The 230,686-nt window shown below is 64.5% G+C and carries 195 protein-coding genes, 1 tRNA gene and 1 pseudogene (1 of these 197 only partly in view); 99 read left to right on the top strand and 98 right to left on the bottom strand.

The genetic code is table 11. The features are described 5' to 3' along the window. Nucleotides 1-75: 75 nt before the first annotated feature. A complete protein-coding gene (locus XH84_RS18160) occupies nt 76-1,248 on the bottom strand; it encodes an ABC transporter substrate-binding protein (protein WP_128922903.1) in 1,173 nt (390 codons plus the stop codon). Between the two features lie 298 nt (nt 1,249-1,546). On the opposite strand from XH84_RS18160, the gene XH84_RS18165 reads away from it, so the two are divergent. Further along, nucleotides 1,547-2,809 carry an NAD(P)/FAD-dependent oxidoreductase gene (locus XH84_RS18165; protein ID WP_128922902.1) on the top strand — a complete coding sequence of 421 codons (1,263 nt, stop codon included), beginning with the start codon at nt 1,547-1,549 and terminating at the stop codon, nt 2,807-2,809. Between the two features lie 129 nt (nt 2,810-2,938). Here XH84_RS18165 and XH84_RS18170 read toward each other — a convergent pair whose 3' ends face one another. Genes XH84_RS18170 through XH84_RS18180 form a run of 3 tightly spaced genes read right to left on the bottom strand, consistent with a single transcriptional unit; the run spans nt 2,939 to nt 5,764 of the window. Further along, nucleotides 2,939-4,150, bottom strand: a complete 1,212-nt coding sequence (locus XH84_RS18170) for an ABC transporter substrate-binding protein (protein WP_128922901.1) — start codon at nt 4,148-4,150, stop codon at nt 2,939-2,941. A gap of 58 nt (nt 4,151-4,208) precedes the next feature. Then, entirely contained in the window at nt 4,209-4,532 is a 324-nt protein-coding gene (locus XH84_RS18175; RefSeq protein WP_128922900.1) for a 2Fe-2S iron-sulfur cluster-binding protein, read from the bottom strand. A gap of 11 nt (nt 4,533-4,543) precedes the next feature. Next, nucleotides 4,544-5,764 carry a cytochrome P450 gene (locus XH84_RS18180; protein ID WP_128922899.1) on the bottom strand — a complete coding sequence of 407 codons (1,221 nt, stop codon included), beginning with the start codon at nt 5,762-5,764 and terminating at the stop codon, nt 4,544-4,546. Nucleotides 5,765-5,847: 83 nt separating this feature from the next. Here XH84_RS18180 and XH84_RS18185 point away from each other — a divergent pair, with 83 nt between their 5' ends. Then, the gene (locus XH84_RS18185) at nt 5,848-6,351 is read left to right on the top strand and encodes a MarR family winged helix-turn-helix transcriptional regulator (RefSeq protein ID WP_128922898.1); all 504 of its coding nucleotides are present in this window, start codon (nt 5,848-5,850) and stop codon (nt 6,349-6,351) included. Between the two features lie 402 nt (nt 6,352-6,753). On the opposite strand, the gene XH84_RS18190 is transcribed toward XH84_RS18185, so the two are convergent. After that, nucleotides 6,754-8,610 (bottom strand): feruloyl-CoA synthase, encoded by a 1,857-nt coding sequence (locus XH84_RS18190; RefSeq protein WP_164936685.1) that lies wholly within the window; start codon nt 8,608-8,610, stop codon nt 6,754-6,756. Between the two features lie 150 nt (nt 8,611-8,760). On the opposite strand from XH84_RS18190, the gene XH84_RS18195 reads away from it, so the two are divergent. Together XH84_RS18195 and atzF are read left to right on the top strand one after the other, a co-directional pair. Then, on the top strand, nt 8,761-9,255 hold the full coding sequence (locus XH84_RS18195) for a MarR family winged helix-turn-helix transcriptional regulator (RefSeq protein ID WP_164936684.1): 495 nt from the start codon (nt 8,761-8,763) through the stop codon (nt 9,253-9,255). 197 nt (nt 9,256-9,452) lie between these two features. Beyond that, nucleotides 9,453-11,261: an allophanate hydrolase gene (gene atzF / locus XH84_RS18200; RefSeq protein ID WP_128922896.1), complete on the top strand. Its 1,809-nt coding sequence runs from the start codon at nt 9,453-9,455 to the stop codon at nt 11,259-11,261. Between the two features lie 110 nt (nt 11,262-11,371). Here atzF and XH84_RS18205 read toward each other — a convergent pair whose 3' ends face one another. The 10 genes from XH84_RS18205 to ugpB form a co-directional block, all read right to left on the bottom strand. Further along, the gene (locus tag XH84_RS18205; RefSeq protein ID WP_128922895.1) at nt 11,372-12,094 is read right to left on the bottom strand and encodes a GntR family transcriptional regulator; all 723 of its coding nucleotides are present in this window, start codon (nt 12,092-12,094) and stop codon (nt 11,372-11,374) included. Then, entirely contained in the window at nt 12,091-12,486 is a 396-nt protein-coding gene (gene hpxZ / locus XH84_RS18210) for an oxalurate catabolism protein HpxZ (protein ID WP_128922894.1), read from the bottom strand. Before hpxZ ends, XH84_RS18205 begins: the two co-directional genes overlap by 4 nt. Before the next feature lies 1 nt (nt 12,487). After that, nucleotides 12,488-13,882 (bottom strand): AtzE family amidohydrolase, encoded by a 1,395-nt coding sequence (locus XH84_RS18215; RefSeq protein ID WP_164936683.1) that lies wholly within the window; start codon nt 13,880-13,882, stop codon nt 12,488-12,490. A 7-nt stretch (nt 13,883-13,889) separates the two neighbouring features. Continuing rightward, on the bottom strand, nt 13,890-14,069 hold the full coding sequence (locus XH84_RS18220) for a DUF4089 domain-containing protein (protein WP_164718544.1): 180 nt from the start codon (nt 14,067-14,069) through the stop codon (nt 13,890-13,892). Between the two features lie 20 nt (nt 14,070-14,089). Then, a complete protein-coding gene (locus XH84_RS18225; protein WP_128922893.1) occupies nt 14,090-15,829 on the bottom strand; it encodes a dipeptide ABC transporter ATP-binding protein in 1,740 nt (579 codons plus the stop codon). Nucleotides 15,830-15,923: 94 nt separating this feature from the next. Next, on the bottom strand, nt 15,924-16,823 hold the full coding sequence (locus XH84_RS18230; RefSeq protein WP_128922892.1) for an ABC transporter permease: 900 nt from the start codon (nt 16,821-16,823) through the stop codon (nt 15,924-15,926). A 9-nt stretch (nt 16,824-16,832) separates the two neighbouring features. Further along, the gene (locus XH84_RS18235) at nt 16,833-17,846 is read right to left on the bottom strand and encodes an ABC transporter permease (RefSeq protein ID WP_128922891.1); all 1,014 of its coding nucleotides are present in this window, start codon (nt 17,844-17,846) and stop codon (nt 16,833-16,835) included. A gap of 246 nt (nt 17,847-18,092) precedes the next feature. After that, nucleotides 18,093-19,715 carry an ABC transporter substrate-binding protein gene (locus XH84_RS18240; protein ID WP_128922890.1) on the bottom strand — a complete coding sequence of 541 codons (1,623 nt, stop codon included), beginning with the start codon at nt 19,713-19,715 and terminating at the stop codon, nt 18,093-18,095. A gap of 386 nt (nt 19,716-20,101) precedes the next feature. Continuing rightward, entirely contained in the window at nt 20,102-21,061 is a 960-nt protein-coding gene (locus XH84_RS18245; protein WP_128922889.1) for an aminoglycoside phosphotransferase family protein, read from the bottom strand. Between the two features lie 233 nt (nt 21,062-21,294). Further along, a complete protein-coding gene (ugpB, locus tag XH84_RS18250; RefSeq protein ID WP_206734185.1) occupies nt 21,295-22,620 on the bottom strand; it encodes a sn-glycerol-3-phosphate ABC transporter substrate-binding protein UgpB in 1,326 nt (441 codons plus the stop codon). A gap of 201 nt (nt 22,621-22,821) precedes the next feature. Here ugpB and XH84_RS18255 point away from each other — a divergent pair, with 201 nt between their 5' ends. The 10 genes from XH84_RS18255 to XH84_RS18305 all read left to right on the top strand — a co-directional run bounded on the left by XH84_RS18255 (nt 22,822) and on the right by XH84_RS18305 (nt 34,330). Continuing rightward, nucleotides 22,822-23,832, top strand: a complete 1,011-nt coding sequence (locus tag XH84_RS18255; RefSeq protein ID WP_128922887.1) for a TRAP transporter substrate-binding protein — start codon at nt 22,822-22,824, stop codon at nt 23,830-23,832. A gap of 6 nt (nt 23,833-23,838) precedes the next feature. Further along, on the top strand, nt 23,839-25,917 hold the full coding sequence (locus tag XH84_RS18260; RefSeq protein ID WP_245471764.1) for a sensor histidine kinase: 2,079 nt from the start codon (nt 23,839-23,841) through the stop codon (nt 25,915-25,917). Next, nucleotides 25,887-27,632 (top strand): ATP-binding response regulator, encoded by a 1,746-nt coding sequence (locus XH84_RS18265; RefSeq protein WP_128922886.1) that lies wholly within the window; start codon nt 25,887-25,889, stop codon nt 27,630-27,632. Before XH84_RS18260 ends, XH84_RS18265 begins: the two co-directional genes overlap by 31 nt. A gap of 10 nt (nt 27,633-27,642) precedes the next feature. After that, a complete protein-coding gene (locus tag XH84_RS18270; protein WP_128922885.1) occupies nt 27,643-28,377 on the top strand; it encodes a response regulator in 735 nt (244 codons plus the stop codon). Nucleotides 28,378-28,800: 423 nt separating this feature from the next. Next, nucleotides 28,801-29,412, top strand: a complete 612-nt coding sequence (locus XH84_RS18275) for a sigma-70 family RNA polymerase sigma factor (protein WP_128922884.1) — start codon at nt 28,801-28,803, stop codon at nt 29,410-29,412. Between the two features lie 448 nt (nt 29,413-29,860). Next, nucleotides 29,861-30,559, top strand: coding sequence for a cytochrome c biogenesis CcdA family protein (locus XH84_RS18285; protein WP_128922882.1), 699 nt, complete (start codon nt 29,861-29,863; stop codon nt 30,557-30,559). Between the two features lie 30 nt (nt 30,560-30,589). After that, nucleotides 30,590-31,177 (top strand): thioredoxin family protein, encoded by a 588-nt coding sequence (locus tag XH84_RS18290; RefSeq protein ID WP_128922881.1) that lies wholly within the window; start codon nt 30,590-30,592, stop codon nt 31,175-31,177. A 101-nt stretch (nt 31,178-31,278) separates the two neighbouring features. Continuing rightward, nucleotides 31,279-32,253, top strand: coding sequence for a hypothetical protein (locus XH84_RS18295; protein WP_164936682.1), 975 nt, complete (start codon nt 31,279-31,281; stop codon nt 32,251-32,253). Nucleotides 32,254-32,600: 347 nt separating this feature from the next. Further along, nucleotides 32,601-33,206 carry a L,D-transpeptidase family protein gene (locus tag XH84_RS18300; RefSeq protein ID WP_128922879.1) on the top strand — a complete coding sequence of 202 codons (606 nt, stop codon included), beginning with the start codon at nt 32,601-32,603 and terminating at the stop codon, nt 33,204-33,206. A gap of 86 nt (nt 33,207-33,292) precedes the next feature. Next, complete coding sequence (locus XH84_RS18305; protein WP_128923020.1) at nt 33,293-34,330, top strand: amino acid ABC transporter substrate-binding protein; 1,038 nt, start codon at nt 33,293-33,295, stop codon at nt 34,328-34,330. Between the two features lie 207 nt (nt 34,331-34,537). Here the strand turns inward: XH84_RS18305 and XH84_RS18310 are convergent, their stop codons facing one another. Then, nucleotides 34,538-35,677: an acyl-CoA dehydrogenase family protein gene (locus tag XH84_RS18310; RefSeq protein ID WP_128922878.1), complete on the bottom strand. Its 1,140-nt coding sequence runs from the start codon at nt 35,675-35,677 to the stop codon at nt 34,538-34,540. A 142-nt stretch (nt 35,678-35,819) separates the two neighbouring features. Next, nucleotides 35,820-37,034 (bottom strand): acyl-CoA dehydrogenase family protein, encoded by a 1,215-nt coding sequence (locus XH84_RS18315; RefSeq protein WP_128922877.1) that lies wholly within the window; start codon nt 37,032-37,034, stop codon nt 35,820-35,822. Nucleotides 37,035-37,173: 139 nt separating this feature from the next. Here XH84_RS18315 and XH84_RS18320 point away from each other — a divergent pair, with 139 nt between their 5' ends. Continuing rightward, on the top strand, nt 37,174-37,719 hold the full coding sequence (locus tag XH84_RS18320; protein WP_128922876.1) for a carboxymuconolactone decarboxylase family protein: 546 nt from the start codon (nt 37,174-37,176) through the stop codon (nt 37,717-37,719). A gap of 292 nt (nt 37,720-38,011) precedes the next feature. Further along, nucleotides 38,012-38,503 carry a VOC family protein gene (locus XH84_RS18330; RefSeq protein ID WP_128922875.1) on the top strand — a complete coding sequence of 164 codons (492 nt, stop codon included), beginning with the start codon at nt 38,012-38,014 and terminating at the stop codon, nt 38,501-38,503. Nucleotides 38,504-38,762: 259 nt separating this feature from the next. On the opposite strand, the gene XH84_RS18335 is transcribed toward XH84_RS18330, so the two are convergent. Next, nucleotides 38,763-40,001, bottom strand: a complete 1,239-nt coding sequence (locus tag XH84_RS18335) for an MFS transporter (protein ID WP_128948494.1) — start codon at nt 39,999-40,001, stop codon at nt 38,763-38,765. 140 nt (nt 40,002-40,141) lie between these two features. Beyond that, nucleotides 40,142-41,389, bottom strand: coding sequence for an MFS transporter (locus tag XH84_RS18340; RefSeq protein ID WP_128922873.1), 1,248 nt, complete (start codon nt 41,387-41,389; stop codon nt 40,142-40,144). A gap of 210 nt (nt 41,390-41,599) precedes the next feature. On the opposite strand from XH84_RS18340, the gene XH84_RS18345 reads away from it, so the two are divergent. After that, nucleotides 41,600-43,669 carry a prolyl oligopeptidase family serine peptidase gene (locus XH84_RS18345; RefSeq protein ID WP_164936681.1) on the top strand — a complete coding sequence of 690 codons (2,070 nt, stop codon included), beginning with the start codon at nt 41,600-41,602 and terminating at the stop codon, nt 43,667-43,669. A gap of 181 nt (nt 43,670-43,850) precedes the next feature. Here the strand turns inward: XH84_RS18345 and XH84_RS18350 are convergent, their stop codons facing one another. Further along, nucleotides 43,851-44,522 (bottom strand): DUF938 domain-containing protein, encoded by a 672-nt coding sequence (locus tag XH84_RS18350; RefSeq protein ID WP_128922871.1) that lies wholly within the window; start codon nt 44,520-44,522, stop codon nt 43,851-43,853. A 237-nt stretch (nt 44,523-44,759) separates the two neighbouring features. Here XH84_RS18350 and soxX point away from each other — a divergent pair, with 237 nt between their 5' ends. The 11 genes from soxX to XH84_RS18405 all read left to right on the top strand — a co-directional run bounded on the left by soxX (nt 44,760) and on the right by XH84_RS18405 (nt 54,359). Then, nucleotides 44,760-45,110 carry a sulfur oxidation c-type cytochrome SoxX gene (gene soxX / locus XH84_RS18355; protein WP_128922870.1) on the top strand — a complete coding sequence of 117 codons (351 nt, stop codon included), beginning with the start codon at nt 44,760-44,762 and terminating at the stop codon, nt 45,108-45,110. A gap of 25 nt (nt 45,111-45,135) precedes the next feature. Then, a complete protein-coding gene (soxY, locus tag XH84_RS18360; RefSeq protein WP_128922869.1) occupies nt 45,136-45,627 on the top strand; it encodes a thiosulfate oxidation carrier protein SoxY in 492 nt (163 codons plus the stop codon). Nucleotides 45,628-45,640: 13 nt separating this feature from the next. Next, on the top strand, nt 45,641-45,952 hold the full coding sequence (gene soxZ / locus XH84_RS18365; RefSeq protein ID WP_128922868.1) for a thiosulfate oxidation carrier complex protein SoxZ: 312 nt from the start codon (nt 45,641-45,643) through the stop codon (nt 45,950-45,952). After that, a complete protein-coding gene (gene soxA / locus XH84_RS18370; RefSeq protein ID WP_164936680.1) occupies nt 45,952-46,815 on the top strand; it encodes a sulfur oxidation c-type cytochrome SoxA in 864 nt (287 codons plus the stop codon). The genes soxZ and soxA overlap by 1 nt, the downstream gene beginning before the upstream one ends. Then, nucleotides 46,812-47,117 carry a hypothetical protein gene (locus tag XH84_RS18375; protein ID WP_128922866.1) on the top strand — a complete coding sequence of 102 codons (306 nt, stop codon included), beginning with the start codon at nt 46,812-46,814 and terminating at the stop codon, nt 47,115-47,117. Before soxA ends, XH84_RS18375 begins: the two co-directional genes overlap by 4 nt. Before the next feature lie 55 nt (nt 47,118-47,172). Then, entirely contained in the window at nt 47,173-48,924 is a 1,752-nt protein-coding gene (gene soxB / locus XH84_RS18380) for a thiosulfohydrolase SoxB (RefSeq protein ID WP_128922865.1), read from the top strand. Continuing rightward, nucleotides 48,921-49,379: a DsrE family protein gene (locus XH84_RS18385; RefSeq protein ID WP_128922864.1), complete on the top strand. Its 459-nt coding sequence runs from the start codon at nt 48,921-48,923 to the stop codon at nt 49,377-49,379. The genes soxB and XH84_RS18385 overlap by 4 nt, the downstream gene beginning before the upstream one ends. 306 nt (nt 49,380-49,685) lie before the next feature. Then, nucleotides 49,686-50,723: an MBL fold metallo-hydrolase gene (locus XH84_RS18390; RefSeq protein WP_128922863.1), complete on the top strand. Its 1,038-nt coding sequence runs from the start codon at nt 49,686-49,688 to the stop codon at nt 50,721-50,723. Nucleotides 50,724-50,823: 100 nt separating this feature from the next. Beyond that, nucleotides 50,824-50,991: a hypothetical protein gene (locus tag XH84_RS18395; protein WP_164936679.1), complete on the top strand. Its 168-nt coding sequence runs from the start codon at nt 50,824-50,826 to the stop codon at nt 50,989-50,991. Between the two features lie 244 nt (nt 50,992-51,235). After that, nucleotides 51,236-52,444 (top strand): MFS transporter, encoded by a 1,209-nt coding sequence (locus XH84_RS18400; protein WP_128922861.1) that lies wholly within the window; start codon nt 51,236-51,238, stop codon nt 52,442-52,444. A 199-nt stretch (nt 52,445-52,643) separates the two neighbouring features. Further along, nucleotides 52,644-54,359: an N-acyl-D-amino-acid deacylase family protein gene (locus XH84_RS18405; protein ID WP_128922860.1), complete on the top strand. Its 1,716-nt coding sequence runs from the start codon at nt 52,644-52,646 to the stop codon at nt 54,357-54,359. Between the two features lie 210 nt (nt 54,360-54,569). Here XH84_RS18405 and XH84_RS18410 read toward each other — a convergent pair whose 3' ends face one another. Further along, on the bottom strand, nt 54,570-55,919 hold the full coding sequence (locus XH84_RS18410; protein WP_128923019.1) for an MFS transporter: 1,350 nt from the start codon (nt 55,917-55,919) through the stop codon (nt 54,570-54,572). Nucleotides 55,920-56,064: 145 nt separating this feature from the next. Here XH84_RS18410 and XH84_RS18415 point away from each other — a divergent pair, with 145 nt between their 5' ends. From XH84_RS18415 to XH84_RS18430, 4 genes are read left to right on the top strand one after another with little or no spacing between them, the layout of a single operon-like run. Beyond that, on the top strand, nt 56,065-56,718 hold the full coding sequence (locus XH84_RS18415) for an ABC transporter ATP-binding protein (RefSeq protein ID WP_128922859.1): 654 nt from the start codon (nt 56,065-56,067) through the stop codon (nt 56,716-56,718). After that, nucleotides 56,715-59,177: an ABC transporter permease gene (locus XH84_RS18420; protein ID WP_128922858.1), complete on the top strand. Its 2,463-nt coding sequence runs from the start codon at nt 56,715-56,717 to the stop codon at nt 59,175-59,177. Before XH84_RS18415 ends, XH84_RS18420 begins: the two co-directional genes overlap by 4 nt. Beyond that, on the top strand, nt 59,167-60,249 hold the full coding sequence (locus XH84_RS18425) for a lipocalin-like domain-containing protein (protein ID WP_128922857.1): 1,083 nt from the start codon (nt 59,167-59,169) through the stop codon (nt 60,247-60,249). The genes XH84_RS18420 and XH84_RS18425 overlap by 11 nt, the downstream gene beginning before the upstream one ends. Nucleotides 60,250-60,275: 26 nt before the next feature. Beyond that, the gene (locus tag XH84_RS18430; protein ID WP_128922856.1) at nt 60,276-60,665 is read left to right on the top strand and encodes an MAPEG family protein; all 390 of its coding nucleotides are present in this window, start codon (nt 60,276-60,278) and stop codon (nt 60,663-60,665) included. Nucleotides 60,666-60,871: 206 nt separating this feature from the next. Here the strand turns inward: XH84_RS18430 and XH84_RS18435 are convergent, their stop codons facing one another. From XH84_RS18435 to XH84_RS18445, 3 genes are all read right to left on the bottom strand, one after another. Next, on the bottom strand, nt 60,872-62,065 hold the full coding sequence (locus XH84_RS18435) for an ABC transporter substrate-binding protein (RefSeq protein WP_128922855.1): 1,194 nt from the start codon (nt 62,063-62,065) through the stop codon (nt 60,872-60,874). A gap of 193 nt (nt 62,066-62,258) precedes the next feature. Beyond that, on the bottom strand, nt 62,259-65,420 hold the full coding sequence (locus XH84_RS18440; RefSeq protein WP_128922854.1) for an efflux RND transporter permease subunit: 3,162 nt from the start codon (nt 65,418-65,420) through the stop codon (nt 62,259-62,261). Next, nucleotides 65,417-66,622, bottom strand: a complete 1,206-nt coding sequence (locus tag XH84_RS18445; RefSeq protein WP_164936678.1) for an efflux RND transporter periplasmic adaptor subunit — start codon at nt 66,620-66,622, stop codon at nt 65,417-65,419. The genes XH84_RS18440 and XH84_RS18445 overlap by 4 nt, the downstream gene beginning before the upstream one ends. Nucleotides 66,623-67,093: 471 nt before the next feature. Between XH84_RS18445 and XH84_RS18450 the strand changes: the two genes are divergently transcribed. The 7 genes from XH84_RS18450 (at nt 67,094) to XH84_RS18480 (ending at nt 75,698) form a co-directional block, all read left to right on the top strand. After that, a complete protein-coding gene (locus XH84_RS18450; protein WP_164936677.1) occupies nt 67,094-68,248 on the top strand; it encodes an iron-containing alcohol dehydrogenase in 1,155 nt (384 codons plus the stop codon). A gap of 13 nt (nt 68,249-68,261) precedes the next feature. After that, nucleotides 68,262-69,812, top strand: coding sequence for an AMP-binding protein (locus tag XH84_RS18455; protein WP_128922851.1), 1,551 nt, complete (start codon nt 68,262-68,264; stop codon nt 69,810-69,812). Between the two features lie 397 nt (nt 69,813-70,209). Then, nucleotides 70,210-71,808, top strand: coding sequence for an ABC transporter substrate-binding protein (locus tag XH84_RS18460; protein WP_128922850.1), 1,599 nt, complete (start codon nt 70,210-70,212; stop codon nt 71,806-71,808). Between the two features lie 40 nt (nt 71,809-71,848). After that, nucleotides 71,849-72,796: an ABC transporter permease gene (locus XH84_RS18465; protein ID WP_128922849.1), complete on the top strand. Its 948-nt coding sequence runs from the start codon at nt 71,849-71,851 to the stop codon at nt 72,794-72,796. A 9-nt stretch (nt 72,797-72,805) separates the two neighbouring features. Next, nucleotides 72,806-73,699 (top strand): ABC transporter permease, encoded by an 894-nt coding sequence (locus XH84_RS18470; protein WP_128948495.1) that lies wholly within the window; start codon nt 72,806-72,808, stop codon nt 73,697-73,699. Beyond that, entirely contained in the window at nt 73,699-74,706 is a 1,008-nt protein-coding gene (locus XH84_RS18475; RefSeq protein ID WP_128922847.1) for an ABC transporter ATP-binding protein, read from the top strand. Before XH84_RS18470 ends, XH84_RS18475 begins: the two co-directional genes overlap by 1 nt. After that, complete coding sequence (locus tag XH84_RS18480) at nt 74,703-75,698, top strand: ABC transporter ATP-binding protein (RefSeq protein ID WP_128922846.1); 996 nt, start codon at nt 74,703-74,705, stop codon at nt 75,696-75,698. Before XH84_RS18475 ends, XH84_RS18480 begins: the two co-directional genes overlap by 4 nt. Nucleotides 75,699-75,780: 82 nt before the next feature. Here XH84_RS18480 and XH84_RS18485 read toward each other — a convergent pair whose 3' ends face one another. From XH84_RS18485 to XH84_RS18515, 7 genes are all read right to left on the bottom strand, one after another. Beyond that, nucleotides 75,781-77,757, bottom strand: coding sequence for an acetyl/propionyl/methylcrotonyl-CoA carboxylase subunit alpha (locus XH84_RS18485; RefSeq protein ID WP_128922845.1), 1,977 nt, complete (start codon nt 77,755-77,757; stop codon nt 75,781-75,783). After that, nucleotides 77,754-79,370 carry an acyl-CoA carboxylase subunit beta gene (locus XH84_RS18490; RefSeq protein ID WP_128922844.1) on the bottom strand — a complete coding sequence of 539 codons (1,617 nt, stop codon included), beginning with the start codon at nt 79,368-79,370 and terminating at the stop codon, nt 77,754-77,756. The genes XH84_RS18485 and XH84_RS18490 overlap by 4 nt, the downstream gene beginning before the upstream one ends. A gap of 113 nt (nt 79,371-79,483) precedes the next feature. After that, complete coding sequence (locus tag XH84_RS18495; protein ID WP_128922843.1) at nt 79,484-80,350, bottom strand: beta-keto acid cleavage family enzyme; 867 nt, start codon at nt 80,348-80,350, stop codon at nt 79,484-79,486. Nucleotides 80,351-80,565: 215 nt separating this feature from the next. After that, nucleotides 80,566-81,366 carry an AraC family transcriptional regulator gene (locus XH84_RS18500; RefSeq protein ID WP_128922842.1) on the bottom strand — a complete coding sequence of 267 codons (801 nt, stop codon included), beginning with the start codon at nt 81,364-81,366 and terminating at the stop codon, nt 80,566-80,568. A 194-nt stretch (nt 81,367-81,560) separates the two neighbouring features. Beyond that, the gene (locus tag XH84_RS18505; protein ID WP_128922841.1) at nt 81,561-82,217 is read right to left on the bottom strand and encodes a glutathione S-transferase family protein; all 657 of its coding nucleotides are present in this window, start codon (nt 82,215-82,217) and stop codon (nt 81,561-81,563) included. After that, nucleotides 82,217-83,380 carry an acyl-CoA dehydrogenase family protein gene (locus XH84_RS18510; protein WP_128922840.1) on the bottom strand — a complete coding sequence of 388 codons (1,164 nt, stop codon included), beginning with the start codon at nt 83,378-83,380 and terminating at the stop codon, nt 82,217-82,219. The genes XH84_RS18505 and XH84_RS18510 overlap by 1 nt, the downstream gene beginning before the upstream one ends. Nucleotides 83,381-83,511: 131 nt before the next feature. Then, complete coding sequence (locus tag XH84_RS18515; RefSeq protein ID WP_128922839.1) at nt 83,512-84,648, bottom strand: acyl-CoA dehydrogenase family protein; 1,137 nt, start codon at nt 84,646-84,648, stop codon at nt 83,512-83,514. Between the two features lie 235 nt (nt 84,649-84,883). Between XH84_RS18515 and XH84_RS18520 the strand changes: the two genes are divergently transcribed. Further along, the gene (locus XH84_RS18520) at nt 84,884-86,434 is read left to right on the top strand and encodes an acyl-CoA synthetase (RefSeq protein WP_128922838.1); all 1,551 of its coding nucleotides are present in this window, start codon (nt 84,884-84,886) and stop codon (nt 86,432-86,434) included. Nucleotides 86,435-86,507: 73 nt separating this feature from the next. Next, a complete protein-coding gene (locus XH84_RS18525; RefSeq protein WP_128922837.1) occupies nt 86,508-87,731 on the top strand; it encodes an ABC transporter substrate-binding protein in 1,224 nt (407 codons plus the stop codon). Between the two features lie 101 nt (nt 87,732-87,832). Here XH84_RS18525 and XH84_RS18530 read toward each other — a convergent pair whose 3' ends face one another. Continuing rightward, nucleotides 87,833-88,603 (bottom strand): helix-turn-helix domain-containing protein, encoded by a 771-nt coding sequence (locus XH84_RS18530; protein ID WP_128922836.1) that lies wholly within the window; start codon nt 88,601-88,603, stop codon nt 87,833-87,835. Nucleotides 88,604-88,790: 187 nt separating this feature from the next. Here XH84_RS18530 and XH84_RS18535 point away from each other — a divergent pair, with 187 nt between their 5' ends. The 4 genes from XH84_RS18535 to XH84_RS18550 all read left to right on the top strand — a co-directional run bounded on the left by XH84_RS18535 (nt 88,791) and on the right by XH84_RS18550 (nt 95,137). Beyond that, complete coding sequence (locus XH84_RS18535) at nt 88,791-91,052, top strand: marine proteobacterial sortase target protein (protein ID WP_128922835.1); 2,262 nt, start codon at nt 88,791-88,793, stop codon at nt 91,050-91,052. A gap of 181 nt (nt 91,053-91,233) precedes the next feature. Beyond that, nucleotides 91,234-91,803 (top strand): class GN sortase, encoded by a 570-nt coding sequence (locus XH84_RS18540; RefSeq protein WP_128922834.1) that lies wholly within the window; start codon nt 91,234-91,236, stop codon nt 91,801-91,803. A 140-nt stretch (nt 91,804-91,943) separates the two neighbouring features. Next, nucleotides 91,944-94,160, top strand: a complete 2,217-nt coding sequence (locus XH84_RS18545) for an acetate--CoA ligase family protein (protein WP_128922833.1) — start codon at nt 91,944-91,946, stop codon at nt 94,158-94,160. Between the two features lie 149 nt (nt 94,161-94,309). Further along, the gene (locus XH84_RS18550) at nt 94,310-95,137 is read left to right on the top strand and encodes an MlaD family protein (RefSeq protein ID WP_128922832.1); all 828 of its coding nucleotides are present in this window, start codon (nt 94,310-94,312) and stop codon (nt 95,135-95,137) included. A gap of 1 nt (nt 95,138) precedes the next feature. Here the strand turns inward: XH84_RS18550 and XH84_RS18555 are convergent, their stop codons facing one another. From XH84_RS18555 to urtA, 8 genes are all read right to left on the bottom strand, one after another. Continuing rightward, on the bottom strand, nt 95,139-96,179 hold the full coding sequence (locus XH84_RS18555; protein WP_128922831.1) for an aliphatic amidase: 1,041 nt from the start codon (nt 96,177-96,179) through the stop codon (nt 95,139-95,141). Nucleotides 96,180-96,223: 44 nt separating this feature from the next. Continuing rightward, entirely contained in the window at nt 96,224-96,601 is a 378-nt protein-coding gene (locus XH84_RS18560) for an FmdB family zinc ribbon protein (RefSeq protein WP_128922830.1), read from the bottom strand. 108 nt (nt 96,602-96,709) lie between these two features. Then, nucleotides 96,710-97,939, bottom strand: a complete 1,230-nt coding sequence (gene fmdA, locus XH84_RS18565) for a formamidase (protein WP_128922829.1) — start codon at nt 97,937-97,939, stop codon at nt 96,710-96,712. Nucleotides 97,940-97,966: 27 nt separating this feature from the next. Beyond that, the gene (gene urtE / locus XH84_RS18570; RefSeq protein WP_128922828.1) at nt 97,967-98,656 is read right to left on the bottom strand and encodes an urea ABC transporter ATP-binding subunit UrtE; all 690 of its coding nucleotides are present in this window, start codon (nt 98,654-98,656) and stop codon (nt 97,967-97,969) included. Nucleotides 98,657-98,667: 11 nt separating this feature from the next. After that, nucleotides 98,668-99,423 carry an urea ABC transporter ATP-binding protein UrtD gene (urtD, locus tag XH84_RS18575; RefSeq protein WP_128922827.1) on the bottom strand — a complete coding sequence of 252 codons (756 nt, stop codon included), beginning with the start codon at nt 99,421-99,423 and terminating at the stop codon, nt 98,668-98,670. Between the two features lie 10 nt (nt 99,424-99,433). After that, the gene (gene urtC, locus XH84_RS18580; RefSeq protein WP_164936676.1) at nt 99,434-100,576 is read right to left on the bottom strand and encodes an urea ABC transporter permease subunit UrtC; all 1,143 of its coding nucleotides are present in this window, start codon (nt 100,574-100,576) and stop codon (nt 99,434-99,436) included. A gap of 17 nt (nt 100,577-100,593) precedes the next feature. Next, on the bottom strand, nt 100,594-101,520 hold the full coding sequence (urtB, locus tag XH84_RS18585; protein WP_128922826.1) for an urea ABC transporter permease subunit UrtB: 927 nt from the start codon (nt 101,518-101,520) through the stop codon (nt 100,594-100,596). Between the two features lie 134 nt (nt 101,521-101,654). Continuing rightward, entirely contained in the window at nt 101,655-102,914 is a 1,260-nt protein-coding gene (gene urtA, locus XH84_RS18590) for an urea ABC transporter substrate-binding protein (RefSeq protein ID WP_128922825.1), read from the bottom strand. A gap of 172 nt (nt 102,915-103,086) precedes the next feature. On the opposite strand from urtA, the gene XH84_RS18595 reads away from it, so the two are divergent. Both XH84_RS18595 and XH84_RS18600 read left to right on the top strand, forming a co-directional pair. Beyond that, nucleotides 103,087-106,458, top strand: coding sequence for a hybrid sensor histidine kinase/response regulator (locus XH84_RS18595; protein ID WP_128922824.1), 3,372 nt, complete (start codon nt 103,087-103,089; stop codon nt 106,456-106,458). Continuing rightward, complete coding sequence (locus tag XH84_RS18600) at nt 106,442-107,368, top strand: response regulator (protein WP_164936675.1); 927 nt, start codon at nt 106,442-106,444, stop codon at nt 107,366-107,368. Before XH84_RS18595 ends, XH84_RS18600 begins: the two co-directional genes overlap by 17 nt. 241 nt (nt 107,369-107,609) lie before the next feature. On the opposite strand, the gene XH84_RS18605 is transcribed toward XH84_RS18600, so the two are convergent. Both XH84_RS18605 and XH84_RS18610 read right to left on the bottom strand, forming a co-directional pair. Continuing rightward, complete coding sequence (locus XH84_RS18605; protein WP_128922823.1) at nt 107,610-109,112, bottom strand: flavin-containing monooxygenase; 1,503 nt, start codon at nt 109,110-109,112, stop codon at nt 107,610-107,612. Between the two features lie 123 nt (nt 109,113-109,235). Beyond that, nucleotides 109,236-109,994, bottom strand: a complete 759-nt coding sequence (locus tag XH84_RS18610; protein ID WP_164936674.1) for a S1 family peptidase — start codon at nt 109,992-109,994, stop codon at nt 109,236-109,238. Between the two features lie 104 nt (nt 109,995-110,098). Between XH84_RS18610 and XH84_RS18615 the strand changes: the two genes are divergently transcribed. Next, on the top strand, nt 110,099-110,734 hold the full coding sequence (locus tag XH84_RS18615) for an HAD-IA family hydrolase (protein WP_164936673.1): 636 nt from the start codon (nt 110,099-110,101) through the stop codon (nt 110,732-110,734). A gap of 211 nt (nt 110,735-110,945) precedes the next feature. Here the strand turns inward: XH84_RS18615 and mtnA are convergent, their stop codons facing one another. The 3 genes from mtnA to XH84_RS18630 form a co-directional block, all read right to left on the bottom strand. Then, a complete protein-coding gene (gene mtnA, locus XH84_RS18620) occupies nt 110,946-112,052 on the bottom strand; it encodes an S-methyl-5-thioribose-1-phosphate isomerase (RefSeq protein WP_128922821.1) in 1,107 nt (368 codons plus the stop codon). 18 nt (nt 112,053-112,070) lie between these two features. Continuing rightward, entirely contained in the window at nt 112,071-112,946 is an 876-nt protein-coding gene (locus tag XH84_RS18625) for an S-methyl-5'-thioadenosine phosphorylase (protein ID WP_128922820.1), read from the bottom strand. A gap of 175 nt (nt 112,947-113,121) precedes the next feature. Next, entirely contained in the window at nt 113,122-113,394 is a 273-nt protein-coding gene (locus XH84_RS18630) for a phosphopantetheine-binding protein (protein ID WP_128922819.1), read from the bottom strand. A 356-nt stretch (nt 113,395-113,750) separates the two neighbouring features. Here XH84_RS18630 and XH84_RS18635 point away from each other — a divergent pair, with 356 nt between their 5' ends. The 4 genes from XH84_RS18635 to XH84_RS18650 all read left to right on the top strand — a co-directional run bounded on the left by XH84_RS18635 (nt 113,751) and on the right by XH84_RS18650 (nt 120,097). Then, nucleotides 113,751-114,968 carry an acyl-CoA dehydrogenase family protein gene (locus XH84_RS18635; protein WP_128922818.1) on the top strand — a complete coding sequence of 406 codons (1,218 nt, stop codon included), beginning with the start codon at nt 113,751-113,753 and terminating at the stop codon, nt 114,966-114,968. A 54-nt stretch (nt 114,969-115,022) separates the two neighbouring features. Then, nucleotides 115,023-116,003 (top strand): amino acid--[acyl-carrier-protein] ligase, encoded by a 981-nt coding sequence (locus XH84_RS18640; protein WP_128922817.1) that lies wholly within the window; start codon nt 115,023-115,025, stop codon nt 116,001-116,003. A 117-nt stretch (nt 116,004-116,120) separates the two neighbouring features. Next, nucleotides 116,121-116,996, top strand: coding sequence for an acyl-CoA acyltransferase (locus XH84_RS18645; protein WP_128922816.1), 876 nt, complete (start codon nt 116,121-116,123; stop codon nt 116,994-116,996). 233 nt (nt 116,997-117,229) lie between these two features. Beyond that, complete coding sequence (locus XH84_RS18650) at nt 117,230-120,097, top strand: PAS-domain containing protein (protein ID WP_128922815.1); 2,868 nt, start codon at nt 117,230-117,232, stop codon at nt 120,095-120,097. A 117-nt stretch (nt 120,098-120,214) separates the two neighbouring features. Here XH84_RS18650 and XH84_RS18655 read toward each other — a convergent pair whose 3' ends face one another. Beyond that, the gene (locus tag XH84_RS18655; RefSeq protein WP_164936672.1) at nt 120,215-121,909 is read right to left on the bottom strand and encodes a bifunctional diguanylate cyclase/phosphodiesterase; all 1,695 of its coding nucleotides are present in this window, start codon (nt 121,907-121,909) and stop codon (nt 120,215-120,217) included. A gap of 220 nt (nt 121,910-122,129) precedes the next feature. Here XH84_RS18655 and XH84_RS18660 point away from each other — a divergent pair, with 220 nt between their 5' ends. Further along, the gene (locus XH84_RS18660; RefSeq protein ID WP_128923015.1) at nt 122,130-122,390 is read left to right on the top strand and encodes a hypothetical protein; all 261 of its coding nucleotides are present in this window, start codon (nt 122,130-122,132) and stop codon (nt 122,388-122,390) included. A 7-nt stretch (nt 122,391-122,397) separates the two neighbouring features. Here XH84_RS18660 and XH84_RS18665 read toward each other — a convergent pair whose 3' ends face one another. The 3 genes from XH84_RS18665 to mtgA all read right to left on the bottom strand — a co-directional run bounded on the left by XH84_RS18665 (nt 122,398) and on the right by mtgA (nt 124,213). After that, nucleotides 122,398-123,045 (bottom strand): hypothetical protein, encoded by a 648-nt coding sequence (locus tag XH84_RS18665; RefSeq protein ID WP_128922813.1) that lies wholly within the window; start codon nt 123,043-123,045, stop codon nt 122,398-122,400. 141 nt (nt 123,046-123,186) lie between these two features. Next, nucleotides 123,187-123,369, bottom strand: a complete 183-nt coding sequence (gene rpmF / locus XH84_RS18670; RefSeq protein WP_007598106.1) for a 50S ribosomal protein L32 — start codon at nt 123,367-123,369, stop codon at nt 123,187-123,189. A 169-nt stretch (nt 123,370-123,538) separates the two neighbouring features. Continuing rightward, a complete protein-coding gene (gene mtgA, locus XH84_RS18675) occupies nt 123,539-124,213 on the bottom strand; it encodes a monofunctional biosynthetic peptidoglycan transglycosylase (protein ID WP_128922812.1) in 675 nt (224 codons plus the stop codon). Between the two features lie 161 nt (nt 124,214-124,374). Here mtgA and XH84_RS18680 point away from each other — a divergent pair, with 161 nt between their 5' ends. Continuing rightward, complete coding sequence (locus XH84_RS18680; RefSeq protein WP_128922811.1) at nt 124,375-125,298, top strand: polyprenyl synthetase family protein; 924 nt, start codon at nt 124,375-124,377, stop codon at nt 125,296-125,298. Between the two features lie 9 nt (nt 125,299-125,307). Beyond that, nucleotides 125,308-126,000 carry a DUF1345 domain-containing protein gene (locus tag XH84_RS18685; RefSeq protein ID WP_128922810.1) on the top strand — a complete coding sequence of 231 codons (693 nt, stop codon included), beginning with the start codon at nt 125,308-125,310 and terminating at the stop codon, nt 125,998-126,000. 326 nt (nt 126,001-126,326) lie between these two features. Here the strand turns inward: XH84_RS18685 and XH84_RS18690 are convergent, their stop codons facing one another. Continuing rightward, on the bottom strand, nt 126,327-126,755 hold the full coding sequence (locus XH84_RS18690; RefSeq protein WP_128922809.1) for a GFA family protein: 429 nt from the start codon (nt 126,753-126,755) through the stop codon (nt 126,327-126,329). Nucleotides 126,756-126,847: 92 nt separating this feature from the next. On the opposite strand from XH84_RS18690, the gene XH84_RS18695 reads away from it, so the two are divergent. The 3 genes from XH84_RS18695 (at nt 126,848) to XH84_RS18705 (ending at nt 129,956) form a co-directional block, all read left to right on the top strand. Beyond that, nucleotides 126,848-127,222, top strand: coding sequence for a nuclear transport factor 2 family protein (locus XH84_RS18695; protein ID WP_128922808.1), 375 nt, complete (start codon nt 126,848-126,850; stop codon nt 127,220-127,222). Between the two features lie 219 nt (nt 127,223-127,441). Further along, nucleotides 127,442-128,299: a class A beta-lactamase gene (gene bla / locus XH84_RS18700; protein ID WP_128922807.1), complete on the top strand. Its 858-nt coding sequence runs from the start codon at nt 127,442-127,444 to the stop codon at nt 128,297-128,299. A 49-nt stretch (nt 128,300-128,348) separates the two neighbouring features. After that, nucleotides 128,349-129,956, top strand: a complete 1,608-nt coding sequence (locus XH84_RS18705) for a Na+/H+ antiporter (protein ID WP_164936671.1) — start codon at nt 128,349-128,351, stop codon at nt 129,954-129,956. Nucleotides 129,957-130,070: 114 nt separating this feature from the next. Here the strand turns inward: XH84_RS18705 and XH84_RS18710 are convergent, their stop codons facing one another. The 6 genes from XH84_RS18710 to XH84_RS18735 all read right to left on the bottom strand — a co-directional run bounded on the left by XH84_RS18710 (nt 130,071) and on the right by XH84_RS18735 (nt 136,328). Further along, a complete protein-coding gene (locus XH84_RS18710) occupies nt 130,071-130,868 on the bottom strand; it encodes an N-acetylmuramoyl-L-alanine amidase (protein WP_430641925.1) in 798 nt (265 codons plus the stop codon). An 18-nt stretch (nt 130,869-130,886) separates the two neighbouring features. Then, on the bottom strand, nt 130,887-132,224 hold the full coding sequence (locus XH84_RS18715; protein ID WP_128922806.1) for a Rieske 2Fe-2S domain-containing protein: 1,338 nt from the start codon (nt 132,222-132,224) through the stop codon (nt 130,887-130,889). Between the two features lie 184 nt (nt 132,225-132,408). Further along, nucleotides 132,409-133,305 carry a TauD/TfdA dioxygenase family protein gene (locus XH84_RS18720; RefSeq protein WP_164936669.1) on the bottom strand — a complete coding sequence of 299 codons (897 nt, stop codon included), beginning with the start codon at nt 133,303-133,305 and terminating at the stop codon, nt 132,409-132,411. A gap of 242 nt (nt 133,306-133,547) precedes the next feature. Then, nucleotides 133,548-134,831, bottom strand: a complete 1,284-nt coding sequence (ispG, locus tag XH84_RS18725) for a flavodoxin-dependent (E)-4-hydroxy-3-methylbut-2-enyl-diphosphate synthase (RefSeq protein ID WP_128922804.1) — start codon at nt 134,829-134,831, stop codon at nt 133,548-133,550. A gap of 12 nt (nt 134,832-134,843) precedes the next feature. After that, nucleotides 134,844-135,797 (bottom strand): DMT family transporter, encoded by a 954-nt coding sequence (locus XH84_RS18730; protein ID WP_128922803.1) that lies wholly within the window; start codon nt 135,795-135,797, stop codon nt 134,844-134,846. Between the two features lie 36 nt (nt 135,798-135,833). Continuing rightward, nucleotides 135,834-136,328: a Fur family transcriptional regulator gene (locus XH84_RS18735; RefSeq protein WP_128922802.1), complete on the bottom strand. Its 495-nt coding sequence runs from the start codon at nt 136,326-136,328 to the stop codon at nt 135,834-135,836. A 157-nt stretch (nt 136,329-136,485) separates the two neighbouring features. On the opposite strand from XH84_RS18735, the gene XH84_RS18740 reads away from it, so the two are divergent. Genes XH84_RS18740 through XH84_RS18750 form a run of 3 tightly spaced genes read left to right on the top strand, consistent with a single transcriptional unit; the run spans nt 136,486 to nt 139,695 of the window. Continuing rightward, nucleotides 136,486-136,968 (top strand): MarR family winged helix-turn-helix transcriptional regulator, encoded by a 483-nt coding sequence (locus XH84_RS18740; protein ID WP_128922801.1) that lies wholly within the window; start codon nt 136,486-136,488, stop codon nt 136,966-136,968. Continuing rightward, nucleotides 136,961-138,124 (top strand): HlyD family secretion protein, encoded by a 1,164-nt coding sequence (locus tag XH84_RS18745; RefSeq protein WP_128922800.1) that lies wholly within the window; start codon nt 136,961-136,963, stop codon nt 138,122-138,124. Before XH84_RS18740 ends, XH84_RS18745 begins: the two co-directional genes overlap by 8 nt. 14 nt (nt 138,125-138,138) lie before the next feature. Continuing rightward, nucleotides 138,139-139,695, top strand: coding sequence for an MDR family MFS transporter (locus XH84_RS18750; RefSeq protein ID WP_128922799.1), 1,557 nt, complete (start codon nt 138,139-138,141; stop codon nt 139,693-139,695). A 187-nt stretch (nt 139,696-139,882) separates the two neighbouring features. Here the strand turns inward: XH84_RS18750 and XH84_RS18755 are convergent, their stop codons facing one another. The 6 genes from XH84_RS18755 to pcaF form a co-directional block, all read right to left on the bottom strand. Then, nucleotides 139,883-140,971: a phosphotransferase gene (locus tag XH84_RS18755; protein ID WP_128922798.1), complete on the bottom strand. Its 1,089-nt coding sequence runs from the start codon at nt 140,969-140,971 to the stop codon at nt 139,883-139,885. 48 nt (nt 140,972-141,019) lie between these two features. Then, complete coding sequence (locus tag XH84_RS18760) at nt 141,020-142,708, bottom strand: methyl-accepting chemotaxis protein (protein ID WP_128922797.1); 1,689 nt, start codon at nt 142,706-142,708, stop codon at nt 141,020-141,022. 228 nt (nt 142,709-142,936) lie between these two features. Beyond that, the gene (gene pcaG, locus XH84_RS18765; protein WP_128922796.1) at nt 142,937-143,539 is read right to left on the bottom strand and encodes a protocatechuate 3,4-dioxygenase subunit alpha; all 603 of its coding nucleotides are present in this window, start codon (nt 143,537-143,539) and stop codon (nt 142,937-142,939) included. Continuing rightward, nucleotides 143,540-144,241, bottom strand: a complete 702-nt coding sequence (gene pcaH, locus XH84_RS18770) for a protocatechuate 3,4-dioxygenase subunit beta (protein ID WP_128922795.1) — start codon at nt 144,239-144,241, stop codon at nt 143,540-143,542. 124 nt (nt 144,242-144,365) lie between these two features. After that, the gene (locus tag XH84_RS18775) at nt 144,366-145,259 is read right to left on the bottom strand and encodes a dioxygenase family protein (protein WP_128922794.1); all 894 of its coding nucleotides are present in this window, start codon (nt 145,257-145,259) and stop codon (nt 144,366-144,368) included. A 117-nt stretch (nt 145,260-145,376) separates the two neighbouring features. Beyond that, nucleotides 145,377-146,585 (bottom strand): 3-oxoadipyl-CoA thiolase, encoded by a 1,209-nt coding sequence (pcaF, locus tag XH84_RS18780; protein ID WP_128922793.1) that lies wholly within the window; start codon nt 146,583-146,585, stop codon nt 145,377-145,379. Nucleotides 146,586-146,801: 216 nt separating this feature from the next. Here pcaF and mutS point away from each other — a divergent pair, with 216 nt between their 5' ends. Continuing rightward, nucleotides 146,802-149,540, top strand: coding sequence for a DNA mismatch repair protein MutS (gene mutS, locus XH84_RS18785; protein WP_128922792.1), 2,739 nt, complete (start codon nt 146,802-146,804; stop codon nt 149,538-149,540). Nucleotides 149,541-149,613: 73 nt separating this feature from the next. Here the strand turns inward: mutS and XH84_RS18790 are convergent, their stop codons facing one another. From XH84_RS18790 to XH84_RS18800, 3 genes are all read right to left on the bottom strand, one after another. Further along, the gene (locus XH84_RS18790) at nt 149,614-151,290 is read right to left on the bottom strand and encodes a methyl-accepting chemotaxis protein (protein WP_128922791.1); all 1,677 of its coding nucleotides are present in this window, start codon (nt 151,288-151,290) and stop codon (nt 149,614-149,616) included. 372 nt (nt 151,291-151,662) lie between these two features. Next, nucleotides 151,663-152,472 (bottom strand): hypothetical protein, encoded by an 810-nt coding sequence (locus XH84_RS18795; protein WP_128922790.1) that lies wholly within the window; start codon nt 152,470-152,472, stop codon nt 151,663-151,665. Between the two features lie 181 nt (nt 152,473-152,653). Beyond that, complete coding sequence (locus XH84_RS18800) at nt 152,654-153,163, bottom strand: OsmC family protein (RefSeq protein ID WP_097661553.1); 510 nt, start codon at nt 153,161-153,163, stop codon at nt 152,654-152,656. A 250-nt stretch (nt 153,164-153,413) separates the two neighbouring features. Between XH84_RS18800 and XH84_RS18805 the strand changes: the two genes are divergently transcribed. Further along, nucleotides 153,414-156,203 (top strand): [protein-PII] uridylyltransferase, encoded by a 2,790-nt coding sequence (locus XH84_RS18805; protein ID WP_128922789.1) that lies wholly within the window; start codon nt 153,414-153,416, stop codon nt 156,201-156,203. 151 nt (nt 156,204-156,354) lie between these two features. On the opposite strand, the gene XH84_RS18810 is transcribed toward XH84_RS18805, so the two are convergent. After that, nucleotides 156,355-156,885 carry a methylated-DNA--[protein]-cysteine S-methyltransferase gene (locus XH84_RS18810; RefSeq protein ID WP_128922788.1) on the bottom strand — a complete coding sequence of 177 codons (531 nt, stop codon included), beginning with the start codon at nt 156,883-156,885 and terminating at the stop codon, nt 156,355-156,357. A 99-nt stretch (nt 156,886-156,984) separates the two neighbouring features. On the opposite strand from XH84_RS18810, the gene XH84_RS18815 reads away from it, so the two are divergent. The 3 genes from XH84_RS18815 to XH84_RS18825 all read left to right on the top strand — a co-directional run bounded on the left by XH84_RS18815 (nt 156,985) and on the right by XH84_RS18825 (nt 160,137). Further along, nucleotides 156,985-157,341: a DUF1304 domain-containing protein gene (locus tag XH84_RS18815; RefSeq protein ID WP_181769670.1), complete on the top strand. Its 357-nt coding sequence runs from the start codon at nt 156,985-156,987 to the stop codon at nt 157,339-157,341. Nucleotides 157,342-157,485: 144 nt separating this feature from the next. Further along, nucleotides 157,486-158,727, top strand: coding sequence for an ABC transporter substrate-binding protein (locus XH84_RS18820; protein WP_128922787.1), 1,242 nt, complete (start codon nt 157,486-157,488; stop codon nt 158,725-158,727). A 183-nt stretch (nt 158,728-158,910) separates the two neighbouring features. Next, nucleotides 158,911-160,137, top strand: coding sequence for an ABC transporter substrate-binding protein (locus XH84_RS18825; protein WP_164936666.1), 1,227 nt, complete (start codon nt 158,911-158,913; stop codon nt 160,135-160,137). A gap of 248 nt (nt 160,138-160,385) precedes the next feature. Here XH84_RS18825 and XH84_RS18830 read toward each other — a convergent pair whose 3' ends face one another. Further along, complete coding sequence (locus tag XH84_RS18830; RefSeq protein ID WP_025033272.1) at nt 160,386-160,811, bottom strand: DUF1330 domain-containing protein; 426 nt, start codon at nt 160,809-160,811, stop codon at nt 160,386-160,388. A 167-nt stretch (nt 160,812-160,978) separates the two neighbouring features. Between XH84_RS18830 and XH84_RS18835 the strand changes: the two genes are divergently transcribed. After that, nucleotides 160,979-163,195 carry a transglycosylase domain-containing protein gene (locus XH84_RS18835; protein WP_128922785.1) on the top strand — a complete coding sequence of 739 codons (2,217 nt, stop codon included), beginning with the start codon at nt 160,979-160,981 and terminating at the stop codon, nt 163,193-163,195. A 376-nt stretch (nt 163,196-163,571) separates the two neighbouring features. Here the strand turns inward: XH84_RS18835 and XH84_RS18840 are convergent, their stop codons facing one another. From XH84_RS18840 to XH84_RS18855, 4 genes are all read right to left on the bottom strand, one after another. After that, a complete protein-coding gene (locus tag XH84_RS18840; protein ID WP_128922783.1) occupies nt 163,572-164,411 on the bottom strand; it encodes a M48 family metallopeptidase in 840 nt (279 codons plus the stop codon). A gap of 217 nt (nt 164,412-164,628) precedes the next feature. Beyond that, on the bottom strand, nt 164,629-165,957 hold the full coding sequence (locus tag XH84_RS18845) for a polyhydroxyalkanoate depolymerase (protein ID WP_128922782.1): 1,329 nt from the start codon (nt 165,955-165,957) through the stop codon (nt 164,629-164,631). Nucleotides 165,958-166,078: 121 nt separating this feature from the next. After that, nucleotides 166,079-166,897 carry an ABC transporter permease gene (locus tag XH84_RS18850; protein WP_128922781.1) on the bottom strand — a complete coding sequence of 273 codons (819 nt, stop codon included), beginning with the start codon at nt 166,895-166,897 and terminating at the stop codon, nt 166,079-166,081. 103 nt (nt 166,898-167,000) lie between these two features. Next, nucleotides 167,001-167,804, bottom strand: a complete 804-nt coding sequence (locus tag XH84_RS18855; protein ID WP_128922780.1) for an ABC transporter ATP-binding protein — start codon at nt 167,802-167,804, stop codon at nt 167,001-167,003. A gap of 106 nt (nt 167,805-167,910) precedes the next feature. Here XH84_RS18855 and XH84_RS18860 point away from each other — a divergent pair, with 106 nt between their 5' ends. Then, nucleotides 167,911-169,233 carry an ActS/PrrB/RegB family redox-sensitive histidine kinase gene (locus tag XH84_RS18860; RefSeq protein WP_128923011.1) on the top strand — a complete coding sequence of 441 codons (1,323 nt, stop codon included), beginning with the start codon at nt 167,911-167,913 and terminating at the stop codon, nt 169,231-169,233. 194 nt (nt 169,234-169,427) lie between these two features. Continuing rightward, nucleotides 169,428-169,982, top strand: a complete 555-nt coding sequence (locus XH84_RS18865; protein ID WP_008141807.1) for an ActR/PrrA/RegA family redox response regulator transcription factor — start codon at nt 169,428-169,430, stop codon at nt 169,980-169,982. A gap of 158 nt (nt 169,983-170,140) precedes the next feature. Here XH84_RS18865 and XH84_RS18870 read toward each other — a convergent pair whose 3' ends face one another. Then, the gene (locus tag XH84_RS18870) at nt 170,141-170,629 is read right to left on the bottom strand and encodes an MmcB family DNA repair protein (RefSeq protein WP_128923010.1); all 489 of its coding nucleotides are present in this window, start codon (nt 170,627-170,629) and stop codon (nt 170,141-170,143) included. Between the two features lie 308 nt (nt 170,630-170,937). On the opposite strand from XH84_RS18870, the gene XH84_RS18875 reads away from it, so the two are divergent. After that, on the top strand, nt 170,938-172,638 hold the full coding sequence (locus tag XH84_RS18875) for an alpha-amylase family protein (protein WP_128922778.1): 1,701 nt from the start codon (nt 170,938-170,940) through the stop codon (nt 172,636-172,638). Nucleotides 172,639-172,708: 70 nt separating this feature from the next. Here the strand turns inward: XH84_RS18875 and XH84_RS18880 are convergent, their stop codons facing one another. After that, entirely contained in the window at nt 172,709-174,307 is a 1,599-nt protein-coding gene (locus tag XH84_RS18880; RefSeq protein ID WP_128922777.1) for an alpha-amylase family glycosyl hydrolase, read from the bottom strand. A 162-nt stretch (nt 174,308-174,469) separates the two neighbouring features. Here XH84_RS18880 and XH84_RS18885 point away from each other — a divergent pair, with 162 nt between their 5' ends. After that, nucleotides 174,470-175,138 (top strand): MBL fold metallo-hydrolase, encoded by a 669-nt coding sequence (locus XH84_RS18885; RefSeq protein ID WP_128922776.1) that lies wholly within the window; start codon nt 174,470-174,472, stop codon nt 175,136-175,138. 3 nt (nt 175,139-175,141) lie between these two features. On the opposite strand, the gene XH84_RS18890 is transcribed toward XH84_RS18885, so the two are convergent. Further along, a complete protein-coding gene (locus XH84_RS18890; protein ID WP_128922775.1) occupies nt 175,142-175,510 on the bottom strand; it encodes a winged helix-turn-helix transcriptional regulator in 369 nt (122 codons plus the stop codon). Nucleotides 175,511-175,649: 139 nt separating this feature from the next. Here XH84_RS18890 and XH84_RS18895 point away from each other — a divergent pair, with 139 nt between their 5' ends. Then, nucleotides 175,650-175,952 (top strand): hypothetical protein, encoded by a 303-nt coding sequence (locus XH84_RS18895; protein ID WP_245471765.1) that lies wholly within the window; start codon nt 175,650-175,652, stop codon nt 175,950-175,952. A gap of 150 nt (nt 175,953-176,102) precedes the next feature. Here XH84_RS18895 and XH84_RS18900 read toward each other — a convergent pair whose 3' ends face one another. After that, on the bottom strand, nt 176,103-177,284 hold the full coding sequence (locus XH84_RS18900) for an extracellular catalytic domain type 1 short-chain-length polyhydroxyalkanoate depolymerase (protein WP_128922773.1): 1,182 nt from the start codon (nt 177,282-177,284) through the stop codon (nt 176,103-176,105). A 146-nt stretch (nt 177,285-177,430) separates the two neighbouring features. Further along, entirely contained in the window at nt 177,431-178,837 is a 1,407-nt protein-coding gene (locus tag XH84_RS18905; RefSeq protein ID WP_128922772.1) for an MFS transporter, read from the bottom strand. A 497-nt stretch (nt 178,838-179,334) separates the two neighbouring features. Here XH84_RS18905 and XH84_RS18910 point away from each other — a divergent pair, with 497 nt between their 5' ends. Next, nucleotides 179,335-180,570 carry an LLM class flavin-dependent oxidoreductase gene (locus tag XH84_RS18910; protein WP_128922771.1) on the top strand — a complete coding sequence of 412 codons (1,236 nt, stop codon included), beginning with the start codon at nt 179,335-179,337 and terminating at the stop codon, nt 180,568-180,570. 262 nt (nt 180,571-180,832) lie between these two features. Next, nucleotides 180,833-182,209, top strand: a complete 1,377-nt coding sequence (locus tag XH84_RS18915) for a cytochrome P450 (protein ID WP_128922770.1) — start codon at nt 180,833-180,835, stop codon at nt 182,207-182,209. Nucleotides 182,210-182,359: 150 nt separating this feature from the next. Here the strand turns inward: XH84_RS18915 and XH84_RS18920 are convergent, their stop codons facing one another. Continuing rightward, nucleotides 182,360-183,199, bottom strand: coding sequence for an SDR family NAD(P)-dependent oxidoreductase (locus XH84_RS18920; RefSeq protein ID WP_128922769.1), 840 nt, complete (start codon nt 183,197-183,199; stop codon nt 182,360-182,362). A 194-nt stretch (nt 183,200-183,393) separates the two neighbouring features. Between XH84_RS18920 and XH84_RS18925 the strand changes: the two genes are divergently transcribed. From XH84_RS18925 to XH84_RS18985, 14 genes are all read left to right on the top strand, one after another. Next, on the top strand, nt 183,394-184,359 hold the full coding sequence (locus XH84_RS18925) for a sensor histidine kinase (protein ID WP_128922768.1): 966 nt from the start codon (nt 183,394-183,396) through the stop codon (nt 184,357-184,359). A gap of 388 nt (nt 184,360-184,747) precedes the next feature. Continuing rightward, on the top strand, nt 184,748-186,484 hold the full coding sequence (locus XH84_RS18930) for a putative bifunctional diguanylate cyclase/phosphodiesterase (RefSeq protein ID WP_164936702.1): 1,737 nt from the start codon (nt 184,748-184,750) through the stop codon (nt 186,482-186,484). Nucleotides 186,485-186,775: 291 nt separating this feature from the next. Continuing rightward, nucleotides 186,776-188,215 carry a sigma-54 interaction domain-containing protein gene (locus tag XH84_RS18935; protein ID WP_128922766.1) on the top strand — a complete coding sequence of 480 codons (1,440 nt, stop codon included), beginning with the start codon at nt 186,776-186,778 and terminating at the stop codon, nt 188,213-188,215. Nucleotides 188,216-188,412: 197 nt separating this feature from the next. Beyond that, on the top strand, nt 188,413-189,723 hold the full coding sequence (locus XH84_RS18940) for an MFS transporter (protein WP_128922765.1): 1,311 nt from the start codon (nt 188,413-188,415) through the stop codon (nt 189,721-189,723). Nucleotides 189,724-189,831: 108 nt separating this feature from the next. Further along, the gene (locus XH84_RS18945; RefSeq protein ID WP_128922764.1) at nt 189,832-191,859 is read left to right on the top strand and encodes an acyl CoA:acetate/3-ketoacid CoA transferase; all 2,028 of its coding nucleotides are present in this window, start codon (nt 189,832-189,834) and stop codon (nt 191,857-191,859) included. Nucleotides 191,860-191,964: 105 nt separating this feature from the next. After that, complete coding sequence (locus tag XH84_RS18950) at nt 191,965-193,149, top strand: substrate-binding domain-containing protein (RefSeq protein ID WP_128922763.1); 1,185 nt, start codon at nt 191,965-191,967, stop codon at nt 193,147-193,149. 173 nt (nt 193,150-193,322) lie between these two features. Continuing rightward, nucleotides 193,323-194,099, top strand: coding sequence for an ABC transporter ATP-binding protein (locus XH84_RS18955; RefSeq protein ID WP_128922762.1), 777 nt, complete (start codon nt 193,323-193,325; stop codon nt 194,097-194,099). Further along, nucleotides 194,096-194,818, top strand: a complete 723-nt coding sequence (locus XH84_RS18960; RefSeq protein ID WP_128922761.1) for a branched-chain amino acid ABC transporter ATP-binding protein — start codon at nt 194,096-194,098, stop codon at nt 194,816-194,818. The genes XH84_RS18955 and XH84_RS18960 overlap by 4 nt, the downstream gene beginning before the upstream one ends. Continuing rightward, a complete protein-coding gene (locus XH84_RS18965) occupies nt 194,815-195,825 on the top strand; it encodes a branched-chain amino acid ABC transporter permease (RefSeq protein ID WP_128922760.1) in 1,011 nt (336 codons plus the stop codon). The genes XH84_RS18960 and XH84_RS18965 overlap by 4 nt, the downstream gene beginning before the upstream one ends. Next, nucleotides 195,822-196,907: a branched-chain amino acid ABC transporter permease gene (locus tag XH84_RS18970; RefSeq protein WP_206734184.1), complete on the top strand. Its 1,086-nt coding sequence runs from the start codon at nt 195,822-195,824 to the stop codon at nt 196,905-196,907. The genes XH84_RS18965 and XH84_RS18970 overlap by 4 nt, the downstream gene beginning before the upstream one ends. Nucleotides 196,908-197,082: 175 nt before the next feature. Next, a complete protein-coding gene (locus XH84_RS18975) occupies nt 197,083-200,205 on the top strand; it encodes a bifunctional diguanylate cyclase/phosphodiesterase (protein WP_128922758.1) in 3,123 nt (1,040 codons plus the stop codon). Beyond that, the gene (locus XH84_RS41890; protein WP_245471766.1) at nt 200,205-200,555 is read left to right on the top strand and encodes a PAS domain-containing protein; all 351 of its coding nucleotides are present in this window, start codon (nt 200,205-200,207) and stop codon (nt 200,553-200,555) included. The genes XH84_RS18975 and XH84_RS41890 overlap by 1 nt, the downstream gene beginning before the upstream one ends. Before the next feature lie 6 nt (nt 200,556-200,561). Next, a complete protein-coding gene (locus tag XH84_RS18980) occupies nt 200,562-201,284 on the top strand; it encodes a GGDEF domain-containing protein (protein ID WP_245471767.1) in 723 nt (240 codons plus the stop codon). A 61-nt stretch (nt 201,285-201,345) separates the two neighbouring features. Next, nucleotides 201,346-201,422: transfer RNA gene (locus tag XH84_RS18985), tRNA-Arg, on the top strand. On the opposite strand, the gene XH84_RS18990 is transcribed toward XH84_RS18985, so the two are convergent. Continuing rightward, a complete protein-coding gene (locus XH84_RS18990) occupies nt 201,393-203,027 on the bottom strand; it encodes a recombinase family protein (RefSeq protein ID WP_128922757.1) in 1,635 nt (544 codons plus the stop codon). The two genes, XH84_RS18985 and XH84_RS18990, sit on opposite strands and share 30 nt — an antisense overlap. A 903-nt stretch (nt 203,028-203,930) precedes the next feature. Here XH84_RS18990 and XH84_RS18995 point away from each other — a divergent pair. Next, entirely contained in the window at nt 203,931-204,494 is a 564-nt protein-coding gene (locus XH84_RS18995) for a hypothetical protein (RefSeq protein WP_128922756.1), read from the top strand. Nucleotides 204,495-205,425: 931 nt separating this feature from the next. On the opposite strand, the gene XH84_RS19000 is transcribed toward XH84_RS18995, so the two are convergent. The 3 genes from XH84_RS19000 to XH84_RS19010 form a co-directional block, all read right to left on the bottom strand. After that, on the bottom strand, nt 205,426-205,782 hold the full coding sequence (locus XH84_RS19000; RefSeq protein WP_128922755.1) for a type II toxin-antitoxin system RelE/ParE family toxin: 357 nt from the start codon (nt 205,780-205,782) through the stop codon (nt 205,426-205,428). A gap of 7 nt (nt 205,783-205,789) precedes the next feature. Further along, nucleotides 205,790-206,077: a type II toxin-antitoxin system ParD family antitoxin gene (locus XH84_RS19005; RefSeq protein WP_128922754.1), complete on the bottom strand. Its 288-nt coding sequence runs from the start codon at nt 206,075-206,077 to the stop codon at nt 205,790-205,792. A gap of 228 nt (nt 206,078-206,305) precedes the next feature. Next, nucleotides 206,306-206,749 carry a TspO/MBR family protein gene (locus XH84_RS19010; RefSeq protein WP_128922753.1) on the bottom strand — a complete coding sequence of 148 codons (444 nt, stop codon included), beginning with the start codon at nt 206,747-206,749 and terminating at the stop codon, nt 206,306-206,308. 43 nt (nt 206,750-206,792) lie between these two features. On the opposite strand from XH84_RS19010, the gene dinB reads away from it, so the two are divergent. Next, nucleotides 206,793-207,893 (top strand): DNA polymerase IV, encoded by a 1,101-nt coding sequence (gene dinB / locus XH84_RS19015; RefSeq protein WP_128922752.1) that lies wholly within the window; start codon nt 206,793-206,795, stop codon nt 207,891-207,893. A 95-nt stretch (nt 207,894-207,988) separates the two neighbouring features. Here the strand turns inward: dinB and XH84_RS19020 are convergent, their stop codons facing one another. The 6 genes from XH84_RS19020 to XH84_RS19045 all read right to left on the bottom strand — a co-directional run bounded on the left by XH84_RS19020 (nt 207,989) and on the right by XH84_RS19045 (nt 211,796). Next, nucleotides 207,989-208,282, bottom strand: coding sequence for a hypothetical protein (locus tag XH84_RS19020; protein WP_128922751.1), 294 nt, complete (start codon nt 208,280-208,282; stop codon nt 207,989-207,991). A 291-nt stretch (nt 208,283-208,573) separates the two neighbouring features. Continuing rightward, nucleotides 208,574-209,260 (bottom strand): DNA-3-methyladenine glycosylase I, encoded by a 687-nt coding sequence (locus XH84_RS19025; protein ID WP_164936665.1) that lies wholly within the window; start codon nt 209,258-209,260, stop codon nt 208,574-208,576. 130 nt (nt 209,261-209,390) lie between these two features. After that, nucleotides 209,391-209,927, bottom strand: coding sequence for a GNAT family N-acetyltransferase (locus XH84_RS19030; protein ID WP_128922749.1), 537 nt, complete (start codon nt 209,925-209,927; stop codon nt 209,391-209,393). Between the two features lie 122 nt (nt 209,928-210,049). Then, nucleotides 210,050-210,787: a di-trans,poly-cis-decaprenylcistransferase gene (locus tag XH84_RS19035; RefSeq protein ID WP_128922748.1), complete on the bottom strand. Its 738-nt coding sequence runs from the start codon at nt 210,785-210,787 to the stop codon at nt 210,050-210,052. 30 nt (nt 210,788-210,817) lie between these two features. Next, the gene (locus XH84_RS19040) at nt 210,818-211,192 is read right to left on the bottom strand and encodes a transcriptional regulator (RefSeq protein WP_164936664.1); all 375 of its coding nucleotides are present in this window, start codon (nt 211,190-211,192) and stop codon (nt 210,818-210,820) included. Next, the gene (locus XH84_RS19045; protein WP_128922746.1) at nt 211,179-211,796 is read right to left on the bottom strand and encodes a hypothetical protein; all 618 of its coding nucleotides are present in this window, start codon (nt 211,794-211,796) and stop codon (nt 211,179-211,181) included. Before XH84_RS19045 ends, XH84_RS19040 begins: the two co-directional genes overlap by 14 nt. Before the next feature lie 196 nt (nt 211,797-211,992). Between XH84_RS19045 and XH84_RS19050 the strand changes: the two genes are divergently transcribed. Further along, nucleotides 211,993-213,237 carry a S1C family serine protease gene (locus tag XH84_RS19050; protein WP_128922745.1) on the top strand — a complete coding sequence of 415 codons (1,245 nt, stop codon included), beginning with the start codon at nt 211,993-211,995 and terminating at the stop codon, nt 213,235-213,237. Between the two features lie 77 nt (nt 213,238-213,314). Here XH84_RS19050 and XH84_RS19055 read toward each other — a convergent pair whose 3' ends face one another. The 5 genes and pseudogenes from XH84_RS19055 to XH84_RS19075 form a co-directional block, all read right to left on the bottom strand. After that, nucleotides 213,315-214,052: a DUF899 domain-containing protein gene (locus XH84_RS19055; RefSeq protein ID WP_128922744.1), complete on the bottom strand. Its 738-nt coding sequence runs from the start codon at nt 214,050-214,052 to the stop codon at nt 213,315-213,317. Between the two features lie 21 nt (nt 214,053-214,073). Next, nucleotides 214,074-214,406, bottom strand: a pseudogene (locus tag XH84_RS19060) (SRPBCC family protein); the annotation flags it as partial. 11 nt (nt 214,407-214,417) lie between these two features. Continuing rightward, nucleotides 214,418-214,882 (bottom strand): ArsR/SmtB family transcription factor, encoded by a 465-nt coding sequence (locus XH84_RS19065; RefSeq protein ID WP_128922742.1) that lies wholly within the window; start codon nt 214,880-214,882, stop codon nt 214,418-214,420. Nucleotides 214,883-214,988: 106 nt separating this feature from the next. Further along, a complete protein-coding gene (locus XH84_RS19070; RefSeq protein WP_128922741.1) occupies nt 214,989-215,267 on the bottom strand; it encodes a DUF3551 domain-containing protein in 279 nt (92 codons plus the stop codon). A gap of 148 nt (nt 215,268-215,415) precedes the next feature. Further along, on the bottom strand, nt 215,416-216,390 hold the full coding sequence (locus tag XH84_RS19075; protein ID WP_128922740.1) for a Bug family tripartite tricarboxylate transporter substrate binding protein: 975 nt from the start codon (nt 216,388-216,390) through the stop codon (nt 215,416-215,418). 125 nt (nt 216,391-216,515) lie between these two features. Between XH84_RS19075 and XH84_RS19080 the strand changes: the two genes are divergently transcribed. Continuing rightward, nucleotides 216,516-216,926, top strand: coding sequence for a VOC family protein (locus tag XH84_RS19080; protein ID WP_128922739.1), 411 nt, complete (start codon nt 216,516-216,518; stop codon nt 216,924-216,926). Between the two features lie 241 nt (nt 216,927-217,167). After that, a complete protein-coding gene (locus XH84_RS19085; protein ID WP_128922738.1) occupies nt 217,168-218,748 on the top strand; it encodes an AMP-binding protein in 1,581 nt (526 codons plus the stop codon). 106 nt (nt 218,749-218,854) lie between these two features. Here XH84_RS19085 and XH84_RS19090 read toward each other — a convergent pair whose 3' ends face one another. The 3 genes from XH84_RS19090 to XH84_RS19100 all read right to left on the bottom strand — a co-directional run bounded on the left by XH84_RS19090 (nt 218,855) and on the right by XH84_RS19100 (nt 223,138). After that, a complete protein-coding gene (locus XH84_RS19090; RefSeq protein ID WP_128922737.1) occupies nt 218,855-219,949 on the bottom strand; it encodes an HD-GYP domain-containing protein in 1,095 nt (364 codons plus the stop codon). 412 nt (nt 219,950-220,361) lie between these two features. Then, complete coding sequence (locus XH84_RS19095) at nt 220,362-222,650, bottom strand: xanthine dehydrogenase family protein molybdopterin-binding subunit (protein WP_128922736.1); 2,289 nt, start codon at nt 222,648-222,650, stop codon at nt 220,362-220,364. Continuing rightward, complete coding sequence (locus XH84_RS19100; protein ID WP_128922735.1) at nt 222,647-223,138, bottom strand: (2Fe-2S)-binding protein; 492 nt, start codon at nt 223,136-223,138, stop codon at nt 222,647-222,649. The genes XH84_RS19095 and XH84_RS19100 overlap by 4 nt, the downstream gene beginning before the upstream one ends. 319 nt (nt 223,139-223,457) lie before the next feature. Between XH84_RS19100 and XH84_RS19105 the strand changes: the two genes are divergently transcribed. The 4 genes from XH84_RS19105 to XH84_RS19120 all read left to right on the top strand — a co-directional run bounded on the left by XH84_RS19105 (nt 223,458) and on the right by XH84_RS19120 (nt 226,007). After that, on the top strand, nt 223,458-224,222 hold the full coding sequence (locus XH84_RS19105) for an alpha/beta fold hydrolase (protein ID WP_128922734.1): 765 nt from the start codon (nt 223,458-223,460) through the stop codon (nt 224,220-224,222). A 24-nt stretch (nt 224,223-224,246) separates the two neighbouring features. Then, nucleotides 224,247-224,588 carry a hypothetical protein gene (locus tag XH84_RS19110; protein ID WP_128922733.1) on the top strand — a complete coding sequence of 114 codons (342 nt, stop codon included), beginning with the start codon at nt 224,247-224,249 and terminating at the stop codon, nt 224,586-224,588. A 159-nt stretch (nt 224,589-224,747) separates the two neighbouring features. Beyond that, nucleotides 224,748-225,422 carry a dienelactone hydrolase family protein gene (locus tag XH84_RS19115; protein WP_128922732.1) on the top strand — a complete coding sequence of 225 codons (675 nt, stop codon included), beginning with the start codon at nt 224,748-224,750 and terminating at the stop codon, nt 225,420-225,422. A gap of 102 nt (nt 225,423-225,524) precedes the next feature. Beyond that, nucleotides 225,525-226,007 carry a hypothetical protein gene (locus XH84_RS19120; protein ID WP_128922731.1) on the top strand — a complete coding sequence of 161 codons (483 nt, stop codon included), beginning with the start codon at nt 225,525-225,527 and terminating at the stop codon, nt 226,005-226,007. Between the two features lies 1 nt (nt 226,008). Here the strand turns inward: XH84_RS19120 and XH84_RS19125 are convergent, their stop codons facing one another. The 3 genes from XH84_RS19125 to XH84_RS19135 form a co-directional block, all read right to left on the bottom strand. Continuing rightward, on the bottom strand, nt 226,009-226,758 hold the full coding sequence (locus XH84_RS19125) for a polysaccharide biosynthesis/export family protein (RefSeq protein WP_128922730.1): 750 nt from the start codon (nt 226,756-226,758) through the stop codon (nt 226,009-226,011). A gap of 254 nt (nt 226,759-227,012) precedes the next feature. Next, nucleotides 227,013-227,669, bottom strand: a complete 657-nt coding sequence (msrA, locus tag XH84_RS19130) for a peptide-methionine (S)-S-oxide reductase MsrA (protein ID WP_128922729.1) — start codon at nt 227,667-227,669, stop codon at nt 227,013-227,015. A 152-nt stretch (nt 227,670-227,821) separates the two neighbouring features. Beyond that, complete coding sequence (locus XH84_RS19135) at nt 227,822-228,139, bottom strand: hypothetical protein (protein ID WP_028139549.1); 318 nt, start codon at nt 228,137-228,139, stop codon at nt 227,822-227,824. A 378-nt stretch (nt 228,140-228,517) separates the two neighbouring features. Between XH84_RS19135 and rpsT the strand changes: the two genes are divergently transcribed. Both rpsT and dnaA read left to right on the top strand, forming a co-directional pair. After that, a complete protein-coding gene (gene rpsT, locus XH84_RS19140; protein ID WP_128922728.1) occupies nt 228,518-228,784 on the top strand; it encodes a 30S ribosomal protein S20 in 267 nt (88 codons plus the stop codon). A 1,260-nt stretch (nt 228,785-230,044) separates the two neighbouring features. Beyond that, nucleotides 230,045-230,686 carry the 5' end (the start) of a chromosomal replication initiator protein DnaA gene (gene dnaA, locus XH84_RS19150; RefSeq protein WP_430641926.1) on the top strand. Its footprint extends 762 nt past the window's final position, so 642 of the gene's 1,404 nt are visible here — the first part of the coding sequence; it begins with the start codon at nt 230,045-230,047; its stop codon lies beyond the right edge, outside the window.

A 230,686-nucleotide genomic window follows, 5' to 3' on the forward strand; every position in this document is an offset into this window, starting at 1 on the left:
CGGCGCTCGCAATGACGGAGGAGATAGCTAGGAGAGCCCCTCTCCCCGCTTGCGAGGAGAGGGAACGGCAAAGCCTCACTTCATCTTGCACTTGTCGTGGAAACGATCCTGGTCGTTCTCCACGATGGTCGCCACCGTCTTCAACGCGAGCTGGCCTTCGGCGTCCTTGACGACGTCCTGGAGATAGAAGCTCTGCACCGGGATGTGGTTGTTGCCGTATTTGAACGCGCCGCGCAGCGACTTGAAGTTGGCCTTCTCCATCTCGGCCTTCATCGCGTCCTTCTTGCTGGTGTCACCCTTCACCGCGACCACCGCGCTGTTGATGAGCTGGGCGGCGTCATAGGCTTGCGCGCCGTAATAGGTCGGGCGCAGCCCGGTGTACTTCTTGCGGTAGTCGGCGACGAAGCGCTTGTTCTGCTCGTTGGGCAGGTCGTTGACCCATTCCTGTGCGCCGGGCACCCCGAGCGCGTTCTCCTTCTGCAGCGGCAGCGACAGCTCGTCGACGGTGAAGGCGGTGTAGAGCGGCATCGTGCTCTTCAGGCCGGCCTGCGCATATTGGTTGAGGAATTGCACGCCGGCAGCGCCCGGATAGAACACGAAGATCGACTCGGCGCCCGACGCGCGCGCCTTGGAGAGCTCGGCGGAGAAATCGAGCTGGCTCGGCCAGACCGTGTACTCCTCGCCCTTGACCTCACCCTTGAACGTGCTCTTCACGCCCGCGAGCATGTCCTTGCCGGCCGCGTAGTTGGGGCCGATCAGGAACACGCTCTTGACGCCCTTCTGGTTCATGTAGAGGCCCATGGCGGCGGGCGTCTGGTCGTTCTGCCAGGAGGTCGAGAACACGTAAGGCGAGCAGAGCTCGCCGGCGAGCTGCGACGGGCCGGCATTGGCCGAGATCAGGAACGTCTGCGAATCGACGGCCGTCTTCAGCGAAGCCAGGAGCACGTTCGACCAGATATAGCCGACGATGAAATCGACCTTGTCCGACTGCACCAGCTTCTCGGTCTTCTGCTTGCCGACATCGGGCTTCTGGCCGTCGTCCTCGTAGATGACCTCGACCGGCTTGCCGTCCATCTTGCGGCCCATGTGATCCAGCGCGAGCTCGAAGGAATTGCGCATGTCGTTGCCGATCACGGCGGTCGGTCCGCTGAAGGTCGAAACGAAGCCGATCTTGATGGTGTCGCCGGCGAAAGCCGGGCTCGCCAGCACCAGCGCCGCTGCGCCCGCCAGCCAGAATGCCGTCCTCATAATCACTCCCCTCCTTATGATTGAGCCCGCGAGCGGGGTGATCGCCGCCCCGGGCCTTCTCTATTGAACGCAAAATCTGTCGAGCCGCCAATGGCTCAGCGCCTGCCCCTGCACCATATTTCGCCCCCATCGCGGATGGCAAGAAATATAATTCTACTTAGTTCGACCAAGACTGCGGTGCTTTTCGCGCCGGATCGATACGTCCAGCCTATGCCGCGATTGATGACGGCTATTGGACCGCGACACCCGATCCGCACTTAAATGAGGAAGAAGCAGCAGCAAGATTCGAGGGCGTATCATGGCCGCACATCTCCATCGCGTCGTCATCGTCGGCGCCGGCTTCGGCGGGCTGGAGGCGACCTACCGGCTCGCGGGCGCCCCGGTCGAGATCACCCTGATCGACCGCCGCAATCATCATCTGTTTCAGCCGCTGCTCTACCAGGTCGCGACCGCATCGCTCGCGACCAGCGAGATCGCCTGGCCGATCCGCCATCTCATGCGCGACCGCCGTGAAGTGACGACGCTGTTCGCGACCGTGAGCGGCGTCGATGCCGAAAGGCGCTGCGTGCTGATCGACGACGGCAGCGAGGTGCCCTACGACACGCTGGTGCTGGCGACCGGCGCGCGGCACGCCTATTTCGGCCACGACGAGTGGGAGCAATGGGCGCCGGGCCTGAAGACGCTGGAGGATGCGACCACGCTGCGCCGCCACATCCTGGTGGCGTTCGAGCGCGCCGAGCGCGAGACCGATCCAGCGAGGCGCGCGGCGCGGCTGACCTTCGTCATCGTCGGCGCCGGGCCGACCGGCGTCGAGCTCGCCGGCACCATCGCCGAAATGGCGCACCACACGCTGCCCGGCGATTTCCGCAACATCGACACGACGAAAGCGCGCGTCGTGCTGATCGAAGCGGGGCCGCGCGTGCTCGCGGGCTTCGCCGACGATCTCTCGGCCTACGCGCAGGCGTCGCTGGAGAAGATCGGCGTCGAGGTCGTGCTCGGGCAGGCCGTTACCGAGATCAATCGCGAGGGCGTCGTGTTCGGCGGCAAGCTGCTCGAGGCCAAGACACGGATCTGGGCCGCCGGCGTGCGCGCCTCGCCCGCCGCCGAATGGCTGGGCGCACCAGCCGATCGCGCCGGCCGCGTGCAGGTCGAGGCCGACCTCACCATTCCCGGCCATCCCGAGATCTTTGCAATCGGCGACACTGTCAGCATCAATGCCTGGGACGGCAAGCCGGTGCCCGGCATCGCGCCGGCGGCGAAGCAGCAAGGCCGTCACGTCGCCGAGACCATCAGAGCGCGGCTAGGCGGCGCTGCGACCGGCCCGTTCCGCTACAAGCACGCCGGCAGCCTCGCCCAGATCGGCAAGCGCCTGGCGGTGATCGACTTCGGCAAGGTCAAGCTGCGCGGCACAATCGCGTGGTGGATCTGGGGCATCGCCCACATCTACTTCCTGATCGGCCTCCGCCACCGCCTCAGCGTCGCGCTGAGCTGGCTCTGGATCTACGCGCGCGATCAGCGCGCAGCGCGGCTGATCACGCAGGGGTCAAGCAAGGTGGTGTAGGGACGCTCCTCTTGTGTCCCGGACGCGGCGCGGCATGAAATGACGCGGCGCAAAGCCGGGACCCAGCAGCTATGGGCCCCGGCTCTGCGGCGCATCGCTTCGCGCTGCACCGCGTCCGGGGCACGAGACTTACTTCACCAGCTCACACCCGCCCTCCGCCAGCGGGCGGAAGGCTTGGTCCGCGGGAATGGTCGAGACCAGCTTGTAATAGTCGTACGGATATTTCGACTCCTCCGGCTTCTTCACCTCGAACAGGTACATCGGATGTACGACGCGGCCGTCCTGCCGGATCGTGGTGTCGCCGAACAGCCTGTCCTTGCCCTTGAACTTCTTCATCTCGGGCACGACGTCCTTGGCAATGTCGCTGCCGGTGGCGGCGATGGCATTGAGATAGGCCAGCGTCGAGGCATAGACGCCGGCCTGGTTACCGCTCGGCATCTTGCCGTTCATGCCGGGCCGCGCAGCGAAGCGCTTGGCGAACGCGCGCGTGTCATCGTTCATGTCCCAGTAGAAGGCTTCCATCAGCTGCAGGCCCTGCGCGACCTTGATGCCCATGCCGTGGACGTCGTTGATGAAGAGCAGGAAGGCGACGAGCCTCTGTCCGTTCTGCTGGATGCCGAACTCGGCGGCCTGCTTCACGGCGTTGATGGTGTCGCCGCCGGCATTGGCAAGGCCGATCACCTGCGCCTTCGAACTTTGCGCCTGCAGCAGGAAGGAGGCGAAATCGGAGGTGCCGAGCGGATGTTTGGACGAGCCAATCACCTTGCCGCCATGAGCCTCGATGTATTTCTGCGCCTCCGATTCGATGCCCTTGCCGAGCGCAAAATCGACCGTGAGGAAGTACCAGTCCTTGCCGCCGCGCGAGACCATGGCCGCCGCGGTGGTGTTTCCCGTGGCCCAGGTGTCGTTGACCCATTGGATGGTGTTGGGGGAGCAGGCCTTGCCGGTGAGATCGGAGCTTGCGGTCGAGGACGCCAGGAAGGTCATGCGGCTGTCGCGCAACAGCGTATTGATGGAAAGACCCACCGCCGAGTTCGGCACGTCGACGATGGCATCGACGCCTTCGACGTCGAGCCACTTTCGCGCGATCGCCGAACCCACGTCGGCCTTGTTCTGGTGGTCGGCATAGACGATCTCGACCTTGATGTTCTTGCCCCCGCCGTTGAAATCCTCCGCCGCCATGCGCGCGGCTTCCACCGAGCCCATGCCGTTGGTGTCCTGGAAGATGCCGGAGATGTCGTTGAGCACGCCGATTCGCACGACATTGTCCGAGATCTCGGCGCTTGCCGCGCCGGATATCAGGCTTGCGGCCAGCACAAGCGCGCACTTCAAATGCTTCATGGTTCCCTCCCCTGTTGATGCGTTGCCGCGCCGGTCGTTGCCGGGAGCGGTTGAAAAATCAGACCTGCCGTTCCGGCAGTCTCACGATGAGCCCGTCGAGCTCGGGCGTGACCTTGATCTGGCAGGACAACCGGCTCGCCGGCCGCCGTTCGCTCGCGGTGCCGTCGAGCAGCGCGTCCTCGTCATCGGCCATAGCAGGCAGGCGCGCGAGCCAGCTTTCATCGACATAGACGTGACAGGTCGCGCACATGGCGTTGCCGCCGCATTCAGCCAGAATGCCGTCGAGGCCGTGACGGGTCGCCGCCTGCATGGCGCTCTCGCCGCTCGCGGTCTCGACGCGCTCGGACTTGCCGTCCGGATGGATGAAGGTGATGGCGGGCATGAAGCTCCTCGTCAGGCCGGGGTGATCGTCACAGGCAGGCTGTCGAGCCCGCGCAGCGTGTTGTTGAAGCGGCGTTTCGGCTCGCCCGTGATCTCGATTTTCGCGACACGGCGCGCCAGCGCGGTCAGCATCACCTCGCCCTCGAGGCGGGCGACTAGCTGGCCGACGCACATGTGGATGCCCGAGCCGAAGCCGACATGACCGGAGGTCCGGCGGGTGACGTCGTAGCTGTCGGGCTTGTCCCAGCGCCTGGGATCGCGATTGGCGGCGGCCAGGAACATCAGCACTTTCTCGCCCTCGCCGATCCTGGCGCCTGAGAGCTCGACGTCGCGCGTCGTGGTGCGGAAGAAGGTCTGCACCGGGCTCTCGAACCGCACCGCCTCCTCGAAGGCGTTGCGCGCCAACGTCAGGTCGTCGCGCAGGCGCTGCCACTGGTCGGGGAAGCGCGCCAGGCAATAGACGGCGGCACCGATGCCGTTGACGGTGGTGTCGAGGCCGGCCGACAGCAGCGAGCGCACCAGCAGCGGCGCCTCGGTGGCCGTGATCTCGCCGTCGTCGACGCGGGCATGAATGCAGGCACCGAAGCCGCCGGGCGCCAGATTGTCGCGCTGGCACTGCTCGGCAACATAGGCCTGGTGCGGCGCCGAGCGCGCGATCGCCTCCTGGCGCAGCTCATTCGGCGGGCCGAATGCGTTGAACACGACGCTGGCGTAGGGAATCAGATGCTCGCGCCCCTCCGGCTTCAGGCCCAGCGCATCCGGAAAGATCGAGAGCGGATAGGCTTCCGCAAGATCGGCGATCGCGTCGAAGCTGCGCATTTCGATCAGCGCGTCCACCCGCTGCTCCGCCGCGGCGGCAAAGCGGTCGCGCACCTGCTTCATCGCGGTCGGCGACAGCACTTTCGACAGCACGGCGCGGGTGCGGGTGTGCGCGGGCGGGTCGGCTTCGAGGATCAGGCTCGGCGGCCGCCACGGCGTCTCCTTCTTGAAGTCGGACAGGCCGACACCGCGGCTGGAGCAGAAGGTGGCGGGATCGTTCAACACCGCATGGACCTCGGCATAGCGCGCCACGCCATAAACGTTCCACTTGTCGAGATAGACCACCGGTCCGGCCTCCCGCAGCAGCTGATGTGCGGGATAAGGATCGGCAAAAAACGTCATGTCGAAAGGATCGACGTCGAGATGCGGGATGGAAGCAGGGCCCGTCGATGCCGGGGTGCCGGATGCGGTCATGGGAGACCTCCCTCATTTTGATCTTGTGAAAGAGCGGCGCATGCCATTAGGTCTTTGGGCCCACCGCGAGTCAGAACCCCGACATGCCTGCGCCTTCGACCAGATCCCGCCAAAAGCCTGCGCCCGTTGAGGCGGGACCGACGCTCGATCTCGACCGTTACGTCCCGGCGTTCGTCACCTTCATCGCCAACAAGCTCTCCAACAGCGCGACCGCGTTCTATCAGCGGGAATTCGGCGTCAACGTCACGGAATGGCGGATCATGTCGCTGCTGGCGATCGAGCCGGGCATTCCGGCCTCGCGCATCTGCCACGTCATCGGCTTCGACAAGGGGCCCGTGAGCCGGACGCTGGCTGGCCTCGAAAAGCGCGGCCTGATCTCGATCCGCACCGACCCGAACGACGGCCGCACCCATTCGATCGCGCTGACGGCAAAGGGCCGCGCCACGCATGACAAGGTGATCGTGGCGGCGCTCGAGCGCGAACGACAGCTGCTGTCGTGCCTGAACAAGGACGAGCGCGAGATGCTGATCGATCTGCTCCGCCGGCTGCACGAGAATCTCGGCGCGGTCACTGGCATCGAGTCCTGACGGGTCGCGCTTCAAGCGCCACCTTCCGTCGTATCCAGGCATGCGCCGGCGTTTGCCGACGGCACCATGCGGGCCGAGCATCGTTTCCTCCAGGATCAGACGCGGCAGTTTTCCTGCCGTCATCGCTCCCTGGAACGGTTCGCATAAATTAGTTGCTTAGGCAACAAAATAATCAGAAATATATTGCGGCAGGAGCTGGCTTGGTTCGTCGGCCCGGATCTCGTGTCCCGGACGCGCAGCAGCGTGAAACGCTGCTGCGCAGAGCCGGGACCCATGTCGCCGCGGTGCACTGAGATAGATGGGCCCCGGCTCTGCAGCGCAGCACACCGGACGATGCTTCGCATCGCCGGGAGTGCTGCGCTGCGTCCGGGGCATGAAAGGATTATGCGGAGCTACAGCATATCAGCCGGCGCAACCGATCCACGCGCCCGACGCATCGTCGTTCAGCCGCGTCACGGCATCGGCACGCCGCGTCAGCACGGCGCGCTGGTTGATGTAGCCCTTGTCGGTGATCTCGCCGCCGTCGACCGACGGCGGCTCGGCGAGCAGCAGCGCGCGGGTGGCGTGGCCGGAGGAGTTGGGGCCCTGCTGTTTCAGCTTTCCGAGGCCCTGCGCGATGGCACTCCTGACCATGTCATGGGCGAGCACCTCGTTCACCTCAGCCGTGTCGGGTAAACTGGCATGGGCGCGGCAGGCCGCGATGTTCGGGAACACCAGAAAGCGCACCTCGTCACCACCGTGGCCTGCGACCACGATGTCCTGCGCCAGCGGCGAAAGCGCGGCGATGCCGGCAACGCGCAGCGTGCCGACATTGACCCAGGTGCCGGAGTTGAGCTTGAAATCCTCGGCGACACGGCCATCGAAGAACAGGCCGCGCTCCGGCCGCGCACGATCAGCAAGCTTGACGGCATCGCCGATCAGGTAAAAGCCCTCATCGTCGAACGCCTGCCGGGTCAGCTCCGGCGCCTTCCAATAACCCGGCGTGACGTTGGGGCCGCGCACGCGCACCTCCAGCTTGTCGCCTGAGGTGACGAGCTTCAATTCGGTGCCGGGAATCGGCACGCCGATATTGCCGGAGCGCTCGGCGAGGAAATGGCAGTCGGTCGCAAGCGGCGAAGTTTCCGTCGAGCCCCAGGCCGAAACCATAGGCAGCGCGCGGCCGACCGTCTTGATCGAGAGTTCCTCGATAGCATCCCAGAGATTTTGCGGCAGCGCGGCGCCGGCATAGAAGCCAAATTTCACCTCGCTGAAGAAGCGGCGGCGCAGCTCCTCGTCGCCGCGCAGCGCCGCGATCAGCATGTCGAAGCCGCGCGGCACGTTGAAATAGACCGTCGGCATCACGCTTTTCAAATTGGCCAGCGACGTCGCGAACAGGCCGGGCGCGGGCTTGCCGCCGTCGATATAGAGCGAGCCGCCGTTGCGGAGCACGAGATTGAAATTGTGGTTGGCACCAAAGGTGTGGCTCCAGGGCAGCCAGTCGAGAATGACGAGATCACCACGCGTCTGTTCGAGAAAGGTCCAGGTCTGCGCCTTGGCCTGTTGGCTCGAGGTCAGCATGCGCTGGGTGTTGATGACGGCTTTCGGCGTGCCGGTCGAGCCTGACGTGAACAGGAATTTTGCGATCGTGTCCGGCGTCACCGCCGCAAACGCCGTTGCGACGTCGCGTGTCTCGGGCGTTGCCGCGACGGTGCGGAAGGCGAGCGCGTCGGCATCGTCGGCATTGCCGCTGATGATCTGCGCATTGTGCAGCGGCGCGATGGCGGCCAGCGCGGCCGCGAAGGGTTTGGTCCCAGAGACGTAAATCGCGCCCGGCTCGAGCAGCGTGATCATGCTCTTGAGCTTCTCGAAATCCCTCGACATCAGCGAATAGGCCGGCGAGATCGCGGCGGAGGGCACGCCGACATGCTGGGCGGCAAGCGCGAGCAACGCGTGATCGATGCTGTTGTCGGAGAGGATCGCGAGCGGGCGCTCCGCGCTGAGGCCCTGCGCCAGAATCCAGGACGCCGCCGCACGCACCTGGCGCAGCGCCTGCGCATAGGTGACATTGGTCCAGGGCGCATCGACATTGCCGCGCTCGGCGAGGAAGATCGCATCCGGCGTCTGCCGCGCAAAATGCTCCAGCCAGTCGCCGACGCAGCGCGCGCCATCCCGCAACGGATCGAGCGAGCGCAGCACGATGCTGCCGTCGGGGCGATGCTCTGCGACGGTCCGCGGGCTTGCGAACAGGCCCGCAACGTCACCGCGTGGGGCGACTGTCATGTGTGTCCTCCCTCCGGCCGGATCCGGGACCGGCCGCAGCCTCGTCCGGGCTGCTTTGGCCATAATGTTGGGCATGACAATTGTTGTCGTCAACAACAATCTTTCGCCGGGACCTGCGAGGCGCTAAGGTTGCCGGGCGGGAGACACGATGTGACAGCCAGCGCAACCCAGACTGCCCCACGCAAGCGCGCCGGCAACGGCGCGGCGCCTCACGATGTCGCCGACGAGATCGGCCTCGATGCGCTGGTCGGGCACGCCGGCTATGCGGTGCGGCGCTTCCAGATCTGGATCTTCCAGGACTTCATCAAGACGCTTGGCGCGGTCGACATCCGGCCGACGCAATATTCGGTGCTGACGCTGATCGGCGCCAATCCGGGCCTGTCGCAGATGGCGGTGGCAAAGCGCCTCGGCATCGAGCGCGCCCGGCTGGTGCATCTGCTCGACAGCCTCGAGCAGCGTAACTACGTCAAGCGGGTCAAGTCGAAGGTGGACCGGCGCTCTCATGCGCTCCACCTGACCACGCAGGGCGAGACGGCGCTGGCAAAATTCAAGCGGCTCGCGGCCGAGCACGAGCGGCACGTCGAAGAGAAGATCGGCAAGGAAAACCGGGCGCAACTGCTCCGGATCCTCGCCGGCTTCACCTGATCTCGGCTGCCTACGATTTGGGCGGATACCTTGTCGCAGGGCGACGGTGTCGCCGCCGACGAGCTTGTCGAAATACCTCCTAAGCCACTGATTACACGATAGTCTTCCAGAGCGATCGTACCGCCCTGATATTGTACACAATGGCACATCGCTTGCTTCCCTCGCGGGTAGGGACAGATTGCCGGAGTTTTGTCGCCATGTGGGCTGAGCAGCCAGAAACGATCGCCGCGATCGTGGCCGCGCATCGCGCGGGCACGCTGACGCCGGCAGAGACGATCGCGCGGACCTATCAGCGCATCCGCGACCACGACGATCCCGCCATCTTCATCAGCCTGCGCGACGAGACGGATGCGGTCGCGGAGGCCGAGAGGCTCGCTGCGCGTGCGGATGCCGCCGACCTGCCGCTCTACGGCGTGCCGGTCGCGGTGAAGGACAATATCGACGCGCTGGGCTTTGCGACCACCGCGGCCTGCCCGGCCTTCTCCACTACGCCGACGCGCGACTCGACCGCGGTGGCTCGCCTGCGTGCCGCCGGCGCCATCGTCATCGGCAAGACCAATCTCGACCAGTTCGCGACCGGCCTCGTCGGCGTACGCTCGCCCTACGGCATTCCCAAGAATTCGGTCCGTGACGATCTCATCCCCGGCGGATCGAGCTCGGGCTCCGCAGTCGCCGTCGGCGCCGGCCTCGTTCCGCTGTCGCTCGGCACCGACACCGCCGGGTCGGGCCGCGTGCCGGCGATGCTCAACAACATCGTCGGGCTGAAACCGAGCCTCGGCATGATCTCGAATGCGGGCCTCGTGCCGGCCTGCCGCACGCTCGACTGCATCTCGGTATTCGCGCTGACAGTGGATGATGCTGCGCTTGCCCTCTCCGTGATGGCAGGCCCGGACCCGGCCGATCCGTTCTCACGCGACCGGCCGCCGGGCCCGCTCACACAATTCCCCGCAAATCTCCGCCTCGGCGTGCCGCGCAACGGACAACTGATCTTCTTCGGCGACAAGAAATCGGAAACCGCCTACGCCGATGCGCTGAAGCGCTGGACCGCGCTTGGCGCGACGCTGGTCGAGTTCGACCTCGAGCCGTTCTACGAGACGGCGCGACTGCTCTATGAGGGCCCGTGGGTCGCCGAGCGCTACCTCGTGATCAAGGATCTGCTCGCCTCCGCGCCTGACGCGATCCATCCGGTGACGCGCGAGATCACGGCGGCGGGCGCGCGGCTCACGGCGGCCGAGACCTTTGCGGCACTGTACCGCCTGCAGGGCCTTCGCAAGATCGCCGAGCGCACCTTTGCCGATATCGACGCGCTGGTGCTGCCGACGGCGCCGACCGCCTATACGACCGCGCAGGTGCTCGCCAACCCGATCGAGCTCAACAGCCGGCTCGGGACCTACACCAATTTCGTCAACCTGCTCGACCTCTGCGGCCTCGCCGTGCCGGCCTCGATGCGCGCCGACGGCATTCCGTTCGGCATCACGCTGCTCGCCCCCGCGGGACATGACGCGCTGCTCGCGAGCATTGGCCGCGTCTTCCAAGCGGATACGAAGCTCGGTCTCGGCGCGAAGGGCGCGGCTCAAGCTCTGCTCCCGCCGCTGCCGGCAAGCGGTGGCGACGACATTCCGATCGCGGTCGTCGGTGCGCATCTGTCCGGCATGGTGCTGAACGGCGAATTGAAAGCGCTGGACGCTAAGCCGATCGAGGCGACCAGGACTGCGCCCGATTACAAGCTCTACGCGCTCAAGACCACGCCGACGAAGCCCGGCCTGCTGCGTGTCGCAGCCGGCAAGGGCGCGTCGATCGAGCTGGAGATCTGGTCGCTGTCGCCATCCGCCTTCGGCAAGTTCGTCAACGCGATTCCATCGCCGATGGCGATCGGCACGGTGCGGCTTGCGGACGGCCGCTCGGTGAAGGGGTTTTTGGTCGAGCCCGAAGTGCTCGGCGATGCCCGGGACATCACCAGCTACGGCGGTTGGCGGAAGTTCATGGCGGAAGCGGCGAAGGAGTGATTCCGCTCCGCTGTCGTCCCGGACAAGCGCAGCTTTGGACAACGCATCGCGTTGTCCAAAGCGAAGCGCCGATCGCGGGGACGACAGCGAGTGTGTAGCAACAACCCGCCCTACACCGACACCGCGTAGATCTCGTACTCCCCGCGCACCAGCTCGATATGCGCGCGCATCGCGGCGGCGGCGCCCTGCTTGTCGCCGCGCATGATGGCGACGACGACACGATCGTGCTCGGCTTGCGATTTGGCGAGGCGTCCGAGATTGCGGAACTGGGCGCGACGGAACGGCTGCACGCGGACGCGGGTCGCGAGCGTGATCTCGGCGATGTAGCCGTTCTGCGAGCCCGCGTAGATCGCGTTGTGGAAGCGTTCGTTGACCTCGTGAAAGCGATCGGGATTGCCGGTGTAGCTCAGCACCCGCAGCTCCTCGTGGATGGCTTCCAGGCCGTGGCGCTCGGCCGCGGACATGCGCTCGGCAGCAAGGCCGGCGCACAGCGCCTCGAGCTCCGCCATCGCCTCGAACATGCTCTTGAGCCGCTCGATCGAGGGCTGCGCCACCACCGCGCCGCGATGGGCACGCGCTTCGACGAGGCCGCTTGCCACGAGCTGACGCAGCGCCTCGCGCACCGGCGTCCGTGAGACGTTGAAGCGGCGCGCGACGTCGGTCTCGTCCAGCGGTGCGCCGGGGGCCAGGGCGCCGCGCACGATCTCGTCGGCGAGCTGCAGGCGCAGTTCCTCGGCGCGCGTGACCTTATGCACGCTCCGCTGCGCCCGGTCGACGCGCGGCACCACCGGTTCGGTCGGCAATGCTCCCTGCGGAAGATCGTCAAGCGTCATGCGATCTCTTTCGGCTCGTCGATGACGCTGACATGGGCAGCGACGACGCGCCAACCCTCGGGAAAGCGGATCCAGGTCTGCATCTGCCGGCCGACTTTGCCCGGCGCCGTGTCGCGATAGAACAGGGTGGAGGCGACGGCCGTATCGCGGCCATAGCTGGTGATGACCGTCTTGGCGGTGCGGCGGTTGAGGCCGACCGGCGAGCGCGCGGCGCGGAATCCGCTTATCGCCTCATAGCCGTAGAGGTTCTCGCCGATGCCATAGCGCAGCGTACGGGGATCCTTGCGAAAGAGCTCACCGAGCACGGCAACGTCGTTGCTGACGAGGGCCTGCTCATAACGATCGAACGCGGCTTTGACGTCCGCGATCACTTCGGGGAGATCGATCTCCATCTCAAATTCCTCTCGGCGACGGCGCAGCGACGACGCCCATCTTTTCCAACGCATACGCAACGCGGAGCGCAATGTCCTCGCGCCAGGGCGCAGCGATGATCTGCACGCCGATCGGCAGCGGCTCGAGCGGCACCGGGACTGCCACCACCGGCAGGCCGATGAACGAGATCGGCTGGGTGTGGATACCGATATTGGCGCGCACCGGCAGCTCGACGCCGTCGAGATTGAAATTCACCTGGCCGAGCTTCGGTGCGGTGCAAGGCGTTGCCGGCGCGAGCAGCACGTCGACTGACTTGAATATCTCCGCGAGCTGAGCGCGATACCAGCGGCGGAATTTCTGGGCGCGGTCGGCCAGCGGCGCCGGCACCATGGCGCCTGCGATCAAGCGGTCGCGCACCGCCGGATCGAAATCGTTCGGGCGCTTGCGCAGGCGATCGAGATGCAACGAGGCGCCTTCGGTGGTGGTGATAACATAGGCCGCCGCGCGGGCGCGCGCGGCTTCGGGGATATCGATCACGTCAGTGGCACCAAGCGCCTTGGCGACGCGGCTGACCGCTTCGACGGCTTCCGGAAACACGTTCTTCTGGAAGTATCCCCCGGCAACCGCAATGCGCAGGTCCGACACCGGATTGGCGAGCAGCGGCAGCGTCGGCTCCAGCCCGCGCGTGGTGCAGGCGCTGTCCTCCGCGTCCGGGCCCTGCATCGCGTCATAGGCGAGCGCGAGATCGGTGGCCGAGCGTGCGAACGGGCCGAGATGGTCGAGGCTCGCGACGAACGGGAACGAGCGCGCCCGCGACAGCCGGCCATAGGTCGGCTTCAGGCCAAAGATGCCGCAGAACGAGGACGGCACGCGGATCGAGCCATTGGTGTCCGAGCCGAGCGCGATCGGCACCAGCGCGCCGCCGACGGCGCTGCCCGAGCCGCCGGACGAGCCGCCGGTCATCCGCGTGGTGTCGTGCGGATTGCGCGAGGGACCGTCATGGACGTTCTCGCCGGTGAAGTCGTAGGCGTATTCGCCCATGTTGAGCGCGCCGACCAGCACGGCGCCGGCCGCCTCCATCCGCTCGATCAGCGTGGCGTCACGTTTGGCCGGTGCGAGGTCGCGGTTGATCTTCGAACCTGCGCGCGTTGGCAGCCCGGCGACGTCGAACAGGTTTTTCACCGCGAAGGGGACACCGGCGAGCGGGCCGATCGGCTTGCCGGCGGCAATGTCGGCATCGATGGCGCGCGCCTTGGCGCGGGCGCGATCGGCAGTGACGTCGGTGAAGGAATTGAGGATGCCATCGTGCTGCTTGATGCGCGCCAGCGCTGCTTCCGTGGCATCTAGCGCGGACATTTTGCGGGCCGCGACCGCGCTCGCTATTCCTGCGGCCGTCATCTCTGGCTTGCTGGTCATGGCAACATCAAGCGGTGAAAATCGGCGCCGGCTCGGTCTCGTCCGGCAGCGCGAATTCGTCGACCATGCGGCCAAGCCGCAGCGAGACTTCGAGGTTGGCGCGCACCGCAGGCCTCCAGGCCTCTTCCACCGGCAGCGCCAGCGCTTTCGATACGGCGTCGATATAATCGTCCAGCGGTTCGGCCATCACGCGTCCCAAACAATCTCTCAATGCACCGGCAACGGCGGATGCGGGATCGCCGTCAGCAGCTCCTTGGTGTAGTCGTCCCGCGGATCGCGCAAGACCTGCTCGGAAGAGCCTTCCTCGACGATTCGACCCGTCCGCATCACAATGACACGATCGCACAACAAGCGCACCACATTCAAATCATGCGAGACGAACAGATAGCTCATACCTAGCCGCGCCTTGAGGTCCTGAAGCAGGTTCAACACGACCGCCTGAACCGAGACGTCGAGCGCCGCCGTCGGCTCGTCGAGGATGACGAGCTTTGGATGCAGCGCGATGGCGCGGGCGATGCCGACGCGGGCCTTCTGCCCGCCGGACAATTGATGCGGGAAGCGGTCGAGCAGATTGTGCGGCAGGCCGACCATGGTGGCGAGCTCCTCGCAGCGCGCGCGGAGCGCGTCGCGTCCCCTGATATCGCCGAGCTGCAGAAGCGGGTCCGCAATGGCGCGCGCGGCGGTGAAGCGCGGATTGAGGCTGTCGGTCGGATCCTGGAATACCATCTGGATGCGGCTGCGCTGCGGCAGGCGGGCGAAAGAAGCGGGAGCGATGCCGCCGATATCCTCGCCGTCGAACCGGATCAGGCCGGAGCTCTGGTCCAAAAGCCGCATCACCATCATCGACGTCGTCGATTTGCCGCAGCCGGATTCGCCGACCAGCCCGACGCTCTCGCCATGGCCGATGGCGAAGCTGATACCGTCGACGGCGCGGAACATTTCAGGCTCGACGGGCGGCTTGCGGCCGAACAGCTTTCCGAGCACCGCGGTGGCGCCCTGGCGGGGATATTCTTTCACGAGCTTGTCGACGAGCAGGAGGGGCTGGCTCTCACCACTCGCTGTGCTGCGCGTGTCGGCCTCTCCCCGCACGCGGGGAGAGGCGAAGGAGGCCGCCGCAGATTCTTCCTCCGGCAGCAAGTCTCGCAACGACACACCAAGCCGCGGCGTCGCGCGCATCAGCTTCTTGGTGTAGGGATGCTGCGGGTTGGCAAAAATGTCGGCAGCCTTGGCTGTCTCGACCACGCGGCCCTTCTCCATCACCACGACGCGGTCGCAATAGGCGGCAGCCAAGCCGAGATCGTGCGTGATCAGAATGGTCGACATCGCGCGGCGCCTGGTCAGCTCGACGATCAGGTCCATCACCGCCTTCTGGGTGGTGACGTCGAGGCCGGTGGTCGGCTCGTCCGCGATCAGAAGCTGCGGATTGCAGGCGAGCGCGAGCGCGATGACGACGCGCTGGCACATGCCTCCCGAAAGCTCGAACGGATAGGCGTGGTAGCGCTCGCGCGGTCGGGCGATCTTGACCTGCTCCAGCGCCTCGATCGCCTTCTCGCCGTGATCTCTAACCTGGGCCTGCTGCACATGGGTGCGCAGCACGTCCTCGATCTGATCACCGACTTTCCGGATCGGATTCAGTGCCGCACGCGGGTTCTGGAAAATCATCGAGACTTCGCGGCCGCGCAGATCGCGCAACTGGTCTTCGCTCGCCGCCTTGACGTCGATGCCGGAGAACATCACCGAGCCTTCGGCGATGCGGCCCGCACGATCGAGGATGCGCATCACCGCATAGGACGTCACCGACTTGCCGGAGCCGGACTCGCCGACGATGGCCAGCGTCTCGCCCTTGGCGACGGAGATGTTGACGTGCTGCACGGCCTTGACGATGCCGCGGCGGGTGGTGAATTCGACGGTGAGGTCTCGGACGTCGAGCAGCGGCTGGGCGGTCATGCGGGCCTGCCGTCATTCAAAAAATGCGAGAACAACCCCATGCACAGTAGAATGGCGTTGGAATCGTTGGAGAATTTTGGCCGAACATTTGCCATCACGTCCTCCGCTGGGGGTCGACGATGTCGCGCAGGCCGTCGCCGAGGAGGTTGAAGCAGAACACGGCGATCATCAGCGCGAGGCCCGGGAAGAGCGCGATCCACCATTCGCCTGAGACCATGAAGCCGGCGCCTTCGGCGACCATGATGCCCCATTCGGCCGTAGGCGGACGGACGCCGAGGCCGATGAAGGACAGGCCCGCGGCATTGAGGATGGCGTAGCCCATGGTCAGCGACATCTGCACGATCATGATCGGCATGATGTTCGGCAGGATGTGCACCAGCAGGATGCGGAATTCGCCGTTGCCGGAGAGCCGCGCGGCCTGCACGAAGCCGGCATTGCGGCGGACATTGGCCTCAGCGCGCGCGACGCGGGCATAGAGCGGGAAGTTCACGATGGCGGTCGCCAGGATGATGTTCTGCACACTGTTGCCGAGCGCGGCGACGATGCCCATCGCCAGCACGAACAGCGGGAAGGCCATGATGGTGTCGGCGATGCGGCCGACGATGCGATCGGTCCAGCCGCCGAAATAGCCCGCCGCGATGCCGGCGAGCCCGCCCATCAGGAACACCAGCGCGACCGAGGCGACCGCGATGAAGGTGTCGAGCCGTGTCGCCACGATGACGCGGCTGAAGATGTCGCGGCCGAGCTGGTCGGTGCCGAACCAGTGTGCCGCCGACGGCGGCTTCAACGCCGCGGCGGTGTCGGAGGCAAGCGGATCATAGGGCACGACATAGGGGCCGAAGATGGCGGCGGCGAGGATCAGGACCAGCAATGCGAAGGCAAAGCCGGTGACCTTGTTCTCGCTGAGAACATAGCGGGTCTGTTCGAGGATCGCCGATAGTCCCGGGGTGCGGGCCGGGCCGACAGGTTCAACAGCAGGCGCAACGGAGCTCATGCAGTCCCCCTAGCCTTCAAGTCTCACACGCGGATCGATCACGCCGTACAAGATGTCGATCACGAGATTGAGCAGCACGTACATGACGGCCATGGTCAACACGAAGCCCTGCACCGGCGCGAAATCCGACGAGATCAGCGCTTCCACCGCATAGGAGCCGATGCCGGGCCAGGCGAACACCTTTTCCACCAGCACGTTGGCGCCCAAGAGGAACGAGAACACCATGCTGAGCGTGGTGATGACGGGCAACATCGCGTTGCGGAAGGCGTAGGTGACGATCACGGTCGCCGGCGACAGGCCGCTGGCGCGCGCGGTGCGGACGAATTCCGATGCCAGCACCGCCAGCATCGAGGCGCGCGTCATGCGCGCGATCGGCGCCAGCGAGAAGATCGCCAGCGTCGTCGCCGGCAAGATGAGCTGGCTCAGCGCCGAGCGGAACGCCTCGAGGTCGCGCGCGATCAGGGTGTCGATCAGATAGAAGCCGGTCACGGTCGGCGGCGCGCTGTAGAACACGTCGAGACGACCGAGCGGCGCCGGCGACCAACCGAGCCGGAAGTAGAACACATAGACCAGCACGAGGCCGGTGAAGAACACCGGCAGCGAGACGCCGGCCGTCGTCGTGACACGGCAGAGATGGTCGATCCATGACCCCGGCCGTGTCGCAGCTAACACGCCGAGCGGAATGGCGATGACGACCGAGACGATCAGGCCCAGCAGCGTCAGCTCGGCGGACGCCGGCAGGCGGTTGCGGATTTCGGCGGCGACCGGCTGGCCCGTGGTGAGCGAGTTGCCGAAATCGCCATGGGCGAGATCATTGGTGTAGCGGAAGAATTGCTCGATCAGCGGCTTGTCGAGGCCGAGCTTCTTGCGGATCTGCTCGACGGCTTCCTTGGTCGCGGCGGGACCGGCGAAGTAGGCGGCGGGATCACCCGGCAGCGCGCGCGTCAGCAGGAAGGTGACGATGACGACCCCGATCAGCGAGGGAATCGCGAACATCAACCGCTTGCCGATCATGGTCAGCATGGGCGACTTCCCGTGGAGAGAGAAGATGACGCAACAGGCACAACTGCGCCCCCTCTCCCGCTTGCGGGGGAGGGTTGGGGTGGGGGTGCTTCCGCATTGGGGTTCTCCGTGTGGAGAGAACCCCCACCCGCCGCGCTCTTCGAGCGCGTCGGCCTCCCCCGCAAGCGGGAGAGGCGACCCGAACCAGCCGATAAGCCTCCGAACGCCATATCCGATTGCCTCGCCCTACTCGCCAATCGCCTGACCTCACCCCTTCGCCATCGCGCGATAGTCCAGCCGCCGGTGGAACCAATATTGGTAGCCGCTGATGTTCTTCTGCATCGCGACGTTGACGAACGGCTGGTACAGCGGGATGCGCGGGATGTCGGTGAAGGCGAGATCGACGAAGCCCTTCACGTCGGCATCGTAGGCCGCCTTGTCGCCGCTTGCCGCTGCGGTGCGCGCGCCGTCGATGAGCTTGTCCATCTCCGCCGACTTGTAGCTCATGGTGTTGAAGACGGAATTGTTGCCGTGATAGCACCAGTAGAAGAAGTATTCGGGGTAATCGAGCCAGCCCGAGAACACGTTGGTGAAGAGCGGCATCTCCTTCTTGTTCAATTCGGTGCGCCAGTTGGCGCCGGGCACCTTGTTGATGGTGGTCTTGATGCCGATCTGGGCGAGGCTCTCCTGCACCAGCACGCAGAGCGGCTCGTTGACGCCGGCGAAGTTGAGGTCGAACGAGATCGTGGTCTCGAAACCGCCTGCATAGCCGGCTTCAGTCAGCAGCGCCTTCGCCTTCTCCATGTCGGTGTTGAATTTGTGCGGCTGCGGCCAGGCGACCTCGGTCGGCTTGTCCTTCGCCGCGCCGAACATGGGGTTGGCGAGGCCGAACATCACGGCGTCCATGATCTTCTGATAGGGCAGCGCGTAGGCGACGGCCTGGCGCACCTTCGGATTGTCGAAGGGCGGCTTGGTGACGTTCATGCCGATATACTGGATGCCGTTGGAGAACGGCAGCGACACCACGTTGAGCTTGCCGTTCGCCTTCATCTCCTGAAAGTCCTTGTTCGGCAGCTCGTAGGAGATGTCGGCGTCGCCGCGCTCCAAGAGCGCGCGGCGGTTGCCGGCCTGCGGCACCATACGCCAGATCACGCGCTTGATCTTCGGCAGCGGACCGCAGACCCAGTCGTCGTTGCGCTCCATGATGACTTCGGTGCCGGCGGTCCACTTCGTCACCTTGTAGGCGCCGGAGCCCGCGGTCTGCTGCTTGGTGAATTCCAGACCCCAGGGATCCTTCTCGCTGGCGTTCTTCTTCACGAGCTCGGAGTTGACGATGCAGGGCACGATCACGGCGAGATCGGGAATCGTCAGCTTGTCCTTCTTCAGGAAGTCGACGCGTACGGTGTAATCGTCGATGACGACGAACTGCTCCGGCTTGGTCAGCGAGCCCGCGCTCATCTGGAAGGTCGGAAAGCCGCCGACGCTGACGGCACGATCGAGCGACCATTTCACGTCCTTGGCGGTGACGGGCGTGCCGTCGTGGAATTTGGCGTTCTTGCGCAGCTTGAAGGTGACCGACATGTCGTCGATCTTGAAGTCCTCGGCGAGCTCGCCCTTGAACTTGTCGCGGTCGTAATAGGGGACGCCGCCGGGACCGCTCTTCATCTCGTGGCTGATCAGGCGGTCGTAGCAATTCCAGGACACCTCATAGCCGGGCACGTTGGTGCCGACGCCGTGGATGTCGAGATTGTTGGGGCCGCCTTCGGAGACGATCAAGAGCGTCTCCGAGCGGGCATCGGCATAGGCGGTGGAGATCGCGGACGGCACGGCCGGAAGCGCCGCTCCGGCGGCCAATCCGGACACGGACTTGAGGAAATCGCGGCGCTTCATGAAATGCTCCAACGCAAAAGTTTTGGTTGGAACTGGATTCGCAAGGTTCGTGCCAAGGCTTAAGAGTGGCTCAAGCGCCGCCCAAGCCATTGAAAATGAAGGATATACGGGTCATCGCGATCGCCGTACGAGGTCGAGCGAGCCTCATCGTTGCATACAAAGAGATGATATTGATCAAAAAATAAGCAGGCAAATTTGGTAGCCCTGTTTGCCGGCACCTCCTTCAGGCGCCTTATCCCATGGGTCGCGGCTCTCGAGAGGATCGGGGCTCGTGCAGCAAACCCGTCATTGCGAGCGCAGCGAAGCAATCCGGACTTTTGCCGCGGCGACAGTCTGGATTGCTTCGTCGCAAGGGCTCCTCGCAATGACGGGGAGGCGTGGATCGCTCACCCCGGCCAGATCAGCTCTTGAAGCTCAACCAAATCATCCGCCTGCTCCTGCCAGCCCTCGATGCAGATGTGGCTGTTGAGGTCGCTGGCACGGTGCAGCAGCATCAGGGCCATCAGCCGGCGCTTGAGCGCGAAATCAGGTTTTGAATAGCCAAAGCCTTCGAGCAGGCTCTTCACCCGGCCCGGTCGGCCCGCCGCCATGAACGCACTGGGGCCGAGCAGGTCGTAATCGCGCCATCCCGCCAGCACGTCGCCGAAGTCGAACAGGCCGGCGAGCGACCACTCGCCATCGTCGCAGGCAAGCAGGAAGTTCTCGGGAATATATTCGCCGATCAGAATCACCGGCGGCGCATCCATCGGGATGAGCTTTTCCGCATCGCGTAGGAGATCATCGAGGCCAGCGAGAAACTTTGGCGCAAGGCCGAGACGGGTGTGCCGTGCCTTGCAGCCCTGGATCTGCTGCCGCATGAAATCATCCCAGCGCGGCTCGATTCCAGCGAGCGGCCCGGGCGGGACGCGCTGGACGGCCGCGATGGTCTCGCCGATATGGCGCAGCACGCGCTCCTTCTGGTGTTCCGGCAGAGAAGGCCAGACCTCCGAGCCGAGCGTGCCGGCAAGGCGCGTGATGATCAGATAAGGCCAGCCGTCTCGCACGCCTTCGGCAACGATCTCGGGGATCGGCAGGTCGAGACGGCCCTTCAGCTGCGTCAGCGAACCGCGCTCGGAGACGAATTGGGCGCGGAGCAGCGGCGGGAATATCTTCAGGATAAGCTTGTCGCCGAGGCCGATCACCAGATTGGTGCCGGTCGCAAACTGATGCGGCGCGCTGGTATCGAGACCATGGCCGCGCGCGATGTCGAGCGCGATTGGGAGCCAACGCGGCGCATCGGAGCGGAAGGCGCGGAAGCTCTGGGCGTCGGTGAGGTCTGGCAGCTGTCGCGACGGCGCGATTGTCATTAGCGCTTGCGTATCGAAAACGGGGTTAGCTTTGGTTGTCTCGGTACAAGCCAGAGAGACGTTGCACCTCTCCCGCTTGCCTTGCGGGAGAGGTCGCGCCGAAGGCGCGGGTGAGGGTTTTCTCCTCTGGGGGATTATCCCGTTGTGGAGACACCCTCTCCCCAACCCTCCCCCGCAAGCGGGAGAGGGAGCGCATCGTGCTCGCGGCCATAGCTCCGCTCATTCGCAACATGCTACCTGTCCGGACTGGCGCGCTCGAACTGGCGGAGCAGCTTGTTGCCGCGCTCGACGGCGGAATCGAGCGCTGCTTGCGCGCTCTTGTGGCCGGCAAAGGCCTGCTCCAGCTCGTCCTCGATCGCGCCGCGGATCAGGACGAAGGAGCCGAGCCGGATGCCCTTCGAATTCTCGGTCGGCGGATGCAGCGTGATCTCCTCGAACGAGATCGCCGAGCCCGGATTGCGCTCGTAAAAGCCTTGCGACCGCGTCAGCTCGAAGGCGGCGCGGGTGATCGGCAGGTACCCGGTGTTCTGGTGCCAGGCGGCCTGCACGCCGGGCTGCGACAGATAGGCGAAGAACCGCGCCACGCCCTTGTATTCCGCGCGCGGCCGGTCGCGCAGCACCCACAGCGTAGCGCCGCCGATGATCGAGTTCTGCGGCGCATCCTTCACGTCGGGCCAATACGGCATGATGCCGTAGCCGATCTCGAATTTCGAGTTCGCCCTGATGTCGGCGCGCGTCGCCGAGGAGCCGATGAAGATGCCGCATTCGCCGTTCTGGAAGCTCGGCTCGGCCGCTTGTCCGCGGCCGCCATAGTCGAACACCTTGGTCTTCTGCCATTCGGCGAGCTGGGCGACGTGACGCACGAGAACGGAATTGTTGATGGTCAATTCCGCATCCAGCCCGGCAAAGCCGTTGGCCCGGCTCGCCACCGGCAGATTGTGGAAGGCGGAGAAATTCTCGACATGGATCCAGGACGGCCAGGACGTGGTGAAGCCGCACACCGCGCCATGGTCGCGCAGGCGCTTTGCGGCGATGCCCAATGCCGGCCAGGTCTTCGGCGGCATCTCCGGATCGAGGCCGGCGTCGCGGAACATGGTCTTGTTGTAGTAAAGGATCGGCGTCGAGGAATTGAACGGGAACGACAGCAGATTGCCCGCCGCGTCGGTGTAATAGCCGGAGACCGCGGGCAGATAGTCGGTGAGCGAGAACGGCTCGCCCTGGTCCCGCATCAGGCTGAACACCGGATAGATCGCGCCCTTGGCCGCGGTCATGGTGGCGGTGGCGACCTCGTTGACCTGGACGATCGCGGGCTGGCTGCGCGAGCGGAAGGCGAAGATCGCGCCCGTCACGGTCTCGGTGTAGTTGCCCTTGTAGGCCGGCACGATGCGGTAATCGGACTGCGAGGCGTTGAAGTCGGAGACGAGCTTTTCGAGCTGCCGCCCCAGCTCGCCGGACATGGCGTGCCACAGCGCGATGTCGGTGGTAGCGCCCGCTGGGACAGCCCATGAGAGAGCCGCAATGGCGGCGACGACATGCAAAAAGCGCAATGCTGAAGTCACGGTGGCTCTTCCCGAGCCGCACGACAAAAAGGCGGCCGCCCTGCTTACGGCGCGGCATATCCGGTTTCAACCGGGAATGCGCGCCGGCCGCGCCGCACAATCGGTCCCAGCCCCGCGGCGGGATGGCCTTCCCCTGACCATCTGCTAGATTGCATTGAACCTTTTGCCCCCGCCATAGACTCCACCACTGAGGGGTTGAGTGTGCCAGTGTTGAACCGTGCCGAACTCTCGCGGACCGGGGTGATCTTCGTCGCGCTTCTGCTCGCCGCAGTCTCGATGAGCATGCGCGCGACGGGTGCCGCTGCGCGCGAATTTCGCGCCGCCGACACCCAGACCGAGGATTACCCGACCGTCCAGGCGCTGCGCTACATGGGCGCCCTGATCGCCGAGCGCAGCGGCGGCCGCCACGAGATCAAAGTGTTTCACTCCCGTCAGCTCGGCGAGGAAAAGGAGACCATCGAGCAGACCCGGGCCGGTGCGATCGACCTCAACCGGACCAATGTGGCGCTGATCGGCAACTTCGTTCCGGCGATGAACGTGCTCGCCATGCCGTTCCTGTTCCGGTCCATCGAGCACATGCAGAAGGTGCTGGACGGGCCAATTGGCAGTGAGATCCTTGATAGCTTCGAGCCTTACGGCTTCGTCGGGCTCGCCTTTTACGATTCCGGCGCGCGGTCGATCTACAACGGTGTCCGGCCGGTGAGGAGTCTTACGGATCTCAAGGGATTGCGGATCCGGGTACAGCAGTCGGAGTTGATGAGCCAGATGATCCGCGCGCTCGGTGCCGAGCCGGTCGAGCTGCCCTATGGACAGGTGCTCACCGGGCTCGCCAATCATTTGATCGACGGCGCCGAAAACAACTGGCCCTCCTTCGTGACGACGGACCATTACAAGCTTGCCGGCCATTACACCCTCACCGAGCACACGATGAGCCCCGAGGTGCTGGTGATCTCGCTGAAGGCCTGGCAGAGCCTGTCGCCGGACGACCAGAAGATCTTCCGGGAGGCCGCGCAGCGCTCCAGCCGGTTCATGCGCGAGAAATGGCGCGACCTCGAGGAGCAGTCGCAGCGCAAGGCGCAGGACGCCGGCGTCACCATCATCAGGGACATCGACCGCGAGCCGTTCGAGGACGCGATGGCCCCGATCTACGCCAAGGCCGCGCGCGATCCCGCCGCGGCCGCGCTGATCGAACGCATTCGCAAGGTGGAGTGAGCCGCGTTGGCTGCGCTTGGACATCAGGATCACGCGGAGCAGCCGCCCGGCCCGATCGGACGGCTGCGCGCGCGCATCGTCGGCGCGTTGCGGGCGGTGCCGATCCGCTGGCGAATCCTGTCGATCGCCGCGCTGAATTCCGCCGTGGTGGTGGTGCTGGTGGCGATGATCTGGAACGGCGCGCAGGTGCTGGGCTCGGCCTGGGACGACGTCCGTCAGGTGCGCGAATCCGACCGGATCCTGGCGCTGCTCGAAAGCGAAACCGGGCGCCTGCACAATCTGATCCACCGCTACATCAACCAGCCGAGCCCGGACCTGTTCGCCGAGATCCTGCTGCTGCGCGAGGCGGTGCTCGGCACGCTGTCCAACCGCGCCGCCAAGGATCCGATGCTGTCGGGCTCGGTCGAGGAGCTGGAGCGCACAACCGACCGCTTCCTTAACGGATTCGGCGAGCTGCGCAGCGTGCAGGCCACCATCGCCAAGACCTATGAAGAGCAGGTGCAGGGCCCGGCCCGGGACATGGCGGGCCTCTACTCCATCATCGAAGGCGCCACCGGCCACCGCGACGCGCTGATCTGGCCCTCGCTCGGTAAATCCCGCGAGGCCTTCACCGCGATGCTGGTGGCGGCCAATTCCTATTACCTGTCGCTGTCGACGGGCGCGGCCGACGACGCGCGCCGCAATACCGAAACGATTGAGAGGACCATCCCCGTGATGATCGATCTCGCCGATAACGATCTCCAGCGCATGGCGCTGCAGCGGCTCGGGGCCCGCACCGCCGCGCTGCGCGAGGGCTTTGCAAAGCTCTCCGAGCAGCTTGCGAGCCGCACCGAGCTCTTGCGCAACACCATCGACGCCAGCCAAGCCGAGGCGATCGGCGCCATCGACGACCTCTCCACCAAGATGCGCCAGCGCGAGCAGAAGGCGCAGGAGACGTTTGACCGCACGCTGGCGGATATTTCGCGGCGGGTGCTGTCGATCGCGGTGATCTTCCTCGGCATCATCCTCACCGCCGGCGTCATGATCGCGCTGTCGATCCGGCTGCCGCTGCAGCAGATCATGGCGGCGATGCGCGCCATCACGCTCGGCGACCTCGACCGCGAGGTGCAGGGCACCAAGGCCCGCGACGAGGTCGGCGCCATGGCGCGCGCGGTGGAGGTGTTCCGCGAGAACGCGATCGCCAAGCGCCAGACCGAGGACGAGCTGCGCGCCTCCAAGGAAAAGGCCGAGAGCGCGCTGTTCGAGCTCAATACCGCACAGCAGAATTTGATCGATGCCGAACGGCTGGCGGCGCTCGGCGGCCTCGTTGCCGGCGTTGCGCACGAGGTCAACAACCCGATCGGCATCAGCCTGACCGTTGCCTCCAGCTTTGCCCGACGCAGCGAGATCTTCGAGGCCCAGCTCAAGGGCGACGGGGGCTTGCGCCGCTCGCAGCTGGAAGAATTCGTGCAATCCTCGCGCGACGCCTCGCAGCAGCTGGTCGCCAATCTCCAGCGCGCCGGCGAGCTGATCCAGTCGTTCAAGCAGGTCGCGGTCGACCGCTCGCATGCCGAGCGGCGGCAATTCTCGCTCAGCGAGGCCACCGACCAGATCATCGCCAGCCTGCGTCCGATGCTGAAGCGCTCGCCGATCACACTCCAGGTCGATGTGCCCGAGGGGCTGCTGCTCGACGGCTATCCGGGCTCCTATGGCCAGATCCTGACCAACCTGTTCCTCAACGCCGCCAACCACGCCTTCGCCGACGGGCGCGCCGGCACCATCACGATCTCGGCGCGGCCACGCGGGACCGAGGACATCGAGATCATCTTCACCGATGACGGGGCCGGCATGACCCCCGACGTGCAGCGCCAGGCTTTTGACCCTTTCTTTACCACCCGGCGCAATGAAGGCGGCACGGGCCTCGGCCTGCACATCGTCTATAACCTCGTCACCCAGCAGCTCGGCGGCCGCATGATGCTGGAATCCAAGCTGGGACAAGGCACTACTTTTCGCATTATCATGCCCCGGGTCGCCAAGGGCGGCGCGCAAAGCACAGAAAGTGACGGGACTTCTCAATGGCCGAACAGGACGATGTCCTCCACCTGATCGACGACACCGGTACCGCGTCGGAGGATAGCAACGCCCGGAAATGGAAGATCGCCGTCATCGACGACGATCCGGCGGTGCATGACGGCACGCGCTTTGCTCTCTCGGATTACAGCCTGAACGGCCAGGGCATCGAGATCCTGTCGGCCTATTCGGCGGCGGAAGGCCGCAAGCTGATGGCCGAGCATAGCGACATCGCCGCCGTGCTGCTCGACGTCATCATGGAGACCGACGTCGCCGGCCTCGAGCTGGTCGAGTTCATCCGCAACGAGATCCGGAACGAGACCGTGCGCATCATCCTGCGCACCGGCCAGCCAGGCCAGGCGCCCGAGCGGCGCGTGATCGTGCAGTACGACATCAACGACTACAAGGCCAAGACCGAGCTCACCGCCGACAAGCTGTTCACCTCGCTGACCGCGGCTTTGCGCTCCTATCAGCAGCTCGAGCGCATGGTGCAGACGCGGCGCGGGCTCGAGATCATCATCGACGCGGCATCGACCCTATACGACTTCAAGTCGATGCAGCGGCTCGCCGAGGGCGTGCTGACCCAGCTCGCCTCGCTGCTCAACGTCGACTGCGCCGGTATCCTGGTTCTGCGCGACAATGGCGGCATCGATCCCGAACTCTCGGTGCTCGCCGGCAGCGGCTGCTACAGCCGCTTCATCGGCACCACGACGTCGAAGGCGCTTGACCCCGATCTGCGCGAGATGGTCGAGGCCGCGTTCCAGCGCCGCAAGAACGAATTCGCCGACCACCGCAGCGTGATCTATTTGCGCACCGGATCCGGCCGCGAGGTGGTGGTGCTGCTGCAGGCCGAGCGCGATCTGTCCGAGACCGACCGCTCGCTGGTCGAGATCTTCTCCTCCAGGCTCTCGATCGCCTTCGACAACGTCATCCTCTACCAGCAGCTCCAGGACGCCAACACGCAGCTGGAGGACCGAGTCGCCCAGCGCACCCGCGCCTTGATGCAGGCCAACCGCCGCCTCTCCGCGCAATGGCTGCGGCTGCAGCGCGCCAACGGCTTCAAGAATGAGATTTTGGGCACCGTCGCGCACGATCTGAAGAATCCGCTCGGCGTCATCCTCGGCCGCACCGAGATGCTGAAAGAGCTGATCTCGACCGGCGCATCGCAAAGCGGCGTGGCCGCCCAGGTCGACCACATCCGCGACGCCACCAAGCGCCTGACCACGATGGTCGACCATCTGATCTCGGACGCGATGGCCGATGCCTTCGACATCACCATCCGCCGCGAGCCGGTCGACGTCGCCGCCCTGGTCAAGGAGGTCGCCGAAGCCAACCAGCCGTTGGCCGTCAACAAGCAGCAGGCGATCAGCGTCACCGCCCCGGCCAACATCGTCACCATGTGCGACACCGATCGCATCCGCGAGGCGATCGACAATCTCATCAGCAACGCCATCAAATATTCGCCGATAGGCGGCAGGATCGACGTCACCGTCAGCCACGAGGGCAGCGACACCATCGTCTGCGTCAGCGACGAGGGCGCCGGCCTGTCGCCGGAGGATCTCGGCCGCCTGTTCGGCCGCTTTCAGCGGCTGTCGGCCAAGCCGACCGCCGGCGAGAGCTCGACCGGGCTTGGGCTCTCCATCGTCAAGCGCATCGTCGACATGCATGGCGGCGAGGTGACTGCCGATAGCGACGGGCCCGGCAAGGGCTCGACCTTCACCATCACCCTCCCCGCGACCGAAATGCCGTGATCAAGCCGCCATGACCCAAAGCCAGCACATCATGATCGTCGACGATGAAGCCCCGGCCCGGGAGATGGTCGGCGATTATCTCAAGATGCACGGCTTCACCGTGACGCTGTGCGACGGCGGCAAATCGCTCCGCACCGCGATCCAGAGCAGCATGCCCGATCTCGTCGTGCTCGACCTCAACATGCCCGAGGAGGACGGCCTCTCGATCATCCGCGACCTCAAGAGCCGCATCAACGTGCCGGTCATCATGCTGACCGCGACCGCGAGCCCGATCGACCGCGTCGTCGGGCTCGAGCTCGGCGCCGACGATTACGTGGCCAAACCCTGCGAGCTGCGCGAGCTGATGGCGCGGATCCGCTCGGTGCTGCGTCGAAGCGTGCCGGCGAAGGCGGCGGCGCCGGAGGCGGCGGCGAAATCGGACAAGGAGCAATTGGTACGGTTCGGGACAAAGTGGCTCGATCTAGAAGCCCAGGCCTTGCGCGACGACGAGGGCAACGAGCATCCGCTGACGGCGTCCGAGTTCGGGCTGTTGAAAGTGTTCGCGGCCAATCCGAAGCGCGTGCTGTCGCGCGAACGCCTGTTGGAATTGGCCAATGCGCGCGACGCCGAAGCTTTCGACCGCGCCGTCGACCTGCGCATCATGCGCATCCGCCGCAAGATCGAGCCCGATCCCGCCAAGCCGGCCGTGATCCGCACCATCCGCGGCGGCGGCTATCTGTTCTCGCCGCAGGGCGAAAAAGCGTAAGGGCGCGCGGCGCAGATAGGTGCCGTAGGGTGGGCAAAGCGGAAGCGTGCCTACCGTTCTCTCCATAATAGCGAAAAGATCGTGGGCACGGCGCTTCGCGCCTTTGCCTACCCTGCGACATCGCCGTCCCGGCTACCCGCTTCGCGCCCCGGGACGACAGCGCGGCACGCCGGAACGCAAATCGCCGGGATTCGTTCCGGGGCGCCCGCGGTCGCCTCCCAACCCCCAGTCCCGTATTTTCCGTATATTGAAATTCCACGCTTTTTTGCCCCGAATGTTTCGTCGCGGCCGTTTCGACGAAACAATTTGGCGGCGCACGAAACCATTTTCCGCTTTTCGTGCAGACGTCCCGAAACGTTGGCTCATTAACACTTTGGTCCAAGGAAACGCCGCTCGGTTGCGGCGCTACGGGGAGCCAAGTCCATGCTGAACGTCATCGCCATCAACGCCCAGGCCAGCCAGAGCATCATCGCCGCTCAGGCGACTTCGGACGACATGCTCCTCGAGAGCATTGCCGACGGCAACCGCACGGCCATGCACATCCTTTATTGCCGCCACAATGTGCGGGTGTACCGCTTCATCCTGCGCATCGTGCGTGACGCCACCGCGGCGGAAGACCTCGTCAGCCAGGTGTTTCTCGACGTGTGGCGGACCGCCGGCCAGTTCCAGGGCCGTTCCCAGGTTTCGACCTGGCTGCTCTCGATCGCCCGTTTCAAGGCCCTGACCGCGATGCGCCAGCGCCGCTTCGAGGACATCGACCAGGAGGACGTGCGGCAGATTCCTGACGGTAACGACACGCCCGAGACCTCGCTCGACCGCAGTGACACCAGCGCCATCCTGCGCGCCTGCGTGCAGAAGCTGTCGCCCGCGCATCGCGAGATCATCAACCTCATCTATTATCACGAGAAGTCGGTGGAGGAGGTCGGACAGATCATCGGCATCCCCCAGAGCACCGTGAAGACGCGGATGTTCTACGCCCGCAAGCAATTGGCCGAATTGCTTAAAGGCTGCGGCGTCGAACGTTTCGCCGCCTGATTTCAAGGATTTCAAAGGGATAGGGCCCGATCTCGGGCCCTGCCCCGGGGACACGGAAGTGTTACCGCCCACGAAACAATTGAAACAAAGCACAACATCAGGCGGAAAAACTTCCCCCCTATAAAGCTTACATACGGTTTTGCTTAAACCTCCCAAGAACCTCCAGCGACCCGGACGGGATGCCCCCCTCCGGGTCGTTTTGTGTTTGGCGGGCTCCGCCCGTCGTCGCGGGCTCCCGCCTCTCCGGCTTGCTTGCGGCCGGGTGAGGGTTCTTTCCTCTGGGGGAGCGTCCCGTTGCGGAGATACCCTCTCCCCACCCCTCCCCCGCAGGCGAGGGAGCGCACCTCCCGTTCCGCTCGCAGCTGTCCCCGTCACGAAGGCGTGACGCCGCGTAACGGGCGCCCCACCGCACCCGAACTGCCCTCGTGACCTCCATCGCGAGTGCGCCATGCTCGAACTTCTCTTCGCTCTCCTTGCCGGCATCCTCACCATCGCCGCGCCATGTACGCTGCCGATGCTGCCGATCCTGCTCGGCGCCTCGATCGGGCGCGCGGGGCACCTGCGTCCGGCGATGATAGCGCTCGGCTTCGTCGTGTCCTTCTCAGCAGTCGCGCTGCTGCTCGGCGCAATCACACGGCTGTTCGATTTCGATCCGAATCTGCTGCGTGAGGCCGCCTCGATCCTGCTGCTCGGCTTCGGCCTGCTGATGCTGTGGCCGGCGCCATTCGAATGGCTGTCGATCCGGCTCAATGGCTGGCTCGATCTCGGCAATTCCAGCGCCACGCAACGCGACGGCGCGCTCGGCGGACTCGTGCTCGGCACCACGCTGGGCCTGGTCTGGACGCCTTGCGCCGGCCCTGTGCTCGGCTCGATCCTGACGCTGGTTGCGACATCGAAAAATCTCGGCTGGGCCGGCACGCTGCTGGTCGCCTACGCCATTGGCGCGGCGATCCCGATGCTGGGAATAGCCTATGGCGGACAGGCCGCGACCACGCGCGTGCGCAGCCTGGCGCGAATCTCACCGCGCCTGCAGCAGGGCTTCGGCATCGTCGTGATCGCCTTCGCGCTCGCCGCCTATTTCCAATACGACACGCTCATCGTGGCGTGGCTCACCGGCTTCTACCCGACCGGCCAGATCGGCCTGTGATCCCTCAGTCTTCACCGAAAGGACGCACCCATGACTTTCAAACTGCTCGCCGTTTCCGCCGCTCTGATCGGCATGGCCGTCACCGGCGCCGCCATCCCCGGCCTCTGCGACGAGGCCGCACGTGCAACGCCTGTCGTCACCGCCGATGCAGCACCGATCCAGGTCGCCGCAGCAAGCCAGCAATCCGCGCCCGACTTCGCCGGCATCAACACCTGGTTCAACTCCAAGCCGCTCAGCCTCACTGAGCTCCGCGGCAAGGTCGTGCTGGTCGACTTCTGGACCTATGGCTGCGTCAACTGCGTCAACACGCTGCCGCACGTCACCGAGCTCTACGCCAAGTACCGGGACAAGGGCCTCGTCGTGGTCGGCGTGCACACACCGGAATTCCCGTTCGAGCGCTCGGCTTCGAACGTGCAGGCCGCGCTGAAGCGCCACGGCATCACCTATCCGGTGGCGCAGGATAATGATTCCAGGACCTGGAGCGCCTACCGCAACCAATATTGGCCGGCGCAATACATCATCGACCAGAGCGGCAAGATCGTGTTCCAGCACGCCGGCGAAGGCAGCTATGACGAGATCGACCGCACCGTGGCCAAGCTGCTGAACGCCAGCAGCTGATGCGGCGCGGACGTCGCGGCGGGTTTTGATTGTCGGCCTTGTTGCTTGACTCCACGGACCCGTCCGTGGAGTTTCCAGGGCGACGCAATCATCCGCCCGCGATGGACGACACGCCCCCCAGCACCGACATTCGCCTCCGTGAAGGCTCTTCGATCGCGCAGCGGCTGGTGATGTCCGCTTTTGCGGCGGCCGTCGCGCTCTGCTTCACGCCGGGCCTGTTCACGCACGACACCATGGAGATCATCATCTCCGTGGTCGCGCTGCTCGTCGGCGCGGGATTCGTCGTCGGCATCATGATGGCGCCGGCGGTGGTGTGGATCATCACACCCGACGAGATCCTGATCGGGCACCAGCGGCCGTTCGGGAAACTGCGCACGCGGATCGTCGCGAGAGACGACATCGCCGGCTTGCAGGTTCCCGGCAGCAAGAGGGCAAAGGCCCGCTTCCAGCTGGCGTTCACGCTGGCCTCGGGTGAGCGGCTGACGTCGCCTCCGATTTCCGATGTCACGCACGTTCATGACACCGTGGCGCGGATCGCCGAACAGTTCGGCGTCCCCAATGTCGAGACGCCGGTCAATCCGCTCGATGCCAGCAATCCCGAGATGCGTCTCGGTGAGCCGCTCGAGCCGTTTCCCGCAAGGGACATCAGGATCGTTGCGTTGATCGCCGTCGCGTTGTCCGCCGTGCCCTACGCCTACAAGCTCTGGCGGGGGCTATCGCCGAGCCATGTCGACATCCTGCTGCTGCCGCTCGGCGCGCTCGCCGCCTTCGCGGTCTACCGATACGCCAATCTCGTCACCGGCGCGTTCTGGATCATCAGGCAAGCCGACATTCGCGTTGAACGCCTGTGGGGCGACGGTACGCCGCGCGCGGATCATATCAAGGGGCACGATGTGAAGACGATCACGGTCGAGCGCCGCGGCCGGTCCGATGACGAGCACTGCATCGTGGTGATCCGATTGCATTCGGGACAAAGGTTTCGCAGCCCCCGCATCGGCTCGCGCGTCGAGGCGCGGGCCGTGGCGACGGAGATCGTGCGGCGACTCGGGATCGCGCCGGAGAGCAACAAGATCTGACATCGATGCCTGTTGGCTCAGGTGATCTAGCTGCGAGCTCGGAGCAACCTCTCCCGCTTGCGGGGGAGGTCGGCGCGTAGCGCCGGGTGGGGGCTCTCTCCTATGGGGGAGTCTCCCTAGAGGGGACACCCTCTCCCCCGCAAGCGGGGGAGGGAGCGCAGCACCGCCTTGACCACGACCTAAGCTTTTCGCGCCATCCCCTGTTTGTGGCATTGCCTGGGGCGCGTCAAAAACCCAAAGCATTCTCATGACATACTAGGGCGACGCGCCATCAACTTGCCATGAACTTGCCCCTCAGGTTTGATGGCTTTGAATGATTTGCGCTGTGGCAGCGGGGAGAGCATCACATGACCGATTTTCGTCGCCGGACCGGGCTGCTTGTGGCGGCCTCCGTCGCAGCCTTGAGCCTCGTCATGTCTGCGCCCCCCGCCTCCGCCCAGCAGCCTGACCGCGGCGACGAGCCGGGCCTCGTCGCCGACGACGCCTACCAGCTCGAGCCGGAATGGCAGAAGCAGGTCGTTTACTTCCGCACCACCGAAGCGCCGGGCACCATCATCGTCTCGACCGCCGAACGGCACCTCTATCTGGTGCAGCCTGGCGGGCGCGCGATCCGCTATGGCATCGGCGTCGGCCGCGACGGCTTTCAATGGCAGGGGTTGGTGACCATCACCAACAAGAAGGAGTGGCCTGACTGGACGCCGCCGCCGGAGATGATCCAGCGCCAGCCCTACCTGCCGCGCTTCATGGCCGGCGGCCCCGGCAATCCGTTAGGGGCCCGCGCCATGTATCTCGGCACCACCGTCTACCGCATCCACGGCACCAACCGCCCCGACACGATCGGCACCAAGGTGTCCTCGGGCTGCTTCCGCCTCGTCAACAACGACGTCGCCGATCTCTACGACCGCGTCCCTGTCGGCACCAAGGTGGTCATCCGGCAGAAGCCCGAGCTCTGAGAATCACGCTCATGGCATGATCTTCCGGATCATGCTCTGCGCTCCCCTCCCAATTCCTTTTCCCGATTTTTCGAGAGAGTAACATGATGCGCACTTTTCGAGGCGGCCTGCTGATCGGGCTCGCGGTCGCCGTGCTGGTCGCCGTTCTCGCCATCATCTACGAGTTTTACGACACCCGCACGCTGAAGCGCACCGTGCGCCGCGGCGAGGTGCTGTGCGGCGTCAACAAGGGCCTGCCGGGCTTCTCGATCCCCGACGACAAGGGCAACTGGACCGGCTTCGACGTCGATTTCTGCCGCGCGGTCGCCGCGGCGATCTTCAACGATCCGGGCAAGGCGAAGTTCGTTCCGCTCGACGCCAGCGAGCGCTTCAAGGAATTGCAGAGCCGGAAGGTCGACATCCTCTCGCGCAACTCGACCTGGAGCATGGCACGCGAGCTCGACTACGATCTCTACTTCCCCGCGGTCGCCTATTACGACGGTGCCGGCTTCATGCTGCCGCGGTCACGCAACAAGGAGACCTCGCTGGACCTGACCGGCAGCAAGGTCTGCGTGCAGACCGGGACCACCACCGCGCTCAACGTCGCCGATTACTTCCGTACCAACAACATGAAGTATGACGAGGTGAAGTTCGACAAGCTCGACGATGTCGTGAAGGCCTACGACACCGGCAAGTGCGACACGCTCTCGGCCGACGTCTCGCAGCTCTACGCGCTCAGGCTGAACCTGACCAAGCCCGGCGATCACATGATCCTGCCGGACATGATCTCCAAGGAGCCGCTCGCCCCCGTCGTGCGCCAGCGCGACGACGACTGGATGATGATCGTGAAGTGGACGCTCTACGCCATGATCAACGCCGAAGAGCTCGGCGTCAGCTCGGAGAACATCGACGAGGCCCTGAAGTCGAAGAAGCCGGAAGTGATGCGCCTCGTCGGCACCGAGGGCAATTACGGCGAGCAGCTCGGCCTCACCAAGGACTGGGTCGTCCGCATCATCCGCAACGTCGGCAATTACGGCGAGATGTACGAGCGCAATATCGGCGAGAAGTCGAAGCTGAAGATCCCGCGCGGCATGAACCAGCTGTGGAATGCCGGCGGCGTGCAGTACGCGCCGCCGATGCGGTAGGAAAGGGCGACTCTCCCTGGTGTCGTCCCGGCGAACGCCGGGACCCATACCGCGTGATCTATCGATAAGCGCAGGTGACAGTACCGCGGAGAGACACTCTAAACTCCGAGCCTTCGTCAAACTATTCCCTGGGGTTATGGATCCCGGCGTTCGCCGGGACGACACCCGGGTTGAGGCACCATCCTGCTGCCCCTTGAGGCCGTCGCCTCAATACCCCCGCGCGCGCGCCAGCTGCTCGGTGTGGTAATTGGCGTCGCCGAACAATTCCTCGCAGACCCTTGCGCGCTTCATGAAGAAGCCGATGTCGAACTGGTCGGTCATGCCCATGCCGCCATGCATCTGCACGCCCTCCTGCACCGCGCGCGTGGCGGTGGTGCCGGCGCGGGCTTTTGCGACGGCGACTGCTGCGGCGGCCTTGGCGACATCGGCATCCAGCACCTGGAGCGCCTTCATGGTGGCGGCGCGGGTGATCTCGATGTCGACATAGAGCTCGGCGGCGCGGTGCTGCAGCGCCTGGAATTCGCCGATCAGCTTGCCGAACTGCTTTCTGTTCTTGAGGTACTCGACGGTGCGGCCAAAGACCTCGTCGCTGAGGCCGACCATCTCGGCGGCGACCGCGCCGCGGCCGATGTCGAGCACGCCGTCGAGCAGAGCGGCGCCCTGATCGACCTCGCCGAGCACGCTGTCGGCATTGACTTCCACATTGGCGAACTCGATCCGCGCCGCATTGTGCGCGTCGACCATGATGGTGCGCTCGATCGCAACGCCCTTGGCTTTGGGATTGACCAAGAACAGCGTCAGCCCTTCGCGCTCCCCTGCGGAGCCGACGCTACGTGCGGCAACGATCAGGAGATCGGCGACGTGGCCGTCAACCACCAGCGCCTTGGCGCCGGAGAGCTTGAACCCGTTGCCGGCGCGCACGGCCTGCAAGCTGGTCTGGAGCGGGCGATGTTTTGCGCCTTCGTCGATCGCCAGCGTCGCGAGCAGCGAGCCGTTGGAAATCTTCGGCAGGTATTCCGATTTCTGCGCGGCATTGCCGCCGCGGCTCAGCGCGGACGCCGCAACCACTGAGGTCGCGAGGAAGGGCGACGGCATCAAGGTGCGGCCGATCTCCTTCATCACGATTCCGGCTTCCATGAATCCGAGACCGCTGCCGCCGAATTCTTCCGGCACCAGCAGGCCGGCAAAGCCCATCTCGGCGAAGGAATGCCAAAGCTCCTTGGAGAAGCCGGTGGGATCCTTGCTGTCGCGCAAGTGCCGCAGGTGCGACACCGGCGCCTTGTCGCTGATCAGCCCGCGCGCTGAATCGCGGAGCATCGATTGTTCTTCGGTGAGGACGAGGGCCATGATGGGCTCCAGAAAGGACTGTCGAGTGAATTCGGTGGCGACCCTCATGGTGAGGAGGCGCGTCGCGCCGTCTCGAACCGTGAGGCCGTGGCCATCCTTCGAGACGCGGCATGATGGCCGCTCCTCAGGATGAGGACTGAACTTAAGCCCCCGGCAAATCGAGGATACGCTTGGCGACGATGCCGAGCATCACCTCTGTCGTGCCGCCCTCGATCGAGTTGGCCTTGGTGCGCAGCCAGGCGCGCGGACGGGCGCCCTGCCTGGAGCGCTCGCTTTCCCATTCCAGCGCGTCGACGCCGCCGGCCGACATCAGGATCTCGTAGCGGCGCTTGTTGAGCTCGGTGCCGTAATATTTCATCGCCGAGGAGAACGCCGGATGCGCCTGCCCTGCCTTGGCGAGATCGACGGCACGCTCGGCGCAGGCGGCGAGCGCGGCCTCATCGACGTCGAACGTGGCGATCTTGCCGCGCAGCATGGCATCGTCGAGCTTGCCCTGCGCATCGGTGCCGACGGAGTCTGCCGCGATCTGGCCGAGCGGACGGCCGACGCCGCGCTCACCCATCCCTGAGATCATCGCGCGTTCGTGCTGCAGCAGATATTTCGCGACGTCCCAGCCGCGGTTGATCTGCCCGACGACATGCGATTTCGGCACGCGGACGCCGTCGAAGAAGGTCTCGCAGAACGGCGAGTAGCCGGAGATCAGGAGGATCGGCTTGGTCGAGACGCCCTTCGAGGCCATGTCGAACAGGATGAAGCTGATGCCGTCGTGCTTCTTGGCCGTGGGATCGGTGCGGACCAGGCAGAAGATCCAGTCGGCGTAATTGGCGTAAGAGGTCCAGATCTTCTGGCCGGTGATGATGAAGTCGTCGCCGTCGCTTTCGGCGCGGGTCTGGAGCGAAGCGAGATCGGAGCCGGCATTCGGCTCGGAATAACCCTGGCACCAGCGGATTTCGCCCGCCGCGATTTTCGGCAGATGCTCCTTCTTCTGGGCGTCGTTGCCGTATTTCAAGAGCGCCGGCCCGAGCATCCAGATGCCGAAGCTCGACAGTGGCGGACGCGCGCCGAGTCTTCCCATCTCAGCGCGGAGCACCTTATGCTCGGCAGCGCTCAAGCCGCCGCCACCATATTCCTTCGGCCAATCCGGCACGGTCCAGCCCTTGTCGCGCATGCGCTCGAACCAGATGCGCTGCGGCTCGGAGGAGAACTTGGCGTTGCGTCCGCCCCAGAATACGTCGGCGTCCGACGTCGCGGGCTTGCGCATCTCCGGCGGGCAGTTGGCTTCCAGCCAGGCGCGCGTCTCGGCGCGGAACGTTTCGAGCTCGGCGGATTCAGTGTCACTGCTCTTGGATTCAGACATTGGTCGTTTCCATCAATCAAGATCGGCTTGTTGGGCGCGACTCTGGGCCAAGCTTCCGCGGAATTCAACCACTTCCGCGCGCCGCATTCCGCTATAGTCGTAGGCCGAGACGGTGCTTGAAAACAAAGAGGAAACGACGATGCGCCTAAGACTTCTTTCGCCTGGCGAAATGAGCGAGAGCCAGCGGCAGACCTATGACGAGTCGGTTGCCGGCAAGCGCGGCAAGCCGCCGGCACCGATGATGGCCTGGCTCAGCAGTCCCGACATGGCCCGCCACGCCACGCGGCTCGGCGAGGTGTTGCGCTTCGACACGATCTTCCCGGCCAGTCTCTCGGAGATCGCGATCCTGGTGACGGCGCGGCACTGGACCGCGCATTACGAATGGTACGCCCATAAGCGCCTCGCGCTCGCCGGCGGCATGGATCCAAAAATTATCGACGCCATCCGCGATCGCCGCACGCCCGCGTTCGACGATCCCAAGGCGAAGATGATCTACGACCTCGCGAAATCGCTGCACGAGGGACACGGCGTCGAGAAGGGCCTTTACGATGAAGCGGTCAAGCTGCTCGGCGAGCGCGGCGTGGTCGAAGTGATCGGCCTGTGCGGCTATTACACGATGGTGTCGATGACGCTGAACACCTTCGAGTTCGAGCTGCCCGAGGGCGAGGTCAAGGAGCTGGCTTGAAGCGCTAGAGATTGTGCCCCGACGCAGGTGCGTCCCCTCTCCCGCTTGCGGGAGAGGGTTGGGGAGAGGGTGTTTCCTCAATGGGACAATCCCCAAGAGGAGAGAACCCCTCCCGGCGCTTCGCGCCGACCTCCCCCGTAAGCGGGAGAGGTTCACCGAGCCTGGAGAAACATCGGTTTCAACCAACACTCGTTCCGCTCTGTTTTGAATCCGGAAACGCTGGGTTTCGGGATAGGCCAATGGCACTGTCCCGAGGCTCGCCTTATGTGGACGTTGTCAATGGAGCATTCACATGTCGCAGAGCCCCGTTCATGCCGGCACACGGATCGGCCACGTCCACCTCAAGGTCGCCGACCTCGATCGGGCGCTCGGCTTCTATTGCGGCGTGCTCGGCTTCGAGCTGATGCAGAAGATGGGCTCGGGTGCGGCCTTCATCTCGGCCGGCGGCTATCATCACCACATCGGGCTCAACACCTGGGAGAGCAAGGGCGGCTCGCCGCCGCCATCAGGCACGACCGGCCTCTATCACACCGCGATCCTCTATCCGACGCGGCCGGCGCTGGCGGATGCGCTGCATCGGGTGCTCTCGGCCGGCATTGCGCTGGACGGCGCCAGCGATCACGGCGTCAGCGAGGCGCTATATTTGCGCGACCCGGACGAGAACGGCGTGGAGCTGTATTGGGACAAGCCGCGGGAGCAATGGCCGTTCGGGCCGGATGGGAAGCTGGCGATGTTTACGAAGCGGCTGGATGTGGAGGCGCTATTGAGGGAGCGGGAGGGGTGAACTCCCGATCTCTCCCGGTCATTGCGAGCGCAGCGACTTGTCCGCCGAAGCCTTTGGCGTAGGCGGAAGCAATCCAGATTGTCTCGGCGGAAACAGCCTGGATTGCTTCGTCGCAAGGGCTCCTCGCAATGACGGAGTTTGTTGAGACGCCGTCGCGGCTTCGCACAGGTGCCGTAGGGTGGGCAAAGCGGAGCGTGCCCACGGACTTTTGTGAGCCATTGAGAAATCGTGGGCACGGCGCTTCGCGCCTTTGCTCACCCTACGAGAGCTTCGCTTTTGGTTTGCCCCGCACCATGATCAACGCCGCGGCCACAACCTCCAGCGCAATGCAGAGATAGAACGGCAGCGAATAGCCGCCGGACCAGTCGCGCAAGGCCCCGACGACGCCGGGGCCGAACGCATAGGTGACCTGGTTGATCGCGGTATTCAGACTGATCAGCACACCGAACGCGGCGCTGTCGAACTCCTGCTGCACGATCAGCGACGGCAGCGTGATGAGGTTGCCGACCGAGAAGCCGAACAATGCGCAGGCCGCGATCAGCACGAAATCATTGTGCAGGTTGATGACGACCAGAAGCGCCGCGGCCTGGCTGAGGAACGACAGCGCCGAGGCGAGGCGCTGGTTGAGACGGTCGATCACCAGCGAGAACAGCACGCGGCCGACCACCGCCATCGCAGTCAGCACCGCGACGGCGACCGCGGCGCGCTCGCGGCCGATCACGGGATCGAGGAACGAGATCAGGTGCACGATGAAGCCGACCTGCGCGAACAGCACCAGCGCAAAGGCAATGGTCACCGTCAGGAAGCCGACATCACGCAGCGCCCAGGCGCGGATCTGCGTCGATGATTGCACCTTGGCCTTCGCCGCCGCGTGCCAGCCGTGGTGATCGGGCGGCCGGCCGACGAGAAAAAGGATCACCGGCAGCAACAGCACCAGCATGGCCCCGGCGGCGGCATACATCGCACTGGCAAAGCCGACATGGCCGATCAGCGTGACCAGCAGCGGCACGCCGACGATGCCGCCGAAGCTGGCGCCGTTGAGCGCGAGGCTGATCGCCATGCCACGCTTGTGGTCGAACCACAGGCTGATCGTGTTGGTGATCATGGCAAGACTGGTGCCGGCCCAGCCGAAGGCGAGCACGGCATTTGCGAGATAAAGTTGCCAGGGCTCGCGCACCGCGCCGATCGCGACGCTAGCTGCCGCCATCGCCAGCGTGCCGGCGATCAGGCTGAGGCGCGGACCGTATGTCCGCACGGCTTCGCCGACGAAGACGACGAGCAGCGCACCGAACAGATAGAAGAATGTCGTGCCGGCGGAGATCAGCGTGGTCGGCCAGCCCCGCGCGCGCTGGAGCTCGGCGACATAGACGCTCTGACCATAGAAGCCGAGCCCCCAGCCAAAGGTCGCGAGCAGGAAGCAGACCGCGACGATGCGCCAACCTTCGTAACGGAGAGAGGATTCGTCGATTGGAGAGATGGTGCGGGGGTTGTCGAGCATTTGCGCTGGTCCTTCGTTGCCCCCGCGAGCGCTGTGCTTCACGTTCGCCTGTTGATGACGAGCATCATGTAACAACCCGAGCACCGAAAATCACTTCGACCTGGATCGAAGTATTGACGTTGCTGACAGCCTCCTGCCAGTCACACCGCGTCCGGGAACTCGCCCATCGCGGCATCCAGCCGCGCCCTGCGGCGGCGGGCCCAGGAGACCAGCGAGAGCGCGACGAGACCGAGGATCACCGGTGGGAACACCACCAGGTTCACCGCCGACCAGCCGTAATTGGCGAGCAGCTGGCCCGAGGAGAACGAGCCGATCGCCATCATGCCGAACACCAGGAAATCGTTGAAGGCCTGCACCTTGTTGCGCTCCTGCGGGCGGTGCGTCTCCAGCACCAGCGCGGAGGCGCCGATGAAAGAGAAATTCCAGCCCACGCCGAGCACGGCCAACGTGGCCCAGAAATGCATCGCGGTGAGGCCGGAGAGTCCGATGCCGGCGGCGCCGGCTTCCAGCAGCAGGCCGGCAGCCACGACCTTCGGAGCGCCGAGGCGGGCGATCAGAGTGCCCGTGAAGAAGCTCGGCCCGTACATGGCGACGATGTGCCATTGAATGCCGAAATTGGAATCGGATACGGACAGGCCGCACATCTTCATGGCGAGCGGCGCCGAGGTCATCACCAGGTTCATCATGGGATAGGAGATCACGCCGCACAGCGCCGCGGCGACGAAGCGCGGCTGCGTCACGATCGTGAAGAGCGGCCGGCCGCCATGCAGATCCGCCGGCGCGGGCTTCGGCATATCGACGCCGGCCACGATCCCCATGGCGATCAGCGCCACGGCGGCCTGCACCAGGAAGCTGAAGGCGAACAGATAGGGCTGCCAGACGTCCATGGTCCATTGCACGAGCTGCGGACCGAGCACGCCGGCGAACACGCCGCCCGCCATCACCCAGGACACCGCCTTGGGCCGGTAGGCCGCGCTGGCGCCGTCGGCGGCGGCGAAGCGATAGGACTGCGCGACGGAGCCGTAGAGGCCGCCGAGGAAGGTCGCGATGCAGAACAGCGCGAACGAGCCGTGCAGGATCGCGAACGAGCCGAGGAGGCCGGTCAGCGTGCCGAGGCCCGTGCCGATGACGAAGGCGACGCGGCGGCCGAAACGGCGCGAGATCGCGCCGGTCGGCAGCGTGCCGGCAGCAAGTCCGACCACATACATCGAGATCGGCACGGTCGCGAACGACATGTCGGGCGCGAGCGTGGCGCCGACGATCGCGCCGGTGGCGAAGATCACCGCCGAGTTGGCGCCGGTCAGCGCTTGGGCTGCGGCCAGGCGCACCACATTGGCGCGCGCACGGGCGTCGTCGGCGATCTCATGGGCTGCAGTCACGTCAAGCATCGGCTTTTCCGCCCCCAAGGGACTTTCAAGGGGCTCACGAGGGCTTTGTTGATTCCCGGGCACTATGGAGGGGTGCGGGAGGGCGGGCAACCGGCGCAAACGGGCGCAGGCCATGCCTCTGACGCAATCGGTCGGATGATAGCGGGCCGCGCCCTTGACGGCTTGCGCTCGATCAAATCCTATCCGCCGCGATCTTTGGGAGTTTCGTTCATGACCGTCGATGACCGGCCCACGCTCAGCGCTCCCGACGACGATCCTTTCCTGTGGCTGGAGGAGATCGAAGGCAAGCAGGCGCTCGATTTCGTCGAGCGGCAGAACGAGCTGACGCTCCAGGCGTTCGGCGGCAAGGCCTACGAGCACGGCCGCGACGTCTTGGCTGCGATCTACGACCGCCCGGACAACATTCCCTATGTCACCCGGCGCGGCACCGACCTGCACAATCTCTGGAAGGATGCCGCCAACCCGCGCGGCCTGTGGCGGCGGACGACGCTTGCGGAGTTTCGCAAACCCAGTCCTGCGTGGGAGACCATGCTGGATATCGACAAGCTCGCAGCGCGCGAAGGCGAGGACTGGCTGCTGAGCGGGATCGCCACGATGCCGGGAAGCCCACGCGCGATTCTGAGCCTGTCGCGCGGCGGCAGCGACGCCGTGACGTTGCGCGAATTCGACATGGATACGAAGAGCTTTGTCACGAACGGCTTTACGCTGCCGGAAGCCAAGGGCGGCGTCGACTGGCTCGATGCCGACACGCTGCTGCTGTCGAGCGCGCACGGCGAGGGCATGGCGACGAGCTCGGGCTATGCGCGGACGGTCCGGCTGTGGCGGCGCGGCCAACCTGTCGAGCAGGCGGAGGTGATCATCGAAACCACCGCCGATCACATGGTGATCTATGGCATGGTCGACGACACCGGACCTGAGCCGCGGGTCTGGATCGTCGACCAGATCGACTTCTTCAATCATGCGATCTGGCTGCGCGATGCCGCCGGCACCACAATCAAGCTCGATCTGCCGACCGGCATCTGGCTGCAGGCGCATGGCGACTGGTTCGCGATGAAGCTGCGCAAGGACTGGACGGCCGGGGGGCGGACCTATGCCACCGACACCGTGCTCGGCATCTCGCTCTCGGCATTCCTTGCCGGCAGCCGCGATTTCGCGGTGCTGTTCGAGCCGGCGCCGCGGCGCGCGCTGCAGGGCCTGTTCTGGGCGGCGGGCAAGCTCGTGCTGTCGATCCTCGACGAGCTGCGCCCGCGCTTCGAGATCCGCACGCCATCCGCCACCGGCTGGAGCCGCGACACGCTTCCAGGCCTGCCTGAGATCGGCGTCGTCGACGTCTGGCCGCTCGATCGTCATCCATCCGAGAGCAACGGCGATTTGCTCGCCAACGTGCAGGATCCGCTCACGCCGCCCTCGCTGCTGTTGCTCGAACGCGGCGTCGCCGGCCCGGTCGTGCTGAAGCAGGCGCCGAAGACGTTCACCGCCGACGGCCTTGTGGTCACCCAGCACGAGGCGGTCTCGGTCGACGGCGAGCGCATTCCCTATGTCCAGACCGGCCCCGCAAAGGAGACCGGCGATGCGCCGGTCTATATGAGCGCCTATGGCGGCTTCGCGCTTGCCGTGAAGCCGTATTACAATTCCTCGCTCGGCAAGCTGTGGCTGGAGCGCGGCGGCACGACGGTGCAGGCGAATTTGCGAGGCGGCGGCGAGTTCGGCACGCGCTGGCATGATGCCGGCCGGCTCGCCGGCAAGAAGCTGTCGCATGATGATTTCGCCGCGGTCGCCGCCGATCTCGTGCGACGCGGCGTGACGAGTGAAAAACGGATCGCGGCGCAGGGCGGATCGAACGGCGGCATCCTGATCACCAACATGCTGGTGCGCTACCCCGAGCGCTTCGGCGCACTGTTCTGCACCATCCCGCTGATCGACATGCGCCGCTACACCAAGCTGCTCGCGGGCGCGAGCTGGATCGCGGAATATGGCGATCCCGACAAGCCCGAAGAATGGGAGTGGCTGAAGACCTACTCGGCCTATCACAACGTGAAAGCCGGCCAGCCCTATCCGCCGATCCTGATCGCCACCACGCGGCGCGACGACCGCGTCCATCCCGGCCACGCGCGCAAGATGGCGGCGAAGCTCCAGGCGATGGGCTATGAGGCCTGGTTCTACGAGCCGGCAGCCGGCGGTCACGGCTACGGCAAGGACAACAAGGAACGTGCGGGGTTCGAGGTGCTCGGCTTCCGGTTTTTGAAAGAGAAGATCGGGTGGAAGGACGGCGAGGCGTGACAGCGTGTTGACTTGACCAACGCGAACCCACCGGCCGATGCACCTCTCCCGCTTGAGGGAGAGGTCGCCGCGCGAAGCGACGCGGGTGAGGGCTTTCTCCTCTTGGGGGTTCTCGCCCGCGGAGACACCCTCTTCCCGACCCTCCCCCGCAGGCGGCGGAGGGAGCGCACCTCCCGCGTGGCTACCGCGCAAACACCAGCGTGAGATTGTTCGCGGGCATGTCGATGGAATCGACGAGGCGAAGGCCCGCGGCCTTCGCGAGCGCCTCGACGTCGCCGATGTCGCGCACGCCCCATTCCGGATTGCCTTCACGCAAGGAGGTGTCGAACACCGCATTGCTGAGCGCGGTGTGCTTGCCGTCGCGCTTGAAGGGGCCGTAGAGGAACAGCTTGCCGTCGGAGCGCAGATAACGGCCGGCACCGGCGAACAGGCCCTCGGCCACCGCCCAGGGCGCGATGTGGATGACATTGGCGCAGAACACGGCGGCAAGGCTCGTCGGCGCCTGCCCGTTTTTCATCTCCGGACACCAGTCGGGATCGGTGAGATCGATCCGCAGGGGGCTGCGGATGTTTGGCAGGCCCGCATACACGCGCCAGGCCTCGATGCTCCTGAGATGGCGCTGATTGAGGTCGCTCGGCCACCAGATCAGGCCGGGCGTGTGGCCGGCGAAATGGACCACATGCTGGCCGGTTCCGCTGCCGAGCTCGACCACGTTGCCGGTCAGCCCAGCGAGGTGCTTTTCCAGCGCCGCCCAGATCGGCACGTGATTGCGATGGAACGCCGGCGCATCGAGCCGCCCATCCGGCTCGACCCGTCCACCATCCCTGCCAAACTCGACGACATATTCAGCCAAGCGAGACCCCCAAAATATGTGAAACAGAAAGGAAGGCCCGAGGGCCAAACGCCCTAGAATAATTTGCTAGTGCCGCCCTGTTGGATGAACGAACTATCTCGCCGGTTGCAATGCGGAGGATATTAACTCCATTTTGCCGCGTGCATAGTCTTGATTGTCAGGCGATGCCCTTTGTGCTTTGGAACGCCTATATATTTCCACAAACGAGATCATCGACATAACGCTTGGGACGATGCCTTGACCGCCTTTCCTTGCAAGCCTGCCATCCTGGTGGCGCTGGCCCTCTTCGCCGGCGCGCCTGGGGCACAGGCGCAATCCAGTGTGGCCGACGGCCAAAAGCTCGCTTTCGACCGCGGCAAGGGCAATTGCCTGACCTGCCACGTCATCAAAGGCGGCGACCTGCCGGGAACGATCGGCCCGGAACTGAAGGGCCTCAAGGCCAAGTATCCCGATCGCAACGAGCTCACCGCGATCATCTTCGACGAGACCAAGCGTAATCCGCAAACCATGATGCCGCCGTTCGGCCGGAACCGGATTTTGACCGAACAGGAGATCAGCGCGATCGTTGATTTCCTGCAGACCCTGTAACGGCCGGCTGCCCAGGAGACCAGAGATGACCACGACCACCGGCCCGCTTGCGACAAGGCGCCTGATCCTTCAGGGCGCGGCCTCCGTCGCACTGCTCGGCCTCGGCAATCTGCCGTTCACGGCGAGCCCCGCGCGTGCCGCGGCCAACGACAAATATCCGGAAGAGGCCTTCAGGCAGAAGAACGAGGCCGATGCCATCAAGGCACTCTACGGCAAGACCGCCGAGCCCTCCGACAAGGTCAGGCTGGATGCGCCCGAGATCGCCGAGAACGGCGGCGTCGTGCCGGTGTCGGTGACGACGACGCTGGACAAGGTGAGCTCGATCTCGTTCTTCGTGGCCGAGAACCCGTACGCGCTCGCAGCGTCCTACAAGCTCGCCGAAGGCGCGATTCCGGCTGTCGCCAACCGACTGAAGATGGCCAAGACCACCAAATTGGTCGCCATCGTCGAGGCTGACGGCAAGCTCTACAGCGCCAGCAAGGAAGTGAAGGTCACCGTCGGCGGCTGCGGCGGCTAGGAGGATCGGTCCGATGGCATCAAGCATTCGCGTGCGCGCAACATCCAATGGCGACATCACCGAGGTGCAGGCTCTGATCCAGCACCCCATGGATACCGGCCTGGTGAAGGACCCCAAGGGCGAGCTGATCCCCGCGCATTACATCCAGCAGCTGAAATTCGAATGTAACGGCAAGGACGTCTTCGTCGCCGATTGGGGCACCGCGGTTTCCAAGGACCCCTATGTGAAATTCAGCTTCAAGGGCGCCAAGAAGGGCGACGAGCTCAAGATCTCCTGGACCGACAACCAGGGTGCGTCGGATACGACCACCGCGAAGATCGCGTGATGAAGACCCGGTCTGCCCTGCTGCTTGGCTCGCTCAGCGCCGCGCTCGTGGCGTTCGCCCTCACCTCTCCGCGCGTCGTCGCAGCCGACAAGATCGATCCCGTCGCCGACGCCAAGGCGTTCCAGAACTTCTTCTTTAAGAAATTTCCGAATGTGAAGCACGAGGACTTCGTCAACGGTCCGTATTCCATGAACGCGGATTTGAAGCGGCAATGGCAGGAGAAGGAAGAATTCCCGCCTTATGAGTTCGCGCTCGATGCCGGCAAGGAGATGTTTGCAACGCCATTCAAGAACGGCAAGACCTATGCCGACTGCTTCCCGGACGGCGGCATCGGCATCCGCCAGAACTATCCCTATTTCGACACGAAGGAAGGCAAGGTCGTCACGCTGGAGCTCGCGCTCAACCGCTGCCGCGAGGCCAACGGGGAAGCGCCCTACTCCTACGTCAAGGACGAGATGGCCTCGCTGACCGCGTACATGGCCTACACCTCGCGCGGCAAGCCGATGGACATCAAGATCCCCGATGATCCGCGTGCGCTCGAAGCCTTCGAAAACGGCAAGCGCTATTTCTACACCCGCCGCGGCCAGTTGAACTTCTCCTGCGCAAGCTGCCATGTGCAGAGCCCGGGCGAGCGCATCCGCGCCGAGACCCTGGCGCCGGCGCTCGGCATCCTGAACGCGATGCCGATCTACCGTTCGGAATGGAGCGGCATGGGCACGATCAGCCGCCGCTTCGCCACCTGCAACAGCCAGACCCGTGCGGTTCCGCTGGAGCCGCAGTCGGACGAATACCGCGACGTCGAATACTTCCTGTCCTACGTCGCCAACGGCCTGCCGATATCGGGCCCGGGAGCACGGCCATGAAGCGGACACTTGCCTTGGCCATGCTGCTCGCGCTCGGCCTCGTGGCCACGGCGCGCGCGGCAAATGAAGCGGACTACAAGGCAGCCTACACGGCCGCCGAAGCCGCATCGAAGCAGGCTGCCGGCTTGCGCAACCAGTGGACCGTGACCGTCTCGACGCTGACCGCCGCCAAGAAAGCCGCGGATGGCGGCGATTTCGACCGCGCCACCGCCGCTGCCAAGGAGGCCGAGGCGCTGGCAAAGGCGTCGATCTTCCAGGCGACGTCTGAAAAAGACGCCTGGAAGGCGATGGAAATCCGCTAGACTGTTTCCGAGTGGAACGGTCCAGCGATCACCTGAGGGCGCGGAGAATTTTTGGATGGCGATCCGCCGCCGCGATTTCCTGAAGTCTGCAGGCCTTGCCGCCGCATCGCTCGGCCTGCCGCGACTTGCGCGTGGCACCGAAACCGCGAGCATTTACGACCTCGAGCGGTTCGGCAATGCGCGCATCCTGCACATCACCGACACGCATGCGCAGCTCAACCCGGTTTATTTCCGCGAGCCCAGCGTCAATATCGGCATCGGCGACATGGCTGGACGGCCGCCGCATCTGGTCGGCCGCGCTTTCCTCGAGCGTTTCGGCATCCGCTCCGACAGCGCCGATGCCTATGCCTTCAGCTGCGTCGAATTTGAGAAGTCCGCAGCCCGCTTCGGCAAGCTCGGCGGCTTTGCCTATCTGAAGACGCTGGTCGACCGCTTGCGCGGCGAGGTTGGCGAGAAGCGTTCGCTGCTCGTCGATGGCGGCGATCTCTGGCAGGGCACCGGGCTTGCCAACGTCATGCAGGGCCGCGACATGGTCGAGGTCGCCAATCTGCTCGGCATCGAGGCGATGACGGGACATTGGGAGTTCACCTATGGCGAGCAGGTGCTGCGCGACAATCTCGAGCGCTTCAAGGGCGAGTTCCTGGCGCAGAACGTCTTCCTGACCGAGGAAGCCGCATTCAACGACGCCCCCGCCTTCGACAAGACCAGTGGGCGCGTGTTCAAGCCATCTGTCATCAAGGAGATCGGCGGCCATCGGGTCGCGATCGTCGGTCAGGCCTTCCCTTACGTGCCGATCGCGCATCCCAAGCGGTTCACGCCGGACTGGAGCTTCGGCATCCGCGAAGAGGAATTGCAGAAGCATGTCGATGCCTTGCGCGGCACCGACAAGGTCGATGCGGTCATCCTGCTGTCGCACAACGGCATGGATGTCGACCTCAAGCTCGCAAGCCGCGTCACCGGCATCGATGTCATCCTCGGCGGTCATACCCATGATGCCGTGCCGCAGCCGATTGCGGTGAAGAACGCCGGCGGCACCACGCTCGTCACCAATGCCGGCTCGAACGGAAAATTCCTCGCCGTGCTCGATCTCGCGATCGACAAGGGCAAGGTCAGCGACGTTCATTATCATCTGCTGCCGGTTTATTCCGAACTGCTGAAGCCCGATCCCGCCATGGCCGAGCTGATCGGCCGGCTGCGCGCGCCGCATGTGACCGACTGGTCAGCGAAGATCGCAACGCCCGACCGCCTGCTCTATCGCCGCGGCAATTTCTCCGGACCGGTCGACGAGCTGATCTGCACCGCGCTCCGCACCGAGCTCGATACCGAGATCGCGCTGTCGCCGGGATTCCGCTGGGGCGTCACCGCGCTGTCCGGCCAGGCGCTGACCATGGAAGATGTGCTCGCGGAAACTGCGATCACCTATCCCGAGACCTATGTGCAGGAGATGACGGGCGCCCAGATCAAGGACGTGCTGGAAGACATCTGCGACAACCTCTTCAACACCGATCCCTATTACCAGCAGGGCGGCGACATGGTGCGCGCCGGCGGGCTCAGCTACACCTGCGCGCCGACCGCCGCGATCGGCAACCGCATCTCGGAGTTGAAGCTCGATAGCGGCAAGGCGCTCAGCGCCAGTCACCGCTACAAGGTCGCAGGCTGGGCTTCGGTCACCGGCCAGCAAGGCGCGCCGGTGTGGGATGTCGTCGGCAAATATCTGCGCTCGGGCCGGATGTTTCAGGAGCGGCTCGGCTCCGGTGTCACGCTGAGGGGGGTCGACGACAATCCAGGCATTGCGGGACAGGGATGAGGCGGGCGCAGATCCTATCCGCGCTGATGCTGGCGCTGCTCATCTTCGCCGCCGCCCCGCCAGCCTCGGCGCAACAGGTGCTGCTCCAGGACAAGCCGTTCGCCGAGCACAAGATCGTGCTGCAGCTCTCCGACGGCGATGCGAACAAGCAGGCACTGGTGCTCAGCGTCGCCAACAACCTCCTGAAGGCCTACGCCCCCGACAAGATCGCGATCGAGGTGGTGACGTTCGGTCCCGGCATCGACCTCTTGCTGTCAGGCAGCGAGCGCCGCAAGCAGGTCGAAAGCCTGATCGCGCAAGGCGTGCGTTTCGACATCTGTCTGAACACAGTGGATACGATCGAGCGCGAGACCGGCAAGCGGCCGGAGTTCATTCCCGCGGCGACACCCGTGCAGGTGGGCGCCGGGCAGATCCTGTTCCTGGCGGAGAATGGGTACACACTGGTGCGGCCGTAGAAGGCGCTGCGCTCTCGCGTCGCATTCCGCTGTCGTCCCTGCGCACGCAGGGACCCATACCGCGTGATCTATCCATCGCGGCGGTAGCAGTACCGAACGACTGGTCTTCGCCAAACTCCTCCCTGGGGTTATGGGTCCCCGCGTGCGCAGGGACGACGGCGGATTTGTGGATCGGCCACCGCGTCCACTCGTCCCGCGCAAATAACAATCTTCTAAATTATCTCCTCCACGCAGCAAATTGCTTCTCTATCCTGGCGCTGGCGTAGTAAAATCCTCGAAATCAGTTCCACCGCCGGATCTCATGCCATGATTTTCCGTCAGCTCTTCGACAGCGTTTCGGGCACCTACAGCTATCTCCTCGCCAGCCGTCCCGGCGGCGAAGCGTTGATCCTCGATCCCGTGCTTGAGAAGGTCGACCGCTACTGCCAATTGCTGCGCGAGCTCGACCTCAAGCTGGTCAAGGCGGTCGATACCCATCTGCATGCCGACCACGTCACCGGCCTCGGCGAGCTGCGCGACCGCACCCATTGCATGACCGTGATGGGGGACCAGACCAAGGCCGACGTCGTGGCGATGCGGGTCGCCGACGGCGACAAGGTGACGATCGAGGGCCTGTCGCTCGACGTGATGTACACGCCCGGCCACACCGACGATTCCTATTCCTATCTGATGGGCGATCGCGTCTTCACTGGCGACACGCTGCTGATCCGTGGCACCGGCCGCACTGATTTCCAGAACGGCTCCTCGCGCGCGCAGTACGATTCGATTTTCAACCGGCTGCTGAAGCTGCCGGACGAGACGATGGTGTTCCCGGCGCACGACTACAAGGGCGACACCGTCTCCACCATCGGTGAGGAGAAGCGCTACAATCCCAGGCTCCAGGTGCGCTCGGTCGACGAATATATCGAGCTGATGGCCAATCTGAAGCTGCCGAATCCCAAGATGATGGACGTGGCCGTGCCCGCGAACATGCATGTCGGCCTGCATCAGGAGGAACTCGAGAAAGAAGGCCGCGCGCTCAGCGCCATCGAGGCGATCCGCAGTCTCGGCCGGCCCGACATCCTGCTGGTCGATCTGCGCGAGGCCAACGAACGTGCCAAGCACGGCATGCTCGAAGGCGCGCTACATACACCCTATCCGTCAGTCGAGGAGAGCCTCAAGCCCGGCGGCATGCTGCGCGAGGTCGCAGCGGCCACCGGCCGCCGCATCGTGTTCTTCTGCGCCTTTGGCGAGCGCTCGGCGATGGCGGTGGCTGCGGCCAAGGAGGCCGGCCTCGCCAACACGGCGCATATCGCCGGCGGCGTGGATGCCTGGAAGAAGGCTGGCGGGCCGCTCGTGCACTGACGGCAGAAGACCATCCTCGGGTGCGATGATTGCGCCAAGTCAGGGACCGCACATATTTTCGGGTTAGGATCGGGTGCAGCATCACCATCCGGGATCAGCCATGACCAAGATCGGCAAACCGAGCGCGCCTCCCAAAATCGCCGACAAAAAGCCGGCGGATGACAAGGCGAAGATTCCCCCGTCTCCTCGTGATGACGACGACTACGAGGACGGCGACATCGCAACGCCGAAACGCGACCGCTACGGTCCGGACGACGAGCCGTTGTGAGGGTGTGGCCCCAAACTCCGCTGTCATCCCTGCGAACGCAGGGATCCATAACCCCAGGGAGGAGTTTGGCGGAGGAGCGGCGTTCGGTACTGCGACCGGTCGCAATCGAGAGATCACGCGGTATGGGTCCCTGCGTTCGCAGGGACGACAGACCGCCCGCGCTACCTGCCATGCGCCTGCGTTTATGGACAAATAACTGCTCTCCGATAGTTTCCGCGCTTCTGGGGAGTGAAACGGAACTGCAATGGTCGACGTTCTCGCCGCACCGCAACAAGGCAAGGCGGCCAGCGCGCTGCGCACGCTGACGGGAATCTCGATCGCGCATTGGGTCAGCCATTTCCATTTGCTGGTCCTGCCGATGCTGTTCCCGTTTCTCAAAGCGCAGCTCGGCGTTGGCTATATCGAGCTTGGCTTCGCGCTCACCGTGTTCGCGGTGGTGTCCGGACTGACGCAGGCGCCGACCGGCTACCTCGTCGATCATTTTGGCGCGCGCAGAATCCTGATGATCGGCCTCACGCTGGGCGGCTTAGCGCTGATCCTGCTCGGCCTGCACCTCAGCTACGTCTCGCTGATTGCCTGCGCCGTGCTGCTAGGCCTCGCCAACAGCGTCTATCATCCCGCGGACTACGCGATCCTGGCCGAGCACATGGACGAGGCGCGGATGGGGCGCGCCTTCTCGATCCACACCTTTGCCGGTTTTCTCGGCGGAGCGGTGGCGCCGGCGATCGTTGCCGCACTCGTCGCCCTGTCCGGTGGCGTCGGCGCGCTGATCGCATCTGGCGCGATCGGCATTCTGGTGGCACTGCTGCTGCTCGTCATGAACATTCCCGACGCCGGCGCCAGCAAGACGAAGCCGGGCACGGAAAACGCGTCGAAGCAGGCCGTCATCACCCCGGCGCTGATCACGCTGACGGCGCTATTCATGCTGCTCAGCCTGTCGGTCGCCGGCATCAACAACTTCGGCGTCGTCGCGCTGATGAGCGGCTATGGGACCTCCTATTCGGCAGCCAACGTCATGCTGACCGCGTTTCTCGGCGCCAGCGCCGCAGGCGTGCTCGCCGGCGGCTTCCTCGCCGATCACACCGAACGCCACGGCTACGTCGCCGCGGCCTGCTTTGCCGTGAACGCGGCCATCGTGCTGCTGATCGCACTGGTGACGCTGCCCGGCTGGATCCTGACCGCCGCGATGACGGTGGCGGGCTTCCTCTCCGGCGTGATCGCCCCCTCGCGCGACATGCTGGTGCGCAATGCGGCTCCTCCCGGCGCGGCAGGCCGCGCCTTCGGCATCGTCTCCACCGGCTTCAATCTCGGCGGCATCGTCTCACCCCTGCTGTTCGGCTGGATCATGGACCAAAGCGCGCCACACTGGGTGTTCGGCGCGTCGGTGATCTTCATGATGGCGACAGTAGTGCTGTCGCCGTTCACAGAACGGAAGCGGCAAGGCACGGCATGAGCTACACATTCGGTCGTCGTCCCCGCGAACGCGGGGACCCATAACCACAGGGAGATGTTGCGGCGCGAGACTGGTCACTCCGAGTCTTCGCAAAACATCTCCCTGGGGTTATGGGTCCCGGATCTGCGCTTCGCTTGTCCGGGACGACCGCTGAGAGAGACTCGCACAACAAGCAACAACAAACCGGGAAGAAACACCAATGAGCATCCCTGATCTCGTCATCCGCGGCGGCACCGTTGCGGATGGAAATGGCGGCGAGCTGTTCGAGGCTGATGTCGCCATCACCGACGGGAAGATCAGCGAAGTCGGCAAGGTTGGGTCGAAGGGCCGCGAGGAAATCGACGCGCGCGGAAAATTGGTGACGCCGGGCTTCGTCGACGTGCACACCCATTACGACGGCCAGGTCACCTGGAGCCAGGACATCACGCCGTCGTCGCAGAACGGCGTCACCACCGCGATCATGGGCAATTGCGGCGTCGGATTCGCGCCGTGCAAGCCTGAGGATCAGACCCGGCTGATCCAATTGATGGAGGGGGTCGAGGACATTCCCGAGCCGGTGCTGAGCGCCGGCATTCCCTGGGCCTGGGAGAGCTTTCCGGATTACATGGACTGGCTGTCGAAACGCGATTTCGACATCGATGTCGGCGCGCAGCTGCCGCATGCGGCGCTGCGGGTCTATGTCATGGGCGAGCGCGGCGCGCGGCGCGATCCCTCGACCGCACAGGACAATGCCGCGATGGCAAGGCTCGCGGTCGAGGCGGTGCGCGCTGGCGCGCTCGGCTTCTCAACCTCGCGCACGCTCAACCACCGCACCTCGACCGGCGACTTCACGCCGACGCTGAAGGCCGGCGAGGACGAGCTCACCGCGATTGCCGGCGCGATGCATCGGCAGGGTCGCAGCGTGCTGCAATTCGTGCTCGACCTCTCGACCATCCACGAAGACCTGCCGATGATGCTGCGGGTGGCGGACGCCACCAAATGCCCGATCTCGTTCTCGATCACGCAGAACGACAAGGCGCCAAACCGCTGGCGCCAGACGCTGGACGAGATCAACGCGGCCGCCAGGCGCGGCCTCTCCATCACCGCGCAGATTGCGGCGCGCCCGGTCGGGCTGCTGCTCGGGCTCGAGCTGTCGCGCAATCCGTTCCAGACCCATCCGAGCTACAGGACAATCGCGCATCTGCCGCTGACCGAGCGGCTGGCGCGGCTGCACGAGCCAGAGGTGCGCAAGGCGATCCTGAGCGAGAAGGCGACCGCGACCGACGATCCGCTATTCTTCCGGCCCAACTACGACAAGATGTTCCTGCTCGGTGATCCCCCCGATTACGAGCAACCGCCGGAGAATGCGCTGGGGCCGCAGGCGCGCAGGCAGGGGCGCCAGCCGGAGGAGCTGGCCTATGATGCGATGCTGTCGGACCAGGGCCGCGGCATGCTCTACGTGCCCTTCCTCAATTATTCCGACGGCAATCTCGATGCGACGCGCGAGATGCTGATCGACCCGCAATCGGTGCCGGGGCTGTCCGACGGCGGCGCCCATTGCGGCATCATCTGCGACGCCAGCTTCCCGACCTATCTCTTGACGCATTGGACGCGCGACCGCACGCGCGGCGAGAAGCTGTCGATCCCGTTCGTGGTCGCGGCGCAATCACGCAAGACCGCGCTCTCGGTCGGCCTCACCGACCGCGGGCTGATTGCGCCCGGCTACAAGGCCGACGTCAATGTGATCGACTATGACCGCCTGCACCTGCATCCGCCGAAGGTGCATTACGATCTGCCCGTGGGCGGGCGACGGCTGTTGCAGGATGTCGACGGCTACGAGGCGACGATCGTGTCAGGCGTGGTGACGCGGCGGCAGGGCGAGGCGACGGGACGGCGGCCGGGGAAGCTGATCCGGGGCGCGCAGGGGGTGAACTAGCGCAAGCGCGTTGAGATCGAAGGCCGCGCCTCGATCTCAGTGTCGTCCCCGCGAACGCGGGGACCCATAACCACAGGGAGTGGTTGTGGAGTTAACTGGTAACTCCGAGTCTTCGCCAAACCACTTCCTGTGGTTAATGGGTCCCGGATCTGCGCTCCGCTTCGCTGCGCTTGTCCGGGACGACAGTGTTGGTTGGGTAAATAGCCCCCCTTACGTCGGCGACACCGCGCCCTTCAGCGCTGTGCCTTGCGTCGCGGCACCGCGCGTCAGCCTGGCCTTTTCCGTGTTCGGCCAGAGCAGCAGCAGGCCGAGCAGGCCGGAGCCGACCATGATCACGGCGTTGATGGTGAAGCCGGTCATGTAGCCGTCGATGGTGCTGCCGGCACGCTGGATCGTCGCCCCCATCACGGCCGGCGCGACGATGCCGGCCAGCGTGTAGAGCGCACCGTAGATCGCGAGGATGGCGCCGCGCTGCGAGGTCGGCGTGAACTCGCCGAGCATCGGCGGGCAGACGACATAGATCGCCCCGCACAGGCCCGAGCCGACCACGAGCAGCGCGATCTGCAGGCCCGCACCCTGAACATGCGGCATCGTCGACAGAATCAGCCCGCCGATCACCAGCGGCACCGAACCGAGAACGCCGCGCGCCGCGCGGGTGTTGTAGCCGCGCGCCATCATCACCTGCGAGATCCACCCGGTGAGAATGACGGTGGTGGCGCCGAACACCCAGGGCAGGATCGAAATGAAGCCGGCCTGGCTCTGCGAGAAGCCGAGCCCCTTGACGATGAACGGCGTGAACCAGGTCAGGCCGAGCGACAGCGCCCAATAGGCACCGAAGGTCGCCGCGACGCAGCCGATGAAGGTGCGCGAGGTGAGAAGCTGCAAGTAAGGGATCTTCTGCTCGGTCGCGGCCAGGACCTGCGTGTCCTCCAGCGGTCCTTCCTTGCCGAGCGCGAGCCAGGCACACACCCAGATCAGACCGACGACACCGAGCGCGCCGAAGGCATAGTGCCAGGAATGATTGACGATGACCCAGTTCAGCGCCGGCACGGCGAGGATCACGCCGAAAGCCGAGCCCTGCGACAGGATCGCGGTCGGCAGCGTGCGCTTCTCGTCGGGGAACCATTTGTAGATCGCGTGCGCGGCGACCGAGAAAGCCGGGCCTTCGCCCGCGCCCAGCACGACCCGGCAGATCAGGAGCGTGGTGAAGGAGACGGCGCCGACCATCGGAAACTGCGCCAGCGCCCAGACCACCGCAAGCGCCAGCAGCACCCAGCGCGTCGGCACCTTGTTGACGATGAAGCCAACCACGATGGCGGCGATCGAGAACAGGAAGAAGAACGAGGAGCCGAGCAGGCCGAACTGCTCCGGCGAGAGCTTCAGATCGGTCATGATCGGCACACCGGCGAGGCCGACAACGATCTTGTCCGCAAAATTCACGACCATGAAGAGAAAGAGGAGAAAAGTGACGGTCCAGGCGCCCTTCGGCGTTGGCTTTGCCGAATCCCTGGATTCTCCTGCCGTCCTGCCCGCCGCATTGGGCGTTCCCTGAGCGCTCATCATTCTCCCCGCATGTCTTTTTTGGCACTTTTTTGATTTGGCCGTCTTGGGAGCTAACAACGGCTTCGAGACCAACGCAACCCGGCATTTCCGCAGCAGGTGTGCTACGCAACAAGTCCGTTAATTCCGTCCGGCGCCATTCATCGTGCTGAGCATTCGAAATCTTTCCAAGACCTTCTCCTCGGCCGGCGAACCGGTCCATGTGCTGCGGGGCGTCGATCTCGACCTGAGGGCCGGCGAGCGCGTCGCGCTGACCGGCGAGTCCGGCAGCGGCAAGAGCACGTTGCTGCACCTGATCGCGGGGTTAGACGCCGCCGATGGCGGCACGATCCGGCTGGAGGACACCGAGGTCACCAAGCTCTCCGATGCAGGGCGCGCGGCCTTGCGACGCGACCGGATCGGCCTGGTTTTTCAGCAGTTCAACCTGATCCCGAGCCTGTCGGTCGCGGACAATCTGGTCTTCCAGGCGCGGATCGCCGATCGTCACGATGCGACCTGGACCAAAGAGCTGGTCGAACGTCTCGGGCTCGGATCACTTCTGAAGCGCTATCCCGAGCAATTGTCCGGCGGCCAGCAGCAACGCGTCGCGATCGGCCGGGCGCTGGCAACAAAACCCTCACTGCTGCTGGCGGACGAGCCGACCGGCAATCTGGATGAAGACACCGCCGAGGACGTGCTGGCGCTGACGCGCGATCTCGTCGCGCGCACCGGATGCGGCTTCCTGATGGTGACGCACAGCCTGCATCTGGCCGGCGCGCTCGACCGTCACCTCACCTTGCATGCGGGACGGATCGCATGAGGCGCGCGCTCTGGATCCTCGCGGTGCTGCTCAGCCATTGGCGGCGTCACAAGATGCAGTTCGCGACGCTTCTGGTCGGGCTGATCGCGGCGACCGCGCTGTGGAGCGGCGTGCAGGCCATCAACCAGCAGGCCCGCACCGCCTATGACCGCGTCGCGGCAACGTTCGGCGGCAGCCGCACGGCGATGCTGGTCGCGCCCCATGCAGCGACCTTTCCCCAAAACTTGTTCATAAAACTCCGCCGCGCCGGCTGGCCGGTGTCGCCGGCGCTGGAGGGCCGGGTCCAGATCAACGGCCGCTCGGTGCGGCTGCTCGGGATCGAGCCGGTCACGCTGCCGGTCGACGTCGGCAACGCACCGCGCCTCGGTGCTGCGGATTTGAGCAGCTTTATTGCACCGCCGGGCCAGACATTGGTGGCGCGGGAAACGCTGAGCGACTTGCAGGAAACGGAAGGCGCGGCGCCGCCGATCAGCAGCGGCGCAAAGCTGCCGCCGCTGCACGTGCTGCCGCAGCTGGTGCCCAACGTGCTGGTGGTCGATATCGGCGTGGCGCAGCGCCTCCTAAACAAGCCGGATCAGGTGTCGCGGCTGCTGATCGGCCGGCCGAAGAGCAAGCCTGCGCCGCTCGCAAGCATTGTCGGCGACCAATTGCAACTGATCGAGCCGACGGCGGAGACCGAGCTGGAGCGCCTGACCGACAGCTTCCATCTCAACCTCACGGCGTTCGGCCTGTTGTCGTTCTTCGTCGGTCTCTTCATCGTCAATTCGGCCGTCGGCCTCGCCTTCGAGCAGCGGCTGCCGATGCTGCGGACGCTGCGCGCCTGCGGCGCCTCTGCGCGGCTCGTCAACACCGTGCTGGTGGTCGAGCTGGTGGCGCTGGCGCTGGTCGCCGGTCTGATCGGACTGGTCTGCGGCTATTTCATCGCGGCGGTGCTGCTGCCCGACGTCGCGGCGTCGCTGCGCGGGCTCTATGGCGCGCAGATTCCGGGGCAACTCTCCCTGCGGCCTGAATGGTGGCTCGCCGGCATCGGCATCAGCGTTGCGGGCGCGCTCGTCGCGGCGACGACCAGCCTGATCAAGGCGGTCAGGATGCCGGTGCTGGCGACCGCGCAGCCGCGCGCCTGGCAGCAGCGGCAGCGCCGCTGGCTGGCCCTGCAGAGCTGTGCGGCCTGCGTCGTGTTCGCGGTCGCGCTGTTGCTGCTTCGCTATGGCGAATCGCTGATTGCGGGCTTTGGCGTGCTGGCGGCCCTGATGCTCGGCGCGGCGCTGATCCTGCCGGCCTTCCTCGAACTTCTCCTGCTCGCAGGCCAGCGTAGCGCGCGAAGACCGCTTGCACTGTGGTTCTGGGCGGACAGCCGGCAACAACTCTCCGGATTGTCGCTGGCGCTGATGGCCCTGCTGCTGGCGCTCGCCGTCAATGTCGGCGTCTCCACCATGGTGGAGACGTTCAGCCGCACCTTCATCGGCTGGCTCAACGGCCGGCTCGCCGCCGACGTCTACATCAGCGCCTCCGACAATGCCCAAGGCGTCGCGATTCGGAACTGGCTGAAGCAGCGCAGCGACGTGCAGGCGATCCTGCCGGGCGGCCGCGCCGAGGTGCAGGTTCAGGGCCAACCGGTCGAGCTGCTCGGCCTGCCCGATCACGCGCTCTATCGTGAGCGCTGGCCGCTGCTTGAGGCCGCGCCGCGCGCCTGGTCCCGGCTGGTGCCCGGCAACGCCGCCTTCATCAGCGAGCAGCTCAGCCGCCGCCTGAATGTGCGCATCGGCGACGTCGTCGAAGTGCCGGCACCTAGCGGAAGCTGGGAGTTCGACATCGTCGGCATCTATGCCGATTACGGCAATCCCAAGGGGCAGCTGACCGTGAACGTCGCTGCGCTGATCCGGCAGTTTCCGCAGACGCCGCAGACACGGATCGGCCTGATCGTCGCCAACGAGAACATTCCCGGCCTGATCGCGGCCCTGCAGAAGCAGTTCGCGCTCGACGACCGCAGCGTCGCCGATCAGGCCACGGTGAAAGCGGAATCGATCCGTATCTTCAACCGCACCTTTGCGGTGACCTCCGCGCTGAACGCCTTCACGCTCGGCGTCGCCGGGATCGCGCTGTTCACGAGCCTGCTCACGCTGGCGAATTCCCGCCTGCCGCAGCTCGCGCCGCTATGGGCGATCGGCATCACGCGGCCGCGTCTTGCCGCGATCGAATTGACCAAGACGCTGTCGGTGGCGCTGTTCACGGTGCTGCTCGCGGTGCCGCTCGGGCTCCTGGTGGCGTGGTGCCTGATCGCGATCGTGAACGTGAAGGCGTTCGGCTGGCGGTTGCCGTTCCATGTGTTTCCGGCACAATTGATCGGGCTGGTTACGGTGGCGCTACTGGCCTCGTTACTGGCGGCCCTCCTGCCGGTCGTGCGGCTGGCGCGGATGCAGCCGGCCAGCCTCGTCAAGGTGTTCGCCAATGAGCGCTGATCGCATGTCGCGCCGTGCCTTCACCGGCGGGATCGCTGCGCTGGCGCTCGCACGCCGCGCCGGCGCGCAGGGCTATGCCGGGCTCGGCGCGACGGCGGACGGCTTTGCGAAGGTCGCGCCGGGAAAACCGTTCGCCTTTCCGGTCGATCACGGGCCGCATCCGGAGTTTCGTATCGAGTGGTGGTACCTCACGGCCAACCTCGTCGACGGCAGCGGCGCGGCTTGCGGCCTGCAATGGACGCTGTTCAGGCAGGCGGCGCAGCCGGGTCCGCAAGGCGAAGGCTGGGCCAATCAGCAGGTGTGGATGGCCCATGCCGCGGTGACGCGCGCCGACACCCACCGCTTCAACGAAGTGTTTTCACGCGGTGGCATCGGGCAGGCCGGAGTCACGGCCAAGCCGTTCGCGGCCTGGATCGACGATTGGGAGATGAAGGCCGTTGAGCGTACCGACGATCGCGCTTTGGCGCCGCTGACGCTGAAGGCGTCCAGCACCGATTTCGGCTACGCGCTGACGCTGGAGACCGATCGTCCGGTCGTATTGCAGGGCGATCGCGGCTACAGCCGCAAATCGGAGCGCGGCCAGGCGTCCTATTATTACAGCCAGCCGTTCTACCGCGCGCGCGGCACGCTCACCATCGACGACAAGCCGGTCGATGTCTCGGGCCAGGCCTGGATGGACCGCGAATGGAGCAGCCAGCCGCTCGACGCCGACCAGACCGGCTGGGACTGGTTGTCGCTGCATCTGTCGTCGGGCGACAAGCTGATGCTGTACCGGCTGCGGCAGAAGGACGGCAAGGACTATCCGTTCGGCAATTGGATCAGCGCCGCCGGCGAGACGCAGATGATCGCAGGTGCCGACATCCAGATGCTTCCGAAGGCGACGGCGGAGGTCGCGGGACGCAGGCTGCCGGTGGAATGGCAGATCGCGATCCCGTCGCGATCGTTCTCGATCCTCTGCAGGCCGCTCAATCCCAGGGCCTGGATGGGGACCGGCTTTGCTTATTGGGAAGGACCGATCAGCTTTGCCGGCACGCATGACGGCGTTGGCTATCTCGAGCTGACCGGGTATTAAGCGCGGTCTGTTTGAAGGGACCCGCAATGTATCACCTCACCGCCCTCGTCACGCTGCTGGCGATCGCATTTTATTTCTTCACCAGCCTCAACGTCTCGCGCGCACGCACGAAGACCGGCGTCAAGGCGCCCGCGATGTCGGGCCATCCGGATTTCGAACGCGCCTTCCGCGTCCAGATGAACACGCTGGAATGGATGCCGATTGTCCTGCCGGCGCTCTGGCTGTTCGCGGTCTATATCAGCGACGCCATTGCGGCCGGACTCGGCGCAGTCTGGATCGTCGGGCGCGTCGTCTACTTCGTGGGCTATTCGAAGGCGGCAGCCAAGCGCGGCCCCGGTTTTGCGATCCAGGGCATCGCCGCCATTGCGCTGTGGGCGGGGGCGCTGGGAGCGGTGATGTTGCGGCTGGTGAAGTGAAGCACGAGCGGCAACCACACACTCGCTGTCGTCCCGGACAAGCGCAAGCGCAGATCCGGCACCCATAACCACAGAAAGAAGTTGTAGCGCGAGCAGTAACTCCGAGTCCCCGTAACCATGTCCGCCTGTGGCTATGGGTCCCGGATCGGCGCGCGCTTGGGCGCGCTTGTCCGGGACGACACTGAGTTTGTTGAACCGCCGTCCCCTTACTTCGTCAGCGGACAGCCGCTGTCCTTGGCGGTGAAGAACGCCTTGTCGCCGGGGACGGTGGCGAGCAGCTTGTAATAGTCCCACGGCTTCTTCGACTCCGCGGGCTTCTTGACCTCGAACAGATACATGTCGTGGACCATACGGCCGTTCTCGAGCACCTTGCCGCCTTGCGCGAAGTCGTCGTCGACCGGCAGCTCCTTCAGCTTCTTGGCGACCGCTTCGGTATCCTTGGTGCCGGCGGCCTTCACGGCCTTGAGATAGCTTAGCGTCGCCGAGTATGTGCCGGCGTGGATCATGCTCGGCATGCGCCCGGTGCGCTTGAGGAAGCGCTCCCCGAGATTGCGCGTGCGGTCGTTGAGATCCCAGTAATAGCCTTCCGTCAGCACCAGGCCCTGCGCGGCCTGCAGGCCGAGGCCGTTCACTTCGGCAAGCGTCATCAACAGGCCGGCGAGCTTCTGGCCGCCGGAGACGATGCCGAATTCGGACGCCTGCTTGATCGAGTTTGTGGTGTCGAGGCCGGCATTGGCGAGGCCGACGATCTTGGCCTTGGAGCTCTGCGCCTGCAGCAGGAAGGAGGAGAAGTCCGAGGAGTTGAGCGGCACGCGCACCGAGCCGACGACCTTGCCGCCATTGGCGGTGACGATCTCGCTGGTGTCCTTCTCCAGCGCGTAGCCGAAGGCGTAGTCCGCGGTGAGGAAGAACCAGGTGTCGCCGCCGGCTTTCGTCAACGCGCCGCCGGTGCCGACGCCGAGCGCGCGGGTGTCGTAGGCCCAGTGGAAGCCGTAGGGCTGGCAGGCATCGCCTGTCAGCCGCGAGGTCGCGGCGCCGACGACGATGTCGATCTTCTTCTTTTCCTTGGACAGCTCGTGGATCGCGAGCGCGACCGAGGACGTCGTCAGCTCCGTGATCATGTCGACGTTCTCGACGTCGTACCAGCGCCGCGCGATCGAGGTCGCGAGGTCAGGCTTGTTCTGGTGATCCGCGGTGACGAGCTCGATCTTCTGGCCCAGCACCTCGCCGCCAAAATCCTCGATCGCCATCTTGGCCGCCTCGACCGACCATTTGCCGCCGTAATCGGCATAGACGCCGGACTGGTCGTTGAGGATGCCGATCTTGACGCCTTGCGCGGAGGCCGGCGCCGCCAGCATAAGGGCAGAGGTTGCGACGGCGGCCAAAAGTGCTGATTTCATCTGTTAGCTCCCAGCAGTTTTCTGTTTTGAAATCGCGCGGATAGTAGTGAAGAACCCCGCGCCTGCCCATCCATTTCACGTTGGTCGTTAGTATGGAGGTGTGCGCTGCATTCTCCGCTGTCGTCCCGGACAAGCGCGCGCAGATCCGGGACGACGGCAGGGGTGGGGAGGTGCCGGTGGCCATCACTTGCACTTAGGAAGCCACGACCTCCGGCTTCTTGTCCCTGCGTCCTTCCGCAAGGTTCCGCACCACTACATAGAAGATCGGCGTGAACAACAGGCCGAACAGGGTGACGCCGATCATGCCGAAGAACACGGCGACGCCGACCGCCTGCCGCATCTCCGAGCCTGAGCCGGTCGAGATCACCAGCGGCAGCACGCCGAGGATGAAGGCGAAGGAGGTCATCAGGATCGGCCGCAGGCGCAGGCGGCAGGCCTCGATGACGGCCTCCAGCCGCGGCCTGCCCTCGTTCTCGATGTCGCGCGCGAATTCGACGATCAGGATCGCGTTCTTGGCCGCCAGTCCCACCAGCACGACGAAGCCGATCTGGGTGAGGATGTTGACGTCCTGCCCCATGATGCGCACGCCGATGGTGGCGGCAAGCAGGCACATCGGCACGATCAGGATCACCGCAAACGGCAGCGTCCAGCTGCCATATTGCGCAGCGAGCACGAGATAGACGAACAGCACGCAGATCGGGAATACGTAGAGGCCGGCATTGCCGCCGGTGACCTGCTGATAGGATAGATCCGTCCATTCGAAGGTGAAGCCGCTCGGCAGGGTGTCGTCCGCCAGCTTCTTGATGGTGTTGAGCGCGGTGGTCGAGCTGGTGCCCGGCGCCGGCTCGCCCTGGAGCTCGGACGCGGCATAGAGATTGTAGCGCGCGACGCGGTCAGGCCCCGAGACGTCCTTGAACTCGACCACGCTGCCGAGCATCACCATGTCGCCGGAGGCGTTGCGCGTGCGCAGGCGGGCGAGATCGCTGGGCTCCTTTCGGAACGGGAAGTCGGCCTGCGCGGTGACGTGATAGGTGCGGCCGAACAGGTTGAAGTCGTTGACATAGGTCGATCCGAAATAGCTCTGGATCGTCTCGTTGATGTTGGAGATGGGAACGCCAAGCTTCTGCGCCTTGGTGCGGTCGATATCGACGAAGAGCTGCGGCGTGTTGGCCGTGAACGGCGAGAACACCGAGGTGAGGGTCGGCGCCTTGCGCGCGGCAGCGACCAGCTCGTCGGTCGCAGCGGCGAGCATTTCGGGTCCGCGCCCCTGGCGATCCTGGACGCGAATGGTAAAGCCGCCGCCGGTGCCAATGCCGGGCACGGCCGGCGGCGGGATGACGATAATGAAGGCACCCTGGATCGCCAGGAGACGCTTGCGCAGCTCCGCGGTGATCGCGTTAGCGGACAGCCCCTTCTTCAGCCGCGCCTCGGGCTCGTCGAACACCGGGAACAGTGCCGCCGCGTTACCGGCTTGCGTACGGGTGGCGCCGGAGAAGCCGGCAAAGGCGGCGACGCGGACGATGCCCGGCGTATCCAACGCGATCCGCTCGATCTCGCGCACAACCTCGGTGGTGCGCGCCAGCGAGGCCGCACCCGGCAATTGCACGGAGACGATGACGTAGCCGCGATCCTGCGCCGGAATGAAGCCTTGCGGCGTTGTCCCGATCAGCCAGCCGGCGCTGCCGATCAGCACGACGTAGATCAGGATCATCACCACCGAGTGCCGGATCACGAAATTGGCAAGACCCGCATAACCGTGCGCCAGCCGGTCGAACACGCGGTTGAAGACCCCGGTGAAGGCGCGCCACGCCCGCGCGATGGCATTCCACGCGGCGGGCGGCCGCTTCGCTTCATGCGGGGTGAGGATCTGCGAGGCCAGCGCCGGCGACAGCGTCAGCGAGCAGAAGCAGGAGATCGCGGTCGCAACCGCAATGGTGACGGCGAATTGCTGGAAGAACTGCCCGGATATTCCACCCAGGAAGGCGGTCGGCACGAACACCGCGCACAGCACCAGCGCGATCGAGACCAGCGCGCCGCCGACCTCCTCCATGGTTTTCAGCGCGGCGTCGCGCCGGCTCAGGCCGTGCTCGAGATGACGCTCCACGTTCTCCACGACCACAATCGCGTCGTCGACCACGATGCCGACGGCGAGCACGAGGCCGAACAGAGTGAGATTGTTGATGGAGAAGCCCAGCGCCGCCATCACCGCGAAGGTGCCGACCAGCGACACCGGGATGGCGATGATCGGAATGATCGCGGGCCGCCATCCCTGCAGGAACACCAGCACCACGACGACCACGAGCAGCATGGCCTCGTAGATCGTCTTGATCAGCTCGTGGACGGACTGCGCGATGAACTCGGTCGGGTTGTAGCCGATGTTGTAATCGAGGCCTCTCGGGAAGCTCTGCTTGAGCCTCGTCATGGTGTCGTTAATGTTCTTCGCCGTCGCGAGCGCGTTCGATCCCGGCCGCTGCGTCACCAGCATGGCGACCGCGGATTTGCGCAACAGGAAGCTGTTGGTGGAGTACGCCAGCGCACCGAGCTCGATGCGGGCAACGTCGCGCAACCGCACGACGCGGCCGTCTGAGCCGGCCTTGATCAGGATGTCCTCGAACTGCTTCTGGTCCTTCAGGCGCCCCGTAAAGGTCAGGTTCGGTTGGAAGGCGCGGTCGGCAATCGGCGGCTCGGCGATCTGGCCGCCCGCAATCTGCACGTTCTGCGCGCGGATCGCGGCCAACACTTCGGCCGAGGTCAGGCCGAGATTGGCGATCCGGTCGGGGTCGAGCCACAACCGCATCGAATAGTCGCGTGCGCCAAAGATCTGGATGTCGCCGACGCCGTCGAGCCGCAGCAGCTGGTCGCGGACCTGGAGCAGTGCGTAGTTCGAGATGTAGAGCTGGTCGAACGTGTCGTCCGGCGACAGCATGAACACGACCATCAGGATGTCGGGCGAGTTCTTGCGCGTGGTGACGCCGTTGCGCTGCACCTCCTCGGGCAGCCGCGGCTGCGCGATGGCGACGCGGTTCTGCACCAGCACCTGGGCCTTGTCGAGATCGGTGCCGAGCTTGAAAGTGACGGTGATGGTGAGCTGGCCGTTCGACGTCGCCTGGCTGTAGAGATACAGCATGTCCTCGACGCCGTTGATCTCCTGCTCGATGGGAGCTGCGACCGTGTCGGACACGGTCTGCGCGGAGGCGCCGGGATATTGCGTGGTGACGACGACGGTCGGCGGCACCACTTGCGGATATTCGGAGACCGGCAGCGTGGTGTAGGCGAGCGCGCCGACGATCAGGAGCACGATCGACAGCACCATCGCGAGGATGGGCTGATTGATGGAGAGGCGGCCGAGATTCATGACTTGCCACCGGCCGGCGCCTGCGCCGTCTGCGGGGCGACCTTGGCGCCGACGCGGGCGCGCTGGATGCCGTTGACGATGACGCGGTCCTCCGCCTTCAATCCGTCGCGGATCACGCGCAGGCCGTCATCCAGCGGCCCGAGCACCACAGGACGCGCCTCTACGGTGTCGTCGGGTTTCACCACGAACACGATCTTGCGGGACTGGTCGGTCGCGACGGCGGCATCCGGAATCAGCAGCGCCTCATACGGCGCGCTGCCGATCAGCCTGACACGCCCGAACTGGCCGGGCAGGATCGACAGATCGGTGTTCTTGATCACCGCGCGGCTGCGCAGCGTGCCTGTCGAGACATCGAGTCGGTTATCGAGAAAGTTGATGGTGCCTTCATGCGACGGCTTGGTCTCGCCGGCGAGCGTCACCTGCACCGGGTTCGCCGTCTCGCGCGAACTCGGGCGCCGCCCTTCGAACCACAGCTTGCTATATTTGATGAAAGTCGCCTCATCCATGTCGAAATAGACGTAGATCGGATCCAGCGTGACGATGGAGGTCAGCAATGTCGACGTGCCGCTGTCGCTGCCCTGCACGAGATTGCCGGGACTGACGAGATGGCGGCTGACGCGGCCCGTCAGCGGCGCCGTCACATGCGTGAATTCGATATTGAGCCGGGCGGCCCTCAGCGCGCCATCGGCCTGCATCTCGGCGGCGTGGGCCGCCTGCAAGGCCTGACGCCGCTGATCGACGACCTGCTCGGAGACGGCGCTGGTTTGCACCAGGCTCAAACCGCGATCGAGCTCGCGCTTGGCGAGCTCCACCTTGGCCCGGGCATCCGACAGCTGGCCCTCCGCCTGCGTCGCCACCGCCTCGAACGGACGCGGGTCGATCACGTAAAGCAGATCGCCCTGATGGACGATGGCGCCGTCCTGGAATTCCACGGAGTTGACGAAGCCGCCGACGCGCGGCCGCACCTGAACCTCCTCGACCGCCTCGAAGCGCCCGGTGTACTCGTCCCAATCGGTGACGGTGCGCTTGACCGGTTGGGCGACGGTCACGGGCGCTGGCGGGGGAGCAGCTCCTTGCGAGGCTGGCTGCCCGCAACCGCTGAGCGCGAATGTCGCGCCGACAAACGCGGCGATTGCGCCTAGTCGAACCGGAACGAAATCGTGCTTTTTGACAAACGGCTCGCTTCCATCCGGTCGGCTCATCCCAGGTCCTCGCACAAAAGCCGCAGAAAAGGCAGGGTACGCCCCTACCTGCGGGCGTCCCAAGATGGGTGGCAAAGATGAACTCTTCAAGGCCGCGGTGCGCGCAATGCTCGGACGAACGCCCTGGCCGGATGGCGGGTTGACAGCCGGATAGCCAGCCTCGCGCCAAGTGATGAGCGGGCGGGTCGCGAATGGCATTATTCGCGGAGGTCATGAATTGGGAGGGTGCCTCCCTTCGCCTCTCCCCGCGTGCGGGGAGAGGCCGGAGCGCATCGCAAGATGCGATCCGGGTGAGGGGGAGCCTCCGCGAGTCCGACTGTCAGCTCCCTCGCGGATAGCCCCCTAACCCGACCCTCTCCCCGCACGCGGGGAGAGGGAGAAGAGCCCCCAGCGCCTTCACACATGACGGCGGCCGGCGGCTCGGCTAGATTGCCCGCACAAGAACAAGACGAATTGTCCGGGAGGACAGGCGTGCACCAGGGACGTGTCGTTTTCGGCGCGATCGAGGAGGTCGTGTTCGGCCATGCTGCGGCCGGCGCCATTGTCGCGCAGATGGACCGGCTCGGAACGCGCCGCGCCTTCCTGATGGTCTCCGGCACGCTCAACCGGCAGACCGACGAAATCGAGAAGATCAAGCAGGCGCTGGGCTCCCGCTGCGCCGGCCTGTTCGACGCCATGCCGGCGCATACGCCGCGCGAGGCCGTGATCGCGGCCACAAATGCGGCGCGCGGAGCGAATGCCGACCTGATCGTCACCGTCGGCGGCGGCTCGATCACCGACGGCGCCAAGGCGGTACAGCTTTGCCTCGCCAACGGCATCACCGATATCGACGGCATCGAGCGCATCCGCGTCCACAAGGGCGTCGCGCCCGAGATGACCGCGCCCACGGTGCGGCAGATCAGCGTGCCGACCACGATCGCCGGCGGCGAGTTCAGCGCGATCGCCGGCGTCACCGACCGCCGCACAAATGTAAAGCAGATGTTGCGGCATCCGCTTGTCGTGCCGCGCGCGACCATCCTCGATCCTGCCATCACCGTGCACACGCCGGAATGGCTGTTCCTGTCGACCGGCATCCGCGCCATCGACCATTGCGTCGAGGCGATCTGCTCGCGTGAGACGCATCCCTATGCCGATGCGCAATCGGTGAAGGGCCTCGCCATGCTCGCCGACGCGCTGCCGCGGGTGAAGGCGGACCCTGGCGATCTCGACGCGCGGATGGATGCTCAGATCGGCACTTGGCTGTCGATGGGCGCGCTCGCCGCCGGCGTGCCGATGGGCGCGAGCCACGGCATCGGCTATGTGCTGGGCGCGGCCTTCGATGTGCCGCACGGCTACACCTCCTGCATCATGCTGCCGGCGGTGATGCGCTGGAATGCGCGCGACAATGCCGAGCGGCAGATGATCGTCGCCGCCGCCATGGGCTTTCCCGGCCGCAACGCCGCCGACGTGCTCGATGCCTTCATCCGCGCGCTCGGCATGCCGTGCAGCCTTAGCGAGGTCGGCGTCTCGCCGGAGCATTTCGAGACGATCGCCGAACAGGCCATGCGCACGCCCTGGGTGCCGCGCAACCCGCGCAAGATCGAGGGTCCTGCCGACGTGCGGGAAATCCTGCTTCTCGCCGCATGATCCCGGAGGATAGATGTACACTGGTCACCACGCCCGCCTGCGTCCGCTGCAGCCCGCCTTCATCATGGCTGCCACAGGCGAGGCCGTCACCTATCGCGAGCTGGAGGCGCGCAGCAACCGCCTGGCGCATCTGTTCCGCAAGCGCGGCTTGAGGCGGCTCGACCATTACTCGATCTTCATGGAGAACAATTCGCGCTACCTGGAGGCCTGCGGCGCGGGCGAACGCTCCGGGCTGTACTATACCTGCATCAACTCCTTCCTGACACCGGGCGAGCTCGCTTATCTCCTCGTCAACAGCCAGTCGAAGATCCTGATCACTTCGGTGGCGAAGCTCGACATCGCGCGCGAGGCGATCCACGCCTGCCCCGAGATCAAGCTCTGCATCGTCGCCGATGGCCCGGGCGAGAGCGAGCGCATCGTCGGGCTTGCGGACGTGACCGCGGACATGCCGACGACACCGATCGCGGACGAATGGCTCGGCACGGCCATGCTCTATTCGTCCGGCACGACCGGGCGGCCGAAAGGCATTCTGCGGCCGCTGCCGGAAGAGCCGCCGAAGCACAATCTGCCGCTGTTCGATTTCCTGACCAAACTCTGGCACTACCGCGAGGGCATGGTCTACCTCTCGCCGGCCCCGCTCTATCATTCCGCCCCGCAAGCCGCCGTGAACCTCACGATCCGCATGGGCGGCACCGTAATCATCATGGAGAGCTTCGATCCCGAGCGTTACCTCGAGCTGATCCAGCGCTGGGGCATCACGCACACCCAGCTGGTGCCGACGATGTTCTCGCGCATGCTGAAGCTGCCGGAGGAGGTCCGCAAGCGTTACGACCTGTCCTCGCTGGAGATCGCGATCCACGCCGCCGCGCCCTGCCCCGCTTTGGTCAAGGACGACATGATCAAATGGTGGGGACCCATCATTCACGAATATTACGGCGCGACCGAGGGCCTCGGCTTCACCGCCTGTAACAGCGAGGAATGGCTTAGCCATCGCGGCACCGTCGGCAAGGTGCTGCTCGGCGACCTCCACATTCTCGACGAGAACATGCGGGAGTGCCCGACCGGCACGCCGGGCCAGGTCTGGTTCAAGACCGCCTCGCCGTTCGAATATTTCAACGATCCGGAGAAGACCAAGGAGGCGCGCTCGGCCGACGGCAGCATGAGCACGGTCGGGGATGTCGGCTATGTCGACAAAGACCGCTTCCTGTACCTGACCGACCGTGCGACCTTCATGATCATCTCCGGCGGGGTGAACATCTATCCGCAGGAATGCGAAAACCTCCTGATCACCCATCCGAAGGTCGCCGATGCCGCCGTGTTCGGCGTGCCCAATGCCGATCTCGGCGAAGAGGTGAAGGCGGTGGTGCAGCCGATGCCCGGCGTCGTGCCCGGCGAGGCGCTCGCCGAAGAGCTGATCGCGTTCTGCGCAAAATCGCTGTCGCGGCAGAAGGTGCCGCGCTCGGTCGATTTCGACAAGGAATTGCCGCGGCTGCCGACCGGGAAGCTGTACAAGCGCCTGCTGCGGGACCGGTATTGGGGCAACAAGGCGTCGAGAATCGTGTGAGGTGGCTGTTCACTCAAGCGCGAGACGTCGCCAAACAGAAGGTGTCGTCCCGGGCCGCGACGACGTCGCGAACCCGGGATCCATAGCCACAGGGGGTGGTTGTCGCGCGAGCAGGCAACTCCGAGTCATCGCAAAACTCCTTCCTGGGGTTATGGGTCCCGGATCTGCGCTTCGCTTGTCCGGGACGACGATGGATGCTTGAGAAGCAGCGAGACACTTCAGTTCCGTCTCTCTCTTCGCACCTGCACTCTCACATTGTGAGATATGAACCCCTGCGGCCTTCTGTCATCCGAATTGTCGAGGCGGCATGCGGCGCTATCGGGGTTGCCTCCTTCGGCTTGCGTGCTATCGTCGCGACAAACAGGCTGCAAAAGGCCGAGGTCCAGGGAGGATGAGCATGCGGAGCGTGTGGGCGCTCGCCGTAATGGCGGCGCTATCTGTGCTGACGGCCTCAACCACCACGCTTGCCGGCGAGCCCAAGCAGGGCGGAACCTTGCGGATATATCACCGCGACAGTCCAGCCAACGCCTCGATCCTCGAAGGCGCGACCTATTCGGTCAACGTGCCGTTCATGGGGGTCTTCAACAATCTCGTCATCTATGATCAGCACATCGCGCAGAACAGTCCTGATACCCTGAGGCCCGAGCTCGCCGAAAGCTGGTCCTGGAGCAGCGACAACAAGAAACTGACGTTCAAGCTGCGTCAGGGCGTCAAATGGCACGACGGCAAGCCGTTCACGTCGGCCGACGTCAAATGCAGCTTCGATCTCTTGATGGGCAAATCGCAGCAGAAGCTGCGGCAGAATCCACGCAAGGCCTGGTACAACGAAGTCAACGAGATCACGACGAGCGGCGATTTCGAGGTCTCGTTCGACCTGAAGCGGCCGCAACCCTCGCTGCTGGCAATGCTCGCGTCCGGCTATACGCCGATCTATCCCTGTCACGTCTCTCCGGCGGACATGCGCACCCATCCGATCGGGACCGGACCGTTCAAGTTCGTCGAGTTCAAGGCCAATGAATCGATCAAGCTGACGCGAAATCCGGACTATTGGAAGAAGGGCCTGCCCCATCTCGACGGCATCGAGTACACGATCATCACGAACCGCTCGACCGCGATCCTCGCCTTCGTCGCCGGCAAGTTCGACATGACCTTCCCGACGCACATCACGATCCCGCTCCTGAAGGACATCAAGTCGCAGGCGCCGAACGCGACCTGCGTCGTGGAGCCGACCAACGTTTCGACCAACATCATCGTCAATTCGTCCTCCCCGCCATTCGACAACATCGATATTCGCCGGGCCGTGGCACTTGCGCTCGACCGCAAAGCCTTCGTCGACATCCTGTTCGAAGGTCAGGCCGATATCGGCGGCACCATGCTGCCCCCGCCTCAAGGCATCTGGGGCATGCCCAAGGACAAGCTCGAGACCATTCCGGGCTACGGTCCGAACGTGAACGCGAACCGCGAGGAGGCGAAGAAGCTGATGCAGAAGGCGGGCTACGGTCCCGACAAGCATCTCGCGGTGAAGGTCTCGACCCGCAATCTCGCGGAATATCGCGACCCCGCCGTGATCCTGATCGACCAGCTCAAGAGCATCTATATCGACGGCGAGCTCGACGTCGTGGAAACCGCGAACTGGTTCCCGAAAGTCGCGCGCAAGGACTACATGCTCGGCCTCAATCTGACCGGCAATTCCGTCGACGATCCCGACCAGTCGTTCTACGAGAACTATTCCTGCGGCTCGGAACGGAACTACACCAATTATTGCAACAAGGAGATCGAGAAGCTGTTCGACGTGCAATCGCAGGAGATCGACATCAACAAGCGCAAGCCGCTGGTGTGGGATATCGACAAGAAGCTGCAGGAGGACGTTGCCCGCCCGATCATCTTCCATGCGCGGGCCGGCACTTGCTGGCAGCCTTATGTCAAGGGCGTCACGATCATGTCGAACAGCTCCTATAACGGCTTTCGCTACGAGGATCTGTGGCTCGACAAGTAACGCGCCTGGCTGAAGACTAGCGGCTCGCGGAGGGCGAAGGATGTTTGCCTATCTGGTGCGACGCCTGTTGCTGATGCTCGTGACCCTGTTCGGGATCTCGGTCGTCATCTTCGTTCTGCTGCGCATCGTGCCCGGCAATATCGTCGACATCCTGTTCGCTGCCGCCGGCTATGTCGATCCCGCCGACAAGGCCAACCTGGAGAAGGAGCTCGGCATCGACCAGCCGCTGATCGTACAATATTGGCACTGGATCAGCGGTTTTCTGCGCGGTGATCTCGGCTATTCCTACGTCTCCGAGAAGCCGGCGCTGCAGGAGATATTGCCGCGGATCCCGATCACGGCGCGGCTCGCCGGCCTCGCGCTGCTGTTCTCCGCGTCGATCGGCATTCCGCTCGGCGTCATCAGTGCCGTGAAGCAGGGCACACGGCTGGACTACGCCCTGCGCGTCGTCAGCCTCAGCGGCCTGTCGTTGCCCTCGTTCTGGCTCGGCCTTTTGATCCTGACCGCGTCGGTGGCGATGTTCGGCCAGATGCCGATCTTCAATCCGAATCCGCAGACCTGGCTCGAGGCGTTCGCAACCTATGCCGTTCCAGCCGCCGCCGTCGGCTTCCGCAGCGCGGCGCTGACCTTGCGCATCACGCGATCCTCGATGCTGGAGGTGCTGCGGCAGGATTACATCCGCACTGCGCGCGCCAAGGGGGCCTCCGACGCCGCCGTGAACTATCACCACGCGCTGAAGAACGCGATTCTGCCTGTGATCACCGTGATCGGCATCGAGGCGGCGTTCCTGATCGGCGGCCTGATCGTCACCGAGACGGTGTTCAACATCCCCGGCGTCGCCCGCTTCCTGGTCGAGGCGATCCGCTGGCGCGACTATCCGATCGTGCAGAACCTCGTGATGTTCATCGCCGTGGTCGTGGTGGTCGCGAATTTCACTGTCGACATGCTCTACGCGGTGTTCGACCCGCGGATCAGGTACACGGATTAGGAGAGCTGTTTGGCCGCGATCGACTACGATCTCGAACTTCGGCGGGCCGGCGCGCATGCGACCGGTGGGTGGCGCCGCGTGCTGTTTCTGGCGCAGCGGCACGTGCTGGGCGCGGCCGGGCTCATCATCATGACTATGTTCGTATTCACCGCGATCTTTGCCGACTTCATCGCGCGCTACGACCCCCTGACCGTCGATTCCGCGCGCGCTCTCGCTCGCCCGAGCTGGGCGCACTGGATGGGGACGGACTCGTTCGGCCGCGACGTGTTCAGCCGCATCATTCACGGCGCGCGGATCTCGCTCGCCGTCGGCATCGGCTCGACCGCGCTCGGCGGCACCATCGGCGTCATCGTCGGACTGACGTCAGGCTATCTGTCCGGCTGGGTCGATCTCGTCTTCCAGCGCGTTTCCGACGTACTTCAGGCACTGCCGCTGCTGGTCCTCGCGCTGATCATGACGGCGGCACTCGGTCCGTCCTTGCCGAACGTCATCATCGCGATCGCGATTCCGCTGATCCCGACCGTGTCGCGCGTCACCCGCGCCAACACGCTGGCGCTGCGCGAGCAGCCCTTCGTCGAGGCTGCCAAGTCGATCGGCATGAGCGAGGTGCGCATCGAGCTGCGCCATGTGCTGCCGAACACGCTGGCGCCGCTGATCGTGCTCGCAACTGCCCAGCTCGGCTCGACCATCCTCACCGAGGCTTCCCTCTCCTTCCTCGGCCTCGGCATTCCCGAGCCTTATCCGTCCTGGGGCCGCATGCTCTCGGAATCCGCCGCCGAATATGTCCGCACGGCGCCCTGGCTCGTGATCTTCCCGGGCATCGCCATCAGCCTCGCCGTGTTCGGCGCCAATCTGTTCGGCGATGCCCTGCGCGACATCCTGGACCCGAGGCAACGCGGCTGATGGCTGACAAATCCGACCTCGTGCTCGATGTGAGAAACCTGAAGACGGTGTTCTTCACCAATTCGGGGCTCTTCAAGGCCGTCGACGACCTCTCCTTCACCGTGAAGCGCGGCGAGACGCTGGCGATCGTCGGCGAATCCGGCTGCGGCAAGAGTGTCACCGCGCTGTCGCTGATGCGCCTCGTGCCCGACCCGCCGGGCCGCATCGTCGGCGGCTCCGTCTCGCTCGAAGGCACCGATCTGCTGGCGCTGGACGAAACCGAGATGCGTGCCGTCAGAGGCAATCGCATCTCCATGATCTTCCAGGAGCCGATGACCTCGCTCAATCCGGTGATGCGGATCGGCGACCAGATCGTCGAGGCCGTGCGGCTGCATCGAGACGTCTCGGCCAAAGAGGCCCAGAATATCGCCGTCGAGATGCTGCGTCTGGTGCGGATCCCCGAGCCCGCGCGACGTACGCGCGAGTATCCGCATCAGCTGTCCGGCGGCATGCGGCAGCGCGCGATGATCGCGATGGCACTGGCCTGCCGGCCGGCGCTCTTGATCGCGGACGAGCCGACCACCGCGCTCGATGTCACCATTCAGGCGCAGATCCTGGCGCTGATCCTCGACCTGCAGAAAGAGCTCGGCACCGGGCTGGTGCTGATCACGCATGATCTCGGTGTCGTCGCGCAGACTGCGCAGCGGGTGATCGTGATGTATGCGGGGCGGAAGGTCGAGGAAGCCAGTGTCGAAGCGCTGTTCGCCTCGCCAAAGCATCCTTACACGCGCGGACTGATGGCTTCGATTCCAGCGGTCCCCGCGCCCGGAATCGCCGCGCCGGCGCGGCTGAACGAGATTCCCGGCACGGTGCCATCGCTGGTGCGGTTGCCCAGGGGTTGCGCCTTCGCGCCGCGCTGCAAGCTCGCCATCAAGCGTTGCGAGGCCGAATATCCGCCGCTGGAGGATTGCGGCGGCGGCCATCTCGCCGCCTGCTGGCGCGCGGAAGAGGTTGCGGAGGTGGCATGACCGGAGCACTGCTCGAAGTCACCGATCTCAAGAAGTATTATCCGGTGCGTGCCGGCGTGCTGCGGCGGCAGGTCGGCACCGTGCACTCGGTCGACGGCGTCTCGTTCTCCCTTCAGGCCGGCGAGACGCTAGGGCTCGTCGGCGAGTCCGGCTGCGGCAAGTCGACGGTGGCGCGCAGCGTGCTGCGGCTGGTCGAACCGACCTCGGGCCAGATCCGCCTCGACGGTGAGGACATCACGCATCTGTCCAAGTCGGCGCTGCGCCCGCACCGCCGCTCGATGCAGATCGTGTTCCAGGACCCATTCGCCTCGCTCAATCCGCGCATGACCGCCGGCGACATCGTCGGCGAGCCGCTCGCCGTGCACGGGCTCGCAAGCGGCAAGGAGCTGGAAGCACGGGTCGCACAATTGTTCGAGCAGGTGGGCTTGCGGCCCGACCAGATGCGCAACTTCCCGCATCAGTTCTCCGGCGGCCAGCGCCAGCGTATCTGCATCGCACGCGCGCTCGCGCTGGGGCCGCGCCTGATCGTCTGCGACGAGCCGGTCTCCGCGCTCGACGTCTCGATCCAGGCGCAGGTGATCAACCTGTTGGTCGACCTGCAGCGGCAGCACGGCTTTTCCTATCTCTTCATCGCGCACGACCTCGCCGTGGTCGCACATATCAGCCACCGCGTCGCGGTGATGTATCTCGGCCGCATCGTCGAGATCGCCGGCAAGGACGAGTTGTTCCGCAACCCGCGCCATCCCTACACGCAGGCCCTGCTCGCCTCCGTGCCGATCGCCAACCCGCTCGCGAAGAAGCTCGCGCCGCTGGTCGACGGCGACGTGCCGAGCCCGGTCAATCCGCCGCCCGGCTGCGCGTTTCACACCCGCTGCCGGTTTGCGATGGAGCGGTGCCAGATCGAGCGGCCGGCGCTGCTGGATGCCGGCGACGGGCATCAGGTGGCGTGTCTGCTCAATGAGGGGACGGGGCGAAGCAACGCGACTGCGTAGGGTGGGCAAAGCGAAGCGTGCCCACCACCTCTATGCCAATCGAAACGAATGGTGGGCACGGCGCTATGCGCCTTTGCCCACCCTACGATACTGCGATCTCCGCCACGATCCTGCCGGTTGTGACCTGATCCCCCTCGGCGACGTCGATCGCCGTGACCACGCCGTCGATGCCGGCCTTGTGGACGTGCTCCATCTTCATCGCTTCCAGCGTCAGCACCGGCTGACCGGCGGCGACACGGTCGCCCGGCTTGACCAGCACGGCGACGACGCGGCCGTTCATGGCGGCGCGGACCTTGCCGTCGCCGCCGTTGGCGGCGGCGGCCTTGGGCGCGGCGAGGGTGAGATCGGTCACCGCGAGCGGGATGCCGCGGTGCTGGAGGTAGAGCCGATCGCCATCTCGCAGGAATTTTGCGCTGTCCATCACGCCGTCGTGGCGGAAGCGGATCGTATCGGCGTCGAGCTGCTCGATCTCGAATCTGTCCTGGCGGTCGTCGCTGACAACGGTGTAGCTGCCGTCACGCTCTCGCGTGACTTCGAGCTCCAGCGTCTCGCCGGCGATCTCGATCTTTGCCGGCAGCGGGAACGTTGCCGACAGGCTCCGGCCGCTTCGCCATGATGGTGCACGCGGATTGGTGACATAGAGCAGCAGGCCCGCCAGCGCCGTATCGAATGCGGCTCCGGCGCGCGGCGCCAACAGCTCGTCGCGGTGTGTTTCGATGAAGGCCGTCGTCGCCTCGCCCTTGGCAAAGCCGGGATGACGCAGGCAGGACATCAGAAACGACTGATTGGTGGTCACGCCGAACGCGGTGAGCTGCTCGAGGCCGACGATCAGCCGCCCCCTCGCCTCCTCGCGCGTGGTGCCATGGCCGATCACCTTGGCGATCATGGAATCGTAGAACGGCGGGATCTCCGAACCCGATTGCAACGCATGCTCGACGCGGATGCTTTCAGGCACCTGCCAACGTGCCATGCGGCCCGACTGCGGCATGAAATCGTGCGCTGCATCCTCCGAGCACAGCCGCACCTCGATGGCATGGCCGGCGAACTTGATGTCCTGCTGCTTCACCGGCAATTGCTCGCCGCGCGCGACGCGCAACTGCAGCTCGACGAGATCGAGCCCGGTGATCGCCTCGGTGACGGGGTGCTCGACCTGGAGACGCGTGTTCATCTCCATGAAGTAGAACTCGCCGCTCGCATCGAGCAGGAATTCCAGCGTGCCCGCGCCCTCATAACGCAGTGCCTTGACGGCGGCGACCGCAACTTCGCCCATTCTGGCGCGCAGCTCCGGCGTGACCGCGGGCGACGGCGCCTCCTCGATCAGCTTCTGGTGCCGCCGCTGCACCGAGCAATCGCGCTCGCCGAGATGAATGGCGTTGCCATGGCTGTCACCGAACACCTGGATCTCGATGTGGCGGGGGCTCTGGATCGCACGCTCGAGGATCACAGTAGGATCGCCGAAGGCGGCCTTGGCTTCCGACCGCGCACTGCGCAGGGCGTCAGGGAACGAGGCCACTTCGGTAACTAGCCGCATGCCGCGGCCGCCGCCGCCGGCGACGGCCTTGATCATCACGGGAAAGCCGATCTTCCTGGCCTCCGCCAGCATCACCTCGTCGCTCTGGTCGGCGCCCTGATAGCCGGGCACGACGGGGACGCCGGCTTTCTTCATGATCTCCTTGGCGCCGGCCTTGTTGCCCATCGCCTCGATCGCCTGCGGTGACGGACCGATGAAGACGAGGCCGGCATCCTTGCAGCCTCTCGCGAAGTCTTCGTTCTCGGCGAGGAATCCGTAGCCGGGATGGATGGCGTCCGCGCCGCTTACCTTGGCCGCTGCAATGATCGCGGGGATGTTGAGATAGGACTGCGCCGGCAAGGCTTCGCCGATATGCACGGCTTGGTCCGCTTGCCGCACATGGAGTGCGTCGCGATCGGCATCCGAATAGACCGCGACGACGCCAAGGCCGAGCTGCCGCGCGCTGCGCATCACGCGCAGTGCGATCTCGCCGCGATTGGCCACCAGAACCCTGAAGAACGGCCGATGCTGCACTGATCCGTTCCTCATGGGCGGGCCACCGAGAACTGCATGCGCTGAGGCGTGCGCGCATCGCCCTCGCGGCAGATCGCGAGCACTTCCGACAGCACCGCGCGGGTGTCGCGCGGATCGATCACGCCGTCGTCGAGCACGCGGGCGCTGGTCGAGAACACATCCATCTGGCCGTCGAACACGCCGATGATCTGCGCCTTCATGGTCTCCAGCTTGTCCTTTTCGATGGGCTTGCCGCGGCGCGCCGCGGCGGCCTCGGTCACGATCGCCATGGTTTCCGCCGCCTGCTCCCCGCCCATCACGGCGGTCTTGGCGTTCGGCCAGGAGAAGCAGAAGCGCGGATGGAAGCCGCGGCCGCACATGCCGTAATTGCCGGCGCCGAACGATGCACCGCAATAGATGGTGATCTGCGGCACCGTCGCCGAGGTCACGGCCTGGATCATCTTCGAGCCGTGCTTGATCATGCCGGCTTCCTCATAGGCCTTGCCGACCATGTAGCCGGTGGTGTTGTTGAGATAGAGGATTGGCGTGCGGGTCTGGCAGCAGGCCTGGATGAAATGCGTCGCCTTGTTGGCGCCGGCGGGATCGAGCGGACCGTTGTTGGTGATGATGCCGATCGCCTGTCCTTCGATGCGGGCATGGCCGCAGACGGTGGCCGGGCCGTAATTCGGCGCCATCTCGGTGAAATCGGAATCGTCGACGATTCGGGCGATCACCTGTTTCATGTCGACGGGACGCTTGTGGTCCATCGGCATGATGCCGAGCAGTTCGTCCTGATCGTAGCGCGGCGGCTTGAACTGGGCAGCCGCCTTGCCCGGCCGCTCCCATTCCATCGCTGCCATGATCTCGCGTGCGATTCGCAGCGCGTCGCGATCGTCCTCGGCGAGGTAGTCGCCGAGTCCGGACACCTGCGTATGCATCTCGGCGCCGCCGAGCTCTTCCTCGGTCGCGATCTCGCCGGTCGCGGCCTTCAGCAGCGGCGGACCTGCAAGGAAGGCGCGGGTGCGGCCGCGGACCATCACGATGTAATCGGAGAGGCCAGTCTGATAGGCGCCGCCGGCGGTCGAGGAGCCGTGCGTGACGGTGACGACAGGCAGGCCTGCCGCCGAGAGCCGCGCCAGATTGCGAAAGATGTTGCCGCCGCGAACAAAGTCCTCGACGCGGTAGCGCAAGAGATTGGCGCCGGCGCTTTCGACGAGCTGGACATAAGGCAGCTTGTTCTCCAGCGCGAGCTCCTGCGCCCGCAGCGTCTTGTCGAGGCCGTAAGGTTGCAGCGCGCCCGCATCGATGCCGGAATCACTGGCGCTGACCATGCAGCGGATACCCGAGACGAAGCCGATGCCGGCGATGACACCGCCGCCGGGCACGCTCTTGCTCGCATCCGGCACGTCGAACATGTAGCCGGCGAGCGTCGACAGCTCGATGAAGGGCGCGCCGGGATCGAGCACCAGTGCGACGCGCTCACGCGGCAGCAATTGGCCGCGCTTGTGGAAACGGTCTTTCGCCGCCGCCGACGCCGCCCGCGTGCGCTCTTCCAGCGCGCGCATGCGGTCGATCAAAGCGAGCATGCCGTCGCGGCTGGCGAGATAGGCGGCGCCGCTGGGGGAAATGGTGTTTTCGAGAATGGACATGGCTCTATCCTACCCGTCATTGCGAGGAGCGAAGCGACGAAGCAATCCAGTCTGTTTCCGCGGAGGCACTCTGGATTGCCTCGCTTCGCTCGCAATGACGGCTGAGGCTACGTTCAGCGATTCGTCCCAAAGATCTTCCGCGCCTCGGCCGGGCTTGCGATCTCGCGGCCCGCACGCCTTGCGCAGGCGGCGACGGCCTCGATCAGCTGGCCGTTCGATGTCACCTTCTTGCCGTCGGCGAGATAGAAGGTGTCTTCCAGACCGGTGCGCAAGTGGCCGCCGAGCTCGGCGCAGCGCTGGTGCAGCGGCCAGATCTCCTCGCGGCCGATGGCGGTGACCTGGAAATGCGCCTCGGGACGCTTCAGCTTGATCAGGATCGGCAACAGCTCGGGATCGGCGGGCATGCCGGAGGCGACGCCCATCACGAAGTTATATTCGAGCGGCCCCTTGTACATGCCGACCTGGCGGTACATGCCGACGCATCGAACGATGCCGACGTCGAAGCATTCGAACTCGGGGATGGTGCCGGCCGCGTTCATGACGTCGAGATAGTCTTTCACCTTCTCGACCGCGTTGTCGAACATCATCGGTGGCCAGGCCCAGGTATTGTCGGCCTTGACCTTCAGATAATTCAGCGAGCCGGCGTTGCACGCGGCGATCTCCGGCCTGGTTTCCCGGATGCAGTCGAGCGCGCCTGAATAGTTCGGCCCCGACACGCCCGAGGTGTGGTTGATGATCACGCCCGGGCAGGCTTCGCGGATCGCCTGCTGGATCTCCTTGCTGACGCCGACTTCCCAGGACGGCAGGTGCCCCTTGCCCGGCGCCTGCTGGCGCAGGTGGATATGCATGATGGACGCGCCGGCATCGAATGCAGCCTTGGCCTCGCGCGCCATCTGCTCGGGCGTCACGGGCACGTTGTGCTGCTTCGGATCGGTGAGCACGCCGTTCAGCGCGCAGGTGATGACGGCCTTGTCGCTCATGCAAAGATATCTCGCACGTTGAGAATTCAACGCCTGCGATCATGTGATGGGTGGCATGCGGCTTCTTGCGCGGAGAAGCTGGGAAATGAGATGCTGTAGGGTGGGTTAGCCGAAGGCGTAACCCACCACTTTAGTTTCCGCGGAGACAGACGTGGTTGCTTACGCCAGCGGCCCGCGCTTCGCGCAGCCGCGAGCTAATAACCCACCCTACGAATCTACGAAGCCTCCGCCAGCCTCACCGTCTCGGTGCTGCGGTAGATCGCAAGGTCGCGCGAGCCGACGAAGATCGCACGCGGCTTCAATCCGTAGAAGCGGCGGATCGAGTGGCTGAAATGGGTCGAGTCGGGGTAGCCGATGTCCTGCGCGAGATGGGCGAGGTTGAGGTCCTGATTGGCGAAGTGCAGCAAATGGCGCGCACGCTTCCAGGCGCGGAAGGACCGGAAGGAAATGCCCGTTTCTTCCTTGAACAGATGCAGGAAGCGCGAGGCCGAGAGGCCTGCTTCTGCCGCGCAGGTGTCGGCCGTCACCGGCTCACCGGAGAAACGCTCGATGCGGGCGACGGCGCGGGTCACGCGCGGATCGAGCACGCGGCGCGGCAGCGCCTCGCCGAAGCACATCTCGTCGAACTCGGCGGTGGTGATGTCGCCATAGCGGCGCTGGCGCAGCAACGCGTAGGCGGCCAGGATCTTGCGGGCATAGGCGGCTTTGTCCGGCCTCCGCAGCCGCTCGGCCAAGGCCTCGATCACGCCATCCGGCATGCTTTCCGGCTCCAACGTCACGCTGATCACGGTGCGATAGTCGCTGGCGATGGTGTGCCGCTGGTTTGGCAGGGTCACGATCAACTCGTCCGACGTGTGGACGTCGTCGATCGTCAGATGCAGGCTGCCCTTCACCGCGACATAGACATGGCAGCAGCCGGGGGTCCGCTTGCGAGGGCGGCCGAGCAGGCCGGCATAGAATACCCGCTCCGGCGTGATCAGCATCAGATGGTCGGATTCGCGACCTTTATCTTCCATGGGGATCCTCCTCGCGCGGCTCTCTGGCCGCTGCGGACGGGGGTCACCTTAGCGGAAATTTGGGCGCTGTCACGATGGGATAGCGCTGTCATCGCAACATGCGCCGTCGTTCCGGGGCGGTCCGTGGGATCAGACCCGGAACCTCGAGATTCCGGGTCTGATGGCTCCGCATCGCCCCGGAATGACAGCCTCCCTTACGCCCTCGCGCGCGGTGCAACATTCTGCTCGACGCCGGCCTTCTGTTCCGCGGCAACGGCACGCTTGAAACCGTCGCGCTGCTGGAGCCGCGCCCAATAGGCTGCGACATTTGGCCCAAAATCCCTGGCGAGCCCGATATTGTCGGCCAGCCGAAGCGCATAGCCGATGACAATGTCAGCGGTGGTGAGGCGCCCGGCGCACAGGGTTTCGGCATTTGCGGTTGCTGCTTCGACGGCGCGCAGGCGTCCCAGAAACCATTTCGCATAGTCGCCGGCGACCTGCGGATTGCGCCGCTCCTCCGGCTCGAGCTGGCTGTATCGAAGCACCAGCGTCTGCGGAAAGGTTAACGTGGCATCGCTGAAATACATCCAGTTCAGAAAAGCGCCATAGGCGGGATCTTCCGGTCCGACCATCAGCGGCGTCGGGCCGTATTTGACGCCGAGATAGTGGCAGATGCCGGAGGACTCGGTCATCTTCGTCTCGCCGTCGACCATGAAGGGAATCGTGCCGAGCGGATTGATCGCCAGATAGTCCTTGGCGAAGACCCGCGGCGGGAACGGCAGCATCTTCAGCTCATACGGCAGCCCCATCTCCTCCAGCATCCAGAGCGGACGAAACGAGCGCGCGGCGTCGCAATGATAGAGCGTGATCATCAGGTGTTTCCTCTACTACCCGGCAGCGTGCCCATCATCTTGCACAGGACCATCAGCATGACCTCGTCGGCGCCGCCGCCGATCGAGGTCAGGCGGCTGTCGCGATAGGCGCGGCTGACCGGCGTCTCGTTGGTAAAGCCCATCCCGCCCCAATATTGCAAGCAGGCATCGGTGAGCTCGCGGCCGAGCCGGCCGGCCTTCAGCTTCGCCATGGTCGCAAGCCGCGTCACGTCCTCGCCGGCAACCAGTTGCTCGGCGGCGCGATAGATCAGCGCCCGCAGCAGCTCGACCTCGGTCTGCATCTCCGCGAGCTTGAAGTGCACGACCTGGTTGTCGAGGATGCTCTGGCCAAACGCCTTGCGATTGCGGGTGTATTCGATGGTCTGGCCGATGATGTATTCATGCGCCTTCAGGCAGGCCGCCGCGCCCCAGAGCCGCTCCTCCTGGAACTGGATCATCTGGTAGGTAAAGCCCTTGCCCTCCTCGCCGATCCGGTTGCGCTTGGGCACCCGGACATTGTCGAAGAAGATCTGAGCCGTGTCGGAGGAGCGCATCCCCATCTTGTCGAGCTTGCGCGCCACAGTGACGCCCTTGGCTTTCATGGGCACGCAGATCAGCGACTTGTTGCGGTGAACGGGCCCGTCGCCGGTGTTGGCAAGCAGGCAGATCCAGTCCGCTTGCGTGCCGTTGGTGATCCACATCTTGCCGCCGTTGATGACGTAATCGTCGCCGTCGGAGCGCGCCTGCGTCTTGATCGAAGCGACGTCCGAGCCCGCGCCGGGCTCCGAGACGCCGATGCAGGCGACGAAATCGCCCGAGATCGAGGGCGCCAGAAACTCGCGCCGCACCTCGTCCGAACCGAAGCGCGCCAGCGCCGGCGTCGCCATGTCGGTCTGCACCCCGATCGCCATCGGCACGCCGCCGCAGGTGATGGCCCCTAACTCCTCCGCCATCATCAGCGCGTAGGAATAGTCGAGGCCGGAGCCGCCGAACTCAACCGGCTTGTTCAGGCCGAGGAAGCCGAGGCTGCCCATCTTCTTGAACAGCTCGTGCGCCGGGAAGATGTCGGCCTTCTCCCATTCATCGACATGAGGATTGATCTCATTGGCGATGAATTTCTGCAAGCTGCGGCGGATGTCGTCGTGGTCGGCGGTGAATAGCATTTTGTCAGCTCAACTCTCGATATCTCGAATTTGCTCGTCATGGCCGGGCTTGTCCCGGCCATCCACGCCTTCGTCATCCGGCAACAGAACGTGGATGCCCGGGACAAGCCCGGGCATGACGGAGAACGCGGCTACAACCCCATCTGCCTTGACGCCAGATCCTTCATGATCTCCTCGGTGCCGCCGCCGATGGCGTTGACCTTGACCTCGCGGTAGATGCGCTCGGCCTTGATGCCGCGCATGAAGCCGGCGCCGCCGAAAATCTGCACGGCTTCGGAGGCGCAGAACGCCATGGTCTGGGTCGCCTGGTTCTTCATCATGCAGATTTCCGCGACCGGGCTTTCGCCCTGCTCGAGCCGCCAGGCCAGCATCTCGAGCATCGCCTGGGACGCTGCGACCTTCTGCGCCATGTCGACGATCTTGTGCCTGATGACCTGGTGCTGGGCGAGCGGCTTGCCGAAGGTCTTGCGCTCCTTGGCATAGGCGATCGCCTCGTCGAGGCAGACCCGGGCGAAGGCGGTGCAGCCTGCGGCCATCCCCATGCGCTCGCTGTTGAAGTTCTGCATGATGATCTTGAAGCCCTGCCCCTCCTCGCCGATCAGATTTTCGGCCGGCACGGGGCATTCGTCGAAATGCAAAGTCGCGGTGTCGGAGGCCCACCAACCCATCTTCTTGAGCCTGGTGCGCGACAGGCCCGGCGTATCGCCTTCAATCAGGAGCAGACTGACGCCGCCGGCGCCCTCGCCCCCGGTACGCACGGCAACGGTCAGATAATCGGCGCGCATGCCTGAGGTGATGAAGGTCTTCTCGCCGGTCACGACGTAGTGATCGCCGTCGCGCTGGGCCCTGGTGCGGAGGCCTGCAACGTCCGAGCCGCCGCCGGGCTCGGTGATCGCGAGCGCGGAGATCTTCTCACCGGACAGCACCTGCGGCAGCACACGCGCCTTCACCTCGGCCCGTGCGGCGCGCGCGATCGGCGGCGAGCCGATGGTGTGGCTCATCAGGCTGGCGCTGACACCGCCGGCGCCGGCGCGCGCCAGCTCCTGGCTGGCAACGATCTTCATGAACTGATCGGCAGCGATCCCGCCATATTCCTCGGGGAATCCGAGTCCCAACAGGCCGATCTCGGCCGCCTTGCGATAGAGCCCGCGCGGAAATTCGCCGGCCTCGTCCCACTCATGGGCGAAAGGCGCGATCTCCTTCTCGACGAAGCGGCGCATCACGTCGCGAAACGCGTCGTGCTCGGCGGTATAGAACGGGCTCTTCATCGCACTCTTGCCTCGTGGACGGATTCGTCGCGCCAACCATGGCCGGAACCTTGGCGGCTCACTTGCGCGGAGTGGCTGACTGGAGCCGACGCTCCGGGCAAGGCAGCAACTAGCAACTCAACGCAAGACGATTTTCGCCGCTCGCAGGCCAACTCTGGCGCAAAAAAACGTTGCTGCACAGACTCCGGCGGGCCCCGAGGGCCACGCCGGGCATGGTGCGCCGAGGGAGGTATTTTTGGCCGTTCGTTACTACGACTGGATCGTCCATCATGGCCGCCGCACGCCTGACAAGGTCGCGGTCATCGACCTCGCGAGCGAGCGCCGCTTCACCTATGCGCAGCTCAATGGCCGCGTCTCGCGCCTCGCCTTCTTCCTGCGTCACACGCTGAACGTCTCGCGCGGTGACCGAGTCGCGGTGCTGGCACTGAACACGACCGATACGCTGGAGGTACAGTTCGCCTGCGGGCGCCTGGGTGCGATCTTCGTGCCGCTGAATACCCGTCTCACCGTTCCCGAGCTTCAGTTCATCACCGGCGACTGCGCGCCGAAGGTGATGATCCACGATACCGATCTCGCCGAGACCGCGCTCGCCGTCGCCAAGCTCTGCGGCATCGCGACCAGCCTGCTGCTCGGGCCCGGCGGGTCCTGTGAGGCCGGCATCGCCGCCGCAAAGCCGCTCGACCGCGCCGAGGAAGTCACGCTCGATGACGTCTCGACCATCATGTACACGTCGGGCACGACGGGACATCCGAAGGGCGCGACCATCACCCATGGCATGACCTTCTGGAATTGCGTCAACCTCGGCGGCCCCGCCTGCATCGGGCCATCCTCGGTGCTGCTCACCGTGCTGCCGCTGTTCCACACCGGCGGCCTCAACTGCTACACCAATCCCGTGCTGCATGCCGGCGGCACCGTGATGATCATGCGCGCCTTCGATCCCGGCACGGCGCTCGGCCTGATCAACGATCCCGCGCAGGGCATCAACGTGTTCTTCGGGGTGCCGGCGATCTACCAGTTCATGGCGCAACACCCCGCCTTCGCGACGACCGATCTCAGCCGGCTGATCGTCTGCGGTGTCGGCGGCGCGCCGATGCCAGTGCCGCTGCTCAAGGTGTGGGAAGCGCGCGGCGTCGCCCTGCAGCAGGGTTACGGCATGACCGAGACCTCGCCGGCGGTGCTGGTGCTCGATCGCGAGGATGCCGCACGGAAAGCGGGCTCCGCCGGGAAACCGGTGCTGCATACGGAAGTGCGCATCGTGCGCCCTGATGGCAGTGACGCCGACGTCGGCGAACTTGGCGAGCTCTGGGTCAAGGGGCCGAACATCACGCCGGGCTATTGGAACAGGCCGGAGGCGAACAAGACCTCCTTCACCGACGGCTGGCTGCACACGGGCGACGCGACGCGCGTCGACGAGGAGGGCTTCTACTACATCGTCGATCGCTGGAAGGACATGTACATCTCCGGCGGCGAGAACGTCTATCCGGCCGAGGTCGAGAACGTCCTGCACCAACTCGAGGTCATCGCGGAAGCCGCCGTGATCGGCATCCCCGATCCGCAATGGGGCGAGGTCGGCCTTGCCATCGTCGCGGTCAAGCCCGGCCAGAAGCTGACCGAGGCCGATGTCTTGGCGCATTGTGCGGCCAATCTGGCGCGCTTCAAATGCCCGCGCCAGATCCGCTTCGTCGACGCGCTACCGCGCAACGCCACCGGAAAGATCCACAAGCCGACCTTGCGCAAGGAGTTCTCGGTGGCCTCGGAGGTCGACAAGAAGGTCGCTAATGCCTGACCAGAGCGCCCCTTGTGGGCGCTCTATTTTTTGAAGTGCCTGCCCACCCCACAAGAAACTCCAAGGAATTTCCATGAAGAACAAGAAACTCGCCCTGCTTGCCGCGGCAACGGCCCTGACCCTGCTCTCGGTTCAAAGTGCCTCCGCGCAGAAGAAATACGACACCGGCGCCAGCGACACCGAGATCAAGATCGGCAATGTCGAGGCCTATTCGGGCCCGGCTTCGGCCTACGGCATCATCGGCAAGACCGAAGAAGCCTATTTCAAGATGATCAACGACCAGGGCGGCATCAACGGCCGCAAGATCAACTGGATCTCCTACGATGACGGCTATTCGCCGCCCAAGACCGTGGAGCAGGTCCGCAAGCTGATCGAGAGCGACGAGGTGTTCCTGGTCTTCAACGCGCTGGGCACCCCGACCCAGACCGCCGTTCAGAAATATCACAACGCCAAGAAGGTACCGCAGCTCTTCCTCGCCACCGGCGCCAGCAAGTGGAACGACCCGAAGAATTTTCCCTGGACCATGGGCTTCCAGCCGAGCTACCGCGTCGAGGCGCGGATCTTCGCCAAGTACATCCTGCAGGCCAAGCCGGACGCCAAGGTCGCGATCTTCTATGCCAACGACGATTTCGGAAAAGACTACGTCGCCGGCATCAAGGAGATCTTCGGCGACAAGGCATCTTCGCTGATCATTGCCGAAGAGAGCTACGAGACCACCGAGCCGTCGATCGATTCCCACATCGTCAAGCTGAAGGGCACCGGCGCCAACGTCTTCGTCAACATCTCGACGCCGAAATTCGCGGCGCAGGCGATCAAGAAGATCGCCGAGCTTGAATGGAAGCCGATGCATGTCATGACCGACGTCTCGATATCGATCGGCGCCGTGATGAAGCCGGCGGGCCTCGACGCATCGGAAGGCGTGTTGTCGGCGACCTATCTGAAGGACGCGTCCGACCCGCAATGGAAGGACGATGAGGGCATGAAGAAGTTTCTCGCCTTCATCGACAAATACATGCCGGGCGCCAACGTCTCCGACACCAATCTCGTCTACGGCTATTCCGCCGCACAGACCCTGGTCCAGACGCTGAAGCAGTGCGGGGACAATCTGACGCGGGAGAACGTGATGAAACAAGCCGCCAGCCTGAAGGACTTTGCGCCCGATACGCTGATCCCCGGCATCAAGATCAACACCGGCGCCAACGATTTCGCGCCGATCGAGCAGCTCAAGATGATCCGTTTCAAGGCCGGCCAGTGGGAGCTGTTTGGCGATATCATCAGCGCCGAAACCGGCGGCTGACGCGCCCTACCACAGCGCGACAAGATGCCGAATGGCGGCTGAGAGGCCGCCATTCTTGTTGCAGGCGGGCCGACAAGTTGTGCAGGACCATTTTTCGCGGCCTATTGCGTCAAAAACAGCGCAAAAGACTCGTCGACCGTGCGGCGCAGATGCTTTCGATACAAGGCATGGTTGGCGTCGTCGGGCGCAACCCGCCCCAGGGACGGCTGCGGCACGTTCCTGAGCGGCACGTAGGCGATCGGCGCCGCGATCGGCGTGAGCTGCGAACCGGGGCCCGCGCGGAGCGTCGAGATGATGCCGTACATCTCGCCGGCGACCGTCGGCCGCGACACCGTGATCACGCGGTGCTGGCCGTGCTTGATGATGACGAGGTAGATGAAGCCGGACTGATGGGGAACGGCGACCTCGCCGGTATGCTCGTAGGCAGCATCGGTCCGGTCGCCCTCGCGGAAGACCAGCGAAGAGACCTTCGGCTCCCAGACGATCTCGGTGCGGTAGGCGAAAATCGCGTCCTTGTCGCCGAACGACGGCCGCAGCGTGATGTAGACGTCCTCGAGCCAGGTCACGGCGCGATGCGCATAGGAGCCGAGGCTGTCGGGAGCGACATCATTGGCGGCGGGAGGCGCCACCACGACGGGGTTTTTGCGCAAGGAGACGCCCAGCGCCTGCTCCAGCCGCACCGTGGTCGCCAGCGTGAACGGCCGCCGCCCGCCGAGCACCTTTTCCAGCGTCGACAGGCTGAGCTTGGCCAGCTCGGCCAGCGCCTGCCGGGAGATCCGGCGTCTGGCGAGCTCCTCGCGAATTGTCTCGGCGATCTCGCGGCTCTGTTCGTCGGAAAGCTGCTTGTCGGTGAATTTATCCTGCATCTGCATCGCTAGCCCTGCTCCAGCACGGCCATTCTAGCAGGCCGGACAAACCAGCACAAAACCGCACATGGCCACCCCGGCCACGGCGCACCCGGCCGGCCGTGGCGGAACATTGCCGATCATTATGCTCGCGAAATCGGCCGCTCCCGGCGAATGCTCGGAGCCAGCAAACGCCCTTTCGGGAGCAGGCCAAATGAACACCTACGACACCGCCGACAACGACGAACACCCCTTGTTGAAGGGACTGATCAAGCTCGGATTGTTTCTTCTCGCGCAGGGCATCGCGGTGATGCTGATGGCCTTCGTGGCCCTGCTCGTCAGCTTCGGGACGAGTTGGTCGGCAACGACCGAGCAGGCCAGCCTGCTCCAGCCCGGCGATGCCAGGTCCGGAAGCCTGCTCCTGAAGGACGACGGCGGCACCACGGAAGCGATCCGCCTCGGCATCGACGTCGACATCACGGTTTCAGGCCCGACCTTGCGCGCCCGGGTTACTCAGGTCTTTCGCAACCCGAGCAAGGATTGGGTCGAGGCAACCTATGTCTACCCGCTCGCGACCGGCGGCGCCGTCGATACGCTCAAAATGGTGGTCGGCGACCGCATCATCGTGGGAGACATCAAGGAGCGGCGGCAGGCACGATTGATCTACGAAGAGGCGCGCCGCGCCGGTCAGAGGGCCGCGCTCACCGAGCAGGAACGGCCGAACATCTTCACCAATTCGGTCGCCAATATCGGCCCTGGCGAAACCGTGCTGGTGCAGATCGAATATCAGGAGCCGGTGCATCAATCCGGCAACGAATATTCGCTCCGGCTGCCGCTGGTGGTCGGACCGCGCTACAATCCGGCGCCGATCGTCCAGAGCGTCGACTTCCGCAAGGACGGATCGGGCTGGGGCGCGACGACGTCGGACCCGGTAGCAGACCATGACCGCATCTCGCCGCCCGTGCTGGATCCCGCCAAGAACGCACCGGTCAATCCGACCAGCATCACGGTGCGCCTGAAGGCCGGCTTCGCGCTTGGCGAGGTCAAGAGCCACCATCACAAGGTCAAGATCGAGAGCCCGGACAGCGCGACACGCCTCGTCACGCTCGCCGACGGCGCTGTCCCTGCCGACCGCGACTTCGAGCTGACCTGGAAGCCCGCCGCCGAGAAGGCGCCGTCGGTCGGCCTGTTCCGCGAACATGTCGGCGATGCCGATTATTTGCTCGCCTTCGTCACCCCGCCCAGCGCCGAGCAGGCGACACAAAAGCCGCTGCCACGCGAGGTCGTGTTCGTGATCGACAATTCGGGGTCGATGGGCGGCACGTCGATCGTCCAGGCCAAGGCGAGCCTCACTTACGCGCTCTCTCGGCTTCAGCCGACCGATCGCTTCAACGTCATTCGCTTCGACGACACCATGGACGTGCTGTTTCCCGCTTCCGTGCCTGCAGATGCTGCGCATGTCGGTGAGGCGACCTCGTTCGTGAGCGCGTTGCAGGCGCGCGGCGGCACCGAGATGGTGCCGGCGATGCGCGCAGCGCTGGCTGACAAGCTCGGCGACACCGGCATGGTTCGCCAGGTCGTTTTCCTGACCGACGGCGCAATCGGCAACGAGCAGCAATTGTTCGAGACGATCACGGCGATGCGCGGCCGCTCGCGTGTCTTCATGGTCGGCATCGGGTCGGCGCCCAACACCTATCTGATGACACGCGCCGCCGAGCTCGGCCGCGGGGCCTTCACCCATATCGGCTCCGTCGAACAGGTGGAGGAGCGCATGCGCGGCCTGTTCGCCAAGCTCGAAAACCCGGCCGTGACCGGCCTCACCGCGAAGTTCTCCGAGGCCTCGGCCGACGTCACCCCCGCGATCATCCCCGACGTCTATCGCGATGAGCCGCTGGTGCTGGCGGCAAAGCTCGACAAGCTTGCAGGCTCGCTCGAGATCAAAGGACGCGTCGGCGATCGTCCCTGGTCGGTGACGCTGCCGCTGCAACATGCGGCCGAAGGCAAGGGCCTGTCGAAGCTCTGGGCCAGGCGCAAGATCGGTGACGCCGAAGTTGCGCGCGCCATGCGCGAGCTCGCGCCCGGGGAGGCTGATAAGGCGATCCTTGCGCTGGCGCTCGACCATCAGATCGTCACGCGCCTGACCAGCCTGGTCGCCGTCGACAAGACGCCGAGCCGCTCCGAAGGTGCGCCGCTCAAGCTCAGCGAATTGCCGATCAACCTGCCCGCGGGCTGGGATTTCGAGAAGGTGTTTGGCGAACGGCCGCATATCCCGGCGCAGTTGCGTGAACGCCATGCCGATGCGGGCACCTCACCGGCGGCACGGCGTCCGACACCCGCAGCGCAGGATGCGATCCGTCTGCCCAAGACGGCAACCTCAGCCGAGCTGAAGATGATCGCGGGGCTGATCCTGATCGTGCTTGCCCTGTTCCTGTTCGCGTTCAACCGGCGTCGGCCCTTGCTCACCGACGCTGCTTGAGAGAGGAGCTCCCCCGACTCCTCTATTAACGCGCGCGGTCGCCCGTCCCGTACCCAACGGCCGCGCGCGTCTTTTTTCTCGACGTCATTGCGAGGAGCGAAGCTGCGAAGCAATCCACGCTGCCGCTCCGGAAACAGTCTGGATTGCTCGCTTCGCTCGCAATGACGGAAGGCGAAACACGATGCCCCGCCTCATATCTCCTCTGGTTCTGGCCTTGATCGGCCTCATCCTGTTCGGTGACGGCGCCTATATCCATGCCAAGGCGTGGCTCGCGCAGGTGCTGCTGGAGCGCGCCTTCGACAGAAGCCTTGCGACGAGCCAACCAGTCAAGCCATGGTCATGGGCCGATACCTGGCCGATCGCGCGCATCGAGGTGAAACGGATTGGCGCCAGCGCCATCGTGCTGGAAGGCGCGAGCGGACAGGCGCTTGCTTTCGGACCCGGCCATATCCAGCACACGGCCGATGCGGGCGAACGCGGGACAGCCGTCTATGCCGCGCATCGCGATACTCATTTCCGCTTCCTGCGGAATGTCGCCATCGGCGACGTCATCGATGTCACACGAAGTGACGGCCGACATTTTCGCTATCGGGCGGATTCCTCGGCCGTGGTTCGTTTCGATGCATCGGGGATCGACGCCACGGCACGAGATTTCGAGCTTGTTCTCGCGACCTGCTGGCCGTTCGATGCCGTCACTCCCGGACCCGAGCGCTACATCCTGCATGCGACGTTGATTGGCACCGACGGATAGATTGCCCACCGGGCTGACACGCACCGATGCGCACTTCATTCCACCACACGGCATACCACCCGCACGGTTGCCACTCCGAGGGACTCGCCATACAACAGAGTGACGCGCCACCAAACAAGAACAACAGGTGAGATCACGCCATGGAAGCCCATGTGTCTGCTGCGTCTGCGTCCCGCCCATGGTCTCCATCGCCCGATGCCAGCGACATCGTCAAGCGCATCCACGCCATGCTGCACCCGCACAACATCGTGCTGGTAGGCGCGACCGACAAGCCCGGCAATTATGCCGAGCGCATCTGGAACAATCTGGTCAAATACGGCTTCGAGGGCGGGCTCTATCCGGTCAACGCCAAGCGCGAGGTCATCTGGGGCGTCCCCTGCTACAAGGACCTTGCGAGCCTCCCGGAGAAGCCCGATCACGTTCTGGTGCTGGTGCCGGCGCGCTTTGCCGTGCAGGTGATCCGCGACGCCGCCGCGGCCGGCGCGCGGTCGGCCACCATCGTCACCTCTGGCTTCAGCGAGTTGCAGGACGTGGAAAGCCAAAAGCTCGCCGCCGAATTGCAGGCGGCCGTGCGCGAGACAGGACTTGCGGTCACCGGCCCGAACTGCCTCGGCAATCTGAGTGCCGGCGAAAAGCTCTTCACCAACATCGACGACCGCGTCGTGACCATGGAACAGGGCGCGGTGGCGATCGCCGGGCAGTCCGGCGCCATCGTCATGGCGATCCGTCAGGCGCTGGAGGACCGCGGCGTCGGCGTCGGCTACATGGTGACATCAGGCAACGAGGCCGGGCTCGAGACGCCGGATTTGATGCGCTATTTCGCCGAGGATCCGAGCATCAAGGTGATCGTCGTCTACCTCGAGGGCGTGCGCAATACCAAGGCATTCCGCGATGCCTGCAAGGCGGCGCGCGCCGCGAGCAAGCCTGTGATCGCGCTCAAGCTCGGTGCGTCCGAGGGCGGCCGCGCCGCGGCGATGGCGCATACCGGCGCGCTCGCGGGCTCGATCGAGACGTTCGACGCCGTTGCAACGCGCGAGGGCGTGATCCGGGTCGGCGGGCTCGACGAGCTGATCGAGACCACCGAATGCTTCGTTCACGCGGCGGTGCCCAAAGGCAACCGGCTCGCCGCCGTCACGCTGTCGGGCGGAAAGCGCGGCATGCTGCTTGACGCCTTCTACAAGGAAGGCCTGAACTTCGCGCCGCTCAGCCCGCACGTCGGCTCGGAGCTGGCGAACATGCTCGGACCGGGCTCGATTGTCGGCAATCCGCTCGATGCCGGCTTTGCCGCGGTGGTCGATCCCTCCGTCTACATGAAGTCGATCAAGCTGATGATCGACGATCCCGATATCGACATCGTCATCGTCGATGCCGAACTGCCCAAGGCGCCGCATGAGCTGCGCGAGCGCAATTTGCGCATCGTCGACGAGATGGCGCGCCAGGGCGGCAAGCCCGTGATCTACATCAGCGCGATGTCCATCGGCTTCACGGAGTTCACCAAGACCTTGCGCAAATCGCTGCCACATCTCGCAGTCATGCAGGGCATGGACCGCGCGGTGACCGCGATCAAGTCGCTGCTCGACTACGCCAAGCTGCGCAAGGAGGTGCCCGACATCGTCTCGAGCTCGAAGCCTGCCGCGCGCGCCGTGCTGGAGAAGGCGCTGAAATCGGCAAGCGGCGCCGCACTCGACGAGGTCGCCTCGAAAAAGCTCCTGAAGGCGTATGGCATTCCGATCTCGAAGGAGGCGATCGCGCAGACCGCGACGGAAGCCGTAGAGATCGCCAAGCAGATCGGCTTTCCTGTCGTGGCGAAGGTCGTCAGCGCGGAGATCCTGCACAAATCCGACATCGGCGGCGTGGTGTTGAACCTGGACAGCGCGGCCGAGGTGAAGAAGGCGTTCGCCGAGATTACCGCACGGGTCGCGAAGCTGAAGGGCAAGCCGAAGCTCGACGGCATCCTGATCGCGCAACAGGTCAAGGCCGAGCTCGAGCTCGTGGTCGGCGCCTCGCTCGATGCCGAGATGGGGCCTGTCGTGCTGTTCGGCACCGGCGGCATCGACATCGAGCTGATGAAAGACGTCGCGCTCGCCGGCGCGCCCCTGGACGAGGCCGAGGCGCAGCTCCTGATCGGCCGCACCAAGGCCGGGATCAAGATGCGCGGCTATCGCGGCAAGCCGGCCCTGCACGAAGCTTCCGCGGTGAAGGCGCTGGTCGGCCTGTCCAATTTGATTGCGGATGCCGGCGACCGGATCGCCTCGATCGACATCAACCCGTTCCTGATCAACACCAGGACCGGCGTGGCCGTCGATGCCCTGATCGTCCTCAACAACGCCGCGGCAAAACGCGCGGCTGGGCATTAAAGTACCGTAGTCCGTAGGGCGGATTAGCGCAGCGTAATCCGCCACTTTGTACGACAGGCGAAGAAGGCGGCGGGTTACGCTTCGCTAACCCGCCCTGCTTACCATCCGGCCTTCCAACTTTCCTGCTTTGGCCGTAAAACCCTCCCCGTATGGCACGTGCGAGCAATCTGGTGATCGGAACGGCGACGCTGGCGGTGATCGCCGTGGCGTTCGGCGGCCTGCTCGGCGTGCAGAAATGGCGCACCATCCAGAGCCGCAGCCAGTTGCGCGTGGTGTTCGAGGGCGGCTCCGCCAGCGGTCTGCGCCGCGGCGGGCCGGTCAATTTCGACGGTGTCCCGGCAGGCCAGATCCTGTCGATCAAGCTGGATAGTCCGCGCAGGATCGTGGCGCTGGTGATGCTCGACAACACGGCGCCGATCCGCAAGGACACCGTGGCGGGCATCGAGTTCCAGGGCCTCACCGGTGTCGCCGCGATCTCGCTGATCGGAGGCGCTCCCTCCGCGCCACCGGTGCCGCTGGACTCGGACGGCGTCCCCGTGCTGACCGCCGATCTCAGCGACGCCGAATCCATCGTCGACACCCTGCACAGCGTCGATCGCACGATCGTCAGCAACGCCCCCGCGATCAAGGACGGCCTGAGCACGTTCGAAAACTACACCGACGATCTTCGGAACAAGGGCACCGAGATCGATTCCGTCATGGCCAAGGTCGACAGCGCCTTCGCTGGCTTCGACAAGGCGGTCACGAAGATCGAGGGCGTGGTGCCCGGCTTCGTCGACGGCAAGGCCGACGAGCTGTTCGAGAAGATCAAGGGGCTGCACGAGCTTGCCGACACCATGAAGAAGAAGTCGGCGGGCTATCTCGAGGACATCCGCCGCTCGCTGCTCGACGTCAGCGAGGCCGCCAGCAAGATGAGTGGGACCCCCGCGCCTGCCGCCGCTCCGCGCCCACCGCGCAAGCCGCAGCAGAAGCGCTAATCTAGTAGTTGGACGCCGCCGCCCCATTCGGGATGCCGTCGATCGGACACTCGTCGGTCCCCGGCGTCGCGCGGGTCATCGCCTCGACCATGTCGCGCGTGCCTTCAGGATCCTTGATCCAGTTTTTGTAGAAATCATACGGGCAGGCCGCAACGCCGCGCGGGCTGTCGCCGGAATTGATCATGCCGGTGTAACCGCGGTGGACGAGCTTGTAGAGATGGTTCTGCGACTGGCCGTTGCGGCGCGCGTCGCGGATCAGATGTTTCGACAGCTGCGCGTATTGGATGCCGTAATCCTCCTCGCCGCACTCACCGAGCGTGCGGCCATCGAAGCCGATGATCGCGGAGTGGCCGAAATAAGAATAGACGCCGTCGAAGCCGGCGGCGTTGGCGACCGCGACATAGACGTTGTTGGCCCATGCCATCGCCTTGGAGATCATGACCTGCTGCTCCTTGGCCGGGTACATATAGCCCTGGCAGCGCACGATCAGCTCGGCGCCCTTCATGGCGCAGTCACGCCAGATCTCCGGATAATTGCCGTCGTCGCAGATGATCAGGCTGACCTTGAGGCCTTTCGGACCTTCGGACACATAGGTGCAATTGCCGGGATACCAGCCCTCGATCGGCACCCACGGCATGATCTTGCGGTACTTCTGCACAATCTCGCCCTTGTCGTTCATCAGGATCAGGGTGTTGTAGGGCGCCTTGTGAGGATGCTCCTCGTGGCGCTCACCGGTCAGCGAGAACACGCCCCAGACCTTGGCCTTGCGGCAGGCTTCGGCGAAGATCGCGGTTTCCTCGCCCGGCACCACGGAGGCCGTCTCGTACATCTCCTTGGAATCGTACATGATGCCTTGCGTGGAATATTCCGGGAAGATCACGAGGTCCATGCCCGGCAAACCGGCCTTCATGCCGACGATCATGTCGGCGATCTTGCGGGCGTTCTCGAGCACCTCGGCCTTGGTGTGCAGGCGGGGCATCTTGTAATTGACCACCGCGACGCCGACGGTATCGCTGCTGCTGGAGATATCACCGTGAAGCATGTTGGGCGCTCCTGTCTTTTGTTCGTTTGAGATCTTCGCGTGGGTTAGTGGCTGATCATCCAGGGCCGCGCCGTCGGAAAACCCTTGGCCCCGGTTCTGGACTTCGTCACCAGCCGCGCCGGCTTCTTCTTGTCCGACGAGCTTTTGTCCTTCACCGTCTTACCCGACGAGCAGCAGCCGCAGCCGGGGCCGTGCGCAGCCTTGTATTGCGCCAGCGTCTGCGGCGCGTGCGAGCTGCGCTCGTTGACGGCGTGCGCCTTGCGCCTGTCCGCCGGCATGCAGAAGAAGTTCGGCGCGGTCAGGATCACCCGCGGCGCCATGGTCTCGCAATGCGGACAGCTTTGCGGATCGTCGCATTCGGCCATCGGGCGCAGATCCTTGAAAGGTCCGCAGTCGTCACAGAGATATTCATAGACCGGCATCGCATCATCCCAAATGCATGTTCAACACAGCTCGCGGTTCCCGCTCACGCGGAGGCAGCCCCTCATCCGCCCCTCTCCCCGTACGAACGGGGAGAGGGAGCGCAGGCGTCATTTGTCCGGCGAGATCGGCATCTGGACGTCGCCGGTGATGTGCTTGATGGGTCCGGCCGCCGACGGCATCACGTCGAAGTCGAAGATCTCGGTCGGCAGCCACAGCGTGGCGCAGGCGTTGGGCACGTCGACCACGCCGGAGATGTGGCCCTGGCACGGCGCGGTGCCGAGGATCGAATAGGCCTGGGCGCCGGAATAGCCGAACTTCTTCAGATATTCGATGGCATTGAGGCAGGCCTGACGATAGGCGATGTGGACGTCGAGATAGTGCTGCTTGCCGGCCTCGTCCACCGAGATGCCTTCGAAGATCAGATAGTCCTTGTAGTTCGGCGTGATCGGCGACGGCTTGAAGATCGGGTTCTTGATACCGTATTTCGACATGCCGTCCTTGATCACTTCCACCTTCAAGTGCAGCCAGCCGGCCATCTCGATGGCGCCGCAGAAGGTGATCTCGCCGTCGCCCTGGCTGAAGTGCAGGTCGCCCATCGAAAGACCGGCGCCGGGCACATAGACCGGGAAGTAAATCTTCGAGCCGCGCGAGAGATCCTTGATGTCGCAATTGCCGCCATGCTCGCGCGGCGGCACGGTGCGCGCGCCTTCGGCGCCGATCTTGGCCTTGACGTCGCCCTTGGCGCGGCCGCCATGGGCGGTCGGCGCGAACGGCGGGTTGGCAAGCCCAGGCACACGGGTCGGGTTGGTCGAGATCAGCTCGGCCTCGCGCTTGTTCCAGGTCTCCAGCATCTTGGGATCGGGCAGACAGCCGATCAGGCCGGGATGGATGAGACCCGCGAAGTTCACGCCGGGCACGTGGCGCGACGAGGTGTAGAGGCCCTTGATGTCCCAGATCGACTTCTGCGCCAGCGGGAAATGGTCGGTGAGGAAGCCGCCGCCGTTCTGCTTGGAGAAGAAGCCGTTGAAGCCCCAGAGGCTCTCCTTCATCGGGCCGACGTCGAGCAGGTCGACCACCAGGAGGTCGCCGGGCTCGGCGCCCTTGACGCCGATCGGACCGGACAGGAAGTGCACGATCGACAGGTCGATGTCGCGCACGTCGTCGGCGGAATCGTTGTTCTTGATGAAGCCGCCGGTCCAATCATAGGTCTCGATGATGAAATCGTCGCCGGGATTGACCCAGGCCACGATCGGGATGTCGGGGTGCCAGCGGTTGTGCACCATGTCGTTTTCATAGGCCGACTTGGTGAGATCGACCTTGATCAGTGTCTCTGGCATCGAGATGCTCCCCTTTACTACGGTTGGTTAGACGGACAGATATTTCGAGACCTGCGCGGCATCGACGGCGTCGCGCGGATCGTCACGCACGATCTCGCCGTTCTCGATCACCAGCACCCGGTCGGCGATATCGAGCGCGAAGCTCAGGACCTGCTCGGACACCACGATCGAGAGCCCCTTCTCGTCGCGGATGCGCTTCAACGTGCGCGCCATCTCCTTGATGATCGACGGCTGGATGCCTTCGGTCGGCTCATCCAGAAGCAAGACCTTCGGCTTGGTCGCGAGCGCACGCGCGATGGCGAGCTGCTGCTGCTGGCCGCCGGAAAGGTTGCCGCCGCGACGGCCTTTCATTTCCAGCAGCACCGGGAACAATTCGTAGATATCGCCCGGCACCTCGGAGCCACCGGAGACGACGAGGCCGGTTTCGATGTTCTCCTTCACCGTCATTGTGGAGAAGATCATGCGGCCCTGCGGGACGTAGGCGAGGCCCTTGGCGACGCGCTCAAAGCTCTTGAGGCTGCCGAGCTCGGTGCCGTCCATGGTCACCGAGCCGCTTTTGGCGGGCAGGATGCCCATCAGCGACTTCATCAGCGTGGTCTTGCCCATGCCGTTGCGGCCCATGATCGCCACGATCTCGTTCGGCGCGACCTTGACGTTGAGCCCGTGCAGCACCTCGCTCTGGCCGTAGGCGACGTGGAGATCGGAAATTGCCAGCATCAGTGCGCTCCTTAGTGGCCGAGGTATACTTCAACGACCTTGGGATCGTTCTTCACCTTCTCCATGGTCCCCTCGGAGAGGATCTGGCCCTGGTGCAGCACGGTGACCTTGTGCGCGATGTCCTCGACGAACTTCATGTCGTGCTCGATCACCAGCACCGAGCGGTTCTTGATGATGCGGTTGAGCAATTCGGCGGTCTTGGCGCGCTCGGACACGCTCATGCCGGCGACGGGCTCGTCGAGCATCAGGAGGTCCGGGTCCTGGATCAGCAGCATGCCGATCTCGAGCCACTGCTTCTGGCCGTGGCTGAGCTCGTCGGCATAGGTGTTGAGCTTGTCCTTGAGGAAGATCATCTCCGCGACCTCTTCGACCCGGTCCGTCACCGGCTGGTCGCGCTGAAAGGTCAGCGAGCCGAATACGGTGCGGCCGCGCGGGAACGAGATCTCGAGGTTCTCGAACACGGTGAGGTCCTCGAACACCGACGGCGTCTGGAATTTGCGCCCGACGCCGGTCTGCACGATCTCGTTCTCCCTCATCTTCGTGAGCTCCTTGCCACGAAACTGAATCGAGCCCGAGGTCGCCTTGGTCTTGCCGCAGATCAGGTCGAGCACGGTGGTCTTGCCGGCGCCGTTGGGACCGATGATGACGCGAATCTCGTTCTCCTCGACGTAGAAGGAGAGATCGTTGACCGCCTTGAACCCGTCGAACGAGACGGTGAGGCCGGAGACCGCGAGCAGGAAGTCCTTGGGCTGGTGTCCGATGAGCACGATGTCCTCCTCACTCTGCCGGCGCGCCGTCGGCGACCGAATTGTCGTTCCAGCCCGGCTTCGCCTTGCGCGAGGCGAACAGCCGATCGATGCGCGGCTGCACGTAGTCGGCCCATAGCCCGGACAGACCATTCGGGAAGGCGAGCACCACCGCGATGAACAGAGCGCCGAGACCGAACAGCCAGAGTTGCGGGAAGGATTCCGACAGGCTGGTCTTGGCGAAATTCACCAGGATGGCGCCCCAAATCGCGCCGAAGATCGACATCCGCCCGCCGACCGCGGTGTAGATCACCATCTCGATCGACGGCACGATGCCGACAAAGGACGGCGACATGAAACCGACATTGAGCGCGAACGTGGCACCGCCGATCGCGGCGAAGACCGCGGCCATGCAGAAGGCGAAGATCTTGAAATTGGCGACGCTGTAGCCGGAGAAGCGGACGCGGTCCTCCTGTTCGCGCATCGCCACGAGAATACGGCCGAGCTTGGTCAGGCGGATGAACTGCGCGATGCCGATGCAGGCGAACAGCAGCACCACCTCGACGAAGTACAGGACGATCTTGGCGTGGTCGGGCCGAATGTCCCAACCCTTGAGCGTACGCAAATCGGTCATGCCGTTGATCCCGCCGGTATAGCCCTGTTGACCGACGATCAGGATCGTCAGGATGGCGGCCACGGCCTGGGTGATGATCGCGAAATAGGTGCCGCCGACGCGGCGCTTGAACATCGCGGTGCCGATGATCAGGGCGAACAGGCCGGGGACCAGGATGATGGCGAGGATGGTGAAGGCGAGGCTGTGGAACGGCTGCCAGAACAGCGGCAGTGACGTGATCTGATTCCAGTCCATGAAGTCGGGGATGCCGGGCGTCGACTGGATCTTGGTGTTCTCGACGCTCGAGGCCTCGAGCTTGAGGAACATCGCCATGCAATAGCCGCCGAGGCCGAAGAACACGCCCTGCCCCAGGCTCAAGATGCCGCCATAGCCCCAGCACAGCACGAGGCCGAGTGCGACAAAGGCGTAGGTCAGGTATTTCGCGACCAGATTGAGGCGGAAGACGTCGAGCGTCAGCGGCAGGATCACGAACAGCACGGCCGCGAGAGCAATGAAACCCATGAGCTCGGATCGATTGAAGAAGCGTGAGGTGATGATCATGACTTGCCTGCTTCTCGTTATTTGCGAACCTTGAGGGCGAAGAGGCCCTGCGGCCGCAGCATCAGGATGCCGACGACAGCGAGCAGCGTGAGCACCTTGGCCATCGAGCCCGACATGAAGAATTCGAGCGTCGATTGCGTCTGCGAGATCGAGAACGCGGAGGCGATGGTGCCGAGCAGGCTGGCGGCGCCGCCGAACACGACGACCAGGAACGTATCGACGATGTAGAGCTGTCCCGACGTCGGCCCGGTCGAGCCGATCATGGTGAAGGCGCTGCCGGCGATTCCGGCGATGCCGCAACCGAGGCCGAACGTGTAGCGGTCGACCTTCTCGGTATTGATGCCGACGGCGCCCGCCATGATGCGGTTCTGCACCACGGCACGCACCTGCCGGCCCCAGCGCGACATGTAGAGAACGTAGGCGACAGAGATGGTGATCAGCACGGTGAGGCACATCACGAAGACGCCGTTGATCGGCACTTCGATGCTGTCGGTGACGTGCAGCGAACCGAGCATCCATTGCGGCAGCTCGACGCCGACCTCGCGTGCGCCGAACACGGAGCGATAGGCCTGCTGCAGCATCAGGCTGAGGCCCCAGGTGGCGAGCAGCGTATCGAGCGGACGCTTGTACAGATGCCGTATCAGCGCCCATTCCACCAGCATGCCCAACGCACCTGACGCGACAAAGGCCAGGATCATCGCGAGAAAGAAGTAACCGCTGAACAGGCTCGGCAAATAGGCCTGGAAGAGATTGGAGGTCATCCAGGTGACGTAGGCTCCGAGGATCATGAACTCGCCATGGGCCATGTTGATGACGCCCATCTGGCCGAAGATGATGGCAAGCCCGAGCGCCATCAGGACGTAGACCGAGAACAGGATCAGCCCGGCAAAGCCCTGCATGACGAAGATGGAGCCGAGATCACCAAGCGAGTAGTCGCCGAACATCGATGTCCTCCGTCAGGGATAAGGGTCCCGCGTCGCGATGCAGAGTGGCGACGCGGGGTCTTGAGGCTTGGACTTGCGATCCACGCCAGGGAGCGGCTTGCCTTTTCGGGAAACTGCGGCGGACGCCGCGGCTCTTATTGATAGCCCTTGGGGAACGGATCCGGCTCGACGAGATCGGCGGTCTCGTAGATCAGCTCGAACTGGCCATCGAGCTTGGCGCGCCCCACCCGGGTCTTCGACCAGAGGTGATGATTCTCGTGGATGCGCACGTAACCTTCCGGAGCCCCCTTGAACTCGACGCCCGGCGAGGCCGCCGCGATCTTGTCGACATCGAAGGAGCCGGCCTTCTCGACCGTCAATTTCCACAACCACGGGCCGAGATAGGCAGCCTGGGTGACGTCTCCGATGACGGTCTTCTCGCCCCACATCTTCTTGAACGCCGGCACGAAGGCCTTGTTGTTCGGATTGTCGAGCGACTGGAAGTACTTCATGCAGGCATAGGCGCCCGCAATGTTTTCGCCACCGATGCCATCGATTTCGTCTTCGGTCACCGAGATCGTCAGCAGCGCTTGCTTGGAAAGGTCGATGCCGGCGGCCTTGAGCTGCTTGTAGAAGGCGACGTTGGAGCCGCCGACGACGTCGGTGAAGATGACGTCGGGCTTGGTCAGCTTGATCTTGTTGATGACCGAGTTGAACTGGGTGTTGCCGAGCGGATAATACTCCTCGCCGACCACCTTGCCCTTCAGCACGTTCTCGACGTGCTTGCGCGCGATCTTGTTCGAGGTGCGGGGCCAGATGTAGTCGGAACCGATGAAGAAGAACGATTTTGCGCCCTTCTCCTTGGCGATCCAGTTCAGGCCGGCGAGGATCTGCTGGGTCGCTTCCTGGCCGGTGTAGATGACGTTCTTGGACTGCTCGAGGCCTTCATAGAAGGTCGGGTAGTAAAGCATACCGTTATACTGCTCGACGACCGGCAGCACCGCCTTGCGCGAGGCCGAGGTCCAGCAACCCATGATCGCTGCGACCTTGTCGTTGACCAAGAGTTTCTTGGCCTTTTCCGCAAAGGTCGGCCAATCGCTGGCGCCGTCTTCCTGGATGAACTTGATCTTGCGCCCGAGCACGCCGCCGGCGGCGTTGATCTGCTCGATGGCGAGCTTTTCAGCTTCGATCGAGCCGGTCTCGGAGATCGCCATGGTGCCGGTCGCCGAGTGCAGGATCCCGACCGTCACCTCGGTGTCGGTGACCGCGAGGCCCGTGGTGTTGACCGCCGAGGTCGCGGGAGCCTGGGCAAAAGACGCCCGCGGCAGCATCGTCATGGCCGGCACGGCGGCCATTCCCATCAATAATTTGCGCCGAAGCGGCGATAACAGGCCCTTGTTTGCTTCGTCCGACATGAGCACCCCACTTTTTGTTCGAGAACACGCGATTGGTGCCGTGAGGATGGCTCGGATCTGGGCGGCAAAAGCATACGCAAGATCGCGTATACTGCACCGCAAAATGCCGACGTAGGCTTTTGGTACGGAATTTGCGAGGGGCTCCGGGTCCGTATCGGGAGTGGGGTAGAGCGTGGCAGGGCGGCAGCGAATAGACCGCGTCAGGCGCCAGTACAACCAGTGGGTCGCCAACCAGACGTTGGAAGACTACGCGCTGCGCTTCACGGCCAAGAGCGCGCGCCGCTGGTCCGCCGCCAGGGTCGCCAACACTGCGCTGGGCGCGATCTCGTTCCTGGCGATGGAGGCGATCGGCGGCACCATCACCCTGAACTATGGCGTCACCAACGCGACCGCCGCCATCCTCGTGGTCTCTCTCATCATCTTCTGCTGTGGTGTGCCCATCGCCTATTATGCCGCCAAATGCGGCATCGACATCGACCTGCTCACGCGCGGCGCCGGCTTCGGCTACATCGGCTCGACTGTCACCTCGCTGATCTACGCGTCCTTCACCTTCATCTTCTTTGCGATCGAAGCCGTGATCCTGGCGTCCGCGCTCGAGATGTGCTTCGGAATTCCGCGGCCGGTCGGCTATCTCATCAGCGCCGTCGTGATCATCCCGCTGGTGGCTTACGGCATCACGTTGATCAGCCGCTTCCAATTGTGGACGCAGCCGCTGTGGATCGTGCTCCACATCATTCCGTTCGCGGCGATCGCCTGGCACAACCCGCACTCCTTCACGGAATGGCGCAAGTTCGCGGGTGAGCACGGCGATCTCAACGGCCACTTCGATCTGCTGCTGTTCGGGGTTGCGGCCTCGGTCGTGTTTTCGCTGGTGGCGCAGATCGGCGAGCAGGTCGACTTCCTGCGATTCTTGCCGCGCGACCGCCGCGCGTCCAGGGCCTCCTGGTGGTTGGCGCTGATGAGCGCAGGGCCGGGCTGGATCGTGCTTGGTGCGCTGAAACTCCTGGCGGGCTCATTCCTCGCCTTCTTCGCGCTCAGCCATGGCGTGCCGCCCGAGGAGGCGGCCGAGCCGGCGCATATGTATCTCGAAGCGTTCCGCTACGTGCTGTCGCAGCCCGATCTTGCGCTGGCCTTGACCGGCACGTTCGTGATCCTGTCGCAGGTCAAGATCAACGTCACCAACGCCTATGCCGGCTCGATCGCCTGGTCGAACTTTTTCTCGCGCCTGACCCACAGCCATCCCGGCCGCGTGGTGTGGCTGGTCTTCAACGTCATCGTGGCGCTGCTGTTGATGGAGATCGGCGTCTACAAGGCCCTGGAGCAGACGCTGGCTCTGTATTCGAACGTCGCGATCGCCTGGGTCGGCGCGCTGGTCGCCGATCTCATCGTCAACAAGCCGCTTGGATTGCGGCCACAGCAGATCGAATTCAAGCGCGCGCATCTCTACGACGTCAATCCGGTCGGCGTGGGCGCGATGACGATCGCAACCATCGTCTCCATCAGTGCCTTTTACGGTCTGTTCGGGCCTACCGCGAAGGCGTTGTCGGCCTTCATAGCGCTCGCGGCTGCCTTCATCACCGCACCGTTGATTGCCTGGGCCACAGGCGGCAAGTACTACATCGCACGCAAGCCGAAGCGTAGCTGGCAGAACATCGAGTCGATCCAGTGCTGTATCTGCGAACACGCGTTCGAGCCGGAGGACATGGCCTCCTGCCCCGCTTACGCGGGGCCGATCTGCTCCCTGTGCTGTTCGCTGGACGCCCGCTGCCACGATCTCTGCAAGCCGCACGCGCGGATCCAGGCGCAAGTGTCGGAGACGCTGGGCAAGCTGATGCCGCAGCCGATTTACGCGCGGATCAACTCGCAGCTCGGCCACTATGTCGGCGTGTTCGTGGTCTCCGCGGGCCTCGTCGCGCTGGTGCTCGGACTGATCTATCTGCAGACATCGGCGAGCGTGCATGGCGAGACCACGCTCGTCTCCGAGGTGCTCTGGAAGGTGTTCTTCTCGCTCAGCATCATCATCGGCGTGGTGGCCTGGCTGTTCGTGCTGGCGCAGCAGAGCCGCCGCGCGGCTGAAGCCGAGACGCGCCGGCAGACCACGCTGCTGATCCAGGAGATCGACGCCCACAAGCGCACCGACGCCGAGCTTCAGCGCGCCAAGGAAGTCGCCGAATCCGCCAACCTCGCCAAAAGCCGGTACGTGGTGGGCCTGAGCCACGAGCTGCGTTCGCCGCTGAATGCGATCAGCGGCTATGCCCAGCTGCTGGAGCAGGATGCGACGCTGAGCATCAAGCCGCGCGACCAGGTCCGCGTCGTCCGCCGCAGCGCCGACCACCTCTCCGGCCTGATCGACGGCATTCTGGACATCTCCAAGATCGAGGCAGGGCGACTGTATCTGTCGCGCGACGAGGTGCGCCTCGGCGAATTCCTCGACCAACTCGTCGGCATGTTCCGCCTGCAGGCCGCCGCCAAGGGCATCGACTTCGTGTTCCGGCGGCCTCCACACCTACCGCTCGTGGTCTATGCCGACGAGAAGCGGCTGCGCCAGGTGCTGATCAACCTGCTCTCCAACGCGATCAAGTTCACCCAGACCGGCAGCGTGCAGTTCGTCGTGCACTATCGCAGCCCCGTCGCCGAGTTCGAAGTGATCGACACCGGCCCAGGCATCCAGGGCGACGACCTCGAGCGCATCTTCGCGCCCTTTGAGCGCGGCGCGCTCGGCGTCTCGCAGCCGCAGACCGGCACCGGACTCGGCTTGACCATCAGCCGCCTGCTGGCCGGGGTGATGGGCGGCGATATCAAGGTGACGAGCACGGTCGGCACCGGCTCGACCTTCAAGGTCAAGATCCTGCTCTCCGAGGTCACAAATCCGCAGCGCATCGCGCCGATTGAGGCCCCGGTCTCCGGCTATCACGGCGCGCGCAAGACCATCCTCATCACCGACGACGATCCGGTTCATCGCGACCTCCTGCGCGAGGTGCTGACGCCGCTCGGTTTCATCCTGCTCAGTGCTCCCGACGGTCCCGGCTGCCTCGCGCTGGCGCAGCATTGCCGGCCCGATTTGTTCCTGCTCGACATCTCGATGCCGGCCATGGACGGCTGGGCCGTGGCGGAGGCCTTGCGCGCGAGCGGCCACCGCCAGGCGCGCATCCTGATGGTATCGGCGAGCGCGCTGGAAGCCCACGGCACGCCGCTGGCACAGCCCTTCCACGACGGCTACCTGATGAAGCCGATCGACATTCCCCGGCTCCTGGAGACGATCCGCCAGCTGCTCAAAGTCGAATGGCAATACGGCTCGGACGAGATCGCGGTGTCGTTCTGGCGTCCCGAAAGTGGATCAACGCCGCCGGCGCGGCACATCGAGGCGCTGATCGGGCTCGGCCAGATCGGCTACGTCAAGGGCATTCAGTTGAAGCTGGACGAGATCGGCAGCGAGCATCCGGAGCACGCCGACTTCGTCGCGCAGATGCGGTCGCTGGTCGATCGCTTCGATCTCGAGCAATACATGGCCACATTGAAGACATTGCATGCGCATGAGCATTGAGCCGAAGAAGCGCGACGTCGCGCTCGTTGTCGATGACTCTCCGGAGACGCTGCGGCTGCTGACCGACGCGCTCGATGGCGCCGGCATGACGGTGATGGTGGCGCTCGATGGCGCAGCCGCGATACGCATCATCGACCAGATCACGCCCGACATCGTGCTGCTCGATGCCGTGATGCCCGGCATCGACGGCTTCGAGACCTGCCGCCGGCTCAAGCGCGATGCGGACCTTGCCAATGTCCCTGTGATCTTCATGACGGGCCTTGCCGAAACCGAGCACATCGTGCGCGGGCTCGAGGCCGGCGGCGTCGACTACGTGACCAAGCCGATCGCGATCGAGGAGATGCTGGCGCGCATTCGCGTCCATCTCGGCAATGCCCGGCTGACACAGAGTGCGCGCGCCGCGCTCGACGTCTCTGGCCGCTTCCTGTTCGCGGTCAACCGCCAGGGCAATTTGCTCTGGGCGACGCCGCAGGCGCAGAAGCTGATGTCCGACCATCAAGGCGCACAGGCCGACGACTTCGTCCTGTCGCCAACGCTGCTGCAATGGCTGGAGCAGGCCAAGGCCAAGGGTAGTTCGAAATCTCAGGCGACCTCGTTACCAGACAATCCGCAGCTCCGGCTCTATTATATGGGCGAAACGGCGCCGAACGAGTTTCTGCTGCGGCTCTCCAGGGAGTCCGGCACCGCGCTCCCGCCCGAATTCACCAGCGAGCTCGGCCTCACCACCCGCGAGGGCGAGGTGCTCGCCTGGCTCAGCAAGGGCAAGACCAACCGGGACATCGCGCAGATCCTGGGCCTCAGCCCGCGCACGGTCGACAAGCATCTCGAGCAGATCTATGCCAAGCTCGGCGTGGAGAACCGGACGGCAGCCGCGGCGATTGCCACGAATGCAACGCGAAGGAATTCGTGAGCTGCTGGAGATGAGTTGGCGCGCCGCTGACCCAACAACCGCTGTCGTCCCGGACAAGCGAAGCGCAGATCCGGGACCCATAACCACAGGGAGACGTTTGGCGAAGGCTCGGAGTGACCCGCTCGCTCCATAACCACGCCCTGTAATTATGGGTCCCGGGTTCGCTACGCGCCCCGGGACGACAGCGGAGTGTGTGGTGAGTGCCGCCGCCCCTCACGCGATCCCTCGCCAAGGACCACCCTCACCCGTACACAAACGCCTTGTCATCCAGATCCGTCTTCGGGATCTCGTCCTTCTCGGTCCAGTAATCCTGGCTGTGCTGCCATTCCGGCTTGTCGCCGCGCTTGGGCAACAGGTCCATGTTGCGCATCATGTAGCCGGGATTGAAGTTTTCCGGATCGATCCAGGGCAGGATCGGCATGTTGTGGTCTTCGGGGCGCAGTTTCACCTCGACCTTCTTGGCGCCCTTGGCCTTCATGTGGCCAAGCAGCCGGCAGACGAAATCGGCGACGAGGTCGACGCGGAGCGTCCAGCTGGCGCGGAAATAGCCGAACACCCAGACCATGTTCGGAACGCCCGTGAACATCATGCCGCGATAGGTGACGGTGTCGCCGAAGGCGAGCGGCTTGCCGTCGATCTCGAAGGCGATGTCGCCAAGCGCGGCGAGATTGAAGCCGGTTGCGGTCACGATGACATCGGCCTCGAGCAGCTTGCCCGATTTCAGCTGGATGCCGTTCTCGACGAAGCATTCGATCTCGTCGGTGACGACAGAAGCCTTGCCGCTGGCAATGCCCTTGAACAGGTCGGCATCCGGCACAAAGGCGATGCGCTGCCGCCACGGCCGGTAGGTCGGCGTGAAGTGCGTCTCGACATCGTAGTCGGGACCGAGCACCGCGCTGATCTGGCCGATCAGGTCCTTCTTCACCTGCTCGGGCTTGGACACGCAGAGCTTCGTGAAGGCATCCTGCTCGAACAGGATCTTGCGCCGCACGATCTCGTGGATCCACTCCTCGTCGACCTGAAGCCGGCGCAGCTCCTCCGCGATCTCGATGGCGTTGCGGCCGAGCCGGAAATAGGTCGGCGAGCGCTGCAACATGGTGACATGCGCGCATTTGTCCGCGATGTTCGGCACCAGCGTCGCTGCCGTCGCGCCCGAGCCGATCACGACGACCTTCTTGTTGGTGAGATCGATATCATCAGGCCAGGTCTGGGGATGGACGATGCGCCCCTTGAAGCGGTCCATGCCCTTCCATTCCGGCGTGTAGCCTTCCGAATGGCGGTAATAGCCCTGACACATCCAGAGGAAGTTTGCGGTGAACGTCTTAGGCTCCCCGGTGTCGGTCGTCACCGCCTCGATGGTCCAGAGATTCTGCTCGCTCGACCAGCTCGCGGAATTGATCCTGTGCTTGTAGCGGATGTGTCTTGCGATATCGTTGTCGTCGATCACCTCTTTCATATAGGAGAGGATCTCCTCGGCGGTCGCAATCGGCGGGCCGACCCACGGCTTGAAACTGTAGCCGAAGGTATGGAGGTCGCTGTCGGAGCGAATGCCGGGATAACGATGTGTGCTCCAGGTGCCGCCGAACGTTTCCTGCGTCTCGAGGATGACGTAGCTCGTGCCTGGCAACTGCTTCTGGACGTGATAGGCGCTGCCGATGCCGGAGATGCCGGCGCCGACGATCAGCACGTCGAAATGTTCGGAAGCTTGCTTGGTAGCGGTGTGACCGCGAACAGCGACATTCATTGTTGCTTCTATGCCTTGGTTGTTTTGTGGTCACCCTTGACGGGCGACGCGTTTCCTCCGCGGCCGACATGATCACCCGCCGCGCTTCCGCTTCAAAATGACATAGATCAAGTCGCGGTCAAATCACAGCGCCGCACCCCAGCTCCGCGCGGTCTGCAAGATCCAATCGCGGTACAGCGTGAGCGGCGTGACGCCGGTCAATCCGCCGCAACCGGCGGCGCCGTTCGGCCCCGTGGACCAGCTGACGAGGCCGACGAGAACGGCACCATTCGGCTTATCTTCGAGCACAGGACCGCCGGAATCGCCCGTGCAAGCACCGATTCCCTCGCGAACCCCGTTGGTTAAGGGATCGACCAGCCGGATCTGGAGCGTGCCGGGCTGGCCGGTGGCAACGAGCGCGGCGACACGCGTCGTGCCGCCGCTCTTGCCGTCACCGCGGACCGTGACGCCAATGCCGGCGATGACGAAGCGGCTGCCGACCTGGATTGGGATCGTCGGCATGCCGATCGTCACCGTGGATTTTCCCTTGAGTGGAATTTCCAGTTGCAGCAATGCCACGTCGGCGGTGGCACGGTGCGACTGCATCGCCTGCATGTTGAAGTCCGGATGGATCGCGACCGCGCGGACATTCAGCAATTGCGGCGTGCCGTCGGCTCCGCGATCGACGATCTTGTAGTCCGCGCCGGGCTGCACGCAGTGGGCGACCGTCAGGACCACGCGCGGTGCAATCAGGCTGCCCGTGCAGAAATTGCCTCGCGAGCCGACGATGGTGACGACGGCGCGCGCGACACCATCGGCCTGCGGCGTGCCGCCGCCGACGATGGCATGAGCTGGCCCGACTATCAGCAGCGCAGCTATGACGAGAGTTGCAAGCTTCTTCATGGGAACATGCTTCGGCATCGGTGACAGCGGGAGATTGCTTCGGACTGGCCCTTGCCGATAGCGCATGCTAGCCGTCTTGGAAAGGAATTGACGAGGGCAGGATAGTGGCGATCGAGGCTGTGATCTTTGATTTTGGCGGCGTGCTGACGAGCTCGCCGTTCGAGGCGTTCGCGCGGTTCGAGACGGCGCGCGGCCTGCCCGTCGATATCATCCGGCGCACCAACGCCGCCAACCATCTGGAAAACGCCTGGGCCAGGTTCGAGCGCGCCGAGGTCGATATCGAGACGTTCGATCGTCTGTTTGCCGAGGAATCGCTGGCACTCGGCGCTGAGGTGCGCGGCCGCGAGGTGCTGCCGCTGCTGCAGGGCGACCTCCGCCCCGAGATGGTCGAGGCCTTGAAGCGCATCAAGGCGCAATTCAAGACCGGCTGCATTACCAACAATCTGCCGGCCAATGCCATTGGCAGCATGACGGGGCGATCGCTTTATATCGCCGAGGTCATGGTGCTGTTCGATCACGTGATCGAATCCGCCAAGATCGGCCTGCGCAAGCCTGACCCGCGCATCTACAAGATGATGGTGGAGACGCTGAAGGTCGATCCGGACAACTGCGTCTATCTCGACGATCTCGGCGTCAATCTGAAGCCCGCGCGCGAGATGGGCATGACCACGATCAAGGTGACCAGTGGCGCGCAGGCGATCGCCGAGCTTGAAAAGGCGACAGGCCTGAAGCTGGGGTAGTCGTTCCTCGTCATTGCGAGCGAAGCGAAGCAATCCAGAATCCCGCCACGGCGACAGTCTGGATTGCTTCGTCGCAAGGGCTCCTCGCAATGATGGTGGGAACGATCTCGCCTGGCAGGTCGACGGGCTGTAGGGTGGGCGAAGCGAAGCGTGCCCACCACAAGCAGGTGGTGGGCACGGCGCTTCCGCGCCTTTGTCCACCCTACGAGAGCTATTTCGCCGCGGACGCGATGCGCTCCGGGAATGCCGCCGCCAGCGCGGCACGATCGGGCTTGAGCACGCCGCGCTCGGTGATGAGGCCGGTGACAAGCCGCGCCGGCGTCACGTCGAAGGCATAGTTCGCGACCGGCGAGCCCTCGGGCACGATGCGCACCGTCTCCAGCCGGCCGTCCGCGGTGCGGCCGGTCATATCGGTAACCTCAGCGCCGCTGCGCTGCTCGATCGGGATGTCGCGAATGCCGTCATGGACGGCGAAATCGATCGTCGGCGAGGGCAGCGCGACGTAGAACGGCACGTTATTGTCGTGCGCGGCCAGCGCCTTGAGATAGGTGCCGATCTTGTTGCAGACGTCGCCATTGGCGGCGACGCGGTCGGTGCCGACGATGGCGAGATCGACCAAGCCGTGCTGCATCAGGTGGCCGCCGGTGTTGTCCGGGATCACCGTGTGCGGCACGCCGTGATGACCGAGCTCCCAGGCGGTGAGCGAGGCGCCCTGATTGCGCGGACGCGTCTCGTCGACCCAGACATGGATCTTGATGCCGCGCTCATGCGCAAGATAGATCGGCGCCGTCGCGGTCCCCCAGTCGACCGTAGCGAGCCAGCCGGCATTGCAATGGGTCAGCACGTTGACCGTCTCGCCCGGCTTCTTCGCTGCGATCGCCTCGATCAGCTTCAGGCCGTTGTCGGCGATGCCACGATTGATCTCGACATCCTGCTCGACGATCTCGTCAGCGCGCGCGTAGGCTACCTCGGCCCGCTCGAGCGGGTCGATCGGCGCAAGCGTCGCGCGCATCTCGTCCAGCGCCCATTTCAGATTGATCGCTGTCGGCCGCGCCACCACGAGCGTGTCGTAAGCACGCTTCAGGCCGGCGTCGGAGGCGTCCTCGCGCATGGCGAGCGCCATGCCATAGGCCGCGGTCGCGCCGATCAGCGGCGCGCCGCGCACCAGCATGTCGCGGATTGCGACGGCTGCGTCTTCGCATGAGGTCAGCTTCGCGACGACGAACTCATGCGGCAGCCGGCGCTGATCGATCGCGCCGACCGACCAGCCATCGCGTTCGCGCCAGATGCTGCGGAAATGCCTGCCGTCGACCTTCATGGCATTCTGCCTTTCGTCTCACGCCCGCAGCACGCGCCCCGCCACCGCGTCGAGCTTCCTAAGGAGCTCCGGATCGCGCGCCTCGGGCGCCGTGATCAGCGCGGTGTCGAGCGCACGGTCCGAGCCGATCGGGCACGGCTCGTGCTCGCGCGGAAGATCCTTTGCCAGCCGCGCCACCAGCGCCTTCGCCTTGTCGGCGTTCGACGTCAAGACGCGGATGATGTCCTGCACCGTGACGGCATCGTGGTCGGGATGCCAGCAATCGAAATCCGTCACCATCGCAACCGTGGCGTAACAGATCTCCGCCTCGCGTGCGAGCTTCGCCTCGGGCATGTTGGTCATGCCGATCACGGAATAGCCCAGCGTCTTGTAGGTCATGCTCTCGGCGTAGGTGGAGAATTGTGGCCCCTCCATGCAGACATAGGTTCCGCCGCGCGCAATCGCGATGCCCTCCGCTTCGGCGGCCGTGGCGAGGTGGATGCGCAACCGCGGCGAGACCGGATGCGCCATCGACACATGCGCGACGCAGCCCTTGCCGAAGAACGAGCTCTCCCGCTTGTGGGTACGGTCGACGAACTGATCGACGAGCACAAAGGTGCCGGGCGGCATCTCCTCTTTGAACGAGCCGCAGGCGGATAGCGAGATCAGGTCGGTGACACCGGCGCGCTTCAGCACGTCGATATTGGCGCGATAGTTGATGTCGGAGGGCGACAGCCGGTGACCCCTGTCGTGCCGCGGCAGGAACACGATCGGCAGGCCGGCGATGGTGCCGCGCCTTAAGGGAGCCGACGGCTCGCCCCAAGGGCTGCTGATCACCTCTTCGCGCGCGCCCTCGAGGCCCGGCAGATCGTAGATGCCTGAACCGCCGATGATGCCCAATACCGCCTGCGCCATGCCTGCTCCACCCATCCGCCACGTGCGAGATGGCTAAGCTATGCCAGTTTTGCGGCGGTTTTGGAACGGGGGGTAGTGGGAAGATGCTGGTGCTGCGAGGGGCAAAGCGCGGACCTCGTACACGGTGTCGTCCCTGCGAACGCAGGGACGACCCGGGGAGAGATCGGGGCTCTAGTCAAGCCGCGTTCGCCAGCCGCAACTGAGTCGCCACCATCCGCTCCAGCGTCTCGACGGACTGGAAATTCTCCGGCGTGATCTCCGACTGCGGGATGGTGAAGTCGAACTCGGCTTCCACGCCGAGCATCAGATTGACCATGTCCATCGAGGTCAGACCGGCATCGACCAGCTTGGCGGACGGCGTGACGTCGGCGCTGAGCGAATTCTGTTCGAGGATGCCCTTCACCAGCTTGATGATGCGATTGCGCAATTCGGTATCAAAGGCCTGCATCGGCAAATTCCCGTCTGTCTGTCAAAAATCGGACCGGCTTCCGGCTACAATGGGCATGGCCTGCCGATCCCGCAATGGAGAGCACCATTACTTCGCGTTTCTTAGTAAACGATGACTCAGATTGTCTGGAATTCGGGCTTCTTCCAGAATCCTAACGCGATGCTGGAAAATCGGGTGGTGCAAACAACCCGACCTTAACTGTTCATTCGGAATTGGCCTTTGTTTACCCTCTATTTCATCGACGAATTTGAATTAAATCCGTAGCCTCGTCTCACAAGCAAAGATGACCGGAGGATCGCCGGCGGCATCGCGAATGATGCCGGCGATCTCGAACGGCAAACCGGAGGCGGACGAGTATGAACGTGCGTGAAGTGGTCCTCACTGTCGACGAAACGCAGACGAGCTTCCTCGAGCAGGGTCCCTCCCTGATCGAGCGTGCCGCCCGGACCGCCGCTGCGGCGGCGGCCGACGCGGACGAGGTCGATCGCGACGCCCGCTTCCCGCACAAGGCTTTCGAGGTCGCGCGCGAGCAGAAGCTGCTCGGCGTCATGATCCCGGTCGAGTTCGGCGGCTTCGGCGCCTCCATCTACGACGTCACGGACATCTGCTACGCGCTCGGACGCGCCTGCGCCTCGACCGCGATGATCTACGCGATGCACCAGACCAAGGTCGCCTGCATCATCAGGCACGGCCACGGCATCCCGTGGATGGAAACCATGATGCGCCGGGTTGCCCGCGACCAGTGGCTGCTCGCCTCCTCCACCACCGAAGGCCAAAACGGCGGCAACATCCGCGCCAGCGCCGCTGCCGTCGACCACGCCGGCGACACCGTCTCGCTGGTGCGCGATGCCACCGTGATCTCCTACGGCGCCGAGGCCGATGGTCTCGTCACCATCGCCCGTCGCGCCACCGATGCCGCCGCCTCCGACCAGGTGCTGCTGGCACTCGCCAAGGACGACTATTCGCTGAAGCGGACGCTGGGCTGGGAAACGCTCGGCATGCGCGGCACCTGCTCGACCGGGTTCGAGCTGAAGGTCGATTGCCCCGCCGACCGCGTCTTCCCGGAATCCTATGACAAGATCCACGCCCAGACCATGACGCCGTTCGCGCATCTGTGCTGGTCGTCGGCCTGGGCCGGCATCGCCGCAGCTGCCGTGACCCGCGCGCAAGCCTTCATCCGTAAGGCGGCCCGCAGCTCAGGCGGCCAGATGCCGCCGGCCGCGGCCCATTTCACCGCTGCCAAGATGTCGCTGGCAAGACTGCGCGCGCTGTTGTCGGCCAATGTCGATGCCTTTGCGCGCGCCGAGCATGACGAGCGCGCGCTCGGCTCGCTCGACTTCCAATCCTCGATCACGCTGCTGAAGGTGCAGGCCTCCGAGCTCGCGGTCGAGACCGTGATGCATGCGATGCGCACGGCCGGCCTCTCCGGCTACCGCAACGACGGCGAGTTCACCATGGGCCGGCACCTCCGCGACGTGCTGTCGTCTCCGATCATGATCAACAACGACCGCATTCTGGCCAATGCCGCGACATCGACGCTGATGAGCGGCGTGCCGACAAGCCTTCGCGACTAAGTGCTTGGCGACTGAACCAACAAGAACAATTTTGAGATAGCAGGATATCGAATCATGAACATTGCCGTCCTCCCCGATTCGCCCGCGACCGCGCCGCAGACGATCGATCCGCTCGATCATCTCGCCGACAAGCTGTTCCATCGGATGGGTGCCGACGGCGTCTATGCCCGCACTGCGCTCTATGAAGGCGTCGTCGAGAAGCTGGCCGCGCTGATCACCGGCCATCGCGAGACCGTCACCGAGGTGATGCGCTTCCCGCCGGTGATGAGCCGGGCTCAGCTGGAGAAATCCGGCTACCTCAAGAGCTTTCCGAACCTGCTCGGCTGCGTTTGCGGCCTGCACGGGACCGAGCGCGAGATCAACGCCGCGGTGAGCCGCTTCGATGCCGGCGGCGACTGGACCACCTCGCTGTCGCCCGCCGACCTCGTGCTGTCGCCCGCCGCCTGCTATCCGGTCTATCCGATCGCGGCGAGCCGCGGCCCCCTGCCGAAGGGTGGTTTGCGTTTCGACGTTGCAGCGGATTGCTTCCGCCGTGAGCCGTCAAAGCATCTCGACCGGCTGCAATCGTTCCGGATGCGCGAATATGTCTGTATCGGCAGCCCCGACGACGTCGCCGATTTTCGCGAGCGCTGGATGGTGCGGGCGCAGAAGATCGCGACCGACCTCGGCCTCACCTTCCGCGTCGATTATGCCAGCGACCCGTTCTTCGGCCGCGTCGGCCAGATGAAGGCGGTGAGCCAGAAGCAGCAGCAGCTCAAGTTCGAGCTCCTCATTCCGCTGCGCTCGGAAGAGCAGCCGACGGCCTGCATGAGCTTCAATTATCACCGCGAGCATTTCGGCACCACCTGGGGCATTCGGGACGCCAATGGCGAGCCGGCGCACACGGGCTGCGTCGCTTTCGGCATGGACCGGCTCGCGGTCGCCATGTTCCACACCCACGGCACCGACCTTTCGGCCTGGCCCGCCGGGGTGCGGGAGATCATGGGCATGCAGCCGTCGGCGACGGTCGGCGCCCATGGCGAAGGCTGGCGCTAAGAGCATGATCCGGATCCGAAGAACCGCGTCAGCGAAAAGTGCGAAGCGGTTTTCCGAAAAGATCATGCTGAAACAATAGACCAAACGAGGCCTGTCATTTCCACGGGTAAAACGAGCGTGATCCACACCAAGGTCCGATGCCGCGAGATCACCGAGTCCGACGCAGACGCGATTGCGGACTTGCTGACGCGCGGCTTCGTGGGCCGCTCGCGCGATTATTGGATCCAAGGCCTGCGCCGGCAGGCCTTCCGGCCCGTGCCGGAGGGCTATCCGCGCTTCGGCTACATGCTCGACAATGACGGCACGCCGGTCGGCGTGCTGCTGCTGATCTATACGGAACGCAGGAATGGCGAAGAGACCGCCATTCAGTGCAACCTGTCGAGCTGGTATGTCGATCCGGCCTACCGCAACTACGCTCCGCTGCTGACCAAGATCGCCCAGCGGCACAAGGACGTGACTTATCTCAACATCAGCCCGGCGCCGTGGACCTGGCCGATCATTGAGACCCAGGGCTTTCGTGCCTATTGCCGCGGCATATTCTTCTCGGTACCTGCACTGGCGCGCGTTCCGCGCTGGAGCGATATCGAGGTCGTCTCGCCTCACGCCAAGACGATCGAGGGGCTTTCCGAAGCCGAAACCGAGCTGCTGACGCGGCATGCGCGATACAATTGCCTCAGTCTGGTCTGCCGCTCGCCGCAGGGAACATTTCCCTTCATTCTGCAACCCGTGCGCATCCGCCGCGGCTTCATCGCGCCGCCTGCGATGAAGCTGATCTATTGCCGCAGCGCTGCCGAATACGCCGCCTGCGCAGGCCGTATCGGCCGGCTGCTGCTTCGGCTTGGCAAGATCGCGGTGGCGGTCGATTCCGATGGCCCGATTCCCGGCCTCGTCGGTATTTATACCGAGCGTCGCGGCCGCAAATATTTCAAAGGCCCGCATCGGCCGCAGCTCGGCGATCTCACGGATACGGAACTCGTGTTGTACGGGCCTTAAGCTGTCGTCCCTGCCTAGTGCGCAATTGCGCGCTAGGCAGGGACGACAGCGGAGTTTGCCGCACGATGGCGGCCGGCTCTCGCTTGCACCTCTTCATTTCCGACACTCTCTCCATCGCCGGTCACCCTCCGTAAACTACGGCACTTAAGGGAATTTTCCGGCCTCTTCGCTACGCTCAGTGGCTGAATTAGGTTGCGTTAAGTCTATTGCTCGCCGAGATCCCGCCGATCCCCATGACGTCGACCTGCGACAACGAGCTTGGTGCACGCCGCGAGCAGGCCCCTGAGGCCCTGGTCGCGCTGAGCCAGCTTGCGCTCGACCACATGGAACAGGGCGTCTGCGTCTACGACGCCGACAACCGGATCGTGCTGGTCAACCAGCGTTACCTGTCTCTGTTCGACATGTGGGCCGACATCGTGCGGGTGGGCACGAGCTACCGCGAGGTGCTCGCGCACAGCGCCGGACGCGGCAACTTTCCGGAAGGCGAGCTTGACGCGCTCTATTCGGCGCGGATGGCCCAGATCGCCGGGGGAAAACCGTTCCGGACCGAGCAGCGGCTAGCGAGCGGCCTCGTCATGTCGCTCGAACTGAAGCCGCTTCCCGGCGGCGGCTGGATGACGATCTGCGACGATGTCACGCGCCTCGCCCGGCTCGAAGCGGAATTGCGCGTGCAGACCGAGCGCAGCCAGCACGCGCTCGCCAACATGTCGCACGGCCTCATCATGTACGACGCCGACAGCCGCGTCGTCGTCTGCAACGAACGTTTCCTGAACCTCTACGACCTCGATCCCGGGATCGTGAAGCCGGGAGTCTCGCATCGTACGGTGCTCGACCATTGGGTGTCGCGGGGCAATTTACCGGGCATGCCGGCCGACGAATTCCATAATTCCAGATTGGAGGACGTGCGCGCCAGGCGGGCGAAATCCCTGCTGGTGATGCGTTATGACGGACGCATGGTGCAGACGGTCTCCCGCTTCCTGCCCGACGGCGGCTGGGTGACCGTGCACGAGGACGTCACGGAGCGGCTGCAGTACGAGGAGACGCTGAGGCAGCAGAACGTCATGCTCGATGCGGCGCTGGAGAACATGGCGCATGGGCTCGCCTTCTACGACAGCGACATGCGGCTTCGGGTCTGCAACACCACCTACCGAAAGCTCTACCGACTATCGCCGGAGGAGACCAGGCCCGGCACGCATATCGCAGAGCTGATCGAGCGTTCGATGGCGAACGGGGCGTTTGCTTCCGAGCATAGCCCTCGGCAAATCCTCGAAGCCGCCCGCGCGCGGATCGCTAACCGCGATAGCTCGCCGATGCGGCGGAGCATGTCCAACGATACCGTGCTCTCGGTACGCTATTGCGCATTGGCAGACGGCGGCTTCGTCGCCACCTATGAAGATATCACCGAGCGGGAACATGCGATCGGGGAGCTGAGCGAGCAGTACCGCCGCTTCGACGCGGCGCTGAACAACATGAGCCAGGGTCTGTGCATGCTCGATGCGAGCCTGCGCGTGATCGTATGCAACCGCCGCTATATCGAGATGTACGGCCTCTCGCCCGATATGGTGAAGCCCGGCGTCTCAATGCGCGAGATCATGGAGCACAGCTGCGAGCTCGGCATCCATCCGAACATGACGGGTGCCAAGCTCTACGCCGACTATGTCGAACGGCTGCGTGAGGGCGAGCACACGCTGCACCGGCATTTGAACGACGGCCGCATCATCAAGCTCAATCACAAGCGCATGGAGCAAGGCGGCTGGGTCGTCACCTATGAGGACGTCACCGAGCGTCACAAGGCCCAGGCCCGGGTGGCGCATATGGCGCGGCACGATTCGCTGACCGACCTGCCCAATCGCGCGCTGTTCCGCGAGAAGATGGGCGAGGGGCTGAACCAGGTCGCGATCGCCGGCGGCGCGATGGCGGTGCTGTGCTTCGACCTCGACAATTTCAAGACCGTCAACGACCGCCTCGGCCATGCCGCGGGCGACCGCCTGTTGCGTTGGGTCGCAGCGCGGTTGAAGGAGAATGTCGGCGAGCACGACACCGTCGCACGCCTCGGCGGCGACGAATTCGCCGTGCTGCAGCGCGGTCCGCAGCCGCAATCGGCGGAGAAGCTCGCCAGGCGACTGGTCGAGGTCATCGGCCGCCCGCCGCCGCTGGAGAACCAGTCGATCCATGTCGGCGCCTCGGTCGGAATCGCGATCGCGCCCGATCACGGGCTCGATGCGGACGAACTGATGAAGTGCGCCGACCTCGCGCTGTACCAGGCCAAAGCCAAGGGGCGCGGCGCCTACCAGCTGTTCGAGCCCGAGATGGAAGAAGAGGCGCGCAGCCGGCACGCGCTGGAGCAGGATCTGCGCGGCGCGCTGGAGGCACGCGAATTCCACCTGGTGTTCCAGCCGCAGATGCGGCTCGATTCGTCGGAGCTCACCGGCTTCGAGGCACTGCTGCGCTGGAAGCATCCTTCGCGCGGCTTCATCTCGCCGGCCGAGTTCATTCCGATCGCGGAGGAAAACGGGCTGATCGTGCCGATCGGCGAATGGGTGCTGCGCAGCGCCTGTGCGACCGCCGTGTCCTGGCCCGATGTCACCGTCGCAGTGAACCTGTCGCCGGTGCAGTTTCGCTCGCGCGGCCTAGTGGCAATGGTCACGAGCGCGCTGGCTGAAGCCGGTCTGCCGCCGCGGCGGCTCGAGCTCGAGGTCACCGAGACGGCCCTGCTCGACGACAGCGAGGCGACGATCGAGATCCTGCACCAGCTCCGCGCGCTGGGGATACGCGTCAGTCTCGACGATTTCGGCGTTGGCTATTCCTCGCTGAGTTACTTGCGCAAGTTTCCGTTCGACCGCATCAAGATCGACCGATCCTTCGTCGGCACGCTCGGCGAAAGCCCGGAGAGCGTGGCCATCGTCCGCACCATCGCAAGCCTCGGCTCCGTGCTCGGCGTCGAGACAACGGCGGAGGGTGTGGAGACCGAGGAGCAGCTCGATTTCGTGCGCGAATGCGGCTGCACTGCCGTGCAGGGCTATTATTTCGGCAAGCCGTGCCTCGCATCGGAGGTCAGCCGCACCATCGAGACACTGACCACGATCCGGCGCGTGGCGTAGCGGCTTTCTGCTCCCTCAAATTCCGCCTCTTGGCACACGACCAAACGACGAATTGTCGCATGTCCCGGTTTGACCGGGATTGCCGCACCGACCGCCGCGCGATTGAATCGATGAACGCTAGCCCGCCGCAGGCAGCGCGTTCTCCGCCGCCGTACCCCACGGCCGCTCGGCCGAGGCAAGCCCGATCAGGCGGCCCTGGATGTAGTCGCAGCCCCAGTCGCGCAGCATGATTGCGGCTTCCTCGTCCTGCACCCATTCGGCGACCGTCTTGATGTCGAGGCGTCGGGCGAGGTCGATCAGGGTCTGCACGAAGGCGCGGTCGTCGGCGGAATGGGTGATGTTCTGCACGAACGCGCCGTCGATCTTCACGATATCCACGCCGAGCTTGCGCAGGTTTCGGAACGAGGTGTAGCCGGCGCCGAAATCGTCGATGGCGATGCGGCTGCCGAAATTCTTCAGCCGCGTGACGAAGCCACGGACATCGTCGATGTCCTGGATCGCGACCGTCTCGGTGATCTCGACGATCAACCGCTCGGCAACGCCGGGATGGGCCAGCATCAGCGATTCGATTCCCGCCCACCAATCCGGATCCATGGTCGTATCGGGCGAGATGTTGAGGCTGAGGCTGACATCGGGCGCGGCGGCGAGCTCGGCGACCACGAGCTCGAGCACGCGGTGATCGACCAGACGGATCAGGCCGAGCCGTTCGGCGACCGGCACGATGTCGGGCGCGAGCAGCACGTGGCCGTCGCCCTGGTCCATCCGTACCAGGCATTCGTGGAACGCGCGCTCGCGCGAGGCGGCCGCCACCACCGGCTCATAGGCGAGCTTGATGCGGCGCTCGTTCAGCGCGGTGACGATTTCGTCGGTGACGCGGATGTTGACGCGGCGCTGCGCGTCGCGTGCGGCATCCGGACGCCACGCGGCGAACGAGCCGACGCGGCGGCGCTTGGCGGCATCCAGCGTCTCATGGGCGCGGTTGACGGCTTCGTCGGTGTTGCGGGCATAGCGCGGCACGCTGACCGCGCCGATCGAGGCGGTGACCGAGACCGGACCGGATTTGGTCGGCACGACCTCGTCGCGAATGGCGGCGAGGAAGCGCTCGGCGGCGACGTTCATGTCGTCGACGGTGCAGTTCTTCAGGATCAGGCCGAACTTGTTGCCGGAGAAGCGGCCGAGCACGTCGCCGCCGCGCAGGCGCGAGCGGATGCGCTTGGCGATGTCGAGGATGACGGCATCGGCAACGTCGAAGCCGAAGGCGTCGTTGACGCGGGCGAGGTGATCGATGCCGACCAGCATGAACGCCGCGGTCGAGCGGAAGCGGGTGGTCTCCTCGATCGCCTCGGCCAGCGCCGCAATCAGGTGGGAGCGGTTCAGCTCGCCGGTCAGCGGATCGAGCCGGGCCAGCTTGGTCAGCTCCTCGTCGCGGGCATGGCGCTCGTTGTTGATACGGATCGAGCCGATCGCGCGCACCGGGCGACCGTCGGGGCCGGCGAACCAGCGGCCAGTCTCCTCGATCCAGATCACGGGATCGGCGGCGCTCATGCGAACGCCGTACTCGACCCGGTAGGGCGTGCCGTCGGCGCCGTGCACGGCGGACGTCTGCGCCAGCGCGGCGGTCCGCAGCGCCGGCCCGGGCTCGATCAGCTTGGCGAATTCGGCGCCGGTCGCCAACCGCTCGGCGGGAATGCCGGGAAAAACGCTGGCGACCTGATCACCCCAGACAATGGCATCGCTGGCGATATCCCAGGCGAACACGGCCTGACCGAGCGCGGCCAGAATGTCGGAGGCTTGCGGCAATGCAGGGGTCAAAATCGCCTCGTTTCGGAACAGCAGGGAGTCCTGGGCCGGCACAGGATAGAGCCAGATTCGTCTCCGACCCTAGGCAAAGTTGATAAACAATTTGGAAACCACGTTCCCAGAACACCCAGGAACCAATTAAGCTCGACCGGCATAGGCCTTGCGAGACCATCACGTGCACCGGCGCCGATGTCCCAAAACGCGCCAGCTCAATCTGATGAACGGTGTTGCGATGGCGACGGCGGATGGAATCGAAGAGGTAGAGCGGCAGGCCGGCACGGCCCTGGTACCGCTGATGCCGACGTTACGATGGGTGCACAAGGCGCCGCCGCCGCGCCCTGATCCGAGCTTCGTCGCCCAGCTCATCGCCAATGCCGAGCAGCTGCCCCAAACGAGCCGGCTTCGCCGCGCCTCTCCCGAAGACGCGCAGATGGCCTATGGCAGCAAGCGCCCGCTGCAAAGCGTCAGCGCAAGGACGCGGCAGGTGGCTTGACGCTGGGTCAGCGCGGCGGCGTGTCGGAGGACGGCGGCGTGCCGTTACCCGGCTGAAGCTGCGGCGAGGGAATTTCTGGCGAAGACGCGCCCTGCACGGGCTTGGGCGCAGGATGATCCATCAGCACGGATTCGGCGACGGATTGCGCCGAGGCTGCGGGAGGCTCGACCGGTGCCGGCTGCGGCGCAATCACCGGCTCGAACTTGCGCTCGGACACCACATCCGGCGCGTCGACCTGGCGCTTGGCCTTGCGCGGCGCCGGCACCGTCGTCTCCGCGACGTAGGTGACGCGGCGGCGCGTGCGTTGGGCAATGCCGCCGAGGAAATCCGCCATCGCGAGCAGCACCAGCAGGAAATAGGTCGAGTTGCCGAACTTGGGCCACATCACGAATTCGGCCGCCGCCGCGCCAAAGACGATCAGCGACAGCAGGTGGTCCATCAGGAACTTCGATCCGGGCCGCGCGCCCTTGACCACTTCGAGCAACAGCAACACCACGCCGAGCGCGAGCAGGAGATCGGCGAGCGTGACCGGCCAGGCCTCGCCCGTGATCATCGGCACCTTGAACAGCACGTCCGAGAAGGACACGCTGGGCATCAGGAAGGCGATGATGTTGTAGACCGCGAGCGGAATCAGAAGCAGCGGGAAACCGACCATCGGCAAAATGCCTCTCGATCATGATATCCGGACAGAACAATGCAGCGGCGAAGCATTCGCTCCGCCGCCGTCACCGTCTATCTCATGGATGGGCCGAAATCAGGCAAGCCAGATCATCCTGCCCAAAGCAAGGTCCTGACCTCAGGACTCTTTCTTCTTCAGGACCTGCCGGCCCTTGTACATGCCGGTCTTGAGGTCGAGATGGTGCGGACGACGGAGCTCGCCGGAGTCCTTGTCTTCCACATAGGTCGGCTTCTTGATGGCGTCTGCCGAGCGGCGCATGCCACGGCGCGACGGCGAGGTTTTTCTTCTCGGAACGGCCATTTCAATATCCTCTAGGGATTGGTGTCATCAGGGCATCGTCCGCGGAGGGACGGCTCAGCACCCGCAATAGGAGGCGAGCTGAATGCCGATCAAGGCCGGGCTTATAGAGGAAGGCTGGCCGTAAAGCTAGGCTCTTGGGCCGGAAAATACGCCCGGAATGGGCTCAAAATCAGCGATTTTCGCGCCAGCAGGTCGCAAGCGAGCTCGCCTGGCCCCGCGCCATATAGGTGGCGGCCAGCCGCCGGACACCCGGCCCGGGGGTTTTAGCGCTGCGTTTGGCCGGATTCGGCAGGATCGAGGCCAGAAGGGCCGCCTCTCGGGGTGAGAGGTCCTCGGCCGACTTGCCGAAGGCATAGGCGCTGCCGGCCTCGACGCCAAACTGCCCTCCCGGACCGAACTCCGCGATGTTGAGATAAATCTCCAGGATCCGTGGCTTGGGCAGGACGAGATCGATCCAGAGCGCCAGCGGGAATTCGAGCGCCTTGCGGACGAAATCCCGGCCCTGCCAGAAAAACAGGTTTTTCGCGACCTGCTGGGTGATCGTGGAGGCGCCCCGGAAGGCGGTGCCGTCTTCCTTTGCGTCGTCGATCGCCTCGCGCAGCGCGCCCCAGTCGATACCGTGATGCTTGCAGAAATGGGCATCCTCGGCAGCGATCACCGATCGCGGCAGATAGGGCGACATCGCCGCCAGATCGATCCATTCCCTGTGCATCGGCGCGCCGCGAAGCGAGCGCCAGGCCATCAGCGTCGAGACCGGATGGCCTGTGCGGTAGAATGGCGCGATCACATAGGGCGCGAGCAGCGCAACCGCGAGCACCAGGAGAAGGATTTTGACGATGCGCAAATCAGCCTTTCCGGCGCAAAATGAAACGCAGCCGCGGATCCTGCCATTAAGTCTGTGATAATTCGGGCCTTTTCCAGCACTTTTTAGGCCTTCCAGACGATTGACTGGGGCGGGCGCATAAAGGATTGTCCCGCCGAATTTTAGTTCTGGAGCCCTTCTTGATGACCAGCACGTCCCCGTCCGATTTCGCCAAACGTCTGGACAAGACCGCTGATGATACCGAAGCCCTGCTCGGGCGCCTGCTGTCGGACGACATCCTGCATGATGAGATCGCCCGGCCCAAGCGGCTGATGGACGCAATGCGCTATTCGAGCCTGAACGGCGGCAAGCGTTTGCGGCCGTTCCTCGTGGTCGAGAGCGCAGCCGTATTCGGCGTGCCGCGCGAAGCGGCCCTGCTCGTGGGTGCCGCGCTCGAATGCATCCATTGCTATTCGCTGATCCATGACGACCTCCCGGCGATGGACAATTCGGACCTGCGCCGCGGCCGCCCCACCCTGCACAAGCACACCGACGACGCGACCGCGATTCTCGCCGGCGACGGCCTGTTGACGCTCGCCTTCGACATCGTCACCCGCGACGAGATCCATCGCGACGCCAATGTGCGGCTGCTTTTGACGCGCGCTCTGGCGCGCTGCGCCGGCATCGGCGGCATGGTCGGCGGCCAGATCCTCGATCTCGCCGGCGAAGGCCGCTTTGGCGGCAACGAGCCAATCGACGTCGCGCGTATCCAGCAGATGAAGACCGGCGCGCTGCTGCGCTACGGCTGCATCGCCGGTGCCATTCTCGGCCAGGCCTCGCAGAAGGAATATCAGGCGCTCGACGATTACGGCCGCGCGCTCGGCGAAGCCTTCCAGATCGCGGACGATCTGCTCGACGTCGAAGGCGATGCCGCCGCGCTCGGCAAGCCGGCCGGCGCCGATGCCGCGCTTGGCAAGACCACGTTCGTCACGCAGCTCGGCATCGAAGGCGCCAAGCAGCGCGTGCGTGACCTGCTCGCCCGGGCCGACAGCGCCGTGTCGATCTTCGGCGACCGCGCCGCCGTGCTGCAGGCGGCGGCGCGATTCGTCGCCGAGCGGAAGAACTGACGCATACCGATGGCGGTCGAGGGCAAAGAAGACCCCGTCCTTGCCCGCTTCCGCAAGATGTCGCGGCCGGTGCGGCTGATCTATGCGCGGCCGCGGACCTTCATCGCGCTCGTGGCCGGCATCCTGGTCAGCCTGCTGCTGCCGGGCTCGTACCGGCTGGTGACGCGGCTCCTGTTCGGCTGGGATGCGTTGATCGCGGTCTATCTCGTCCTGGTCTATGCGATGATGCTGTGCAACGACCACCAGCACATCCGCCGCGGCGCCGCGATGCAGGACGACGGCCGCTTCGTGATCCTGCTGGTGACGGCGACCGGCGCCTTCGCCAGCATCGCGGCGATCGTCTCCGAACTCGGCATGCAACATCGCGGAGTTCTGGAGTTGAGCGTCGCGATCACCACAATCGTGCTGTCGTGGGCCGCCGTGCACACGACCTTCGCGCTGCATTACGCGCATGATTATTACCGCGGCGCCCAACCGGGCGGCTTGCAATTCCCGAGCGGCGACAAGGAAGACCACGCCGACTATTGGGACTTCGTCTATTTCTCGTTCGTGATCGGCATGACCGCGCAGGTCTCCGACGTCGGCATCACCGACAAGACGATCCGCCGCACGGCTACCGCGCATGGGATCGTGTCATTCATCTACAACACGGCCTTGCTGGCCCTGACGGTGAACATCGCCGCGAGCGCGATTTCGGCATAATCTGTCGTCCCTGCCTGGTACGCAATCGCGCACGGGCGCAGGGACAGAGGAAGACTTCCAACCTCAGCAACAAACCTCGGCATTGGCGTCGTTGCCGGGGCCGCCGAACGGATCGTCCCGGCAGGCATCCAGGACGACGAGGCGAAGCTGCTTGGCAGGCTCGTCAGGGCGTTCGAGCCCCCTTTGGGACCGCTTTAGCAGGATCTGATGGCGATGCTTGCAATGGAGGTCACGAAGACTGCATCGACGACTACCCGAAAGCCCCGTTGTTTGTCGCACCAACGCGGTCGCGGTTCGCTGCCAAGCCGACGTCAGGCCGACTTCCCTTAGCCTTCACCGATATGCCCCCGATATTGCGGCAGATGGTCTGTAATTTCGTGCCAGGGCGCCTTCGAGGCTGTGAAAATATGGGCGCTCGGCCGGATCGAAGGGGCATCGACCAGGACTCCCATGGCGACATGGACCCATTGTCCGTCGCGCACCCGGGAATAAAGCAGCGACCCGCATCGCCCACAATGGACGTCATGGGTGGTGTCGTCGCCAAATATGAGCCGCTGGTCGTCACCCCTCACGATGCGGAGCTTGTCCTGCGGGATGCCGGCGAACGGCTTGAAGGCCGAGCCGGTGGTCCGGCGGCAATTCGAACAGTGGCAGTTCATCGCATAGGAAAATTCGTCGGCCACCTCAAACCGGACGGCGCGGCAGCAGCATTCGCCGATCAGGATACGAGCGTTCGAATTTTCTGATCCGGTCATGGCAAGCCCTGGCGCAAATGGCTGACACACCCATAGCGCATTTTGATGCGTAAGGCTAAGTTCGCCCCAAGCATCATGCAAAAGGATGACTCATGAGCCAGAACCGTTCGAGCGTCGAAGCCGTCGTGCAATCCTATTTCGATGGTCTTTACGAGGGCGATGCCGAAAAGCTCGGCGCCATCTTCCATCCGTCCGCCGATTTGCGCTGGGTCGAGAAGGGCGAACTGCAGGTGCTGACCGTGCCCGACTGGCTCGACCGCGTGCGCAAGCGCCCCTCCGCCAAGGCCGAAGGCAAGCCGCGTGAGGATTTTGTCGTCACCATCGACCGCTCGGACGACAAGACCGCCTTCATCAAGGTCCGGTGCCAATTGCCGCCGCGCTATTTCACCGACTATCTGGTGGCGATGAAGCTCGCCGACGGCTGGCAGATCGTGTCGAAGTCGTACCGATATGACCTCAGGGAGTGAGCGGCTGCTCGAAGTTCGCCCAATATCTGCCGCGCTCGATATCCATGCTCCATCATTGCGAGCGTAAGTCTCTCGGCTCGTCCATTGCGAGGAGCTTTTGCGACGAAGCAATCCAGAACCCCTTCACGGAGAGACTCTGGATTGCTTCGCTGCGCTCGCAATGACGATGCGGATGAAGCGCACGCTCCATTTTGCGCCTCAACCTGCCTGAAAATCCTCATGCCTCTTGATCGCCGCTCCCTGCTCGCCTCGCTCTGCTGGATGGTCGCGTCTCCCGCGCTTGCCGTGGAGGCGCCGCCCGAGTTCGAATCTTACGAACGCGAGAGCGGTGGGCGGATCGGGGTCTATGCGGAGAACCTTGCAACCGGCAAGAAGCTTGCCTGGCGCGCCGACGAGCGCTTCGTGATGTGCTCGACCTTCAAGGCCTCGCTCGCGGCCTGCGTGTTGGCACGGATCGATCGCGGCGAGGAGCAGCCCACCGCCATGATCCCGTACGGCAAGGACGATTTGCTGGAATATGCGCCGGCCGCCAAGCAGAATCTCGCGGCGGGCACGATGTCCGTCACCGAGATGTGCAAGGCGATCGTCGAGCTCAGCGACAATACCTGCGCCAATCTGCTGCTGGCACGGATCGGCGGGCCGGCTGCCCTCACGACATTCTGGCGGTCGATTGGCGATAGCGCCTCGCGGCTCGATCATAATGAGCCCGAGCTCAACCGCTCACCGCCCGGCAATCCCCAGGACACCACGACGCCAATGGCGATGGCGGGTAATTTGCGGCGCCTGGTCGTGGGCGAAGCCCTGTCGCCGGCCTCGCGTGCCCTTCTCAGGGATTGGATGGAGAACTGCAAGACCGGCGCGAACCGGCTGCGCGGCGGCCTCCCCGCAAGCTGGACCATCGGCGACAAGACCGGCAACAACGGCAAGGACGCCTCGGGCGATATCGCGGTCGTCTGGCCCAAGCCCGAGACGCCGATCCTGATCGCGGCCTATACCCAGGGCGGCACGCCGAAGCCGGCGCAGATCGAGGCGGCGTTTGCGCGCATCGGCCGCATGGCGGCTGAGCGCCTCGCCTGAACCCGGCCGCATTGACGTTGCGGCCGCTTCCGGGTCAAGACAGACCATCATGGAAGCGAAGTTTCAAACCTTTCTCATCCTGCTCGCCGTACTGGCAGGCGTGGCGCTGGCCGCACGCCGCTTCAACATCGCCCCTGCCATCCTGCTGATGCTGGCCGGCGTCGGCCTCGCCTTCGTGCCGGGCATGCCCCCGGTGGAATTGCCGCCGGAACTGGTGCTGCTGATGGTGCTGCCGCCGCTGATCTACTCGGCGAGCGTCGCCATGAGCTGGCGCGAGTTCAGGAACAATTTGCGCCCGATCGTGCTGCTTGCGGTCGGCGCGGTGATCTTCACCGCAGCGATGGTGGCGGCCGCCACGCATTACCTGATCGGCCTACCCTGGACCATCGGATTCCTGCTTGGGGCCATCGTCGCGCCGCCCGACGTGGTGGCGCCGCTCGCGATCGCGCGCCGGCTCAACATGCCGCGCCGCCTCCTGGTGATCCTCGAAGGCGAAGGGCTCGCCAATGACGCCACCGCGCTGATCCTCTACCGCTTTGCGCTGGCCGCCATCATGGTCGGGCATTTCTCGCTGCCGCTCGCGGCCGGCGAGTTCCTCCTCATTGTCGCCAGCGAGATCGCGTTCGGCATCGGCGTCGGTTGGCTCTCCCTTCGCTTCCGCAAATGGTCCGGGGATCCGCAGGTCGAGCTGACGCTGTCGCTGATCACGCCCTACGTGTCCTACTGGCTGCCCGAGCATCTCGGCGGCTCCGGGGTGATCGCGACCGTCGCCTGCGGCCTCTATGTGAGCTGGAACGGCCCGTTGCTGATCTCGTCGGCGACACGCCTGCAAGGCATCTTCTTCTGGGACCTCGTGATCTACCTGATCGAAGGTGTGCTGTTCCTGCTCACCGGCTTCCAGATGCGCGCGCTCTACGAGAAATCGAAGGCGTTCCCGCTCGACGACATCCTGATCGCGACCGCCGTGGTGCTGGTGATCGTCGTGATCGCGCGTTTCGCCTGGCTCTATCCCGCGACCTATCTGCCGCGAATGATGAGCAAGTCGCTGCGCCAGCGCGATCCGTCGCCGCCCTGGCAATGGCCGTTCGCGCTCGCCTTCACCGGCGTGCGCGGCGCGGTGTCGCTCGCGGCCGCGCTGGCGCTGCCGTTCACGCTGCCGGACGGCGAAGCCTTTCCGTATCGCGACCTGATCCTGTTCGTAGCCTTCGGCGTTATCTTCGTCACGCTGATCGGCGTCGGCCTTACGCTGCCGCCGGTGGTGCGCTGGCTCGGTGTCGCTCAGGCCGGCCGCAACGAGCACATCGCCGAGCACGAGGCCGAGATCGCCGCCCGCCGCCAGGCGCTCGACGCCGCGCTGAAGTCGCTCGATGCAATGACCGCGGAACAGGAAGTCTCTGACGAGGTGATGCGGCTGCTGCGCGCCCGCCACGAGATCCGTGTCAACCAGCTGCCGGATTCACTCGATCCCACTCACCACGACGTCTCCGCTGCAGGTACCGCGCTGACCCGCGACCTGATCGCCGCCGAACGCAAGTTCATTCACAACCTGCTGCGCGACGGCCAGATCACCGACGAGACACGGCGCCGGATCGAGCGCGATCTCGATCTGGAGGAGGCGAGCCTGGCGAACCGGGAGTATCGGAGCGTGCCGCTGTAGGGCGTCGTCATTGCGAGGAGCCCTTGCGACGAAGCAATCCAGACTGCCGCTGCGGAAAGATTCTGGATTGCTTCGCTGCGCTCGCAATGACGGCTGTGGAGACAGCGAAGCAGCCTACCTCCTCGCGCAGAACTCCCCTATTGCCGCCGCTACGGCTCCGGCGACCGTCTCCTGCCTCTCCGGCGAGTTCATTGTCATTTCCTCGTCGCGGTTGATGATGGAGCCGGCTTCGAGCAGCACAGCCGCACTGCTTGTCCGCGAGAGAACGACGAGCCCGTCATAGCGGTAGACGCCGACATCCTTGTCGAGCAGTTGGCGCCGATAACGACCCATCAGCGGCAGGGTGTATTGGCTGGCATAGTGCAGGCCCTGCTCCTTCAATTGCCTGCCGATCATCCGGGCCAGCATCAGGCTGGCGGCGAAATGCGGGTTCTGCTGCGACACGAACAGCGAGTGGCCCGAAAAGCGATCGCTGAAATAGCTCTTCGCGCCGTCGAACTCCCAGGTCTCCAGCAATTTGTCCGGCACCGAATCATGATGGATCGACAGGAAGAGATCGGCCCGGCCGTCATTGGCGGCACTGACCCGCTTGAACAGGCTCGGCCGCGCCTTGCCGTCCGTGACGAGCAGGCGGGTTGCCGCAAAGCCTTCGGACTTGAGCTTCGCCGTAATGAGTTTTGCGAGAACGAAATTGAAGCCGAACTCCGGATCATTGCGCGCGCTGAGCGCGCCGTAGGAGTCCGGGGTGTGCCCGACATCCACCACGATCCGGAATCTCGGCGCCTCGCATTTGGCTGGTGGGGGCGAAGGCTTAGGTCTCGCTTTCGCAACCTTCGGAGCCGGGGCGGCACGACCGGCGTCGATCGGCGGAAGCAACAGTGCAACCAGCGACCCGAGGAGAATTGCAACGATGCGCCCTAGCAACAAGTTCTACTCCGCTGCCGCGATCCTGGGACGACCGACGAAGCCCGCGACGTCGCCAAAACGCTCCAGCATCACGGCGGGCAGATCCTTGGACTTGCTGGTCACGCAGGCACCAGAGCGCACCGCGTAGCGATCCTGGTGCGCCGCCTGCGGCGGCGGCTCGCCCTGCTGGAGCGCGCGCGCCAGATCCATCACGACCTTCCGGAAATGCATGATGCCGAGATCGGTCGGCCCGAGATGCTCGCGGGTGCGGTCGGCGATCGGCCCCTGGCTGTCCTGTACGGCGGCGTCCTGCTCGGAGACGCCCTTGATGCCAGTGTAGCTTCGGGTCTTCTGGAGCTTGCGGTCGATCATGTAGTCGTTGCCCTTGTGGCGCAGCGGCACGTAATTGTCGTCGACCTCCGCGATCACGCCGTTGCCGCGGTCATAGGCGTCGCGCTCTCCTTGCGTCAGCGGCCGCTCCGGATTCCAGGCATAGGTATAGATCCAGCAATTGGTGTCGGTAACCGGCACGAAGGTCTGCCCGAAGATGTTCTCGCCAGGCATCGCGCTCGGCGCATAAGCGTGGAACGGCATCAGGAACTGCGCGATGCGCCAATAGATGTTGTCGCCGCCGGTCAGCCGGCCGCCCGCGATGGTCAACCCCGCCTCGTGCGGGCTGATCTTGATCACCGGACGCGGGTCTTCCGCGATCCAGCGCATGTGATCGCTCGACATCCGCGCGATCGGATTCACAAAATGCTTCTTGATGTCCAGGATCTCGTTCTCCTCCTTGTCGAAGGAGAGATGGGCAAAGGTGAAATGCGCGGTGTCGATGGAGCCTTCCAACGCCTGCACCCAGTTGCAGTCCTGCCATTTCTTGCTGACATAGCGATGCGAGGGCGGCAGCAGCGCCATTTCGAGGTCGGGCAGCTCGGGCATGGCCTCAAGCGGACCCATATAGGCCCAGATCATCTCGCCCCATTCGCGCACCGGATAGGACTTGATGCGGATCAGGTCTTTTGCGTTGAGATCGGGATAAGAGGTCGGCATGTCGACGCAGCGTCCGTCGGTGTCGAACTTCCAGCCGTGATAGACACAGCGGATGCCGCATTCCTCAACGCGCCCGAGCCAGAGATTGGCGCCCCGATGCGGGCAGTATTGGTCGATGATGCCGACCACGCCGCGGGAGTCGCGGAAGGCGAGCAGCTCTTCGCCAAGCACGACGATCTTCTTCGGCTCGCCATCGGGTTCCGGGAGTTCTTCGGAGAGCAGGACAGGGATCCAGAAGCGGCGCAACAATTCGCCCATGCCCGTTCCGGTGCCTGATTCGGTCAGGAATTTATTGTCCTCTGCGCGAAGCATGGAAAATCCTCCCGATTTGTTTTTGGGAAGATTGGCGCGGGAGGAGGAGGACGTCAACGTGGGAGCTGCACAGATTCTGCCGTAGGATGGGCAAAGGCGCTCTTGCGCCGTGCCCACCATCGTTCCGCAATCACAACCGAAGTGGTGGGCACGCTACGCTTTGCCCACCCTACGACGCCGGCTTCTAAACCGGCCGCTCCCCCTTCACCGTCACGCGGGTGCCCGAACGCGTATGCGGCCAGTAATCCCACATCGCGCGGTGCTGGGTGCAGCGATTGTCCCAGAACGCGATGGCATTCTCGGTCCAGCGGAAGCGGCATTGGAACAGCGGGTTTTCGGCGTGCTGGTAGAGATAGGCGAGCATCGCGTCGCTCTCGTCGCGGGGGATGCCATTGATGTGCCGGGTGAAGCCGCGGTTGACGTAAAGCGCTTTCTTAGCGGTGACCGGATGCGTGCGCACCACGGGATGCTCGGCGTGCGGATAACTCGGCCTGTCGGCGACGCCATAATTCGCATAGAGGCCGCGATAGATCGGCTCGCCGTCGTGCAGCGCCGTGAGCCCATCGAGATAGGCCTTCATACGGTCCGACAAAGCTTCGTAAGCCGCATACATGTTGGCGAACAGCGTGTCGCCGCCGCGCGGCGGGCATTGCTTGATGTAAAGGATCGAGCCCATCGGCGGCTCGAGATCGCAGGACACGTCGGAGTGCCAGCCCTCGCCGTTGGCCCGCGGCGAGTTCTTGTCGGCGTAGATCTTCATCAAGGCGGGATCTTCGTCCTCATGCGGCGCCGCCGGATGAAAGTGCAGCTCGCCGAACTTGCGGCCGAAGGCGAGGTGCTGCTGCGGCGTGATGTGCTGATCGCGGAAGAAGATGACAAGATTTTCCGCGAGCGCGCGGTGGATCTCGTCCATCTGCCGGTTGGAGCGCGCTTCGCCCTCGACGAGCTTACCGAGATCGACGCCCGAGATTTCCGCGCCGATGATGGGTGTGAGCTTTTCGACCGCGATGGTCTCGTAAGGCGCACCGTCCTCGGCCGTGTGACGGTAGCGCGGGCCCTGCTTGCCGGCGAGTGAGCTCATGGCGTGTCTCCCGATCATTTTGATTGGGGACATGGTAGCGCACGCGTGTGGATGTGCAATCTGCACCGCAAACTCCCCTGTCGTCCCGGGCAAGCGTAAGCGCAGATCCGGGATCCATAACCACAGGGAGAGGTTTGACGCGAGATTGGTAACTCCGAGTCTTCGCCAAACCACTCCCTGTGGTTATGGGTCCCTGCGTTCGCAGGGACGACAGCGGAGTGTGGCGCGCGAACGGAGTGAAACTACTCCGCCGCCGTCACCGGCACCTTGGCGCCCTGGCCGTAGCGCTGCTCGATATAATCGATCACCAGCGCCTTGAAGTCGGCGGAGATGGTCGGGCCGCGCAGCGTGCGGAACTTCTTGCCGTCGACGAAGACAGGTGCGGCCGGCGCTTCGCCGGTGCCCGGCAGCGAGATGCCGATATTGGCGTGCTTGGATTCGCCGGGGCCGTTGACGATGCAGCCCATTACCGCGACGTTGAGCTCCTCGACACCGGGATATTTCGTCTTCCAATTGGGCATCTCGTCGCGGATGAAATCCTGGATCGAGCGCGCCAGTTCCTGGAACGTGGTCGACGTGGTGCGGCCGCAGCCGGGGCACGCGGCAACCAGCGGCACGAAGGTGCGGAAGCCCATGGTCTGCAGCAGTTCCTGGCCGACCTGCACTTCACGCGTCCGGTCGCCACCGGGCTCCGGCGTCAGCGAGATGCGGATAGTGTCGCCGATGCCCTGCTGCAAGAGGATGCCGAGCGCGGCCGAGGACGCCACGATGCCCTTCGAGCCCATGCCGGCTTCGGTCAGGCCGAGGTGGATGGCGTAATCGGAACGGCTGGCAAGATCCTGATAGACCGCGATCAGATCCTGCACCGCCGAGACTTTTGCGGAGAGGATGATGCGGTTCTTGGGCATGCCGAGCTCTTCGGCGCGCGCGGCCGAGAGCAGCGCGGACTGCACCATGGCCTCGCGCGTCACGGCGCGCACGTCGCGCGGATTGGCGGAGGCGGCGTTCTCGTCCATCAGCTTGGTCAAGAGCTCCTGGTCGAGCGAGCCCCAATTAGCGCCGATGCGCACCGGCTTGTTGTTCTTGTTCGCGATCTCGATGATGTCGGCGAACTGGGTGTCGCGCTTGTCCTTGAAGCCGACATTGCCGGGATTGATGCGGTACTTGGCGAGCGCTTCGGCGCAGGCCGGATAGGCCGCGAGCAGCTTGTGGCCGATATAGTGGAAGTCGCCGATCAGCGGCGTATTGATGCCGCGCTTGGCGAGACCATCGCGAATGTGCGGAACGGCGGCCGCGGCTTCCTCGCGGTCCACGGTGATGCGGACCATTTCGGAGCCGGCGCGCGCGAGCGCTGCGACCTGGGCAATGGTACCGTCGATGTCGGCGGTATCGGTGTTGGTCATCGACTGCACGACGATCGGCGCACCGCCGCCGACGGCGACGTCGCCGACCTTGACCTGGGTGGTATGATGGCGCGGTGCGGGTCCCGCGATGTCGGAATCGATGGTGGTTTCGGGCTTGTTCATGAGGTCCAAATATCAGGTTTTGGTGACGTTCAGCAATGCATCAGCTGGCGCCGCAGCCGTTTGGCTCGGACGGTTAACCAGAAAAAGCCCAGCAATTACAAGGAGAGCGGCTGCCCCGAACGCCAAGCTTAGGGTGTCGTGCATGATGAAATAGCTACCCACCACGCCAAACAAAGGGGTGATGAAGGTAAAAGCGGACAATTTGCTGGCCGAATAGGCCTTCACTAGCGCGAACCAAAGCGTGAACGTGGTTCCAACGACCCAGATCGCCTGGAACGCCATCAGGCCGAGCGACAGCGGCGCCGGCGTGTGCGTGATGGTCTCGCCGAACAGCCAGGCCGCCAGCCCCAGGATCGGGACCGAGGTGGCGACCTGATAGCCGAGCGCCTTCTCGGGCGCGGCAAACCGCAACCGCGTGCCCTTGGCAACCAGCGTCGTCGCCGCCCACAGCGCGGCGCCGCCGACGATCATGAGATCGCCGAGCAGGACATGCGAATCGACATTTGGCTGCGGCACGCCGATCGCAAGGGCGACGCCGGCAAAGCTGATGGCAAGGCCGAGCCATTGCGAGGCGCCAAGCCGCTCGCCGAGCACCTGGTAGGAGCCGAGCGCAACGAAGAACGGCGCGGTGTAGAGGAACACCACCGCGCGCGAGGCCGAGGTGAGGCGCAGACCCTGGAAAATCAGCACGAATTCGATGCCGAACATTAGCCCGGCGATCAGGCCCGGCTTCCACGTGTCGTCGTTCTCGAAGAATCTGACGCCGCGAAGCGTGCCGATGATGAACAGCACCGGCAGCGCGCCCGCCGAGCGGATCGTGGCCTGCAGCATCGGCGGGATGTCCGGCAGCACCAGCTTCACCGCGATCTGGTTGAATCCCCAGGTCAGGCACAGCATGAGCATCAGGGCGATGGCGCCGGCACTGAGGGGACGTGCGGCGAATGGATTGGCTTGCGGTGAGGACATGTCTTCCCAAGAAACCGGCTTTGCGCCGTTGTTGCTTTATGCAGCTTTCTGACAATGGGTGCAGACGCCCGTGATCTCCACCACGGACAATTTGGGAGCGAAGCCCGAGCTGCGTGCCGCGGCATTGAGATCCCCGGCGAATGACGCCGACGGGATCTCGCCGACCAGGCCGCAGCGCTCGCAGATCAGAAACGCCACCGCCGAGGTCGCGTCGTGGTCGTGGGCGGCACAGGCGAGGTAGGCGTTGCGGCTTTCGATGCGATGCACGAGACCGTTGGCCATCAGGAAATCGAGCGCGCGATAGACCGTGATCGGCGCCGGCCGCGACATCGATTTGGCGAGTTCGTCGATCACCTCATAGGCACCGAGCGGGCGGTGGCTGGAGAGCAGCGCTCCCAGCACCTGCCGTCGAATCAACGTGAATTTCTGCGCGCGCTGCTCGCAGACCTCCTCGGCATGCGCCAGCGCATCCGCGGTGCAGCGGCCGTGGTCGTGATCGGGCGCGGGAAATGCCGGCTTGGCGAGGGTCATGCACCGATAACCTTAGCATCCAGGCTGGGGAACCCAAAGCGCGACCATGCGACCGGCTGCCAGCCATGCTCACGCTGCGGGGCAGCCTCCTCTCAATTCGCCATGAAATAATCATAAGCTTGCTTATTATATGCCAAGCTTACTGGAGACCAAGCTCATGAGCCGCGGCTCTGTCGACCAGAACTTCCTGTTCACACTGGGCGAGCTCTACCGCCTCTTGCGCGTCTATGCGGACAAGGAGGCATCCCGCTTCGGCATCACCCGCGCGCAATGGGCGGTGTTGGCCAAGGTCGAGCGCAGCGAGGGCATGAAGCAGTCGGAACTCGCCGAATTGCTCGAGATGCAGCCGATCACGCTGACACGTCTGATCGACAAGCTCTGCGACAATGACTGGATCGAGCGCCGCAGCGATGCTTCGGACCGCCGCGTCAAGCGCCTCTATCTCAAGAAGGCCGGCCGCCACTTGCTGGGCCGGATGAGCGGATTGAAGTCCGAGCTGACGGCCAACGCTCTCGACGGCATCACGCCAGCGGACGCCCATCGCCTCCTCACCCAGCTCGAAACCATCAAGGAAAACGTGCGCACCGCGATCCAGACATCCGGCGCGGAGCAAGCACGTAAGGAGCAGCGCTATGGCTGACCAAGTCCTCAAGTTCCAGCCCGAGCAGAAGACCGACAGCGGCAAGCCGACCAAGAAGGCCGGCACAGATCCGCGCCGGCGCCTGCTGGCGGGCCTACGCCGCTATCGCCGCTTCCTGCTCCTGGTCGTGCTGCCTGTTATCGCCGCCATCAGCGGCCTCACGTTCTACCTGCATGGCGGCCGCTATGTCGGCACCGACGACGCCTATGTCGGCGCTCAGAAGGTGCTGGTGACGCCCGACATCTCCGGCAAGATTCTGAAGGTGGTCGTGAAGGAAGGCCAGTCGGTCAAGCGCGGCGACGAGCTGTTCGAGATCGACTCCGTTCCGTTCCGCTTGGCGGTGGAGGAGGCCAAGGCGCAGCTCGCGCAGGCGCGCACGACCTATGACAACCTGGTCGCCAACATCAAGATCTATGGCGACATGCTCGATCTGGCCCAGCAGGGCATCGATCTGAAGAAGCGGGACGTCGAGCGCAAGCAGGCGCTGGTGAAGAACAATTTCGGCTCGCAGCTCGATCTCGACAACGCCTCGAATGCACTGGTCACCGCCGGCGCGCAGGCGCAATACATCAAGCAGCAGCTCTCCAACGCCAAGACCCAGCTGCTCGGCGACACCGAACTGCCGCTGGAGCAATTCCCGCCCTACGCACAGGCGAAAGCCAAGCTGGACGATGCCCAGCGCAACCTCGATCACACCGTGCTGCGCGCGCCGATGGATGGCGTGGCAACGCAGGTCGAGCAGATCCAGCTCGGCCGTTTCGTCACCGCCGGTACGCCGGTATTTTCCATCATCGACGTCGCCCATCCCTGGGTCGACGCCAATCCGAAGGAGAGCGACCTCACTCACGTCACCGAGGGGCAGCCCGTCACGCTCGAGGTCGACGCGTTCCCGAACCACGTCTTCAAGGGCAGGATCGGCTCGCTCTCGCCCGGCACCGGCGCGCAATTCGCGATCCTGCCGCCGCAGAACGCCACCGGTAATTTCGTCAAGGTGGTGCAGCGCGTGCCGATCCGCATCTATTTCAACGAGACCGACAAATACGTACGGAAGCTGAAGGCCGGCATGAGCGTCTATGCCACCATCGACACCGGCCATCGGCGCTCGCTCGCCGGCCTGCTCGGCCTATCGGCGACCGCGAGCCAAGATAAAGACTGACAAGGACTGATCGGATGTCCGGTCCCAACGCCAATCTGATGGTCCCCGGCCTGCGCCGGAACATGGTGACGATCTGCGCCATGACCGCGACCATCATGCAGGCGCTGGACACCACCATCGCCAACGTCGCCTTGCCCTACATGCAGGGCACGCTGTCGGCCTCGCAGGATCAGATCAACTGGGTGCTGACCTCCTACATCGTCGCCGCCGCGATCATGACGGCGCCGGTGGGCTGGATCGCCAACCGCTTCGGCCGCAAGCGCATCTTCATCATCTGCTCGGCCGGCTTCACCATGGCCTCGGTGCTGTGCGGCCTTGCGCAGGACATCAACCAGATGGTGCTGTTCCGCCTGCTGCAAGGCGTGTTCGGCGCCGCTCTGGTGCCGCTGTCGCAATCGGTCATGCTCGACTATTACACGCTCCAGGAGCGTGCCAAGGCGATGTCGATCTGGGGCATGGGCGTGATGATGGGCCCGATCATGGGCCCCTCCCTCGGCGCCTGGCTGACCGAGACCTATTCCTGGCACTGGGTGTTCTTCGTCAACCTGCCGTTCGGCGTCATCACGGTGCTCGGGCTGATCGTCTTCATGGACGAGACCAGGAAGGACCTCAGCCTCAAATTCGACTGGTTCGGCTTCGCCGCGCTGGCGATCGCGATCGGCGCGCTTCAGCTTGCGCTCGACCGCGGCGAGCAATTGGGCTGGTTCGAGTCAGGCGAGATCGTCGCGGAATTCATCGTCTCGGCGGTGGCGTTCTACTTCTTCCTCGCGCACTCGTTCACGACCTCGACCCCGTTCATCCGCTTCGCGCTGTTTCGGGATCGCAACTTCGTCACCGGCTGCGTGTTCATGATCGTGATGGGGCTCGTGCTGTTCTCGACCATGGCGCTGGCCTCGCCCTACATGCAGAACGTGATCGGCTATCCCATCATCACCGCCGGCCTCTTGCTGGCGAGCCGCGGCTTCGGCACCTTCTTCGCCATGATGCTGGTCGGCCGCATGATGCGCTATTTCGAGGCGCGCACGCTGATCATCTCCGGCCTGACGCTGACCGCGGGCTCGCTGTTCCAGATGACCGGCTGGACCGATCTGACCCAGGTGCCGGAAATCGTCACCGTCAGCGTCATCCAGGGCTTCGGCTTCGGCCTGGTCTTCGTGCCGCTCTCGACCGTGGCGTTCCTGACGCTGTCGAACGATCTGCGCACCGACGGCACCGCGATGCTGACCCTGATGCGCAACGTCGCGAGCTCGGTCGGCATTTCCGTCGTCATCGCCGAGCTGACGCAGGGAACGCGGCGGACCTATGCGATCCTTTCCGAGCACGTCAATCCGTTCAACCACGCGCTGCAGATGCCCGACGTCAGAGGCCTGATCAACCTGTCCACCGACGCCGGACGCGCCATGGCGGACAGGATGGTCAGCGTGCAGGCGCAGATCATCGCCTTCGCGCATGACTATCAGCTGGTGATGCTCTTCATCCTCTGCACCATCCCGCTCGCTTTGCTGATCGGCTCGACCAAGGCCACGCTGCGCAAGCAGACCGCGGGGCCGGAACATGCGGTGATGGAGTAGGCGCGATCGAGCTACGATCTCCGCCGTCGTCCCGGACAAGCGCAGCGAAGCGGAGCGCAGATCCGAGACCCATAACCACAGGGAGAGACTTGGCGAAGACTCGGAGTTACCAGTCTCGCGCCAAATTGCTGCTTGTGGTTATGGGTCCCCGCGTTCGCGGGGACGACACCGAATTTGCGGCGCGCCTCTACAACAATTCCTCGCACCCCAAATCATCCACCGCCGCAAACACCCGCTCCAGATTGTTCCACCAGATCAGTGGCGGGAGGTTGATACTCCATTGCCAGACCGGCTTGGTGATGTGCCAGAGCACCGACCGGCGGTAGTCCTGGTCGAGTGCGCCGCGCGTATAACCGGCTACGCCGTGCGAGATCAGGGTCTCATGATAGCGGTTGAGCAGCTGGCGCTCGAGCGTCTGCCGACGCTCCGGATACCATTGCGTCGCCATCATGTAGGCGAGGTCGTGGGTCGGCACGTTGATACGCCACTGGTCGAAATCGAAAATGCGCACGGTGCCGGCAGTGTCAGCGCGCGGCAGCAGGAAATTCCAGGTATGAGCATCGCCGTGGGCAATAGAGAGATGCCGATGGGAATGATAGCGCTCGAGCAAACGATCCGACTGCTCGATGAACCGACGATAAAGGATACGTCGTTCTTCGCTCAGGCGGTCGCCAAGAAGATCGGCGAAACGATCGTAATGGCCAGCAAAGGTCTCCATCAACTTTGACGTATCAGCGGCGCTCATCCAGTCACCGACGGTCTCGCCGAGATCGGGATGGTCCCACCAGGCCGCATGCCAGCGCGCCAGTGTCGTGACGATCGCCATTGCCTGTTCGCGCGAGGGTGGCAGCGGCCATTGGGTTGCGATCTCATGACTATCGGTGAGATCTTCGAGCAGGAGATGCCAGACAAGGCTCTCCTCGTCGAAATGCCCGTCGAAGCAGCGCGGCGCCACACCCGGCGGCATTGTCGGCGCGAGCTGGGTATAGAAGGCCACTTCGTGCCGACCGGAATTGACCAATGTCTTGGCGTAGGTCGGCTGCGGCATCTTGAGGATGACGGAGTGCGGTGCCCCGGCGGATTCTCCGACATAGCGCAGCCCAAGGCGGATGACCTGCGACACCAAGGCTGGGTGCTGATGCAGCACCTTCACCTCACGGACCGCGCCGGCGTCCAGCACGCCGCCTCGGCGTAGCGCGGCTGTCAGTCGGGCGGGCTCAACGACCGCCGGCAGTTGTGGAGGTGTCATAGCCACGATGCCCCTGTCCCGGACCATACTGCACGATCACAACCATCGGCACCAGCGGCAGGCATCGCCCCAGGCTCAGGCTGCTGCGGTCGAATCGCGCACCGTCCGCACCACGACCGACCGCAGCTGTTCGAGATTAGCCGCCATGCCGGCGATCGCCTGCCTGACCTCCGCGGCGCGCTCGTTCACGGACGCGGCGTCGCGGCTGACATTGCCGATCTTGGCCGAGACCTCTTTCGCCGCGGACGCCGATTCTGAAATCGATCGCGTGATCTCCCGCGTCGCGGCGTCTTGCTCTTCCATCGCGGCGGCAACCGAGGTCGCTACGCCGTCGATCTCGACGATGTGCCCTCCCATCGTCTCGACGGCATCGACCGCAGCCTGCGTCGAGGCCTGGATCTCGGCAATCAGCCGCGCGATCTCCTCGGTGGATTTGGCGGTCTGATCCGACAGAGATTTCACCTCGGCGGCGACCACGGCGAAGCCGCGACCGGCCTCACCGGCGCGCGCTGCCTCGATCGTGGCGTTGAGCGCCAAGAGGTTGGTCTGGCCGGCGATGCCGCCGATGAGGTCGGTGACCTCGGCGATCTTCTTCACCGATCCGGCCAGCGCCTGGATGGTCGAGCGCGCCTGCTCGCGGCCGGCGACCGCCGATTTCGTGACCGTGCTGGTCCGCGCGACCTGGCTCGCGATCTCGCGGATCGAGGCGCTCAGCTCTTCAGCTGCGGCCGAGACGGTCTGCGAACTGCCGAGGGCCTGGGTGGAGGCTGCGGCAACGGCCTGCGACTGCGCGGAGAGCGAACTTGCGATCTCGGACAGGCTGGTGGCAGCCCGCTCGACGCCATGGCTCGCCGCGCTTGCCGTGTCGACCGACCGGCCGGTCTCGCGTTCGACGGTCTCGGCCATCTGGTGCAGGGCCGAGCGCTTGGCCAGCGCCGCCTCCTGCTCCTGCCGCAACTGTTCCTCGCGCAGGCGGGAATTCTCGACCGCCGCCTGCTTGAACACCTGGAGCGCCCCCGCCATCGAGCCGACCTCGTCCTGGCGGTGCGCGAACGGAATGTCGGCGGCGAGATCGCCGGTCGAAAGCTTCTGCATCGTTTCCGTCATGCGCACGATCGGGCGCACCACGCCGAGCGCGACGCCGAGCAATCCCGCGGCGATGAAGGTGAGGACGGCGGCAGAGACGCCCAGGAGGATCCAAAGCATCGCGCCGTCGCGGTCCGCGGCCAGCTTTTCCATGGCGGCATTCTGCTTGTTGGCGTTCTCGACGATGCTGTCGATCACGGCGCGATGCGCCGTGTAGGCGTCCTTGAGCGCGGCATAGGCGCGTTCGGACGCAGCCGCGTCCTTGGCCTTGAGGGCCGGCAGGAGCTGGTCGGACGCCTTCCAGAATTTCTGCACCTCGGCGTCGGATTTCGGCACCAGCGCCGTCTTCAGGTCGGCCGAGAGGCTGGAGGAGACCCAGAATGCCTTGCGCTCATCGTAGTCCTTGCGGAGCTGAACCAGCCGTTCGCCGTGGGCCGCCAGCTGATCCGGCTCGCGCATGGCCAGGGTCGCCTCAAGATAAGCCTCGATGACATATTCCGGCGGCGGCAGGATGTCCGCGATGAGGTCGTTGCCGAGCTTGATGTCGGAGTAGAGCGGACCGCCGACCTTGAGCTCTTTTAGGGCGTACAGACTGGTCGAAACCACCGCGGCAAAGCCGATGGCGAGAACGATGCCGAATGCAATGATCGCAGAGGATAAAGACAGACGAAATTTCATGAAACAATCCAGGGTGGAGTCGAAACTGGATCCACCCTAGACCAATGCGGTAAATACGGAATTGCTTCGCGCTGAAATTGCATCGGGAGAAACCCCGCATAACCACGGGAATTGGGCTCGAGCCAGCCGTATTTGAGTCAGCAACGCTGACGCACCAACGCAGGAAGAGACCGTGCGAGCCTGCATGAGACTGCGCGCCGAGGACCGGGCCGCCCGGCGCTCATGGCCTCAGATGTCGAAGAACACCGTCTCGTTGTCGCCCTGGAGCCGCAAGTCGAGCCGATAGACCGATTTGCCGGCCTCGCGCACCGCGATCAACGTGGCGCGGCGATCAGCGGGTACCAGCGACAGCACGGGGTCGGCTGAGTTGTCGGCCTCGTCGCTGAAATAGATGCGGGTGTAGAGATGCCGCAGCATGCCGCGGCCGAACACCGCGACGAGGATGTGCGGCGCCTGCGGCTTGCCGTCGGGATCCGGCACCGCGCCCGGCTTGATGGTCTCGAATGCGTAATTGCCGTCCTTGTCGGTGCCGCAACGGGCAAAGCCGCGGAAGCTCGCATTCGGCAGCGCACGCTTGTCCTGCGGGTCGGCAAAGCGGCCTTGCGCGTCCGCCTGCCAGATCTCCAGCATGCAATCCGGCACGGCGACGCCATCGCCATCGAACACGCGGCCTTCAATACGGACGCGATCACCCGTGACGTCGGGGGTCAGCGTCGAGTTGGTGAACGCGTCGTTCCAGGCGTACTCGCCGGTCGGCGTCAGGCCGTATTTGAAGAACGGACCGACGGTTTGCGATGGCGTGATCCCATTGGGCTTCCCAGACTCTTGCACTTAATGGTTCTCCATGGGGGTGGCGTTCTTGCCGCGCAGCACGATGTCAAAGCGGTAGCACAGCGCCCATTCGGGCTGGGTATTCTCGAGGTCGAACGACGAGACCATGCGCGCCCGCGCCTTCTCGTCCGGCACCGAGTTGAAGATCGGGTCGAACGGGAACAGCGGATCGGCCGGGAAGTACATCTGCGTCACGAGGCGCGTGACGAAGGAATGGCCGAACACCGACAGATGAATGTGCGCCGGCCGCCATGCATTGTGGTGATTGCCCCACGGATAGGCGCCGGGCTTGATCGTCACAAAGCGGTAATAGCCGGAGGCATCGCTCACAGTGCGGCCCGCGCCGGTGAAATTCGGATCGAGTGGCGCCGGATGCTGGTCGCGGACATGGACGTAACGCCCGCAGGAATTGGCCTGCCAGATCTCGACCAATGAGCTCGGCACGCCCCGGCCATCCTCGTCGCGCACATGGCCGTGGACGATGATGCGCTCTCCGAGCGGCTCGCCGCTGTGCTGGCGGGTGAGATCGTTGTCGCCCTCGCGCACGGTCTCGTGGCCGTAGACCGGACCGGTGAGCTCCGACAGCGTATGACGCATCGGGATCAAGGGCTTGTTCGGCGCGCGCTTGATCGAGCTCTTGTAGTCGGGCGACAGCGGCAAAGGATGCGCCTTGTTGCTGTCGGTCGGATAGATGAATGTCATTGGCGAACTCCTCCCCGGCCATTGTGGTCCGGCCGGTCAACGTCCGCCAATCATTATAGGACATAACTAATTTGGGGAAGCAGGTTTAGCGGCCCGCCTGCGCGCCGGATTTGGTCCGAAGGCCCTATTTGATCGGCGGCCGCGGCAGCGTGGCCTCGCCGGCTTCGAGCCGATAGGTGTGATCGAGCGAATACCAGGGCGCGACGACGTCCGGCACTGCCGGATGCGGCGAGTCATGGCGCTGGAACTTGCCGATCAGCGCCCGTGTCACGCCGAACTGCACATCGCTGTCGATATGCGGATCGGCGGGGTCGTAGACCTGCGAGATCAGCGTCTTGAATCCGGGCTTGAAGATCAGGGCGTGCAGATGCGCGGGACGATAGGGATGCCGGCTCTGCGCCGCCAGCAAGCGGCCGACCACGCCATTGGTCGGGATCGGATAGCCGACCATCATCACCGAACGGAAGGAGAAGCGCCCATCCTGGTCGGTCGTGAACTTGCCACGCAGGTTCATGTCAGCCTGCTCAGGATCCTGGTTCTCGTAGAGGCCGACCGGGGAGGCGTGCCAGACATCGACCTCGGCGCCGGCAACGGGACGGCCATCCTGACCCACAACGCGGCCGCTGACGAACAGCGGCGCGCCCGGGGTCTCGGAGCGCACGATCGAGCCGCCGTTCTCGACCCGCGGCGAGTTCAGCCGCCAGAACGGCCCGAGCAGTGATTGATCGGTTTCCGTATTCCCCTGATCGCCATTGTTGAGCAGGCACACCAATGAGGAAACGCCGAGTGAGCCTGCCATCAGCACGGCTTCGTTGTGCGTGTCGGTCGAGAGCTTGCCGAGCTCGGCCACGATCGCCGTGGCGTCGCGAAACTCCTTCTCGGTCAGGCGGACGTCGCGAATGAAGGCATGCAGATGCTTGACCAGGGAGAGCATGATCTGGCGCATGCGCGGATCGGAGGTCTGCTCCATCACCGCCAGTGCCGCGGCCGTGACGTCCTGCTCGCGCTCGATGATCATGCCGCTAATTTCTCCCTGTCATTCCGGGGCAGCCCGACAGGGCTGAACCCGGAATCTCGAGATCCCGGACTCCGCCCTATCGGGCGGCTCCGGGATGACCGGACGCTAAGCGTCCGGTCAGTTCAGCTTCTCGATCGCAACGGCCACACCCTGGCCGACGCCGACGCACATGGTGGCGAGTGCGAGCTTGCCGCCGCGCTTTTCCATGCCGTGGACGGCGGTGAGCGCGAGGCGCGCGCCGCTCATGCCGAGGGGATGACCGAGCGCGATGGCGCCGCCATGCGGATTGACGAAATCGGCATCATCAGGCACGCCGAGCTGGCGCATGCAGGCGATGCCCTGGGACGCGAAGGCCTCGTTGAGCTCGATCAGGTCGAAATCGCTGATCTTCTTGCCGAGGCGCTCCATCAGCTTGCGGGTCGCGGGCACCGGACCGATGCCCATGATGCGCGGCGGCACGCCGGCCGAGGCAAGACCGAGGATGCGGGCGCGGGGCGTCAGGCCATGCTTCTTCACAGCCAGCTCCGAGGCCAGGATCATCGCGGCAGCGCCGTCATTGACGCCGGAGGCGTTGCCGGCCGTCACGGTGCCGGGATTGCGCACGATCGGCTTCAGCTTGGCGAGGCCTTCCAGCGTCGTCTCGGGGCGCGGATGCTCGTCCTTGTCGACGGTGATAGGGCCGGCCTTGCCGCCGGGAATGGTGATCGGGGTGATTTCCTCGGCGAAATAGCCGGCGGCGATTGCCTTGCCGGCGCGCTGCTGCGAGCGGATGGCGAAGGCGTCCTGGTCGGCGCGCGAGACCTGGAATTCCTCGGCGACGTTCTCGCCGGTCTCCGGCATGGCGTCGACGCCATACTGCGCCTTCAGCAATGGATTGATGAAGCGCCAGCCGATCGTGGTGTCGAAGATCTCGGCCGAGCGCGAGAAGGCCTCCTGCGCCTTGCCCATCACGAACGGCGCCCGGGTCATCGACTCGACGCCGCCGGCGATGGCCAGCTCGATCTCGCCGGAGCGGATGGCCCTGCTGGCAGCACCGACCGCATCGAGGCCGGAGGCGCACAGGCGGTTCAGGGTCTGGCCGGGAACCGAATCCGGCAGGCCTGCAAGCAGGAGCGCCATGCGCGCCACGTTGCGGTTGTCCTCGCCGGCCTGGTTGGCGCAGCCGAGGAAGACTTCGTCTACCTGCGCCCAGTCGAGATTGGGGTGCTTGGCCATCAGGGCCTTGATCGGAGCGGCGGCGAGATCGTCGGCGCGCACCTTGGCGAGCGAGCCGCCGAAGCGGCCGATCGGGGTCCGCACGGCATCGCAAATAAAGACGTCACGCATCGTTGTTCTCCCTGAATGCCGCGGTTCGGCCCAAATTCTTCAATGTCGGCGGAGTTTTAGGAGGGCGCCCGCGGCAGGTCAATTGACCGATGCACGCGTGTTCCGAGGGGTCTGCACGCCGGCCACGCATGCCGCAATGCGGACAACGTGGAAAACCTCCCCTTCCCGGCCAAAGCGATAGGAGCAGGTGTCGAAATTTTGTAGGTTGCGCCGCCCATGACAGTGCAACAGCCGATACCCGTCCCGCCCCCCGACGAAGCGCCCGCAGCGCCGGCGGAAGCCGCCGCGCGCGTCACGCCGATGATGGAACAATACCTGGAGATCAAGGCGGCGCACCAGGGCCTCTTGCTGTTCTACCGGATGGGCGATTTCTACGAATTGTTCTTCGAGGACGCCGAAATCGCCTCCAAGACGCTCGGCATCGTCTTGACCAAGCGCGGCAAGCATCAGGGCGCCGACATCCCGATGTGCGGCGTGCCCGTCGAGCGCTCCGAGGACTATTTGCACCGCCTGATCTCGGCCGGTCACCGCGTCGCGGTCTGCGAGCAAACCGAGGATCCCGCCGCTGCGAAAGCGCGCGGCAACAAGAGCGTGGTCCGCCGCGGCGTGGTGCGGCTGGTGACGCCGGGCACGCTGACCGAGGACACGCTGCTCGATGCGCGTGCCAACAATTACCTGCTGGCGATCGCGCGTGCCCGCGCCTCCGGCGGCGGCGACCGTTTCGGCCTCGCCTGGATCGACATCTCGACCGCCGAATTCATGGTCACCGAATGCTCCAGCGGCGAGCTCGCCGCGACGCTGGCGCGCATCAATCCGAACGAGGCGATCGTCACCGACGCACTCTTCAACGACAGCGAGCTCGGACAGACCCTGCGCGAGCTGCCGGCCGTGACGCCGCTGACCCGCGACGTGTTCGATGGCGCCACCGCCGAAAAGCGGCTGTGCGACTATTTTGCGGTCGCGACCATGGACGGGCTGGCACAGCTCACGCGCCTCGAGGCCACCGCGGCGGCCGCCGCCGTCACCTATGTCGACCGCACCCAGGTCGGCAAGCATCCGCCGCTGTCGCCGCCCGCGCGCGAGGCTTCGGGCGCGACCATGGCGATCGATCCGGCCACCCGCGCCAATCTCGAGCTGACGCGAACGCTCGCGGGCGAACGCCGCGGCTCGCTGCTCGACGCGATCGACTGCACCGTGACGTCGGCGGGATCGCGCCTGCTGGCGCAGCGGTTGGCGGCACCGTTGACGGATGCGCCCGCAATTGCGCGGCGGCTCGATGCGGTCAGCACCTTCGTCGCCGATTCAGCCGCACGCGAGGACATCCGCAGCATTTTGCGCGGCGCGCCCGACATGTCGCGGGCGCTGGCCCGTCTCTCGGTCGGTCGCGGCGGGCCGCGCGATCTCGCCGGCATCCGCGACGGCATCATCGCCGCCGACCAGGTGCTGACGCGGCTTTCCGAACTGGATCAACCGCCGCAGGAGATCGCAGCGGTGATGGCAGCGCTGCAAAGGCCGTCGCGCCAGCTGGCGGCGGAATTCGCCAGCGCACTCGACGAGCAGTTACCGCTGATCAAGCGTGACGGCGGCTTCGTTCGACAGGGCTATGAGCCTGCCCTCGACGAAGCGCGAAATCTGCGCGACGCCTCGCGTCTCGTGGTGGCCTCGATGCAGGCCCGCTACGCCGACGCGACCTCCGTCAAGGGCCTCAAGATCCGCCACAACAACGTGCTCGGCTATTTCGTCGAGGTCACCGCGCAGCACGGCGACAAGCTGATGTCGGCCCCGTTGAACGCGACCTTCATCCATCGCCAGACGCTGGCGGGGCAGGTGCGCTTCACCACCTCGGAACTGGGCGAGATCGAGGCCAAGATCGCCAATGCCGGCGACCGCGCCCTTGGACTGGAGCTCGAGATTTTCGAGCGGCTGTCAGCGAAGGCCATGGCGATCAGCGACGACCTGCGCGCCGCCGCCCACGCTTTTGCCTTGCTCGACGTCGCAACATCGCTGGCGAAACTCGCGGTCGACGATAATTACGTGCGACCGGAGGTGGACGACTCCCTCGGCTTTGCGATCGAAGCCGGCCGCCATCCCGTGGTCGAGCAGGCCCTGAAGCGCAATGGCGAACCGTTCATCGCCAATGCCTGCGATCTCTCGCCGGCTCCTGGTCAAAAATCCGGCCAGCTCTGGCTGCTCACCGGTCCCAACATGGCCGGCAAATCGACTTTCCTGCGTCAGAACGCGCTGATTGCGCTGCTCGCCCAGATCGGCAGCTTCGTGCCGGCCACGCGGGCGCGGATCGGCATCGTCGACCGGCTGTTCTCGCGCGTCGGCGCCGCCGATGATCTCGCGCGCGGCCGTTCCACCTTCATGGTGGAGATGGTCGAGACCGCGGCAATCCTGAACCAGGCCGGCGAGCGCTCGCTCGTGATCCTGGATGAGATCGGCCGCGGCACCGCGACCTTCGACGGACTCTCGATCGCCTGGGCCGCGATCGAGCATCTGCATGAGAGTAACCGTTGCCGCACCCTGTTCGCCACGCATTATCACGAGCTGACCGCGCTCTCGGCCAAGCTGCCGCGGATGTTCAATGCCACCGTGCGGGTGAAGGAGTGGCAGGGCAATGTCGTGTTCCTGCACGAGGTGCTGCCGGGCTCGGCCGACCGCTCCTACGGCATCCAGGTGGCCAAACTCGCCGGCCTGCCGCCCGCGGTGATCACGCGCGCGAAATCGGTGCTCTCCAAGCTGGAGGCGCAGGACCGCGGCCAGACCGCGCGCGCGCTGGTGGACGATCTGCCGCTGTTCGCCGTGCCCTCGCGTGCCGCGGCGGAAGCCGCCCCGCCGAGCGAAGCCGAACTGCTGATGGAGGCCGTGAAGGCGCTGCATCCGGACGAGATGTCGCCGCGCGAGGCGCTCGATGCACTGTATGCGCTGAAGGCGAAGCTGCCGAAGCAGTGACGGTGCCGTAGCCCAAATGAGCGAAGCGACATGCGGGCTACGACGGTGTCTGCGCCGAAAGAGAAACGCCTACCTACGCCCGCGCCGCGATCGCCGCCGCTTCTGCCGCCGCCCGCTGCATGCTGGTCGACATCTCGTTCGTCACCGTGCTCTGCTCCTCGACGGCCGCAGCGGTTGAGGTCACATATTCGCTGACATTGTTGATGGCCTGCTTGATCGAACCGAGCGCGCTGACGACGTCGCCGGAGATGCCGTTGAGGCTGCCGATCTCCTGGCCGATCTTGTCGGTCGCCTGCTTGGCCTGATTGGCGAGGCTCTTCACCTCGGAGGCGACCACGGCAAAGCCGCGACCGGCTTCGCCGGCCCGGGCGGATTCGATCGTGGCATTGAGCGCGAGCAGATTGATCTGGCCGGTGATGTTGTTGATCATCTCGACGATGCCGCTCATCGACTGCGCCGCCTCGGTAAGGCGCTGTGCCTGTGCATCGGCCGAGGAGACCTGCTCCACCGCGCTCATCGCGGTCTCGCGGGACTTCGTCATCGCTTCGGAGATCTCCCGGACCGAGGCGTTCAACTCCTCGGAGCCCGCCGCGACCGATTCCATCATGCCGCGCACGCGCTCGTTGCCCATGCGGACCAGCACCTGCTTGGTGGTGTCGGTGGCATATTTGACGACCTTGAACGGCTTGCCGTTGAGATCGAGAATCGGATTGTAGGACGCCTGGATGTAGACCTCCTTGCCGCCCTTGCCGATGCGCTTGTATTCGGCCGCCTGGTACTGGCCGCGGTTGAGCGCCGCCCAGAACTCACGATAAGCAACCCCGTCGCGCTCGTTGGGCTCGACGAACATGCTGTGATGCTTGCCCTTGATCTCGGCCAGCGAATAACCGAGCGTGGCGAGGAAGTTGGCATTCGCGGTGATGATCGTGCCGTCCATGTTGAACTCGATCACGGCCTGCGCTTTGTCGATGGCCGCGATCTGACCGGCGAGGTCGGCATTCTTCAGCTTCTCCGCGGTGACGTCGGTCGCGAACTTGACGACGCCGTACGGCTTGCCTGCCTCGTCGAGCAGCGGGTTGTAGGAAGCGAGAATCCAGACCTCGCGGCCGCCCTTGCCGATACGCTTGAACTCGCCGGCCTGGTAGTCGCCGCGGTTGAGCGCAGCCCAGAACTCGCGATAGGCCGCGCTGTTGCGGTCGGCCTCGGCCACGAACAGGCTATGGTGCTTGCCCTCGATCTCGGACAACGAATAGCCGAGCGCCTTGCAGAAATTCTCGTTGGCGGTGACGATGGTGCCGTCGAGCCTGAACTCGATCACGGCCTGGGCGCGGCTGATGGCGGCGATCTTCGAAGCATCCGTCATGCTCCGCATCTTCTTCGCGGTGATATCGGTCGCAATCTTGGCGACCATCACCGTCTTGCCGTTGCCGTCGAGCACCGGATTGTAGGATGCTTCGATCCAGACTTCGCGGCCGCCCTTCGCGATCCGCTTGAACTCGCGCGCCTGACACTCGCCACGGTTCAACGCAGCCCAGAACGCCTTGTAGTCGGCGCTGTCGCGCTGGTCGGCCGGCACGAACATGGAATGGTGCTTGCCCTGGATCTCGTCAAGCTGATAACCGAGGGCGTCGAGAAAGTTCTTGTTGGCCGTGATAATCGTGCCATCCAGATTGAATTCGATCATGGCCTGGGAGCGGCCGATCGCATCGAGCCGTGCTTGTGCATCAATCTGGGACTTGCGACCGAACATCAAAGAATCTCCATCTCGAAATAATGCCTGGAAGGACACATCCGCCGGGATGCCCCCCTGCGGCGCCACAGCTGCATTCCAATCATCCCGCGGGTCCGTACAGTCGGATACAGATCGGACAAAGTTTCACGCCGACGACAGCGGAAGCGGGTATGCAAGATAGTTCGTACGGGAAAAGCTCGAACAAAGTTCTAATACAAGTGTCGGAAATCGGCGGGAACCAAAACGACCTCTGTCCACGTGCCGATCAGTCCCGGCCGCGGCACGACTTGAAATGACGCATCTCATTCAATGGCTTGCGAAGATGCGGCATTGCCATCGAGCATGCCGGACACGACTCTTCGCGACGTGGCGTCGCGCTGATCCGTAGTCTTACGGCTGCTGTCGCGCCTTGTGCATCGCTCGCCGGCCGATCCCCCACAGCGTCAGATTCCAGGCGATGCAGGTGCCGAGCGCGAGACACAGACCGACGGCCGAGCCGAACGACACGACCGCAACGTGCAGAACTGCGATTGCCGTGCCGAAACCGAGCAGGCCCCAGGCGGAGTTGGCGAGCACGGCGGCGGTCGGCGGGCCGCCGATGCGCGGATGCAGGATCACCATGATGCTGGAGAAGACCACGGGATACAGCGCGATGATGCCGCTGATGCGGGGACCGACCCAGCCCGAGGTCGAAACAACGATGGCGACGAGGGTCGCCACCAATGCAGCTCGCATCGGTACGTCATACCAGCGGCGCGTCACCAGCGGCATTTTCACATGGCGATAGCCGCTCAGGAGCGGAATGCAGATGCCGAAGGCGATCAGGTTAGCGGCCAGCCCGGCGGTGAGCGCCCAGTCGAACTGACGGACGATCGAAGCAAGCACGATCCAGACCGCGACTGCGCTGCCACAACTCACCAGAAGATCGTGCCGCTGCGCCAGCACGACATAGGTGAGACACATGAAGATCGTCGCCGCATTGATCGGAAGGCTCGCCAGCGCGCCCTGCGCGATGAAGGCGGCGTCGTGGTCGAGCGCGAGGAAGACGTAGGATGGACCGGCCGACACCGGCAGGGTCGCGACCAGCGCGCCGATCACCGGTCCCGCGCGTTCGGTGATGATCGACGCCGTCACGACGAACGCCGCCGCGATCGCCATGCGCAGGAGAAGGAAGAGGATGAAGTGGAGGTCGGGGGACATCTGTCTGTCATTCCGGGGCGTGCAAAGCGCGAGCCCGGAATCCATAACCACAGGCCGGAGTGGTTTATGAGCTGGAGCAACGGCCGTCTGAAATCACGACGGCTTGGGGTTATGGGTTCCCGGGCTCGCGCCAAGCAGCGCGCCCCGGGACGACACCGATTGTTGTGCTGCGCCTCGCGCCTTACATCCGCTGCATCGACACCGACACCTTCGGGCCGTTCTTGATGGTCTGGTAGACCACGCAATAGCGCTCGGTCAGCTTGAGCAGAAGATCGAGCTTGTCCTGCGGCGCGTCGGTGTCGACCTCGAAGCGCAAACGGATCTCGGCGAAGCCGACAGGGGTCTCCTTGTCGACGCCGAGCGTGCCGCGAAAATCGAGATCGCCCTCGGCGTATACATTGCCGGTCTTCAAGGGCACCTCGATCGCGGTCGCAACTGATTTCAGCGTGACACCGGCGCAGGCGACCAAGGCTTCGAGCAGCATGTCGCCGGAGCAGAGCTCGAGACCGGAACCGCCGGTCGCCGGATGCAGGCCGGCCATCGCGATGGCGCGGCCGGTCTCGACCTTGCAGGCGATGCCTTCGCTATCGGTGGAGCCCTTGGCCTTCAGTGTGATCAGCGCGGTCTTGGGATCGGTCTTGTAGCGCTCCTTGATCGGAGCCTGCATTTGGCGCAGTTGGGCGGCGTCCATTTTCGTTCTCTCCCGGCATATCGCATCTGACGAGCGGTATAGAAGGCGATCCGTTTCGTGTCAGCCCGTGATTGATGGAAGGCTGCCATGAGCGTCCGGAACTCAAGCCGGAAACTCCAGTATATTCATTATGTTACGGACGCTTATCAAGAGCGGCGCCGCGGCCCTCCCATCTGGGTAACCAGGTTCACCCGTCGACCTCTCACGAAGTCTCGTGACAGCGCCTGCCACCTCTTATATCCGATGAGACATGGACAGCGTCACGACTGAGCACAGGGCAGAGGTGGACGATCGTTTCGACACTGCGCGGATCACCGCCGCGGTCGATGCGCTCGCCGAAAAGCATCAGGGACGCGAAGACGCGTTCCGCACGGCCATGGCTCAATTGCTCAAGGCCGAGCTGATCGCGGCGCGCGCGGCGGCACAGGAAATCCTTTTGAAGGACCGCCACGGCCGTCGCTGCGCCGAGCGGCTGTGTCACGTCCAGGACGAGATCATCCGCATCCTGTATTCGGCGGCGACCCGGCATCTCTACCGCTCGCCGATCCCGACCGGCGCCGAGCGCATGGCGGTTGTCGCGACCGGCGGCTACGGCCGCGGTCTGATGGCGCCCGAATCCGACATCGATCTGTTGTTCATCCTGCCCTACAAGCAGACCGCCTGGGGCGAGCAGGTCGCCGAAGCCATCCTCTATTGCCTCTGGGACATGGGGCTGAAGGTCGGTCACGCCACACGCTCGGTCGACGAGTCGATCCGGCAGGCGCGCGGCGACATGACCATCCGCACCGCGATCCTGGAGACGCGCTTCCTGACCGGTGACAAGCCGCTCTATGACGAGCTGGTCGCGCGCTTCGACAAGGAGGTGGTGCAGGGCACCGCCTCGGAATTCGTCACCGCAAAGCTCGCCGAGCGCGAGGAGCGGCATCGCCGCGGCGGCCAGTCGCGCTATCTGGTCGAACCCAACGTCAAGGACGGCAAGGGCGCTTTGCGCGACCTGCACACGCTGTTCTGGATCGCCAAATACGTCTACCGCGTCCGCGACACCAGCGAGCTGGTCGAGCGCGGCGTGTTCGACGCGCAGGAATACCGCACCTTCCGCCGCTGCGCCGATTTCCTCTGGTCGGTGCGCTGCAATCTGCATTTCTACTCTGGCCGCGCCGAGGAGCGCCTTTCCTTCGACCTTCAGCGCGAGATCGCGGTGCGGCTCGGCTACACCTCGCATCCCGGCATGCAGGACGTCGAGCGCTTCATGAAGCACTACTTCCTGGTCGCCAAGGAAGTCGGCAACCTCACCGCCATCCTCTGTGCCAAGCTCGAGGACCAGCAGGCCAAGCCCGCGCCGGTGCTGAGCCGGATGATGGCGCGCCTGCGGCCGACCGCGGTGAAGCGGCGCGTCCCTGAAAGCGACGACTTCATCGTCGACAACAACCGCATCAACGTCGCCGCGCCCGACGTCTTCAAGCACGATCCGGTCAATCTGATCCGCATCTTCCGCCTGGCGCAGAAGAACAACCTCGCCTTCCATCCGGATGCGATGCGCGACGTGACGCGGTCGCTTGGCCTGATCAATGCGCAGCTTCGCGAAAATCCCGAGGCCAACCGGCTGTTCATGGAGATCCTGACCTCCGACAATGCGGAGATCGTGCTGAGGCGGATGAACGAAACCGGCGTGCTCGGCCAATTCATCCGGGCCTTCGGCAAGATCGTCTCGATGATGCAGTTCAACATGTATCATCACTACACCGTCGACGAGCACCTGATCCGCTGCATCGGCTTCCTGCAGGACATCGAGCGCGGCGGCGTCGAGGAGTTCGCGCTCGCCAGCGACCTCATGCGCAAGTCCCGGCCCGAGCACCGCGCGGTGATCTATATCGCGACGCTCCTGCACGACGTCGCCAAGGGCCGGCCGGAGGATCACTCGATCGCCGGCGCCAAGGTGGCGCGCCGGCTCTGCCCGCGGCTCGGCTTCAGTCCGGCCGACACCGAGCTCATCGCCTGGCTGATCGAGGAGCATCTGACCATGTCAACGGTCGCGCAGTCGCGCGACCTGTCCGACCGCAAGACCATCGAGAATTTCGCCGCCGTGGTGCAGTCGGTCGAGCAGATGAAGCTCTTGACCATCCTCACCACCGCCGACATTCGCGGCGTCGGTCCCGGCGTGTGGAACGGCTGGAAGGCGCAGCTCTTGCGCTCGCTCTACTACGAGACCGAGCCGGTGCTCACAGGCGGCTTCTCCGAGGTCGATCGCGGCAAGCGCCTCGCGGCTGCCTATGCCGAATTCCGCATGGCCTTTGCCGAATGGCCGGAGGACGAGCTCGATGCCTATATCGGCCGGCACTATCCGGCCTATTGGCTCAAGGTTGAGCTGCCGCGCAAGATCCGTCACGCCCGTTTCGTCCGCTCCAGCGAGCAGGCCGGCCACAAGCTCGCGATCAACGTCGGCTTCGACGAGGTGCGCGGCGTCACCGAGCTGACGATCTTCGCGGCCGACCATCCCTGGCTGCTCTCGATCATCGCCGGCGCCTGCGCCTCGGCCGGCGCCAACATCGTCGACGCCCAGATCTACACCACGACCGACGGCCGCGCGCTCGACACCATCTCGATCTCCCGGGAATACGACCGCGACGAGGACGAGGGACGGCGCGCCACCCGCATCGGCGAGATGATCGAGGACGTGCTGGAAGGCAAGCTGCGCCTGCCGGAGGTGGTGGCGCGGCGCACCGTGCGCAGCAAGGCGAAGCCGTTCGTGATCGAGCCGGAAGTGACCATCAACAACCAATGGTCCGACCGCTACACCGTGATCGAGGTCTCGGGCCTCGACCGGCCCGGCCTGCTCTACGAGCTGACCACGGCAATCTCGAAACTCAACCTCAACATTGCGTCAGCCCACGTCGCGACCTTCGGCGAGCGCGCGCGCGACGTGTTCTACGTCACTGATCTCCTGGGCGCACAGATCAACGCGCCGACCCGCCAAGCCGCGATCAAGAGCGCACTGACCCATGTGATGGCCGGCGACAAGGCAGTTCAGCCGGCGGCGTGAGGTTTCTCGTCATTCCGGGGCGCGCGGCCCTCTCCATTCGTCATTCCGGGGCGCCGCGCAGCGGCGAGCCCGGAATCCATTCATCGGCACCGTCGGTGTTGCCCGATGGATTCCGGGTTCGCGCTACGCGCGCCCCGGAATGACAGGGTGGCTAGATCTCCACCCCCTCGTGCCTTAGCAGCCACCTCTTCCGCTCAAGCCCGCCGCCATACTTCACCAGCGAGCCATCCGCGCCAATGAGCCGGTGGCATGGCAGCACCACGCTGATCGGGTTGGAGCCATTGGCATGGCCGACGGCGCGAATCGCTTTGGGCATCTCGATCTTCGCGGCCATCGCGCCATAGCTCAACGTGGTGCCGGCGGGGATTTGCGCGAGCGCAGTCCAGACCTTCTGCTGGAACGGCGTGCCGGCGATCCGCCAGGCGATACCCGAGAGCTGGCCGAGATCGCCCTCGAAATAGCCCGACAGTGCCGTCCGCATGGCCGCGGGCGCAGGCTGGTCGCTCAGATCGACCGCGCCGTAATGCAGGCGCAGGAGCTCGCGCATGCGGTGCTCGTAATCGTCCCAGTCGAGCGCGCGCAAGGCACCTTCGGCATCGGTGACGAGCAGCGCGATGCCGATCGGCGTCGTCAGGCGATCGAGGCCGAAGCTGACGGAGGGTTTGGTTGACCGGCTGGCCATTGCGACACCATTGCATCGAAACGTGTCCGTCGCACTTGCCATGCCGGCCGTGCTAACGTCCACCCGAAAGCTGACGCTTTGGGGGAGCTCACCTTGATTCTGATCGCCAATGTCCTGGTGGCGCTGGTCGCCGCGCTGCACGTCTTCTTCCTGATCCTGGAGATGTTTCTCTGGGACAAGCCGCAGGGCCTGAAGGTGTTTCGCAACACACCGGAGAAGGCCGAGATCACGAAGGTGCTGGCCGCCAATCAGGGCCTCTATAACGGTTTCCTCGCCGCGGGCCTGATCTGGGGTCTCGTCCACGGCAACCCGGCCTTCGCATTCCAGATCAAGGCGTTCTTCCTGCTTTGCGTGATCGTGGCCGGCGCCTATGGCGCCGCGACCGTCAGCAGCCGCATCCTGATCGTGCAGGCACTGCCGGCGGCAGTCGCGCTGGCTGCGTTGTTCCTGGCTTAGCTCCTGGCCTGAGACGCTACGGCGCAGCGCCGCGATCCTTGCGCGGCGCCGAGCCTTCCTCCACAATCTTCGGCAGCGATGGCGACCGTTGCAATCAACGGAAAAGACCGTCGGCCGAAAATTCCGTCAGGAGGAACAACCAATATGAACAATCGCAGAGGCTTCCTAACTGCTACGATGGCGCTCGCCTTCGCGTTCTCCGCGAGCCAAGCCTTCGTAAGTCAAGCTCTCGCCCAGAAGAAATACGACACCGGAGCGAGTGACACCGAGATCAAGATCGGCCAGACCGTGCCGTTCTCCGGGCCCTATTCCGTCTACGCCAATATCGGCAAGACCCAGGCCGCCTATTTCAAGATGATCAACGATCAGGGCGGCATCAACGGCCGCAAGATCAACCTGATCCAATATGACGACGCTTACTCGCCGCCGAAGACGGTCGAGCAGGTGCGCAAGCTCGTCGAGGGCGACGAGGTGCTGTTCACGTTCCAGCTGATCGGCACCGCGGCCAATGCCGCCGTGCAAAAATATCTCAACGGCAAGAAGGTGCCCCAGTTGCTGGCTTCGACCGGGGCGGCCCGCTTCAACGATCCTCAGAACTATCCCTGGACCATCGCCTACAATCCCAACTACGTGTCCGAGGGACGCATCTACGCCAAATACATTCTCAAGCAGCATCCGAACGCCAAGATCGGCGTGCTCTACCAGAATGACGACATGGGCCGCGACTATCTCGCGGGCCTCAAGAGCGGCCTCGGCGACAAGGCCGCCAGCATGGTCGTCGGCGAGGTCTCCTACGAGGTCACCGACCCGACCGTCGACTCCCAGGTGGTCAAGCTGAAGTCGATGGGTGTCGACGTGTTCTTCGATGCCTCGACGCCGAAATTCGCGGCACAGGCGATCAAGAAGCTTGCCGACCTCGGCTGGACGCCGGTGCACATCCTCGACATTAATGCGAGCCCGATCTCGGCGACGCTGAAGCCGGCCGGCCTCGACATCTCCAAGGGCATCATCTCGACCCAATATGGCAAGGAGCCCAGCGATCCCCAGTGGAAGGACGATCCCGGCGTGAAGGCCTTCTTCGCTTTCATGGACAAGTATTTTCCGGAAGGCGACAAGCTCAACACCGTCAACACCTATGCCTATTCGGTGGCGGAGTTGTTGGTGCAGGTTCTGAAGCAATGCGGCGACGACCTGACGCGTGAGAACGTCATGAAGCAGGTCGCCAACATCAAGGACTTCACGCCGAGCTTCGCGCTGCCCGGCATCAAGATCAACACCGGGCCGAACGACTTCCGCGTCAACAAGCAGATGCAGATGATGAAGTTCAACGGCGAACGCTGGGAGCTGTTCGGACCGATCATCGAAGACACCGGACCGTCGGGCTAGCGAATGCGTTGGGTGGGTTAGCGCAGCGGATTGCGCAAAACGCAAACCGCTGGTCGTAACCCACCCTACGAACGCCCACCTTGCATCGCAACACACGTTCCTCCACACTCGCCCTCAGCGATGGCATCGGACGCACAATGTGTCCGACAGATCATCGGCAATAACAGATTGAGGGAATTGCGAATGAGGAATGGAAAACTGCATCTGGCCATGGCCACGGCGCTGACTCTGGCGCTGTCGATTTCAGCGGCCAATGCCCAGAAGAAATATGATCCCGGCGCGTCGGACACCGAAATCAAGATCGGCCAGACCAATCCGTTCAGCGGCCCCGCCTCCGCTTATGCCACGATCGGCAAGACGCAGGCCGCCTATTTCAAGATGATCAACGATCAGGGCGGCATCAATGGCCGTAAGATCAACCTGATCCAGTACGACGACGCCTATTCGCCGCCGAAGGCCGTGGAGCAGGTGCGCAAGCTCGTCGAGAGCGACGAGGTGCTGCTCACCTTCCAGCTTCTCGGCACCCCCTCGAACGCTGCCGTGCAGAAATATCTCAACGCCAAGAAAGTGCCGCAACTGTTCGCGGCCACCGGCGCCTCGAAATTCACCGACCCCAAGAACTTCCCCTGGACGATGGGCTTCAATCCCAACTACTTCGTCGAGGGCCGCATCTACGGCCAGTACATCATCAAGAACCATCCGAACGCCAAAGTCGGCGTCCTCTACCAGAACGACGATCTCGGCAAAGACTATCTGAACGGCATCAAGGCCGGGCTTGGAGACAAGGCCGCCAGCATGATCGTCGCGGAAGCTTCATACGAGGTCTCCGATCCCACCATCGATTCGCAGATCCTCAAGATCAAGTCGGCAGGCGCGGATTTGTTCTTCAGTGCCACGACGCCGAAACAGGCTGCGCAGGCGATCAAGAAGATCGCCGAGCTCGACTGGCATCCCGTGCACATTCTCGACATCAACGCCACGTCGGTCGGTGCCGTGATGAAGCCCGCAGGACTTGAAGCGTCCAAGGGCGTGATCAGCGTCAACTATGGCAAGGATCCGCTCGATCCGACCTGGAAGGACGATCCAGGCATGAAGAAATATTTCGAGTTCATGGCCAAGTATTATCCGGACGGCGACAAGGACTCGAGCTTCAACAGCTACGGCTACTCGACCTCCCAGTTGATGGCTTACGTGCTGCAGAAATGCGGCGACAACCTCACCCGCGAGAACGTCATGAAGGTCGCCACCAGCCTGAAGGACGTGGAGCTCGACCTGTCCCTGCCCGGCATCAAGGCCAACACCTCGCCGACCGACTACCGCGTCAACAAGCAGCTTCAGATGATGAAGTTCAACGGCGAGCGCTGGGAGCTGTTCGGCCCGATCCTGGAGGACGCGGGTCCGGCGGGTTAGTGGTTGCTTGAAGTTCGCGATGTGATCGGCGGCCTCCTGGCCGCCGATTTTTTTGAGAGCTTGGCCCGATTCATCACCGTCACCCTGAGGCGGCCGCCCCTTGGCGGCCCCACGAAGGGCGACGGCCCGACTGGTCGCCGCGCAGAAGCATCGGGGCCGCGCATCCTTCGAGGCCCCCCGGCGCGATGCAATGCATCGCGCCACTCGCACCTCAGGATGACGGGGAGAGAGTGGCGCGTGAATGCGCCCTACGTCGGTATCTCGCCAAAGTTCTTGCCCACCGGCAGCACTGCGTGCCGGATCAGCCGGGAATCCTCCACCGCCGCCTGGCGATGCTTCACTGCCTCGCGGTAAACAGGATCGCGGATCATCTCGACGAAAGCCGCGACGCTCGGATATTCCGCGATGAAGCAATGGTCCCAGCGTTCCTCCTGCGGGCCGATCAGCATCAGCTCGAACTTGCCCTGCCAGACAATGCGGCCGCCGAGGCGCTCGAACACCGGGCCGCTCTCACGGCCATAGGCGGCATAGGCTTCCGCGCCGCTCGCCTTGCGTCCGTCCGGATAGGCCGCTTCTTTACGCAACCGCACCAGGTTGAGCATGTGGATCGGACCGGGACGGTCGTTCTCCCGGAACTGCGCGAAGATCTCCTTGGTCGGATCGATATGGCCCATGTGCGCTCCCTCTTCTTTATGCCGACGATCCTAGCTTTGCCGCCGAGAATGCGGAACTGCGGGGTGCGAATGCCCCACCTCCTAATCACGCGTTAACGCCGGGGTAACCGGGCCTTAAACAGCGACCGCTAGCGTGCGGCGGGGCGGGCTGACCGGGCGTTGTGCGTATGGCGTGGGGAAAGAAAAAGGGTGGGCGGAAGGAGCCGCTGTTCGGCTTGCCCGCAGCGCTCGCCGATCTGCGCCTGACCGCGGCGGATCGCATTCCCGGCGGCGGCGACGACAAGCCGAAGAAATCTGCGAAATCATCCGGCAAGCGCAAGAGCGACGATGCCGGCGACGAGCCCCCGCGCGAGCGCAAGGCGCCGGCCGGCCGCAGCGGTGCCAAACGCCGGTCGAAGTCGCGCGGCGGGTTCAGCCTGGGCCGCTTGGTCTACTGGGGCGCGGTGCTGAGCTTGTGGGGCGTCATCGCCGTGGTCGGCGTCGTGATCTATGTCGGCGCCCATCTGCCGCCGATCCAGTCGCTGGAAATCCCCAAGCGGCCACCGACGATCCAGATCGTCGGCGTTGACGGCAGCATGCTGGCGCAACGCGGCGAGATGGCCGGTGCCAATGTCGCGCTGAACGACCTGTCGCCTTATCTGCCAAAGGCGTTCATCGCCATCGAGGATCGCCGCTTCTATTCGCATTTCGGCATCGATCCCGTCGGCATTTTGCGCGCCCTCGTCACCAACGTTCTCCACCGCGGCGTGTCGCAGGGCGGCTCGACGCTGACGCAGCAGCTCGCGAAAAACCTGTTCCTGACCCAGGAGCGCACCATGCAGCGCAAGCTGCAGGAGGCGGAGCTCGCGATCTGGCTGGAGCGCAAGCATTCCAAGAACGAGATTCTGGAGCTCTATCTCAACCGCGTCTATTTCGGCTCCGGCGCCTACGGCGTCGAAGCCGCCGCGCAGAAATATTTCGGCAAGTCGGCCAAGAACGTCACGGTCGCCGAAGCGGCGATGCTCGCCGGCCTCGTCAAATCGCCCTCGCGCCTCGCGCCGAACCGCAATCCCGAAGGCGCGGAAGCGCGTGCGCAAATCGTGCTCACGGCGATGGCGGATGCAAACTTCATCACCGACGCGCAGGCGAAGGCCTCGATCGGCCATCCCTCCTACAATGTGAAGCCGGCCGGCGCCGGCACGGTCAACTACGTCGCCGACTGGATCGGCGAGGTCCTGGACGACCTGGTCGGCCAGATCGACGAGAGCATCAAGGTCGAGACCACGATCGATCCGAAGCTGCAGGGCGTGGCGGAAGCCGCCATCATCGACGAGCTCGCGGCCAAGAGCGTGAAGTTCAACGTCAGCCAGGGCGCCCTGGTGGCGATGACGCCTGATGGCGCCGTGCGCGCCATGGTGGGTGGGCGGAACTATTCCGAGAGCCAGTACAACCGCGCGGTCACGGCAAAACGCCAACCGGGCTCCTCGTTCAAGCCGTTCGTCTATCTGACGGCGCTGGAACAGGGCCTGACGCCTGACACGATGCGCCAGGACGCGCCGATCGAGGTCAAGGGCTGGAGACCCGAGAACTACACCCATGAATATTTCGGCGCGGTGACGCTGACGCAGGCGCTGGCGATGTCGCTCAACACCGTCGCCATCCGCCTCGGCCTCGAGGTCGGACCGAAGAACGTGGTGCGCACCGCGCACCGGCTCGGCATCTCCTCGAAGCTCGAGCCGAATGCCTCGATCGCGCTCGGCACGTCGGAAGTCTCGGTGGTCGAGCTGGTCGGCGCTTACGCGCCCTTCGCCAATGGCGGCTTCGCGGTGGCGCCGCATGTCGTGACGCGGATCAGGACGCTGAGCGGCAAGCTGCTCTACATGCGCCAGCCGGAAGAGCGTAATCCGGTCATCGATCCCCGCTATGTCGGCATGATGAATGCGATGATGCGAGAGACGCTGATATCAGGCACCGCCAAGAAGGCGGAGATCCCGGGCTGGCCCGCGGCCGGCAAGACCGGCACCAGCCAGGATTATCGCGATGCCTGGTTCATCGGCTACACGGCGAACCTCGTCACCGGCGTCTGGCTCGGCAACGACGACAACTCGCCGACCAAGAAGGCCACCGGTGGCGGCCTGCCCGTGGAAGTCTGGTCGCGCTTCATGAAGACGGCGCACGAGGGTGTGCCGGTGGCAGCCCTGCCGAGCGCACCAGGCGGCTGGGGCCTGTCGAACCTCGCGCAGGCAGCCTCGCAGGTGACAGCGCCGGCAGCAGTCACGCCCGGACCGGCAGCGGTCAACAATGGCGGCTATCGCCCGCCGCCGACGCGCGCCAATGCGCGGCCGGAGGCTGCGGCAGGGCTCGATGGCTGGCTGATGGACCGGTTGTTTGGCGGAAACCGATAGGCGCGGCTTGAGGTCCGCATGGCCTCAAGACAAGAAATGCGAAAACAACCCCATGCACAGTAGCCGGCGATAACAAAATCAACGGCTTGCGCGGGCGGCACAAACGCCGGGAGCGCGGGCTTGCACCAGCTGCAACACTTCGGCAAGTCCTCCCTAACCACCAGCCGCTCCTCTCCGCTGTCATTCCCCGCGAAAGCGGGGAATCCAGTACGCCGGGGCTTCTCGATTCAATCAGTGCCGTCTCGGCGTACTGGATCGCCCGGTCCCGGCTCCGCCAAGGCTTCGCCGAGGCCCACACCTGCGCTCGGCGCGCCGAAGCTTCAGCGAAGGCGGCAAGCCGGGCGATGACACCTTTCAAGACGTTAGCAGCGAGGGCCTAATCCTCGACCCCGTAGCGATGCAGATCATTGCCGTAGGTATCGAGCCACTTTTTGGCGCGCTCCATCGACGGGCACACCTTGCCGCAGACGCGCCAGAACCGCGCCGAGTGGTTCATCTCGACGAGATGGGCGACCTCGTGGGCGGCGAGATAGTCGAGCACGAAGGGCGGCGCGAGGATCAGGCGCCAGGAGAACGACAGCGACCCGGCAGAGGTGCAGGAGCCCCAGCGGCTGGACTGATCGCGGATCGAAAGGCGCTTGACCCTGACACCGAGCTCGGCGGCGTGGGCTTCCGCCGAACGCTGCAGATCGCGGCGCGCCTCGCGCTTGAGGAAGTCGCTGACGCGGCGATCGACATGTTCGAGCCCGCCGGCAACGCAGAGGATGCGTTCGCCGCTATCGCGCATTTCGGTCCATACCGTGCCGCGCGTGCCGGCACGATGAACGATGCGATGCGGCGTGCCGCGGAGCGGTATCACCGTGCCAGGCTGGAACGGCGCGGCCTTCGGCAAGCGCCCGAGACGTGCCGCGATCCACGCGCCGTGACGCTGCGCAAAGTCTTTCGCTTCGGCGAGCGTGCCGCGCGGCGGGATGGTGAGAATGGCTTCGCGATCGCTCGGATGAATTCTGAGCGTGTAGCGGCGCGCGCGGCGATGCCGGCGCAATCGGATGGCAAAGAATTGCGATCCGTGGGTGATGACGAGGGTCTTTGGTTCGTGGGGCCGCCGATAAAGGAGTGCGCGAGTGGCCATGTCTGTCAGTCCGGGGGGCAGGAGGGCGCCCGGATTCTGCCATAACCGCCGCCATGGGAAGCGCTCGGCGCAAAAACAAATCATTTGCCCAATATACAGCGGTCAGACGTCCGGGAGACCCTACAGACTGGGGTTGGAACCAGCTTTTTTCTCCCTCGCTGAGTGCATGCGGCACCCCCAAGGGGTGAGTGCTGACTCACTCCTATAAAGCTACCTAAATACCGCGAATCCGACCCGGAATTCACCCCGCCGGAGCCTCGGTCCAAGCCTGGATTTTCGACGGGAAAGCCGAAAACGAAGCTTATTCGGCAGCGCGAGCCTGCAATGAACTCGGATTCGCAGCCGAAACCATGAAGTCGTGGATTCGCGGCACGATTTCCGACTTGAAGCGCGAGCCGTTGAACACGCCGTAATGTCCGACGCCCTTCTGGACGTAATGAACGCGGCGATGATCAGGGATCGAGCTGCACAATGAATGCGTTGCTTCGGTCTGACCGAGACCGGAGATGTCGTCATTCTCGCCTTCCACCGTCATCAGCGCAACGCGCGTGACCATGGAGGGATCGACGCGTGTTCCGCGATGGGTCATCTCGCCCTTCGGCAGCGAGTGCTTCACGAACACGGTATCGACCGTCTGCAGGTAATATTCGGCGGAGAGGTCCATCACGGCGAGGTATTCGTCGTAGAACTCGCGATGCTTGTCGACGAGGTCGCCGTCGCCCTTCACCAGATGGGCGAACAGCTGCTTGTGCGCATCCATGTGCCGGTCGAGATTCATGCTGATGAAGCCGTTGAGCTGCAGGAATCCCGGATAGACGTCACGCATCATGCCCGGATGCGGGAACGGCACCTTGGTGATGACGTGGTTGCGGAACCAGTCGATGCCGCGCTCCTGGGCGAGGTCGTTCACCGCGGTCGGATTGCGGCGGGTGTCGATCGGGCCACCCATCAGTGTCATCGAGGTCGGCACGAACGGATCGCGCCGCGCTTCCATGATCGAGACGGCGGCGACGACGGGCACGGAGGGCTGGCACACCGCCATGACGTGGGTGTTGCCGCCGAGAACATGCAGCATCTCGATGACATAATCGATGTAATCGTCGAGATCGAAGCGGCCGTCGCTGAGCGGCACCATGCGGGCGTCGGCCCAATCGGTGATGTAGACCTCATGCGCGGGCAGGAAGGCTTCGACCGTGCCGCGCAGCAGCGTCGCGTAATGGCCGGACATCGGTGCCACGATCAGCACGCGCGGCTGCGGGCTGCGCAAGGGCCGCGCGAACTTGCGATCGAAGTACAGCAGCCGGCAGAACGGCTTTTCCCAGACCGAGCGGATCTCGACAGGGACGCGGATGCCGTTGACCTCGGTGTCGTTGAGACCCCATTCCGGCTTGCCGTAGCGGCGCGTGGTGCGCTCGAACAATTCGCACGCCGCGGCGACCGACTTGCCTACTTCGGTGCGCGCCCACGGATTGAGCGGATTCTGAAACAGCAGCTTGGTGGCGTCAGTGACCGCACGTGCCGGATTGAGGGAGGCGTGCGCCATCTCGTACATCCAGTACATCGGCGTCGTCAGGACCGGACTGCCTTCAGCCGCCAGGGGCGGCGCGCCGCCAAACTCACCAATGGGCATCGCTATATTCCTCTTCGCATCGCAGCATACTGCCGAATGCGTAATATTGCGTCAATGCATGGTTCCGTACATCTACGTGGCGGAATCGGCTCAACCAGCCTGAATCCACGAGAAAGTGACGCTATTCGCCGGCCGACAGCAGCGAGCCGTGCTTTTTGGCGCTGCGCAAAAGGGCAAGGAATGCCCCAAAAGATGCAACCAGAAGCACTGAATTGATGGCCAGTGCATCCAGCATCAGGTCGGTGCGGAAGGTGTTCTCGATCAGCAGCGCACGCATTCCTTCGAATACGTAAGTCGGCGGCAGCGTCCAGGCGACGTATTGCAGCCAAATCGGCAGCACGCTGACGGGATAGTAGATGCAGGCGAGCGGCATGATCACGAACATCAAGGTCCAGACGATGCTCTCGGCGCCGAGCCCGTTTCGCAGCACCAGGCCCGAGACGAAGATGCCGACCGACCAGCTCGTGAAGATCAGATTGCAGAAGAACGCGATCAGCGGCAGGCCGAGCGCGTAGACGTTGAAGTGAAACAGGAACAGCGCCAGCAGCGTCATCGGGATGATTCCGATCGCGAGCCGGATCAGGCTCATGACCATCAGCGACAGCAGAAACTCGATCGGCTTCAGCGGGCTCATCATGAGGTTGCCGAGGTTGCGCGCCCACATCTCTTCCAGAAACGAGATGGAGAAGCCGAGCTGGCCGCGGAACAGGATGTCCCAGAGGATGACGGCGCCGATCAGCGTGCCGCCGGCGCGCGCGAAGAAGCTGGCGTTCTGCGCGATGTAATACTGGATGAAGCCCCAGGTGATGACCTGCAGCGCCGGCCAATACAACAGCTCGAGCAGCCGCGGCCAGGACGACAGCAGCAGGTACCAGTATCGCAGGATCATCGCGCCGATGCGGTGAGCGGAGATGCCGTGGTGGAGGGAGATGTCGGTCATGGCAGCACCGCATAGCCCGGATGAGCGAAGCGACATCCGGGTCTTTGCTCGCTGCGTTCCCGGGTATCGCTACGCTCACCCGGGCTACAATGACGGCCTCCTCTCACCTCACCGCCTCCTTCGCGCCGTTCACCCGGCCGCGCGCGACGTCGAGAAACACCTCCTCCAGCGTGGTGCGGTTGTAGCGCGCCATGATCGCCTCGGGCGTGTCGTCGTCCTCGATGCGGCCGCGCTTCATGATGATGACGCGGTCGCAGAGTCGCTCGACCTCGAGCATGTTGTGCGAAGCCAGAAGGATGGTGGCGCTGTTCTCCTTGCGATAGCGCTCCAGATGCGCCCGTACCCAGTCCGCGGTATCGGGGTCGAGCGAGGCGGTCGGCTCGTCCAGGAGCAAGAGCTCGGGCTGGTTGATCAGCGCTTTGGCAAGCGCGACGCGGGTCTTCTGCCCGGCGGACAGCTTGCCGTTGGCGCGATCGAGGAAGTCGGCGAGATCGAGATCGTCCGCGAGCTCTTTGATGCGACCGGCGAGGTTCTTCACCGCATAGAGCTTGCCGAACACGGTGAGGTTCTGTCGGACCGTGAGCCGCATCGGCATGTCGACATAGGGGCTCTCGAAATTCATCCGCCCCAGCACCGCCGCGCTGTCCTCGGGCATCCGATGTCCCAGCACCTGCACGCGGCCGGAGGTCGGCAGCACCAGGCCCATGATCATCGCGATGGTCGTGGTCTTGCCGGCACCGTTGCCGCCCAGAAGCCCGGTGATGCTGCCGCGCGGCAGCGAAAAGGAGATATCGTCGACGGCGCGGGTCTGCTTGTAGACCTTGACGAGGTGATCGACCGTGATCGCCGCGGGCGAGCTGCTCTCCGCGACAGTCGGCCGACTTGAAGCCTTGTCATTCTCGGTCATGCTGACCGTTCTTCTGCTATTGCGGCAGGGAGCGCAAGGCTTGTAATCCGGTGGTTCCGCGAGCCCAACGTTTGTGACCTTGGAAGGCACCGCCACATTGGCCGATATGACCGAAATTGCCGCCTCCAACTTCCGCCACGCGCAGCGGCATATCCGCCTGGACACGATTTTGCGGCTGCGCTGGCTGGCGGTGCTGGGCCAGCTCGCCGCGATCTTCATCGTGGCGCAGGGGCTGGAATTCAACGTCGAGATCGTCCCCTGCGTCAGCATCATCGCCTTGTCGGCGGCACTGAATCTGGCGCTCCAGACCGCGGCCAACCCGATGCGGCGGCTGGAGCCGATGCAGGCGGCCGGCCTGCTCGCGCTGAACATCGTGGAACTGGCCGGTCTGTTGTACTTCACCGGCGGCTTGCAGAACCCGTTCTCGTTCCTGTTCCTCGCGCCGGTGCTGATCTCGGCCACGGCCCTGCCGGCGCGCTTCACCTTCGGCCTCGGCCTGCTCGCGGTCGCCTGCGCCTCGGTGCTGTTCTTCTTCCACCTGCCGCTGCCCTGGGATTCCGACGATCCGCTGGTGCTGCCGCCGATCTATCTCGTCGGCGTCTGGCTCTCGATCGTGCTCGCGATCGGCGTCACCAGCCTCTACTCGTTCCAGGTGACCGAAGAAGCGCGCAAGCTCGCGGACGCCCTGGCGGCGACCGAGCTGGTGCTGACGCGCGAGCAGCATCTGACCCAGCTCGACGGCCTTGCCGCGGCCGCCGCGCACGAGCTCGGCACGCCGCTCGCCACGATCTTCCTGATCTCGCGCGAGCTGGAAAAGACGGTGAAGGACGCCAGTTTTGCCGCCGACCTGAAGACGCTGCGCGAGCAAACTCAGCGCTGTCGCGACATCCTGAGCAAGATCACCCAGCTCTCCTCCACCGGTGCGCCGTTCGACCGCATGAAGCTGTCGGAGCTGATCGAGGAGGTGGTGGCCCCGCACCGCGATTTCGGCGTCGAGATCAAGGTGCGCATTGCAGTGGCCATCGTCGCCGAGCCGGTCGGCTCGCGCAACCCGGCGATCCTGTACGGCGTCGGGAACATCGTCGAGAACGCGGTCGATTTCGCCCGCACCACCGTCGAGGTGAATGCGTGGTGGAACAAGGACATGATCGAGCTCGTGATCTCCGACGACGGCCCCGGCATTCCGCCCGACATCCTGAAGCGGATCGGTGAGCCCTATCTGTCGCGGCGGCGAACCATGGACGAGGGCGGCGGTGAACGACGCGGCCTCGGATTGGGCGTGTTCATCGCGCGCACGCTGCTGGAGCGCACCGGCGCCAAGGTCTCGTTTACCAATCGGACCTTTCCGGAATACGGGGCCGTGGTCCAGATCACTTGGCCGCGACAACGATTTGAGGCTATCGAGACCTTCGAAGAAACAATAGGATAGGGCATGATCCGGAAAAGTCTTCAGCGGTTTTCCGGCAGGATCATGCCGAAAACAAGAATCGCAAGCGCGATGACGATTCATCGCGCTTGAGGCCGCGACCTTGCGTCGCACAACAGGGCCGATCGACTATCGGCGGCCTTGGCACCGCCCGATTGCGAGGCCATATGTCAACGCGTTGGAGAGAGGACAAAACCTTGAACGCCATCGCCGAACTGAACGAACAGACCGACCGCTCGCTGCTCATCGTGGAGGACGACAAGCCGTTTCTGGAGCGGCTGTCGCGCGCCATGGAAACGCGCGGCTTCGCGGTGACGTCATGTGACACGGTCTCGGACGGTCTTGCGCAGATCGGCAAGGCGGCGCCCGCCTTCGCCGTGGTGGATCTGCGGCTCGGCGACGGCAATGGCCTCGACGTGGTCTCGGCGCTGAAGAAGAAGCGGCCGGATGCGCGCGCGATCGTGCTGACCGGTTATGGCAACATCGCCACCGCCGTCACCGCGGTGAAGATGGGCGCGATCGATTATCTCTCCAAGCCCGCGGATGCCGACGACGTCGTCGCGGCGCTATTGTCGACCAGCGCGGAGAAATCCGAGCTGCCGACCAACCCGATGTCGGCTGACCGCGTGCGCTGGGAGCACATCCAGCGCATTTACGAGATGTGCAACCGCAACGTCTCCGAGACGGCGCGCCGGCTCAACATGCACCGGCGCACGCTGCAGCGCATTCTGGCCAAGCGCGCGCCGCGGTAAGTTTCTGCCGCGCTCGTGCCCCGGACGCAGCGCAGCGTCTCTTCGACGATGCGCTGCAGAGCCGGGGCCCATACCTAAGTTCGCGCTGCCGCTTCCTGGGTCCCGGCTCTGCGCAGCAGCGTTTCACGCTGCAGCGCGTCCGGGACACGAGACTGCCGCTACTCCCAAAACTCCGCATGCCCCTGGGGATCGACCAAGCGGTTGATCCGAAGCGCCGCCGCCATTGCAAACCGCACCGTCATCTGCTTGCGCGTGGCGGCAGCAAGCTTGTGCTCGGGCGCCTCGCAATGCAGGTGCGCGCCGTAGGCGTCGGCGACGATCAGGCCGGTGTCTTCAGGAAAGATCTCGCACGGCAGGTCCTGCGTGAAGGCGAAGAACAGCCGGTCGCAATGAGCGCGGTATTCGTGCCATTTCTGGTCGGCACGCAGATCCTCCACCGACGATTTGATCTCGACGATCCAGATCTCCCCGCGTTCGTTCAGCGCCACCAGATCGGCGCGCCGGCCCGAGGGTAGCGGCAATTCGCTGATGCAGGAAAAGCCGAGCGATCTTAAGAGGCGCGATGTGCCGCGCGCGATCGCGAGCGCCGTCTCGGATTGGCGGCGGTCGGGCGGCGGAACGAGGCTGATGCGGGCAGTGTTATCCATTGGCCGGAGGATAGCCGATTCCGTTCGGGGCGGACACTGTTCGATGGGGGCGAGCTGCAGCCTCAATCTCCACTGTCGTCCCGGACAAGCGTCAGCGCAGATCCGGGACCCATAGCCACAGGAGGCAGTTGTGGCACGAGCTGGCAACTCCAAGTCGGCGCAAAACGGCTCCCTGTGATTATAGGTCCCGGATCGGGGCGCGCTTGTCCGGGACGACACCGTGGATGCGGGAGCGCGGAACCTCCCCTTCCCCACGCACTTATCACGCAGCCGCCGTACCTCGGCGGAACCACCGAGGCGGCGCGCGCATGATCGACGATCTCTGGTACAAGAACGGCGTGATCTACTGCCTGTCCGTCGGCTCCTATATGGACGCCAACGGCGACGGCGTCGGCGATTTCAAGGGCCTGCTCCGCCGGCTCGACTATCTGCACGGCCTCGGCATCACCACGATCTGGTTGATGCCGTTCCAGACCTCGCCGGGCCGCGACGATGGCTACGACATCGCCGATTATTACAGCGTCGATCCCCGCTACGGCACGCTCGGCGATTTCGTCGAGTTCGCCCATGGCTGCAAGCAGCGCGGCATCCGCATCATCATCGACCTCGTCGTCAATCACACCTCCGACCAGCATCACTGGTTCAAGGAGGCGCGGCGCGACAAGGCCTCGCCCTATCGCGACTGGTATGTGTGGTCCGACACAAAGCCGGCCGGCGCCAACAAGGGCATGGTGTTTCCCGGCGTGCAGAAATCGACCTGGACGCGCGACAAGGAAGCGGGAGCCTATTACTTCCACCGCTTCTACGATTTCCAGCCCGATCTCAACACCTCGAACCCGCATGTTCAGGCCGAGATCCTCAAGATCATGGGCTTCTGGATCCAGCTCGGCGTCTGCGGTTTCCGCATGGACGCGGTGCCCTTTATCATCGCGACCAAGGGCGCCAAGGTGAAGAACCCGGTCGAGCAATACGACATGCTGCGCGCGTTCCGCGAATTCCTGCAATGGCGGCAGGGCGACGCCATCATCCTCGCCGAGGCCAACGTGCTGCCGAAAACGGACATGGAGTACTTTGGCCGCGACGCCGACCGCATGCACATGATGTTCAACTTCCACGTCAACCAGCATCTGTTCTATGCGCTGGCCTCCGCCGATTCGCGCCCGCTGGCGAAAGCGCTGAAGGCGACCAAGCCGCGCCCCGCCACGGCGCAATGGGGCCTGTTCCTGCGCAATCACGACGAACTCGATCTGGGACGCCTGACCAAGGCGCAGCGCGACACAGTGTTCAAAAGCTTTGGCCCCGACAAGGACATGCAGCTCTACGACCGCGGCATCCGCCGCCGGCTCGCGCCGATGCTGGGCGGGGACCGCCGGCGGCTCGAGCTCGCCTACAGCCTGATGTGCACGCTGCCGGGAACGCCGGTGATCCGCTACGGCGACGAGATCGCGATGGGTGATGATCTGTCGCTGCCCGAGCGCAATTGCGCGCGCACGCCGATGCAATGGTCGACCGAGCCGCACGGCGGCTTCACCAAGAGCGACAGGCCGGCCTGCCCGGTGATCGACAAGGGACCGTACGGCTATCCGCACGTCAACGTCGCCAAACAGCGGCGCGACCCCAATTCCATGCTGAACTGGACCGAGCGCATTGTCCGCATGCGGAAGGAAGTGCCGGAGGTCGGCTGGGGCGATTTCGTCATCCTTCCGGTGCGCGATCCCGCCGTGTTCATCATGCGCTACGACTGGCGCAATAATTCGGTGCTGTTCGTGCACAATCTCGACGAAAAGCCGCGCGAGATCGCGTTCTCGGTCGGGCTACCGGGCGAGGCCGGCGCGCACCTGATCAATCTGCTCGCCGAGGACCACAGCCACGCCGACAAGCGCGGCCAGCACCGCGTCGTGCTGGAGCCCTACGGCTATCGCTGGTACCGCGTCGGCGGGCTGGATTATCTGTTGAAGCGGAGCGATATCGACGGCGATACGGCGCGGGGAAAGAAGCATCCGGGGTAGATGTATCGACGCCCACCGCTGTCGTCCCGGCCAAGCGCGCCTCGAGCGCGCGCAGATCCGGGACGCCATCTTACGGTGGCGCGACTACCACGCCCTCATTGCCACGCAGATCCAGCACGCCTTCGATCTGCTCGCCCTCGCGATCCAGGAATGTCGACAGCAAGATCCTGCTGCCGAAAGGCACTGCGCTCGTCGTCACGGTGACCGGGTCCGCGCCGAGATTGAGCGCCACGATCACCGCCCGGCCCCCGGCCTCGCGGCGATAGATAAGGAGATCGCCTTGCGCGGCGATCGGATGATATTCGCCGGCGATCAGCGGCGGACAGCTCTTGCGAAAGCCGATCAGGCGTTTGTAGAGACTGAGGATCGAGTGCGCATCGGCATCGAGATTGACGACATTGTCGCGCACATAATGCTCCGGCAGCGGCAGCCATGGCCGCACGGCGGAGAAGCCTGCGAATTCGGTCGCATCCCATTGCATCGGCGTGCGGCAGCCGTCGCGACCTACTCCGATGCCGGGCACGTTCTTCTCGAAGGGATCGCGGACATCCTCGGGCGCAATGGCCACCTGGTGCATGCCGATTTCGTCGCCGTAATAGAGCGTCGGCGTGCCGCGCAGCGTCAGCAGCAGCATGGCGGCGACGCGGGCCTGCTCCGTCCCGACGCGGCTGGCAACCCGCGGACGATCGTGATTGCCGAGCACCCAGTTCGGCCAGGCGCCGCGCGGCAGCGCCTTCTCGTAATCCTCGATGATCTTCTCGATCGAGCGCGCGCTCCAGAACGTCGAGAGCAGCGCGAAGTTGAACGGCATCTGCGCGCCGGTGAGGTCGTTGCCGTAATAGGCCATGAGACGGTTCAGCGGCAGATAGATCTCGCCGATCAGAACGCGCGCGCGATACGCATCGGTGACGCGGCGCATTTCGGCGATGACGTCATGCACCTCCGGCTGGTCGGTGGAATATTGCGTCAAGATTCTTTCGTTCGGCGGCCGGCCCTCGACGTAATGCGGATTGGGCGGATTGTCGCGGAATTCGGCGTCCTTGACGAGGTGCCAGATCACGTCGACGCGAAAGCCGTCGACGCCCTTCTCCAGCCAGAACCGCATCACGTCGTAAATGGCGTTGCGGACATCCGGATTGCGCCAGTTCAGGTCCGGCTGCTGGGCGAGGAAGGCGTGGTAATAATATTGACCCGTGGTCTCGTCGAACTGCCACGCGCTGCCGCCGAACTCGGACAGCCAATTGTTCGGCACGCCTCCGTCATGCGCGGGATCGCGCCAGATGTACCAGTCGCGCTTGGGATTGTCGCGCGAGGCGCGGCTTTCGACGAACCAGGGATGCTGGTCGGAGGTGTGGTTGGGCACGAGATCGAGGATCAACTTCAGGCCGTTGTCATGGACAGCCGCGATCAGCGCATCGAAATCTTCCATCGTGCCGAACAGCGGCTCGATGCCGGTATAGTCGGAGATGTCGTAGCCGAAATCGGCCATCGGCGACGGGAAGATCGGCGACAGCCAGATCGCATCGACACCGAGCGATTTCACATAAGGCAGCCGCCGCAAGATGCCGGCGAGATCGCCGACGCCGTCACCGTTCGAATCCTGAAACGAGCGCGGGTAGATCTGATAGAAGATGCCGTCGCGCCACCAATTTTCGTTGCTTTGAGCCATGCGGGGAGACCACCCAAAATCTGCATCTTGCGCGGGAGAACGCGACAACACCGTTCCGGTTCAGATTGGCAGGCCAATTGGGACAGCCGTGTGACTATTGTTCCCGGGAGCCGTGACGAATCTTTTGCTTGGCGGCCTGGCAAAAATCGGCATTCTGGCGCCATGACCGAGCAAAATGACACCAAAGCCAAGGCCGGCGCGATCATCGTCCCCGTGACGCTGTTCGAGCAGAACTGCACCATCATCTGGGACGAGCCCTCCAAGAAGGCCGTGGCGATCGATCCCGGCGGGGACGTGCCGAAGATCCTGGACGCGATCAAGCAGACCGGGGTCACCGTCGAGAAGATTTGGCTGACCCACGGCCATATCGACCATGTCGGCGGCGCAGCAGATTTGCGCGATGCGCTGAAAGTGCCGATCGAGGGGCCGCATGAAGCGGACAAATTCCTGCTCGACAACGTGGTCGAAAGCGGCGCGCGCTTCGGCATGACGGGGGTGCGCAACTTTGCGCCCGACCGCTGGCTCAACGAGGGCGACACCGTGTCGATCGGCGACCTCGCGTTCGACATTTTCCACTGCCCCGGCCACTCGCCGGGCAGCGTGGTGTTCTTCAACAAGGAGCTGCGCTTTGCCCATGTCGGCGACGTCCTGTTCGCGGGCTCGGTCGGACGCACCGATTTGCCCGGCGGCAGTCACGCCACGCTGATCAACTCGATCAAGACTAAACTACTGCCGCTCGGCGACGACGTCGGCTTCATCTGCGGCCACGGCGCAGGCTCGAGCATCGGCCAGGAGCGGATGACCAATCCGTTCATCACCGGCGAGATGTGAGATTTATTCTGCCGCGTCCGCGAGCGCGGCCGTCTCGCTGAGGTGACGTTCGCCCCATTCACGGATTGCCGCGACGACGGGCACGAAGCTCTTGCCTTTGCGGGTGAGGCGATACTCGACCTTCGGCGGCACCTCGCCGAAGTCCTTGCGGTCGATCAGGCCGCTCGCCGTGAGCGCCTTCAGTTCGCGGCTGAGCACGCGCGGCGTGATCTCCGCGCTGCCGTTGGCACCGCGCAGAAGGCCGCTTCGGATCTCGCCATAGCGGCGCGGGCCGTCCTTGAGGTCCCAAACGATGCGCAGCTTGTACTTGCCGCTGATCATCTTCTGAAAGGCCGCAACCGGACAGCTGCGCGCCGGATTCGCCTTTGCCATGTCGTCTGCTCCACGCGCAATCAGCCTGCGGCAGGATAAGAGCAACGAAGAAAAAGTCCATACTATCAATTTTGTCCATACTTGCGGCAGCGCCCACAAGGCGCAGATGATGACGCACAAGTCGAACAGGGAGCGTCACATGAAGCACTTCATGATCAAATACGAATTCAAGGACGGCGCCACAGAGGCCTGGCACCAGGAGATCGGCCGCTTCATCAAGGCGATCGACAGCGATCCGGAGCTGAAAGGGCGGATCGGCTATCGCGTCCTGAAGAATCGCGACGACGGCCACTACTTCCATCTCGCCAGCGTCGCCGACGAGGATGCGCAGAAGACGCTGCAATCGCGCGACTTCTTCAAGGCCTATTCGGCGATGACACGACAAGTCTCCGGCGGCGAGGTGACGGCAACGCCGATCGAATGGATCGGCCAGACGGCGTAGCCGCAAACTCAGCTGTCGTCCCTGCGAACGCAGGGACCCATAACCACAGGGAGCGGTGAGTATGGGAACTCGGTGTTCGGTACTTCTACCGGCGCCGATCGATAGATTCCGCGGTATGGGTCCCTGCGTTCGCGGGGACGACGGCGGTGGTTACTTCATCAATCCCGCGGCGGTCAGCGCCCGCGTGATGATCTGGCCGAGATCGAAGCTACGGGCCTGCTCGCGCTTCGGCTCGGCCGGCTGTTCGGCGACCGACGCGCGGATCGAGCGGGCGAGATGCGGCGCGGGCGAGAGCACCGGCTTTGCTACAGGCTTCGCTGCCGGCTTGGCTTCCGCCTTTGCAGCGTCTGCGATCCAGTCGGTGAGGCCGAAGAACTTTGCGATGTGGTAGGACGAGGAGATCCCGGCCTCGATCAGGAAGGAGCCTTCGACGCCATAGCGCTGATCGTTATCGGCAAGGCCAAGCGGCGTGCCATGCGCCATGTCGGTGATGGCGTAGGATTCCACCAACGTCTCGCCGTCCTTGCCCCACCAGGCCTGGCGCGGATAGCCGTCAACGATGGTCTCCGCCATCGGCGCTTCCGGCAAATCGTGCAGATCGAGCCACTGCTTGACGATCTCGTTGGCATTGCCGGGATTGACGGTGCGGTCGGCACTGCCGTGCCACACCGACATTTTCGGCCAGGCACCGCGATGATCTGAGGCGTTACGCACGAGATCGCCGAGCTCGCGCGCCGGACGCGCCGGGGAATGAAACATGCCGTCGAGCGCCTCGCGCAGGTTGGTGGCGATGCCATAGGGTAGTCCCGCAATGACCGCGCCGGCCGCGAAGACTTCCGGATAGGTCGCGAGCATGACCGAGGTCATGCCGCCACCGGCGGACAGGCCGGTGATGAAGACGCGCCCGGGATCGATGCGGTGTGCCCGGATCATATGTGCGATCATCTCGCGGATCGAGTACGCCTCGCCGCTGCCTCGCGCCGTGTCTTCCGGGTTGAACCAGTTGAAGCAGGTGTTGCCGTTGTTGATGCGCTGCTGCTCGGGCATCAACAGCGCGAAGCCATAGTGCTGAGCCAGCGTCGACCAGCCGGCGCCGAGATCATAGGCTGCTGCTGTCTGCCCGCAGCCGTGCAGCACGACGACCAGCGCGCGCGGCTTCTGCAACTGCGCCGGCACGAATGCGAACATGCGTAAGCCACCGGGATTGCCGCCGAAGCCGGTAACCTCCTGCAACGGACTTGACACATCCGCGCCGCGCCCAAGCCCGGCAAAGCGCAGACCGTCCAGCCTGGGCAGACGTCTCAACAGATCAACATTTTTGGCAAGCGACACGGCAACTTCCTGGTGGGCGACGTTCAACGTTCAGCCAAACCAGATAGTTGCTGCGTTGCAAAATAAAAAGACCGTGCGCTGTCAATTCAGCGGAAATCACGGGAAATCTCGCGGGAATCACGCGTATTAACCGCACTGCCTCGACTTCATGCAGATGCGCGGCGCAGCCACGACAGAAATGTGACGCAGATCAGGATTAATGTCACAAACAGTCCGAGCGAGACCAGAAATCCTGCGCGCGTTGATTGCAAGGCTTCGACCGCGAAGTACACCGCGCCGATTGCGGCCACTCCGGCCGCATTTCCGATCTGCGCAATGGTGCCGTAGACGCCGGAGGCCGAGCCTGCGGCGACGGGCTTCACCGTCGAGAGCACCGCGCCGGAGAGCGGCGCCATCACCAATCCCTGGCCGTAACCGAAGATGATCATGGTGAACGCGAGCAGGATTGGCGTCGGCGCATCGACAAACCCTGCGACAAGCGCGAGCGCGGCGAGGCCAACGATCTGGATCGCGCAGCCTTCGATCAACACCCTGCTGCCGCGATGTCGCGCCCGCGCACCGCTGTGGCGCGACGCCACGACGAAGGCCAGCGCGAGCGGTAGGAAGGCCATGCCGGCCGTGAGCGGCGGGATCTTCAGGCCGCGCTGCATCAACAGCGTCATGACGAGGTAGAAAGAGAGATTGGCAAGGAAGAAGAAGAGGGCGGCAACCAGCCCGCGCAGGAACGCGGCGTCCGCCAGCAGCGTGAGATCGATCAGCGGCATGCCGCCGGCGCGCGCGACCGCATGCTCCAGCTTCAGGAAGGCGGCCAGAATGCCGCCACCGACCGCCATCACGGCCCACAGCCAGGGCGCCCAGCCGACATCGTGACCGAACAGCAGCGGGCCGATCAGGCACAGCAGCCCCGCGAACAGAACCACGCTGCCTTTGATGTCGAGCCTTGTTCCTGATTGCCGCGGCACCGACGGCATGATGCGCCAGGCGACAAAAGCAATGACGAGGCCGGCGGGAACGTTGACGAAGAACACCGAACGCCAGCCAGTGCCGGCAAGATCGACCGTGATCAAGAGGCCGCCGAGCAGGAAGCCGGCCGCGCCGGCCAGCCCGAGCACGATGCCGTAGATGGCGAAGGCGCGGCTGCGCTGGCCGTCCGTGAACAACAGATGCAGCGTTGCCAGCACCTGAGGCACCATCAGCGCCGCGGTCGCGCCCTGCGCCAACCGGGCGATGATCAGCTCCGCGCCTGACAGCGCGAGGCCGCACCACAGCGACGTCAGGGTGAAGCCAAGCACACCGGCCAGGAACACGTTCCTGGTGCCGTGGATGTCGCCGAGACGGCCGCCGGTGACGACCAGCGTGGCGTAGGCGATCAGATAGATCGCGATCACGGATTCGATCTGTGCCGGCGTCGCCTTCAGCTCCACCGCGATGGTGGGAATGGCGACGTTCACGATAAAGGCATCGACGCCGAACATGAACTGCGCGGCCACGACGGTCGCCAATATCCACCAACGCCGGGTCGAATCGATTGGCTTTGTGACGATTTGATGCATCGGTGCAGGTCCTTGGGCTCGCGGCCGATGATCTCAAACCACATGCAGCACCGCGATTACCTCAGAGGTAAGGTTCGTGCGCTCCTCGCCTCCCCTCGTTTGCGGGGAGAGGCCGGAATTCAAACGGAGTTTGAATTCCGGGTGAGGGGAATCTCCGCGAGTTGGATGTCGCTGGAACAACGCACTCTCAACACATCATTGCGAGCGTAGCGAAGCAATCCAGAATTCCTGCGCGGAAGAACTCTGGATTGCTTCGCTGCGCTCGCAATGACGGCGCGGGGCATTTCGGAAGTCCAACTGACACCGTCCCCGCGGAGACTCCCCTCACCCCGACCCTACTCGGGCGAGCAAGCTCGTCCCGGCCCCAAGCGGGGAGAGGGAGGAAAACACGCATGCCTGCATTCCGTAACACGGGACACCGCGCAATTGCGTTCGCCCCGTCCGGCACGTAGCCTTGCAGCTCCAACAAACAGAAAATCAAAGCCGGAGAAAACGTCATGGCACGCCTGAAGTTCGGAGCCTTCCTTGCCCCGCATCACCCGATCGGGGAGCATCCGATGCTCCAGTTCCGGCGCGACCTCGACCTGGTCGAGCAGCTCGACGCGCTCGGTTATGACGAGTTCTGGTGCGGCGAGCACCATTCATCCGGCTGGGAGATGATCGCCTCGCCGGAGATGTTCCTGGCCGCGGCCGGCGAGCGCACCAAGCGGATCAAGCTCGGCACCGGCGTGGTGTCTCTGCCCTATCATCATCCCTACAACGTCGCCCAGCGCATGGTGCAGCTCGACCACATGACCGGCGGCCGCGCCATCTTCGGCTCCGGCCCCGGCGCCCTTGCCTCGGACGCACATACGCTCGGCATCGACCCGATGACGCAGCGCGACCGCCAGGACGAAGCCATCGGCATCATCCGCCGGCTGTTCAACGGCGAGCGCGTCACCGCCAAGAGCGACTGGTTCACCATGAACGACGCCGCGCTGCAGATCCTCCCCTTGCAAGAGGAGATGCCGTTCGTCGTGGCCTCGCAGATCTCGCCCTCCGGCATGACGCTCGCCGGCAAATACGGCATCGGCATCATCTCGCTGGGATCGATGACGACGCAGGGCCTGATGTCGCTGCAGCAGCAATGGCAGTTCGCGGAGGACGCCGCGAAAAAGCACGGCACGAAGGTCGACCGTGCCGACTGGCGCGTGCTCCTGACCTTCCACATCGCCGAGACCCGGGAGCAGGCGCGCAAGGAAGCCGGCGCCGGGCTGATGCGCTGGCACAACGAATATAATGTCGGCACGCTGCAGCGGCCGGGCCTTACCGCCTTCTCCTCGCCCGACGAGGCCGTGGACAAGACCGCTTTCGTCGAGGGCGCAGCCTCCACCATCGGCACGCCCGACGATCTCGTCAAAACCATCAAGAACGTGATGCAGGTCTCCGGCGGGGTCGGCGCCATCATCGGTTTCGTGCACGACTGGGCCAATCCGGAAGCGACGCGCCGGAGCTGGGACATGGTGGCCCGCTACGTCGTGCCGGAGATCAACGGCTATATCGATGGCCTGCGCAGATCGCAAAAATTCGTGATCGAGAACCGCGCGATCTTCGAGCGCGCGGGCCAGGCGGTGATGGCCAAGATCATGGAGAACGAGAAGGCCGCCGAGGCGCTCAAGGTGACCGGCCCCGGCCGCGTCGCCATTCCCGCCGTCAACGCCCCGGATCTGCAGAAGGAGGCGGCGAAACGGTAGATCGCACTGCACTCGTCGTCCCGGGGCGCGTGCAGCGCGAACTATGATGCGCAATTGCGCATCTGAGGACCCATAACTACAGGATGCAGTTTTACGAAGACTCGGAGTTGCCGGCTTCGCGCCATAACCTCTTCCTGTGGGTATGGGTCCCCGCCTGCACGAGGACGACGATGTCGTCTGTGGTCATTTGCGCCAGCAACCGTCGCATCACCGTGCCCGGACTGTGCTACGCTGGCGGAGCCTGCCAACCGGAGCAACCGTCATGTCGATGCAGAACGTGGTCGCAACGGCGCCCGACTACACCGCGCCCAAACGCAACGCCCTGACGCACATTCCCGGCGATGAAGGCTGGCCGATCATCGGCAAGACCCTCCAGGTGCTGGCCGATCCCAAAGGCCATATCGAGGCGAACGGCGCCAAATACGGCCCGATCTACCGCACTCATATTTTCGGCGAGACCAATGTCGTGCTGCTCGGGCCGGAGGCCAACGAGCTCGTGTTGTTCGACCAGCAGAAGCTGTTCTCCTCGACCCACGGCTGGAACAGAGTGCTCGGCCTGTTGTTTCCGCGCGGATTGATGCTGCTCGATTTCGACGAGCACCGGCTGCACCGCAAGACGCTGTCGGTCGCATTCAAGTCCGGGCCGATGAAATCCTATCTCGCCGATCTCGACCGCGGCATCGCCGCGCGGGTCGCGCAGTGGAGGTCCAAGCCGGGGGAAATGCAGCTTTACCCGGCGATGAAGCAGCTCACACTCGATCTCGCCGCGGCCTCGTTCCTCGGCGCCGACATCGGGCCGGAGGTCGACGAGATCAACCGCGCCTTCGTCGACATGGTCGCGGCTGCCGTCGCCCCGATCCGCCGCCCGCTGCCCGGCACCCAGATGGCGCGTGGCGTCAGGGGGCGCAAGCGCATCGTCGCTTATTTCCGCGAGCAGATCCCGCTGCGCCGCGGCAATCACGGCGGCGACGATCTGTTCTCGCAGCTGTGCCGCGCCACCCACGAGGACGGCGCACTGTTGTCCGAGCAGGACATCATCGACCATATGAGCTTCCTGATGATGGCGGCGCACGACACGCTGACCTCGTCGCTGACGTCCTTCATCGGCGAGCTTGCCGCCAATCCGGACTGGCAGGACCGGCTGCGCGCGGAAGTTCTCGCGCTCGGGCTTGCGCCGGGCGCGCCGAGCAGCTTCGACGATCTCGAAAAGATGCCGCTGGCGGAGATGGCGTTCAAGGAGGCGCTGCGGATCAAGCCGCCGGTACCCTCGATGCCGCGCCGCGCCATGCGCGATTTCACCTTCAAGGGTTTTACGATTCCCGCCGGCACCGCGGTCGGCGTCAATCCGCTCTATACCCATCACATGAAGGATATCTGGCCGGAGCCGGACCGCTTCGATCCCATGCGCTTCACCGAGGAGGCCCAGCGCGGCCGCCACCGCTTCGCCTTCGTCCCGTTCGGCGGGGGCGCGCATATGTGCCTCGGCCTGCACTTCGCCTACATGCAGGCGAAATGCTTCGCGCGGCACTTCCTGCAGAACATCGAGGTGTCGCTGGAGGAGGGCTACAAGCCGGACTGGCAGATGTGGCCGATCCCGAAGCCGCGGGACGGGTTGCGAGTGAGGGTGAAGGCGGTGTAGCGCCGCGCTCGTAGGGTGGGTTAGCTCGCGGCCGCGCGAAGCGCGGTCCGCTAGCGTAGCCCACCACTTCTGTCGCCGCGGACACCAAAGAGGTGGATTACGCCTTCGGCTAATCCACCCTACGGCACTACGGCACCGGCCCCGGAGCTGCTACGCCCCCTGATCGAACGCCTTGCGCAAGGCCACATAGCCCTGCTGCTGCTGGCTCCAGTTGCGGCCGCCGGTCATGGCGCCGTCGACGACGAGATCGTGGCCGTTGATGAAGCTGGATTCGTCGCTGGCCAGGAACAGTGCGGCCTGGGCGATGTCGTCGGGAAGGCCCGCCCGCGGGATCGGCTGCGCGGTCTTGTAGACCTCGCGCATCACCGCCGGCGTCTTCTCCGCGGCGTCGGTCGACAGCCCGAGCGCCTTGCCGAAGATGCCGGTCGCGATCGCGCCAGGCGAGATCGAATTGACGCGCACATTGGACTCGCCGAGCTCCATCGCCACGCATTTGGTGAGGTGAATCACCGCCGCCTTGGCCGCGCTATAGACCATCGAGGACGAGAAGCCGGCGAGGCGACCGGCGATGCTGCCATTGTTGATGATGCTGCCGCTCCCCTGCTGCTTCATGACGGGCGCGGCGTGCTTCATGCCGAGTATGACGCTGCGCACCAGCGTCGCCATCGCCGCATCGAAGCGCTCGACCTCGAGGCCCTCGATGCCGCCGGTCTGCGCCGGGCCGCCCGCATTGTTGAACAGGCAGTCGATCCGGCCGAACTTGTCCACGGCGAGCGCGATCAGGGCCTGCATCTGCGCTTCGACCGTCACGTCGGTCTGGCGGAAGATACAATTAGCCCCGAGCCGCTTCGCCAGCGCCTCGCCTTCCGGTACGCGCCGGCCCGCGATCACAATTTTGGCACCTTCGGCAACGAAGACTTCCGCAGTGCGCAATCCGATCCCGCTCGTCGCTCCCGTAATCACCGCAACCTTGCCGTCCAGCCTGCCCATGGAATGTTCCTGTTTTCGAACCACTCGACGCCGAATGGCGGACACCGGTCGATGACGGCGCCGCGTCAGTCGGCGCCGCGACGGTCACTATTCCTGCCGGCTCCCGACAACGCAAGCTTTGCTTGCGCTGCCGGCATGCGTAACATTCCCGGTGACCGCTCGATTTTCGGACGCATATCGCAACCGGGCTGCACATGAGGAAGTTGATCGACGAATTCCGAAGGGGTTGGCAGGGCGTGGCACCGCCATCGCTCGGTCTGAGCCTCGCGTTTGCGGTCGTCTGCCTGATCGTTGCGACGTTGGCGCGCTGGGGTCTCGCGCATGTGCGACCCGATGTCTACTTCACGCCGTATTTCCCGGCCGTGTTCTTTGCCGCCGCGTTCGGGGGCTTCCGTATCGGCGTGATCACGGCGCTCGTCGGGGGCGTGCTCGGCGTCGTCGTGAATTTCAGCGATGCCTTGGCCGATCACGCGCGGTTTGCCTTGCTGGCGCTTTACTGGGCCGTGAGCGCGCTGACCATCTGGGGGGTCGAGCACTATCGCACCCTGCTGGTGGAGCAGCGCCGGATCTCCAGGCGCCTGATCGAGGAAGAGGACTATCGCAAGCTGCTGGTCGACGAGCTGCAGCACCGGCTGAAGAACAAGCTGTCGACTGTGCATGCCGTGCTGCATCAGGTGCTGCATGACCAGCCAGAGGTCTGGGCCCGGGTCGATCCGCGACTGCGATCGCTGGCCGCAACCGACGATTTGATCTCGCGGATCGATAAAGGCGGCTGCGATATACGGGATCTCCTGATCTCGGAGCTTGGCCCCTACGGCCATGTCCGCTTCACCCTCAATGGCGAGCGACTGTTCCTGCCGCCGAAGCTCGCGGTCACGCTGTCCTTGATGTTTCACGAGCTCGCCACCAACGCGGGCAAGTACGGTGCTTTCTCCTCACCGCGCGGCCTGTTGCAGGTGTCGTGGACCGTCAGCGACGACCGTCTGACCATCACCTGGGACGAAACCGAGGGGCCGAGCGTGGACCAGGTGTCCGAGCCCGGCTTCGGCACCAAGCTGCTGAAATCGGCACTGTCGGCCTTCGATGGCAGGACCGAGATCACTTACCTGAAGACCGGGCTGCATTGCATCATGCAGTGCCGGATCCCGCGAAGCGAATAAACGTCGCGACGTGAAAGGTGTGCTCCCTCCCCTGGAGGGTCGCTTGCGGGGGAGGGTTGGGGAGAGGGTATCTCCGCAATCAAGAACCCCCAAGAGAAAGAGCCCTCACCCGCGCCTCTGGCGCGACCTGGTGCACCGCCCTTGCGGCCAACCGATTCAACCTAAGCAAGCCTTTCGCTAGACTCGAAACAAACGAAAGAGAAGCCTGAACGCTACCCGCGCTGTTGACGCTCTGTTAATGACGATCGTCAGCGCGCGCCGCTTTGTCCCAGGTTTCCTCCAAAACAGCCCCGTATTTCTCCGGACCCCTTAACCAAACTTAAGAGGGAACCGCGCAAGATCGCGTCTATTGCAAAAGCGCGCTGAAACAACAAGATTCATGACGTCTATGAACGACAACGAATATTCCGGCGCGACTGAAGCCGAGCTCGGTTTTCTCAAGGAAATCGTTAGAATGCTGCCGGCCGGCCTGACCGTGCAGGATGCGCATGGCGAGCTTCTGCTGGTCAACGATGCCGCCGCCGCGCAGCTCGGCTTGGACGGCAGCCGTCCCTCGCTTGATCCGTCATCGCGCCGCGAAGCCTGTCGCCGGGCCCTGAGCGCCGGCCAGCCTGTCGTCACCGAAGAGGCGCTTCACGATGGCGCCGTGCGCCAGGTGCTGCTCACGACCCATCGTCCGGTTCGCCTCGCCGGGCGCGAGCTCCTGATCTCGGCGTCCTCCGACATCACCGAGCAAAAGAATTTCGAGGATCAGCTGTTCCGCTCGGCCTATTTCGACGAGTTGACCGGACTGCCCTCGCGGCGCGTGATCGAACACCGCGCCAACACCCTGCTTGCGGAGAACAGCGGTGGCGAGCGTTTCGCGCTGGCCTTCCTCGACGTCGACAATTTCAAGCACATCAACGACTATTACGGCCACGCCGTTGGCGATGCGCTGCTGGTCGAATTATCGAAGCGGCTCGGACGCGACTTACGCGATTCCGACATGCTGTCGCGCATCTCCGGGGACGAATTCCTGCTCCTGCTGTCGCCGATTCAGAGCCTGGAGGAGGTCGCCGAATTCATGCAGTCGACGCTGGAGCGGCTGACGGCGCCATTCTTCATCGACAATTCGGAAGTCTTCGCCTCCACCTCCGTCGGCGTCAGCCTTCATCCCGATCACGGCCGCAGCTTCGAGACGCTGCGCCAGAACGCCGACATCGCGATGTACCGCGTCAAGAACGACGGCAAGGGATCGGCGGCCTTCTTCGACTCCAGCATGGAGCGCGAGGCATTGGCGCGGATGAAGATCGAGCAATCGCTGCGGCTCGCCATCCTGGAAAAGCGCTTCTGCTGCGCTTTCCAATCCAAGGTCGACATCCGCACCCAGGCCGTGAAGGGCATCGAGGCCCTGGTGCGCCTGCGCGACGACGAAGGCGTGATCCAGGCGCCCGGCTCGTTCATCAATCTGGCCGGCGAGCTCGGCCTGATCGACGAGCTGACTCACCTCGTGCTCGCCGAGATCGTCAAATCGATCGACCCGATCAACGCGACGTTCGGCACTGACGCGACCATCAGCATCAACGTCGCCGCCAAGCAGGCCGGCAATCCCGAATTCATGCGCAGCTTTGCGCGGGCGCTGGACGCGACCGGCTTTCCCCAGCGCTTCATGATCGAGGTGACGGAAGATGCCTTCGTCGCCAAAAATCACTTCCAGGCCGAGATCCTGCCGATGTTCCGCAAGCTCGGCGTCGGCATCTCGATCGACGATTTCGGCACCGGCTATTCCTCGCTCTCGGCGCTGGCCGACATCACCGCGGACGAGATCAAGATCGACCGCTCCTTCATCACCGACATCCATAAGCGCCCGCGCAGCCAGGGCATCCTTCGCGCGATCGAATCCTTGAGCGAAGCGCTCGGCATGACCGTGATCGCCGAAGGCCTCGAATCCTTCGAGGAGCTCGCCTATCTCCAGGCCGCGACCAAGATCCGCTACGCGCAGGGCTATTACTTCTCCCGTCCGATCTTCCTGGAGGAGCTGAAGCTCGCAACCCCGCTCTCCAGCGAGGCGCGGGCGAGCGTCGCGAGCCGCCCACACCAGCAGAACCGCCAGGGCTATTCGCGCGCGAGCGGGTATCGGCGGTAGGGACGCTCCTTGACGATGCGCTGAGCGCTGATCGTTCTCCGTCATCCTGAGGTGCGAAGCCCGCGATGCGAACGCATCGTGGGCCGAGCCTCGAAGGATGAACGGCCGAGCTGCCAGCCGGGCCGTCGCCCTTCGAGGGCCGCTGAAGAAGCGGCCACCTCCAGCGACAATGGCTTCGCCATTGCGCGGGGGTGACGGGGGATAGACTTGCGATCGGCTCAGAGACCCATTTCCCCCTTTGAAATTGCTGCCCTTTTGCTAATACACGGGCGGACCTCCCCGAGGCATGTCATGTCCGCTTCCTCCTCGATCAGCGACCCCTCCTATCTCCGTGCGCGCGCGATGGAGACGTTGTTCGAACGGCTGGAAAAGCTCTGCGAGGGCGCCATCGCGATCGACCGCGGCGGGCGGGTCGTCTACGTCAACGAAAAATATCTCGCGGCGCTCGGCCTCAAGCGGACCAGCGAGGCGATCGGCCGGCCGATCGAGGAGGTCATTCCGAACAGCCTGATGCGCAAGGTGGTCGAGACCGGCGAGCCGATCCTGCTCGACATCATGGAGCTCGGCGGCGAGCAGCTCGTCGTCACGCGCATGCCGATCGAGGACGAGAACGGGACGGTGATCGGCGCGATCGGCTTCGTGCTCTATGACCATCTCGAAAGCCTGAAGCCGCTGCTCGCCCGCGTCGCCCAGCTCGAGAGCGATTTGCGCCTGGCGCGGCGGCAATTGTCGAACGCGCGTGCGGCGCGCTTCACCTTCGCCGACTTCGTCGGCACCACGCCTGCTATCGCGCAGGCCAAGGCGCTCGCAAGCCGCGCCGCGCGGCAGAGCGTCACGGTGCTCCTCACCGGCGAGACCGGAACGGGCAAGGAGATGCTGGCGCAGGCGATCCACAATGCTTCCACGCGTGCGGAGAAGCCGTTCGTCAGCGTCAATGTCGCCGCGATTCCCGACACGCTGATCGAGTCGGAATTCTTCGGCACCGCGCCGGGCGCCTATACCGGAGCCGACCGCAGGGGACGCGAGGGCAAGTTCCGCATCGCGGACGGTGGCACGCTGTTCCTCGACGAGATCGGCGAGATGCCGCTGCAATTGCAGGCCAAGCTGCTGCGCGTGCTGCAGGAGCGCGAGATTGAGCCGCTCGGCTCGGACAAGATATCCAAGGTCGACGTGCGCGTGGTCGCCGCCACCAATGTCGACTTGCGCAAGCGCGTCAGCGACGGCGCGTTTCGGCCCGATCTCTATTATCGGCTGAACGTGCTCTCGATCGAGCTGCCGCCGCTGCGCCAATGCCTGGACGATCTTCCAGACATCTGCGCCCGGTTGCTCGAGGACATCAGCGCATCCGGCGACTACGTCAAGGCGAAGATCACGCCGAGCGCGCTCGCCGCGCTCGCGCGCTACGACTGGCCGGGCAACGTCCGCGAGCTCCGCAACATCCTGGAGCGGGCGTTGATCCTCAGCGATTCCGGCCGGCTGACCGGCGAGGACGTCGCGCGCATCCTTTCCGTCGGCACCGAGGTCAGGCCTGCGGCATCCGAGCGCCCGGCCGGCATCGTCGTGCCTTATGCCGAGGCCGAGGCGGAGTTCGAGAAGCACACGCTCGAACAGGCGCTCGCCGCCAGCAACGGCCAGATCACCGAGGCCGCCAGGTTGCTGCGGATCTCGCGCGCGACCTTCTACAAGAAGCTCGCCAAGTTCGGTCTTGCCGCGGGACCGGCCTCCGTCTGAGTTTCGAGACACGGACCTGTCCGGAGTCTCGGATTCCGGACAGGGCGCCGCGCCCCTCTTTCGGCCGGTCACGGCGGAAATTGCCGTGTTTTCCGCCAGTTTGCGCAAACCGTCCGCATCTGGCGCGGACCTTGCTCTTCGCTCTGCACAATGACGCATGCTGCACATGCGCATTCTTAAACCAGGGAGGACGCAAGATGAGTGAAGCGATCTCGGTCCATCAGCTTCAGGCGAAACAGCCCTCGCACGTCACGGTCGCCACCGCGAGCCTGATCGGCACGGCCATCGAGTGGTACGACTTCTTCCTCTACGGCACCGCCGCCGCGCTGATCTTCAACAAGCTGTTCTTTCCGACCTTCGACCCCATGATGGGAACGCTGCTGGCGTTCGCGACCTACGCGCTCGGCTTCATCGCGCGCCCGCTCGGCGGAATCGTGTTCGGCCATTACGGCGACAAGATCGGCCGCAAGACCATGCTCTATCTGACGCTGCTGATCATGGGCGCCGCGACCGCCGCCATCGGCTTCCTGCCGACCTACGAGTCCGCGGGCATCTGGGCCGCGGTCCTGCTGGTCGCCTGCCGGCTGATCCAGGGCTTCGGCCTCGGTGGCGAATGGGGCGGCGCGGTGCTGATGGCGGTCGAGCATGCGCCCGCGGACAAAAAGGGTTTTTACGGCAGCTGGCCGCAGCTCGGCGCACCGCTCGGCCTCGTGCTCGGGACCTTGGTGTTCTCGGTGGTCTCAGCAATGCTGACCGACGCGCAGCTCTATGCCTGGGGCTGGCGCATCCCGTTCCTGTTCTCCGTCGCGCTGGTGCTGGTCGGCCTCTGGATCCGCTTCACCATCGCGGAATCGCCGGAGTTCCAGAAGGTCAAGGACACCAAGCAGGAGGTGAAGATGCCGATCCTCGAGGCGATCCGCATGTACCCGAAGAACATCCTGCTGGCGATGGGCGCGCGCTTTGCCGAGAACGGCTTCTTCTACATCTACGCGACCTTCGTGCTCGCTTACGCCACGCAATCGCTCGGCATGAACAAGCAGGACATGCTCAACGGCGTGCTGATTGGCGCGGCGATCGAGACCTTCACCATCCCGGCGTTCGGTGCGCTGTCCGACCGGCTCGGGCGGCGGCCGATCTACATCTTCGGCGCGGTGTTCTCGGCACTGATGTCGTTCCCGCTGTTCATGCTGCTCGCGACCAGGAACCCGCAGGCGGCCTGGATCGCCATCGTGCTGGGTCTCGCCGTCGGTCACGCCGCGATGTACGGACCGCAGGCGAGCTTCCTGTCGGAGCTGTTCGGCACCAAGGTGCGCTATAGCGGCGTCTCGCTCGGCTACAATCTCGCCTCGATCTTCGCCGGCGCGCTGTCGCCGCTGATCGCGACGGGATTGATGACGGCTTATGCGCCGGCAACCTGGCCGATCTCGCTTTACATGATCGCGCTCGCGCTGATCACCGTGGTGTCGGTCTATTTCGCCACCGAAACACGCAAGATAGTTCAGGGCTGAATGGCCCGATCGTGTCGGCCGTCGCGAGGAGCAAGCTGTTCCACAGCTGTTCCTCGCGATAGGATCAAGCAACAACGGCATACGGTCGAAGGGATCGGGAGGACCACCGTGAGCCATCATCCAGCTCTGCCCTATTTGCGCAATTCCGAGAAAGGCAAGGTCGTCACGGCGGCCGAAGCGGTCATGCTGATCCGCGACGGCGACACGGTGGCGACCGGCGGCTTCGTCGGCATTGGCTTTGCCGAGGAGATCGCGATCGCGCTGGAGGAGCTCTATCTCTCCAACGAGGGCGATGCGCCCTATACGCAGGGCAAGCCGCGCAATTTGACGCTGGTCTATGCGGCAGGCCAGGGCGACGGCAAACAGCGCGGCCTCAACCATTTCGCGCATGAAGGCCTGGTCCGCCGCGTGATCGGCGGACATTGGGGACTTGCGCCGAAATTACAGCAGCTCGCGATCGCGGGCCAGATCGAGGCCTACAATTTGCCGCAGGGCGTCATCACGCATCTGTTCCGCGACATCGCCGCGCACCGGCCCGGCCATGTCACCCGCGTCGGCATGGGCACCTTCGTCGACCCCAGGCAGGGCGGCGGCAAGCTGAACGCACGCACCACCGAGGACATGGTGGAGCTGATCACGATCCACGGCGAAGAGTGCCTGCTCTACAGAACCTTTCCGATCAATGTCGGCATCATCCGCGCCACCACGGGCGATCCCGACGGCAACCTCACCATGGAGAAGGAGGCGTTGACGCTGGAAGCGCTCGCCATTGCGATGGCGGCGCATAATTCCGGCGGCATCGTCATCGCCCAGGTCGAACGCGTGACCGAGGCCGGCAGCCTCAATCCGCGCCAGGTCAAGATTCCCGGCATCCTGGTCGACTGCGTCGTGGTGGCAAGGCCCGAGAATCACTGGCAGACGTTCGGCACGCAATACAATCCGGCCTTCTCGAGCGAGATCCGCGTCCGTGCCGCTTCGCTGCCGGCGATGCCGGTCAGCGAGCGCAAGATCATCGCGCGGCGCGCCGCGCTCGAACTCAAGGCCAACAGCGTCGTCAATCTCGGCATCGGCATGCCCGAGGGCATTGCCTCGGTCGCCAATGAGGAGCGGATCATCGACCTCATCACGCTGACGGCGGAGCCCGGCGTGATCGGCGGCATCCCTGCGAGCGGCATCGATTTCGGCGCGGCGATCAACACGCAGGCGGTGATCGACCAGCCCTATCAGTTCGACTTCTACGACGGCGGCGGCTTGGACGCCGCCTTTCTCGGGCTCGCCCAGGTCGATCGCGCCGGCAACCTCAATGTCAGCAAGTTCGGGCCGAAGCTCGCGGGCGCCGGCGGCTTCATCAACATCAGCCAGAACGCCAAGGAGGTCATCTTCGTCGGCACCTTCGGTGCGGGCAAGCAACGTATTGCGGTGAACGACCGGAAGCTCATCATTCTCGACGAAGCCAAGTCGCGCAAGTTCGTAGGTAACGTCGAGCATGTCACCTTCAGCGGCCCGTTCGCCGCCGCGCGCAAGCAACGCACGCTGTATGTCACCGAGCGCTGCGTGTTCGAGCTCCGGCCCGACGGCCTCGAGCTCACCGAGGTCGCACCAGGTATCGACGTCGAGCGGGACATTTTGCGCCTGATGGATTTCAAGCCGCTGATCCCGCGCGACCCGGCGCTGATGGACGACCGCATCTTCCGCGAAGGCCTCATGGAGCTGCGCGAGCGCCTGCTCACCATTCCGCTCGACCAGCGCTTCACGCTGGACGAACAGCAGAACCTGTTCTTCGTCAATCTGGAGCGCTATCCGCTGCGCAGCAAGGCCGAGATCGATACCATCGCCGCGATCGTCGAGGCCAGGCTCGCGCCGCTCGGTCGCCGCGTCTACGCCATCGTCAATTATGACAATTTTTCCATCCTGCCGGAGTTGATGGACGATTATTCGGCCATGGTCCGCAGCCTCGTCGATCGCTTCTATTCCGGCGTGTCGCGCTATACCACGTCCGGCTTCCTGCGCATCAAGCTCGGCGAAGCCCTGGAGAAGCGCGGCGTCGCGCCGCATATTTTCGAAAGCGCGGACGAGGCGCAGTCGGATCGGCGTCTGGCCGAGGGAGCCGGCAATGCGCGGCCAGCTCAAAGATGACGCAAGTTCGAACGGCCAACAGGCCCGGCCGGAAGGTGCAATTGCAATGTTCGTAGCGTTGTGCAAATCGCTGTTGCCAGAAACTTTACATCAGGAGGGACCATCGTGCGTCGATCATTCATCATAACAACAACCATTCTCGCGCTCGCCGCGGGCACCTCCGCGCGAGCCGACGATCTCAAGATCGCGCTGATCTACGGCAAGACCGGCCCGCTCGAAGCCTACGCCAAGCAGACCGAGACCGGCCTGCAAATGGGCTTTGAATACGCCACCAAGGGCACGATGACGCTCGACGGCCGCAAGATCGTCATCATCACCAAGGACGACCAGGGCAAGCCGGACCTCGCCAAGGCTGCGCTCGCGGAAGCCTATCAGGACGACAAGGCCGACATCGCGATCGGCACGACCTCGTCGGCAGCGGCGCTCGCAATTCTCCCCGTCGCCGAAGAAAACAAGAAGATCCTGATCGTCGAGCCCGCCGTCGCGGACCAGATTACCGGCGAGAAGTGGAATCGCTACATCTTCCGCACCGCGCGCAACTCCTCGCAGGACGCGATCTCGAATGCGGTTGCGATCGGCAAGCAGGGCGTCACCGTGGCAACGCTGGCGCAGGACTATGCGTTCGGCCGCGATGGCGTCGCTGCCTTCAAGGAGGCGCTCGCCAAGACCGGCGCGACGCTGGCGGCGGAAGAATACGCGCCGACCAACACCACCGACTTCACCGCGGTCGGCCAGCGTCTGTTCGACGCGCTGAAGGACAAGCCGGGCCGCAAGGTGATCTGGGTGATCTGGGCCGGCGCCGGCAATCCGCTGGCCAAGCTCCAGGACATGGACCCGAAGCGCTACGGCATCGAGCTCTCCACCGGCGGCAACATCCTGCCGGCGCTGGCCGCCTATAAAGGGCTGCCCGGCATGGAAGGCGCGACCTACTATTTCTACGAGATCCCGAAGAACCCGGTGAACGACTGGCTGGTCGCCGAGCACCAGAAGCGTTTCAAGGCGCCGCCGGACTTCTTCACCGCCGGGGGCTTTGCCGCCGCGATGTCCGTCGTCGCCGCCGTCACCAAGGCGAAGTCGACCGATACCGAGAAGCTGATCACGGCGATGGAGGGCCTGGAGTTCGACACGCCGAAGGGCAAGATGGTGTTCCGGAAAGAAGACCATCAGGCGCTGCAGAGCATGTACGCGTTCAAGGTCAAGGTCGATCCGAACGTCGCCTGGGCCGTGCTCGAGCCGGTGCGCGAGCTGAAGATCGAGGACATGGACGTTCCGGTCAAGAACAAGCGCTGAGCTTGCTTGCTTCACCTCTCCCGCTCGCGGGAAAGGCCGGGAGAGGGTTTCTGCTCTAGGGGACCGCCCCGTTGCGGAAGCACCCTCTCCCCCGCCCTCCCCCGCAAGCGGGGGAGGGAGCGCAGCGCACCCCCGCGGTCAAGTCTTGGTCCTCATCATTCACCTGACATTACATGTCCCTCACCCTCGAAACCCGCGACCTCACCATCCGCTTCGGCGGCCACGTTGCGGTCAACAACGTCTCCTGCACGTTCCGTCCAGGCGAGCTCACCGCGATCGTCGGGCCGAACGGCGCCGGCAAGACCACCTATTTCAACCTGATCTCTGGCCAGTTGCGTGCTTCACACGGCAGCATCCTGTTCGACGGCGCCGACATCACCCAGCTTTCTGCGCCGCTGCGCACCCGCGCGGGCCTCGGGCGCGCTTTCCAGCTCACCAATCTCTTTCCGAACCTCAGCGTGGAAGAAAACGTCCGCCTCGCGGTGCAGGCGGCAAACGGCACCCACTACGACATGCTGCGGCCCTGGATGGTGCGCCGCGACCTGATCGCACGCGCAGACAGCATCCTCGACCAGGTCGCGCTCGGCAGCCGCCGCGGCGTCGCCGCGACCGCGTTGTCGCATGGCGACCAGCGCAAGCTCGAGGTCGCGCTGATGATCGCGCTCGAGCCGAAGGTTTTCATGTTCGACGAGCCGACCGCCGGCATGAGCATCGACGAGGTGCCTGTCGTCCTCAACCTGATCGCACAGCTCAAGCAGGACAACAGCAAGATCATCCTTCTGGTCGAGCACAAGATGGACGTGGTGCGCTCGCTCGCCGACCGCATCATCGTGCTGCATAACGGCCAGCTCGTCGCCGACGGCCCGCCTGCCGAAGTGATCGCTTCGCCGATTGTGCAGGAAGCCTATCTCGGCGTCGCGCCGAAGACCGCTGCCGAGAGTGCCGTATGACCGATTTGCTCAAACTCTCAGGCGTGCACACCCATATCGGCCGCTATCACATCCTCCAGGGCATCGATCTCACCGTCCCGCAAGGACAGGTCACGATGCTGCTCGGCCGCAACGGCGCCGGCAAGACCACGACGCTGCGCACCATCATGGGGCTTTGGCAGGCCTCGAGCGGCGAGATCAGCCTCGGTAGCGAGCGCATCGAGAGCCGCGCCACGCCCGACATCGCAAGGCTCGGCGTCGGCTACGTGCCGGAGAGCATGGCGGTGTTCTCCGATCTCACGGTGAAGGAGAACCTCGTGCTGGCGGCGCGCGACGGCCCGCTCGACGACAGCCAGCTCGACTGGATCTTCGGCTTCTTCCCGGCGCTACGCCGATTCTGGCTGTCGCGCGCGGGAAGTCTCTCGGGCGGACAAAAGCAGATGTTGTCCATCGCCCGCGCCATCATCGAGCCGCGCAAGCTGCTCTTGATCGACGAGCCGACCAAGGGCCTTGCGCCTGCGATCGTTATGGCACTGATCGAATGCCTGAAGGAAATCAAACGCAAGGGCGCAACGATCCTGCTGGTCGAACAGAACTTCTTCGCCGCCCGCGAGCTCGGCGACAACGTGCTGGTCATGGACAACGGCACCATCGTCCATCGCGGCGAGATGGCGGCGCTCGCCGCCGACGTGCCGCTGCAGGAGCGGCTGCTCGGCCTGAGCCTGGAGGCACATCAGTGACTGAACTTGCCGCAACCGATCCCCTGCCGAAGCCGAAGCGCGACATCGCGCCGGTCCTGCTGCCGGTCGCGCTCGCGCTGCTCGTGATCCCGCTGATCGGCTCGACCTCCTCCTGGCTAACGCTGACCGCCGCCAGTCTCGCCATGGGCATGATGATCTTCATCATGGCTTCCGGGCTGACGCTGGTGTTCGGCCTGATGGACGTGCTCAATTTCGGCCACGGCGCCTTCATCGCCGTCGGCGCCTATGTCGCGACCCTGGTGCTGGCGCCGTTCGCAGCCTCCATTCAGGCCGATTCGCTGTGGATGAACCTTGCCGTGCTGGCACCGGCCGCGCTGCTCTCGATGGCAGTGTCGGGCGCCCTCGGCCTCGTCGTCGAGCGGGTGCTGATCCTGCCGGTCTACGGCCAGCATCTGAAGCAGATCCTGATGACGACAGGCGGCCTGATCGTCGCCGAGCAGACGCTCTATGCGCTGTGGGGACCGCAGATCATTCCGATGCCGCTGCCGACATCGCTGCGCGGCTCCTTCATCCTCGGCGACGTCGCGATCGCCAAATACCGCGTGCTGGCGATGCTGATCGGCCTCGCCGTCTTCATCGCGATCCAGCTCGTGCTCAATCGCACCAAGCTCGGCCTTCTGATCCGAGCCGGCGTCGAGAACCGCGAAATGGTCGAGGCGCTCGGCTATCGCATCCGCCGTCTGTTCCTCGGCGTCTTCATGACGGGATCGGCGCTCGCCGGCCTTGGCGGCGTGATGTGGGCGCTCTATCGCGAGCAGGTCCACGCCTCCATGAGCGACGACCTCACCGTGCTGATCTTCATCGTCGTCATCATCGGCGGCCTGGGCTCGATCGGCGGCTGCTTCATCGGTGCGATCCTGGTGGCCATGGTCGCCAATTACGGCGGCTTCCTGGTGCCGAAACTCGCCCTCGTCTCCAACATCCTGCTGATGGTCGCCGTTCTGATGTGGCGGCCGCGCGGCCTTTATGCGGTGACCAGCCGATGATGATCCTGTCAGGCGATCCCCCGCGTAGCCGCGTCCTCACGCTCGTTCTCGTCGTCATCATCCTGGCGCTGGCGGCGACGCCGTTCCTGTTTCCGGGTGCCAAGGCGCTGAACGTCGCGGCCAAGATTTGCGTCTTCGCCGCGCTGGTCGCCTCCTATGACCTCCTGCTCGGTTATACCGGCTCGGTGTCGTTCGCCCACACCATGTTCTATGGCATCGGCAGCTACGCCATCGCCATCGCGCTGTATGGGATGGGCCCGAATTGGGCCGCGGTCGCAACCGGCATCGTCGTCGGCCTGCCGCTCGCAGCTCTGCTCGCGCTTGCCATCGGCCTGTTCTCGCTGCGGGTTGCGGCGATCTTCTTTGCCATGATCACGCTCGCGGTCGCCTCCGCCTTCCAGGTGCTGGCCTCGCAACTCTCCTGGCTGACCGGCGGCGAGGACGGGCGCAGCTTCCAGCTGCCGGAGCTGCTGCGCCCCGGCACGGTGCTGATCTCCAAGAGCCTGCTCGGCTTCGAGATCAACGGCCGCATCCTGACCTTCTACCTGGTGTTCGCCGTCTCGGCTCTGATGATCCTCGCTTTGCTCCGCGTCGTAAACTCGCCGTTCGGGCGCGTGCTGCAGGCCATCCGCGAGAACCGCTTTCGCGCCGAGGCGCTCGGCTTCCGCACGGTGTTTCATCTGACTTACGCCAACTGCCTCGCCGCGCTGGTCGCCGCCGCAGCCGGTATCTTGAACGCGCTGTGGCTGCGCTATGCCGGTCCCGATACCTCGCTCAGCTTCTCGATCATGCTGGACATCCTGCTGATGGTCGTGATCGGCGGCATGGGCACGATCTACGGCGCGATCATCGGCGCCAGCATCTTCATCCTCGCCCAGAACTATCTGCAATCGCTGATGGGCGTCGCCTCCAAGGCGGCCTCGGAAGCCGGCCTGCCGCTGCTGCCCGGGCTGTTGCATCCCGACCGCTGGCTGCTGTGGCTCGGGCTATTGTTCATCGCCAGCGTCTACTTCTTCCCGACCGGCGTGGTCGGCCGGCTGCGCAATCCCGCCGGCGGCAAGAGCGCCGGCAGGTCGCATTAAACCGCGATTAATGATGCAGCGCGGCGATTGTCGCGCGCACGGCACAACCGCGAGGCGATTCCCGCTCCGCTGTATGCGAACGCGACGGCGCAACTCGATTAATGTTTAGGTAACTGGCTTTCCTAAGGTTTAGGCCATTTGTGCGGTGTATTCGTGTCCCTCCAGGGAGGGGGGAATGCGCCAGGTCTTTTCCACGGTGGCAACCGGAATGTCTCTAGCCGCAAGGAACGGCTGGGAGGTCTTGGCGCGGCGTGGTCCTGTCCTGTGGTTGACCTTGTGCGGCGTGTTGCTGGTCGCGGGCATCTTCGCAGTGACCGCCATGGCCGTCGGCGAGTTTCGCGAGCGCACCCTGGCCAATCGCGAGCGGGAGCTCGAAAACACGGTGCAGCTGATCGCGCGGCACTTTGATCAGCAATTCGAGGATTCCGACGTCGTCGCCGCCGATCTGATCGGGCAGATGAACCTGGTGGAGATCACCTCGCCGGCGATGTTCCGCGAGCGCATGTCCGGACCTGCGGCGAACCAGATGCTGCGCAGCAAGATCAGCTCGGTGTCCTACCTCGGCGATATCGCGATCTACGATGCCGACGGCGACCTGATCAACTGGTCGCGGGCCCAGCCGCTGCCCAAGATCAACATTTCGTCCCGGACCTACTTTCAGACATTCAAGACGAACCCCCGGTCCGAACCGGTGCTGCTGGAATCCGTCCGCAGCTTCATCATCAGCAAATGGACCACGATCGTCGCACGCCGCTTGAACGGCGCTGACGGCACATTCCTCGGCGCGATGGTCCGCCGGATCGATCCGGACAGCTACCAGCACTATTTCGCATCCGTCGCGCTCGCCGAAGGCACGGCCATCTCGCTGTTTGATCGCGAAGGCAAGATGCTGGCGCGCTATCCGCATGTCGAAGAGCTGATCGGGCGGAGCTTCAAGGATGCTCCACTGATGCAGAAGGTGCTGACCGAGGGCGGCCCGCAGAAGCTTCGGGGCAAGAGCCCGGTCGACGGCGAGGAGCGGCTCGGCTCGGCAGCGTCTCTGACACACTTCCCGCTTGTCATCATCGCCACCAACACTACGGCAGCGGCCCTGGCAGATTGGCGGCAGCAGACCAGCTTCATGGTGACCACCGCCGTACTTTCGGCGGCCGTCATCGCGCTCATCCTCTATCTGATCATCCGCCTGATCAACCGGCAGAACCGCGAGGCGCAGGAACGTCTGGAAGCGGAGCGGCTGCGGCTCGACACCGCCTTGAACAACATGACCCAGGGGTTGATCCTGTACGACGCGAGCGGCTACATCGTCACCTGCAACCGCCGTTACGCCGACATGTTCGGTCTCTCTCACGACGTCATCAAGCCCGGCTGTCACATCCGCGAGGCGATGTACCATCGCAAGGAGCGCGATGCGTTCGACGGCGACGTCGAGGCGTTCTGCGCCAACGTCATGAGGGTCGTCGCCGAAGGCACGGTCTCCACGCGTATGCATCAGCTTGCCAACGGCCGCGCCTTCCAGGTCATCAATACGCCGCTCGCACAGGGCGGCTGGGTCGCCACGATCGAGGACATCACCGAACGCCGCCACCTCGGGCAGGAGCGCGACCGCAACCACACGTTCCTGCGTGAGATCATCGACCACATCCCGTCCCAGATCACGGTGAAGGACGCCCGCACGCGGCAGTATCTTCTGCTGAACGGCGTCGCCGAGCAGCTGTTCGGCCAGTCGCGGCAGGAGGTCATGGGCAAGACCGCCTTCGACATCTTCCCCGAGGCGCACGCCGCCCGCATCACCGAAGACGACACCAACTCGCTGCAATCGGCCAAGGGACTGTTCAAGGACGAACACGGCTGGCACATGCCGGGGATGGGGCTGCGCTACATTACGTCGACCCGGATCGGCATTCGCGACGATGCCGGCGAGCCGCGCTATCTCATTCACGTCATCGATGACGTCACCGAGCGGCGCCGGGCCGACGAGAAGATCGCACATATGGCGCATTACGACGCGCTGACCGATCTGCCGAACCGCACGCTGTTCCGCGAGCAGATCGAACGCGAGCTGACGAAAGTCGCCGACGGCGGTCAGTTCGCACTGCTCTATATCGACGTCGACGAATTCAAGGGCATCAACGATTCGCTCGGTCATCATGTCGGCGACGAGCTGTTGAAGGCGATCGCGAGCCGCCTGCGCGGCTGCCTCAAGGAGGGCGACCTGATCGCGCGGATCGGCGGCGACGAATTCGCCGTGATCCAGACCGGAATCCAATCTTCCGCTGACGTGCTGTCCTTCGTGACCCGGATCTACCAGGCGATCCGACAGCCTTATCATTGTCTCGGTCATCAGCTCTCCACCGACGCGAGCATCGGGATCGCGCTTGCGCCGCAGGACGGCACCGATCTCGACCAGCTGGTCAAGAATGCCGATCTCGCGATGTACGGCGCCAAGGCCGAAGGGCGCCGTACCCACCGCTTCTTCGAGCCGGCAATGGATGCGAGCGCCAGGGCGCGCCTGAGCTTGGAGCAGGATTTGCGGCAGGCGCTGGTGAATGGCGGCTTCGAGATCTACTATCAACCGCTGGTCGACCTGCGCTCAGGCGAGGTCTCGGGCTGCGAGGCGCTGCTGCGCTGGCGGCATCCCGAGCGCGGCATGGTGTCGCCGGCGGAGTTCATTCCGGTCGCCGAGGACACCGGCCTGATCACCGAACTGGGCGATTGGGTGCTGCGCATGGCCTGCAACGAGGCCGCAACCTGGCCGACGCATATCCGTGTCGCGGTCAACGTGTCGCCGGTGCAGCTCAAATGCGACACGCTGGCGCTGCGGATCGCCGGCGCGCTCGCCGCCTCTGGCCTCGACCCGCGCCGACTCGAGCTCGAGATCACCGAGGCCGTGCTGATCCGCGACGACGAGGCTGCGCTCTCGATCCTGCACCAGCTCCGCTCGATCGGCGTGCGCATCGCGCTCGACGATTTCGGCACCGGCTATTCCTCGCTCAGCTATCTCAAGCGCTTCCCGTTCGACAAGATCAAGATCGACCGCTGCTTCGTCGCCGACATCGCGGAGACGAGTGGCGCGCCCGTGATCGTGCAGGCGGTGGTCAACATCGCCGCCGCCAGCAGCATGACCACGGTCGCCGAGGGCGTCGAGACCGAGGCGCAGCGCGAGATGCTGCGCGCGCTCGGCTGCACGCAGATGCAGGGCTATCTGTTCAGCGCGCCGAAGCCGGCCGCCGAGGTGCGTAAACTGTTCGGCCCGAGCGATGGCCTGCCCGGAATCTTGCCGGTGGCGGCGGTGGCCTGATGGCAAGACCATTGAAGTCGTCGAGCAAGACGCCAAGAAGAACTTCGGCCAAGACCGTCGACGTCGCGGATTCCTATGCCGTGCGGCTGATGCAGCATCTGGTGGTGCCGACTTTCGTGATCGACCCGAAGCGCCGCGTCGTGATCTGGAACAGGGCGTGCGAGCGGTTGACCGGCCTCGCCGCCTCGGAGGTGATCGGCACCAGCAAGCACTGGCAGGGGTTCTACGAGACCAGACGCCCTTGCCTCGCCGATCTCGTCGCGCTCGACCGCCCCGAACGGCTTCCGGAGTTCTATTCGGAATATGCCGCGCGCGGCCATAACGGGCTTGGCTTTTCCGCGGAGAACTGATGCACGATGCCGAAGCTCGGCAGCCAGCTCTATCTCGCCATCGACGCCGGCCCGATCCACGACGAGGCCGGACATCTGATCGCCGTGGTGGAGACGCTGCGCGACCTCACCGACCAGAAACGGGCCGAAATGGCGCTGAAGGAGCTCGCCACCAAGGACGGGCTGACCGGGCTGGCGAACCGCCGCTCCTTCGACCAGATGCTGACGACGGAGTGGGCCCGCGCCCACCGCACGCGAAGGCCGTTGGCGCTGCTGTTCGTCGACGTCGATCATTTCAAACTGTTCAACGACCACCACGGCCACCAGACCGGCGACGAATGCCTGCGGGCAATTGCCGCCGTCGTCAGCCGGCACGCCGTGCGCCCGCTCGATCTCGCCAGCCGCTACGGCGGCGAGGAGTTCGCGTTGATCCTGCCTGACATGGATTGCGATAGTGCTTGCGTCATCGCTGAGGACATCCGCGGCGCCGTCATGGCCTTACGGATCGGCCATGGCGCTGCGGGCGCCGGCGACCACGTCACCCTCAGCGTCGGCGTCGCCAGCCAGATTCCCGGCTCGGTCGACGGCGCCCCCGACCGCCTGTTGGGCGCGGCCGACGAGGCGCTCTATGTCGCCAAGCGGCTCGGCCGCAATCGCGTCATCTGCGCCGAACGGGTGCTGGTCGAGTTCGCCAGCCTCGGCCGGCAGGCCGCAACGGTTCCGGGCCCTGTCCGGCGCAAATCGGCGTAAGGCCCATTACGGCGAGAACGGTTGCTCCCCCCTCGCCAATCGGCTAAATGAACCTGCGACTGCACCCGTAGCTCAGCTGGATAGAGCGTTGCCCTCCGAAGGCAAAGGTCACACGTTCGAATCGTGTCGGGTGCGCCACTTCGGTACAAAACTGGGCACTCCAAAACCTGCCGATTTTGCGCTGGACGCAGCGACCAGCGTGCGCAGGAGCACGCTTTTCGATCCCATGATGCGAACTTCTTTCGCGTCTACCTCGATGCGCTGGGCCAGCGCGCGCAGGTGGTCCCGGCGGTAACCGCCCGACTCGGTCCGCATCCGCCTGCGGGCCTGGCTGGCGAAGGTTTTGAGCGCCTGGGGTGTGATGCTCGGCCCAGCCCGATCCAGCGCGCCCTCGGCCCGCTCTGCGTCGGCGCGGGCCTGGTCGCGGATGGACTTCAGCTCGGTCACGCGCTCCTTGAGTAGCGGATCGGAGACGTCAGCGATCCCGTTTTCGATGGCATCGTACAGCCGCTTGAGTTTGGCTTCTGCTTCGGCCGCACGCTTGCGCAATTCGGCGATATGCGTCGTTCGGCGCTCAGCGCGCTCTTTCCGGCGGTGCAGGACGGCCGATAGAACTTCCTCGAGACGTTTGGGCTGCAAAAGGCGCTGCTCGATGTGCTCGGCCACCGCGCTGTCGAGCTTTTCCATCGGAACCGTACGGCCCTTGCAGCCAGTCTCGCCCTGCCGGGCTTTGGTCGAGCAGGTGTAGTACCTGTATCTCCCGCTCTTTCCGGTCCTCAGCGTCATCGCCCCGCCGCAGGTCGCGCAAAAGCAGATGCCGGTAAGAAGGGTGGGTCCGCTGACCACGCGCGGCGCGGTCATTGCGGGACTGCGCGATTTGAGCAGCGTCTGCACCACTTCGAACTCGGCCGCGTCGATAATCGGCGGCACCGCCATCTCGACAACTTCAGCGTCCGGTTTTCGTTCGCGCGTTTTCCAATGCTTGGTGTTGAAGCGGTGGCGGCCGATATACGTCGTTCGCGTCAGTACCTTGTGCACGGCATCGAGACCCCAGCGTCCGCCATCGCGCGTTCGGATGCCGGACTCGTTCAGATGCTTGGCGATCGACTTGACGCCCATCGATCCGGATGCGCCGTTTCCTTCGCGCGCCAGGCGATAGATTAGCCGCACAGTCTCGGCCTGGATGGGATCGATCTCCAGCATCTTCTTCGTGCGGTGGCCGCGCTGCTCGGCGGCTTCCACAACGCGGTAGCCGATCGGCGGCAGCGCGCCATTCCAGAAGCCTTGACGGGCGTTCTCCTTCATGGCCCGCAACGTATGCTTGGCGTTCTCCTTGGACTGGTACTCGTCGAACAGCGCCATGATCTGGCGGATCATGTTGCTCATCGGATCGTCGCCGAGCTCCTGGGTGATCGACACCAGACGCACACCGCTCTTGGCAAGTCGGCGGACATAAAACTCAAGCTGGAACTGGTCGCGGAAGAACCGGCTGAAGCTGTGCACGAGGATCACGTCGAACGCCGGCGGCTTGACCGTCGCCGCGTCGATCATGCGCTGGAACTCCGGTCGCCGATCGTCCGTGGCGGACGCGCCGGGCTCGACATAGTCGGCGACGATCTCCCACCCACGCGATGCGCAATAATCCTTCGCCTGGCGGCGCTGATCTGGGATGGAGAGATCGCTGTCGGCCTGCCGCCCCGTCGAGACTCGCAGGTAAAGAGCCGCCCGAACCGTTGCAGCCATGTTGATGTCCCCTCAGTCCTTTCCAAACAACTCGTCGAACAAATCACCGAACCAGGCCTCGAAGACGTCGATCTCCGTTTCAGTCACCGGCACGTCCTTCGGCCAGTCGTCCGTCACCGCCCACGTCACCGAAGCGCGCTTCGCTCGTCGTCGACCAGGACGCGCGGACGCACGCGCATAGTCGTAGAGATCTTCAAGGGTGGCGCGGTCCGGCGGGCGCCGCAGCTGCGATTTGTGAGAGGGAGCCATGGCGCCACTGTGGCAAGCCGGGCCGATCCACAGAACGGCCGATGTCTACGCCAAGTCACGCTGTAGCCCTGCGAACTCGCACTTTCTCTGCAGCATGAGCGCGATCGCGCAGAGCGGGCCATGAACGCATGGAAGCAAAAGAGCCGGGCCAGCGGAGCGCAGTCAAGGCCGCAAGCCGGCGGAGCCGGTCGCGCGAAGCGCGAGCCTTGACGGCGTTCCGTTGGTCCGGCAGCGGCCTTCCATGTGATTATGGCGGGCATCCATGCCGAGCCTACGCAACAAGACGCTACCCCGCGAACGATGTCGCTCGGAACGTTGATTTTGAATGCTTTCTCGGTTCGAACGGCACCGGGCCTCCTAATGCGGTGCCGTTGAAGTGCCATCCAAAACAATGTGCAGACAAACACTTGCAACCCCCGACGGCCCGGAGCGACACCGTCGCTTTTATCTAGCCGTCCCAATTGGTCGAGATCTGCGCCCCATCAATTCTGACGACGAACGCGGCTTCGGTCGGCAACGCGGGGGATTGTCAATAGCGAACGAGAAGGCGGACTTGGCAATATCGACGCCGATGACCTGAAGCGGACACAAGCGCCGCTGACGTGCTAGGGTCGGCTCAGCAGATCGGAGCATTGCTTAATGCGGAGCGAGAACGTGGCCACGACGAGTGTAAGCAAGGATCGCTTCACAATGTGGCCGACTGCATTGGCCTGCTGTTTTCCCATGATCTTGATCATCCTTTGGAGTGGGCCGTTCGATCTGGCCTTCTTAGGCGTGCCGGTCTTGTTTATCACATGGACTTGCTCGGCAATGCTCGCATTCGGGATGGCGATTTTTTCCGTAAGTGCCCGTCAATGGTGGCGGGCAGTTTCGATGTCAGTTCTCCCACTCGCCACACTTGGCGTAATCGCTAATGCGGGCATCGTCTGGTCACTAGCAATGGAGACCGGAGAGAGAATCCATTTCCAAGCTATGCGCCGCAGCTATCTTGAGGATGTGTCGAAGCTTCCGTCGTCGGGTGAACCTCGTTTCGCTATATGGCACTGGGGTGGATTTGGAATCGGGCACGCCGTTGTCTACGACGAGAGCGATGAAATCGTGTCGCCGGAGCAATCGTCAGCTTGGAAGAAGAGAGTTGCAAATACCGAAGTCGGATCATGTGGCGCGTGGGGATCGCCGTTGGGCAATCACTTCTACCTCATTCGGACTGGTTGCTGAGCCTTTCACGGGCCAACGTCCTGCTGGACTAGACACACTGACCGTGGCGCCCGAGTGCCGGTTTTAGCCCTGAGCCGGCTTACGCGCGGCCGCAGCGGCCATCAAGATTCGTTCGACGATGCCGTCAAACTCGCTCTGGCCGATCGGGTCCAGCCCATCATAGGTTAGGTGACGCGGCCACCACCCATGACGAGTCCCCTCGTCGTGCAGCACTCTTGCTGCGGCCTGAACCTCTGAGTAGCTTGGACGCAATTTCGCTGCTCAATCCCAACGGTCTAGCCGCCGACGAACGGTGCCATAGCCGACGATCTGCGGACCCTCGCGCACAGTAAACGTAACGCCGGGCGCCAGCTTATCGCACATGGGGTGAGGGAAGTACATCAGCGTCAACACTGTTCTCATCTCCATGCCGACTTGAGGGACCGGCGGCCCCTGATGGAAGGCGACCCCGATGTACTCTTCAAGGCTGCGGTTGTGGTCTGTCACTATAGCCCGACGTTGGGCTGGGTCACCGATCGCGAGATGTGGCCGATAGGCATCTCCTGACAGGGCTCCTGGCGGCAATGGAGAGGTGCGACCACCCTCACTTTCCGGTAAGAAGACGACTGAACACTCGATACGCGCTGGTCTTCCTTTGGATATCTCGTCACTTTCCGACACGATCGATGTCTCACAGTCCCACAGGGAATGGTTCAACAAAACCGAAATAGACCGTACTACCCCGACAAAATCGGCAGAGCAGCTTTTGAGCATAGCATAAGATCGAAGACCGTCGCAGATTAAGCTGTTGGGGCGCATGGTTAGCGGCGGGATCATAGTGCCACGGCGAAGCAATAGTGCCCATCTTCATCGGCCGTGGCGCGCCAGTTGCGCCAGAGCATGCCGACGTAGCAAATCTGCGTCGTCGTTTCCCGGCAATGCTTCAGAACCTCTATCCCGCGCTCTCGTCGGAGGCAGATGGAACGTGGCGCTGAAGGTCTATCCTGTCGTGGAGTATCCGTACGATTTCGATCGTGCTGTTAGGTGCTGCCCTATACATCAGGAAGTGACTTCCGCGACGACCCCGTCGCGCAACGTGGAGCGTGCGAAGACCTGCCATGATCTCGTCCGGCGTCTTGGAGACTACGACATCGGGGCCGTTCGCGAGTTCGCCGATCGCCTGAACGAGCGTGTCCCGATAGGTGCGCGATAGTCGCGTGCCAAAATTCTCTGTGGTCCATTTGAGGATGTTGGCAAAGTCGACTTCTGCGGCAGCGCCGAGACGAACCCGCCATCTTCGCTCGGCCATGAGGGCTCTATTCGGCTGTTCTGGAGATGACCCTCTCCGAGAGGTCATTCAAATAGACTTGCAGCTCCTCGATATTCCCAAACTCTCTGAATTCTCCTCGGTCCAACGCCCCGACACCTGCGCGAGCTGCCGCGCGCAATGCTTTCAGCTTGCCCGCATCCTCCGCCTCGCGCTGCTCCACGAGCCGCAACCCGTCGCGCAGCACTTCGCTGGCATTTTGGTAGCGACCAGACTTGACGAGGGTCTCGAGGAGTTCTTCCTGACGCTCCGTCAGGACCACGTTCCGAGTGGGCATTTAGCATCCTCCGGGAGCTGGTTTGTCATGGCATAATATGCCATGGGCCCTTGGCGGGCTCAACCCGCAAGTTGTGGTCGGCTACCGCGGAATGCGATTGTCGATCCCGATCGCAGCAGCGGCGTCCTCGTCATAGCGTCACGGCGAATGAGTAGTGCCCATCTCCATCGGCCGTGGTGCACCAATCGTGCCGCCGTCGTCACGGCGGCACGATCGAGGCTGAATGTGTCAGTTCAAACGCCAGATCGCCGCGTTGAGCACGCCGGCGAACCCGACCCAGGCTGCGTAGGGCAGGAACAGCGCGGCTGCCGGACGATCACGTGACAGTTCGAGACCGATGTAGGTGACGATTGTAACGAACAGGCAGATGAGGATGACGAGCGCGGCCCCGATCTGGTGCATCGTGAACATGACCGGAGACCAGGCGAAATTGAGCACCAGTTGCGCAGCCCAAACTAGCATCGCACTGCCTAATGGTTCGCGGCTAAAGGTCCGCCAGCCCGCAATTGCGATCATGACGTAGAGGCTGGTCCACGCCACGGGGAACGCCCAGTTCGGCGGCACGAAGCCCGGCTTGGCGAGACCGGCATACCATTCTCCCGGAAGATTGGTTGCGCCGATCAGCCAGCCGATGCCGAGCACACCCATCACGAAGACCAACAACTGCAACATCCATCACCTCGCGCTTCCCATCGCGCGATTGTATCATCTTTCCATGAGCGAATCCGACACGGTGACCGGCGAGCCCTCGCCGGTGCGCAAGATCATCCATATCGACATGGATGCCTTCTATGCATCCGTGGAGCAGCGCGACAATCCGGAGCTGCGCGGAAAGCCGGTCGCGGTGGGAGGCTCGGCGGAGCGCGGCGTCGTCGCGGCCGCGAGCTACGAGGCGCGCAAGTTCGGCGTTCGCTCCGCCATGCCGTCGGTGACGGCGAAGCGGCAATGTCCCGATCTGATCTTCGTCAGGCCGCGTTTCGAGGTCTACAAGGCTGTCTCCAGGCAGATCCGCGACATCTTCGCCGAGCACACACCGATCATCGAACCATTGTCACTCGACGAGGCCTATCTCGACGTGACGGAAAATCTGCAAGGCATCCCGCTGTCGCGGGACATCGCGCTGCGGATCCGCGAGAAGATCAAGGCCGAGACCGGCCTCAACGCTTCGGCGGGCATTTCCTACAACAAGTTTCTGGCAAAGCTCGCCTCCGATCATCGCAAGCCCAACGGCCAGTTCGTGATCGCGCCGGAGATGGGACCGGCCTTCGTCGAGACACTGCCAGTCGGCAAGTTTCACGGCATCGGGCCGGCGACAGCTGCGAAGATGAACGCGCTCGGCCTGTTCAGCGGTCTCGACATCCGCAACCAGACGCTGGAGTTCATGAACGCGAATTTCGGCAAGTCGGGCGCTTATTATTACTGGATCTCGCGCGGCGTCGACGACCGGCCGGTCCGGGCCAATCGGATTCGCAAGTCCATCGGGGCGGAGAACACCTTCTCGACCGACCTTGCCGAATATGACGCGCTGGCCGCCGAACTCAGGCCTCTCGTCCACAAAGTCTGGCGCCATTGCGAGGCCACCGGTCATCGCGGCCGCACCGTGACCCTGAAGATCAAGTTTGCCGACTTCGAGATCATCACGCGCAGCAGGTCCGTCGTAGCCGCGGTCAGGGACAGCGACGGTCTTGAGCGGTTAGCCTGCGGCCTGCTCGAGGCCGAGATGCCGCTGCGAAAGCGCGTCAGGCTGCTGGGTGTCTCGCTGTCCGCCCTCCAGGCTGGAGACGATGCGGAGCCGCAGCTGACATTGGGCATTTGAGGCTCCCCGACAGCGGCATAGCGCTCGCGATGCACGAGCGACGGTGGCGGGCCTTTCCAGGACCCGTCACCGATGAAGGAGACTCGCTCGGGCCCTCAATGCCTCACGTGCTCGAACACCACGATCACGCCGGTCGGCTCGGGCTCGTGCGCCATAAGACGCGTCAGGTCGGAATCGCCCCAATCGGCGAGGCTGACGACTTCACCGCTCTGGCGATCGGCACCGACCGACGCGGTGGGCTCGAGGACCTTGAGGCCCATTTCGTCGACGAAGAAGGTGTGCTCGCCGAACATGCTGTTGAGCTGCGGCATGGCGGGATGTTCGTCGGGCAGCACCTGAGCGCCGAGTTGGTTGACGGTCTGCTTCACCTGTTCGGATGTGAGCTTCATGAGCTGCTCCGTTTCTGTGTCCGGTTTCATTGGCCGGGGCGGGAGCGCGCGTTCCCTGCGCCTTTGTCCGCCTGGCTCAACCCCGAACAGGTGCTGCGGGCAAATGTTCCGGCGAAATGTAATTTGTGATCGCGCGCTGCATCTGCCGCGCTCACGGCACGAGATCGCCACAAGATGCACACGATCTGCCCGCGAGCTGCGCTAATCGGCGGCTTGGACAATCCGGATGCGGTCGGCGCCGTCTCCGAGCAGGTCGTGCGGCCTGGTAGGCGCTTCTCCCGAGGCGTTCTGCTATTCGCTGCGGTTCTCGCCCACCGATAGCGCGCAGATGCGTGACAGATAAGTATAGGGCAGGCCGGTCTCCTCGGCCCAGGCGTTGAACTGCGCTTGCACCTTGGCGAGATCGCCCTTCGACTTGACCTCTTCGGCAATGTCGAGACCGGCGTCGCGCAGGCAGACGACGACATCTTTTGACGTGACAAAACCGTCCCACCCGACGAAGCGCAGCAGCATCTGGCCGGTGTTGCCTCCGAGACGGCTGCCGCGCTTGGTCAGGAGATCGAGCAGGCCGATCTGGTCGGACGAGGGCCATTTCGCCAGGAACTTGCCGAAGCTGCCATGCTCCTTCGCGATCTCCTGCACGAAAGCGGCGTTGTCGCGTACCGACATGATCTTGGCCCCGTTGCGCACGATGCGCGCGTCGCGCAAAAGGCCTTCCCAATAGTCCTCGGGCTGGAAGCCGAGCTTGGCCGGCTGGAAATGCAGGAAGGCCTCTTCAAAGCCATCCCATTTCTCATCGATCACGCTCCAGGCGAAGCCGGCGCAGAACACGCGCTTGGTCATCTCGGCCAGCATGCGATCGTCGCCAAGCTTCGCCAGACGCTTCAGGTCGGGCTTCGCCGGCATCAGCTTTTCCAGGGCCTTGGGCCCGCCCTTGCGTTTCTCGGCACGGGCGCGAATGGTCTTGAAGGGCGGCATGCGCACACAAGCAATTGAGGGCACGCCACGACACCAGAATTCGACGATGCAGTCCAGCCCCGCGGATGGACGCAGCGCCGCAGTTCGACCGCTCGGTCTTCGCGGGCAAGCGGGTTTACGGCAGGCCCGGCTATCGCGACAGGCGTTTTGCGAGATGAACCGACTGCCAGTCTCCGAGCCCGGTATCGCTAAATCCGGCCTTCCTGGCGAGACCGCGCATCTCGGCGTTCGTGCGCGCCGTCTCGGCGGCGATCATCTCATGGCCGAGATCGATCGCGAGCGTCTCCATCGCCGTCATCATCTGAAGGCCAACGCCGTTGCGCTGGAAGGCATCGGCGACCGAGATGGCAAATTCGCCGTGCCGTGCCGCCGCGTCGTAGGCGTATCGCGCTTCGCCGACGATCCTGCCCCGCCCGTCCTCTCTGAGCTCGGCGAGCAAGGTGAAATGATCGAGACCGCCGCTCTTGGCGATGCATTCGGCCGCGACCGCGCCGGGGTCCGCTCGCGCACCGCTGAAGCGCTTGTTGCGCGACGTCGCGGAAAGGCCGGTGAAATAGACCGACAGATTCTCCACATCGGATGCGCTGGCGGTTCTGATGCAGACAAGGCCCTTCGCTTCGGCCAGCTCGACCGGCTCGACGACGGCTCCCGGAAACAGCTGTGACATGCGTGACGCTTTCGGCAGGTTGCTGGGGGTTGCACACCTAACCGAGGCCGCACGCCAGCCGCTTGGACATGGCTGCCAATCATGCGGCTGAAAACGAACAGCTCGTTTGCACGTGCCGCGCGTCACACACGGGAGAGTGACGGCACCTCCTCGGGCATGATCGCCTGAAGGCCGCCGAAGCGGCGCTCGCGGCCGTGGAAGGAGGCCAGGGCCGCGGCGAGATCGCCCGCGTCGAACTCGGGCCACATCCGCTCGGTGAAGTGCAGCTCGGCATAGGCGCCTTCCCAGAGCAGGAAGTCCGACAGCCGCTTCTCGCCCGAGGTGCGGATGATGAGATCGACGTCGCGCAGGCCGGCCTCGCCGGTGACGAGCTGCGAGAAGGCTTCGCGGGTGATGCTGGTCAGCGCCGCCGCCTTCGCCGCAGCATTGAGGATGGCGTCGCGCGCGGAATAGTCGACCGCGATGCGCAAATGCAGCGCGTTACCTTCGGTGGTAGTTTGCTCGGCGCGCGCGATCGCGCTGGCGATGCCTTCAGGCAGGCGATCGCGACGCCCGATCACGGTGAGGCGCACACCGTTCTTGACCAGGCTCTGCACTTCATTGGCGAGATAGAAGCGCAGCAAGGTCATCAGTGCGGCAACCTCGGCCTTTGGCCGCCGCCAATTGTCGGTCGAGAAGGCGTAGAGCGTCAGCGTGCCGATGCCCTGCTTGGGCGCGGCCTCGACGATGCGGCGGATGGCCTCGACCCCGGCCTCGTGGCCGCGCAGGCGCGACAGGCCGCGCCGTGTCGCCCATCGCCCGTTGCCGTCCATGATGATGCCGACATGAAGCTTCTCGTTAAGGGACGCATCACTTTGCATTGCAAAGTCTCCGGTCAAAAAAGGGGAGGATCAGGTCGAGACGATGCCGAGCCGGCCGAGCGGCGGCGCCTCGCGGCCGGCGGCCTTGGCGGCGTCGCGCACCAGGCGCTCCAGCACGGCGAGATAGTCGAGGAAGCGGCGGCGCCCGGTCTTGGTGAGGCGGCAGGTGGTGTGCGGACGGTTGCCTTCGTAGCCCTTGGTCACGTCGACGAGGCCGGCCTCCTGGAGCACGGCAAGGTGCCGGCTGAGATTGCCGTCAGTGAGGCCGCACAGCTGCTTGAGGTCGGCGAATGCCAACCCCTTGGGATGCGCCATCAGCGAGGTCAGAAGCCCAAGCCTCGCCTTCTCGTGGATCACGCGATCTAGCCCCTCGTAGGAGAAGGGTGCGCTGTCAGTCTTCGACATCATGGTCTCCGGATGCGACATGCAGAATGGCCGCCATCACCGACTGCCCGATCACGAAGGGCAGGCCCATGGTCCATGGCGACAGCGCGTGGGTCTGGCTCGCAATCACCACCACTGAAAAGCCGGACACGAAATACCAGGCGCCGGCGAACGCGACGGTGCGCGGCAGCGAGCGGACGGAGGCGAAGATGCCGAGTGACACCAGGATCTGCCACAGGCCCGGCAGCAGCCACAACGTCTCGGCCGCGAACTTCCACATCACCACCGCGAGCAGCACGCCGGCAACGCCCGCGGGCAGGAACTGCTCGACCGCCTGGTGGATCATGGCATCGGCCAGACCCGAATGATGGCGGCGCGAACGCGCGCGCATCTCGACCCCGATGATCAGGACGGACAGTGCGGCGGCGACAAACCAGCCGACGAAGAAGCCGAGCGGCTCAGTGGTGGGATCGCCGAGCAGCCAGAATTGCAGGACGGCCGTGATGAGTGCGACGGCACCGGTCGCGGCCATCGTCGCCGGGCCGTAACCGCGGAATGCCGTGCCGGCCGCGATCTGGCTGCGGATCGCCACGATATCGGCCAAAGCCTTGTCGAGATCGCGCATTGGCAACGCCGAAGCCTCGTTCCGCTCATTTCGGGATTGCTGTCCCGTTACTTTGTATTGCAAAGTATATAGCGCTGCAAAGTAAAGGCAAGTCCGAAAGTCGCCGCGAGAGGATTCCGTCGGGACGGACAACTGCCGGTTGCGCGGCGCCCGCTTCCGCAGATAAGATGCGTCCAAGAGCGTTCCGGGGGCTGGTATGTGGCTTAGGTCATTAATCGTCGCGTCTTTTTTGCAGATGGGTGTCGTCGGAGCCGCGAATGCGGCGGGGCCGTTCGGCTCCGTCAATGTCGGCAACTGGATCGGCGGTGCCTTCAGCAACGACCAAACGGGCGCCTTCTCCCATTGCGCAGCAACGGCACCTTATGCAAACGGCGTCATGCTCGTCGTGGGCCAAAATGCTGCCGGTTCATGGACCCTGAGCTTCGCGAGTCCCAGCTACCGCTTCAAGCAAGGCGAGAACGCCGCGATCGATGTCATCTTCGATGGGCAGGAGCAGGCTCGGCTGTTCGCCACGGCCAATCAACCGAACATGCTTACCGCGGTCATGCCTGCCAACGTCACGCGAACGTTTCAGAAGGCAGGCCTGATGGTCGCAACGAGTGGGCGCACTGTCCTCAATTTCGACCTGACGTCCGCCGGAACCGTGGTCACGGCATTGGCCAATTGCGTTACCCGGGTAAAAGCCGATGGGCTCAGCAAGGCCGGTGACCTCACCAAGGTGGCCGCCAAGCCGCAGGCCGCGCCGGACAAGCAGGCGCCGCCGGCGTCCGGCAAATCCGGCAGAGGCAAGAGCGGCACCGGCTTTGTGGTGAGCGCGAGCGGGCACCTCGTCACCAACAATCATGTGATCAATGGCTGCGTCGGCGACATCAAGGGCAACCTCACCGGCGAGGCCGCGATGGTGCTGCGCGTCGTTTCGACCGACGCCAACAATGACCTCGCTTTGCTTCAGGCGCCGTCGACGACGGCATTCAAGGACTTTGCCCGTATCCGCGACCGCTCGTTCCACTCCGGCGATTCCGTCGTCGCGATCGGATTTCCCTACCACGGACTGCTCAGCTCGGACTTCACCGTGACGACGGGTATCGTGAGCTCATTGAGCGGCATGCGCAATGACACGCGTTTCCTGCAAATCAGCGCCCCCGTGCAGCCCGGCAATAGCGGCGGCCCGCTGTTCGACACCACCGGCCAGATCGTGGGCGTGGTCACCGGCAAGATCCCGGGATTGCGCATCGCCGCTGTGACTGGCGATATTCCCGAGAACATCAACTTCGCCATCAAGACCGGCGCGCTGCGCGACTTCCTTGACAATTCCGTGGTGCCCTACCAGACCGCCGAGCCCAAGGGAGAGCTCAAAACCACCGACATCGCCGGCAACGCCCGCGCCTACACGATGCTGATCTCGTGCACCGCCACGGAGCAGGCGGACGCGAAGCGGTAAAACGGCGACTTGCGCCACCCCAAACGCCGCCATCGTCCTGGCAAGGCCAGGACGACATTGCTGAGCGAGGTGCCCCCTCACTCGTGGCAGCACGCCTCCTTCGTCGCCTGCGGTTCGTACTGGTCGCTCAGGCGAACCCAGTCCATCGGATAGGGCAAGCCCTCCTCGTGACGGCCGAGCGGCGTGAGGTCGAGGTATTGATAGGCGGCGTTCATCATATCGAGGCCGCGGGCGAAGCATGAGTAGGTGTGGAAGATCTCGCCAGCCTCATTGCGAAAGAACACGCTGATGCCGGGCAGCTCGGGTCCGTAGAACGGCGTGGTGCCGAAATTGTATTTCGGCACACCCTTGTCGATCTGCTCGCGCGTGAACGAGACTTCGTAATCGTAGTTGAAGTCGTTGCTTCCCGAGGAGACCCAATCGAAGGTCCAGCCCATCCGCTTCTTGAACGCGTCGAGCTTGGCAACGGGCGCAAGTGAAATCGCAACCATGCTGGTGTCGCGCGCGGCAAGATGCGGCACCATGCGCTCGAAACCGTCGGCCCAGAACGAGCAGCTCTTGCAGGCGGCGTCCCAATCCGGTGCGAACATCACGTGCTGCACCACGAGCTGCGGCCGGCCCTTGAAGAGATCGCCGAGCGTCAGCTTGCCGTTCGGTCCGTCGAACACGTAGTTCTTGTCGACCTTGACCCAGGGCAAGGCACGGCGCTCCTCGGCCAGGCGTTCGCGGGCCGCAGTGAGCTCCTTCTCATGGGCCAGATGAGCCTTGCGGGCGGCGATCCATTGCTCGCGCGAGACGATCTGATGTTGCTGCATGGTGTCCTCCTCTGATCGGGATCAGGCGACGAAGGCATCGAGCTTGTCGAAGAACGAGCTCCAGCCGCGCAGATGGTTGTCGCGGGCGGTTTCGTCGAAGAACTGCGCGTGATGGAAGACCATCAAGGTGCCGGCGCTGTCCGGCTTCAGCGTGATCGTCACCAGCGATTCGCGCTCCGGCGTCGAATGCCAGGCCCAGGTGAAGACCAGCCGCTCGTTCGGCACGACGTCGCGATAGGTACCGCCGGCCTCGAAATATTCGCCGTCATCACGGGTGAAGCTGATGCGAAAGTTGCCGCCGGTGCGGACGTCGAGTTCGGCTCGAAGCGTCGCAGGCTTCATGTGCGGCGGCCCGAACCATTGCGCTAGCTGCTCGGCTTTCGTCCAGGCCGCGTAGACCCTTTCCGGCCGCGCGCGGAGCCGGCGCGTGAGCGTGAGGCTTGGGCGTTCCGTTGCGCGCTCGGCGGCACTGAGTTCGGCGTTGACGGCTGCGTTGGCCATGTCTCTTCCTCCACGAAGGCGGCAAGGCGATCGAGATTGTCGGACCAGAATTGCGCGTAGCGATTGAGCCAGTTCATCGCCTGCTCCATCGGCTGCGCGGTGAGCCGGCAGGCGACCGTGCGCCCGGTCTTCTCCCGCACGATCAGGCCCGCATCCGTGAGCACGTCGAGATGCTTCATGACCGCCGGCAGCGAGATCGGGAACGGTGCGGCCAGTTCGCTCACCGACAGGCAGTCCTGGTCGCCGAGCCGTGCCAGCAGGGCACGGCGCGTCGGGTCGGATAGCGCCGCAAACGTCCGGTCCAGCGTCTCGTCCTGATACTTAACCATAAGGTTTAGTATAAGTGCAAACGGGAACGCGTCAAGCCAGAACCTCAGCACACGGTTCTGCACGAGTGCGTGATCAGGCAGCGCTCAGTAGGGAACGTTGATCGCGCTAGTACGGCGCGACGGGCCGCGTGCGTCGGTGGGGCCGAGGTTGCGGCGGCTGCTCCTGGCCGTAGCCAAAGCGAGGATTGCGATCGCAATACAGCAGCCGGCCCGACACGCTGGCCTGGCATTGTTCATAGCTGTTGTAGGCGCATTCGCCGGGATAATCATACTCGCCACCCTGGGCGCACCATGGATAGTCGCGCGCCGCGGCGGGCGTGACGGTGGCGAAGCCGGCAAGGACCGCCGCCCCGAGCATCAGCAGCACCAATTGCGTCTTGCGCATGATCCAACTCCTCTCTAGCTGGCACGGGATACGGCGCCATCTATCATCAGGTTTCGCAGTGCCGTTTTATTCCGCATCAACGAAACAAGCCACGCAAGAAAAAGCCCTGCCGCAAGGCAGGGCTCCATGTCTGGCCATCAAAAGATCGCTAGTCGACCTTCAGGCCGGCGAACTCGACGACCTTCTTCCACTTCTCGGTCTCGGCCTTGATCTCCTCGCCGAACGCCTCCGGGGTCTGCACCCGCGGCTCGCCGCCGAGCTCGACCAGACGCTTGGTCATGTCGGGCTCCTTCATCAGCGTGTTGATCTCGCTGTTGAGCTTGGCGATGATCTCCTTCGGCGTGTTCTTCGGAGCGCCCATGCCGAACAGCGCACTGGCCTCGTAGCCCTTCACGGTCTCGGCGATCGCCTGCACGTCGGGGAGCTGCGGCGAGCGCTCTGCGGTGGTGACGCCGATCGCACGAAGCGAGCCGGAGCGGATGTGCTGGATGATCGAGGGCATGTTGTCGAAGATCACCTGCACCTGGCCGCCGAGCATGTCGGTGATCGCGGGCGCGGCGCCGCGATAGGGCACGTGCTGCATCTTGCAGCCGGTCATGGCCATGAACATCTCGCCGGACAGATGCACCGAGGTGCCGTTACCCGACGAGGCCATGTTGACCTTGCCGGGATTGGCCTTCACATATTCGATGAACTCGACGACGTTCTTGGCCGGCACGTCCTTGTTGACGGTCATCACGTTCGGAACGCGCTGGAACGAAGCGACCGGCGCCATGTCCCGCACGAAGTTGAACTTCAGATTGGTGTAGAGCGAGGCGTTGATGTAGTTGGCCGGGTTGACCAGCTGCAACGTGTAGCCGTCGGGCTCGGCATTGATGACCGATTCGGTGGCGATGTTGTTGCCGGCACCCGGCTTGTTCTCGATCACGAATTGCTGGCCAAACTTTTCCGAGAGCCGCTGGCCGATCAGTCGCGCCAGGATGTCGGTGGCGCCGCCCGGCGGATAGCCGACCACCCATTTCACGGGCCGGGCCGGATAATCGGCGGCAAGAGCCTTCGACAGCGGGGTGGCTGCAAGCGGACTGGCGGCGAGCAGGCCCAGCGCGGTACGGCGAGTGATCATCTCAAGGGTTCTCCCAACGTGTTGTTCTTGAAGCCGGATAGCTTGAACCCGGCGTCGGCGGGGTTGTAACAAAGCTTGCCGCAGGCGGAAAGTGCACGGGACGCATCACGACGAAAGGATAAGGCATGCCGGTCAAGGTCGAAGCTCTCGATCATCTCGTGATCAACGTCGCCGATGTCGCGGCCAGTGCGGAGTGGTACCGCAGGATTCTCGGCATGGAAGTCAAGGTGTTCGATCCCGGTGGCGGCAAAGCGCCGCGGACTTCGCTTCACTTTGGTAACCAGAAGATCAACGTCCGGCCGCGCGATGCCGACAAGGTGGAGTGGTTCACCGCGGACCAGGCGACCGCCGGCAGCGAGGACCTCTGCTTCCTCACCTCCGCTGCGCCCGACGAGGTGGTGGCGCATCTGCAGGCACACGGCGTCGCGATCGCGGAAGGCCCGGTTCTCAAGCAGGGCGCCTGCGGCACGCTGCGCTCGGTCTATTGCCGGGATCCGGATGGCAGCCTGATCGAGATCTCGTCGTACGAGGATTGAGGCAACCAGGCGCTACAAACTCGGTCGTCATGCCCGGGCTTGTCCCGGGCATCCACGTTCTCCGTGCTGCATGGCCAAGACGTGGATGGCCGGGTCAAGCCCGGCCATGACGGGGAGAGACCGAACACGCCTCACTTCGCGCCAGCGCTTCCCGATTTGCTCCCGGCCTCATCCGATGGCAGGAAGACGCAATCATCAAGAGACGGCCGCCATCAAGATGCAGGCTGCACGGGGAGGAGCCATGCCACTTCAACAAACCACCGCCGGAATCGTGGGCCCATTCGACGGGATCGACGTGCCCTGGTTGCTCAAGATGCGCGCCGAGGTCCGGCGTGACCATCCGTTCCTGATCTGGGCGCCGTTCGATGCGCCGGCGCGGCGCTGGAGCTATGGCGCGTTTCACGAGCGGGTCGGCGCGCTCGCGGCGGGGCTGGCACGGCGCGGCGTCCGGCCTGGCGAATATGTGCTCATTCATCTGGACAATTGCATCGAGGCGATGCTGGCCTGGTTTGCCTGTGTCGAACTCGGCGCCATCGCGGTCACCACCAACACCCGCTCGGCGCCGGCCGAGATCGCGTATTTTGCCGATCATTGTGGCGCGGTCGCCGCGATCACGCAGCCGGCCTATGCGGAAATCATCGCGCAGAACTGCCGCAACATAAGCTGGATGGCGGTGACCTCGCATGATGCCGGCGCAGCACCTGCGCAAGCGACCTCGCGCGGCGACAGCTTTGAATCCCTGTACGACGATGGCGTCGACCGCCCGAAACGCGCGACCGATCCGCTGGCGCCATGCAGCGTGCAATACACTTCAGGCACGACCTCACGCCCCAAGGCCGTGCTGTGGACCCACGCCAACGCGCTGTGGGGCGCCAAGGTCAACGCCGCGCATGAGGACCTGCATGCGAGCGACGTGCATCAGGCGTACTTGCCACTGTTCCACACCAACGCGCTCGCCTACTCCATGCTGGCGACGCTGTGGGTCGGGGCGACTTGCGTGATTCAGCCGCGCTTCTCCGCCAGCCGCTTCTGGAGCGTCGCGCGCGAGCACGGCGCGACCTGGACCTCGACGATACCGTTCTGCATGAAGGCGCTGCTCGAGCAGGAGATCCCTGGAGATCACAAATTCCGTCTCTGGGGCACCGCGATCAACGAGCCGCCCGCGTTCGCCGCTTTCGGCATCAAGATGATCGGCTGGTGGGGCATGACCGAGACCATCACCCACGGCATCGTCGGCGAAGTCGATCAGCCCAACATCCCGATGTCGATCGGCCGCGCCGCTCCCGAGTATCAGATCCGCATCACCGACGATGACGGGCGGCCGACCGAAATCGGCGGCACCGGCAATCTATCGATCAAGGGCATCCCCGGCCTGTCGCTGTTCGCCGAATATCTGCACAATGAGAAGGCCACGCGCGAGAGTTTTGACGAGCACGGCTTCTTCCTCACCGGCGATCGTGTCGATCGGCTCGAGAACGGCTTCATCAAGTTCGGCGACCGCGCCAAGGACATGCTGAAGGTCGGCGGCGAGAACGTCGCGGCCTCCGAGATCGAGCAGGTGATCGCGCTCGTATCAGGCGTGCGCGAGGCCGCCGTGGTGGCGAAGCCGCACCCGATGCTGGACGAAGTGCCTGTTGTCTTCATCATCCCGCAGGGCGGCGTCGCGGGCGCCGCGCCCGATCTGCACGAGCGCGTGATGGAAGCCTGCCGCAAGGGTCTTGCCGACTTCAAGGTGCCACGCGAGATCAGGCTCGTCGACGACATGCCGCGCTCGACGCTGGAGAAGGTGGCGAAGGCGGAGTTGCGGAGGATGCTGGGGTGAGCGCGTAGGGTGGATTAGCCGAAGGCGTAACCCACCATGCTTCAGAGAATGCCGAACGAAGTTTGGTGGATTACGCCTTCGGCTAATCCACCCTACGGCATCTCGCCTAGAACGACCCCAGCGCCACCGGGCGGAACGCCTGCAGCAGCTGCTGGTCGAGCTTGCCGACCATGCCTTCCATCATGCCGAACGCGCGCGAATGCGTGAACGGCATGCGGTAGGCGCGCTTCTCGATCAGCGCGGCATAGATGTCGACGATCGTCGTCAGACGCACGATGTCGCTGATCTGGTTCGACGACAGGCCGTTCGGATAACCGCTGCCGTCGAGAAATTCGTGGTGATGCAGGATCACATCGAGCATCTCCGGCGGGAAGCCGCCTTGGACGGCGAGCGCATCATAGCCGCGGCGCGGATGCTGGCGGACCTCGGCCATCTCCTCGTCGGTGAGCTTGCCGGGCTTGTCGAGCAGCGCGGCGGGAACGAAGGCCTTACCGACGTCGTGCAGCAGCGCGGCACGGGTCAGGCGGCGCTGGTCGTCCTCGCGCATACCGAGATGCTGCGCGAAGGCGACGGCGAAGCCGGTGACGAACAGGCAGTGACGATAGCTGCCGACATGGTGGCAGCCGACCGTGGTGAGCCATTCGCGCAGCGAGGAATGCTTGATCGCCTTCAGGATCTTGCTTTCCGCGGCGATGACGTCGTCGAAGGTCAAGGGCACGCCGAGCGGCAGCTTCTCGAACATCTTCGCCAGCACCGCATGCGCCGCCTCGACGCCGCGGTTGAGCGTCTTGCCGCGGTCGGTCGCATCATAGGCGGCGGTGTCCGGGAAGGCGGCGCGAATGCGCTGCAGGATGGCGTCGGCCTGGAGCGGCCGCGAAATCGTGTCGGTGGCGCCCAGCGCCCACGCCTGCATGGTGCCGTGATGCAGCGCGTCCGCAAGCACGAACAGCCGCGGCATCGACCGATAAGCATCGCCGCGCAGCTTGTTGCGTACCCGCTGCACGCTCTCGGGCGAGCGCAGGTTGATGTCGACCACGAGCCCGGAGAGATCGCGCGAGGGCTTGTCGGGGATCTCCTGCGTCGTCACCGTCGAGACGTCGCCGACTGCCTTCAGGATGCTGGCGAGCTCGGAGCTTTCGTCGCTCCGGTCGGAGGCGAGCAGAAGCCGGCGTTTGGCGGCGGATTTGGCTGGCGCGTTCATGGCTTCCCCAAGGCGTGGGATTGGGATTTGGCCTCAAGCCTAAGCCGGATCAGGTTCTCTGGCCCTTAAGAGGCGTGCTCAATGGAACCCTGCGGAATTCGGTGCAATTTTAAGGGTTTTCGGTTCCGGGGCCGGGAACTTCAAAACCGTGAAAACAACCCCATGCACCGTAGAATGGGCTTGATGGATAAGGGGAATTTGGGACGCTTTCGCTCCCCCCTTCCGCTGTCGTCGCCCGGCTTGACCGGGCGACCCAGTATGCCAAGGCGCCGCGGAACCGAAAAGCCGCGGCGCACTGGATACCCCGCTTCCGCGGAGCATGACACCGAGATTGTGGAGACGATCTCCCAAAACAAATCCGCCGGAGGCTGCCCTCCGGCGGATCATCTCATTCGGCAATCGCAAGCTCGCCTTACGCCTTCATGCTCGCCTTCACGGCCTCCGCCGTGATCGGCAGCGCCCGGACGCGGGCACCTGAGGCGTTGAAGATGGCGTTGCCGATGGCGGGCGCGACCACGGTCACCGCGGGCTCGCCGACGCCGGTGGCCTTCTCGCCATTGGCGATCACGGCGACTTCGGGCGTCTGGCTCATGCGCAAGGGCCGGTAGCTATCGAAATTAGTCTGCTCGATGCCACCGTCCTTCAGCGTCGCCTTCTCGTACATCGCCAGCGACAGGCCCCATAGCGCCGCGCCCTCGACCTGGGCACGGATGTTGTCGGGATGCACTTGCGTGCCGACGTCGGTCGCGACCGTGAGCTTCTTCACGGTCACCGCGCCCGACGGCGCCACCGCGACATGGGCGACGCATGCCGTCCAGCTTGCGGACTCCCGTTCCTGCGACGAGACGCAGGCAACCCCCATGCCCTCGCCTTTCGGCAGCTGCTTGGTGCCGTAACCGGAGAGCCCCATCGCGGCGAGCAGCGTGTTGCGCAGCCGCTGCGCGCCGCCACCGTTCTTGCCGGCGCCGTCGAGCAGCGAGATGCGGAATTGCGCGGGATCCTTGCCCGCCGCCGCCGCGATCTCGTCGATCATGCTTTCGACCGCCCAGAAGGTCCAGCCCGGCGCCACCGAACGGAGCTGGCCCGACGGTGTGGCATTGTGCGCGAGCTCGTTCTTGATCGCGCGCACATAATGGTTGGGCACGGTGTAGAAGAAGTCGGCCCCGTTCACGGTGAAACTATCGAGCGAACCCTTCTTGTCGACAGCGGGCGATAACATATCGGGGATCCCCCAGCGCGCGGTCGGCCAGGCCGAGACCACGTCGTGGCTGAGCGCGACGAGCTTGCCGTCGCCATCCACGCCGGCCTTGACCTTCTGATAGGTGAGCGGTCGCGAGAAATCCATCGTCATGTCGTTCTCGCGCGAGTAGATCACCTTGACCGCCTTGCCGACCGCCTTCACCGCCTGCACCGCCGGGACCATCATGTCGGCATCGAGCCTGCGGCCGAAGCCGCCGCCGAGCCAATGCTGGTGCATCACGACGAATTTCGGATCGATCCCGGCGGCGCCCGCCGCGATGGCGCCGGAGCGCGTCGCGAACTGGTTGCCGGAATAGATGTGCAGGATGTCGCCCTTGAACTCCGCGGTGGCGTTCATTGGCTCAAGCGGCGCATGGATGTTGATGCTGGTGGTGTACTCGGCCTCGACCACTTTCGCCGCCGTGCCGAACGCCGCGTTGGGATCGCCGTCCTTGACGAAGAACTGGCCGGAATCCTCCAAGCCCTGAAGCCGCTTGGCTTCATCCAGCAGCGACTGGCTCGACAGCTTCGCGTTCGGACCACCGTCATAGGCGATCTTCAGCACGTCCGCCGCCTTGCGGGCGTTGGCATAGGTGTTGGCCACCGCGACGACCCAGCCGGACGTGGTTCCGGTCTTGTCGTCGAGGATGACGGCCTTCATGAAGCCGGGCACTTTCTTGGCTTCACTGTCGTCGACCGATTTCACCGTGGCGCCGAAGCGCACCGGCGGAGTCACCACCTTGCCGTAGACCATGCCCGGCAGCATCACGTCGATGCCGTACTTGGCCGTGCCGTTGGTCTTGGAGGGGATGTCGAGCTGCGGCACCGAGACGCCGATCATGGTGTACTGGTCCGGCGTCTTCAGCTTGATCGCCTTCAATTCGTCCGGCGTAAAGGTCTTCGTCGCCTTGCCGCTCTTGACGATCTCGGCAAAGGTCATCTGCTTCTTCGACTTCGGATGCGAGATCACGGAGTCGCGAACGACGAGCTGGTCCTTGAAGTAGGGCGGCAAGCCCATGGCCGCGGCGGCGGCCTCCGTCAAGGCGATGCGACCGGCCGCACCGGCCCGGCTCATCGCCTCGAAGTTCATCATCGTCGACCAGCTGCCGCCGGTGATCTGCGCGCCCAAGACCGGATCGTTGAACTTCGGATCGTTGGGGGCGAGTTGCACGCGCATGTCGCTCCACTTCGCGCCGAGTTCCTCGCAGACGATCTGCGCCATCGTCGAGGCGATGTGCTGGCCCATGTCGGCCTTGCCGCAGGTCACGGTGACGAGACCGTCCGGAGAGATCGCATACCAGACGCTCGGCTCGAAATTGGCGGGCGCCGCGGCCGACGCGGAATTAATGCCGGGGACGCCGGCATAGCCGAGCACGAGGCCGGTCGCGGCGGTGCCGACCAGGAAGGAGCGGCGGCTGAGATCCGTCGTCTCGGGGGTGACGTTCTTCACATGCTCGTTCATGTGGGCCTCCGCTCGTTGGAGGTGGTGGACGCGGTGCGCATCTCGGATGCGGCACGCATGATCGCCTTCTGAATCCGCGAATAGGTCATGCAACGGCAGAGATTGCCGTCCATGTGCGCGACGACCTCTTCCTTGGTCGGGTTGGGATTCTTCGCGAGCAGCGAGGCTGCCTGCATGATCTGCCCGGACTGGCAATAGCCGCATTGCGGCACCTGCTCGGCGATCCATGCCTTCTGCAAGGGATGATCGCCCTTGGCGGAGAGGCCTTCGATGGTGGTGATCTTCTTGCCGGCGACGTCGCCGACCATGGTCTGGCACGAGCGCACGGCTTCGCCGTTGACGTGCACGGTGCAGGCCCCGCACAACCCGGCACCGCAGCCGAACTTGGTGCCGGTCATCTGCAATTGCTCGCGGATCGCCCAGAGGAGCGGCGTGTCGTTCGCCGCATCCACGGACAGACTCCGCCCGTTGATGGTGAGAGTTGGCATAGGCGTCTTCCCCTGCCGGTGCATGAAGCCGCTTACGGCGGCAACTTGAATGGCGGACGCCCACCGGGCTGGCGCCAACCTTGGCGGCGAGAATGATCGCGTTCGGTTGCCGTGGCAAATGCAATTTGGAACGAATAGAAGAAACGGTCTCCGCACCCGCGCGTTGTGGGCCGCGCCAATGACGCCGACGCAGCTACTGGACACAACAGCGCGTGCGTCAGGCATGCGTGCCTCGGCGACTCCGGCGGTTTCCTCCGAGTAACCCAGCAGGCTAGGATGCGTGAGGAAACAACAGCAACAAACAACAAGGGTGGGCGAAATGCCTGAGATCAATCGGGACGGCGTCAATATCTACTACGAGGTTCACGGCGAGGGGCCGCCTCTGCTGCTCACGCATGGCTACTCATCGACGTCGGCGATGTGGCATGGGCAGGTCGATGCGCTCGCCAAGGAGCACAAGCTCGTCTTGTGGGACATGCGTGGCCACGGCCAGTCCGACTACCCCGATGATCCCAGGGCTTACAGCGAAGCGCTCACGGTGGGCGACATGGCCGCGATCCTCGATGCCGTCGGCGCCAAGCGCGCGATCATCGGCGGATTGTCGCTCGGCGGTTACATGTCGCTCGCCTTTTATCGCGCGCATCCCGAGCGCACCCGCGCGCTGCTGATCATCGACACCGGCCCCGGCTTCAAGAAGGACGACGCGCGCGAGGCCTGGAATGCACGGGCGTTCGCCACCGCCGACAGGCTCGATCGCGAAGGCCTCGACGTCCTGAAATCGGCAACGCGTGAGCGCGCCTCAGCCAGTCACCGCAACGCCCAGGGACTGGCGCTCGCAGCACGCGGCATGCTGACCCAGCGCGATGCCCGCGTGATCGAGCTGCTGCCCGACATCAAGGTGCCCTCGCTGATCGTGGTCGGCGCCGACGACACGCCGTTCCTGGCCGCGTCCGATTACATGGCGGCAAAAATCCCCGGCGCACAAAAGGTCGTGATCCCCGCCGCCGGTCACGCCGTCAACATCGATCAGCCCAAGGCTTTTGTTGACGCCGTCGAGCCTTTCCTGAAGAACTTGCCGGCATAGGCTCAGGCAATGGGGACGTCGACCATGATGCGAGCGATCTTCGCGGCGGGCGCAATCGCCGCGCTATCGTCGGCGGCGGCGCAGGCCGAGCCGTTCGGCGCGGTGCCGCCGCGCCGGCCCTTCGTCGCGACCTCGTCCAACAACATTCCGCTCGCCTTCGGCATGGATGCCGAACAGACCGCCCGCGCGCTCGGACAGCCGCTACAATATGTGCGCGGACGTCCCGGCAACGAGATCTACCTCGCGCTGCGCGACATCGGCGGCAGCGGCTTGATCCCCCACCGTCACCGCCTGTTCCTGCAATTCCGCCATGGCCGGCTGGCGGGATGGAAGGAAGATTACGGCGAGAACTGGATGTGGGAGTGAATCTATCCCCTCATGGTGAGGAGCGGCGTAGCCGCGTCTCGAACCATGCAGGCCCGGCCCTCGCATCTCGGCCTTGCATCCTTCGAGACGCGCGAAGGGCGCGTTCCTCAGGATGAGGGGAGAGAGTGAATTACGTTACAAAAGAGAAGGACAACCCGCGTGGGACAAGACATCAAACTGAGGGCGTCGGACAATTTCCAGCTCGGCGCCTATCGCGCTGACCCTGCAGGCGCGCCGAAGGGCGCGGTGGTGGTGATCCAGGAGATCTTTGGCGTCAATCATCACATCCGCTCGGTCTGCGATCGCCTCGCTGGCGAAGGCTATGTCGCGATCGCGCCATCGATCTTCGACCGCACCGCGCCGAACTTCCAGTCGGGCTATTCGCCCGACGAGATCGCCGAAGCGCGCAAGTTCGTCGCCAATCCCGATTGGGCCGCGATGCTGCGCGATACGCAAGCGGCAATCGATGCCGCCAGAAGCGTCGGGCCCGTGGGCATCATCGGCTTCTGTCTTGGCGGCAGCATCGCCTTTGTCGCGGCGACGCGCTTGACCGGCCTGAAGGCCGCGATCGGTTATTACGGCGGCGCCGTCGTGCGCTTTGCCGACGAGACGCCGAAGGTGCCGACGCAATTGCATTTCGGCGAGAAGGACCAAGGCATTCCCCTAAGCGACGTCGAGACCGTCAAGGCGAAGCGGCCGGACGTGGAGGTCTTCGTCTATCCTGGCGCCCAGCACGGCTTCCATTGCGACGAGCGGGCGAGCTACGACAAGACCAGCGCCGACATCGCCTGGCCGCGCAGCATGGAATTCTTCGCGACGCATTTGAAGAAGTAGCGCCCGCCTCTCTCTCCTCCCTCAGAGCGGAAATCGGGTGGGCGCAGCGTGGTGCGCGGCGATAGAGCTGGCCAGTCAAGCCAACTCACGCCGGAGATCGCCATGCAGCGAGCCATCACGCACCTCGTCATCCGCAATCCGTTTGGAACCATGGATGTCCCCTCGCCCGATGATTCCGAAGTGATGGACTATGCCGCGACGGCCACGCTGCCCGGCGATGCGGCGGACCGCAATGCGGCGGCATGGGCATCGATCGCAGCGCCATCCGATCCGATCGAGGGTCTCTGGGCGAGCCGCTGGAATGGCGGCGCCGATCCGACCATTGCCGGCGACACGCCGGACAAGTGGAAACAGGGGCGCGCGGACATCCGCATCGCGGGGAGCCGGATCTATCTGCGCTTCGACTGGGACCATGGCCACCGGCACGGGCTGATCGATGCCGCGCGCGACGGCGCGGAGCGCCTAGTCGGGAAATACATCAATTTGACCACGCCGGCGATCACCAGGCCGTGGGTCGGGCGCGTGGTCGACGCTGACAGGATCGACGGATGTTTTCCGAACGGGCGGCTGGATTTCAGGCGGTGAGCTAGAACCAGCGCTCGCCGACGAACACGGTGTCGCCAGGATTCAAGGGGGTGCCGAGCGGCACCACGGCGCGCATGGAGCCGCCTTGCTCGGTATGCGTGACGGTGACCACGTCGCGCTTGGCGCGGGGCGAGAAGCCGCCGGCGATCGCGACCGCGCTTTCGACCGTCATGTTCGGCACATAGGGATATTGGCCCGGCGCGGTGACTTCGCCGAGAATGAAGAACGGGCGATAGGATTCGATCTCGACCGCGACCGAGGGTTCGCGGATATAGCCGTTGCGCAGGCGCGCGGCGATCTCGCCGGCAAGGCCGGCGGTGGTGCGGCCGCGTGCCGGCACCGCGCCGATCAGGGGCATGGTGATGGAGCCGCCGGCATCGATGGCGTAGCTGTTGGTGAGGCCTTCCTGGCCGTAGACCACGACGCGGAGCTTGTCGCCGGCGTCGAGATGGTAGGAGGCGTCGTAGCGCACCGGCCCCGCCATCGGCGCGGCGTAGCCGACCGGCATGGGTGCGGGCGAAGCGGCAAAGGAATTGCTGAGCGCCGCGATGGCACCGCCGCCATTGTTGGCAACGACGACCGGCTGCGGAGCGCCATAAGGCTGGCCATAGGCCATCGAGTCGAGATCGGCGCGAGCTGGCATCACCGCGACGGGACCGGCGGTCTGCATGCAGCCGCCAAGGGTCAGCGCGGCGGACGCTGCCAAGGCCACTGCCGTGATCGACGATCGAAACGCGCGTGCAACTGGCACCGGACCCATCCCTCGAAACGAGACAGTTCCAGTGATGCACCGGTTATGGTTAATAAAGCGTTTGCGGGGAGCGATGACCCGACGATGCCCGCCATGCGCGCGGTACGCTCCCTCTCCCGCTTGCGGAGGGAGGGCTGGGGAGAGGGTCTCTCCACGATGGGACAGTCTCCTAGAGGAAAGAGCCCTCACCCGCATCTGCGATGCAATGCGACTTCTCCCGCAAGCGGGAGAGGTGCATCGAGTTCGCGGCTAGCTTACGCGCTCACGCCCACTCCGATCGGGCAGGACACGCCGGTGCCCCCTAAGCCGCAATAGCCGGCGGGATTCTTCGCCAGATATTGCTGATGGTAATCCTCGGCGAAATAGAATTCGCCTGATGGCGCGATCTCGGTGGTGATGGCACCGAGACCTTTTGCTGCGAGTGCCTTCTGATAGAGCGCCTTCGACTCGTCAGCCGCCTTCTTCTGCGCATCGGAAGAGGTGTAGATCGCACTTCGGTACTGCGTGCCGACGTCGTTGCCCTGGCGCATGCCCTGCGTCGGGTTGTGACTCTCCCAGAACGTCTTCAAGAGCGCCTGGTAAGAGATCTTGTTCGGATCGAACACGACCAGCACCACTTCGGTGTGGCCGGTGCGGCCCGAACAGGTCTCTTCATAGGTCGGGTTCGGCGTGTGGCCGCCGGCATAGCCGACAGCGGTGGTGTAAATGCCATCGCCGAGCTCCCAGAATTTCCGTTCGGCGCCCCAGAAGCAGCCGAGCCCGAACACCGCTTGCTCGAGGCCGGCGGGATAAGGCGGCTTGAGCCTGCTGCCGTTGACGAAATGGGTGGTCGCGGTCGGAATGGCCTGCGCACGGCCGGGCAGCGCGTCAGCTGCGCTCGGCAATGCGGTGGTCTTGCGCATGAACAGCATGATGGGTCTCCGAAACGAGCCGTCCGTCGCCTGAGCCAGATGCTCGAGGCGGCGTGCTCGCGATCAGGTGGGAATATAGCGATCTACGTGAGCGTGGGCAGAGTTGTTACGCCGCGCGCCGCGCAGCGCTCAATCCCGGCGGGAATTGAGGATCAATCCCGGGAATAGCCGATTAGCGGTTTCCGCGGCCGGAACAGGATCATCAGCAGGATGCCGAGAATGCCGAGGACGGCGAAGACCGGCTGATCCAGCAGCAGGCGGATCACGGAGGTCCAGAGCCAGGGCGCCTTGGCCTCGACCCAGGTGCGGAAGGCCGACTGGCTGGCCTGATTGATGTCGTTCCAGAACTGGCCGAACCGGGTGAACTTCAGGGTCTGGTCGGCCACCCAGCGGGCGCCGTCATAGACCATGAAGATGAACCCGCCGGCGAGCAGCAACAGCCCAATCAGTCGGAAAAAGCCGCGGATCATGCCTCACCTTATATGGTCGCCCGATCGGAGGACCCGATATAACGCCGCCAGCCAATAGCCGGGCGACGGCAGAAATTCAACCTCTTCAGGGCGTTACGGCGCCCCCTGGAGCGCCCTGAGGCCGCTTTTCCGGCCCAGAAAGCGTTGACGGTGCCGAAGACCCTCTCTATAAGGGCGCCAACTGGCGGCGGGCGCAATCCTGCCGCCGCTGTTCTTTGAGCAGTTGCAGGCTCCTTGAGCTTAGAGCTCTATGAGGCCTCATGTTCCCGGGACGGCCCAGCAACCGAACACCCTAAATCCGAGCGTCGATTACGCGGTCAAGCAAGCCGGCGCTACCCGACCAAGACGCGACCGGTACCCGCAAAGGATATTGAGACCATGGCCAATACCACTTCCGCCAAGAAAGCGACGCGCAAGATCGCCCGCCGCACCGCCGTCAACAAGTCGCGCCGCACCCAGATGCGCGGTGTCGTGCGGACCGTCGAGGAAGCCATCGCCACCGGCGATCGCGCCGCAGCCGTGAAGGCGCTGGCGAATGCCGAGCCCGCGTTGATGCGTGCCGCGCAGCGCAACATCATTCACAAGAACAACGCCAGTCGCAAAGTCTCGCGCCTCACCGCGCAGATCGCCAAGCTCGCCAAGTAAGCTCGGCAAGTCAGGGCGGATCGATCGGTCGACTGATCGATCGAACATCGCACGCGTCAAACAGCCCGGCATCGCGCCGGGCTTTTTTGTTGCCTGTCATATTCACGGAAAGGCGACACGCACGATCGATCTTCGATTGGAAGGTTCGCATCGCCTGCGCTATTCTTCGTTCCGTAGTTCTACCTGCCGCTGAGTTGCAACAGCGGAAACTTTCACTGCATTGCGAAAAGTGCTGTGCTGCGGGCCCGAATTGAATCCGCAGGCGACGAAAGTTCTACACACCGTAGATTCACAGGAGCGCATGCAGCGTGGGAGTTACCCTGTGAAACGAGACTCAAAAAACGATGTCTCGCTAATCACTTATCAACATAGCGACCGCAAGCATTTGGAAAATTCGTCCCGCGCGTCGAGTGCATGACGAAATTGTAAAAAAAATTGGCGGTGGCGGAGAATTGTCACATGAGGTCTGGCGTTCTCGATTCTGTGCACGAATCCAAAAACTTGCTCCGAAGCCTGTGCACAAGTCGCGCGCGACGTTAACCGAGGTCAAGTTTTTTGATGCCTCAAGTGTGAATCAATTCCGTTGCGAGTCTTTCCGCTTAGTGTATTCCTTAGGTCGTCAGCGGCGCCCACGATCTTCAGACCAGCGCGGTTTAGGAAACGGGGCGAGCGTGCAAATCGGCGGCGGTGTGCACGTAGGCGACGCTTCAACAAGCGATGTCGGTTCACAACCCATAGCAATATGGGAATGGTAGCTGTTTGTCTGAATGTCTCCAAGCGGGATCTTCCCGCCTCGTGCCAAGCGCATATGAGGGACATCGCAAAGCTACCCCGGCACGCAAGGCGGCGAAGTCGAACGGACGATTAGTACACGGGCAGGCATCCGCGACATCGTAAGCCGCGGCTGTCTTTTGGACACGCAGGACCTTGTCGTGAGTAATCACGGCAGGACGGGGAGGTATCATGTCTTACGGACTCAACGCGGTATTGAAGCACGTCTCCAATTCGAACGATGCCGGTTTAGATCAGTCCGACCTCCAGCCCCCCGCGTGTGACGGAGCGCCGAGTACGCGCTGACCTCGCGAACCCTCCATCTCTGACATCGCTGACCGGACGCGGCGTTCTCGCCGAGCGGCCGAGCTATGCCTGACGATGGACTCGCTCTGAGGTCGCACCATGACAGAAACCCTGACAGCAGGAACTCTTCATGGCGCTCACCACGCAACTAAATCTCTCAAGAGAAGTTTTCTGACGATGACAATGGAACAGGATCGCTGGTCACGCGTGAAGGGTCGGCTGCGCTCGAGCGTTGGCGAGGACGTTTACACGAGCTGGTTTGCACGCATGGATCTGGAAGGCGTGCAGGACGAGAGCGTGCGGCTCTCGGTGCCGACGCGCTTCCTGAAGAGCTGGATCCAGGCCCATTATGCCGAGCGCGTGCTGTCGTGCTGGCAGGCCGAGATGCCGGAAGTGCATCGCATCGATCTCACCGTCCGCTCCGCGGTGCGCCCGGTGGCGCAGCCGAAGGAAGCACCAGTGCCGGTCGAGACGCGACGTATGCCGACGCCGGAGCTGCGCTCGACCGCGACGGCGCCGGTCTCGGCCAATCATGACGCGCTCGGCGGCTCGCCGCTCGATCCGCGCCTGACCTTCGCGAGCTTCGTCGTCGGCCGCTCCAACACGCTGGCGCATGCGGCTGCGCGTCAGGTCGCGGAAGGCCGCCGCGGCGACCCCGTGATGTTCAACCCGCTCTACATCCATGCCGGCGTCGGGCTCGGCAAGACGCATCTGCTGCAGGCGGTGACCTGGGCCGGCAATTCCGGCAATGAGCGCAAGGTGCTGTACCTGACTGCGGAAAAGTTCATGTACGGCTTCGTCGCCGCGCTGAAGACGCAGACGGCG

The sequence above is a fragment of the Bradyrhizobium nanningense genome, from assembly GCF_004114535.1.
In the GTDB taxonomy this organism is placed as follows: domain Bacteria; phylum Pseudomonadota; class Alphaproteobacteria; order Rhizobiales; family Xanthobacteraceae; genus Bradyrhizobium; species Bradyrhizobium nanningense.

Bases quoted from the DNA above. Each gene is read 5' to 3' on its own strand.
- XH84_RS18955 (WP_128922762.1), top strand. From the start codon at position 193,323: ATGTCCCTCACCCTCGAAACCCGCGACCTCACCATCCGCTTCGGCGGC.
- XH84_RS18270 (WP_128922885.1), top strand. From the start codon at position 27,643: ATGACCCAAAGCCAGCACATCATGATCGTCGACGATGAAGCCCCGGCC.
- XH84_RS19055 (WP_128922744.1), bottom strand. From the start codon at position 214,052: ATGCAGCAACATCAGATCGTCTCGCGCGAGCAATGGATCGCCGCCCGC.
- XH84_RS18165 (WP_128922902.1), top strand. From the start codon at position 1,547: ATGGCCGCACATCTCCATCGCGTCGTCATCGTCGGCGCCGGCTTCGGC.
- XH84_RS18340 (WP_128922873.1), bottom strand. From the start codon at position 41,389: ATGCTTGACGTGACTGCAGCCCATGAGATCGCCGACGACGCCCGTGCG.
- XH84_RS18905 (WP_128922772.1), bottom strand. From the start codon at position 178,837: ATGCATCAAATCGTCACAAAGCCAATCGATTCGACCCGGCGTTGGTGG.
- XH84_RS18640 (WP_128922817.1), top strand. From the start codon at position 115,023: ATGAACATTGCCGTCCTCCCCGATTCGCCCGCGACCGCGCCGCAGACG.
- XH84_RS18800 (WP_097661553.1), bottom strand. From the start codon at position 153,163: ATGGACGCCGCCCAACTGCGCCAAATGCAGGCTCCGATCAAGGAGCGC.
- XH84_RS18980 (WP_245471767.1), top strand. From the start codon at position 200,562: ATGCCGAAGCTCGGCAGCCAGCTCTATCTCGCCATCGACGCCGGCCCG.
- XH84_RS18665 (WP_128922813.1), bottom strand. From the start codon at position 123,045: ATGGTCGGTTTCCCGCTGCTTCTGATTCCGCTCGCGGTCTACAACATC.
- XH84_RS18175 (WP_128922900.1), bottom strand. From the start codon at position 4,532: ATGCCCGCCATCACCTTCATCCATCCGGACGGCAAGTCCGAGCGCGTC.
- XH84_RS19080 (WP_128922739.1), top strand. From the start codon at position 216,516: ATGCCGGTCAAGGTCGAAGCTCTCGATCATCTCGTGATCAACGTCGCC.
- XH84_RS18540 (WP_128922834.1), top strand. From the start codon at position 91,234: ATGCCCCGCCTCATATCTCCTCTGGTTCTGGCCTTGATCGGCCTCATC.
- XH84_RS18715 (WP_128922806.1), bottom strand. From the start codon at position 132,224: ATGCTTCGCGCAGAGGACAATAAATTCCTGACCGAATCAGGCACCGGA.
- soxA (WP_164936680.1), top strand. From the start codon at position 45,952: ATGAAGACCCGGTCTGCCCTGCTGCTTGGCTCGCTCAGCGCCGCGCTC.
- XH84_RS18215 (WP_164936683.1), bottom strand. From the start codon at position 13,882: ATGACCAGCAAGCCAGAGATGACGGCCGCAGGAATAGCGAGCGCGGTC.
- ispG (WP_128922804.1), bottom strand. From the start codon at position 134,831: ATGAACAAGCCCGAAACCACCATCGATTCCGACATCGCGGGACCCGCA.
- XH84_RS18990 (WP_128922757.1), bottom strand. From the start codon at position 203,027: ATGGCTGCAACGGTTCGGGCGGCTCTTTACCTGCGAGTCTCGACGGGG.
- bla (WP_128922807.1), top strand. From the start codon at position 127,442: ATGCCTCTTGATCGCCGCTCCCTGCTCGCCTCGCTCTGCTGGATGGTC.
- urtC (WP_164936676.1), bottom strand. From the start codon at position 100,576: ATGATCATCACCTCACGCTTCTTCAATCGATCCGAGCTCATGGGTTTC.
- XH84_RS19050 (WP_128922745.1), top strand. From the start codon at position 211,993: ATGTGGCTTAGGTCATTAATCGTCGCGTCTTTTTTGCAGATGGGTGTC.
- XH84_RS18775 (WP_128922794.1), bottom strand. From the start codon at position 145,259: ATGATCATCGAGCGCGAGCAGGACGTCACGGCCGCGGCACTGGCGGTG.
- XH84_RS18515 (WP_128922839.1), bottom strand. From the start codon at position 84,648: ATGAAGAGCCCGTTCTATACCGCCGAGCACGACGCGTTTCGCGACGTG.
- XH84_RS18680 (WP_128922811.1), top strand. From the start codon at position 124,375: ATGACCAGCACGTCCCCGTCCGATTTCGCCAAACGTCTGGACAAGACC.
- XH84_RS18205 (WP_128922895.1), bottom strand. From the start codon at position 12,094: ATGACGCTTGACGATCTTCCGCAGGGAGCATTGCCGACCGAACCGGTG.
- fmdA (WP_128922829.1), bottom strand. From the start codon at position 97,939: ATGCCAGAGACACTGATCAAGGTCGATCTCACCAAGTCGGCCTATGAA.
- XH84_RS41890 (WP_245471766.1), top strand. From the start codon at position 200,205: ATGGCAAGACCATTGAAGTCGTCGAGCAAGACGCCAAGAAGAACTTCG.
- atzF (WP_128922896.1), top strand. From the start codon at position 9,453: ATGTGGGCTGAGCAGCCAGAAACGATCGCCGCGATCGTGGCCGCGCAT.
- XH84_RS18240 (WP_128922890.1), bottom strand. From the start codon at position 19,715: ATGAAGCGCCGCGATTTCCTCAAGTCCGTGTCCGGATTGGCCGCCGGA.
- XH84_RS19010 (WP_128922753.1), bottom strand. From the start codon at position 206,749: ATGTTGCAGTTGTTGGTCTTCGTGATGGGTGTGCTCGGCATCGGCTGG.
- XH84_RS18605 (WP_128922823.1), bottom strand. From the start codon at position 109,112: ATGAATGTCGCTGTTCGCGGTCACACCGCTACCAAGCAAGCTTCCGAA.
- XH84_RS18525 (WP_128922837.1), top strand. From the start codon at position 86,508: ATGAAGAACAAGAAACTCGCCCTGCTTGCCGCGGCAACGGCCCTGACC.
- XH84_RS18550 (WP_128922832.1), top strand. From the start codon at position 94,310: ATGGCACGTGCGAGCAATCTGGTGATCGGAACGGCGACGCTGGCGGTG.
- XH84_RS18505 (WP_128922841.1), bottom strand. From the start codon at position 82,217: ATGATCACGCTCTATCATTGCGACGCCGCGCGCTCGTTTCGTCCGCTC.
- XH84_RS18845 (WP_128922782.1), bottom strand. From the start codon at position 165,957: ATGCCCATTGGTGAGTTTGGCGGCGCGCCGCCCCTGGCGGCTGAAGGC.
- XH84_RS19105 (WP_128922734.1), top strand. From the start codon at position 223,458: ATGCCTGAGATCAATCGGGACGGCGTCAATATCTACTACGAGGTTCAC.
- XH84_RS18420 (WP_128922858.1), top strand. From the start codon at position 56,715: ATGAGGCGCGCGCTCTGGATCCTCGCGGTGCTGCTCAGCCATTGGCGG.
- XH84_RS18335 (WP_128948494.1), bottom strand. From the start codon at position 40,001: ATGCTCGACAACCCCCGCACCATCTCTCCAATCGACGAATCCTCTCTC.
- XH84_RS18860 (WP_128923011.1), top strand. From the start codon at position 167,911: ATGACCGAAATTGCCGCCTCCAACTTCCGCCACGCGCAGCGGCATATC.
- XH84_RS18300 (WP_128922879.1), top strand. From the start codon at position 32,601: ATGACCGATTTTCGTCGCCGGACCGGGCTGCTTGTGGCGGCCTCCGTC.
- XH84_RS18170 (WP_128922901.1), bottom strand. From the start codon at position 4,150: ATGAAGCATTTGAAGTGCGCGCTTGTGCTGGCCGCAAGCCTGATATCC.
- XH84_RS19095 (WP_128922736.1), bottom strand. From the start codon at position 222,650: ATGAACGAGCATGTGAAGAACGTCACCCCCGAGACGACGGATCTCAGC.
- XH84_RS18880 (WP_128922777.1), bottom strand. From the start codon at position 174,307: ATGGCTCAAAGCAACGAAAATTGGTGGCGCGACGGCATCTTCTATCAG.
- XH84_RS18395 (WP_164936679.1), top strand. From the start codon at position 50,824: ATGACCAAGATCGGCAAACCGAGCGCGCCTCCCAAAATCGCCGACAAA.
- XH84_RS18875 (WP_128922778.1), top strand. From the start codon at position 170,938: ATGATCGACGATCTCTGGTACAAGAACGGCGTGATCTACTGCCTGTCC.
- XH84_RS18405 (WP_128922860.1), top strand. From the start codon at position 52,644: ATGAGCATCCCTGATCTCGTCATCCGCGGCGGCACCGTTGCGGATGGA.
- XH84_RS18265 (WP_128922886.1), top strand. From the start codon at position 25,887: ATGGCCGAACAGGACGATGTCCTCCACCTGATCGACGACACCGGTACC.
- XH84_RS18490 (WP_128922844.1), bottom strand. From the start codon at position 79,370: ATGTCCATTCTCGAAAACACCATTTCCCCCAGCGGCGCCGCCTATCTC.
- XH84_RS19000 (WP_128922755.1), bottom strand. From the start codon at position 205,782: ATGGCCGAGCGAAGATGGCGGGTTCGTCTCGGCGCTGCCGCAGAAGTC.
- XH84_RS18820 (WP_128922787.1), top strand. From the start codon at position 157,486: ATGAACAATCGCAGAGGCTTCCTAACTGCTACGATGGCGCTCGCCTTC.
- XH84_RS18740 (WP_128922801.1), top strand. From the start codon at position 136,486: ATGAGCCGCGGCTCTGTCGACCAGAACTTCCTGTTCACACTGGGCGAG.
- XH84_RS18375 (WP_128922866.1), top strand. From the start codon at position 46,812: ATGAAGCGGACACTTGCCTTGGCCATGCTGCTCGCGCTCGGCCTCGTG.
- XH84_RS18190 (WP_164936685.1), bottom strand. From the start codon at position 8,610: ATGACAGTCGCCCCACGCGGTGACGTTGCGGGCCTGTTCGCAAGCCCG.
- XH84_RS18440 (WP_128922854.1), bottom strand. From the start codon at position 65,420: ATGAATCTCGGCCGCCTCTCCATCAATCAGCCCATCCTCGCGATGGTG.
- urtE (WP_128922828.1), bottom strand. From the start codon at position 98,656: ATGCTGGCAATTTCCGATCTCCACGTCGCCTACGGCCAGAGCGAGGTG.
- XH84_RS18460 (WP_128922850.1), top strand. From the start codon at position 70,210: ATGCGGAGCGTGTGGGCGCTCGCCGTAATGGCGGCGCTATCTGTGCTG.
- XH84_RS18400 (WP_128922861.1), top strand. From the start codon at position 51,236: ATGGTCGACGTTCTCGCCGCACCGCAACAAGGCAAGGCGGCCAGCGCG.
- XH84_RS19135 (WP_028139549.1), bottom strand. From the start codon at position 228,139: ATGATCCGCGGCTTTTTCCGACTGATTGGGCTGTTGCTGCTCGCCGGC.
- XH84_RS18975 (WP_128922758.1), top strand. From the start codon at position 197,083: ATGCGCCAGGTCTTTTCCACGGTGGCAACCGGAATGTCTCTAGCCGCA.
- XH84_RS18870 (WP_128923010.1), bottom strand. From the start codon at position 170,629: ATGGATAACACTGCCCGCATCAGCCTCGTTCCGCCGCCCGACCGCCGC.
- XH84_RS18850 (WP_128922781.1), bottom strand. From the start codon at position 166,897: ATGACCGACATCTCCCTCCACCACGGCATCTCCGCTCACCGCATCGGC.
- urtB (WP_128922826.1), bottom strand. From the start codon at position 101,520: ATGTTCGGCGACTACTCGCTTGGTGATCTCGGCTCCATCTTCGTCATG.
- XH84_RS19090 (WP_128922737.1), bottom strand. From the start codon at position 219,949: ATGAACGCGCCAGCCAAATCCGCCGCCAAACGCCGGCTTCTGCTCGCC.
- XH84_RS18285 (WP_128922882.1), top strand. From the start codon at position 29,861: ATGCTCGAACTTCTCTTCGCTCTCCTTGCCGGCATCCTCACCATCGCC.
- XH84_RS18625 (WP_128922820.1), bottom strand. From the start codon at position 112,946: ATGGCGCAGGCGGTATTGGGCATCATCGGCGGTTCAGGCATCTACGAT.
- XH84_RS19005 (WP_128922754.1), bottom strand. From the start codon at position 206,077: ATGCCCACTCGGAACGTGGTCCTGACGGAGCGTCAGGAAGAACTCCTC.
- XH84_RS19065 (WP_128922742.1), bottom strand. From the start codon at position 214,882: ATGGTTAAGTATCAGGACGAGACGCTGGACCGGACGTTTGCGGCGCTA.
- XH84_RS18895 (WP_245471765.1), top strand. From the start codon at position 175,650: ATGAAGCACTTCATGATCAAATACGAATTCAAGGACGGCGCCACAGAG.
- XH84_RS18485 (WP_128922845.1), bottom strand. From the start codon at position 77,757: ATGAGGAACGGATCAGTGCAGCATCGGCCGTTCTTCAGGGTTCTGGTG.
- XH84_RS18390 (WP_128922863.1), top strand. From the start codon at position 49,686: ATGATTTTCCGTCAGCTCTTCGACAGCGTTTCGGGCACCTACAGCTAT.
- mutS (WP_128922792.1), top strand. From the start codon at position 146,802: ATGACAGTGCAACAGCCGATACCCGTCCCGCCCCCCGACGAAGCGCCC.
- XH84_RS18630 (WP_128922819.1), bottom strand. From the start codon at position 113,394: ATGCAGGCCTTTGATACCGAATTGCGCAATCGCATCATCAAGCTGGTG.
- XH84_RS18635 (WP_128922818.1), top strand. From the start codon at position 113,751: ATGAACGTGCGTGAAGTGGTCCTCACTGTCGACGAAACGCAGACGAGC.
- pcaF (WP_128922793.1), bottom strand. From the start codon at position 146,585: ATGCGTGACGTCTTTATTTGCGATGCCGTGCGGACCCCGATCGGCCGC.
- XH84_RS18560 (WP_128922830.1), bottom strand. From the start codon at position 96,601: ATGCCGGTCTATGAATATCTCTGTGACGACTGCGGACCTTTCAAGGAT.
- XH84_RS18500 (WP_128922842.1), bottom strand. From the start codon at position 81,366: ATGGAAGATAAAGGTCGCGAATCCGACCATCTGATGCTGATCACGCCG.
- XH84_RS18455 (WP_128922851.1), top strand. From the start codon at position 68,262: ATGTACACTGGTCACCACGCCCGCCTGCGTCCGCTGCAGCCCGCCTTC.
- XH84_RS19025 (WP_164936665.1), bottom strand. From the start codon at position 209,260: ATGCCGCCCTTCAAGACCATTCGCGCCCGTGCCGAGAAACGCAAGGGC.
- XH84_RS18935 (WP_128922766.1), top strand. From the start codon at position 186,776: ATGTCCGCTTCCTCCTCGATCAGCGACCCCTCCTATCTCCGTGCGCGC.
- XH84_RS18295 (WP_164936682.1), top strand. From the start codon at position 31,279: ATGGACGACACGCCCCCCAGCACCGACATTCGCCTCCGTGAAGGCTCT.
- XH84_RS19085 (WP_128922738.1), top strand. From the start codon at position 217,168: ATGCCACTTCAACAAACCACCGCCGGAATCGTGGGCCCATTCGACGGG.
- msrA (WP_128922729.1), bottom strand. From the start codon at position 227,669: ATGCTGTTCATGCGCAAGACCACCGCATTGCCGAGCGCAGCTGACGCG.
- rpsT (WP_128922728.1), top strand. From the start codon at position 228,518: ATGGCCAATACCACTTCCGCCAAGAAAGCGACGCGCAAGATCGCCCGC.
- XH84_RS18180 (WP_128922899.1), bottom strand. From the start codon at position 5,764: ATGACCGCATCCGGCACCCCGGCATCGACGGGCCCTGCTTCCATCCCG.
- XH84_RS18940 (WP_128922765.1), top strand. From the start codon at position 188,413: ATGAGTGAAGCGATCTCGGTCCATCAGCTTCAGGCGAAACAGCCCTCG.
- XH84_RS18510 (WP_128922840.1), bottom strand. From the start codon at position 83,380: ATGCTATTCACCGCCGACCACGACGACATCCGCCGCAGCTTGCAGAAA.
- XH84_RS18185 (WP_128922898.1), top strand. From the start codon at position 5,848: ATGCCTGCGCCTTCGACCAGATCCCGCCAAAAGCCTGCGCCCGTTGAG.
- XH84_RS18690 (WP_128922809.1), bottom strand. From the start codon at position 126,755: ATGACCGGATCAGAAAATTCGAACGCTCGTATCCTGATCGGCGAATGC.
- XH84_RS18465 (WP_128922849.1), top strand. From the start codon at position 71,849: ATGTTTGCCTATCTGGTGCGACGCCTGTTGCTGATGCTCGTGACCCTG.
- XH84_RS18160 (WP_128922903.1), bottom strand. From the start codon at position 1,248: ATGAGGACGGCATTCTGGCTGGCGGGCGCAGCGGCGCTGGTGCTGGCG.
- urtA (WP_128922825.1), bottom strand. From the start codon at position 102,914: ATGTCGGACGAAGCAAACAAGGGCCTGTTATCGCCGCTTCGGCGCAAA.
- XH84_RS18915 (WP_128922770.1), top strand. From the start codon at position 180,833: ATGTCGATGCAGAACGTGGTCGCAACGGCGCCCGACTACACCGCGCCC.
- XH84_RS19070 (WP_128922741.1), bottom strand. From the start codon at position 215,267: ATGCGCAAGACGCAATTGGTGCTGCTGATGCTCGGGGCGGCGGTCCTT.
- XH84_RS18220 (WP_164718544.1), bottom strand. From the start codon at position 14,069: ATGGCCGAACCGCTGGACGATTATATCGACGCCGTATCGAAAGCGCTG.
- soxB (WP_128922865.1), top strand. From the start codon at position 47,173: ATGGCGATCCGCCGCCGCGATTTCCTGAAGTCTGCAGGCCTTGCCGCC.
- XH84_RS18910 (WP_128922771.1), top strand. From the start codon at position 179,335: ATGGCACGCCTGAAGTTCGGAGCCTTCCTTGCCCCGCATCACCCGATC.
- XH84_RS18885 (WP_128922776.1), top strand. From the start codon at position 174,470: ATGACCGAGCAAAATGACACCAAAGCCAAGGCCGGCGCGATCATCGTC.
- soxZ (WP_128922868.1), top strand. From the start codon at position 45,641: ATGGCATCAAGCATTCGCGTGCGCGCAACATCCAATGGCGACATCACC.
- XH84_RS18685 (WP_128922810.1), top strand. From the start codon at position 125,308: ATGGCGGTCGAGGGCAAAGAAGACCCCGTCCTTGCCCGCTTCCGCAAG.
- XH84_RS18920 (WP_128922769.1), bottom strand. From the start codon at position 183,199: ATGGGCAGGCTGGACGGCAAGGTTGCGGTGATTACGGGAGCGACGAGC.
- XH84_RS18315 (WP_128922877.1), bottom strand. From the start codon at position 37,034: ATGTCTGAATCCAAGAGCAGTGACACTGAATCCGCCGAGCTCGAAACG.
- XH84_RS18825 (WP_164936666.1), top strand. From the start codon at position 158,911: ATGAGGAATGGAAAACTGCATCTGGCCATGGCCACGGCGCTGACTCTG.
- XH84_RS18840 (WP_128922783.1), bottom strand. From the start codon at position 164,411: ATGATTTGTTTTTGCGCCGAGCGCTTCCCATGGCGGCGGTTATGGCAG.
- XH84_RS18475 (WP_128922847.1), top strand. From the start codon at position 73,699: ATGGCTGACAAATCCGACCTCGTGCTCGATGTGAGAAACCTGAAGACG.
- XH84_RS18660 (WP_128923015.1), top strand. From the start codon at position 122,130: ATGGCGACGGCGGATGGAATCGAAGAGGTAGAGCGGCAGGCCGGCACG.
- XH84_RS18345 (WP_164936681.1), top strand. From the start codon at position 41,600: ATGACCGTCGATGACCGGCCCACGCTCAGCGCTCCCGACGACGATCCT.
- XH84_RS19120 (WP_128922731.1), top strand. From the start codon at position 225,525: ATGCAGCGAGCCATCACGCACCTCGTCATCCGCAATCCGTTTGGAACC.
- XH84_RS18275 (WP_128922884.1), top strand. From the start codon at position 28,801: ATGCTGAACGTCATCGCCATCAACGCCCAGGCCAGCCAGAGCATCATC.
- XH84_RS18430 (WP_128922856.1), top strand. From the start codon at position 60,276: ATGTATCACCTCACCGCCCTCGTCACGCTGCTGGCGATCGCATTTTAT.
- XH84_RS19040 (WP_164936664.1), bottom strand. From the start codon at position 211,192: ATGTCGAAGACTGACAGCGCACCCTTCTCCTACGAGGGGCTAGATCGC.
- XH84_RS18545 (WP_128922833.1), top strand. From the start codon at position 91,944: ATGGAAGCCCATGTGTCTGCTGCGTCTGCGTCCCGCCCATGGTCTCCA.
- XH84_RS18225 (WP_128922893.1), bottom strand. From the start codon at position 15,829: ATGACCGCCCAGCCGCTGCTCGACGTCCGAGACCTCACCGTCGAATTC.
- XH84_RS18805 (WP_128922789.1), top strand. From the start codon at position 153,414: ATGGACAGCGTCACGACTGAGCACAGGGCAGAGGTGGACGATCGTTTC.
- XH84_RS18435 (WP_128922855.1), bottom strand. From the start codon at position 62,065: ATGAAATCAGCACTTTTGGCCGCCGTCGCAACCTCTGCCCTTATGCTG.
- XH84_RS19075 (WP_128922740.1), bottom strand. From the start codon at position 216,390: ATGATCACTCGCCGTACCGCGCTGGGCCTGCTCGCCGCCAGTCCGCTT.
- XH84_RS18745 (WP_128922800.1), top strand. From the start codon at position 136,961: ATGGCTGACCAAGTCCTCAAGTTCCAGCCCGAGCAGAAGACCGACAGC.
- XH84_RS18830 (WP_025033272.1), bottom strand. From the start codon at position 160,811: ATGGGCCATATCGATCCGACCAAGGAGATCTTCGCGCAGTTCCGGGAG.
- XH84_RS18530 (WP_128922836.1), bottom strand. From the start codon at position 88,603: ATGCAGATGCAGGATAAATTCACCGACAAGCAGCTTTCCGACGAACAG.
- XH84_RS18245 (WP_128922889.1), bottom strand. From the start codon at position 21,061: ATGACAATCGCGCCGTCGCGACAGCTGCCAGACCTCACCGACGCCCAG.
- XH84_RS18610 (WP_164936674.1), bottom strand. From the start codon at position 109,994: ATGAAGAAGCTTGCAACTCTCGTCATAGCTGCGCTGCTGATAGTCGGG.
- XH84_RS19030 (WP_128922749.1), bottom strand. From the start codon at position 209,927: ATGTCACAGCTGTTTCCGGGAGCCGTCGTCGAGCCGGTCGAGCTGGCC.
- XH84_RS18810 (WP_128922788.1), bottom strand. From the start codon at position 156,885: ATGGCCAGCCGGTCAACCAAACCCTCCGTCAGCTTCGGCCTCGATCGC.
- mtnA (WP_128922821.1), bottom strand. From the start codon at position 112,052: ATGAAGGTCGACGGCAGGCATTTCCGCAGCATCTGGCGCGAACGCGAT.
- XH84_RS18235 (WP_128922891.1), bottom strand. From the start codon at position 17,846: ATGCTGACCATGATCGGCAAGCGGTTGATGTTCGCGATTCCCTCGCTG.
- XH84_RS18790 (WP_128922791.1), bottom strand. From the start codon at position 151,290: ATGTTCGGTCGCAAGTCCCAGATTGATGCACAAGCACGGCTCGATGCG.
- XH84_RS18760 (WP_128922797.1), bottom strand. From the start codon at position 142,708: ATGAAATTTCGTCTGTCTTTATCCTCTGCGATCATTGCATTCGGCATC.
- XH84_RS18290 (WP_128922881.1), top strand. From the start codon at position 30,590: ATGACTTTCAAACTGCTCGCCGTTTCCGCCGCTCTGATCGGCATGGCC.
- XH84_RS18855 (WP_128922780.1), bottom strand. From the start codon at position 167,804: ATGACCGAGAATGACAAGGCTTCAAGTCGGCCGACTGTCGCGGAGAGC.
- XH84_RS18320 (WP_128922876.1), top strand. From the start codon at position 37,174: ATGCGCCTAAGACTTCTTTCGCCTGGCGAAATGAGCGAGAGCCAGCGG.
- hpxZ (WP_128922894.1), bottom strand. From the start codon at position 12,486: ATGGAGATCGATCTCCCCGAAGTGATCGCGGACGTCAAAGCCGCGTTC.
- XH84_RS18445 (WP_164936678.1), bottom strand. From the start codon at position 66,622: ATGAGCCGACCGGATGGAAGCGAGCCGTTTGTCAAAAAGCACGATTTC.
- XH84_RS18720 (WP_164936669.1), bottom strand. From the start codon at position 133,305: ATGAGCTCACTCGCCGGCAAGCAGGGCCCGCGCTACCGTCACACGGCC.
- XH84_RS18735 (WP_128922802.1), bottom strand. From the start codon at position 136,328: ATGACCCTCGCCAAGCCGGCATTTCCCGCGCCCGATCACGACCACGGC.
- XH84_RS18925 (WP_128922768.1), top strand. From the start codon at position 183,394: ATGAGGAAGTTGATCGACGAATTCCGAAGGGGTTGGCAGGGCGTGGCA.
- XH84_RS18835 (WP_128922785.1), top strand. From the start codon at position 160,979: ATGGCGTGGGGAAAGAAAAAGGGTGGGCGGAAGGAGCCGCTGTTCGGC.
- XH84_RS18695 (WP_128922808.1), top strand. From the start codon at position 126,848: ATGAGCCAGAACCGTTCGAGCGTCGAAGCCGTCGTGCAATCCTATTTC.
- XH84_RS18960 (WP_128922761.1), top strand. From the start codon at position 194,096: ATGACCGATTTGCTCAAACTCTCAGGCGTGCACACCCATATCGGCCGC.
- XH84_RS19035 (WP_128922748.1), bottom strand. From the start codon at position 210,787: ATGCAAAGTGATGCGTCCCTTAACGAGAAGCTTCATGTCGGCATCATC.
- XH84_RS18890 (WP_128922775.1), bottom strand. From the start codon at position 175,510: ATGGCAAAGGCGAATCCGGCGCGCAGCTGTCCGGTTGCGGCCTTTCAG.
- XH84_RS18730 (WP_128922803.1), bottom strand. From the start codon at position 135,797: ATGTCCTCACCGCAAGCCAATCCATTCGCCGCACGTCCCCTCAGTGCC.
- pcaH (WP_128922795.1), bottom strand. From the start codon at position 144,241: ATGACATTCATCTATCCGACCGACAGCAACAAGGCGCATCCTTTGCCG.
- XH84_RS18495 (WP_128922843.1), bottom strand. From the start codon at position 80,350: ATGAGCGACAAGGCCGTCATCACCTGCGCGCTGAACGGCGTGCTCACC.
- XH84_RS19100 (WP_128922735.1), bottom strand. From the start codon at position 223,138: ATGCCAACTCTCACCATCAACGGGCGGAGTCTGTCCGTGGATGCGGCG.
- rpmF (WP_007598106.1), bottom strand. From the start codon at position 123,369: ATGGCCGTTCCGAGAAGAAAAACCTCGCCGTCGCGCCGTGGCATGCGC.
- XH84_RS18305 (WP_128923020.1), top strand. From the start codon at position 33,293: ATGCGCACTTTTCGAGGCGGCCTGCTGATCGGGCTCGCGGTCGCCGTG.
- XH84_RS18795 (WP_128922790.1), bottom strand. From the start codon at position 152,472: ATGTCCCCCGACCTCCACTTCATCCTCTTCCTTCTCCTGCGCATGGCG.
- soxY (WP_128922869.1), top strand. From the start codon at position 45,136: ATGACCACGACCACCGGCCCGCTTGCGACAAGGCGCCTGATCCTTCAG.
- XH84_RS18330 (WP_128922875.1), top strand. From the start codon at position 38,012: ATGTCGCAGAGCCCCGTTCATGCCGGCACACGGATCGGCCACGTCCAC.
- XH84_RS18650 (WP_128922815.1), top strand. From the start codon at position 117,230: ATGACGTCGACCTGCGACAACGAGCTTGGTGCACGCCGCGAGCAGGCC.
- XH84_RS18555 (WP_128922831.1), bottom strand. From the start codon at position 96,179: ATGCTTCACGGTGATATCTCCAGCAGCAGCGATACCGTCGGCGTCGCG.
- XH84_RS18755 (WP_128922798.1), bottom strand. From the start codon at position 140,971: ATGGTCCGGGACAGGGGCATCGTGGCTATGACACCTCCACAACTGCCG.
- XH84_RS18385 (WP_128922864.1), top strand. From the start codon at position 48,921: ATGAGGCGGGCGCAGATCCTATCCGCGCTGATGCTGGCGCTGCTCATC.
- XH84_RS18230 (WP_128922892.1), bottom strand. From the start codon at position 16,823: ATGAGCTCCGTTGCGCCTGCTGTTGAACCTGTCGGCCCGGCCCGCACC.
- XH84_RS18600 (WP_164936675.1), top strand. From the start codon at position 106,442: ATGCGCATGAGCATTGAGCCGAAGAAGCGCGACGTCGCGCTCGTTGTC.
- XH84_RS18310 (WP_128922878.1), bottom strand. From the start codon at position 35,677: ATGGCCCTCGTCCTCACCGAAGAACAATCGATGCTCCGCGATTCAGCG.
- XH84_RS18750 (WP_128922799.1), top strand. From the start codon at position 138,139: ATGTCCGGTCCCAACGCCAATCTGATGGTCCCCGGCCTGCGCCGGAAC.
- dinB (WP_128922752.1), top strand. From the start codon at position 206,793: ATGAGCGAATCCGACACGGTGACCGGCGAGCCCTCGCCGGTGCGCAAG.
- XH84_RS18930 (WP_164936702.1), top strand. From the start codon at position 184,748: ATGAACGACAACGAATATTCCGGCGCGACTGAAGCCGAGCTCGGTTTT.
- XH84_RS18535 (WP_128922835.1), top strand. From the start codon at position 88,791: ATGAACACCTACGACACCGCCGACAACGACGAACACCCCTTGTTGAAG.
- XH84_RS18425 (WP_128922857.1), top strand. From the start codon at position 59,167: ATGAGCGCTGATCGCATGTCGCGCCGTGCCTTCACCGGCGGGATCGCT.
- XH84_RS19045 (WP_128922746.1), bottom strand. From the start codon at position 211,796: ATGCGCGATCTCGACAAGGCTTTGGCCGATATCGTGGCGATCCGCAGC.
- XH84_RS18480 (WP_128922846.1), top strand. From the start codon at position 74,703: ATGACCGGAGCACTGCTCGAAGTCACCGATCTCAAGAAGTATTATCCG.
- XH84_RS18970 (WP_206734184.1), top strand. From the start codon at position 195,822: ATGATGATCCTGTCAGGCGATCCCCCGCGTAGCCGCGTCCTCACGCTC.
- XH84_RS19020 (WP_128922751.1), bottom strand. From the start codon at position 208,282: ATGAAGCTCACATCCGAACAGGTGAAGCAGACCGTCAACCAACTCGGC.
- XH84_RS18410 (WP_128923019.1), bottom strand. From the start codon at position 55,919: ATGAGCGCTCAGGGAACGCCCAATGCGGCGGGCAGGACGGCAGGAGAA.
- XH84_RS19110 (WP_128922733.1), top strand. From the start codon at position 224,247: ATGATGCGAGCGATCTTCGCGGCGGGCGCAATCGCCGCGCTATCGTCG.
- XH84_RS18705 (WP_164936671.1), top strand. From the start codon at position 128,349: ATGGAAGCGAAGTTTCAAACCTTTCTCATCCTGCTCGCCGTACTGGCA.